At 46.5% G+C, this 230,686-nt stretch carries 185 protein-coding genes, 3 pseudogenes and 1 other annotated feature (2 of these 189 only partly in view); of the genes and pseudogenes, 135 read left to right on the forward strand and 53 right to left on the reverse strand.

Annotation, left to right across the window (positions count from 1 at the left end; genetic code table 11):
* Positions 1–829: the 5' portion of a suppressor of fused domain protein gene (locus QF041_RS28755; RefSeq protein ID WP_307416561.1), read on the reverse strand. The gene continues 236 nt to the left of window position 1, outside the view; 829 of the gene's 1,065 nt are visible here — the first part of the coding sequence; its start codon is at positions 827–829; its stop codon lies beyond the left edge, outside the window.
* A gap of 147 nt (positions 830–976) precedes the next feature.
* Between QF041_RS28755 and QF041_RS28760 the strand changes: the two genes are divergently transcribed.
* From QF041_RS28760 to QF041_RS28780, 5 genes are all read left to right on the forward strand, one after another.
* Positions 977–1,270: an antitoxin Xre/MbcA/ParS toxin-binding domain-containing protein gene (locus tag QF041_RS28760; protein WP_307416562.1), complete on the forward strand. Its 294-nt coding sequence runs from the start codon at positions 977–979 to the stop codon at positions 1,268–1,270.
* A 290-nt stretch (positions 1,271–1,560) separates the two neighbouring features.
* Positions 1,561–3,018 (forward strand): glycoside hydrolase family 1 protein, encoded by a 1,458-nt coding sequence (locus QF041_RS28765; RefSeq protein WP_307416563.1) that lies wholly within the window; start codon positions 1,561–1,563, stop codon positions 3,016–3,018.
* A 192-nt stretch (positions 3,019–3,210) separates the two neighbouring features.
* Positions 3,211–4,635 (forward strand): glycoside hydrolase family 1 protein, encoded by a 1,425-nt coding sequence (locus tag QF041_RS28770; RefSeq protein ID WP_373461369.1) that lies wholly within the window; start codon positions 3,211–3,213, stop codon positions 4,633–4,635.
* Positions 4,636–4,868: 233 nt separating this feature from the next.
* Positions 4,869–5,720, forward strand: coding sequence for a BglG family transcription antiterminator LicT (licT, locus tag QF041_RS28775; RefSeq protein ID WP_307416564.1), 852 nt, complete (start codon positions 4,869–4,871; stop codon positions 5,718–5,720).
* A gap of 128 nt (positions 5,721–5,848) precedes the next feature.
* On the forward strand, positions 5,849–7,756 hold the full coding sequence (locus QF041_RS28780) for a beta-glucoside-specific PTS transporter subunit IIABC (protein WP_307416565.1): 1,908 nt from the start codon (positions 5,849–5,851) through the stop codon (positions 7,754–7,756).
* A 69-nt stretch (positions 7,757–7,825) separates the two neighbouring features.
* On the opposite strand, the gene QF041_RS28785 is transcribed toward QF041_RS28780, so the two are convergent.
* A complete protein-coding gene (locus QF041_RS28785) occupies positions 7,826–8,731 on the reverse strand; it encodes a LysR family transcriptional regulator (protein ID WP_307416566.1) in 906 nt (301 codons plus the stop codon).
* Between the two features lie 184 nt (positions 8,732–8,915).
* On the opposite strand from QF041_RS28785, the gene QF041_RS28790 reads away from it, so the two are divergent.
* Both QF041_RS28790 and QF041_RS28795 read left to right on the forward strand, forming a co-directional pair.
* Positions 8,916–9,503: an ankyrin repeat domain-containing protein gene (locus QF041_RS28790; protein WP_307416567.1), complete on the forward strand. Its 588-nt coding sequence runs from the start codon at positions 8,916–8,918 to the stop codon at positions 9,501–9,503.
* A 49-nt stretch (positions 9,504–9,552) separates the two neighbouring features.
* Entirely contained in the window at positions 9,553–10,896 is a 1,344-nt protein-coding gene (locus tag QF041_RS28795) for a uracil/xanthine transporter (protein ID WP_307416568.1), read from the forward strand.
* 77 nt (positions 10,897–10,973) lie between these two features.
* Here QF041_RS28795 and QF041_RS28800 read toward each other — a convergent pair whose 3' ends face one another.
* Complete coding sequence (locus QF041_RS28800; RefSeq protein WP_036617371.1) at positions 10,974–11,351, reverse strand: PilZ domain-containing protein; 378 nt, start codon at positions 11,349–11,351, stop codon at positions 10,974–10,976.
* A 188-nt stretch (positions 11,352–11,539) separates the two neighbouring features.
* Here QF041_RS28800 and QF041_RS28805 point away from each other — a divergent pair, with 188 nt between their 5' ends.
* The 7 genes from QF041_RS28805 (at position 11,540) to QF041_RS28835 (ending at position 15,908) form a co-directional block, all read left to right on the forward strand.
* On the forward strand, positions 11,540–12,007 hold the full coding sequence (locus QF041_RS28805; RefSeq protein ID WP_307416569.1) for a DUF6386 family protein: 468 nt from the start codon (positions 11,540–11,542) through the stop codon (positions 12,005–12,007).
* 28 nt (positions 12,008–12,035) lie between these two features.
* Positions 12,036–12,716, forward strand: a complete 681-nt coding sequence (locus QF041_RS28810) for a hypothetical protein (RefSeq protein ID WP_307416570.1) — start codon at positions 12,036–12,038, stop codon at positions 12,714–12,716.
* A 28-nt stretch (positions 12,717–12,744) separates the two neighbouring features.
* The gene (locus QF041_RS28815; protein ID WP_307416571.1) at positions 12,745–13,392 is read left to right on the forward strand and encodes an SMI1/KNR4 family protein; all 648 of its coding nucleotides are present in this window, start codon (positions 12,745–12,747) and stop codon (positions 13,390–13,392) included.
* A gap of 14 nt (positions 13,393–13,406) precedes the next feature.
* Entirely contained in the window at positions 13,407–13,733 is a 327-nt protein-coding gene (locus tag QF041_RS28820) for a hypothetical protein (protein WP_307416572.1), read from the forward strand.
* Between the two features lie 36 nt (positions 13,734–13,769).
* Positions 13,770–14,159 carry a hypothetical protein gene (locus QF041_RS28825; protein ID WP_307416573.1) on the forward strand — a complete coding sequence of 130 codons (390 nt, stop codon included), beginning with the start codon at positions 13,770–13,772 and terminating at the stop codon, positions 14,157–14,159.
* A gap of 68 nt (positions 14,160–14,227) precedes the next feature.
* Positions 14,228–14,776, forward strand: coding sequence for a sigma-70 family RNA polymerase sigma factor (locus QF041_RS28830; RefSeq protein ID WP_307416574.1), 549 nt, complete (start codon positions 14,228–14,230; stop codon positions 14,774–14,776).
* Complete coding sequence (locus tag QF041_RS28835; protein WP_307416575.1) at positions 14,766–15,908, forward strand: DUF4179 domain-containing protein; 1,143 nt, start codon at positions 14,766–14,768, stop codon at positions 15,906–15,908. Before QF041_RS28830 ends, QF041_RS28835 begins: the two co-directional genes overlap by 11 nt.
* A 123-nt stretch (positions 15,909–16,031) precedes the next feature.
* Here QF041_RS28835 and QF041_RS28840 read toward each other — a convergent pair whose 3' ends face one another.
* Positions 16,032–18,017, reverse strand: coding sequence for a beta-galactosidase (locus QF041_RS28840; protein WP_307416576.1), 1,986 nt, complete (start codon positions 18,015–18,017; stop codon positions 16,032–16,034).
* A gap of 114 nt (positions 18,018–18,131) precedes the next feature.
* Between QF041_RS28840 and QF041_RS28845 the strand changes: the two genes are divergently transcribed.
* The 4 genes from QF041_RS28845 to QF041_RS28860 all read left to right on the forward strand — a co-directional run bounded on the left by QF041_RS28845 (position 18,132) and on the right by QF041_RS28860 (position 23,496).
* Positions 18,132–18,974 (forward strand): AraC family transcriptional regulator, encoded by an 843-nt coding sequence (locus QF041_RS28845; RefSeq protein WP_307416577.1) that lies wholly within the window; start codon positions 18,132–18,134, stop codon positions 18,972–18,974.
* 290 nt (positions 18,975–19,264) lie between these two features.
* Entirely contained in the window at positions 19,265–20,308 is a 1,044-nt protein-coding gene (locus QF041_RS28850) for a pectate lyase family protein (protein WP_373461370.1), read from the forward strand.
* Positions 20,309–20,609: 301 nt separating this feature from the next.
* Complete coding sequence (locus QF041_RS28855; RefSeq protein ID WP_307416578.1) at positions 20,610–22,088, forward strand: methyl-accepting chemotaxis protein; 1,479 nt, start codon at positions 20,610–20,612, stop codon at positions 22,086–22,088.
* Positions 22,089–22,272: 184 nt separating this feature from the next.
* Positions 22,273–23,496 (forward strand): GNAT family N-acetyltransferase, encoded by a 1,224-nt coding sequence (locus QF041_RS28860; protein WP_249912042.1) that lies wholly within the window; start codon positions 22,273–22,275, stop codon positions 23,494–23,496.
* Positions 23,497–23,617: 121 nt separating this feature from the next.
* On the opposite strand, the gene QF041_RS28865 is transcribed toward QF041_RS28860, so the two are convergent.
* Positions 23,618–23,983 (reverse strand): VOC family protein, encoded by a 366-nt coding sequence (locus tag QF041_RS28865; RefSeq protein WP_249912043.1) that lies wholly within the window; start codon positions 23,981–23,983, stop codon positions 23,618–23,620.
* 164 nt (positions 23,984–24,147) lie between these two features.
* Entirely contained in the window at positions 24,148–25,800 is a 1,653-nt protein-coding gene (locus tag QF041_RS28870) for an alkaline phosphatase (RefSeq protein WP_307416580.1), read from the reverse strand.
* A gap of 254 nt (positions 25,801–26,054) precedes the next feature.
* Here QF041_RS28870 and QF041_RS28875 point away from each other — a divergent pair, with 254 nt between their 5' ends.
* The 4 genes from QF041_RS28875 to QF041_RS28890 all read left to right on the forward strand — a co-directional run bounded on the left by QF041_RS28875 (position 26,055) and on the right by QF041_RS28890 (position 33,362).
* The gene (locus QF041_RS28875; RefSeq protein WP_307416581.1) at positions 26,055–27,359 is read left to right on the forward strand and encodes a hypothetical protein; all 1,305 of its coding nucleotides are present in this window, start codon (positions 26,055–26,057) and stop codon (positions 27,357–27,359) included.
* Between the two features lie 286 nt (positions 27,360–27,645).
* Entirely contained in the window at positions 27,646–29,160 is a 1,515-nt protein-coding gene (locus QF041_RS28880) for an AbgT family transporter (protein WP_307416583.1), read from the forward strand.
* A gap of 101 nt (positions 29,161–29,261) precedes the next feature.
* The gene (locus QF041_RS28885; protein ID WP_307416584.1) at positions 29,262–30,518 is read left to right on the forward strand and encodes an amidohydrolase; all 1,257 of its coding nucleotides are present in this window, start codon (positions 29,262–29,264) and stop codon (positions 30,516–30,518) included.
* A gap of 600 nt (positions 30,519–31,118) precedes the next feature.
* On the forward strand, positions 31,119–33,362 hold the full coding sequence (locus QF041_RS28890) for a carboxylesterase/lipase family protein (protein ID WP_307416585.1): 2,244 nt from the start codon (positions 31,119–31,121) through the stop codon (positions 33,360–33,362).
* 149 nt (positions 33,363–33,511) lie between these two features.
* Here the strand turns inward: QF041_RS28890 and QF041_RS28895 are convergent, their stop codons facing one another.
* Both QF041_RS28895 and QF041_RS28900 read right to left on the reverse strand, forming a co-directional pair.
* A complete protein-coding gene (locus QF041_RS28895) occupies positions 33,512–34,054 on the reverse strand; it encodes a hypothetical protein (RefSeq protein ID WP_307416586.1) in 543 nt (180 codons plus the stop codon).
* A gap of 194 nt (positions 34,055–34,248) precedes the next feature.
* Entirely contained in the window at positions 34,249–35,835 is a 1,587-nt protein-coding gene (locus QF041_RS28900; RefSeq protein WP_307416587.1) for a choice-of-anchor I domain-containing protein, read from the reverse strand.
* A 321-nt stretch (positions 35,836–36,156) separates the two neighbouring features.
* Here QF041_RS28900 and QF041_RS28905 point away from each other — a divergent pair, with 321 nt between their 5' ends.
* The 3 genes from QF041_RS28905 (at position 36,157) to QF041_RS28915 (ending at position 39,064) form a co-directional block, all read left to right on the forward strand.
* Entirely contained in the window at positions 36,157–37,116 is a 960-nt protein-coding gene (locus QF041_RS28905; RefSeq protein ID WP_307416589.1) for a helix-turn-helix transcriptional regulator, read from the forward strand.
* 111 nt (positions 37,117–37,227) lie between these two features.
* Positions 37,228–38,430, forward strand: coding sequence for an MFS transporter (locus QF041_RS28910; protein ID WP_307416590.1), 1,203 nt, complete (start codon positions 37,228–37,230; stop codon positions 38,428–38,430).
* 190 nt (positions 38,431–38,620) lie between these two features.
* Entirely contained in the window at positions 38,621–39,064 is a 444-nt protein-coding gene (locus QF041_RS28915) for an Hsp20/alpha crystallin family protein (RefSeq protein WP_307416591.1), read from the forward strand.
* Positions 39,065–39,198: 134 nt separating this feature from the next.
* Here QF041_RS28915 and QF041_RS28920 read toward each other — a convergent pair whose 3' ends face one another.
* The gene (locus QF041_RS28920; RefSeq protein WP_307416592.1) at positions 39,199–39,756 is read right to left on the reverse strand and encodes a DUF1697 domain-containing protein; all 558 of its coding nucleotides are present in this window, start codon (positions 39,754–39,756) and stop codon (positions 39,199–39,201) included.
* A 34-nt stretch (positions 39,757–39,790) separates the two neighbouring features.
* Entirely contained in the window at positions 39,791–40,441 is a 651-nt protein-coding gene (locus tag QF041_RS28925; RefSeq protein WP_307416593.1) for a hypothetical protein, read from the reverse strand.
* 332 nt (positions 40,442–40,773) lie between these two features.
* Here QF041_RS28925 and QF041_RS28930 point away from each other — a divergent pair, with 332 nt between their 5' ends.
* A complete protein-coding gene (locus QF041_RS28930) occupies positions 40,774–42,408 on the forward strand; it encodes a DUF1593 domain-containing protein (RefSeq protein ID WP_307416595.1) in 1,635 nt (544 codons plus the stop codon).
* 85 nt (positions 42,409–42,493) lie between these two features.
* Here QF041_RS28930 and QF041_RS28935 read toward each other — a convergent pair whose 3' ends face one another.
* Together QF041_RS28935 and QF041_RS28940 are read right to left on the reverse strand one after the other, a co-directional pair.
* Positions 42,494–43,057 (reverse strand): TetR/AcrR family transcriptional regulator, encoded by a 564-nt coding sequence (locus QF041_RS28935; RefSeq protein ID WP_307416596.1) that lies wholly within the window; start codon positions 43,055–43,057, stop codon positions 42,494–42,496.
* Positions 43,050–44,264 (reverse strand): MFS transporter, encoded by a 1,215-nt coding sequence (locus QF041_RS28940; protein WP_307416597.1) that lies wholly within the window; start codon positions 44,262–44,264, stop codon positions 43,050–43,052. The genes QF041_RS28935 and QF041_RS28940 overlap by 8 nt, the downstream gene beginning before the upstream one ends.
* Positions 44,265–44,483: 219 nt before the next feature.
* Between QF041_RS28940 and QF041_RS28945 the strand changes: the two genes are divergently transcribed.
* Both QF041_RS28945 and QF041_RS28950 read left to right on the forward strand, forming a co-directional pair.
* Complete coding sequence (locus QF041_RS28945) at positions 44,484–45,290, forward strand: alpha/beta fold hydrolase (RefSeq protein WP_150365994.1); 807 nt, start codon at positions 44,484–44,486, stop codon at positions 45,288–45,290.
* Between the two features lie 25 nt (positions 45,291–45,315).
* Positions 45,316–46,299 carry a sensor domain-containing diguanylate cyclase gene (locus QF041_RS28950; protein ID WP_307416598.1) on the forward strand — a complete coding sequence of 328 codons (984 nt, stop codon included), beginning with the start codon at positions 45,316–45,318 and terminating at the stop codon, positions 46,297–46,299.
* A gap of 130 nt (positions 46,300–46,429) precedes the next feature.
* Here the strand turns inward: QF041_RS28950 and QF041_RS28955 are convergent, their stop codons facing one another.
* Positions 46,430–47,917, reverse strand: coding sequence for a right-handed parallel beta-helix repeat-containing protein (locus QF041_RS28955; RefSeq protein ID WP_307416600.1), 1,488 nt, complete (start codon positions 47,915–47,917; stop codon positions 46,430–46,432).
* Positions 47,918–48,019: 102 nt separating this feature from the next.
* On the opposite strand from QF041_RS28955, the gene QF041_RS28960 reads away from it, so the two are divergent.
* Positions 48,020–48,676, forward strand: coding sequence for a DUF2625 domain-containing protein (locus tag QF041_RS28960; protein WP_307416601.1), 657 nt, complete (start codon positions 48,020–48,022; stop codon positions 48,674–48,676).
* 155 nt (positions 48,677–48,831) lie between these two features.
* Here the strand turns inward: QF041_RS28960 and QF041_RS28965 are convergent, their stop codons facing one another.
* Positions 48,832–50,172: an MFS transporter gene (locus QF041_RS28965; protein ID WP_307416602.1), complete on the reverse strand. Its 1,341-nt coding sequence runs from the start codon at positions 50,170–50,172 to the stop codon at positions 48,832–48,834.
* A gap of 255 nt (positions 50,173–50,427) precedes the next feature.
* Positions 50,428–53,079, reverse strand: coding sequence for a cation-translocating P-type ATPase (locus tag QF041_RS28970; RefSeq protein WP_307416603.1), 2,652 nt, complete (start codon positions 53,077–53,079; stop codon positions 50,428–50,430).
* Positions 53,080–53,387: 308 nt separating this feature from the next.
* On the opposite strand from QF041_RS28970, the gene hcp reads away from it, so the two are divergent.
* The 7 genes from hcp to QF041_RS29005 all read left to right on the forward strand — a co-directional run bounded on the left by hcp (position 53,388) and on the right by QF041_RS29005 (position 62,732).
* Positions 53,388–54,680, forward strand: coding sequence for a hydroxylamine reductase (gene hcp / locus QF041_RS28975; protein WP_307416604.1), 1,293 nt, complete (start codon positions 53,388–53,390; stop codon positions 54,678–54,680).
* 297 nt (positions 54,681–54,977) lie between these two features.
* Positions 54,978–56,387, forward strand: a complete 1,410-nt coding sequence (locus QF041_RS28980) for a PTS transporter subunit EIIC (RefSeq protein WP_307416605.1) — start codon at positions 54,978–54,980, stop codon at positions 56,385–56,387.
* A 216-nt stretch (positions 56,388–56,603) separates the two neighbouring features.
* Positions 56,604–58,229 (forward strand): helix-turn-helix domain-containing protein, encoded by a 1,626-nt coding sequence (locus tag QF041_RS28985; protein WP_307416606.1) that lies wholly within the window; start codon positions 56,604–56,606, stop codon positions 58,227–58,229.
* A gap of 103 nt (positions 58,230–58,332) precedes the next feature.
* Positions 58,333–59,349 (forward strand): ABC transporter substrate-binding protein, encoded by a 1,017-nt coding sequence (locus QF041_RS28990; RefSeq protein ID WP_307416607.1) that lies wholly within the window; start codon positions 58,333–58,335, stop codon positions 59,347–59,349.
* Entirely contained in the window at positions 59,350–60,375 is a 1,026-nt protein-coding gene (locus tag QF041_RS28995) for an NAD(P)/FAD-dependent oxidoreductase (protein ID WP_307416608.1), read from the forward strand.
* 327 nt (positions 60,376–60,702) lie between these two features.
* Complete coding sequence (locus QF041_RS29000; RefSeq protein WP_307416609.1) at positions 60,703–61,425, forward strand: collagen-like protein; 723 nt, start codon at positions 60,703–60,705, stop codon at positions 61,423–61,425.
* A gap of 536 nt (positions 61,426–61,961) precedes the next feature.
* Positions 61,962–62,732 (forward strand): SDR family NAD(P)-dependent oxidoreductase, encoded by a 771-nt coding sequence (locus tag QF041_RS29005; protein WP_307416610.1) that lies wholly within the window; start codon positions 61,962–61,964, stop codon positions 62,730–62,732.
* A gap of 106 nt (positions 62,733–62,838) precedes the next feature.
* On the opposite strand, the gene QF041_RS29010 is transcribed toward QF041_RS29005, so the two are convergent.
* Positions 62,839–63,471, reverse strand: a complete 633-nt coding sequence (locus tag QF041_RS29010; RefSeq protein ID WP_307416611.1) for a TetR/AcrR family transcriptional regulator — start codon at positions 63,469–63,471, stop codon at positions 62,839–62,841.
* A 166-nt stretch (positions 63,472–63,637) separates the two neighbouring features.
* Here QF041_RS29010 and QF041_RS29015 point away from each other — a divergent pair, with 166 nt between their 5' ends.
* The 3 genes from QF041_RS29015 (at position 63,638) to QF041_RS29025 (ending at position 67,404) form a co-directional block, all read left to right on the forward strand.
* The gene (locus QF041_RS29015) at positions 63,638–64,180 is read left to right on the forward strand and encodes a CueP family metal-binding protein (protein WP_307416612.1); all 543 of its coding nucleotides are present in this window, start codon (positions 63,638–63,640) and stop codon (positions 64,178–64,180) included.
* Positions 64,181–64,357: 177 nt separating this feature from the next.
* The gene (locus QF041_RS29020) at positions 64,358–65,359 is read left to right on the forward strand and encodes an ABC transporter substrate-binding protein (protein ID WP_307416613.1); all 1,002 of its coding nucleotides are present in this window, start codon (positions 64,358–64,360) and stop codon (positions 65,357–65,359) included.
* Positions 65,356–67,404, forward strand: a complete 2,049-nt coding sequence (locus QF041_RS29025; protein ID WP_307416614.1) for an iron ABC transporter permease — start codon at positions 65,356–65,358, stop codon at positions 67,402–67,404. Before QF041_RS29020 ends, QF041_RS29025 begins: the two co-directional genes overlap by 4 nt.
* A 222-nt stretch (positions 67,405–67,626) precedes the next feature.
* Here QF041_RS29025 and QF041_RS29030 read toward each other — a convergent pair whose 3' ends face one another.
* Positions 67,627–68,799 carry an aminotransferase class I/II-fold pyridoxal phosphate-dependent enzyme gene (locus QF041_RS29030; RefSeq protein WP_307416615.1) on the reverse strand — a complete coding sequence of 391 codons (1,173 nt, stop codon included), beginning with the start codon at positions 68,797–68,799 and terminating at the stop codon, positions 67,627–67,629.
* A gap of 94 nt (positions 68,800–68,893) precedes the next feature.
* On the reverse strand, positions 68,894–70,972 hold the full coding sequence (locus tag QF041_RS29035) for a methyl-accepting chemotaxis protein (protein ID WP_307416616.1): 2,079 nt from the start codon (positions 70,970–70,972) through the stop codon (positions 68,894–68,896).
* Positions 70,973–71,227: 255 nt separating this feature from the next.
* Here QF041_RS29035 and QF041_RS29040 point away from each other — a divergent pair, with 255 nt between their 5' ends.
* A complete protein-coding gene (locus QF041_RS29040; RefSeq protein WP_307416617.1) occupies positions 71,228–72,256 on the forward strand; it encodes a leucine-rich repeat domain-containing protein in 1,029 nt (342 codons plus the stop codon).
* A gap of 12 nt (positions 72,257–72,268) precedes the next feature.
* Here QF041_RS29040 and QF041_RS29045 read toward each other — a convergent pair whose 3' ends face one another.
* Complete coding sequence (locus QF041_RS29045) at positions 72,269–72,988, reverse strand: SDR family oxidoreductase (protein ID WP_307416618.1); 720 nt, start codon at positions 72,986–72,988, stop codon at positions 72,269–72,271.
* Positions 72,989–73,098: 110 nt separating this feature from the next.
* A complete protein-coding gene (locus tag QF041_RS29050; protein ID WP_307416619.1) occupies positions 73,099–73,461 on the reverse strand; it encodes a winged helix-turn-helix transcriptional regulator in 363 nt (120 codons plus the stop codon).
* A 204-nt stretch (positions 73,462–73,665) separates the two neighbouring features.
* Between QF041_RS29050 and QF041_RS29055 the strand changes: the two genes are divergently transcribed.
* On the forward strand, positions 73,666–74,202 hold the full coding sequence (locus QF041_RS29055; RefSeq protein ID WP_307417079.1) for an NAD(P)H-dependent oxidoreductase: 537 nt from the start codon (positions 73,666–73,668) through the stop codon (positions 74,200–74,202).
* 109 nt (positions 74,203–74,311) lie between these two features.
* On the opposite strand, the pseudogene QF041_RS29065 reads toward QF041_RS29055, so the two are convergent.
* Both QF041_RS29065 and QF041_RS29070 read right to left on the reverse strand, forming a co-directional pair.
* Positions 74,312–76,355 (reverse strand): annotated as a pseudogene (locus tag QF041_RS29065) (beta-xylosidase family glycoside hydrolase).
* Positions 76,356–76,388: 33 nt separating this feature from the next.
* Positions 76,389–78,320 carry a carbohydrate-binding protein gene (locus QF041_RS29070; protein WP_307416622.1) on the reverse strand — a complete coding sequence of 644 codons (1,932 nt, stop codon included), beginning with the start codon at positions 78,318–78,320 and terminating at the stop codon, positions 76,389–76,391.
* 903 nt (positions 78,321–79,223) lie between these two features.
* On the opposite strand from QF041_RS29070, the gene QF041_RS29075 reads away from it, so the two are divergent.
* The gene (locus tag QF041_RS29075; RefSeq protein ID WP_307416623.1) at positions 79,224–79,583 is read left to right on the forward strand and encodes a hypothetical protein; all 360 of its coding nucleotides are present in this window, start codon (positions 79,224–79,226) and stop codon (positions 79,581–79,583) included.
* 34 nt (positions 79,584–79,617) lie between these two features.
* A complete protein-coding gene (locus tag QF041_RS29080; RefSeq protein ID WP_307416624.1) occupies positions 79,618–81,069 on the forward strand; it encodes an exosporium glycoprotein BclB-related protein in 1,452 nt (483 codons plus the stop codon).
* A gap of 180 nt (positions 81,070–81,249) precedes the next feature.
* Here QF041_RS29080 and QF041_RS29085 read toward each other — a convergent pair whose 3' ends face one another.
* A complete protein-coding gene (locus QF041_RS29085; RefSeq protein WP_307416625.1) occupies positions 81,250–83,211 on the reverse strand; it encodes an AraC family transcriptional regulator in 1,962 nt (653 codons plus the stop codon).
* Between the two features lie 113 nt (positions 83,212–83,324).
* Positions 83,325–83,678 carry a DoxX family protein gene (locus QF041_RS29090; protein WP_307416627.1) on the reverse strand — a complete coding sequence of 118 codons (354 nt, stop codon included), beginning with the start codon at positions 83,676–83,678 and terminating at the stop codon, positions 83,325–83,327.
* Between the two features lie 140 nt (positions 83,679–83,818).
* Here QF041_RS29090 and QF041_RS29095 point away from each other — a divergent pair, with 140 nt between their 5' ends.
* Positions 83,819–84,202, forward strand: coding sequence for a winged helix-turn-helix transcriptional regulator (locus tag QF041_RS29095; RefSeq protein WP_076254337.1), 384 nt, complete (start codon positions 83,819–83,821; stop codon positions 84,200–84,202).
* A 24-nt stretch (positions 84,203–84,226) separates the two neighbouring features.
* Positions 84,227–85,264, forward strand: a complete 1,038-nt coding sequence (locus QF041_RS29100) for an NAD(P)/FAD-dependent oxidoreductase (protein ID WP_307416628.1) — start codon at positions 84,227–84,229, stop codon at positions 85,262–85,264.
* A 157-nt stretch (positions 85,265–85,421) separates the two neighbouring features.
* Here the strand turns inward: QF041_RS29100 and QF041_RS29105 are convergent, their stop codons facing one another.
* Entirely contained in the window at positions 85,422–86,216 is a 795-nt protein-coding gene (locus tag QF041_RS29105) for an ankyrin repeat domain-containing protein (RefSeq protein ID WP_307416629.1), read from the reverse strand.
* Between the two features lie 73 nt (positions 86,217–86,289).
* Positions 86,290–86,673, reverse strand: a pseudogene (locus tag QF041_RS29110) (protein kinase family protein); the annotation flags it as partial.
* A gap of 673 nt (positions 86,674–87,346) precedes the next feature.
* Between QF041_RS29110 and QF041_RS29115 the strand changes: the two are divergent.
* From QF041_RS29115 to QF041_RS29125, 3 genes are read left to right on the forward strand one after another with little or no spacing between them, the layout of a single operon-like run.
* On the forward strand, positions 87,347–87,664 hold the full coding sequence (locus QF041_RS29115) for a transposase (RefSeq protein ID WP_036673079.1): 318 nt from the start codon (positions 87,347–87,349) through the stop codon (positions 87,662–87,664).
* A gap of 11 nt (positions 87,665–87,675) precedes the next feature.
* Positions 87,676–88,539, forward strand: coding sequence for an IS3 family transposase (locus QF041_RS29120; protein ID WP_307412643.1), 864 nt, complete (start codon positions 87,676–87,678; stop codon positions 88,537–88,539).
* A gap of 35 nt (positions 88,540–88,574) precedes the next feature.
* Positions 88,575–89,357: a stalk domain-containing protein gene (locus QF041_RS29125; RefSeq protein WP_307416630.1), complete on the forward strand. Its 783-nt coding sequence runs from the start codon at positions 88,575–88,577 to the stop codon at positions 89,355–89,357.
* 213 nt (positions 89,358–89,570) lie between these two features.
* Here QF041_RS29125 and QF041_RS29130 read toward each other — a convergent pair whose 3' ends face one another.
* Positions 89,571–90,425: a sulfurtransferase gene (locus QF041_RS29130; protein WP_307416631.1), complete on the reverse strand. Its 855-nt coding sequence runs from the start codon at positions 90,423–90,425 to the stop codon at positions 89,571–89,573.
* Between the two features lie 63 nt (positions 90,426–90,488).
* A complete protein-coding gene (locus QF041_RS29135) occupies positions 90,489–91,433 on the reverse strand; it encodes a DMT family transporter (protein ID WP_307416632.1) in 945 nt (314 codons plus the stop codon).
* Between the two features lie 228 nt (positions 91,434–91,661).
* Between QF041_RS29135 and QF041_RS29140 the strand changes: the two genes are divergently transcribed.
* From QF041_RS29140 to QF041_RS29150, 3 genes are all read left to right on the forward strand, one after another.
* Positions 91,662–92,564: a polysaccharide deacetylase family protein gene (locus QF041_RS29140; protein WP_307416633.1), complete on the forward strand. Its 903-nt coding sequence runs from the start codon at positions 91,662–91,664 to the stop codon at positions 92,562–92,564.
* A 37-nt stretch (positions 92,565–92,601) separates the two neighbouring features.
* Positions 92,602–93,255 carry a YkyA family protein gene (locus QF041_RS29145; protein ID WP_307416634.1) on the forward strand — a complete coding sequence of 218 codons (654 nt, stop codon included), beginning with the start codon at positions 92,602–92,604 and terminating at the stop codon, positions 93,253–93,255.
* 142 nt (positions 93,256–93,397) lie between these two features.
* A complete protein-coding gene (locus tag QF041_RS29150) occupies positions 93,398–94,288 on the forward strand; it encodes a hypothetical protein (RefSeq protein WP_307416635.1) in 891 nt (296 codons plus the stop codon).
* Positions 94,289–94,543: 255 nt separating this feature from the next.
* Here the strand turns inward: QF041_RS29150 and QF041_RS29155 are convergent, their stop codons facing one another.
* Together QF041_RS29155 and QF041_RS29160 are read right to left on the reverse strand one after the other, a co-directional pair.
* Positions 94,544–95,716 (reverse strand): mannitol-1-phosphate 5-dehydrogenase, encoded by a 1,173-nt coding sequence (locus tag QF041_RS29155; protein ID WP_307416637.1) that lies wholly within the window; start codon positions 95,714–95,716, stop codon positions 94,544–94,546.
* Positions 95,717–95,763: 47 nt separating this feature from the next.
* A complete protein-coding gene (locus QF041_RS29160; protein ID WP_307416638.1) occupies positions 95,764–96,432 on the reverse strand; it encodes an HAD family hydrolase in 669 nt (222 codons plus the stop codon).
* A gap of 501 nt (positions 96,433–96,933) precedes the next feature.
* Here QF041_RS29160 and QF041_RS29165 point away from each other — a divergent pair.
* The 6 genes from QF041_RS29165 (at position 96,934) to QF041_RS29190 (ending at position 103,720) form a co-directional block, all read left to right on the forward strand.
* Positions 96,934–97,860 (forward strand): ADP-ribosylglycohydrolase family protein, encoded by a 927-nt coding sequence (locus QF041_RS29165; protein WP_307416639.1) that lies wholly within the window; start codon positions 96,934–96,936, stop codon positions 97,858–97,860.
* 26 nt (positions 97,861–97,886) lie between these two features.
* Positions 97,887–99,134, forward strand: a complete 1,248-nt coding sequence (locus tag QF041_RS29170; protein WP_307416640.1) for an MFS transporter — start codon at positions 97,887–97,889, stop codon at positions 99,132–99,134.
* A 400-nt stretch (positions 99,135–99,534) separates the two neighbouring features.
* Positions 99,535–100,482 carry an alpha/beta hydrolase gene (locus QF041_RS29175; RefSeq protein WP_307416641.1) on the forward strand — a complete coding sequence of 316 codons (948 nt, stop codon included), beginning with the start codon at positions 99,535–99,537 and terminating at the stop codon, positions 100,480–100,482.
* Positions 100,483–100,577: 95 nt separating this feature from the next.
* The gene (locus QF041_RS29180) at positions 100,578–100,850 is read left to right on the forward strand and encodes a hypothetical protein (protein WP_307416642.1); all 273 of its coding nucleotides are present in this window, start codon (positions 100,578–100,580) and stop codon (positions 100,848–100,850) included.
* Between the two features lie 130 nt (positions 100,851–100,980).
* Positions 100,981–101,679: an RNA polymerase sporulation sigma factor SigK gene (sigK, locus tag QF041_RS29185; protein ID WP_047843844.1), complete on the forward strand. Its 699-nt coding sequence runs from the start codon at positions 100,981–100,983 to the stop codon at positions 101,677–101,679.
* Positions 101,680–102,358: 679 nt separating this feature from the next.
* Positions 102,359–103,720 carry an amino acid permease gene (locus tag QF041_RS29190; RefSeq protein ID WP_307416643.1) on the forward strand — a complete coding sequence of 454 codons (1,362 nt, stop codon included), beginning with the start codon at positions 102,359–102,361 and terminating at the stop codon, positions 103,718–103,720.
* Positions 103,721–103,776: 56 nt separating this feature from the next.
* Here QF041_RS29190 and QF041_RS29195 read toward each other — a convergent pair whose 3' ends face one another.
* Positions 103,777–104,961 carry a serine hydrolase domain-containing protein gene (locus tag QF041_RS29195; RefSeq protein WP_307416645.1) on the reverse strand — a complete coding sequence of 395 codons (1,185 nt, stop codon included), beginning with the start codon at positions 104,959–104,961 and terminating at the stop codon, positions 103,777–103,779.
* A 170-nt stretch (positions 104,962–105,131) separates the two neighbouring features.
* Between QF041_RS29195 and QF041_RS29200 the strand changes: the two genes are divergently transcribed.
* A complete protein-coding gene (locus QF041_RS29200; RefSeq protein ID WP_145323415.1) occupies positions 105,132–105,584 on the forward strand; it encodes an Lrp/AsnC family transcriptional regulator in 453 nt (150 codons plus the stop codon).
* 93 nt (positions 105,585–105,677) lie between these two features.
* On the opposite strand, the gene QF041_RS29205 is transcribed toward QF041_RS29200, so the two are convergent.
* The 4 genes from QF041_RS29205 to QF041_RS29220 all read right to left on the reverse strand — a co-directional run bounded on the left by QF041_RS29205 (position 105,678) and on the right by QF041_RS29220 (position 109,538).
* Positions 105,678–106,883, reverse strand: a complete 1,206-nt coding sequence (locus QF041_RS29205) for an MFS transporter (RefSeq protein WP_307416646.1) — start codon at positions 106,881–106,883, stop codon at positions 105,678–105,680.
* Positions 106,884–107,007: 124 nt separating this feature from the next.
* Positions 107,008–107,871: an alpha/beta hydrolase gene (locus tag QF041_RS29210; protein ID WP_307416647.1), complete on the reverse strand. Its 864-nt coding sequence runs from the start codon at positions 107,869–107,871 to the stop codon at positions 107,008–107,010.
* A gap of 56 nt (positions 107,872–107,927) precedes the next feature.
* Positions 107,928–108,374 carry a MarR family winged helix-turn-helix transcriptional regulator gene (locus QF041_RS29215; protein WP_307416648.1) on the reverse strand — a complete coding sequence of 149 codons (447 nt, stop codon included), beginning with the start codon at positions 108,372–108,374 and terminating at the stop codon, positions 107,928–107,930.
* Positions 108,375–108,470: 96 nt separating this feature from the next.
* Positions 108,471–109,538 (reverse strand): ABC transporter substrate-binding protein, encoded by a 1,068-nt coding sequence (locus tag QF041_RS29220; protein WP_307416649.1) that lies wholly within the window; start codon positions 109,536–109,538, stop codon positions 108,471–108,473.
* 166 nt (positions 109,539–109,704) lie between these two features.
* Between QF041_RS29220 and QF041_RS29225 the strand changes: the two genes are divergently transcribed.
* Positions 109,705–110,781, forward strand: coding sequence for a FecCD family ABC transporter permease (locus QF041_RS29225; protein WP_211081028.1), 1,077 nt, complete (start codon positions 109,705–109,707; stop codon positions 110,779–110,781).
* A 2-nt stretch (positions 110,782–110,783) separates the two neighbouring features.
* On the forward strand, positions 110,784–111,551 hold the full coding sequence (locus QF041_RS29230) for an ABC transporter ATP-binding protein (RefSeq protein WP_307416651.1): 768 nt from the start codon (positions 110,784–110,786) through the stop codon (positions 111,549–111,551).
* 120 nt (positions 111,552–111,671) lie between these two features.
* Here the strand turns inward: QF041_RS29230 and QF041_RS29235 are convergent, their stop codons facing one another.
* Entirely contained in the window at positions 111,672–112,301 is a 630-nt protein-coding gene (locus QF041_RS29235) for a TetR/AcrR family transcriptional regulator (RefSeq protein WP_307416652.1), read from the reverse strand.
* 284 nt (positions 112,302–112,585) lie between these two features.
* Between QF041_RS29235 and QF041_RS29240 the strand changes: the two genes are divergently transcribed.
* The 4 genes from QF041_RS29240 to QF041_RS29255 all read left to right on the forward strand — a co-directional run bounded on the left by QF041_RS29240 (position 112,586) and on the right by QF041_RS29255 (position 117,772).
* Entirely contained in the window at positions 112,586–114,040 is a 1,455-nt protein-coding gene (locus QF041_RS29240) for a 4-hydroxyphenylacetate 3-hydroxylase family protein (protein WP_307416653.1), read from the forward strand.
* 18 nt (positions 114,041–114,058) lie between these two features.
* Positions 114,059–115,216, forward strand: coding sequence for an FMNH2-dependent alkanesulfonate monooxygenase (gene ssuD / locus QF041_RS29245; protein ID WP_307416654.1), 1,158 nt, complete (start codon positions 114,059–114,061; stop codon positions 115,214–115,216).
* Between the two features lie 175 nt (positions 115,217–115,391).
* Positions 115,392–116,468, forward strand: a complete 1,077-nt coding sequence (gene sfnG / locus QF041_RS29250; RefSeq protein WP_307416655.1) for a dimethylsulfone monooxygenase SfnG — start codon at positions 115,392–115,394, stop codon at positions 116,466–116,468.
* A 98-nt stretch (positions 116,469–116,566) separates the two neighbouring features.
* On the forward strand, positions 116,567–117,772 hold the full coding sequence (locus QF041_RS29255) for an acyl-CoA dehydrogenase family protein (protein WP_307416656.1): 1,206 nt from the start codon (positions 116,567–116,569) through the stop codon (positions 117,770–117,772).
* Between the two features lie 91 nt (positions 117,773–117,863).
* Here the strand turns inward: QF041_RS29255 and QF041_RS29260 are convergent, their stop codons facing one another.
* Complete coding sequence (locus QF041_RS29260; protein ID WP_307416657.1) at positions 117,864–118,205, reverse strand: YetF domain-containing protein; 342 nt, start codon at positions 118,203–118,205, stop codon at positions 117,864–117,866.
* 160 nt (positions 118,206–118,365) lie between these two features.
* Here QF041_RS29260 and rnhA point away from each other — a divergent pair, with 160 nt between their 5' ends.
* The 5 genes from rnhA to QF041_RS29285 all read left to right on the forward strand — a co-directional run bounded on the left by rnhA (position 118,366) and on the right by QF041_RS29285 (position 122,675).
* Positions 118,366–119,019 carry a ribonuclease H gene (gene rnhA / locus QF041_RS29265; protein ID WP_307416658.1) on the forward strand — a complete coding sequence of 218 codons (654 nt, stop codon included), beginning with the start codon at positions 118,366–118,368 and terminating at the stop codon, positions 119,017–119,019.
* 210 nt (positions 119,020–119,229) lie between these two features.
* Entirely contained in the window at positions 119,230–120,099 is an 870-nt protein-coding gene (locus tag QF041_RS29270) for an alpha/beta fold hydrolase (RefSeq protein WP_307416659.1), read from the forward strand.
* Positions 120,100–120,398: 299 nt separating this feature from the next.
* The gene (locus QF041_RS29275; protein WP_307416660.1) at positions 120,399–121,388 is read left to right on the forward strand and encodes a serine/threonine protein kinase; all 990 of its coding nucleotides are present in this window, start codon (positions 120,399–120,401) and stop codon (positions 121,386–121,388) included.
* 275 nt (positions 121,389–121,663) lie between these two features.
* The gene (gene imm48, locus QF041_RS29280) at positions 121,664–122,104 is read left to right on the forward strand and encodes an Imm48 family immunity protein (RefSeq protein WP_307416661.1); all 441 of its coding nucleotides are present in this window, start codon (positions 121,664–121,666) and stop codon (positions 122,102–122,104) included.
* Positions 122,105–122,135: 31 nt separating this feature from the next.
* Complete coding sequence (locus tag QF041_RS29285) at positions 122,136–122,675, forward strand: RNA 2'-phosphotransferase (RefSeq protein ID WP_307416662.1); 540 nt, start codon at positions 122,136–122,138, stop codon at positions 122,673–122,675.
* A gap of 195 nt (positions 122,676–122,870) precedes the next feature.
* On the opposite strand, the gene QF041_RS29290 is transcribed toward QF041_RS29285, so the two are convergent.
* Both QF041_RS29290 and QF041_RS29295 read right to left on the reverse strand, forming a co-directional pair.
* The gene (locus tag QF041_RS29290; protein WP_307416663.1) at positions 122,871–123,728 is read right to left on the reverse strand and encodes an SDR family oxidoreductase; all 858 of its coding nucleotides are present in this window, start codon (positions 123,726–123,728) and stop codon (positions 122,871–122,873) included.
* A 110-nt stretch (positions 123,729–123,838) separates the two neighbouring features.
* On the reverse strand, positions 123,839–124,264 hold the full coding sequence (locus QF041_RS29295) for an Rrf2 family transcriptional regulator (RefSeq protein ID WP_307416664.1): 426 nt from the start codon (positions 124,262–124,264) through the stop codon (positions 123,839–123,841).
* A gap of 423 nt (positions 124,265–124,687) precedes the next feature.
* On the opposite strand from QF041_RS29295, the gene QF041_RS29300 reads away from it, so the two are divergent.
* The 17 genes from QF041_RS29300 (at position 124,688) to QF041_RS29380 (ending at position 158,963) form a co-directional block, all read left to right on the forward strand.
* Complete coding sequence (locus tag QF041_RS29300) at positions 124,688–125,164, forward strand: DUF6790 family protein (RefSeq protein ID WP_026080959.1); 477 nt, start codon at positions 124,688–124,690, stop codon at positions 125,162–125,164.
* Positions 125,165–125,227: 63 nt separating this feature from the next.
* Positions 125,228–134,884: a non-ribosomal peptide synthetase/type I polyketide synthase gene (locus QF041_RS29305; RefSeq protein WP_307417080.1), complete on the forward strand. Its 9,657-nt coding sequence runs from the start codon at positions 125,228–125,230 to the stop codon at positions 134,882–134,884.
* Positions 134,877–142,007, forward strand: a complete 7,131-nt coding sequence (locus QF041_RS29310) for a non-ribosomal peptide synthetase (RefSeq protein ID WP_307417081.1) — start codon at positions 134,877–134,879, stop codon at positions 142,005–142,007. The genes QF041_RS29305 and QF041_RS29310 overlap by 8 nt, the downstream gene beginning before the upstream one ends.
* On the forward strand, positions 141,997–146,199 hold the full coding sequence (locus tag QF041_RS29315) for a beta-ketoacyl synthase N-terminal-like domain-containing protein (RefSeq protein ID WP_307416665.1): 4,203 nt from the start codon (positions 141,997–141,999) through the stop codon (positions 146,197–146,199). The genes QF041_RS29310 and QF041_RS29315 overlap by 11 nt, the downstream gene beginning before the upstream one ends.
* Complete coding sequence (locus QF041_RS29320) at positions 146,196–146,453, forward strand: acyl carrier protein (RefSeq protein ID WP_036668520.1); 258 nt, start codon at positions 146,196–146,198, stop codon at positions 146,451–146,453. Before QF041_RS29315 ends, QF041_RS29320 begins: the two co-directional genes overlap by 4 nt.
* Positions 146,450–147,601 carry an acyl-CoA dehydrogenase family protein gene (locus QF041_RS29325; protein ID WP_100526996.1) on the forward strand — a complete coding sequence of 384 codons (1,152 nt, stop codon included), beginning with the start codon at positions 146,450–146,452 and terminating at the stop codon, positions 147,599–147,601. Before QF041_RS29320 ends, QF041_RS29325 begins: the two co-directional genes overlap by 4 nt.
* The gene (locus tag QF041_RS29330; protein ID WP_307416666.1) at positions 147,598–148,578 is read left to right on the forward strand and encodes an ACP S-malonyltransferase; all 981 of its coding nucleotides are present in this window, start codon (positions 147,598–147,600) and stop codon (positions 148,576–148,578) included. The genes QF041_RS29325 and QF041_RS29330 overlap by 4 nt, the downstream gene beginning before the upstream one ends.
* The gene (locus tag QF041_RS29335) at positions 148,575–149,894 is read left to right on the forward strand and encodes an aspartate aminotransferase family protein (RefSeq protein WP_307416667.1); all 1,320 of its coding nucleotides are present in this window, start codon (positions 148,575–148,577) and stop codon (positions 149,892–149,894) included. Before QF041_RS29330 ends, QF041_RS29335 begins: the two co-directional genes overlap by 4 nt.
* Before the next feature lie 28 nt (positions 149,895–149,922).
* A complete protein-coding gene (locus QF041_RS29340; protein WP_307416668.1) occupies positions 149,923–150,774 on the forward strand; it encodes a 3-hydroxyacyl-CoA dehydrogenase family protein in 852 nt (283 codons plus the stop codon).
* 19 nt (positions 150,775–150,793) lie between these two features.
* A complete protein-coding gene (locus tag QF041_RS29345) occupies positions 150,794–151,843 on the forward strand; it encodes an HAD-IIIC family phosphatase (protein ID WP_307416669.1) in 1,050 nt (349 codons plus the stop codon).
* A gap of 15 nt (positions 151,844–151,858) precedes the next feature.
* Entirely contained in the window at positions 151,859–152,122 is a 264-nt protein-coding gene (locus QF041_RS29350) for an acyl carrier protein (protein WP_017687156.1), read from the forward strand.
* Complete coding sequence (locus QF041_RS29355; protein ID WP_179086485.1) at positions 152,119–153,003, forward strand: hypothetical protein; 885 nt, start codon at positions 152,119–152,121, stop codon at positions 153,001–153,003. Before QF041_RS29350 ends, QF041_RS29355 begins: the two co-directional genes overlap by 4 nt.
* 25 nt (positions 153,004–153,028) lie before the next feature.
* A complete protein-coding gene (locus tag QF041_RS29360) occupies positions 153,029–153,769 on the forward strand; it encodes a thioesterase II family protein (RefSeq protein ID WP_036615200.1) in 741 nt (246 codons plus the stop codon).
* A gap of 35 nt (positions 153,770–153,804) precedes the next feature.
* Positions 153,805–156,138, forward strand: a complete 2,334-nt coding sequence (locus QF041_RS29365; protein WP_307416670.1) for an ABC transporter permease — start codon at positions 153,805–153,807, stop codon at positions 156,136–156,138.
* A 12-nt stretch (positions 156,139–156,150) separates the two neighbouring features.
* A complete protein-coding gene (locus tag QF041_RS29370; RefSeq protein ID WP_047843824.1) occupies positions 156,151–156,918 on the forward strand; it encodes an ABC transporter ATP-binding protein in 768 nt (255 codons plus the stop codon).
* A gap of 60 nt (positions 156,919–156,978) precedes the next feature.
* Positions 156,979–157,614: a TetR/AcrR family transcriptional regulator gene (locus QF041_RS29375; RefSeq protein ID WP_036615194.1), complete on the forward strand. Its 636-nt coding sequence runs from the start codon at positions 156,979–156,981 to the stop codon at positions 157,612–157,614.
* A gap of 20 nt (positions 157,615–157,634) precedes the next feature.
* Positions 157,635–158,963: an MFS transporter gene (locus tag QF041_RS29380; protein ID WP_036615192.1), complete on the forward strand. Its 1,329-nt coding sequence runs from the start codon at positions 157,635–157,637 to the stop codon at positions 158,961–158,963.
* Between the two features lie 160 nt (positions 158,964–159,123).
* On the opposite strand, the gene QF041_RS29385 is transcribed toward QF041_RS29380, so the two are convergent.
* The 3 genes from QF041_RS29385 to QF041_RS29395 form a co-directional block, all read right to left on the reverse strand.
* Entirely contained in the window at positions 159,124–159,948 is an 825-nt protein-coding gene (locus QF041_RS29385; protein WP_133385583.1) for a carbohydrate ABC transporter permease, read from the reverse strand.
* Between the two features lies 1 nt (position 159,949).
* Positions 159,950–160,822 (reverse strand): carbohydrate ABC transporter permease, encoded by an 873-nt coding sequence (locus QF041_RS29390; protein WP_091028318.1) that lies wholly within the window; start codon positions 160,820–160,822, stop codon positions 159,950–159,952.
* A 100-nt stretch (positions 160,823–160,922) separates the two neighbouring features.
* Positions 160,923–162,227, reverse strand: coding sequence for an ABC transporter substrate-binding protein (locus tag QF041_RS29395; RefSeq protein WP_307416672.1), 1,305 nt, complete (start codon positions 162,225–162,227; stop codon positions 160,923–160,925).
* Positions 162,228–162,395: 168 nt separating this feature from the next.
* Here QF041_RS29395 and QF041_RS29400 point away from each other — a divergent pair, with 168 nt between their 5' ends.
* Both QF041_RS29400 and QF041_RS29405 read left to right on the forward strand, forming a co-directional pair.
* Positions 162,396–164,282: a cache domain-containing sensor histidine kinase gene (locus tag QF041_RS29400; RefSeq protein WP_307417082.1), complete on the forward strand. Its 1,887-nt coding sequence runs from the start codon at positions 162,396–162,398 to the stop codon at positions 164,280–164,282.
* A gap of 4 nt (positions 164,283–164,286) precedes the next feature.
* On the forward strand, positions 164,287–165,096 hold the full coding sequence (locus tag QF041_RS29405) for a response regulator transcription factor (protein ID WP_307416674.1): 810 nt from the start codon (positions 164,287–164,289) through the stop codon (positions 165,094–165,096).
* On the opposite strand, the gene QF041_RS29410 is transcribed toward QF041_RS29405, so the two are convergent.
* The 4 genes from QF041_RS29410 to nirB all read right to left on the reverse strand — a co-directional run bounded on the left by QF041_RS29410 (position 165,097) and on the right by nirB (position 169,581).
* Positions 165,097–165,726 (reverse strand): YfbR-like 5'-deoxynucleotidase, encoded by a 630-nt coding sequence (locus QF041_RS29410; RefSeq protein WP_221821926.1) that lies wholly within the window; start codon positions 165,724–165,726, stop codon positions 165,097–165,099.
* Between the two features lie 208 nt (positions 165,727–165,934).
* A complete protein-coding gene (locus tag QF041_RS29415) occupies positions 165,935–166,717 on the reverse strand; it encodes a formate/nitrite transporter family protein (protein ID WP_307416675.1) in 783 nt (260 codons plus the stop codon).
* A gap of 49 nt (positions 166,718–166,766) precedes the next feature.
* Complete coding sequence (gene nirD / locus QF041_RS29420) at positions 166,767–167,093, reverse strand: nitrite reductase small subunit NirD (protein ID WP_237174328.1); 327 nt, start codon at positions 167,091–167,093, stop codon at positions 166,767–166,769.
* 58 nt (positions 167,094–167,151) lie between these two features.
* Entirely contained in the window at positions 167,152–169,581 is a 2,430-nt protein-coding gene (gene nirB, locus QF041_RS29425) for a nitrite reductase large subunit NirB (RefSeq protein WP_307416677.1), read from the reverse strand.
* A 275-nt stretch (positions 169,582–169,856) separates the two neighbouring features.
* Here nirB and QF041_RS29430 point away from each other — a divergent pair, with 275 nt between their 5' ends.
* Positions 169,857–170,564, forward strand: coding sequence for a metal-dependent hydrolase (locus tag QF041_RS29430; RefSeq protein WP_036615169.1), 708 nt, complete (start codon positions 169,857–169,859; stop codon positions 170,562–170,564).
* A 231-nt stretch (positions 170,565–170,795) separates the two neighbouring features.
* On the opposite strand, the gene QF041_RS29435 is transcribed toward QF041_RS29430, so the two are convergent.
* Both QF041_RS29435 and QF041_RS29440 read right to left on the reverse strand, forming a co-directional pair.
* Positions 170,796–171,116: a hypothetical protein gene (locus QF041_RS29435; protein WP_307416679.1), complete on the reverse strand. Its 321-nt coding sequence runs from the start codon at positions 171,114–171,116 to the stop codon at positions 170,796–170,798.
* A 161-nt stretch (positions 171,117–171,277) separates the two neighbouring features.
* Positions 171,278–172,351 (reverse strand): M42 family metallopeptidase, encoded by a 1,074-nt coding sequence (locus QF041_RS29440; RefSeq protein WP_074095923.1) that lies wholly within the window; start codon positions 172,349–172,351, stop codon positions 171,278–171,280.
* 785 nt (positions 172,352–173,136) lie between these two features.
* Here QF041_RS29440 and spoVAC point away from each other — a divergent pair.
* The 17 genes from spoVAC to leuS all read left to right on the forward strand — a co-directional run bounded on the left by spoVAC (position 173,137) and on the right by leuS (position 190,378).
* On the forward strand, positions 173,137–173,640 hold the full coding sequence (spoVAC, locus tag QF041_RS29445; RefSeq protein ID WP_036615164.1) for a stage V sporulation protein AC: 504 nt from the start codon (positions 173,137–173,139) through the stop codon (positions 173,638–173,640).
* A complete protein-coding gene (gene spoVAD / locus QF041_RS29450) occupies positions 173,637–174,653 on the forward strand; it encodes a stage V sporulation protein AD (protein ID WP_307416680.1) in 1,017 nt (338 codons plus the stop codon). The genes spoVAC and spoVAD overlap by 4 nt, the downstream gene beginning before the upstream one ends.
* A gap of 5 nt (positions 174,654–174,658) precedes the next feature.
* Positions 174,659–175,009: a stage V sporulation protein AE gene (gene spoVAE, locus QF041_RS29455; RefSeq protein WP_307416681.1), complete on the forward strand. Its 351-nt coding sequence runs from the start codon at positions 174,659–174,661 to the stop codon at positions 175,007–175,009.
* A gap of 207 nt (positions 175,010–175,216) precedes the next feature.
* Complete coding sequence (locus QF041_RS29460; protein ID WP_036615157.1) at positions 175,217–176,173, forward strand: AAA family ATPase; 957 nt, start codon at positions 175,217–175,219, stop codon at positions 176,171–176,173.
* Between the two features lie 66 nt (positions 176,174–176,239).
* Positions 176,240–177,424, forward strand: coding sequence for a DUF58 domain-containing protein (locus QF041_RS29465; protein ID WP_307417083.1), 1,185 nt, complete (start codon positions 176,240–176,242; stop codon positions 177,422–177,424).
* The gene (locus QF041_RS29470) at positions 177,421–179,634 is read left to right on the forward strand and encodes a DUF4129 domain-containing transglutaminase family protein (protein ID WP_307416682.1); all 2,214 of its coding nucleotides are present in this window, start codon (positions 177,421–177,423) and stop codon (positions 179,632–179,634) included. Before QF041_RS29465 ends, QF041_RS29470 begins: the two co-directional genes overlap by 4 nt.
* A 110-nt stretch (positions 179,635–179,744) precedes the next feature.
* Positions 179,745–180,272 carry a YqeG family HAD IIIA-type phosphatase gene (locus QF041_RS29475; protein ID WP_221822062.1) on the forward strand — a complete coding sequence of 176 codons (528 nt, stop codon included), beginning with the start codon at positions 179,745–179,747 and terminating at the stop codon, positions 180,270–180,272.
* Complete coding sequence (yqeH, locus tag QF041_RS29480) at positions 180,269–181,396, forward strand: ribosome biogenesis GTPase YqeH (RefSeq protein ID WP_017687184.1); 1,128 nt, start codon at positions 180,269–180,271, stop codon at positions 181,394–181,396. The genes QF041_RS29475 and yqeH overlap by 4 nt, the downstream gene beginning before the upstream one ends.
* Before the next feature lie 45 nt (positions 181,397–181,441).
* Complete coding sequence (gene aroE, locus QF041_RS29485) at positions 181,442–182,311, forward strand: shikimate dehydrogenase (RefSeq protein ID WP_307416683.1); 870 nt, start codon at positions 181,442–181,444, stop codon at positions 182,309–182,311.
* Between the two features lie 307 nt (positions 182,312–182,618).
* Positions 182,619–182,912: a ribosome assembly RNA-binding protein YhbY gene (gene yhbY, locus QF041_RS29490; RefSeq protein ID WP_017687186.1), complete on the forward strand. Its 294-nt coding sequence runs from the start codon at positions 182,619–182,621 to the stop codon at positions 182,910–182,912.
* Positions 182,913–182,927: 15 nt separating this feature from the next.
* A complete protein-coding gene (locus QF041_RS29495) occupies positions 182,928–183,518 on the forward strand; it encodes a nicotinate-nucleotide adenylyltransferase (RefSeq protein ID WP_074095918.1) in 591 nt (196 codons plus the stop codon).
* Positions 183,502–184,068 (forward strand): bis(5'-nucleosyl)-tetraphosphatase (symmetrical) YqeK, encoded by a 567-nt coding sequence (gene yqeK, locus QF041_RS29500; RefSeq protein ID WP_307416684.1) that lies wholly within the window; start codon positions 183,502–183,504, stop codon positions 184,066–184,068. Before QF041_RS29495 ends, yqeK begins: the two co-directional genes overlap by 17 nt.
* 76 nt (positions 184,069–184,144) lie before the next feature.
* Positions 184,145–184,492 (forward strand): ribosome silencing factor, encoded by a 348-nt coding sequence (rsfS, locus tag QF041_RS29505; protein ID WP_036615136.1) that lies wholly within the window; start codon positions 184,145–184,147, stop codon positions 184,490–184,492.
* Positions 184,489–185,394, forward strand: a complete 906-nt coding sequence (locus QF041_RS29510) for a CvfB family protein (protein WP_237174336.1) — start codon at positions 184,489–184,491, stop codon at positions 185,392–185,394. Before rsfS ends, QF041_RS29510 begins: the two co-directional genes overlap by 4 nt.
* Before the next feature lie 129 nt (positions 185,395–185,523).
* Positions 185,524–186,294, forward strand: coding sequence for a class I SAM-dependent DNA methyltransferase (locus QF041_RS29515; protein WP_307417084.1), 771 nt, complete (start codon positions 185,524–185,526; stop codon positions 186,292–186,294).
* Positions 186,295–186,516: 222 nt separating this feature from the next.
* On the forward strand, positions 186,517–187,473 hold the full coding sequence (locus QF041_RS29520; RefSeq protein WP_307416685.1) for a phosphotransferase family protein: 957 nt from the start codon (positions 186,517–186,519) through the stop codon (positions 187,471–187,473).
* Between the two features lie 112 nt (positions 187,474–187,585).
* Positions 187,586–187,855 (forward strand) — a binding site (T-box leader).
* 78 nt (positions 187,856–187,933) lie between these two features.
* The gene (leuS, locus tag QF041_RS29525; protein ID WP_307416686.1) at positions 187,934–190,378 is read left to right on the forward strand and encodes a leucine--tRNA ligase; all 2,445 of its coding nucleotides are present in this window, start codon (positions 187,934–187,936) and stop codon (positions 190,376–190,378) included.
* On the opposite strand, the gene comER is transcribed toward leuS, so the two are convergent.
* Positions 190,359–191,204 (reverse strand): late competence protein ComER, encoded by an 846-nt coding sequence (gene comER, locus QF041_RS29530; protein WP_036615122.1) that lies wholly within the window; start codon positions 191,202–191,204, stop codon positions 190,359–190,361. The two genes, leuS and comER, sit on opposite strands and share 20 nt — an antisense overlap.
* Positions 191,205–191,389: 185 nt before the next feature.
* Here comER and QF041_RS29535 point away from each other — a divergent pair, with 185 nt between their 5' ends.
* From QF041_RS29535 to QF041_RS29545, 3 genes are all read left to right on the forward strand, one after another.
* Positions 191,390–192,025 carry a ComEA family DNA-binding protein gene (locus QF041_RS29535; RefSeq protein ID WP_307416687.1) on the forward strand — a complete coding sequence of 212 codons (636 nt, stop codon included), beginning with the start codon at positions 191,390–191,392 and terminating at the stop codon, positions 192,023–192,025.
* 40 nt (positions 192,026–192,065) lie between these two features.
* Positions 192,066–192,584 carry a deoxycytidylate deaminase gene (locus tag QF041_RS29540; RefSeq protein WP_307416688.1) on the forward strand — a complete coding sequence of 173 codons (519 nt, stop codon included), beginning with the start codon at positions 192,066–192,068 and terminating at the stop codon, positions 192,582–192,584.
* Between the two features lie 102 nt (positions 192,585–192,686).
* Positions 192,687–195,554, forward strand: a complete 2,868-nt coding sequence (locus QF041_RS29545; protein ID WP_307416689.1) for a ComEC/Rec2 family competence protein — start codon at positions 192,687–192,689, stop codon at positions 195,552–195,554.
* Between the two features lie 15 nt (positions 195,555–195,569).
* Here the strand turns inward: QF041_RS29545 and QF041_RS29550 are convergent, their stop codons facing one another.
* Positions 195,570–196,022, reverse strand: coding sequence for a hypothetical protein (locus QF041_RS29550; protein ID WP_307416691.1), 453 nt, complete (start codon positions 196,020–196,022; stop codon positions 195,570–195,572).
* Between the two features lie 719 nt (positions 196,023–196,741).
* Between QF041_RS29550 and QF041_RS29555 the strand changes: the two genes are divergently transcribed.
* Positions 196,742–198,592, forward strand: a complete 1,851-nt coding sequence (locus tag QF041_RS29555; RefSeq protein ID WP_307416692.1) for a copper amine oxidase N-terminal domain-containing protein — start codon at positions 196,742–196,744, stop codon at positions 198,590–198,592.
* Between the two features lie 8 nt (positions 198,593–198,600).
* Entirely contained in the window at positions 198,601–198,756 is a 156-nt protein-coding gene (locus QF041_RS29560; protein ID WP_307416693.1) for a hypothetical protein, read from the forward strand.
* Between the two features lie 135 nt (positions 198,757–198,891).
* Here the strand turns inward: QF041_RS29560 and QF041_RS29565 are convergent, their stop codons facing one another.
* Entirely contained in the window at positions 198,892–199,194 is a 303-nt protein-coding gene (locus QF041_RS29565) for a hypothetical protein (protein ID WP_145323317.1), read from the reverse strand.
* A 351-nt stretch (positions 199,195–199,545) separates the two neighbouring features.
* Between QF041_RS29565 and QF041_RS29570 the strand changes: the two genes are divergently transcribed.
* The 3 genes from QF041_RS29570 to holA all read left to right on the forward strand — a co-directional run bounded on the left by QF041_RS29570 (position 199,546) and on the right by holA (position 202,647).
* The gene (locus tag QF041_RS29570) at positions 199,546–200,094 is read left to right on the forward strand and encodes an RNA polymerase sigma factor (RefSeq protein WP_017687205.1); all 549 of its coding nucleotides are present in this window, start codon (positions 199,546–199,548) and stop codon (positions 200,092–200,094) included.
* Positions 200,091–201,374: a zf-HC2 domain-containing protein gene (locus QF041_RS29575; protein ID WP_307416694.1), complete on the forward strand. Its 1,284-nt coding sequence runs from the start codon at positions 200,091–200,093 to the stop codon at positions 201,372–201,374. The genes QF041_RS29570 and QF041_RS29575 overlap by 4 nt, the downstream gene beginning before the upstream one ends.
* Positions 201,375–201,630: 256 nt before the next feature.
* Positions 201,631–202,647: a DNA polymerase III subunit delta gene (holA, locus tag QF041_RS29580; protein ID WP_036668560.1), complete on the forward strand. Its 1,017-nt coding sequence runs from the start codon at positions 201,631–201,633 to the stop codon at positions 202,645–202,647.
* Positions 202,648–202,836: 189 nt separating this feature from the next.
* On the opposite strand, the gene rpsT is transcribed toward holA, so the two are convergent.
* Positions 202,837–203,109, reverse strand: coding sequence for a 30S ribosomal protein S20 (gene rpsT / locus QF041_RS29585; protein WP_024628504.1), 273 nt, complete (start codon positions 203,107–203,109; stop codon positions 202,837–202,839).
* Between the two features lie 175 nt (positions 203,110–203,284).
* Between rpsT and gpr the strand changes: the two are divergent.
* The 18 genes and pseudogenes from gpr (at position 203,285) to QF041_RS29675 (ending at position 221,213) form a co-directional block, all read left to right on the forward strand.
* Positions 203,285–204,287 (forward strand): annotated as a pseudogene (gene gpr / locus QF041_RS29590) (GPR endopeptidase).
* Positions 204,288–204,433: 146 nt separating this feature from the next.
* The gene (locus tag QF041_RS29595) at positions 204,434–205,729 is read left to right on the forward strand and encodes a stage II sporulation protein P (RefSeq protein WP_307416695.1); all 1,296 of its coding nucleotides are present in this window, start codon (positions 204,434–204,436) and stop codon (positions 205,727–205,729) included.
* 53 nt (positions 205,730–205,782) lie between these two features.
* Positions 205,783–206,142, forward strand: a complete 360-nt coding sequence (locus tag QF041_RS29600) for a hypothetical protein (protein WP_307416696.1) — start codon at positions 205,783–205,785, stop codon at positions 206,140–206,142.
* 145 nt (positions 206,143–206,287) lie between these two features.
* Positions 206,288–208,102, forward strand: coding sequence for a translation elongation factor 4 (gene lepA, locus QF041_RS29605; protein WP_036615097.1), 1,815 nt, complete (start codon positions 206,288–206,290; stop codon positions 208,100–208,102).
* Positions 208,103–208,249: 147 nt separating this feature from the next.
* Entirely contained in the window at positions 208,250–209,434 is a 1,185-nt protein-coding gene (gene hemW / locus QF041_RS29610; protein WP_036668565.1) for a radical SAM family heme chaperone HemW, read from the forward strand.
* A 118-nt stretch (positions 209,435–209,552) separates the two neighbouring features.
* Positions 209,553–210,023: an N-acetyltransferase gene (locus QF041_RS29615; RefSeq protein WP_017687214.1), complete on the forward strand. Its 471-nt coding sequence runs from the start codon at positions 209,553–209,555 to the stop codon at positions 210,021–210,023.
* A gap of 254 nt (positions 210,024–210,277) precedes the next feature.
* Positions 210,278–211,309, forward strand: a complete 1,032-nt coding sequence (hrcA, locus tag QF041_RS29620) for a heat-inducible transcriptional repressor HrcA (RefSeq protein ID WP_076211670.1) — start codon at positions 210,278–210,280, stop codon at positions 211,307–211,309.
* Positions 211,310–211,353: 44 nt separating this feature from the next.
* Positions 211,354–211,917, forward strand: coding sequence for a nucleotide exchange factor GrpE (gene grpE, locus QF041_RS29625; protein ID WP_076211668.1), 564 nt, complete (start codon positions 211,354–211,356; stop codon positions 211,915–211,917).
* Positions 211,918–212,078: 161 nt separating this feature from the next.
* Positions 212,079–213,923 carry a molecular chaperone DnaK gene (dnaK, locus tag QF041_RS29630; RefSeq protein WP_091028373.1) on the forward strand — a complete coding sequence of 615 codons (1,845 nt, stop codon included), beginning with the start codon at positions 212,079–212,081 and terminating at the stop codon, positions 213,921–213,923.
* Between the two features lie 129 nt (positions 213,924–214,052).
* Positions 214,053–215,177 carry a molecular chaperone DnaJ gene (gene dnaJ / locus QF041_RS29635; RefSeq protein ID WP_062835521.1) on the forward strand — a complete coding sequence of 375 codons (1,125 nt, stop codon included), beginning with the start codon at positions 214,053–214,055 and terminating at the stop codon, positions 215,175–215,177.
* A 240-nt stretch (positions 215,178–215,417) separates the two neighbouring features.
* A complete protein-coding gene (locus QF041_RS29640) occupies positions 215,418–215,786 on the forward strand; it encodes a hypothetical protein (RefSeq protein ID WP_017687219.1) in 369 nt (122 codons plus the stop codon).
* Between the two features lie 221 nt (positions 215,787–216,007).
* Positions 216,008–216,187, forward strand: a complete 180-nt coding sequence (locus QF041_RS29645; RefSeq protein ID WP_017687220.1) for a YfhD family protein — start codon at positions 216,008–216,010, stop codon at positions 216,185–216,187.
* Positions 216,180–216,572: a hypothetical protein gene (locus QF041_RS29650; protein ID WP_076211655.1), complete on the forward strand. Its 393-nt coding sequence runs from the start codon at positions 216,180–216,182 to the stop codon at positions 216,570–216,572. Before QF041_RS29645 ends, QF041_RS29650 begins: the two co-directional genes overlap by 8 nt.
* A 190-nt stretch (positions 216,573–216,762) precedes the next feature.
* Positions 216,763–217,728 carry a 50S ribosomal protein L11 methyltransferase gene (gene prmA, locus QF041_RS29655; protein ID WP_307416697.1) on the forward strand — a complete coding sequence of 322 codons (966 nt, stop codon included), beginning with the start codon at positions 216,763–216,765 and terminating at the stop codon, positions 217,726–217,728.
* A gap of 3 nt (positions 217,729–217,731) precedes the next feature.
* Positions 217,732–218,412, forward strand: a complete 681-nt coding sequence (locus QF041_RS29660) for a site-2 protease family protein (protein WP_074095894.1) — start codon at positions 217,732–217,734, stop codon at positions 218,410–218,412.
* A gap of 138 nt (positions 218,413–218,550) precedes the next feature.
* Positions 218,551–219,315: an RsmE family RNA methyltransferase gene (locus QF041_RS29665; protein ID WP_307416698.1), complete on the forward strand. Its 765-nt coding sequence runs from the start codon at positions 218,551–218,553 to the stop codon at positions 219,313–219,315.
* Between the two features lie 2 nt (positions 219,316–219,317).
* A complete protein-coding gene (mtaB, locus tag QF041_RS29670; RefSeq protein ID WP_047843791.1) occupies positions 219,318–220,664 on the forward strand; it encodes a tRNA (N(6)-L-threonylcarbamoyladenosine(37)-C(2))-methylthiotransferase MtaB in 1,347 nt (448 codons plus the stop codon).
* A gap of 114 nt (positions 220,665–220,778) precedes the next feature.
* Complete coding sequence (locus QF041_RS29675) at positions 220,779–221,213, forward strand: NUDIX hydrolase (RefSeq protein ID WP_307416699.1); 435 nt, start codon at positions 220,779–220,781, stop codon at positions 221,211–221,213.
* A 57-nt stretch (positions 221,214–221,270) separates the two neighbouring features.
* Here the strand turns inward: QF041_RS29675 and QF041_RS29680 are convergent, their stop codons facing one another.
* Entirely contained in the window at positions 221,271–222,272 is a 1,002-nt protein-coding gene (locus tag QF041_RS29680; RefSeq protein ID WP_017687227.1) for a Na/Pi cotransporter family protein, read from the reverse strand.
* Between the two features lie 620 nt (positions 222,273–222,892).
* Between QF041_RS29680 and QF041_RS29685 the strand changes: the two genes are divergently transcribed.
* From QF041_RS29685 to addA, 3 genes are all read left to right on the forward strand, one after another.
* Positions 222,893–224,269, forward strand: a complete 1,377-nt coding sequence (locus QF041_RS29685; protein WP_307416701.1) for a class I SAM-dependent rRNA methyltransferase — start codon at positions 222,893–222,895, stop codon at positions 224,267–224,269.
* 200 nt (positions 224,270–224,469) lie between these two features.
* Positions 224,470–227,973: a helicase-exonuclease AddAB subunit AddB gene (gene addB / locus QF041_RS29690; RefSeq protein WP_307416702.1), complete on the forward strand. Its 3,504-nt coding sequence runs from the start codon at positions 224,470–224,472 to the stop codon at positions 227,971–227,973.
* On the forward strand, positions 227,970–230,686 hold the 5' portion of the coding sequence (gene addA, locus QF041_RS29695) for a helicase-exonuclease AddAB subunit AddA (RefSeq protein ID WP_307416703.1). 1,711 nt of this gene lie beyond the right edge of the window; the window shows 2,717 of its 4,428 coding nt (coding positions 1–2,717); the start codon lies at positions 227,970–227,972; its stop codon lies beyond the right edge, outside the window. The genes addB and addA overlap by 4 nt, the downstream gene beginning before the upstream one ends.

The following is a 230,686-nucleotide window of genomic DNA, read 5'->3' on the forward strand; positions in this document are numbered from 1 at the left end:
ATAGAGAGGCACCTTTCGAAATTCGGCTACGAAGGATGGTGCCAACTAATGCGGCTTGTTTGGCTCCAAGCTGGAGTTTGGCCGGAACCGATTTTTGCAGCAATTTTTTGCGAGGAGACTCCCAAGTCAGTTGTTGTATGAATAAAAACGCTGTGCTGGACCCGTCCTGCTCCATTCCATCCTCAACCGCTTGTATAACCGAAGGAATATCTGCGTACGAATTTCTCATCAGATCCGTCACATATTTGGGCATGAACATGGAGGAGGCAGACAGGAATCCACGAGCATTCCAGCTTTGAATCATTTCCAGTTCCCGACCTGTAATGCCAACCATCTGAATAAATTGCACTGAACCATTAGGCGTAGAGATCGCGGGTAGATCCGGATCTTCAATAAACGAGAGAGCAGTCAGCAAAGTATCAGACTCCAAACAGATGGGGCCATTGGCATCCATGTAATCTCCTGGCTGAAAGATGTTTCCGCTGTTGAACACGTAACGTCCTACATTCTGTAGCAGATTCAGCGCCCAGGCTGGCGGATCAGTCTCTGCTTCACTGCGTGTAAGACGAAAGGTGAGTTCGAATCCATACCCGTTCTTGGATGCATCCTGCATCTCTTTTTCATATAATTCAGAGAAACCGTAGGTAACAAAATGCCAGTGAGGCATGGGTGTGTTCACCTCATAAACGCTAATACCATCGAGTGGATCGGGACCTCCGAGCATGTACGGAAGGGCAGTGCCGTAGTGTTTTGGCTCTTGTTCCCCATACAATTCACGCATGGATTGATCAATCGCATCCCAACCGGATGTGTTTTCTTCCTGAGTCATTATTGAATCCTCCTTGACTGTTCTTTCCCCCGAAAAACATTTAAAATTAAGTCTACCTGTTACAGAAACGGATTCAAGCGGCTTAAGGATGAATTGTGTCAGATAGGACTTCGGTGTTATTAATTGCAATCCAGGGAGTGAAATTACATGAGTATGAAAGGTATCTATTTAAAGGAGTTTAATCAGGCAAGCTGGGACTCATTTTCCGAAGGGTTTGAAGAACTTGAACAAAAGTTGGACCACGCGTGGGTAGAACGTGCGAGATTACAAGGGATTCCGGCAGATATAAGTCGGGTGCTTTTGTGTGAAATGGGGGAGTACGCTTTTGATTGGATAGCGAAAGATATCCCGGCTTTAGGGGACCAAAGTCCCGCTGTTTACCTGGAAACGGAGGAAGGAGCGCAGGCATTAAGGGCAGCGATTATGCGTATGCCGCGTTAATTTTTTCGATGGTGAGAGTGTGCGAACGATCATATGATCCAGTGAAGTTGATTTTGCAAAATAGATATGTTACGCTTACATTACAAGAGCAAACACAACAGAATATGCAATAACATCTTTTGATGGATTGTAACTGTGAAGACAGGCAAAACCTAAACTGATGGTGAAATGAAAGCTCCTTTTTTGGTGCTATTTTACCTTGAGTTTAGGTTTTTCTTGTTTTCTGCTCTAAATTACACCATTTTTCACCTGGAAAAACCAAAATAAATTTCGAAAAGAGGTTGTTATTCATGACCACGGCAAAAAAAGGATTCCCCGAAAACTTCCTATGGGGCGGCGCTACAGCTGCCAATCAATTGGAGGGTGCATTCGATAAGGACGGCAAAGGCCTCTCCACAGCGGACATGATCGCTCATGTTCCGAAAGAGAAGCGTACAGGCGGACATGCCATGGAAATTTCCTCTTCCCGAATTGAAGAGATCCTCTCCGGCAAAATTGAAGAACGTTTCCCGAAACGTTTTGGTATCGATTTCTACCATCACTTTAGAGAAGATATTGCATTGTTTGCCGAAATGGGCTTCAAAGTATTCCGTTTGTCCATTCACTGGGCACGTATTTTCCCGAACGGTTATGATCAAGAGCCAAATGAAGCAGGCTTGAAATTCTACGATGAAGTATTTGACGAATTGTTGAAATATGGCATCGAGCCGCTCGTTACATTGTCTCACTATGAGACTCCGCTTGGCTTGACGCAAAAATATAACGGCTGGGCTGGCCGTGAAGTAATCCAGCACTATGTTAGATATGCAGAAACGGTGTTCAACCGTTATAAAAATAAAGTGAAATACTGGCTGACGTTTAATGAAATTAATGTCATGCTGTTCAGCCCGTACACTGGCGGCGGCATTCTGATCGATAAAGTGGACAACAAGCTGCAAACCACTTATCAAGCGCTGCATCATCAATTTGTAGCAAGTGCATTGGTAACGAAGCTTGCACACGAAATTATCCCTGGTTCCCAAGTGGGTTGTATGCTTGCTCGTATGGAAACCTATGCAGCAACATGTAATCCGGTAGATGTTCGTCTGGCTCAACACGAGAATCAGATCAACCTCTTCTTCACGGACATGCACGCTCGTGGTAAATACCCGAACTACATGGCTCGTTATTTTGAAGAAAACGACATCGTGATTCAAAAAGAAGCAGGCGATGATGAGATCTTGCTGAACAATACCGTTGATTTCATCTCCTTCAGTTACTACATGTCCGTAACCAAATCTGCATCTGCAGACAAGGAAGAAACAACGGGTAACCTGACTGGCGGCGTGAAAAACCCTTATCTGGAAGCGTCCGACTGGGGATGGGAGATCGATCCGATCGGTTTGCGCGTAACCCTGAACAACTTCTGGGATCGCTATCAGAAACCATTGTTCATCGTAGAAAATGGTCTGGGTGCATATGACCGTGTTGAAGAAGACGGTTCGATCCATGACTCCTATCGTGTGGATTACCTGAAAAAACACATCGAACAAATGAAAGAAGCCATCAAAGACGGCGTCGATCTGATTGGATTTACAGCATGGGGCCCGATTGACCTTGTGAGTATGTCCACTTCCGAAATGTCCAAACGTTATGGTTTCATCTACGTGGATCTGGATGACGAAGGTAACGGAACTCTCAAACGTTCCAAAAAGGATTCATTCGACTGGTACAAAAACGTAATCTCCAGCAATGGTGAACAGCTGTAGTTCTCTCGTTTCCAGGATTGTTACCGCATAAAAAGCGGGCAAAACCTAACACGAAAGTTGGCATGGAAGGAATCTGATGTTCCTGACAGCCCTTTTAGTTGGAGATTGTCCGCTTTTTCCTGTTGGCAAAGGATAGAGTAATGTATTTAGACAAAGAATGAAAATACCGTTAATTAGAGAGGAATGATTGACATGACAACACCATTTCCGAAGGACTTCCTATGGGGCGGCGCTGTAGCAGCCAACCAACTTGAAGGAGCTTATAATACAGATGGCAAAGGTCTGTCTGTTCAAGATGTAATGCCACACGGGATTACAACACCTAGAACGGAAGCACCTACAGAAGATAACCTGAAACTGATCGGTATCGATTTCTACAACCGCTACAAAGAGGATGTTAAACTTTTTGCTGAAATGGGCTTCAAAGTGTTCCGTACATCCATCGCGTGGTCCCGTATCTTCCCTAAAGGTGATGAATTGGAGCCAAATGAGAAAGGTCTGCAATTCTACGATGACCTGTTCGATGAGTGCCACAAATATGGTATTGAACCACTCGTAACGATCTCTCACTATGAGACACCACTACATTTGTCCAAAACGTATGATGGCTGGGTTAACCGTAAAATGATTGATTTCTACGAGCGTTATGTAACAGTGCTGTTTAACCGTTACAAAGGCAAAGTGAAATACTGGCTGACGTTTAATGAAATCAACTCCATTCTGGAGGAACCATTCATGAGCGGCGGGATCTACACGCCAAAAGCAGAACTGTCCAAACAGGATCTGTACCAAGCGATCCATCATGAATTGGTAGCTAGTGCCCTGGCTGTTAAACTGGGTCATGAAATTATGCCTGAAGCCAAAATCGGCTGTATGGTACTGAGCATGCCTACGTATCCGCTGACTCCGAATCCGGATGATGTGGTTGCAGCAATGCATGCGGAACAGCGCAATGATATCTTTGCTGATATCCATGCACGTGGTTACTATCCAAAATACATTAATCGTTATTTCAAAGCGAATAATATCAATATCAAGTTTGAAGATGGCGATGCTGAAATTCTGAAGCATACCGTAGACTTTATCTCGTTCAGTTATTATGTAAGTATCTGTGAGACAGGTGATCCGGAGAAACGGGTTGAAGGAAAAGGAAACCTGTTCGCAGGTGTGCAGAACCCTTATCTCAAAGCGAGTGAGTGGGGCTGGCAGATCGATCCGCAAGGACTACGCGTAACGCTGAACAAATACTGGGACCGTTATCAAAAACCATTGTTTATTGTCGAAAATGGTCTGGGTGCAGTGGATGAGTTAATCACGGACGAAAATGGCAATAAAACGGTGAACGATGATTACCGTATTCAATACTTGAATGACCATCTGGTACAGGTGGGCGAAGCTCTTGAGGATGGCGTAGAAGTGATGGGTTATACGTCATGGGGCTGTATTGACCTGGTAAGTGCTTCAACAGCAGAGATGAAGAAACGTTATGGTTTCATCTATGTAGACCGCAACAATGATGGTTCAGGAACATTGGATCGTTACAAGAAAAAATCATTCCATTGGTACAAGGAAGTTATTAGTACAAATGGCGCAAGTCTTAAGAATAACAACGAGTAAATACTAGTTCTGCAAGCATAGTTGTACAAGCACCTTCTGATGTCACATTAACGCACATTAACCGCTTTCACAAAAACATTGTCATATGGATAATTATATGGTAAGATGGGCCTAAGGCTAATGAATACTGGATTGTTACTGTTCAATCAGGCAAAACCAGAAGCGGGGCATATTTCGTGACCTGCTTTGGTTTTGCCTTTTACTACTTTGACGGTGCAAGGTGATGTGAAGAAATGAAAATTGAGAAGGTGCTGAACAACAACGTAGTTACCGTAATTGATCCGGGAGGAAACGAACTGGTCGTTATGGGACGTGGAATTGCCTTCAAAAAGCATACTGGTGAATCGATTGACGAAAGTCTCGTCGAAAAAATATTCTCGCTTGAAAGTAAGGAAGTATCACAGAAACTTAAAACACTTCTGTCTGATATCCCGGTTGAATATGTCGAGTGCTCGGATGAGATTATCCGTTATGCCGAGACGGTGTTAGGTGAGAAGCTGCATGAAAGCATCTACATTTCACTGACGGATCATATTCATTTTGCCATTGATCGACATCGTCAAGGATTGCAGATCCGTAACGCATTGTTCTGGGAGATCAAGCGCATGTACCGGAAGGAATATGCCATTGGACTCAAGGCGCTACAGATTATTGAGGAAACTTTAGGTGTCCTGTTACCCGAAGACGAATGCGCATTCATTGCAATGCATCTGGTTAATGCCCAGATGAACGGTGAGATGAGGGAAACGATCAGTATTACAAACATTGTTAAGGACATACTTAACATCGTAAGACGTAGCTTTGTGATTGAACTTGATGAAGATTCATTGAGTTATTATCGATTTTTAACTCATCTGAAGTTCTTTGCCCAACGTGTGCTGCAAGGAACGGCGATTGAAGATAAAGAAGAAGATAACCCGCTTCATGACTTGGTGAGCAAGCAGTATCCGGAAGCACATGCATGTGCAGTAAGGATCAGCGACTATACGCGTAAGATCTATAATCGGTTGTTGTCCAAGGAAGAAATACTGTATCTAACCATTCATATTGAACGAGTTGTCAGAAATGAACAAACAATTGAATAAAGTTGGGATTGTTACTGCTAAAAAGGCAAAACCTAAACGTTGAATAATGATAAGCTTTTCTGCTTTGTCATTATTCAGTGTTTAGGTTTTTTTTTAACCTTCATTACACATAAAAGGAGCAAAACACAATGGATAAACAACAATTGTCCAAGGATATTTTGAAGCTTGTTGGTGGCGAAGAGAATATCGATCAAGTCACACACTGTATGACAAGACTCAGATTTAACCTGAATGACAACCAAAAAGCGGACAAAGCGACGCTAAAAAATACACCAGGTGTGATGGGCGTGATGGAGAACGGTGGACAGTTCCAGGTTATCATCGGTAACGATGTACCTGTCGTGTATAACGCACTTGTTGGCAACATGTCCAAATCTCCAAACGCAGATAATGCAACATCAAGTGCTTCAACTGGGGAGAAGAAAAAGAGAAATCCGGTAAGTGCGTTGTTCGACTTCATTTCCGGTATATTTACACCGATTCTGCCAGCGATTACAGGTGCAGGTATGATCAAAGGGATCGTGGCCATCCTTGTTGCACTTGAATGGTTGTCCGACACCAGCTCGACCTACATCATTTTGTCTGCAATCGGTGACGGTGCATTCTACTTCCTGCCAATCATTCTGGCGATCAGTGCTGCACGCAAACTGGGTAGCAATATGTATATTGGTGCAGCGCTCGCGGCGGGCATTATGCATCCAACGATTACGGCATTACTAGTCGAAGGGGATTCAACTTTTGCAGGGATTAAGGTTATTGCCGCAACTTACGCTTCTAGTGTAATCCCAATTATTCTTGCTATCTGGATTGCTTCTTATGTAGAGAAAGCAGTTAATCATGTTACTCATGCTTCTCTGAAGCTCTTGGTTGTTCCAACAGTAACTCTGTTGATTATGGTTCCGCTGACCTTGATTACCGTTGGTCCATTAGGGACGGTACTCGGTAATGGTTTGTCTGGTGGTATTGCTTGGTTGTTCGACAATATGTCTATCTTTGCAAGTATCCTGATTGGTGGAACGATGTCACTGCTGATCATCACGGGTATGCACTATGCCTTGCTGCCAATCGTTGTTGGTTCGATAGCAACGTTGGGCTATGACTATATTATTCCTTTAATGTTTGCAGCGAACTGGGCGCAGTCAGGTAGTGCCGTTGGTGTTGCGTTGAAATCAAAAAATGCTCAAACCAGATCTCTTGGCTACTCCACGGGTCTCACTGCTTTTATGGGAATTACTGAACCGGCCATGTATGGTATCAACATGAAATTTAAAAAACCGTTTATTGCAGCCCTGATCGGTGGAGCGGCAGGTGGTGCATTTATGGGTATTTTCCAAGCAAAAGCATTTGTACCAGTAGGTCTTGCAGGTTTGCCAAGTGTTGCTGCCTATATCAGTTCAGATATAAGTACACTCATTTATGCTGTTGGAGGTGCTTTAGTTGCATTGTTAGTAGCGGCAGTACTGACGTACATTCTTGGGTTCCAAGAAGAAAATGCATCGGAGCCAGTAGCTGCACCAGCAGCTGAGCCGGCAACACCAGCAGCAACAACTTCTGCTGCTGTAACTGAAGAAGCAAAAGCACAAGATGAGCAAGTATTCAGCCCAATCACAGGTGAAGTTAAACCGCTGAGCGAAGTGCCGGACCCTGCATTCTCTGAAGAGATTATGGGTAAAGGATTCGCGATTCAACCATCTGAGGGCCGCGTTGTATCTCCGATCAACGGAACCGTGTTCTCGTTATCGAAGAGTGGACATGCCATTGGTCTGGTAAGTGATACAGGCGCAGAAATGTTGATTCATATCGGGATTGATACCGTGAAGTTGAAAGGTCAGTTCTTCTCTCCTAAAGTTCAAGCAGGTGCGAAGGTAACCGTAGGTGATGTACTGATGGAGTTCGACCGGGAACAGATCGAAAAAGCCGGTTATACAACGATTACACCAGTCATTATTACAAACATGCATCAGTATGAGTCCATTGAGTCTGCTGGTCGCACTACGATCAAAGAAAAAGACTTGTTGTTCACAGCTAAAGCTTAACCATAAAATGAAACAGCAGCTTCACCGGAATGTAATCCGGTAAAGCTGCTGTTTTTTGCTTATAGCCTTTTACACCACGGGAAGCATTCCCTGAACCAATTGCACAAAGTGTTGTGCAGGCTTGGACAGATAACGGTTCTGCAGCCAGACCAGCGCCGAGCCAACCGTGGAATGCTGATCCTGGATGCGATATACGTGGAATGGGTGCTCGTGATATAGCTGTAGTACCGTGTGAGGCACGATGGAACTGGCGAAGCCGAGTCGGACCAGTTCCAGCAACATATTAATGTCTGAGCACTCACCCATGATGGAGGGGGTAACCTGATGCTCCCGGAACTTGTCCAAAATTAGCTCGAACATACCGAGTCCTTCTGTGCTTGGAAGCAGTAGAGGGATACCTGTAAGCTGCTCAAAATAAGTCCCCATCTCCGCTCCTGGTCCCATCTCTGTCGGACTATCAAGCGGTGTTGAAGAAATATAGAAGAGTCGTTCCTGTGGCAGGTGCAGCACCTCATAGCGTTCTGTCTGGACGGGCATGCGTACACAGGCGAGTTCAACTTTGCCATCTTCCAGCAGGCGGCATAATTGTGCAGACTCATTTTGCTGAATTTTATAGGTAACCTGTGGGTGGGTGGTGCGAAACTGTTGCAGTGCTTGCGGGATCAGGCGATCCGATATGGTATTGATGCCGATGGCGAGTTTGCCCCGTATGCCGTGACGGAAACTTTGCATCTCCATTACAGCTTCCTCCATATATTTGGTCAAGGTAACCGCATAATCATAGAAGCTGCGACCCGCCTGCGTTAGCTCCATCATGCGCCCTTTGCGTTCAAATAGAATCACACCAAGCTCTTCTTCCATTAACTTAAGCTGCTGGCTTAAGGGTGGCTGAGCCATGTGAAGTCTTCGGGCTGCTGCTGTAATCTGTTTCTCCTCAGCAATGGCAATAAAATAGCGACATTGTTTGATATCCAAGTGGTTGTTCTCCTTCGCCTGCAATGTATATGTAATTCGTATGGAAAGCCAACAAAACATGTATTTTTAATATACTACGATCTTATGTTACCATACATTAGATTTGCATACCTGACTAACAGGGTTTGGTTTCTATATGAATATTACTGCATGAGAAAGACCTTGAATTGGGGGATAAAACAACGTGGTTAGAACAATACATGATGCTGCTCAAGCGGGCCATACCGATGAGGTCATTCGATTTATCACACAACAGGGTAGCCGGTTGAATGAACGGGATGCATTGGGGCGAACACCTCTGCTGGCTGCGGTGCACGGTAACAAGATAGACACGGCAAGGATGTTAGTGGATGCCGGAGCCGACATTAATCTTCGGGATGCACGATTGGACAACCTGCTGTTATACACGAGTGCTGAGGGTATGTATGACATGGTCGAATTGGCGATTACAGCAGGTGCAGATACGAGGTTAACGAATCGTTTTGGCGGCACAGCTCTTATCCCAGCAGCGGATCGGGGCCATGTGGACATTGTGGAGCTTCTGCTGACACGCAGTGATGTGGATGTGAACCATATCAACAACCTGGGGTGGACAGCCTTGCTGGAAGCGGTCATTTTAGGAGATGGTGGGCCGCGTCACCAGCAGATTGTTGCCTTGCTTTTGCAATATGGTGCAGATCCAAAGATCGCGGATCGGGATGGGATTACACCGCTTGCACATGCGAGCCGACATCGGTATGCCGAGATGGAACGACTATTAACCCAAGTCTGAAGAGACTTATACATTTATGATACAGAACAGTGAAAGGATATTCCAACGAATGAACAGACATCAAGAGCATTTTTCACAAAAGAATATGAAGGACGTATCTTCACTGATTTTGGCAGGTATACAGTGGTTTTTCTTCCTGTTTACCAATACCGTTGTTGTTCCGCTATCCATTGGACATAATTTTCATCTGTCTCCGGATGCCATCGCTGCCTCCATGCAGCACGCATTTATCCTTACCGGAGCAGTGTGTATTCTTCAAGCCGTATTTGGTCATCGATATGCGATTATGGATGGTCCGTCAGGGTTATGGTGGGGATTGACGCTAAGTTTGACGGTATCTGCTTCATCGGCTGGTATGAGTCTGGAACGTATTGGCGGTGGACTGGCTGCAGGTTTTCTATTAGCGGGACTAACGATGGTGATTCTGGGTTGGCTGGGAGCAGCGCAAGTGCTGCAAAAGCTGTTCACACCTATGGTGAAGAGTGCCATGTTGTTCTTAATGACGATTCAATTAACGATGAATTTTTTCAAAGGTATGATTGGATATACGGAGTTTGGTCGTTTCGATCTGCCTGTTGCCGCATTGTCCGTTGTCATTGCATTTTTGGTGGCATGGATTCAATTAAAGGGTAGGGGGAAACTGGGGAACTACGCGATCCTGATTGGGATTGTGGCAGGCTGGATCGCTTATAGTCTATTGTTTCCTGGACAACATGGCGGACAGCCTAATCAGGCCCCGGCAGGTCTTGAACTGTTTCCGTGGGGAGCACCCAGATGGGAACCGGGTATTGTCATTACTGCATTTTTCGTGGGGTTGGTGAACATGACGAATTCGATCACCACATTAAGCACAGTTGAGAAACTATACCGGACAGAAACAACAAGCCGTCAGTATAGGCATTCCTATGCGCTAACGGGTCTGTTCACGATGTTGTCAGCCTGTGTAGGTGTGCTGCCCTTTGGTTTATTTGCATCATCGATCGGATTCTTGGAGAGTACTCGCATTCTGCGTCGTGCTGCCTTGATAATTGGAGCGGGGATGTTATGTGTGATAGGTCTTACACCTTCAGTGACAGCATTTTTTGCACAAATACCACCAAGCGTCGGCAGTGCGGTTTTGTTTGTGGCTTATCTTCAGATGTTCGGCACGGCACTAAGAACGCTTGAAGGTACAACGTTTAATTCTAAAACGATCTATCGTGTAGCGCTGCCGGTCCTCACGGGAGTTGCGGTCATGAATATTCCTGCTGAGGCCTTTCAAACTTTGCCCATGTACCTCATTCCGATCATAAGCAATGGTCTCGTCATTGGGGTATTGGTCTCAGTGGTTCTTGAAAAAACCGTGAACTGGTCCAAAATGGAACAACCAGCGACAGTTAGTAAAGCGGCATAAAGAGTTTCATCTTGCGACAGTCCAATTTGATTGGGCTGTTTTTTTGTTTTTTTGTTATCAGGCTATATGGCATCTAACTATTTCACAATAATTTTGCCTTGACCTGCAAGCATTCGCATCTCTCTAGAGAGACGGTCCTGGTTCCCATCCTGCATTTCGAGTTGAACACCATAATGCCATGAGGTATTTTTTTCTTGACCCCAGCGGAGAGTGCCTTCCATATATAGAGGGTCTTCAAAGAGCAGCATATTCATTCCAATCCGAATATCGTTATTCTCTACAGGAAGGGACAGCGGAAATGACAGCTGACAGCCGGATCGACTGATATCGCAGAGTTCGGCCTGAATGGGTTTGGCTGGTGCGTTAACCCCGTTGATGCTGAGAATATAGATCTCAAAGTGGATTGGTTCCTTCAATGTGTAGCGAAAGGGTTCTTTTCTATTGTTAATTGACATGGCTTGGCTTCCTCCATCAGGTTCAAAAAAAGTCAGTTATGCTTATATCGACCATTTGGAGCGAGAAATGAAGAGTTGCGCAAGCAGAGATGGTCCATGGGTTCCTTTTACACGTGTATCAGGCTTGATATAATGATGGAATATATTTCTGAGGTCAGACCTGGATCAGACAGAAGGGACGGGTGAATATGAGAGGAACATTTCAAATGGTTACAGATACGGCAACATTGTGCCTGTATGATCTGGCAGCGTTAAAACATCGGCTTGAGGATACTTCGGACTGGTGGTCCATTCCAGTGGATGAGCTGGCTGAGGTGAATGCAGGTCATTGTCTGTTCCTGAATCTGGGTGCGGATGGAGTGTATGAGGTGGAATGGAGCCTGGAGGATGTAGAGAAGGATTCAAATCCAGATCACGCAGCGGAACGGGAAAAGGTGTATTATCTGCAAGTTCCGTCTGGGCAAGTCTATCTGGGAGCGGCGGATGATGTCACTGGGGGTGAATTGGAGCCGGATGAGACGTGTGAAGGGGTTCTGTTTCAGCTAAAGCCCGGAAATTATGCGTGTATCGTCTCCAGAGAAGCCAGTCGGATCACCATTGTCATGACACCAAGTATTCAGGGAAATAACACGCTGGATGAATTAATCCGGATATAGTGCACATATACAAACAGGAGGGATTCATATGCAGGATTGGAATGAGATAACGATGATGAATGCAGATGCCCTGCGTAAACGGATGAGAATACTCGCTGCTTTGGATATCATCTTTTCGGAGGAAGAATGGCTACGCGTTCATCATTATGAAGCTAAACTTCAGCCAGGTGTGGCATGGGGAAGCATCAATAACGGCGCAGGTGATCATCTGCATGTATTGTTTACGGATTCAGGCACGTTGATCAAGGGATTTGATCATGAGTCACCTTTAAGTCCGCATGCTCGTGAGGATGGTGAGATTTATCCGGGCATGTACGATGAAGTGCCGGAGGCGTTGATGGCTGTTCTGAGAGATCAGGAGGAAACATTGGATCTGGAGGATGTGACCTTTTGCCTATGGCAGGAAGGGAACGACTTGTCATGGATGGTTGGTAACTGGATTCAGATGGCCATAGCCGAGGAAGATGAAGCGGACGCCAGAGGTGGCGCAGAATTTTTACTGGGATATTTGAATAAGAACTCGGAAGATTACGCTGATTGGGCAAAAGGGTACTATGACTTGCCGGATCTGCCGTTGGAAGCCGTAGCTGAAGTATATGAAGGAAAACCGGTGACCGCCAGACTGATTAAGCAGTTGTGTCCTGAGAGAGATGTGGCAGCAGCACTGGATGAGTTACAGCAACGCGGGTACGCCGTGGAACAAACGTAATGGAGTAGCAAAGGAGGAGAGGTAGATTATGTACACTGTACAACTGGAACGTATGCGTGAAAAGTTGATCACTCTCCGAAGTCTGGACCCGGATCTGGAGCTGTTTGGCGCAGAAAACCATGAATATGAAATGGCACCTGTATGGACACAGAAGGATATTGCGCAATTTGAACAGAAATGGCGAATTGAGTTGCTGGAGGACTATAAGCTATGGCTTCTTCATATGGGAACGGCTGGTGCAGGACCTTATTATGGTCTGGAAAACCCGGATGATGGCGTATACGCTGTGCTTGGTTATGATGATGAGCTGAATGCGATCTCGGACCCTTTCCAATTCACGGAAGCATGGAACTGGAACTATGACTGGTTCGATGACAGCAAGGAAGAAGAGGAATGGGAAGCGCTGGAACGCGAATATTTTGATCCAAAGTGGTCGGCAGGCATGCTGCGCATCAGTGATTTTGGCTGTGGCGTATCCATGAATCTGATCGTTAAGGGAGCCTCCTACGGAGAAATCTGGGTTGATGACCGGGCTAACCGCAACGGAATTTATCCTGATCAGTATTGGGGCAATACGAATCGATTGCATTTTCTGGACTGGTATGAGTTGTGGTTGGATCGTTCAATCGATCAAATGCATGAACAAAAGCAACAATCTGGAGCGAACGAAGTCTGAAGGAGGTTGTACATATGGGCTGGGAATATGGGATTAGAGCAACGGAGCCTGCGATTTTACCTGAAGTTGTAAAGCGTTTGGCAAGTGCATTAACGTTTACCAACATGTACAGCTTAGAACACCAAGCCAACAGCTTTGTATTGAAACGTGAAGATCCTTCCTGGCCTAAAGCACTTGAAGTGTGGATAGAAGAGGCTTCCGGGTTTGAAGAGATTGTGGATGGGGATTCGTATATCTACTGTTTGTTTCATATCTGGGGTGAAGAGGCGCGGAGCTGGATGCATCAGATGGAGCAAGAAACTAGGCAGGTTGATGGTGGTTTAATCTGGTTTGAACTCTGAGCGGTAAGAGATTTGCCTGAAACAGGAGGAGCATATATGGCTAAAAAATCAAAGAGAACAATTCCTGCGCTCATGTATCAGTATCAAGGTCCACAGCGGAATGTGGGTTTTGTTTTATCCCCTTTATACATAGAAGAATCGGTTGAAGTAGAGATGGAAGACATGCTGTTCATATATAATGAAGACTTTGACTATATTTGTCCTGCATTGGATCGTGTATTTCCCTTAACTGACCCACGAACTGGAGAAGAGATGAAGGCTCTTGATCCCTGCTGGGAGAATCCAATTACGACGGGATCGAAGTCACCGGCAATTTGTAAGTTAGTTGATCTTGGATTGTTCATGCTTGTGCGTTATTCAGTATACAGGCGGCCGAAGTGCTATGTAATCAAGCTTCCTCATGATGATGGCGGAGCTTTTTTTTGATGAATAAAAACCGTTTGCTTCACTCACCCGTCTTATACCACAGAAAGAGAGAGAAGGAGGGATGCGGGGTGGAAACAAAAGCAGAGATGAACCAGAGGATCTATGTACAGACCGAAGACGAGACGGAATTTGTGCAATCCATTATGGAACATCAAGATACGCTCATTTCTATTGCCTACAGTTATCTGCGTAACCGGCAAGATGCGCTGGAAGCTGTGCAGGAGATGACGTGCCGGGCTTGGATCAAACGTCGTACGCTGAATAATGAGAAGGCGTTCAAGTCGTGGATCATTCGGATTCTGATCTATGTCTGCATCGATGAACAGAGGCGCCGCAAGCGGGCAACACCTCTGGCGAAGGAGGATCTGGAGGACAGCATTCCGGCGTCTTGGATGATTAGCGTTGATGATAATCGAATTGCTATGGAATCTCTTTTGCAAAAGGTGAAACCAAAATATCGCCATGTATTATTGCTGAAATATTATAACGACATGACACTGACGGATATTGCCTCGATCCTCGGCAAACCGGAAGGGACGATCAAGACCTGGCAGCACAAGGGGCTCCAGCAGTTGCGCAAGTTGATGAGGAATAGGAGGGATTGGCATGACCACTAACCCGGAGGAGAAAGCACTTCTTGCAGACGCATATCAGGTGAAAAGAGAGAAGCAGCACTGGAATCCGGCGGACACGACTGTTGCAATTCAACGCGGTCTCGCAAAGGGCAGAATAAAACGATCAGGTAGGACCTTTCGTATCAAATGGATCACGGCAGTGCTAGTCACGGTTCTGGCTGCGGGTTGGTTTCTTATAGGCCCGCTTGGAAACTATGGGCAGCAACCGGCAACATATACTGAGCCTGTGACCCATTGGGGAGTACTAGAGCCCTTTCGTGACCTGTTAACTTCGGATATGGACCGTGCAACGATTACTTCAACGCTCAATTATGGTTATGTGCAACTCGTGGATCGGACGGTTACATCAGGAATATATCAGTTTACCGTGAACGCGGTTATGGCGGATGAGAACAGGATAACCGTATTGTATACCGCTAGAACGGATGCTTCGCAAGAGATGTATTCGACGGTTAATATGAAGATGACGGATGCTTCCACAGGGGACTTACTTGGCAATGGCAGTGCAGGAGGTATACATTTTTCGAAGGATAAGCATACCATTTATGGCCGGAATACAATTGAGCGTAATCGAAATAAACCGCTGCCTGAGCAAGTGAATCTTCAGTTCCAGCTGTCTTCAGTTGTACCAGATGTGGTGGATTATACAGGCAACGGGGAGAAGGAACGAAAATATCAATTCTCCAAAAAAATGAATGTTTCTTTCCCTCTGGATCCCAAGTTTTCTATCCCCAAAACGGAAGTCATTAACGTTAATCGGACTTTTACTCTTGGAGGGTATGAGGTCTTTTTGTCGGAGGTGGAGGTGTCTCCGTTGGTAACTCGGGTCAAATTTGTCCATGCACCTGATCAAGAAATTGATTACAAAACGAAGTTGTCGCTCAACGAGATTGTTCGGCCTATCGAGATCATTTCGACCTCCCGTAATGGGAAGCAGACCAAGTTATCCATGGTAGGTGGAAGCGGATCGGAAGATGGAATGATGTATTCTTTCAGTAGCAATCTGTTGGACCATCCGGAGTCCATGGTGTTAAAACTTAGTGGTAAACCAGATAAGGTCTATGATGATTTGCAGGAAGCCAAGAATGATGAACTGGAAATCAAAATCAAATAAGATGAACTAACTGGCAATACTCTTATTCAGATTAGGTGGATGTTAGTGAAAGCAGAGAAGGGATGTCCCTCAAGGTCGTAAGCCTTGTGAGACATCCCTTTTTAAATATGAAAACGGCTGATCTTATACAGTTAAAATATCTACTCCCAGAGCTGGAAGAGTCAACTTCTGATCCAACCTCTCGCTGGTCAACAAGCTGCGATAAGGAACGTCCAGCGTAATCTCTCGTTGCTCATTCGTCAAATTGATCAGGAATAGAAAGTCTTGCTCCCCCTTCGTTCGAATCGACAGCTCAACACCTTCCGGCAGCCGGATCTTGGGCGCTAATTCCTTTTCCTTCAATATGTCTTCAAACAGCTGATAGAAATACGATGGTTCCGGCCAAGTGCCGACATAATACACTTCACCTTCACCAAACTTATTGACAGTAACCGCCGGTACACCTTCGTAAAAGTCGTTGTCATACCAGGCGATCGGCTCTGCGCCTCGCAGTTCCAGTAAATCGCACCATTGCTTCGCAGCGAATGTCTTACCCTCCGCGTTCGTTATCCGATGCTCACTGCTGCCGATGGCATCATATTCACTTACGACAACCCCCGCCGCTTCCGCCAGTAGCCCCGGCAGAGGCAGCATTTCACATACATTCCTCATGTTCTTCACGCCAGTCCGATTGGTGAGGACAACCGTCCCTCCTTTAGCTGCGAATCGCTCCAGTCGCTGTGCTACTTCTTCACTTAACAGGAAGAGAGAAGGGACAATGACCAGCTTGTACCCGTCGAGCTCCTCGGTCCAATTGATAACGTCTGTACCAACACCCATTTTCAGAAATGCATTATGCATAGAGGACAAGTTGTCTATATAGTGCATTCCTCCTTCCGCCTGCGGCTGAAGGGAAAGTGCCGTATGCTGATCATGCGAATGTAGAATCGCAACCTGGGTGACAATGGTCGAGTCGGCCAGCAGTTCTCCTAACTGGTTCACCTCGCGAGTAAGCTCTGCAAACTCCCTGAACCTGCGTCCAGGAACGTTACTGTGGTCGATCAGCCCATGCCAGAACTGTTCCGCTCCCACGGTAGCACTCCGCCAGCGGAAATGGACGACCATATCCGCACCGCGGGCGATTGTCTGCCAAGAGCGAGCTCGGATCAGTCCAGGATACGGGGTGCGCTGAATCGGCATCCAGGCACCCTGTGCTCCGCTGAGCTGTTCCATTACCCAGAAATTCCGGCGTTTGATACCGCGAACCAAGTCCAGCGTAAGCGCTCCGTTCCTCGGAAACCTATCGCCATAATCGCGATACAGCTCATTCGGATAATAATCAACAGAGACGAAGTCCAATTCGTTGTGCATATCATAATAGTCCAGGCTATTCGGATACTGCCACATGTTATGCGTCACAAATTGGCCTGGACAGTTACGGCGTAAAATCTCAAGCTGCCATCCCAGCAGATAGCCTACGCTGTCAGAACAAAACCGCTTGTACTCCAGAAGATAGGAAGGATTCATCGGTTTGCTGGGACCGAGTGGTGTTGTTACCTCAGCCCAGCTGCTGTACTCACCACTCCAGACGACCGTACCCCATTCCCGGTTCAACTCCTCCAGATTGGAATAACGCTTTTGTAGCCAAGCGACAAATGCACGATTACATGTATCACAATGGCACTCCTGGTAGTGCATCTCGTTATCGATTTGCCAGCCAATAACGGCGGGATGCTTACCATAGCGCTGTGATATCGCTTCCACAAATTTGGAGCCCAGCATTCTCAAGGAAGGGCTGTTGTTGCAGCGATGTCCACGCACACCTGGCCGAATGATGTGGCGTTGTTCATCCATAGGCAGTACATCCGGATAACGGGTCGTCATCCAGTTTGGCGGGGTATTGGTTGGGGTGCATAACACAATTTCCATGCCGCGCGAAGCGAAGACTTCTATAGCCGCATCCAGCCATTCAAACTGATAATTACCCTCAGTCGGTTCCATTCGGCTCCAGGCGAACTCTGCCATTCGCACAACAGCAACCCCCGTCTGTTGCATAAGTATGGCATCTTTCTCCCATAACTCCGGGGTCCATTGCTCTGGATAATAATCAATTCCGATCTTAATTGTCATCCTGTGATCTCCTTTATTTATCAATATATTGCGATTATATGTTATATTAATTCGAGTGAATATCTTAAATAATTAATGCGATATAACAATATTAAGATCAGGAGAGTTAATCGTATGCCTCATCCCAATCGTAATTTTCCGGTATTATCTGCCCGAGACAAATTGCTCCCTTTTTATTTGCTTGGCATCGGTCTGCATCATGAACAGGAGCATATCCGCCGAGACCAAGGCATTGAGGATTATCAGTGGATACAATGCCGCAGCGGTGTGGGTAAGCTCAAGCTAAGTGAAACGGAACATATCGTCAAGCCAGGTATGGGCATGCTGTTATTCCCTGGACAGAAGCACGAATACTATGCGCTATCCGACAGTTGGGAAGTCGACTGGATCATTTTCGATGGCAACGGGTTAGCAAGCTTGTTTGAAACCGTTGGCATTGTCGACACATGCGTATACACGCTTGCACAGCCTGAATACCTTCTATCCCGAATGCGGGAGCTGCTGCAAGCTGCCTTAACACCACAAGAGCAGACATTAAGCAATTACGCCTGCTCCGCTGTCCTCTATACCTTATTGACAGAGATTATTCAACGCGTATCTGTCGAGGGCAGCGATACCGTCGGGCAGCAGTATGAGCGAATAAAGCCGGTTCTGGACTATATTGAACAGCATTATGCTGAAGAGATTACTTTGCCAACGCTGGCTGGATTGATCTGTGTCACACCAGAATATTTCTGTCATTTGTTTAAGAAGACGACAGGTATTCGTCCCATCAGCTATGTTAATCAGGTAAGAGTCAACAAGAGCAAGGAACTGCTGCTCGATAATGTGCAGCACGGGATGGAGGATATTGCTCGTCAAGTCGGCTTCGAATCTACCAGCTATTATGGAGCCATCTTCAAGAAGCTGGAACGAATCACACCTGGCGCCTTCCGCCGTAGTTATCAGAAGTCATAACATATTGTTATCCGCAAGCGAATGGTTTTTCTTCAGAGGCCTTAGGAACTGATCCGAGGGCGGATCAGTTCCAAGTTGGATCACATAGTACTCGTTAATCGAGCCGCTAATTAGCAGCTCGATTTTGTGTGAACGAATGGCCTGGTTTTACGATTTTTCACTATATCTGATCTGCTGTTGCATAAAAATGATAATTGTTGTCTTTTTGCAATTTTTGTATTGTCACAGCCAAAGTTACACGATATAATCGAGTTGCCTTAGAGGATAATATTATAAAGGATGGTGAAATTTTGAAGAAATTTTCGATGCTTTTACTCGCTGTAACTCTATTGTTGTTAACTGTCTCCACAGCCCCGTCTACATATGGTGCGGCCAGTTATCCAAACACAGGTACGAATGGGTTGACTGGTTTTGCAGGCAGTGCCAAGAATGAAAATGGTGTCTCCAAGTCAGCTACGACAGGTGGCAAGAACGGTCAGGTGGTTTACGTTAGTAATCTCAATGACTTGAGAACACATATGGCGGGCTCTACAGCCAAGATTGTCGTCGTTGAACAGAATATTTCTTCCTCCACGCTGCAAAAGGTTGAATTCGGAGCGAACAAGACACTTGTAGGTTCCTTTGGCAAACATACATTAACGAATATTCATTTCAGATCCACAAGCAGTTCAAGCAATGTGATTTTTCAGAATCTGACTTTTGAACACGCTTCCAATATTAATGCCAATGATGATATCCAGATGTATATCACTTCAGGCTCCAATTACTGGATTGATCATGTGACTTTTGCTGGTCACAGCTACAGCTCTGGCGGTAGTGATCTGGACAAACTTCTGTATATTGGTGATCGCGCCGACTATATTACGATTAGCAATTCCAAATTTGCGAACCATAAGTATGGCGTCATCCTCGGTCATCCGAATGATGGTAACAGCAGTTACAATGGAGTACCTCATGTGACGATGTCCAATAATTACTTCGAAAATTTATATGTACGTGGTCCTGGACTTTTAAGATATGGTTACTTCCATCTCAAAAACAACTATGCAAACAACTTTAATCAGGCCATCACAATTGGTGAAAAAGCACGGATTTATTCTGAAAACAACTACTTTGGTGCTGGCGCCGAAAAGGGTGGCATCTTGGATGACAAAGGAAAAGGTGAGTTTACAGATACGGGAAGTACACCAGCGCTTAATAGTCCGACTTCTCCTAAAACGAACTGGAGACCAAGCTTCAATTACAGTTATCAGGTAGAGAGTGCCAGCTACGCGCGTGAATTCGTCACCAAGTATGCAGGTTCCTCCAATACGACACTTGTATTCGGAAAGTAAGAGCTGCTGCACATCCTTTCACGACCCAAAAGGCCTGTCTTGTACGCCATAACGTATAAGACAGACCTTTTTTGTTTATAAAATGATATGCTTACATATCATTTTACATTTCATATTCATTTTAAATGTTGAATACCGATATACATAAAGTAGCGCTGGTTTCATACTTATGAAGTTAATATGTACTATGCTAAGGCGCTGCGTATTTGCGATTTGCACATAAGCAGGACCAAAGACTAATAGATGTAGTACAGAAAGGCCTACAACTCACATTTAACCTACTTAAAAGGACGGGGTATGCATGGATCGTATGGACGAAATTATTTGGAAAAGGAACAAATTAATCGGTATCATTTTGTGGATTATTATTGCCATTGGTATGGGTCTGGCCTTTACGATGCCGAAGTTACTTGTGTCCAATGGAGTAGCTCTGATCTTTGTAGTTTGGATTACATACGCTAATGCGAAAAAGAAACATATTCATCTCATTCCATGGCTGATTACCGTATTACTAACAATATGTGGAGTCTATGTCGGTTGGGGAACGGTCAATTTTGCGTTAAGTTTGGTCATAACCGCAGTTCTTCTGTTATTTCCTAACAAGAAATTTTTTGTGGTTGGATTTTCGGTATTATTAGTCAACAGTGTTCTTCAATTATTTGTTATGAATACCGTTGACTCCGTTGAGCTAATAGGTAATATCGTTAATGTGGGACTATTCGCTCTCACGGGAGCCATTCTGATGCTAGTCTCTCAGCTGAATCAAAGGCTCTTCCATGAAAGTGAAGTACGCCAGAATGAGGTGGAGCATTCTAAGCAAAGAGTGGAAACCATGCTGGAGCGTGTGAAGGAATCGGTCGAAGGTTTATCACGTTATACGGATCAATTGAAGCAAAAAGTGAATGCGACTGGCTCCATTACCAATGAGGTGACGCTTGGGTTCAGTGAGGTTGCAAAAGGTGTTGAGTTCCAGGCGACCAGTGTAGCCGAGATTTCGGAATCCTTGTCTGTATCGGATCAGCATATCAAGGACGTTGCTTCGTATTCCCAGCAGATGAAAGAGTTGTCCGCAAGTATGGCAACGAGCACGCGAACTGGAAGCACACAGATGGACCAGCTAAACATCCAGATGCAAGATCTATATGGAACGATCAATACAACTGCAAATGATATGCGAAAGTTCAATGAGGAAAGTGAATCCATGACGCTTATGCTGAACAGCATAGCGGATATTGCGAGTCAGACCAACCTGCTCGCACTTAATGCAGCCATTGAAGCCGCTCGTGCGGGTGAGCATGGACGCGGGTTTGCTGTTGTATCAGAGGAAGTTCGCAAGTTGGCAGAGAACTCGGGTCAGTCCGCAAGTGATATTGCAACCATCCTGTCTCGATTAAAAGGACAGACGCAGGCACTGACGGATCGATTCGAACGCATTCGTCTTTCGTTACAACAAGGAAGAGATAGCGTGCATACGGCAGAGGAAGTATTCCGTACGATCAACAGCAACTCTCAGCATGTGTTAAATCAAGCGACAGATATAGAGACTAGTTCGGCGACCATGAAGGAATCTTCCACCAGAGTTGTGAATGAGGTTTCCGAGATTTCGAGTGTGACTGAGCAATCCAGTGCAGCGACAGAAGAGATTCTGGCGAGCATGGAAGAACAACGTAACCTGACACAGAAGATGGTAGAAAGCTTTGGAGAATTGGAGCAACTGATTGTGAACCTGAATGAATTGGTCTCGGATCATCAGGCTTCTTCCGTTGTGAACAAACTTTAATATTAATAGTTGAGAGCCTGTCGGTGCGTATTTAGCGTACTGGACGGGCTTTTTTTCATGTGCCAAACAGCTTGATGCCGACATTTTTTTCCTATACAGTGTGATGTGTAGAGTATGAAGAGAGTAGAACTAACAATGTAAATGGTAGTTAAAGGAAGATGTTACCTCATGGGGGAGTAAAAGGTTGAAGAATAAAGGGATGAAAGACAGCTCGGCCTACGATGACCGTACATATGAGCATAGGAATGATATTCGAGCTGCACGCGTACGTTTTTATGATCAGCAATCGTTCAAAGACATGGACTGGCCCGATACGGAGGATGGAAGATATGCCAGAGCCTATCTGAAACCTATGATGCTGGACGAGACCCAAAGCTTTATGTCCAACGTGGAAACGACATTGTTGCTCGCCCGAATTGATGATCTCGTTATTCCGCTGACGGTGAATGATACAGAGTATGATAATGCTTACGTTTGTTCGCCATATACGCATTATGTGAGTTACGCCAAGCAGGAATTGACCATGTTGCAGAAGCCTGTGTTGGAAAAAGGTCTTTCTGTGCTGCTCAGTCTAATAGGTTGGGGAATGAAGCAATCACAGATCAACAAAGTTGTGCATGTGAACAACTGGCTGTTCTCCACCAATCTGTACCCAGCCATGTCCGGTGAACAGGCGGAATGTTTGCTTGCAACGGTACAAGAGCGATACCCTGAACATGTCATTGTGTTTCGCTCCTTGTGTCCGGGACTTCATCCCGATCTGACGGCGAGGCTAACGGAAGTGGGGTGTCGACTAATTCCGAGCCGACAAATCTACCTGTACAGAGCGCATGATCCGAATTTTGGCAACTCGAAATCACGCTGGCTGTTGAAGCGGGATTACGAATTATTGGGCAAGCATGGATACGAATTCGTCTCCGAAGCAGATATGACGGATGCAGATATTCCGCGAATTGTGGAATTGTACAAGCTGTTATACCTTGAAAAGTACTCCTATCACAATCCGCAATTTACCGAGCGGTTCATTGCTGCTGCGATGGCATCAGGAACACTCAGACTCTATGGACTGCGAAAGGAAGGGCGCCTGGACGCGGTGATGGGTTATTTCTGCCGAAATGGAATCATGACAACCCCGCTGTTTGGTTACGATACGGCGGTGTCTCAGTCCGTCGGACTATACCGCATGTTATCGGCATGCCTGATCGGACAGGCTCGCGAGAACGGCCATCTGTTACATGAGAGCGCCGGGGCTGCGCAGTTCAAGCGCAATCGCGGTGCGGTGGCGGATTTTGAGTATTCCGCCGTGTATGAGCGCCACCTTCCATGGGGCAGACGCTGGTGTTGGATGCTGCTTGATCGGTTGTTGAATCGCGTAGGTGTGCCGCTGATGCGCCGCATGAAGCTGTAAAACAGACACGATAATGTGCTCACGCTGCTCGATGCAGGTGTGAGCTTGCATCTGGTTTGACTGCACACATGCACACACAACTGGTTATCGTGATAAGCACACTCATTTTACACTCGCCTAATTAGACATGCTCTGCGAGTTGCACCTCGAAGCCATCTGGATCTGTAATGTAAATAAACCGCAGATGCGGATTGGGCTGGATGGGGCCGCGTACAATCGGAATATTCAGTTCTGCCAGTCGTTCCATGGCTTCATCCAGCGAGTTCACCTCATAGCCGATCGACACGCCGGCCTCTGGTTTAAGAATGGATTCACTGCCCTCAATCAGTTCCAGTTTGGTTTCATTCTCCATGCCCAGCATGGCAATCTGCCGTCCACGGCTTTCGAATCTGCGCTGAATGGGAAGTCCAAGCATGTCGTGGTAGAACCCGAGTGAAGCTTCCAAATTACTGACCCTCAGCGTGATCCAATTTAATTTGATCAACATGGGTGAATCTCTCCTTTTTCTTGCATGATATGTATTTTTGTTATGTTCATTATACGATAGGCGCTAGCAGGAACCTACTCCTTAACAATAAACAGTAAAATAGCTGCCGAAATATTCGGCAGCCAGATGGTGTAATTTCCTGTATTTCCAGCAGTTCTAACGAATTATTGAATCAGATCAACGGCCGTTTGTGGTACAAATGCATCTACACCGTTATAAACAATGACACCCTCCAAAGTTGTCTTTTTGCCGTTTACCAGTGCAATATTTTTGTAGATTTGCAGTTCCAGTTTGGTGTTACCTTTTGAAACGAGGATCTTCGGATTTTTGGCGTCCGTCAGATCCAGCTTGTACGTCGCGCCTTTGGCTGTAAATGCCTGTTTGGCAGGTACAAATAATTGTTTGCTCACGCTGTCGAGATCCAGATCCAATACACGTGCCATATATTTGGCGACATCCGTGTTGTCGATTACACCGAATGGACGGTCATTGTTCGGAGCATACGTGTACAGCACAACATCTCCACCTGTATGACCACCAGTTGTCCAGCCGATCCCTGCACGTTTGCTGATCATTGGACCGATTGCATAGTTAAGACTGCCTGGCTCGGCCGCTTTAATGGTGGCAATCTCTTCGGAAGTCAGATCGGTAATACCATAGTACTGTTTCATTACTGCTTTGATGTTTGTGCGCTTGGCATTCAGCTTCGCTTCAACGCCCTCACCAGTCAGCTTGGCCTTTTTCAAAGGTCCGATAAATGTGGACAATGGCTCTTTGTCATAAGTGCCGGACGTCGCGTTGTTACCAATGGTGAGTCCACCATTACCGTGGTCCGTAACAGCCACAACGGCCGTCTCTCCATCTGCTTTGGCAAAATCCATGGCTACCTTTACGGCATCGTCAAAAGCCAGCACGTCGCTGATAATACCAATGGGATCATTGGCGTGAGCTGCCCAGTCTACTTTACTGCCTTCAACCATCAGGAAGAAGCCGTCTTCATCTTTGGACAGAACTTCGATGGCTTTGGATGTCATCTCGGCAATGCTTGGCTGCTTCGCAGGATCACGGTCCATATTATAAGCCATGCCTGAGGGTGCAAACATACCCCACAGTTTGTTCGAATCGGATGCTTTCATTGCAGCTGGTGTAGTGACGTAATCGTAACCCAGTGCCTTGATGGAGGAAATCAGATTCTCTCCGTCTTTGCGTCCGGCTGGCTCAAGATATTTGCTACCTCCACCCAACACAACATCCATGCCATTGTAGACTTGTTGTTTGCTGAGTGCATCATAGTTTTTACGGTCCGGATAGTGAGAGGAGAAGTCCGCTGGTGTGGCGTGCATAATCTCGGATGTAGCGATAATGCCAGTTGCTTTACCCGCCAGTTTGGATGCTTCCAGCACGGAAGCAACAGGTTTTCTTTCGTCTCCAGACGCAATCGCCTTTTGCCCTGGCATCGTAGCTTTGTCCGGCAGTACACCAACAAATCCGGTATGAGATTTATGACCTGTAGCAAAAGCGGTTCCGGCAGGGGCCGAGTCCGCAATCGGCGCATCGGCGGAGTGTGTCCGAACCATGCCGCTTGCCATGGAGTCCAGAGTCAGGGACGAGCCCTTATACCAACGAGCCAGAGCGGTAGCATCGTTAGCCATACCGTCAGGAATCAGAATAATCACATTTTTAATCGGTGATGCAGATGTTGTGGAGGTGGTGTCTTCCACAGCCCACGCTGCACTGCTACCTCCGAGTGTAGCCGTAACAATCGTCGTCACCGCGAGCATCATTTTGGCTGCACGGACATTAAACCGGTTTAACATGAATGTATCCTCCTAGAATATATGTATAGTTTGGTATCTCAAACCAAGTGTATACAACAATTGCTAAACTAACGTACGAAATGGGTTAACTATATGTAAAATTTACGATTAGTGAAGGATGCTGGTATTCAGGCAAACTGGACAACATGAGGATTTCTCTTGTATGTTAAGGAGAAAATCGGACTAGGGGATGACCGCGCCAGAAGTCACTATTTATTTTGGCATTGTGGAGTGGAAGAAGGAGAGGTCTGTGAATGTATCGTATCGGAATTGTAGGACCGAAGCCGTCCATTGAGCGAACCATGCGTGCGCTGCTGGGTCACAATCTGGGGGCGAGCTATGAGCTATACGCCTATGAACATGCAAGAGAAACAGGAGACATTATTAGACGAAATCGGGAGAATGTACACGGGTGGGTATTTACGGGGCCGATTCCTTATCTGAGTGCCCAAGCTGTACTTCTTGAAAAAGAACATGCGATATACTGCCCTCCTACAGGGGCAAGCTTGTATAAGGCGATGCTTCAAGCCGTCTACACCTTGGACAGTCCGGTGAAAGATATCTCCATTGATATGACAGATAACGAGAGCTGGGGGCTGATGGACAGCCTGGAAGAGCTGGATTTCTCGCAGGAACAATTACGTAAATACGTGTTTTCTATCGATTATGATGTGGGAGCCATGATTGAGTTTCACGTCCAGCATTGGCAGGAGGGGCTTACCAAAGCAGCGATTACATGTCTGTATGCGGTGTATGAAGGCCTGTTGGAACGTGGGGTACCTGTCTTCAAAATTGATTCAACCAAGCAGGAAACGGTGCAAGCCGTACGCATGCTGATTGAACAGATTCGCAGTTCCGCGTTCAAGGACAGTCAGATTGGTGTACTCATGATTGAGATCGATCGATTGCATGAAGCTGGCGAACAATCGACCGAGCGTTACCAGTTGCAGCATATGGAGCTGAAGATCAAGGGCGTACTGCTACGACACTGTGAACAAATCGATGGATCTCTTCATCAAGACGGCACCGGGAGATATCTGATGTATGGTTCAAGAGGTGTAATGGCTCGTAATATGGAATCACTGCATTCGACCATGCATCAGTTGGAGCTGGATACAGACTTGCCCTCCTTTGCCGGAATTGGATTCGGGGAGACGGCGTTCGATGCCGAACGTCATGCACGCAAAGCCATCCAGTATGCCAAGGATGATGAAGCCGGACGAATCATTATCTATGAGACGGATGGAACCATTGTGGAGGCGGCAGGAGAGGACCAAGAATTATCCTACGAAACGTATTCAAGCGACATCGAACTATTGGAACAATTGAACAAGGCAGGCGTCAGTATCCGTACATTCCAGAAAATAAAGGCATACATACGTCGAATGGGCAAAGAAGAATTTACAGCCGGTGAGTTGGCTTCCGGACTGTCCATGACCATCAGGCACGTACAACGAATTATGGGTAGCCTTACCGCATTTGCACTGGCTGAAATTGCTGGCAATGAGCTGAATACAAGGCGGGGAAGGCCTAGTAACCGTTATCGTCTTCTGCGTTAGGTTAACGAACATAGAACGAAACAATAAAACCGATGATGCAACCTTATGTCTCATGTCCGTGTGGAAAGGACAAGAACACAAGCGTGGATCAGCGGTTTTTTTATTTACAAGTGTTAAAATACATAACACAGGTATTGAACTTTATGTGGAGTTAATTATATAATGTCCTAAAATTACGACATTTTCGTTAAATGTACGTTAATGATCTGCTAACGGGGACAAGACCTCATCAGACTTGTTCAGTCAATCCAGAGGCAGTTCCATCACAGTCAGGGGGGGAGTTTGCATGGTGAATGCGGACAGACAGGGGAACACAGGACTTTTTGGTTGGGTAGAGAAAGTAGGGAATAAGCTTCCCAATCCGTTTTTATTGTTTATCTATCTCATTATCGCCCTGATGGTTGCCACATTGGTGTTATCACTCTTTAATGCGACGGCACATAACCCGATTGATGGGGAGCAAGTACACGTCAAGAACTTGCTGAGCAGAGAGGGGATTCAGTGGCTGTTGCCGAATGTGGTCAAGAACTTTGCCGATTTCAAACCACTGGCTTCCATCCTGGCTCTGGTGCTGGGCATTGGTCTGGCGGAGAAGGTGGGGCTTCTCGAAGCGGTTATGCGTAAAATGGCTGTTCGGGTACCTGCGCGTTACGCCAGTTATCTCGTTATTTTCATCGCGTTCTTCAGCCATGTATCCTCAGACGCAGCGCTTGTGATCATGCCTCCGCTTGGAGCGCTGATCTTTCTTGCGGTAGGCAGACATCCGGTTGCCGGATTGATTGCCGCGATTGCTGGTGTGGGTGCAGGTTTTACAGCCAATATGCTCATTGTGACCACGGATGTATTGTTGTCAGGCATCAGTACCGAGATTGCGGCCTCTGTAGATCCCAATGTGGGTGTTACGGTTCTGGATAACTGGTACTTTATGTCCGCTTCGGTTATTGTGCTGACCCTCGTTGCCGGGTTCATGACTGACAAATTCCTGGAACCACGCCTGGGCCGTTACGAAGGGGAGCGGGTGTACAAGCTCGAAGCGCCGACACCTGAAGAGAACCGGGCACTACGTGCAGCGGGAATCGCAGCATTGCTTTTTATCGCCGTGATTGCATTCATGGTCGTGCCTTCCAATGGGGTGCTTCGTAACCCTGAAACGGGAAGTGTCATGGGTTCGCCTTTCCTGGCCGGGATTGTTCCTGTCATTTTACTGTTCTTCTTTACCGTAGCACTGACTTACGGCATTAAAGTGAAAGTGATCCAAAACCAGAACGATCTGCCGAAACTGCTCATTGAACCGATCAAAACGATGGCTGGATTTATCGTGATGGTGTTCCCGCTGTCTCAATTCGTGGCGATGTTCAACTGGAGCAACATGGGCAAGTTTCTGGCACTTACGATCACGGATTTACTGGAAAAGACGGGCATTAACGGCATTCCCGTGGTGATCGGGCTGATCTTCCTGTCGGCATTGCTGACAATGTTTATTGCAAGCGGATCAGCGATCTGGTCGATTCTTGCCCCGGTGTTTATTCCAATGATGATGCTGCTTGGATTCCATCCGGCATTCACTCAGGTTATTTTCCGGGTATCGGACTCGGTCGTTATTCCCTTGGCTCCAGTATCACCGTTTGTACCGCTGTTCGTAGGATTTCTGCAGGGGTATCGTAAAGACGCGAAGCTGGGAACGTATTATTCACTGATTTTGCCGTATTCGATTGCTTTCTTCTCGGTGTGGGTGGTTATGGTCATTCTATGGTATGTCTTCAACCTGCCACTTGGTCCGGGAGTAAACGCAAGACTGTAGGAGATCCACAGGAGCAGGCTTAGTGACTCCTAACGTTGAATGAGTATGTAGAACTGTATGCACGATGAAATAGATAGAGGTTAGAGAGAGGGGAATGACACATGATGGATATTATCGCGCTTCGTCGGGATCTGCATGAACATCCTGAACTGGGATTCACGGAATTTCGTACTGCGACCAAAGTGGTGCAGATGCTGACGGAACTTGGGTATAGCGTCACTTATGGAAAAGATGCGATCGACGACACATCACGGCGAGGTCTGCCCAAGCCGGAAGTGTTGGAAGATGCATATCAGCGTGCCCTCCGGGAAGGTGCAGATCCGGTGATTGTGGAGCAGATGCGAGGTGGATTCACTGCCGTTGTTGCTGAACTTCAAGGGGAGCAGGATGGACCAACGACGGCATTCCGCTTCGATATGGATGCACTGCCAATCCGTGAGAGCAAGTTGGAGCAACACGCACCGCAAGCGGGACAATTTCGTTCCAGTCATGAAGGCATTATGCACGCTTGTGCACACGATGGACATACAACGATTGGATTGGCGCTTGCAGAACGGTTGAGTAACCGGAAGTTCGCTGGCAAGATCCGGCTGTTGTTCCAACCTGCTGAAGAAGGTGTGCGCGGGGCATATGCCATGGTCGAAAAAGGAATGCTGGAACAGGTGGATCGCCTATTCTGTATGCACTTGGGTACCGGTGTGCCATCCGGTCATATCAGAGGTGCGTCTGCCGGATTCCTGGCAACGACCAAGCTGGAAGCACACTTCACCGGTGTATCTTCCCATGCAGGGGCTTCCCCGGAGGAAGGGCGGAATGCGCTGCTTGGCGCAGCGACCGCCATGCTTAACATTCATGCACTTCCCCGGTTCAGTTCGGCAGATACCCGGATTAATGTAGGCATTCTGGAAGGTGGAACAGGAGCCAATATTATTGCTGAGCATGCCCGTATGGTTATTGAGACGCGTTCGACGAGTGAAGAAACGAATCGGGAGCTGGAGCGTCGCGTGCGACACATCATTGAGCATAGTGCGGCCATGCACGAACTAACCGCTACCGTTGAGGTGGTTGGAAGTGCCATTCCGATTCAATGTGATATGGAACTTGCAGAGCTTGCGGTTCAGCAAGCGGAAGGCATCGCTGGTTTCACCCATGCAGAGGCCATATCGGACAGTGCTGCTCTCGGCAGCGAGGATGCCAGTTATATGATTCGGCGAGTACAGGAGCAAGGTGGCAGAGCTACGTATATGATTGTTGGCAGCGAGTTGCCTGCTCCGCATCATCATCCTGAATTTGATATTGATGAAGCGGTGTTGGCCCCTGCGGTGGAACTGCTGGAGAAGTTGGCACGCACGCTGTAGACAACCAGAGAAGTAGGCTAGCAGATATTGAGGGATTAAGAGATAGCGGTGCAAATCATCATGATGTAAGTTAAGTTCAAACCCGCATGAGAATGCGGGTTTTTATTGTTGCCCCTATCGGAGATCGTATGATGACGATTAAAAAAAGGTATTGCGAACGCTTACATTATGTGCTAACATCACCATAACAACAGGATTGTAACCGTGTTTAGGGCAATACCTGTGTCAGTTCATTCGTTGTTTCTTTGTTCATCAAACGATTAATTGCGTTTACATTTTCATATGGAATGAACCTCATTCCTCAGGGTTGTTACTGATTGCAGGCAAAACCTGAATTGAGGGCAGTAGACCACGCTAAAGCGATGTCTGTTTGCCTTCGGTTCAGGTTTTTTTTATATAAAAAAATGCCTGATGGCATGACCGTAAGCGCCGTAGCAGATATTTCAAGCAGAAAGGAGCGCAGCAGATTTAATTTTTCCTAAATAGAGATATAGACTCATCCAGACATTGGAATACTGATTCTTAGATACGCATTTCAACTGAACATTTCCAATGAAATTATCCCATCACACACTATTGGACAGCGAGGAGATTTATGACATGAAAACTATTAAACGTTCGATTGCTGTAGCAACAATTCTGGGGTTATGTGTATCCGCTCTACCAGCTTATGCAGCAGGCAATACAGGACCTACTTCTTCTGCAGCGATGGACAAGCTGATCCAATCCGAGCTTATTCGCGGCAGCGGTCAAGGTGTTAATGCAGCTTATTTGAACAAAAAGGCAACACGCATTCAGGCCGCAGTACTTTACTTGCGTTTGTCCGGATTGGAGAAAGAAGCACTCGCTTATCAGGGATCGGAAACGTACGACGATGCGGCTCAGGCAGGCAAAGTATTGCAACCGGTCGTTGGTTACTTGAAGCAGCATCCGTATGTGTCTGAGATCGTAACAGGAACAGATACGTTTGAACCTAATGCACCACTTACAGCGGAAGGGTATGCCGAAATGCTGCTGAAGGTGCTTGGATATGAAGCAGGTACGGATTATGAGCAGGGAGCGGCTTCCACCTATGCGGCTGGGAAAGGAATCATGGCGCTTCAAGGGAAGGGAGCGAGTCAACTTACCAACCGCCTGATGGCAGAGGCAACCGCACAGGCTTTGCAGATACAGCTCAAGAATGGCAGTGGAACTTTGGAGCAGAGTTGGTTGAAACATAAAGAAGCTGGGTCGTTCAAACCTCAAACGGTGCAACAGACCAAGTATGGCGCGATTGATGGCAAAACCTATGAGCAATATGGCACGCTCGGCTGGCTTGGTGTTCCTTACGCGGCACCTCCGGTAGGGGAACTGCGCTGGAAAGCCCCGCAAGAACCAGAAGCATGGACAGGAACCAGATCGGCTAAGGAATTTGCAGCGAACAGCTTGCAGATCTCCGGCAAGACTACAGCAGGAAGCGAGGATTCGCTGTATCTCAATATCTGGCGTCCCGACACAACCAGTTCGAAACTTCCGGTTATGGTGTTCCTGCACGGCGGCGGGAATATGACCGGATCAGGCAAAGATTTTCAGGGTGAACAGCTTGCACGGAGCACCAACAGCATCATCATTTCCGTGAATTACCGTTTGGGAGCCCTTGGATTCTTCGAGAATGCAGCACTGAAAACAGGCAATGCCCTGGATGACTCAGGTAACTATGGTCTGCTTGACGCATTCCGTGCATTGGAGTGGGTGCAGGATAATATCGAAGGTTTTGGCGGAGATACAGGCAATGTTACATTAGCCGGACAATCTGCTGGTGCACGTGATGTGCTGGCAACTCTGATCTCTCCACTTAGCAAAGGATTGTATCAAAAAGCAGTTGCTTTCAGCGGAGGATTGACGACAGCATCACCGGAAGAAGGCGAGCAAAAATCCGAGGATGTGCTTGTGAAGCTACTCGTGCAAGAGGGGAAAGCGGCTAATGCAGAAGAAGCAAAAGCATGGATTGGCAAGCAATCTCAGGCACAGCTGGAGAGCTATCTGCGTGCACTTCCTGCGGACAAGTTGGTCACTGCTTTTGGCGCAACGGCAATCCGTATGGACCCATTTCCGCATCTGTTCAGAGATGGTACAGTGATTCCAAAAGAAGGATTTGACGCCATCAATAATGGCAATTACACGAAAGTCCCTGTATTGCTCGGCAGCCTGGAAACGGAGTTCTCCGGTTTTGCCTTCGGTGATCCGAACTTCGCTCCATCCATCGCAGATGAGACTCTGTTTACTGATAAAACCAAGGCGGAACAATATGCTGCTGCGTTGAAATACGGAAGCGAAGCTTATGCAGGCTTTAATGCAGAGCGTGTAGCGGAGCATTTGACAAATGAAGCAGGTCAGCCACCGGTATATGCGTATCGTTTTGCATGGGGCACACAACCTGGGGTCATCTCTGAGCGTTTGCTAACGTTACTGGGTGCACCACATGGTGCGGATATGGACTTCTATACAGGACACGCAGACGGAATTGCTGCCTATTTCCCTGATGGGTACTTTAGCGATACAAACAAACCAGGACGTGATCAGTTGTCCGCCGCGATGGCAGCGTATCTGAAGCAGTTCCTGTACACAGGCAATCCAGGTACGGGTGGATCACCTGATCTAGCGGCATGGACACCTTGGACGAAAGATGCTCAAGCCCCAATCATGCGTCTGGATGCAAGCAATACAACGGCAGAGATTGGCATGTCGACACAATATAACCAAGGCAAAGACGCCGTTAGGGCAAAGATGAAAAAAGAATTGCCTGAAGAAACGTATAAACTGTTGACGGAAAAAGTGTTCGCAGGTCGTTTCTTCTGGGAATAAAATTAGTCAACAAATCAACTTAACGTGAATTTAAATTAAAATGGACAGTAGAATAACTCTACTGTCCATTCAAGATATAATAAATATGATAGATTAAACAAGTACTGGTGTGGTTACATAAGTGAATGTTTTTTCTTTCTGATATAGTATTAAAGGTCTCTACTGATATTTCCATTCCCTGAAACACTGTAGCTGCTATGATTGTAAACATATATCCGGTATGTTCCTTGTGGTACCGTTACTTGTGTACTAGTGTTAGTATGAGTATGATTACCAAAAATGTAACCTTCCGCAATAGTAGAACCGTTATTAGGATTGGCAAAAATGTATGAAACTGTAGGGCTGCGAACCAGTTGTAAACTGTCTGCCCATTGTACCGCTGTGATTTTGTATTGTCCTCGTTCAGACACGGTAATAGTTTGACCTGTATTGTAAAGTCCGTTTTTTGCTAAAGATTCAAACTGCCATACTGCACTTGAAGCAGCCAGTGTTGAATATACATCAGATGAAGAATTATCTTTAATAATAGTCTGGTTTGCATCAAGCTCAGTTAGATTACTTAATAATTCCGCTGCTTCTGTATCTGTTAAGACTACCTTACTTGGTGTTTCAGCAGATTCTGCGGCGAAAACATTCGTACTGAAGCTGAAAACTAATACGATAATAAGTAGAGTTTTAAATATTTTTTTCAAAAAAATACCTCCTAAAATATAATTATGTAAAACTATTCCATAATTATATCTCAAATGGTTTAAATAGTCAAATTAATTGAGTATTATCCATTTCATTATAATTAATATTTTTTTATTGAGTAGTAATAATCTAACTCAAGTTTAGAGAAATGCCCCTCAAAGCCTTTGAAAAGGTAGAGGGGCATTTTCGAGATCTATTTCTTGGCAAAAAAACTAAGTGTTCCGGTGCTTTCATCTGCACTCACAAACAGGCTACGTCCGTTAACACGATGAATTCCCTCTGGTGATTCTCCGGCTGTAGGAATCAGACCCAGGTAGTCCGGATTGACCGGATCAGCAAGATCAAAGAACAAAATGGCATCTGCCCTTTCGGAAGCTACGGCTGCATACGTAGTGCCGTCTACAGTAGCAACGGTCAGGTTCTCAACTTCGCTGCCCTTGTTGGGACTGCGATCATCGGGATACAAGCCAACCATGGCAGTTGCCTCGTCAATGAGGTTCTGGCTATCATACATCCGCTTGCCTTGCAGATCCCAGACAGCAATATTACGTCCGCCTGCTTTTACACTATCCTCAAATTCATTCTTGCCCAAGTCCCCTTCATTGGCTGTCAGCAGGTATTTACCATCTGCCGAGAAAGCAATCCCATCCGGCTCATAACGAGCGGTCAACGTCTCTTTAAACTGAACGATACCATCATCTTTCAGATCTGCTTGATGTGAAGTGGTACCCAGAGCGAAGAATGAGCTGATTTTTTTTGTCTCCAGATCTACAATGGCAACGACATTGTTTTCCTGTAGCGTGATGGCTGCTGTTTTACTATCTGGACTAATGGCAACATACTCTGGTTGTGGATCATGCGGATAGATGGCGCCATCTACATTGTCCAGAGAGACCGGTAAGTTGGTGATCTCGCCCTCCAATACGTTCCCGCCAGCAAAAGATACTACCATAATGCTACCCGGACGTTTGGTGTTGGCATAGTCAATTTCATCGGTAGCTTTATTCAGCTCCTCATCCTCTATCGCGATCACCGCATGCAGACCGTCAGTTGACAGTGCAATCGAGTCAGGACCAATGCCCAGTTCATACGTTTTGACGGTTTTGTAGGTTGTCAGATCCACAATGGCAAGCAATCCTTTGTTTGCTTCACTGTCTGTATCCCCTGTACGAATAACAGCAAGACCGTATTTACCATCTTTGGACACGGTTACGCTTGTGACTTCAGCTTTGGCGGAAAGGTCATGGAAGCTGACTGTCTTTAATACGTTAATGTTTTTCAAGTCAGCAATATCCAGTATGGCAATGCTACCATTGTCCGCTTCGGTTACGAGCAGGCGCTGTCCATCTGGCGTGGAGGCTGATATTTCTGCTTTGCCACCGGGCATCTGAAACGATGCGGTCTGTTCAAAACCGGTTTTATTTTGTTTCAGGATCAGTTGATCCGTAATTAATTTTAGCGTTTGGGAAGATACATACGTTGTACCTTTGGTGATGTAACTTTTACTGTCCAAAGGAGTTTTCACACCGTTGATGGTGGCTGAAGACGTTCCTATTGGAAGTTGTACTTTAGTATCTGCGATCTGGATATCAACACTGCGACTGCTTCCGTTCCATGTGACCGTACCCTGCATATTTTGGATGGCTGTACGCAGTACGACATGATCATTGGTAGTTTTAGTTGCGTCAGCGGCATGAATCATGGATGTGTAGCTGGTTGCTCCTGCGGTAAGAATGGCAGTCATCGACAGAACGGCAAGCCATTGATTTCTCTTTTTCAATGTTCCAGATCCCCTTTATCGTTTCGTGTGTAATGAGTTATACAATTGTTTTAGTATAGGGAGCTAATGTTAAGGTGAGGTAAGAGAAGTCTGCGATTTGTGTAAAAGGTTAGATAAGAGATATTTTTCCAAATTGGATATGTAAGTTAGCGTATAAAATGATGTTGCCACATGAAGAAAAAAGCAGACGTGAACCTTCATATATATAGGACTGGTCGAACAGAAGAAAATACGCTAGAATTATAATTGAGAATCATTATCAATTAATTCAGGCTTTCTTTACTGACAAGTCTGATCAAGATATAGGCGAGGTGAATACCCGTGCGCACGGATGATGCATTAGGCGTAGTATATCAGCATTACCTGACCCAGGAACCTTACAGTCAGCAAGATGAACACACGTATCTGCTCTCTCCCAAGGCGGGAAGTGGCAATATTAAAAGAGTAACGACATACAGTGGCATTGAGATTTTATATTCCCAGGTTGAATATCATCAGCCGTATCCAACGTATTTTGCATCCGAAACGCCCATTGTGGAATTGCAATTTGCCTTGTCAGGAGAGCGAAATGTGGATATATCCGGTCAGGATTATTCATTATCGATAGGGCAAGGGGCCCTTATTTTTATGCATGATTTCGAAGCGTGGTTTCATCCTCCAGCAAGGGAGCTGTATACGTCCTTTTCGCTGGGGATTCCGGTTTCTCTGTTCAATTATGCTGCGGCGCAACTAGGCAGTTTCAAGCCGATTGCGTTTAATCAGGTGTTAGGGCGAAAAGTGTTCAAGCCAATTGTATTTCAATTGGATAACCGGATACGAACGATGATCGACAGTTTGATTGTAGAATTAAACAACAGTTATCGATCATCCTTAATGATGGAAGCGACAGCGTTGGAAATCTTTAATCGATTTATGATCCAATTGTTTGATCTGGCGCCAATCCCCGCGGGATTCTCCAGAGAGGACATCCGGAAGTTACATACGGCACGGGAGATTATGGAGGCTTGTATGGTAGATCCTCCATCTTTGCTAGCATTGTCCAGACAGGTGGGTCTTAACGATTTTAAATTAAAAAAAGGATTCAAGGCACTTTTCGGAAGCACGGTGTTCGAATATTTGCGTCAGGTTCGTCTCGACAACGCCATGAAGTTGCTGCGCAATCAGAATAACAACGTCACCGAGGCCGCGATTGCGGTCGGTTACAGCAATGTCAGTGCCTTTTCGCAGCAATTTTATCGCAAATTCGGCGTGAAGCCTTCCGAGATGAAAAAGATTTATTAATAAATCCGGCTTGCCGTGAATTGTTCCGTATAGAGGCAGTGGGGATTCTCTCAGCCTTGTATACTCCAGGTACAGTGGGTACTGTACTGAAATATAGAGGAGTGTATGAGCATGAACCGAATCAGAGGAAGTATTTTTTTTAGCGTATTTGCAGCCATGTTGGGTCTGATGCTGATTGCACCCATAATGCCGCCGCTTATTCGCGAGTTGGGCATGAAAGAAAGCCATTCCGGTCTTATTATCTCGCTAGGGTCCATTATGATGGCTGTCATGGCTCCGGTATGGGGCAGATGGAGTGATATAAGAGGAAGAAAATCAATCATATTGATTGGATTTATAGGTATGTCTGTGAGCTGTGCATTATTTGCACTGGCATTGTACGGGGGATTGAATGCATGGATCGGAGGGGGCGTGTTATTAACTCTTCTGATTGTGACGCGCAGTCTGATCGGTATGTTTATTCCGGCTGTACTTTCTTCTGCCCAGGCCTATATGGGTGATGTGACAGAAGGGAAGGAGCGGGGAAGCGGGATGGCGATTATCAGTGCTGCGAATGGACTTGGCCTTGTATTTGGACCTGCGATTGCAGGAGCTTTTACCCTTATCGGTCTGCTCTGGCCGCTTTATTTTGGCATTTTTATAGCGATAGCTGCGTTTATTATTGCCTTGTTGTTAATCCCGTCAGCCAAACCGGTCATTCAGGCAAAACCGCCTAAAGTCAACCCGTTCCAACGTGGTTTACGAATGTACCTTGCTGCCGGCTTGGTCACGATGATGGGTATCATGACACTACAGGTTGTCGGGGGATTTTATTTTCAGGATCAACTGGCTCTATCCTCAGCGGCGACGGCCCGAATGGTTTCGTTTGGACTCATGTTCTCTGGAGCAGCGATGTTGATCATGCAGGTCATTCAGATGAAATGGTTGAAATGGCAGCCACGTCCGATGATTTTGCTCGGTTCCCTTTTCCTCATCGCAAGCATGATCCTGTTTTTGGTTTTCAATGTGTTATCCATGTATTATTTCTCGTTTTTCCTGTTTGGCATGGGTGCAGGTCTGATGATGCCCGGGTTCATGGCAGGTGCTTCGCTGGCAGTTAGCAAAGAACAGCAGGGAGGTGCAGCGGGATTGGTAGCAGCGATTCAGGGGATATCCGCCGTCATTACGCCTTTACTTACAACGACACTTTATCAGGTGGACAAACATGTTCCATTTATGCTCGTAGCTGTTCTGGTTGTCTTGCTGGCAATCATGATGCTGGGAATGCGAAAGAATCAATCCCATAACGTAGTGGACCCCACTCATTCGTTATAGTCAGACAAAGTCAGAAGATCAAATAAGGTCAAAATAAAAGAAAAAAGGATCTATTTTAAAATAGTGAACCATGATGAAAGAAAATCGTTTTTTTCGTCTTTTACGGACTTTGAGCCTTATTTGTACGGGTATTATAATAATCAATGTAAGCAACACCAATAAACCAACCACACAAAAGGAGCTGATTTTCATGTTTGATCTGATTCCGTTTCGTAAACGAAATGAAGACCCGTTCGGACACATGTTGAAATCCTTCAATGACATGGTTGAGAACTCATTCCTCTCCCCTTTTGGAACTGGCTCCCAGCCATTCCGGACCGACATTCGTGAGGAAGAAGACAAATATTCGGTAGAAGCCGAGCTTCCGGGCATTGCCAAAGAGGATATAGACATTCAGGTTCAAGGTAATGAATTGATTATTCGTGCCAAACGCAATGATATAGTGGAGCAGAAGGATGACTCCAATCGAATCATACGGCAAGAACGCCGTTCCGGCGAATTTATCCGGCGATTCTATGTTGATCATATTGATGAGGAGCACATTAAGGCCAGATTGGAAGAAGGTGTGCTCAAGCTCGAGATTCCGAAACGTCCTGGTGATGAACAATCTCGCAGACGCATTCAAATTGACTAATACACAGTGGAAAAAATAGTTTCCTTACATGGTGAAAAGCATGCAGGAGACATCCATAAGGATGTTTCTGCATGCTTTATTTGTCATATGAATTGGACGATATATAACTGACTATCCATTGTGCTGGTTCCGAGTTATTTCTCTGCTGCTGCTTGCATCAGGGCATAGATCTTATGTGTGGTATTCACGTTTCTAACCGTCATATAGGCATATACTTTGGATCCGACAAGCTTGTTCATGCCACTTCTACCTGCGTCCTCTCTGCTGACTGAATACAAAATGGCTCCGGGAACATAAATCAGTGTGCCGATTTCCGGTTTGATGGGCAGCTTGTCCAGTACGGTGGGCTCATTGATCTCATCCCAAAGGAACATCACATCACTTTTGGCCGTGTCATCATTAACCCATTCTTCTGGCAGCGCCTGAATAACGCTTTGGATTTCATCCATATTCCGCACCATTACCCTGATCTGTAAACCAAAATCGGTGGTGATGGCCTGTTCTAACACATGGGATATCTCCACATTCGGATTGGCACGTTCCTGATGATCGGCAAAAATAATATTGCCAGAATTGATGTAGGTAACGACATCCAGCATGCCTGCTTGTTCAAACGTTTCTTTCAGCTGCTTCATATTAATTTTATTGTTCCCACCTACATTAATGCCTCTTAGCAAAGCCACATAGATCATATGGGCGCCCCTCCAATTCCTTTAATTCACCGTTTTAACAAAAGGACAGATATTCGAAAAGATGAGCAGTATACTCATCTCCCAACAGATCTTGCAATAAAGGTTCCACATGCTCCAGATACTCGGGCTTGGTTTCATAAGTTTCTTCATCTTTTACTTCTCCGGCATAGGTGCGCGCCGCTTCAATCAGGATGGCTAGTGCACTGAAAAAGTCTGACAGCGAGTCAGCGACGCGATTAGGTTCTCCCCCTGTAAAAGCCGCATATACAGGAGAGTTCGGCGATTCAGTATCTACGATTAACGGATCATCGTTAAAGTTTGCGATGACGACGTGATTTTTTGGCCAAGTGGAGGACTCCTCATAAGGTTCATTCATGCCAATCCAGCGGAACCCCAGTTGCTGACGAAGCAGATGTTCAGGTGCAACAAAGGAAATCAGTGCGGCATCACCGATTTCGACGGCGGCATTTTTCATTTTGAGTGTACCTTCCGCATCCGCATCCATCATTTCATAATGACTGTACAGATACTGAAGTTCTGGAGAAAGAGGTATTCGTGTATCCACTTCCGGCTGGTGATGTTGTTCGCGGGGACGCAGATCATGATTTTTGAAAAGTCCATAAGCTTCATTATATAAATCCTGCTGTTCCACAAAACGGCTCAAGGCCGCATCCAGTTGTTGCATGATGTCTGAGTCCTCCTAATAACATTGATATAATAACAGGCCGATTCGTTTGATTCTTGGCTATAAGCATTATACTATATCAAAGATAAATTCAAAAAAACATTTGAATACGTTTACATTCATGAGTGGACATGATATACTTTCACTCAAATAAGGATTGTTACTGCTTCGGGCAGGCAAAACCTGAACATCACTATGCGTGGACTTTGTTCCATTCATAATGTTGTTCGGGTTTTTTTGCATTCTACGGTCCATATTAAGGATAGAAAAACAGAAGACGTACTTATTTCAACCCAACTAACATCACGCTGTACAGAAGAAAGGGGAGCATTATGAACAAGAGAAAATGGTTAAACGGTTTTGCCGCAGGTTGTCTCAGTATCATCCTGGTGATTAGTGGGTGTGCATCCAAAGCGCCACAAACCGCAAGTGACACACCGAATCAGCCGACAGAACAGACAGAGAATGAAACCCAGGAACCTGCAAACAACCAAGCTGCCAAAGGCAGAACAGTGATTACAACCGACGGTGAAGTGGATGATATGAACTCCGTGATTCGTTTCCTCTTGTATTCGAATGAGATGGACCTTGCCGGAATTGTACTAACCAGTTCGGTATATCATTATGCTGGAGATGAGGAAGCAGGGATCCAACCATTCCGCTGGACAGGCACACAGTGGGTATACGACATGATTGATGCCTATGGCGAGATCTACCCGAACTTGTCTAAACATGCGGATGGGTACCCGGAGCCGGAACAGCTTCGAGCGATGACCAAGATCGGTAATATTTCCGATAAAGGGGAGATGGAGAAGGAAACGGAAGGTTCCGAATTCCTTGAAACTCTTTTCCTCGACGATGATTCCCGAGATCTGATTGTTCAGACATGGGGTGGCACCAATACCACAGCCAGAGCGCTGAAATCGATTGAGGAACAGTACAAAGACACGGCTGAGTGGGAGACGATCCGCAAAAAAGTCAGCGACAAACTGGTCCTGTATATCATTCTGGATCAGGATGACAGTTACAACGAATACATTGCGAAGAATTGGCCGGATATCCGTATTCTCAACGACCAATCAAACTTCTGGCATTTTGCCTATGCATGGAAGATGCATGCCGAAGAAGTGAACAGTAAGCTTCATGGCGACTGGATGGTCAAGAATATCCTGAACGGACATGGCAAGCTGATGGATATGTATGCATCGATGGGTGACGGCAAAATGATCGAAGGCGAGCTGGCCGAAGAACAACGGGGAAGTGCTGAATATCTCAAGAACAATCCGCAATATGACAAGTACGATTTTATATCTGAAGGTGACTCTCCTTCCTTCTTTTATCTGATCGATAATGGGCTGCGCAGTATGGAAGACCCTTCCTACGGCGGTTGGGGTGGACGCTTTGGCGTTGTGAACGACAAGTTATTTAGAAACAATGTGCTTGATTACGATCCGTACACCAAACGCTATGAAGCCGAATACTCTCTGATGAGATGGTTTGACGATGTGCAGGATGATTTTGCAGCACGTGCAGACTGGGCAGTTTCAGACACTTACGAAGGTGCCAACCATAATCCGTCTTTAACGATTAAGGAAGGGCTGGATCTGAGTGTAAGTCCTGGGGAGGAAGTTACTCTTCACGCGGAGGGTAAAGACCCGGATGGAGATCAACTGACCTATACGTGGTGGAGATATTTCGAAGCGGACACGTATGAGGATTCCAAAGTAACACCGAACAAAGTTCAGCCTGAAATGGCGGGTGACCTGCAGCTTGGATTACATCGTGAACTTGCCAAGGATGAGCAGGTGGATACGATAAAATTGCAGGGCAGTGACACTGAAGCGGTGACATTTACCGTTCCTGACGATGCCAAATCGGGTGATACTCTTCATATCGTTGCCGAAGTACAGGATGATGGAGAGCATCAGTTGAAGCATTATCAACGTGTGATCCTAACCGTGAAATAAAGAAATAGAGGGGCAGTCCCAAAAGTCATCAACATGGCTGGTGGGACGCCCCTCTTATTTGTGTAGTCTAATCGTAATTGATCCGTTAACGCTGGATGCCTGACCAGAAGACATTCCAGGTGTTCGCCAAAGCTTGTTCATAGGATTGCCGTGTCTCATACACGAGCTGTACATCCAATCCATCCATCACGGTGACAAAAGCTACGGTGGCTTCTTCCGGACTCAGGCGTATATCGGAATGTCTGGTAAATACGGCTGCCAGCTCTTCTTTCAGTGTCCCGAGGTACGTTCGATACTGGGCCAGTACAAAATCATGTACCTCCAGCGGTGTGATAAAGGACAGGATATACATAAAAGCAACGTTTGGGTGAGTTAGAAAGCGATTTTTGTGTTCATGCAAAAAGGCATATAGCTGCTGATCCAGAGTTTGGGTAACAGAGTCGCTGAAAAATTGGCGTACAAACTGTTGTTCCTCCTGCACAACTTCCTCATATAACTCCAGCAATAACGCTTTTTTAGATGAATAGTGATAAGCCAGGGATTGCTTGCGAATGCCTGCCTCTTCGGCAATCTGCGCCATCTTGGTCCCCTCGTAACCCAGACGATTAAAATGTTGAATGGCAATTTCCTTGATTCGTTTTTTACTCAATGTCTACCTCCAGTTGGCGAGCTGTATACCTCTGCTGTTTTTGGGAGTATACCAAATATAACAAGATATATACCACAAAAATGCCTATAGAGATAGCATACACCACCGTATAGGAAAATGCAGAAGCAACCACGCCCAGGATCAACGAACCACCACCAATTCCGAGGTCAAAAAAATTAAAGAAGGAAGCCATCGCATTTTCATGCTCATGTTCTTCTACAAGATTCACACACCAGGTCTGAATCGCCGGGAATATGGCACCAAAACCAAAGCCATATAACGCGCCAGCGATCAGGAATTGCACATCACTCTGGGCGATAATCAGAACCAGTAGTCCCGCGATTGCAAACAAGGCAGAAGGCAACAACACGGAACCTGGTCCCCATCGATCAAACATTTTCCCCGAGAACAGTCGAACGGCGAAGCTGGCGATGGCGACGATAAAGAAAAACCAAGCTATATTCTCGAACCCTCTTTCGGCGGCGAATAAAGCCACAAAGGACATGATTGAACCAGCTGCAATGCCAACGAGCATAATGAGAAGGGAAGGGAAGAGTACCTTCTTTTCAATCAGTTTCACCGAAGGGACATGAGTTTGCATGGACTCGCTACTACCCCCTGTTTTCGGCTTTCTGGATACAAACACTGTCATCAGGAGAGCTAACAGCAAAATACACATGCCACCCATAAACAGGCTCTGGTAGTCGTACCTAAACAACAGGCTTGTTCCAATCAGTGGACCGATGGATATGGCGACCGTCTCCCCTACGCCGAAATACCCCATACCTTCTCCCCGGCGATCTCTTGGTATGTTTTCAGTGGCAATGGTTGCAAAATATGTCGTTGCCAAACCAAATCCGAATCCGTGGATCACTCGAAATACAAGAATCATCCAAATACCTGACGATAGGTAGTATGCGCCAGTCATTAATGCACAGATAGTGATACCGATAATTAACAGAACCTTTTTATCTATTCGAGCTGCTAAGACAGATGTGAAGGGTCGAATCAAGATGGCGGAAAACATAAATACGCCGGTAACAAGCCCAATCTGGGAGGCTTCCCCACCAAGACTTGAGACAAACAAAGGCAAGGTGGGAAGCAACATTTCAAATGCCATAAACAATAATGCGTTGGCTAACATGATAAACAGGAATGATCTTCCCCAGAGTTGCTGAGGTGTAGAGCTATGTGTTGAAGTACTCATGGTTTTCCTCCGTAATGTTGATCTCTGTCGCGCGACATGTTGAACTGATTTTACCTGACGGTGGTCAGATTGTAAAGCGCATATTCAGAGCAGGGGTTCATGATTTTTTGGTGGGTGAGAGAAGTTATTAATAATTTTTAATTCATATCCCAACATTTTCCGGTATAATAACCAGATAAAATGATTCAAGTGAATACTACCTCGGAGAGGTGATATGCAATGACGGTTGATATACTTGTAAGAAATAATGTTAAGGTACTTGGCTCGGGTAGCCAAACGATTGTATTTGCTCATGGTTTTGGATGTGATCAGGATATGTGGCGTTACATTATTCCAGGTTTTATGGAGAACTACCGTGTGGTGTTGTTTGATTATGTTGGATCTGGCGAATCTCAAATTAACTATTATGATGCTGTCAAATATAGCAACCTTCAAGGATACGCCCAGGATGTGCTGGAAATTATGGAAGCGCTTGAGCTAAAGGACACCATATTTGTAGGGCATTCCGTCAGCAGTATGATTGGTATGCTGGCATCAATTCAGAACCCCAAATATTTCAATAAAATTATAATGTTAGGGCCCTCCCCACGTTACGTGAATGATCTGCCGAATTATTATGGAGGTTTCGATCGGAATGATATCGATGAATTGCTTGAGATGATGCAGATGAATTTTATTGGGTGGGCGAGTTATCTGGCACCCATTGTGATGAACAATCCGGAACGGAAAGAGCTGACGGAAGAGTTGGAGAAAAGCTTCTGCTCCAGAGATCCGCATATTGCGAGACAATTTGCCGAAGTGACGTTTTTATCGGACTGTCGTATTGATCTGGAGCAGGCAACTGTGCCAACATTGATTCTTCAGTGCTCGGATGACAGCATTGCCCCGGTAGAAGTAGGGGATTATTTACACGCTCATCTGAAGAATAGCCGATTGCAACAGATGACGGCCAAGGGACATTATCCGCATCTAAGTCAACCGGAAGAAACCATCCGAATGATTAAGGATTATTTAACGAGCGCATAAAACGCGGAAGAAAGGCAGTTATTCCATGGATATACAATTAGATCTGGCTCCCTGTGGATACTTCTCTATCTCTGATTCGGGCGTCGTACAGTCGATTAATCAAACTATGCTTACGATGCTTGGATATGAACGCGATGAGCTCATAGGGCAACATATTGAATCCACCATGTCGGTAAGCAACAAGGTGTTTTTCCATACGTATTTCTATCCCTACATCCAGTTATATGGACATGTGGACGAGATGTACTTCACGTTCCGTACCCGTGATCAGCAGGCTGTTCCTGTTCTGCTTAACGGTGTTCGCCAGACCCGTAACGGGGAAAGCGTGGTAGATTGTGTCGTTGTAGTCATGCGTAAGCGAATCGAACATGAGAAGGATATTTTGCATACCAAAACGAAGCTACAGGAGCTGTATCAAGCGACGCAAGAAGCGAACAAGGAGCTTGAACGACTGCATGAGGAATATAAAATTAAAGAGCAGGCGTTAATCAAAGTGAATGATCAGTTGGAGACACTGGCCTCCACCGACTTGTTGACAGGATTGAAGAACCGCAGGTTTTTCCAGGAAAAAATGCTTGAAAGCTTGATGATGTTCCGTGAGAAACAACGTTATTTCTCCCTTCTGGTGGTAGACATTGATCATTTCAAAAGCATTAATGATACGTATGGACATCCGATCGGAGATCTGGTGCTGGGCAATCTGGCAGGGCTGCTGCAATCGGTATCGCGAAGTACGGATGTGGTTGCACGTTACGGTGGGGAGGAATTTGTTATCATTCTTCCAGATTGTGAAGAGGAGCAGGCGATCGGTATTGCAGAACGATATCGTTCACAGGTTGCTTCAGCCGACTGGGGGGAATATAACATTACTGTGAGTATCGGTGCGGCCACTGTAGTAGAGGAAGATACGGAAAAGTCCTTGTTCCAAAGAGCGGACAACGCCCTGTATGCCTCCAAAACCGGAGGACGAAACCGGGTGACACATGCAGCTCAGATGGTAAAAAGTTAAGAATTGGATTGCATCAAAAGAAAGCCAAAAGGAGCCTATGTATGATGAGGGAGATGATCCCACATGCACAGGCTCCTTTTATTTGCGTGAAAAAGATTGACTAAGTTGAGATGGCAGACTCAGGGTTAATTTATCGCGGAGCAAGGTAACCATACGCCTTAGCCGGAGAGTTCGCCTGAGGACGAAAATCTTCGTTGGGTTCATCCATAAATGCTGGGTTCACATATATGGAATGTGCATCATTGCCAGATCCCTTGATGTAGGCGGCGATGCCGGAGTAGGCTTTATTTTTCCAAACCCACAGGGCGTCTTCCTGTTCACCTGGTGAGTAATAGACATTATGGTCAAACACATTGCCGGTATTGCTAGTATATTCGTTGTATATTAGTACTTCCGAGCTGCCTGATACGAGAATGTTACGCATGAATGTATTGTTCTTTGTCCGTGACTGCATGAATAACTGTCCATTGCCTGCATTCAGGGTATCATTTCCCACAAGTGTATTGTACATAATCTTGCTATCCTCGGTAGCTCCTCGTTCCTCGTCATAACCTCCCATGGCAATACCCGTCAATCTGTTGGAATAAATCAGGTTATCACGCACGGTAATGTTGCTGGTTGAACGTCCGGCATGCTCTGATGCAATCTCAATTCCGATGTCGCTCCGATATACCCGGTTCTGGTCGATGATATGATCTTTCCCGCCATCTACATAGATGCCGCCGGCCGAGTTGGTATAATTGGGCAGGTCTGTACCGTAGGAGGGATTATTATTGGACGTAATATCGTATACTTCGTTGCCTCGTACAATGCCGTTCCGAGCCTGATCGTACGTGTCGTCCTCGGACGTACCCTCGTACCCGATCAGATCAATACCAATATTGTCGGAATCATGGATGATATTGTCCTGGATGGCAAACGTATCGACATTACCGTTGACTGCGAGTGACTCGCTTGAACCAAGTGTGAGATCATACAATTCATTATCCTTGATGATGATATCGCGTAAAGCTTGAGGGTGCTCTGTACCATAAATGGCAATACCGTGGGCATCTCTGCCCCGTAAATCGGGGCCTTCAGGAGTTGCGTAACTAGCGATCGCGTGTATGGTGTTGCCTAACAGTTGAATATGCTTACCTGCTCCGTGGACATAGATCCCGGTTGGAACTTGGCCCCCAAGTGTGGTTGTAAAATTACGAATTTCGAGATTCTGAATCGTGATATAACTGGCATTTTCAATTTCAATTAACCCTTCAATGCCCCGGACAGATAAACCTTTACCATCAATGATAACCTGCTCCTGAGGATAACTTGAAAATAGGGTTGGATTAGCGGAAGAATTACCGCTTTTGGTGATTTTGACTTTCTGATGGTAGACCCCTTCACGCAAATAGATCGTGCTTCCCGGCGAAGCATGGTCGGCTGCGTGCTGCAACGTTTTCCAAGGAGATTGAATGGTTCCTTTATTCGAGTCGTTTCCTTGGGGTGATATGTAATGGATGACCTGGGGATCAGACTTTTGAACAGAAACGGGTTCCTTCATGGCAGATGTATGATTCTGACAACCGGATACAAGCACCATCAGAATCGGAATCATAAGTATAACTACGCGAATCAAATCGTTTCCCCCTTGAATTTAGCTTTGAAGATAGATTATAGCAGATTTGAACGGGTTAATAACCCATGATATGCTCTTATAAAATCAGCGAGGAGACTGCTCATGAATACATTAACGATAGCTGAATTAGTAGATCGGGAGAATCACGCATGGGAAGAACTCAAGGAACTCCTGGCTAGTGGGCAAAATACATATGTGTATGTTCCAGCAAAACAAGAGGCTGGAGAGGATACCCTCTATCGTCTGCAAATAAGCACCAAATCCTATTTGGGGGCTGTTGCTTATGAGACAGAAGGTATTGTACTGGACCATGGCTGGATCACGCTGCTTGGTGCAGGTGGTGACAGTACATCTGGGAGTCTCACCAGTTGGAATGGTGTAAGTGAGCAACCTTGGGTAGATGTGCTGGAAGGTATGATGGTCGTTGCATATGATGCGGCAGGTGGTTTCTTCGGACTGGATACAGGCAAGTATGGCCGTACGGGACACATATATTATTTTGCACCGGATACACTCGAATGGGAATCGACAGAACTGGCATATTCAGGTTTCATCAACTGGCTGGCGAATGGCGATCTGGAGCAGTTCTATCAGACCTTTCGCTGGAAAGGCTGGCAAGAGGATATGTCTCAGCTCCAGACAGGACAAGTATTTGCGTATTATCCACCACTTTGGACGCAGGAAGGTGGCGGCGAGAGCAGCAGTAAAGCCCCAATTAGCATAATGGAGGCCTGGAAGTTTGCACTGGACGGTAAATAGTTGGAATGCTGCTGTAGGGTGAAATCAGGAAAGTAACCGTTAAGTTCAAGTTCATTGAGTGATCTACTTTTAAAAAAAAACGGCATTTCTGTTCCAAACTCAAAAAGGCTCGCGCTTGGCGCGGGCCTTTTTGTTCTGAACTTAAACTTCAATTATCAATTGTCCAATGTAACAGGTTTAATGCCTGAGCGTGAAGCTCTGCTATGCCAGACGGTCAACCCGAGTGAAACAACGCAGACGAGCAACAGACAAGCATACACCACATGATAAGCTTCCTCGACCGAGACTCCCGGAATGCTGTGTAGCAGCAGCCCACACACGGCTACAGACACCGAACCACCGAAGAACTGAATCAATTGTAACATGCCCATACCGGAACCTATTTGCGCTTTGGGCAGCACACGTGACGCTTCATTATTCAGTGAAGCCATGGAGGCTGACAGTGCCGGTGAGAAAAAGAGATAACCACTGGTAATGATCAGGGCGGATTGATCCAGTCCGAGCATGAATAAAGCAAGTACCGCTGCGAGCAGGGTGTGTCCAATGATCATAAATCGCATATTGCCGTAACGGTCGATCCAGCGTCCAACGAAACGGGTGCAAAATGCTGCAACAATAGCTCCAGGAGCAATCAGCAAACCAATGGCGAGTGGAGAGCGACCGTATAGATCAGCAAGCACAAGCGGCATCAAAAACAGATTGCCCAGATTCACCACCAGCACGCAGAATCCGATAAGGATTAACCGGGTGTATCCTGGCGTTTGGAACACTTGTGGATTCACAAACGGAAGACTCGCTTTCCGAATATACAGGAGGTGTGCAACAAGCGAGATAACGCCGATGGCAAACCAGAACCAGGATTGCTGGGTGATCGCGACCAGAAGTGTAGTGGCGTTAATGACGGTTAATATGGCACCAATAACATCGAACGGCTGATCTGTTTTGACGGATTCACGGGGGAGAAAATAGAGCAATACAGGCAGAGCGAGCAGGACAAGCACCGTTATGGCAAAAAGTCCGTTCCAGCCCCAGTATTCGCTAATGAGTCCGCCGACAATGGGGCCAAGTCCAAAAGCCATGGCGCTACCTGATGAGATCAGCGCGATGGCAGCTCCGCGTCGTTCCACCGGGATGTAACGACTTGCAATGACGAGGCCCAGCCCGGCCATAACTCCTGCACCCGCAGATTGCAGAATGCGTGTCAGTAACAAGATCGCGAAGTTATGCGCGAACAACCCCAGCAATGAAGATAACCCCAGGATCAGAAGCCCGACCGTTAAAAGTTTGCGTACCGGGATACGGTCTGACAATCGACTGTAGATCACCGTCGACAGGGCGTAACCAATCGAATAACTTGAGATGACCCAAGACCCCAGGTCCGAGGTAATCTGCAGATCATGAATAATGACTGGCAAAGAAACATTGAACATGGTGGTATTCATCACAACGATGAACAGGCAACATGTCCAGAGTGGCATGACAATTTTATCTTTCACGGTACCATTCCTGTCTTGGGTATGAATATGAATTCGGATCGAACCTCAAAGGAAATTTTGTATAAAAGCAATATATCATTTTACACTCCATTTCATCATATGGCAATAATGTCATACCATTTCTCACTTGGATTACATGTTGAATTTATGTGCTGTGAGACGATAATTCATAGATTAATAAACAATAGGCGCCCTGATGAAGGGCGCCTATTTCTGCATGCAACTTTTTAATATGAGAGGTACATCTTTTGACTTTTACGCCGCAGTAACTTGTTTGCCGCGATTGCGAATCCATTTGATGACATCCATCAGAATGACGGCAGCAAGAGCAAGTCCGCCTGCAATCAGGAACTCATTCCAACCAAATGTATCCGGGATGGCGAATACACCACGAACACCTGGAATCAGTGTGATTGCATAGAGACACAGACATACCAGAATGGAGCCAAGCACGAATTTATTGGTCATAAAGCCCACCTGGAAGATGGTTTGTGTATTGGAACGTGCTGCAAATGTTTGCAGACTGCGTGCGAGAATCAAGGTTGTGAAGGCCATAGCCACACTGATTTCCTCCGAAATACCAAGTCCGATATATTGGGACACGATAACAGCCGCACCAATCAGGACACCACGCGTAATCACAGCCTGCAGGGTTCCGCCTGCAAAGATACCTTCGTTGATATCACGCGGTTTACGCCGCATGACATCTGGCTCAGGTTTCTCTGTACCCAAAGCAATGGCAGGCAGGGAGTCGTTCACCAGATTGATGAACAGCAGCTGAAGGGCAGTAAACGGATTAACCCAGCCGACGATCAAGGCAAACAAAATGGCGATAATGGCACCGAGATTACCAGCGAACAGGTATGCGATGGCTTTTTTGATATTATCAAATACCATACGTCCAACACTGACCGCATTCACGATGGAGACAAAGTTATCATCCGTCAGAATCATGGCAGCCGCATCCTTGGCGACATCCGTGCCGCTACCCATCGCTACGCCGATGTCGGCTTGTTTCAGCGCAGGTGCGTCATTGACTCCATCTCCGGTCATGGCTGCCACTTTGCCTTTACGCTGCCATGCACGCACAATCCGGATTTTGTTCTCAGGTGATACTCTGGCGTATACCGAGATGTGTTCAAGTTGTTGATCCAGCTCTTCATCAGACATTTTGTCCAATTCGGCTCCGGTAATGGCGAGGTCATCTGGTTCCGCAAGGCCGATATCCACACCGATGGCCTGAGCCGTCGTTTTGTGATCTCCGGTGATCATGATGGTTCGAATGCCCGCTTTTTTGGACTCTTCAATAGAACCGTATACCGCTTCACGTGGTGGGTCTATCATCGCTGTCAGACCCACAAGCGTCAGATCATGCTCGTCGTCAATGGTGACCTGATTTTTATCATCGAATTTTTTGTACGCGTAGGCCAGCACACGGAAGGCACGTTTGGAGAAGGCTTCATTTTTTTCTTCAAACTGTGTGCGGATCTCTGGTGTGAGGGGCTGAACCTCACCGTTGATAAACACATGACTACAGCGACTGAACAGCACATCCGGTCCACCTTTGGTCAGCAAAGCCGTCTGTCCCTCGAAGGTATGCACCGTACTCATGAGCTTTCGATCAGAGTCAAAAGGAAGCTCAGCTTCACGCGGGAACTGGTCACGGATTTCATTGTAATCTTTGTTCACCCGGTTGCTGAAGGCGATGAGGGCCACTTCGGTTGGATCACCCAGTTCCTTGCCTTCCTGGTTAATATTCGAGTCATTGCAGAGCACTGCAATATGTAACAGACGTCGTTCCTCTTCCGACCACTGATCGGGATCATCGGGGAATTCGTCCTTGGTGCCATGGGGAATGTAATAATCAACGACAGTCATCTTATTCTGAGTTAGCGTTCCTGTTTTATCCGTACAGATGATACTGGCAGAGCCGAGCGCCTCAACGGCAGGCAGTCTGCGAATGATCGCATGTTGTTTGGCCATCTTATTTGTTCCGAGTGACAATACGATAGTCACAATGGAGGATAGCGCCTCAGGAATGGCAGCAACCGCAACAGCTACGGCAAACATCAGTGCATTTACGATGGATGGTCCGATATTCTCCGTACCTTCGGTCAACCATACACGACCGGCTTCAATGCCAAAGATGAGAATCGACAAGCCCAGGATGAAAAAGCCCAGTTTTTTGCTGAATGATTCCAACTTGCGCTGTAATGGCGTGTTTTTGGCCTCGGCATTTTTAATCAGTTCGGCAATTTTGCCGATTTCGGTTTTGAGAGCCGTACCTGTAATGACAAGCATGCCACGTCCATATACGACGAGTGAGCCACTGAAGGCCATATTGCGACGATCTCCGATTGGAGCCTCATCCGGGATGGTATCGGCGTGTTTCTCCGCAGCTTCGGATTCTCCGGTCAACATGCCTTCGTTGATTTTCAGACTTCCTGATTCCAGGATACGCCCGTCTGCCGGGACATAATCACCTGCATCCAGCATAACAATATCACCGGGAACAAGTTCCCTCGCTGGAATGGTCTTTTTCTGCCCGTCACGAATGACCTTGGCTTCAGGTGCAGACATTTGTTTCAGCGCGTCGAGCGAGCTTTCGGCTTTTTTGGTCTGAACTACGCTGATCACCGCGTTGAGCAAAATAACCAGGAATATGATCAACGATTCAATCAGGTGTCCAAGGACAACCTGTACAGCGGCTGCAATCAGCAGCACGATGACCATTGGATCTTTGAAATTTTCGAGGAACAGTTTCCAGACTGGTGTTGCATCTTTACCTTTTAACTCGTTATATCCTTCCGTTTCAAGTCTCTTGGCAGCTTCGGAGGTCGTGAGTCCCTTGGAGGAACTCTGTACATCCTGAAGGGTTTCCTCCGCACTGTGTCTGTAATGTTGCAATTGACCAGCTCCTTGAATATTAGATTTCTCTGTGTATTACCCTTACGGGCAAAATCTAGAATCGTTTCATTTTCGAATTTTTTAAGATTATGGATTTATACGTTTTTAGCTGTACACAGTATTTTTCATAATGATCCGAGATATGCCTTTTTTTGAATGTTATTATTTCCAGTTTGGATGATAGTCTGGAGAACCATATATAGATGTTGGATCAGAAACTGTGTGCACCATCACACTAGCTCATATCAGGGTCTGTTACGCTATTACATAACGAACTGCGTTTAATCTAAGTTTGGAGGGGAAACCATATGTTTTGTTATCAGTGCGAACAGACGCCGAGTGGCGGGTGTACCGTGGTAGGGGTATGCGGCAAAAACGAAACAATCGCAAGTTTGCAGGATACGATGATTTTTGCGTTAAAAGGCATCGCTGCTTATGCCACACATGCACGCCAGTTGGGATATTCTGATCCTGAGGTGGATCGGATTACACATGAGGCATTATATATGACATTAACGAACTCGAATTTTAATGTACAGGAACATCTGGATATGGCGATGAAGGTAGGTAATGCAGCAATCCGCATTATGGATGTGTTGGATCGTGCGCACACGGACCGCTTTGGTGTACCGCAACCGATTACGGTTAGCCAGAACCAGATTGAAGGACAGTGCATCGTGGTGACGGGACATAATCTGTATGCATTGGAGGAGTTGCTTCGTCAAACTGAAGGGAAAGGAATTAACATCTATACGCACTCGGAAATGTTGCCTGCGCACGGTTATCCGGCGCTGAAGAAATACGCCCATCTCAAGGGTAATATCGGTAAAGCCTGGTACGATCAAAGAAGACTTTTCGAACAATTCCCGGGTGCTATTCTTGCAACAACCAACTGTGTCATGCCGATCAAAGGCACATATGCAGACCGCTTTTTCTCCTACGAAGTAGCGGGTCTGGAGGGTGTGGCCAAGATCATGGATGATGACTTCTCACCGCTGATTGAACGTGCATTGTCTCTACCTGCGGCTAATGTACAGTCGGAGCAAGTCTTAACGACAGGATATCATCATGAGACCGTGATTGGGCTTGCGCCAGAGATTATTCAAGCGGTGAAAGACGGCCATATCCGTCGATTCTTCGTTATTGCTGGTTGTGATGCGCCAGGCAAAGGTGGCAACTACTATCGTGAACTCGCGACATCTTTACCGAATGATACCGTAATTCTGACGACATCCTGTGGTAAGTTCCGTTTCAACGATGTGGATTATGGTACGGTTGGAGACACGGGTATACCGCGTTATATCGACCTGGGTCAATGCAATAATTCTGGTTCTACGGTGAAAATTGCAATGGCTTTGGCGGATGCTTTTGGCTGTACCGTGAACGAGTTACCTGTCAGTATTGTCCTGTCCTGGTTTGAGCAAAAAGCAGTTGCGATCCTGCTTGGCTTGTTCAGCCTTGGCATTCAGGACATTCGAATTGGACCAAAACCGCCTGAGTTCATATCGGAAGGAGTCTTGGATGTACTCGTGGATATGTTTGGTCTGAAGTTAATTACAACAGCAGAAGAAGATATGAACGCGATGTTGGCACTGTCATAGGATGAGGATGTATATTTACGTGCATCGCCCTCTGATGACTGCGAATGTCGGTTGTGAGTACGAAGAGAATGACTCATAAGTAAAGATGGATAAAAGCCTACATAAGAGTAGGCTTTTTTGCTTTTTCGACCTTCATAGGTCAATATACCTTGTACAAATGAACATGCAATGTCAGGGAAATTAGTTTTTTTATCCTATTGAAGTTTTTTCATGGAAATGTGTATATAGATAGAGGCATATTAGATCATAACACATCACAAAACACGGGTTTACCGTAACATGAGGAGATTGTACATAATGCATAACACACAGATTGAAGATTGGTTGAAACTCGCAGGTGGCAAGGAGAATATCAAGCTCGTAGAACATGAAAAGGGCACAACGACGCTGGTACTGAAGGACAGTACACAATTGAACATGTCAGTTCTTGCCTCTACATATGTTGTAGCAGATATTCGGGTAACAGGTGAGCAGTGTCATTTAGTAATAAGAGATGAATCTTCACTTATCTACAATACATTACTGGGTATGAACAATTGGGATATAACAGGGACAGTGTTGCAGGAAGCGGGACAAACGAAGAAGAACAGATTCTCGATCTTACATTTTGTATCCGATGTGTTCAGGCCCTTGATGCCTGCGATTCTCGGAGCCGCTGTTATTAAAATTATAGTCGCCATTATTGCGTTAATGGATACGTACAGTTCTGCGGATTCTTCTGTATTGATGGACAGCCAGACCTTTACGATCTTCAGAATCATTGGAGACGGTGTATTTTATGTACTGCCTGTATTGGTAGCAATCAGCACAGCGTATCGGTTGAAGAGCAACATCTATGTTGCTGCATCTATTGGCGGACTCATGTTTTATCCGGAGATGACCATGCTGATGTCAGGGGAAAAAGAGGTGCATTTCCTGGGTTTTCCACTCGTGTCCCAGCCTGCTTTTTACTCTACGCCCATCTGGGTCATTCTAACGATCTGTGCAGCCGCCTTCTTGGAAAGAGTTGTTGAACGATGGAGTCCAAAATTCTCCAAAGGGATGATTGCTCCATTCCTGACGTTACTGATTCTTGTTCCGCTAGTATTGATGATTCTTGGTCCAGTCGGCACCTGGATTGATGAATATCTGCCGGAGGCATTGGATTCACTAGTAGCTAATGCTCCAGTGGTGTCGGTGATGTTACTGGGAGCAGTCTTCTCGCTAATGTTAATTATGGGATTACACTACTGGCTGATTGCCATCATCATTAATGAAATGGTTATGAATGGTGGTTCTATGGTGATTGCTGCCATGTTAGTGGCGATTGTAGGACAATCAGGGGCTGCGCTCGCAAACGCTTTGCGCTCAAAAGAGCCAGCTTCCAGAAGAGTTGCCTTCTGGGCAACGGGAACATCCCTCCTTGGAGTGGTAGAGCCTGCATTGTATGCAGTCAACATGAGAAAAAGATCCTCTTTCTACGCGGCATTGCTGGGTGGAGCTGCGGGTGGACTGTATTTTGGATTATTATCTGTCAAGGCATTTGCTATGGTGGGGAATCCGAGCTTGGTCAGCCTCCCGCTCTTCATCGAAGAGGGTGGCCTGAATCTGTTACACACTTGCATTGGTGTGGTTATTGCGTTTGGTGTCTCAGGTGGACTAACGTATTGGATGGCAGGAAAAGGACAGAAACGGGGACAGGGGTCACCGAAACCCAGCATTGAGTAATACGTAAAACGTAGCATTAAAGTTGTAAGAAAGAGCCTGTACCTGATGGTACGGGCTTTTTTTTTTGTGTTTTTTCTGATTAAATTAATTATGAGATGTATAATAGCTGTCCACCATTTTATTCAAGCCATAGCTTGTTGGTTATGGAGTTGTCATGTATTTTGATATAGTGAAACCTATAATTCTGGATTACTAATCCCTTTGAAAGGATAACCTATGTCTGACAACATGGAATGGATTGCTCAATGGAAGTCAACGAATACACTAAGCAACGCATGGATAACAAAAGGCGAACTGCATCACTTTTTCAGTCACACCTTGATATTTATCATTGATGGAAAAGCGATCTGGAATATAAATGGACATCGAGTTCACGTTTCCTATGGAGAATTAATTGCGCTTGAAGAGAACTCCGTAATGGAGGTCATTGAAGGTGGCAACCTGGATCTGGCAGGCTGGCATGTTCAGTTCGATACATATTCGGTGCTGCATGATAGACGGGAAGCTGAGAAGTTCGAATGGCGGTTACCGTCAGGAGAGGCGTATCAGAAAGTGCAACTGTCCGGTGGAGGTTTGGCAAGTATCATTCAGCATTGGAGTGAAGTGCATACACAGGATCAGAATGCAGAAAGGGTTGGCCATCAGCATTTGTTATATGAGTTGTTAAGTAATCTATATCGGAAACAGCCGGATGACGAGTTGAAGCCAGAACACGGTATACTTCGCTCCATTGACTACATGCAGCAGCATTATGATCAGGTCATTACACGTACACAGTTAGCTCAGATCGCTGGAATCAGTCCATGGCATTATTCCCGCAAATTTAGTGAGCGATATGGTAAGCCACCTCTGGATTATCTGGCCCACTACCGGATCTACCGTGCGCAGGAAGAACTGTTATTAACCGCTGCAACCTCTCAGGATATTGCCAAAAAGACTGGATTTGAAGATGCTCATTATTTTAGCCGACGCTTCAAACAGTTGACTGGCGTATCACCTAAGATATATAGGCAGACGATGACGCAGCGCAAGATCGTATCACTTTCTCCAATCTGTGCAGAAATTATGATTCATCTGGGTGTCATCCCCCATGCCGTAGTGGTCACCCCAATCCTGCTGTCCCCACATCACCATGAACAATTTATAGCGCATGGAGTGCAGATGCTGGAGGTTACACAGTATGAGGTGGAGATAGAATTTGTTCGACAAGTTCAACCGGAAATGTTGATTGGAAACGTATTGACGGAAGAGGTCAAAAGGGAGCTGCGCACAATTGCACCGATTCTAACCGGACTTCATCAAGATGTAGAACCAATGCTCGATCAATTGGCAGCCTGGTTTCTCAAAGAAGAAGAGGCTTATAGACTGCATCAGCAGATGAAACATGAAGTCAGCTTAGCTAAGCGACAGTTGCAACCCATCATCCAATCCGCGTCCACTGTCATGCTGCTGAGGGTGGAAGCGTTTGGTTATCGATATCTGGGTGGGCATTCACACGGGGTATCACACTTGTTATATGAACAGCTTGGATTAACACTGCCGCAAGCACTGGATTCAGGTACAGCATGGTTTAACCCTTGTTCGCTGGACCTGCTCACACAAGCCAATCCCGATTATCTGTTTGTGGAGAAGCGGATCATGCAGCACTTCAGTGCTGAAGAGAATATGAGGAAACTATGGGAGAGTCCACAATGGAACGAGCTGAAGGCTGTAAAAAATAATCGGGTATTTTACGTAGATACTCACCTGTGGGTAGACGGTCACGGAATTACGGGGCACACTCTGATTCTAAATCAGATCATTCGCCATCTTACGGAACCTTTTCATAATAGAGCACAATAATCCAACTGAATACGCACGATATGCTATGGAAGCAATACTTCTTATTTGATACTATATTGATAATAATTATCATTATCAATATAAATAAGGGGCGAAGTATATCATGTCACGAAGATTTAAAGGGTTTGGTATCATGCTGTTGGTGATCAGTATGATGTTGGCGGCATGTTCCGGTGGAACCAAGGAAGAGAATACTACAGCTGGAACAGCAGGGGTTTCAACTGAAGGAGCAGCGAGTACTGCAGAACAAACAGCGACTGAAAGTGGGACTAAGGTGGTGAAGGATCAGTTTGGAGAAGTAACGATTCCAACTCATCCTCAAAATCTGGTTGTTTTTGATTCGATCTATGCCGAGTATCTGATTGAAATGGGTGTTACACCCCAAATCGTTTTGTTAACTCCGGAGGTTGAAGCGGAATACCGTCCTGATTATTTGAAAGAACATGGAGTCCAGATCATTGAAGTCGAGCAATATCAATATAATTATGAGCAGTTGCTTGCGTTGTCACCGGATATGATCCTTACAGCTGGCGAAGGTATGGAGCAAGGCGTATATGACGAGTTGTCCAAAATCGCTCCAACGGTGGCACTGGATGCCAACAGTGAAATGAAACGTGCTATGCCAAAGCTGGCTGCCATATTTGACAAGACCGAAGAATTTGCCAAAGTACTGGCTGAATTCGACCAGAAAGCTTCACAAGCGAAAGAAAAAATTGCGGCAGCCCTGGGAGACAAGACCGTATTGGTTCTCCGGGTGGAGCACAATCGTTACCGTTTCATGGGTCCCAAAGGAGGAAGCAGCAGTGTTTTCTTCTATGATATCCTGGGTCTGAATAGTCCTGAAGCGATCAAAGACTCTACAGATTGGTTTAGCCAGTTCTCACTGGAATTTTTGCCTGAGATGAATCCGGATTATATTTTCCTGGAAGACAGAACCCTTGTAGGTTATGACACGAAGAAATCTATGGAAGATCTGAAAGCAAGCCAAGTGTGGTCAAATCTGGAGGCTGTTAAGAATGATCATGTCTTCCCGTTGAAGACAAGCCAATTCGTATCGGGTGTGGGTCCGATTGGCTCTGTAAAATTGATGGACTATGTTGTTGAAAAGTTGGTGCCATAAATGACAACGGAGACACAATTAGACATCTACGATATTACGATCATTGGTGGTGGGCCTGCTGGCATGTATGCCTCATTTTATAGTGGTATGAGAGCCATGCGTACCAAGATCATCGAAGCCAAGCAGGAACTGGGTGGATTCATGCGTACGTACCCGGAGAAGCTGATCTGGGATGTGGGCGGGATTGATCCGATTCGCTGTGAGAAGCTGATTGAATCGCTGGAGAGACAGGCGAGAACGTTCGATCCAACGATTGTGTTTGGGCAGGAAATTGCCGAGCTTGAACGACGTGAGGATGGTGTATTTGTACTCATTTCCAAAACAGGCGAGCGTCATTACACACGTACTATCCTGTTATGCGCGGGCAGAGGTATGACTCAGGTGCAAAAGCTGGATATCGAAGGCGCCAATCGATATGAACTGACGAATTTACACTATACGATAACCGACCTATCCCGTTTTGCCGGGAAGCGTGTTCTGATCTCGGGTGGTGGTGATTCCGCAGTCGACTGGGCGAATGAAATGGGCAAGATAGCAAGTGAAGTCACGGTAGCACACAGACGTCATGAATTTACCGGACACGAGTCGCCAGTTGCTCAGATGAAAGCTCAAGCCAACGTCATGACGCCATATACTATTTCTCGCTTATACGGTACAGGTGACAAAATCGATCGTGTCGAGCTGGTCCATGTAGAAACCGGTGAGATCACACATGTAGAGGTGGATGAGGTCGTCGTAAGCCACGGGTATGATCGTGATTTTGGTAACCTCGTGCAATGGGGACTGGCGCGGGAAGACTACGGCGTATCCGTTGATCAGCGCATGCGTACCAACATTTCAGGCATCTTCGGAGCGGGTGATTTCATCACTTATGGAAGCAAAGTTCGACTGATTGCAGGTGCTTTTAACGATGCGGTGCTCGCAGTCAACAGTGCCAAGACGTATCTGGAACCTACTGCTTCCGATATGGCGGGTGTTTCTTCTCACAATGCCCGGTTTTATGAGAAAAACAAAGCACTATTGTAAAATAAGAAGAACCTGTGTGAAAGGGATAAGCATAGCAAAAGCCGGTCAAACCTCGAGAGTATCTCGTGTTCGACTGGCTTTTTTATCTGCCTTTTATATTGAAAATGGGTCTATGCATTCATGTTATAGACTGGATTCATAGACCAATTTTCTCATTATAGGCACTATAATTTTCTAATTTATAGTTAATAGTCTATGCCCCTCGTGATGGATACACATAGTATGTGGAGAAATATCACGGAGGTGAGCTCATTGTTAAATCGTCATGGAAAACGCATTTGTAGACGTAAATTTAAACAAAGCATGCATTGTCGAGTTAAGGTTAAGGTGGTAAAGGTTAGACCTAAGGTTGTTGTTAATGCACCGCAAGGTTCTCCAGGGATTCCTGGCCCACTAGGACCGATAGGTCCCAAGGGGGCGACAGGAGCTCAAGGGATACCGGGGCCGATCGGACTGCAAGGAGTTCCTGGTATACCAGGACCAGTCGGCCCTGCCGGAGCAGTAGGTCCTGCTGGCCCTGCCGGAGCAGTAGGTCCTGTTGGCCCTGCCGGAGCAGTAGGTCCTGTTGGCCCTGCCGGAGCAGTAGGTCCTGCTGGCCCTGCTGGAGCAATAGGTCCTGCTGGCCCTGCCGGTCCAGCTGGGGCTGGAATATCTGATTTTCTAAGTGTTTTCCGGGCAGATCCCGGCACAGGTACTGACACAGTTCCAGGAAACGCTCCAATAACTTTAACCGGTGTTTTGGCTAATGTTGGAGGTGCATTTACTTTTGTGCCGCCGTCCTCCACGATAACAATCAATGAAACAGGAAGTTACTTGATCTCTTTTAGCATTCATAATCAGGGCGATGCGGCTTTCAACCTCACGGTAAATGGAACGCCCATAACACCTGTGCCTTTCACAGGTAATGGAGGAGGACCTATATCTGCTGAGGTTATTGTTACGGTTACAACGGTTCCGACGACGATCCAGCTGGTAAATGCGAATGCAACTCCTGCACAGTTGCATAACAATCTAAATACCACTGTGACCATTCTAAAACTGACGCCTTAATTCCAATTTTCAATATAGTTTATGTTCGTAAAATATAAAAGTTTATGTGTTTTATCCAGTAAATAAGTCTATTTATTCAAAAGATAGATCAACGGAGGTGGAGAGTGGCTGGACGATGACATTAAAGGACATCGCCGCTACTCTCTCCGTTTCCGAAGCCAAGCTCCCAAAGTCTGGGTAAGAGAATCACGGTGCTAGTAGCTACCGAAGGTATGGGGTCACTAAAATTACGACCGTCTTTATGTTCTAGCTGGACAAGATACTTAAGCAAGAGGAAGCTCTGGTTAAACTTTTTCGATGATCTTAAAACATTTGCTTATCTGCACTCGTAGTTTGAAAACAAAACCAACATAAGTTGTCCATGTTGTGGATTAACATCTGGGGAATAAACAGATCCATACTTAGCTATCGGTTATCCCACAAAAGCCTGTCCATTTGCTGATTGAAAGAGCTTTCATTTCATCCGTATACTAAAGATGTTAGCAGGTTGGGTGTCATAATGAGGCATTCATCGTAATAGGAAAGGATGATATGAAATGGGCAGATTAACTGGAAAAGTTGCAATTATAACTGGAGCCGCAAGTGGCATGGGACTGGCAGGTATTCAATTATTTGCAAGAGAAGGAGCAAAGGTAGTGGCTACCGATGTGGCAATCGAAACTTTGGAGGAACAGGTTAAACAGATTGTAGCTGATGGCGGGGAAGCCATTGCGTTGAAGCTGGATGTGTCCAGTCCAGAGTCATGGAACGCTATTGTGGAAGAAACCGTATCGAAATACGGCAAAATAGATATTCTGGTCAACAATGCCGGAATTCATATGGCCAAAGGCATTTTGGAAGCTGAGCTAGAGGATTGGGACAAGGTTATGTCCATTAATGGTACAGGTGTATGGCTCGGCATGAAGGCAGTCATTCCTTATATGCAGAAGAATGGGCAAGGTTCCATCGTTAATACCTCTTCCATTGCAGCAATCATTGGTGGAATAGCGGATGCCCAGGGCGCGGCTTATAGTGCTTCCAAGGGATCTGTACGTTCATTGACCAAACACGGGGCACAGTGGTTTGCCAAAGACAATATTCGTGTGAACTCCGTACATCCGGGTGCTGTGTTTACGGGTATGGTGGAGAAAGCAGGCATCAAATCCCAGGTGGAGATGGGGGAGAATTACAAAAATCTTGCTCCACTGCCTCCACATGCTGGTGAATCTATGGATATTGCTTACGCCTACCTGTTTTTGGCATCTGATGAATCCAAATTCATTACAGGTGTTGAGTTGCCTGTAGATGGTGGCTGGATCAGCAACTAATTAAAATAAATGTTTCGACATAATAAAGAGGTACTGTATCTCAAGCTTCAGGGGAGACAGTACCTCTTTTTAAGAGCAGATCCCACTACAGAGTTATGGCGTAACTTTATCTTGATGGACTCGTTGCAGAATGGAGATTAGACCGATAAATCTCTTGGGATCGGTTCATGCGTGTGAATTCCAACAGTTGTTCAGCCATATAGGAGGCGCTGTATTTGAAGTTGCTTTGCACCCAACCCGTAACTAAACCAAGCACGGCATTAGCCTGATAACAGGCGAGAAGTTCCTTATCCAACCGTGGATCAGGCGACAGATCGGTCACATCTTCCAGATACAAGTTCTTAAGTGTTATATAGAATGTATCTCTGAAATCCATTAGCACGTTAGAATTAACCAGCAATGTATAGAAGGAGGCATGAGCCAGTACATGGTCGAAAATTTGAATTGCTGAGGCGTTAAGGTCCTTAATATCGAAATCTCGGAAATGCTGATAGGGTGCTCGATAGGCTAATTTTAGATCGTCAATCACGTCATTTAACAATTCATCAAACAGGTCTTCTTTGTATACATAATGCTTGTAAAATGTGCTGCGGTTCAAATCGGCGGATTTGACAATATCGATGATGGTTATGCTGGCTAATGGTTTACGGGACATCCATTCCAGAAGGGCTGTCTTCAGTGCCAGTTTTGATTTGTGTACTCTTCGATCGGTGTCAGATACGGCTGGAGACTTAAGCATGTATAAACATCCTCCCTTACTTATCAATGATGCAGTGTACAGGCTGCAGATTACTCATACTACAATACAAAAATGTGAATATATGGTGACTTTGGTGTCGTAAACTGTCCGTATCACTGTGTTCTCCCTTATAATAAACCAAAACGGACGAGGAGATGGACTCCAGATGAAAAAACAAATGTGGATCATTGCAAGTGTTGTAGTTGTGATTGTGATCGGAACATACCTGTTTGCAAGCAATACTGGTAAGGAAGAGGCGGGTACAGCCAATGCGCCCAACATCCGAAAATTGGTGGAAGATATCAGCACAGGAAAAGAGACACCCGAATCTGCCTCCATTAATGCCAAACAGTTAATCGTAACCGATCAAGATAAAAAGACCACTACATACGATTTGCCTGAAAATGAATTTTTCCTTTCCATTGCACCCTATGTGGACCAGACCCATCCCTGTGCAATTCATAGTTTGACCGGTTGTCAGGGGGAAATGAGCAATAAGGAATTCAGCGTTACCATTCACGATTCTCAAGGCAACACTTTTATGAAAGATGAAGTGATGAAGTCTGGTGCAAACGGATTTATGGATTTTTGGGTGCCTAGAGACAGAACCTATCTGATTCGTATTGTTCGAGATGGAAAGGTTGCAGAAACGCAATTGTCTACATATGAAAATGATAATACATGCATCACTACGATGCAGTTGAGTTAACAGCAATCAATAGAAGGGAAGGGTGGCTTTTGAGCTATCCCTTTCCTTTTTTATTTTTATAAAAGAATTGGAATAAGGTACTTTCCATTGACAAAAATCCATTCCTACGGCATAATCCAATAGTGATAATGATAATTGTTATCATATAAATACATATTAACAGGGGAGAAAAGAGATATGAAAAAAGGGTTGAATGGACTGTTGATTATGCTGGCCTTTGTGCTGGTTTTGGCGGGCTGTGGTAAAACCACGACTACAACAGATACAAGTCAAGGTAGTGGCTCGGGTAGTGCTCCGGCTGAAGAGACAGCAGGTCCTGTTACCGTGAAGCATAAACGTGGAGAGCTTAAGCTGGACAAGCCAGCAGAACGTGTCGTTACGCTTGAATGGACATATACGGAAGATGTTGTTGCCTTGGGTGTTCAACCAGTAGGTAACGCAGATAACGCTAACTATAAAGTGTGGGTAACATCCGAAGCAGCACTGGATGACAGTGTAACGGATATCGGAACACGCAGTGAACCGAATCTGGAAGCTATTGCTGCATTGAAGCCAGATCTCATCATTGCTAATGCAGATAATAACACGGCGGTTTACGATCAGCTTAACGCGATTGCTCCAACGATTGAATATGATCCGTATGATGGTGACGGCTATGATTATGACAAGATGACAGAGATCTTTAATAACATTGCAACAGCTCTGGGTAAAGAAGACAAAGCAAAACAAGTTCTTAGTGATCTCGATCAACACTATGTAGAAGCCAAAGAAAAACTGGCTGCTGCAGGGAAAGAAAACTTCAACTTTGCACTGACACAAGCGTTCACATATCAAAATGCAGTCAGCCTGCGTATGTTTACCGATAACTCGGTTGTGATTGGTACCTTGGACAAAATCGGACTGGTTAACGATTGGCAGCCGGACAAAGTTGAGAACTATGGCTTCTCTACAGTAGGCATTGAATCCTTAACCGATGTGAAGGACAGTAACTTTATTTATATTACACAACCAGACGATGACGTCTTTGGCACAGCCATGAAAGATAACTCGGTATGGAACGGACTGAACTTTGTGAAGGAAAAACGCACATATCAACTCGATAGCACAACATGGACATTTGGCGGACCGATCTCCTCCAAAGTATTGGTTGATGGGGTAGTCGAGGCGATTACCAAATGAGTTCGGTTCAAGGATCTAAGCCAGCTATGAATTGGCGCGCAATAAGCATATATGGGGGCGGTCTAACCGCTCTCATCGTGCTTTTTTTTGTAAGTCTGTGTTATGGAGAAGCGTCCATTCCTTTGCATGTCGTCTGGGACGCTTTTACAGGCAGACAGGATTCATTAGAGCACAATATGGTCTGGGACTTGCGCATGCCGCGTACAGTGATTGGTATTCTTGCGGGTGGCGCACTGGCTGTTGCGGGCGCTTTGCTGCAAACGATTACTCGTAATCCACTCGCTGCTTCAGATACGCTGGGCATTAATGCAGGAGCATACTTTGTGGTGGTGCTGGGAGCTATCGCTTTTCCAGGTCTGTTAAGTCAGTCGCCTTTTCTTTTCGCAGCACTAGGTGGTTTGTTGGCAGCATTTGCGGCTTATTTCATGGGCGGCGGACGAACATCAAGCCCGGTTCGACTTGCGTTGTCCGGTATGATTGTATCGATGGTGCTTGGTTCATTTACAAGTGCATTACATATTTTTTTCTCCATGGAGACACAAGGGTTATTCCTTTGGGGCTCCGGAACACTTGTCCAGAATGACTGGAGTGGTGTGTTTTATGCTTTGCCTTGGGTGGTTGGTATTACCCTTCTTGCGTTAGTCCTGTCCAGACAGTGGGATATGCTGGAGTTGGATGAATCAACGGCTTCTTCCTTGGGACAAAAGGTTACATTGGCTCGTGCAGGAGGGTTAATTCTCGCTGTATTGCTGGCCGCCGTGATTGTCAGTGTAATCGGACCGATTGGCTTCGTGGGACTGGTTGCACCTCATCTGGTTCGATTGAGTGGTGTACGTTCTAATCGATTACTTTTACCCGGTGTGTTCATATGGGGCGCAGCGCTCTTGGTTGGAGCAGATGTCCTCGCCAAGATGGTGCATAACTCCAGCATGGAACTGCCAACGGGTGCCGTTATGGCGATCATTGGTGCACCGTGGCTCATCTGGCTTGTTCTTACACGCATGAAGGCTGCGAACGGATCAGGCATGTCTACTTCAATGAGCACAGGAGGAGCTGCGCGTCGCTTTGCATTTGGCCCGATGGCTGTATTATTCTCAGTCATAACGGTCGTGCTTATCTTGCTCAGTACAATGTTTGGCGGTATGCGAATTCCGCTGGCCGATTGGTTACCAAGTCTGTTCCAATCGGATGGACTGTTCTCCGCGCTGATTCAGCTTCGGATTCCGCGTACACTTGTTGCCGCAGGTGCAGGAGCTGCACTGGCAATTAGCGGTGTGCTCATTCAGATGGCGGTACGTAACCCGCTGGCAGATGCTTCAATTGTTGGTGTGTCCTCAGGTGCAGGGCTTGGAGCGATGATGGTCATCATCTTATGGCCGGGTCTTCCGATATACTTGCTGCCAATTGCGGCAATCATCGGTGCAGCCATTGCTGCAGTGGTTGTGTTCTCACTCGCCTGGAAGAAAGGACTGAACCCTTCGGCGGTTGTATTGCTGGGGATTGCGATGTCTGCGATTGCTGGAGCAGGTATTCAGATTCTGATTGTCCGTGGTGCGGTATACGGTAGCAGCGGATATATCTGGCTGACAGGAAGCACGTATGCTCGTACTTGGGAACAGGTGAAGGTTATCGGATTATTTTTAGTTATTCTGGTACCGGTGGCTTGGTGGCTGGCACGCAGATTCGAACTGCTGGTATTTGACGACAATAGTGCATCCGGGCTTGGTCTCGGAGTACGTCGTACACGATTATTAGCCATGACAGTTGGTGTATTACTTGCAGCAGGTGCTGTTGCTTGTGTAGGAACCGTTGGTTTTATCGGTTTGATTGCACCACACATGGTACGGCTACTGACGGGGAATAAGTTAAGACGATCCATGTTCCTATCCGCATTAGCGGGTGCAGTCATGCTGGTGCTCGCCGATACAATCGGCAGAACCGTCATGGCACCGACAGAGATTCCATCAGGCATACTCATTGCGATCATCGGAACACCGTACTTCCTGTATCTCATGTATCGTTCCAACTGGCGCAAGTCTGTGTAAAAAGTTCAAACCAGAAGCCTGCTCCCTGAGCAGGCTTTTTGCTGTAACTTGGCACCATTCAGCCGTGATCTTAAATCACCCAATGAATGTCTACTCCCGCACCAAATGACAAAATCCCCTCACGTCTACAAGAAGTAGAGACCACGTTATCAAACGTGAAACTCTTACTCCCTGTGGACCTTGAGGGGATTTTTGCTTGAGCACATTCGAATCGTACTCCCGTTAGCTGGATTTCAGAATCCCGCTGTCATCGACGGATTGTACCGCTTGTTGCAATATTTCATTATCCTGAACGAGGGCGAAGCGCACATACCCTTCACCTGAAGGACCGAAGGCACTGCCTGGGGTTGCGATGACCCCTGCATGTGTAACCAGATCCATGGCAAATTGCTCCGAGCTGTCGTAGTGCGCCGGAATCCGGCTCCAGACGAACATCGTTGCTTCAGGTTTGGCAATCGGCCAACCGAGATTGCTGAAGCCCTCACAGAGGATGTCTCTACGCTGTTCATAATTAGCTCTGACCCGTTCAACCTCGGATTGATCACCGGTAATGGCGGCAATTGCTGCTTTTTGGATCGGTAGGAACATCCCGTAATCCATATTGGATTTTAGCTTTTTCAGCATGGAGACCATGGTTGTATTGCCCACACAGAAGCCGATTCGAGCTCCTGCCAGTCCGTACGTTTTTGACAGGGAATTGAATTCCACACCGACGTCCATGGCACCAGGGAATGCGAGGAAGCTTCCACATGACTTTCCGTCAAATACGAGTTCACTGTACGCATTATCGTGGAGCACGATAATATCATACTTCTTGGCAAAGGCAATCAGGTCAAGATAGAACTGATCCGGTGCCATCGCAGTTGTTGGATTGTTGGGATAGGAGACCAGCATGAATTTTGCTCGATGAGCGATATCTTCCGGTATATCCTGAAGTTGAATAACATACCCGTTTTCTTCTTTTTGCGGCATATAATACAGTTCTGCACCTGCCAGTAACGGCCCATCTGCAAAGACGGGATAGCAGGGGTCAGGGACCAGCACCAGATCACCTTCATCGACAATGGAGAGGGATATATGTGCCAGCCCTTCCTGTGAACCGAGCAAGGAACAGATCTGTGTTGCCGGGTCTAACTCGACCTGATAGCGCTGCTTGTACCAATCGCTTGTAGCTTGCAGCAACTCACTCTGATCATTCACTGCATATATATAATTAGCCGGATCAGCTGCGGCCTCACATAGTGCAGTTATAATATGCTGAGCAGGTGGGATATTCGGCGTACCCACACTGAGATCAATAACCGGCAGTCCGTTCTCCAGTCTGCGGCGCTTAATCTCCAGCAACCGGGTGAAAATTCCTTCGTTGAAATGATCCATTCGTTTAGCAAAGTTCATGATGATGATTCAGCCTCCAATCCTCTTCGTACGCATATTCATTAATAATAAATGGACAGCGACTAAAAGAGAAGAGCAGGGGAAAGCTTGCGGATCATGACTTTACTTTAAACTGGCTTAGTTCGTCTTGCAGTTTGCCAGATAGCTGGTTCAACTGTTTCGACAGATTCGCTACCTGTTCGATACTATCCAGCTGATCCTGCGTGCTGGCGCTTACTTCTTCCGTCGATGCCGAGTTCTCCTCTGTGGTGGAGGAGATAATCTCCAGTGCCTGGAATATCTCATCTTTGTGTTTGTGTACATTGGCGGTATTAGTAGTAATCTGCATCATACGCTGCTGTAGATCTTTTAGGTCTTTGTTAATACTAAAGAATACATGTTTGGTATCTTCTACGGATTTGGCATTCTCCTCCGCAATCTTCATACCGCGCATGGTATGTTCAACCGAAAGGGTTGTTTTCTCTTCAATAACATTCACCTTTTTGTTGATTTCCTCTGTTGCCTGAGCCGTCTGTTCTGCAAGTTTGCGGACCTCTTCGGCAACGACGGCAAATCCTCTTCCATGTTCGCCAGCACGTGCAGCCTCAATGGAGGCATTCAGTGCGAGCAGGTTCGTCTGAGAGGCAATCTGTTTGACCGTATCCACAAAACTGGATATTTCATTCCGACTCAGGTCAATCTCCTGGATAATAGAGGACATTGCTTGGGTGGACTGATGGTTTTCCTCGGACCATTTCGATAATTGTTCCACGACCGCAAGTCCTTGGCTGCTCTGATCAGCAGATGTCTGCACGACCGTTCCCATAGCCTGCGCATCGGTAGCAATTTCATCAATTTGGCTGGATAAAGAGCCTGTTTTGCGTAAAATATTTTCCGTTTCGATGGACTGATAATTCGTTGCATTGGCAATTTCGTTGATGGCTGTTGATGTGTCATTCATGGTCACAGCTGTTCGAGAGGAGATGGCTTGCAGATCATTCGACGACTGGTTCAGGATTTGCGCCGAGCTGCCGACCATTTGCAGCATGACCTGAATTTTCTGCACCATGGAATTCAAGCCTGTAGCGATCTGTCCAATTTCATTATTAGATTTGATATCCAGTTGGACAGTCAGGTCACCTTGTTCAATCTGTTTAATCTTAGCCAGCAGCTGTGGTATGGAGCGTAACAGACGGCGAAGGGTAATGTAACAGATAATCACAAGTAGAAGGGTGGCTGCAGCAAAACCGCCAAGTGTAATCCACGTGAATGTTTTTAATTCCGCGAGAACTTCTTCTTCGGATATGGTCAGACCAACGGACCATCCCGTATCCTTGCTGGTAGCGTAGCCGATATAACGACGTTCCCCATTGTCGTTCATAAGTTGTACGCCGTTTTCCCCAGCAAGCATTTTCTTGCCAATGTCCCCCATGTCCCCTGTACTGTCCAGGATGTTCTCCTTCAATACCTTCTCTTGATCCGGATGGTACAGAATTTCCCCACTCTTGGACAGCAACATGGAATAGCCCGTGCTTCCAAGGGAATAACTCTCCATAATCGCCGGAATATCCTTAAATGCAATATCCGCTGCGGCAAAGCCGATCGTGTTGTTGTTGTTGTTGTCTTTGATCGGATAAAAGATACCCATAAGTACATCGCCTGCTGCAATATCAATGTACGGATCGGAGAAATAAAGTCCGTCTGCAGCGGTAACCGGCTTGTAGTATGGACGTGACTGGATATCAAAATCCGGTGCAGATACGACACCATCATTTTGAATCCAAAAGCCTTTTCCATCCAGACCCGCGACCCAGGCATCGGCAAACGAAGGCTCTGCCTTAACGATAGCGGCGAGTGTCGCCTGTGTTTCCGCAGCGTAGGTAGAACTTGCCGCATCCGCAGCAGATGCTGTTGTTTCTATGTATTGCTGAAATAATGTGTTGGTGGACATTTGCTTGACGAGTGCGCCCTTTTCCTTGAATAGTGCATCAAATTCACTAACAATGGCTTGTGTCTTGGTCTGGAGCATGGATTCCTGCTGCTTCACCAGAATGTTTCTTGTGCTTGCAAACATAAATGTTCCCAGCACGGCAAAGACAACTACGATAATGACCAGCAGCACAATGGACAACGTATTTGCCATACTGGATGTCCGTGCTCCCGTTTTCCCCCACTTGTTCAACATGTTCGACATATTCCATCTCCCCAGATGATTATTAAAAAGCTTAAAACGCCTAAGTTATATGTCGGTATGATCAATAGTTTTATGTAGATTTCTGTCGAATAATCCTGAAAGCAACGGAAAGGAAAGGCATGAGTATGAGAAGGATGAAAGGGGAGGGATGAAAAAGAAGAAGGAATGAAAAATCGGGGATCGGTGGTGGTTCATCCAGGCGATCTTGTTTATAATGGAATGAATTGGAACTATGTTTGAAAAGGGGGATTATCTGTGAGTGAGTTATGGCATGCATCAATACAGGGGGCTCCATGGAATGCCGAAAAGATGCACCAGGCGGTGCATCTGTTGCGCCGCAGAGCAACGGTTCATTTTCGCGTTGGCGCGGATACATACGAGGACCTTGCCGAGCTCGATGCCAAAGTATTCTTTGCCCGGTCCGATCTGATCCTACACATATCACATATGGACCCTAAAGGGGTATATTCATCCGGATTTCTGGGGCGAGTGGCACAGTTGAAACATGTGTCTGCCTTGCAGCTTGATCTTTCGCAAGCACAGGATTTGACGATTCTGGGTGCGATGGAGCAACTGCAGTTTCTAAGATTGAATTCACCTGCAAAGGCGACCGTGCTCGATTTTATTAAACACTACAAACGATTGACCTTTCTTGAACTGCGTGGCAAATTCAACGGATTTGCTTCCATTGCGGCATGCCTCCAACTGCATACGCTCATTCTGAACTGCACGGTCGAAAGTGTTGATGTGTTAGCGGAACTGCCCATGCTTCAGTATCTGTCTCTGGATCACTGTGAGTTAAAAGGGGGACTGGATGCATTGACACAGTCGACCATCTCAATGTTGAAGCTAAGCTCTGTTCGCAAACTGACGAGTATTCAGGGACTCGAACAGATGCGCGGGCTGGAATATCTGCATCTGTCCTTGCCCAAGCTGGAGCATTTATGCGACTTTTCCCATCTGACCTCTCTCAGACAGCTCGAACTGGACTATATGAAATCGTTGCGGGATACCACACATCTATGGACAGCCCGTGCTTTGGAGTCTATTGAACTGAAAGAGATTAATACGGCGCTCAAAGCGGATTCGTTTGCTGGACTAACCGGGCTGGAGCATTTGCGCCAAATCGATTTTCGTTTTATTGATGTTAATAAAGGACGGATTGCAGCTATGCGTGATCAACTGGACAAGGCCGGAAAATCCCATTTGTTATATGAAAATGTCCCTGAGCATGAACGCCTGAATTCTATAGGTATTGCGCACTTGTCGCATGTATTAATGTAAACGGGTTTCTATCTAGGTGTTCGTATCCGTTAAGGCGGGCATGTTGATCTCTTTCACGCAGGCCGCTTTGGACAAGCTGATGATACATCGAACGATGGCGACCATATCCTGCAGGGGAATGCGGGTCCCATCATACTCGGCCAGTGCACGTTCCATCCCGTCTTCATACGGGATTTCTGCGGCCAGTTCTCCCGGATTGATGCATGTCACCGCGATGCGGTCATTTCTCGTATGCTCTCTTAGAGCTTCCGTAATACCCCGTATGGCAAATTTGGAGGCGACAAAAGAAACCTGGCTGCTGCCTGCATTGCTCAAACCGGCTGTTGAACCGATCAGGATGATCTTCCCTGCTTCAGACTGGCGGAGTTGAGGCAGTAAAGCCTGTATACATACAATTGTAGAAGTCACATTCACATGGATCAGCTGACTGATATCTGCGGGTTCATCCTTATCAAACGTGTAGTGCTCTTCAAATCCTTCCTTTTCCCAGATCCCCACGTTATAAATGAGCACATCCAACGTCTCGCCTTGAAGTTGGCTGGCAACTTGCTCTGCGGCCTGAAGCTCGGAAAGATCAGCTTGAATCCATATTCGCTCGACGCCATCCTCCACGGACAGACTTTCCGGCTTGCTGCGGGAGACCACCCAGACCCTATCACCGGATTGTGGCACGCCTCTGACAAATGCATCGCCTAATCCCTTGCTTGCACCAAAGACAATTATATTTTTCAAATATAGCCCTCCTTATCGATTAGAAATTAATATTATTTACATTAATCTATATCTTACTATAAAGGTGATATATGGAACATGAAGTTTACATGAGGTATACTTCATCCGTATCAAGATTCGGGATTTTTGTTCTCCAACAATACGATATCTTCGCCCCGTTGTTGCCTGAGAGTAATATTGTCCCTCCCCCAAGCACACATGACATCCACGATGGTGTTGGCGGTAACGCCATATTCTGTAAGTCCGTATTCCACTTTGGGAGGCATCTGTTGGTAGACATGTCTGGTGACAAGGCCGTCCCGCTCCAGCTCGCGCAATTGTTGAATCAGTACTTTTTGCGAAATGCCCGGGATGCTACGCCCTAATTCGCCCGTTCTCTTGACCCCGGACATCAATAAACAGATGATCAAGGCTTTCCACTTGCCACCTATAATTTCAAGCGTCGCTTCAATGCCCAGATTGTATTGTTTCATCCTGATTCACCTCAAGTTAAATTTTACGTGTTATATAGGGTGTAACTATTTATTTTCTCACGGATCTGACATTGAAGTCCATACACACTTTGAGGTAACCATATTACTTCATTGTGTGTATTTTCTTTTGACTGGATGTGACTGATAATGGTCCATATTCAATTAAAGAAACCAACACCCTGGATGGGAAGAAAGGAACTTATGATGAAAACACTTGTTATTCTGGCACATCCCGATATCGAAAGTTCAAGAGTCAATCGTCGCTGGAAGGAGGAGTTGTTGCAGCATACAGATGATATTGTTCTTCACGAATTATATTCGGCCTACCCCGATTGGAAGATTGATGTTTCCCGAGAACAAGAGTTGTTGGAGACACATGATCATATGATGTTGCAGTTCCCGTTATATTGGTACAGTTACCCACCGCTGCTAAAAAAATGGTTTGATGACGTGTTCACTCATGGATGGGCGTACGGATCGAAAGGAAATCGATTGAAGGGAAAGCGGATGGGACTGGCGATGTCCATAGGGGATAAGCAGGAGAATTATGCGAAAGATGGTTCTATCGGTTATAGCGTAGAGGAACTTGTTGCACCTTTCGTAGCAAGCATGAATCATGTAGGGGTTCAGGCGCTGCCGCATTATGCAGTCTATGGTGCCTCGTTCCAGGCTACGGATGAAGAGATTAACCGAAGTGCTGAAGAATACATGCGCTATATAAAACAGTTCCGAGATTTTTGAGGATAAAAGGTGACTCTCTTCAAATGTACTGAAAAGGACCTGGCTCACACATGGTGAAGTCCAAGTCCTAATTAATAACCGAAAAATTAATAACCGAATAAAACCACATTTATTCTACGCGGAAATAATCAAAATCTGCATATCCTCCAGTAGACTTCGTTGCATAATAGAATAGTGCAAACCGGTATCCCATAAAGTGTGGCAGGGTGTAAGACATTTGAAGTGTATTGCCAATGGTTGTCCAGTTGCTGCCATTCAGGCTATAAGCAAAGTAGGCTTTGTCGGTTTGGTTCGTAAAATCACAGATGACGCGGAGATAGATTCTGTTCTGGTTTAATGGCACAGTTGCTACTTCGGTCATGGTGCCGGAACTGGCATTAGACATAACGATGGATTTGGTGCTGCCCGTCATTTTTACGCCGACAAAACCATATCTGGCCTGAAAAGCAGCGAGTCCAGCATAATCACCATCCTTCATGCCTACTGTATCCAAAGCGGTCATCCCTGTGCTTTTGGGACGTGTTGCGAGCTTCTAACAGGTTTTTGCTGATTTTGCCTGTGGTTAACCGCATGAAACCGGGCCGCTGGAGCAAGGACCAGTTGGCAGCATCAGGGTTATGATTCCACTGCCAGAAAGTAGCGAGACTGGATGTACCAGAAGATGAATTGTTCGTCAGGGAGACGTCATCTACATAAAACGCCATCAAATCATTGGTCGGGTCCGGATTCGAGTTATACGGTGTTTCCACAAAAATAAAGCTTTGGGACAGGTCTGCATTCGACGGAACGGTATACGTACCTTGAATGGTACCCCACTGTCCACGGGTTAACGTCGCACTGCCCATAATGGTAATTCCGGTATAACTTGCACCGTTCTGGATGCTAAGATTGAACGCTTTGGTTGCAGGACCAGTAGTGTATTTGATCTTTGCCGAAAAAGAGTAAGTTCCTCCGGGTACCAGCTTGCCTGTAACCATCTGTTTGGCTCCGCCTGCTGTCTGCTGTCTGCCGCTGACGAGCAGGCTTTTTGTACCGCTGAATGCTTCGGCATTTGTTACGGTGATGTTCGCCGTATTGTTGCTGGTCCACGGCTGAATGCTGCTTTGCTCAAAGCCGCCGTTCACTAACAGTTGCGTTACTGAGGGTGTGCCTGATGTGGTTGCATTGAACTCATCGGACCCGTGGATTTTGGCAGCAGGCTGACCTTCAACGGGCATATTCATGTTAAGGGGAACCTTGCCGTTCACCCCAAACACAGGCCAGTTATCCGACCACGTCACAGGAACGAGATAGGGGATGCGTCCAATGGCCCCGCTATCACGAAACAGCAAGCCGTACCAAGCGCCGGATGAGGTATCCACGATGCCTCCTTGGGCGATTCCCGAGTCTCTGAGTACAACTTTACCTGTGTATGGACCTGTCAATGTGTTTGCACGATAGGCAAGCTGAATGCGACCATCACCCGAAGGCCAGGCAATCAGGAATACATAGTACATGCCATTGATCTTCTGAATGTGTGCTCCTTCTGCCTTTACAATCATGTTGGAGCCGGCTACACTGCTCGCGTTTGGAATCAGGACCTGATTGAGCCCGCCGGATTTAACGGCCTTGGCATCAGGTGTCAGCTCAACGATACTGATGTTATCACTGCCATGAACAAGAAAGGTTCGATTCCCGTCAAACAAAAGGGAGGGGTCATGGTAATAACTGTTCAATGTGTAAGGTGTCCATGGCCCTGTTTCAATATTGCTGGTTTGGTAAATATACGTCTTGCCCGTGGAAAGTGAGCCAAAGGCCACGTAATATATACCGTTGTTGTACCGCAAGCTGCTCGCCCAGGAACCACGCCCATACTCGTTTTGTCCATTGTTCAGGTTCTGTATGTCCCCGTTCCCAAGCGTATCGTATACATAGTTTACGATGCTCCAGTTGACCAGATCATAAGACTTCATGACGGGTACTCCAGGATTCATATGCATCGTTGTGCTTGTCATATAAAATGCATTGCCCACCCGAATGACGTCACTGTCAGGAACATCCGCGTAAATAACCGGATTGCTGAACGTTGCGGCTGAAGCAGCAGGACTTGTCAAAGGGAATGATGTTATAAGCAAAGGAAGAGCGAGTAGAAGAGCACTGATTTTTTTCCACATATTCTATCCTCCCAATTGAACATGTCCTATGAATTAAAGCGAGTACTCCAGATAATCAATGTAAGCATCCCAAGTGCCATTATCCGTTGTTACGACCAGCTTTATTTCCTGATTGCCTGTAGCATGAGTGATGCCGGTGAGGGTTTGAACGGTCGGCTCCGTTCCCGTGAAGTAGAAAGAACCAGCGGTTACACCCCCGATGACCAGATCAACACGAGCTGTATTATTGTTGTTGTTGGAAGCGCCACGGACAGAGAATTGATGAGTTGGGAATGCAAAATATTGATTGTATGCTGCATAATCATTGTTCCCGTAAAGAGCGACTCCATTAAAAGGGGAACTGATCACACCAGCGTATTGGCCGCCAAGCGTCATATTCTCGGCTTCGTAACGGGTAACGTTTGGATTGGGATTAGGATTAGGATTGCCGCCCGAACCGGATGTGAATTGCCAGTAGTCCAGTTTGAACAGATTTCCATTGCCCGAGCCTGTAAACACCAGATACAAACGATGTATCCCTGTAGCGTTGGTAACATTGGTCTCCATCTCGCGCCAAGTTTGCGAACCGCCAGTTGAACTTACGTTAAGTGTTCCAACTAGTGGGCCTGTCGGACTGTCCAGTCGAACCTCGATGTTGCCATTTCCGGTAGAAGCGACATTGGCCTTGAACTTGGAGGCTCCAGCTGAGCCAAAATCAACATTGCCCACCGCGATCCAATCCCCGTTATGAATATTAGTGACATTCTGATTGGCTACAGGTCCACCACTCGCTTGACTCGGTTCAGTGTTAATTCCTGCTTGCCAGCCAATGGTTTCGGCTTCCACCCGGACATACGGGTTGAGGTTAGTGATCTGAGGTACACCTGTCATATTCCCCTGAACTTCCTGGATTGTTCCATCCGCATTATGTGTCAGTTTGTTGATATGTGTGGAACGGTATCCTTTGCCTTCACCGAGGAATGCTCGACTCACCGTTTGCGCATGGTACGCCACATACCATTCGTTGTTGAACTGGAACACGGCATGGTGGTTATTGCCGCCTACGCCGAAGAACGTGCCGGGATTTTTCAGAAAGTGTCCTTTATACGTGAAAGGCCCCATCGGGCTGTCGCTGACCATGTATCCGATCTCACCTTTTGGATAGGCAGTGGGATGTGTTCCCGCGAAGTTGATGCAGTAGGAGTAATAATATTTGCCGTTATACTTGTGGATGCCGGAATCTTCGAACATATAAGGAGAGTCAATAGTCACAGCACTGCCCACCACACTGGTCATGTCGGCACCGAGACGAATGACCCGAGCTGTTTTGGGATTGGCAATAGAAGCAGCGTTGGTATCGTTTGGAATGCCGCCTCCAGCATACAAATAAGCAGAGCCATCATCATCGACAAGTACAGCCGGATCAAAGAGCCAGGTTACGCCGGACATACCCGGTGTACTGTGAGTCAGGAGGGCACGACCAAGTGGATCGGACCAGGGTCCAATGGGGGAATCGGCCGTGAGCACACCAATACCTCCACCCGAGTTGGCAAAATACAGGAAAAACTTTTCTTTACCGGCAATGGTTTTCTTCGCCATGGCAGGAGCCCAGGACTGGGTAGCCCATTTGGCAATCCCTTGTCCATTATTGGCATTATTCGCACCCGCTACCGGGATGGAACCATGGTCTGTCCAGTTCACCATGTCAGCTGAGGAGATGACGTTAATTTTCCCGATCGTGCTGTACTGGTTCTCTCGGACAGAGCCGTCACTGTTGTACAGATATGCATCACCTGTCATGTAGACATAGACCCGATTGTTATGGACGAGCACATAAGGGTCTGCTCCCAGTTTATGATCGATGAGGGGATTAGAGTTTCCAGGAAGTTTGGCAACGGCTGAATTGGCTGCATGGCTCGATTCAACGGGCAGGATGACAAAGATTAGCAGACACGACAACAACAAAACTAGCGGTTTACGAATCATACGTTTCGCCTCCATGAGATTGGATTGGTTGGTTAGCTGAAATTCAGAATAACAGTGATGATGAAATGCCGAAAAACGAAGAGATTTCCCTCATGTCACCCCCTTCTTGAAATAATGGTTAGGTTGGCTGTTAGGTTAAGTCTTCATGTTGTTATATATGGTTTAAGCCAGACGACCTGTGCACCGGGTACGTGGTCACGGCAGCAAGGGGAGTGGCTATAACCCGAAGTAAGCCTGCATCTGTGGGTGCGATTAGAAAAGCTATAATCTGTCAGGTTTCTTTTTGTAATCGCTTTCAATAAAATGGATTAGAACACTGAAATTTGGCGAAGAAAGAGGTTTGGTCACATTTAAATGTAATTATTTTTCATATTTTCTTTTAAATGTTTATTAACTTGACGATATCATATCACAATTTTAAGATAATACAATCTTTTTCTATTTTTAGTAGAGGATGAAGAAGACCATTATTATTCTATGTGTTTAACATTGGGCTTGATGGTAAAATACTATCTCGTATTCTATAAAACTACACTTTCAAGCAAAGCTTTACCCGGCCAACAATTAGATACGAGAAAAAGACGTCTTAAGCTGCGACCGTTTCCCTGGAATCTACCGGGGGAACGGTCATTTCGTTTTTTTCTGGAATCGATTCTGGTCATATAACAAAATCTACTCTTACTTGCTGACCAACTTTGACATTGCATAATTTTTTCTCTTTGTTGTACATATCCCAGTTTTTGTATAGCTAAAGCCCTGAGCGTAAAAGGTTGTTAAGTGATAATGGTGGATTGCCCCCTGTGTTTTGTCCACACCGTTGGTTGAGTGTTTGAATATTACTATCTAGTGAGCTTATGCCAAATACTGCTAGAGTCAGAGGTTCATAAAAGGTGGGATGGGAAAATGGCTATTTTGTCAACTGGGCCGATTGAAAACAATCCGGTTTCCGGGGTTAGACCGACCCAACAGGTAACGATTAGATTGGTAAGTCGGGCTGAGGTGGATTCTGTAACAGTGTCCATTCAGGGTTATGTATTAAGCACAACAAGAACGCTGTATGTGAGTGAAGTAATCAATATTGCCCCTAATGAAGCAGTGACCAGAAATTATTTTGCAGATTTAGATGCTTTTGAGTTTGTTTTTGGAACAGATGTGGAAGGTGTGGAGGAAGTAGGGATTTCAGTGTGGGGCAAACAAGCGTCCGGACAATTGGTTGATGCACATCGTGTTGTAGAGCACGAAAAAACAGTCAAGAACAGCTAAAAGATAAAATCTACTCAAAAAAGGAGATGTAGCGATGAGTTTTTTATCAACAGGGCCGATTGAAAATAATGCTGTTAGCGGTGTAAGACCAACTCAGACAGTTACTGTCAGAATTGATAACCGCAGTAATGTCACAGCCTCAACCGTACAAATACAAGGGTATTACATGGAAAGTGGAATAAGAGTACTGTATGTCAGTGAGTCTTTTGACATCGCACCCAATCAAGTAATAACCAACAACTATTATGCTAATTTTGATGCCTTCGAGTTTACTTTTTCAACACCAGCGGTGGTTAATGATCCTGTTCAAGTATCCGTATGGGGTAAGAGCAGCACAGGCGCTTTGGTAACAGCCCATCGTTTGGTTTCTTCCGAATTGCTGGGTGAAATCCCAAGTATCACGGGAGTCACAGGTGCAACCGGGGCTACGGGAGCAACAGGCGCACAAGGTACAACGGGTGTAACCGGAGCAACAGGCACAGCAGGGACGACCGGAGTAACGGGAGCGACAGGCGCACCAGGTACAACGGGAGTAACCGGAGCAACAGGCACAGCAGGTACAACGGGTGTAACCGGAGCGACAGGCGCACCAGGTACAACAGGAGCAACCGGAGCAACCGGAGCAACAGGCACAGCAGGTACAACGGGGGTAACAGGAGCGACAGGCACAGCAGGTACAACCGGAGTAACGGGAGCAACAGGCGCGGCAGGGACAACGGGTGTAACAGGAGCGACAGGCGCACCAGGTACAACAGGAGCAACAGGAGAAACAGGCGCACCAGGTACAACGGGAGTAACGGGAGCAACAGGCACAGCAGGTACAACGGGTGTAACCGGAGCAACAGGCGCACCAGGTACAACGGGAGTAACGGGAGCAACGGGAGCAACAGGCACACCAGGTACAACGGGTGTAACCGGAGCGACAGGCACAGCTGGTACAACCGGGGCTACGGGTGCGACAGGTTCTGGAACAATTATTCCTTATGCATCAGGACTTCCAGTTGCGTTGACTACAGTTTTGGGTGGACTTTTGAATACTTCCAGTTTAGTTGGTTTTGGCAACAGTGCTACCGGAGTAAGTGTTAACGGAGGAATTATTGATCTCACAGGCGCTGCAGGCACATTGCTTAACTTTGCTTTCTCGGCATCGCGTGCAGGAACGATTACTTCACTGGCCGCTTATTTCAGCACGACAGCAGGACTTAGTCTGGTTGGATCTACAGTAACCATAACTGCACAATTATTCCGTTCCACTACACCTAATAACTCCTTTACGGCTGTACCGGGTGCATTGGTAACCTTAGCTCCTCCACTGACCGGCGTTTTGGCACTGGGCACAATATCCAGCGGAGTGACTACAGGACTGAGTATTCCGGTATCTGCTGGTGACCGCCTGCTTATGGTGTTCTCAGCATCAGTAACAGCCGGAATTGATGTGGCTACATCCATAGCCGGATATGCAAGCGGCGGCCTTACCATCACTTAACGGAAAATGGGCTATATAACAAGTTTAAAGACAGGGACCCTTGCCAACATGGTGAGAGGTCCCTGTTTATGTGTGTGCTTTTGTTTTCAAACTCTCTTCAAATGAAAGATAAGAACTATACAAAAACATAAAAAGGCGAGGATTGCTCCTCGCCTCGTACATACCGTGGTCTACTCAATTTCACTCCGTTTTGGTTAGGCTGTCTACCACAAATTTAAGTTGGGCTTCCAACGAAATTGGGTCACTAAACACGAAGCCACGGCTTTCCTCACGATAAACGTGATTATTCTGGACAGCAGGGAGGTTATCCCAGATAGGACCATCAAAAACGGAATCCCCACTCTCATCACCTGTCCATCCACTAATAAAGATATAATCTCCTGCATATTGTGGTAACAATTCAAGTGATAACTTGGCCCAACCTTTGCCGCTATCGATGGCTTCCTTCTGAATGATCGGCGGTGCCTTCAGGCCGAACTCGCCATAAATAATATCTCCACCTCTACCAAAGCTCCCGTAGGCATAAAATTCTTTGGCACTTCCCGTATCAAAAATCGAAACCGTGTGATTACCTACTGCTTGCTCCACGAGTGGTTTATATTCAGCGATTTTAGCGTCCCACTCTGCGATCCAGGCCTTCGCTTGCTCTTCTCTACCAGTCATCTTGCCAAAATCCATCAATTGCTGCCGCAGAGGTACTCCATATTCAACAGCGACGGTCGGTGCAATTTTGGACAGCTTTTCGATCGTTTCAGGGTCATTCCAAACGACAATTAAATCCGGCTGCAACTCCATGATTTTCTCGTAGGGTACATCGTTACCGATGTTGACAACGTCATCGAGCTTTCCTTCTGTATAACTGTTAAAGGACTCATCACCAGTTCCAACAGGCTTAAGGTCAAGAGCTAGCAAATGACCAGTAAAGGCTCCTGCAACCATTACGACCCTTTGAGGTTTTTTTGGGATTTGTACTTCACCGTTAACCGCAGAATAGGTTACCATCTCCGAGCTTCCGTTTGTGGTGTTACTGATATTACTCTCTGCACCTACAGTTGGACTTTGCGTACTGCCAGTGCTTCCATTCGTGTTTGCTGGCCTGGAACATGCGCTAACCAATAGAGTTAGGCACAACAGTAGGGTAATTCCTACAGGTAGTTTGCTTCTATACATCCGTAAATCTCCTTTTTCGCTATGTTGATAATGATTATCATCTCTGATATCAATATAACGACGGAGTTTACGCGGAGCAATGGATGATCGAAGCCTAAGGATAGGACGATAAGAACCTCTCGTCACTTGTCCGGACTCATCCTTGAATTGCTTTGGTGTCACTCCCGTATGCTTTTTAAACATTCTTATAAAATAGGATACATCAGCATATCCGACGCTTGCAGCGACTTCTTGCAGAGATAACTTGGTCTTTTGCAGCAGTGTTACTGCTTTGTTCATCCTAATACCGATTAAGTAATCGATTAGACTTGCGCCAGTTTCACGTCGGAAGTACTTGGACAGATAAGGGACGCTGTAATGGAATGTACGAGCGAGGGTTTCCCGCGTCAGCGGCTGGGCGTAGTGCTCCTGCATATAGCGAATAAGCTGAGAAGCAAGGTTAGGCCTAACAATGCTTACCTGCTGTTGATCCAGTTGTCTGAGCAATTCATATACAAATTGATAGAATAGTGTTTTGGTATGGAGTCGCTCCAAGCGTCCCGGTCTATTCCACTCGCCTAGCATTCGCTCAGTGATTTCGTAGAGGATGGCAGGATGGTATGGAATAAAACCGTACTGGAGGTGGAATGGCAATGGTTGATCCGGTTGTTGAAGTGTATGCTGATTGCCAGGCAGCGGTAAGGAGGCTTTATAGAGAATCAGGTAATAATGAAAGGATTCGTCCGTTGGGATGATTTCCAGACGGGTGTTTTTGCCCCCATGAAGCATATAAAATGGTTTGGTAGCATGCTCATTTCCGTCTAAGATCACGGTTGCATTGCCATTCGTTACGTACAAAAAGGCGCTGGCAGGGAACAGGTAAGGACGTACGCACTCGTCGGCCTGTATGACAATATGTCGTACATCCATGATTTTGAGCGATGCACAATTCCAGATGAGTATGTGTTCTTGTACATTCAAGGTTGCTTTCAATAGAGAGTTGTCTTCCTTCCATGAGCTGTTGAAGCCAGCCTTTTATGTGGTGAGGTTATTATATAATAATATTAGTGGCTTTTTGTCACTTTCCAAAACGTTCCCCGTTTCCTTTATAGTCTTCCAAAGGCTATGATCAATGCCAGAACTATAAAAAAGATATTCACGCCAAGCTCCCGGTACTCTTTACGCCGAATATGAAACAGCATTCCAAGCATTGTGACAACAGCCAAAGCGATTGCGGCGATCGGCGTAAGCACTGGAGTGATGTTCAGTGCCCAAGGCAAAACAAGGCCCAGCGCTCCGAGTAGCTCCGCGATACCGATCAAAATAACTAGACTTTTTGGCACATCATTGACCCAGGCCCAGGTCTTTTTTGACGACTCGATACGAATGGTTTTCATCCATCCTGAATATATGAAACCTAGCGCCAATATAAGTTGTACGATCCATAACGTTACACTCATCTTTTCTGATCCCCTCACTTGCTCGATTTTAATATCTGCCTCTATACTAAAGTGAGAAGGCCCAATCTGGAAGTAGGCACTTAAACCTAACCAGGTAACCAAAAGTATACCCGCGTATGGTCAGAAAGTGAGGAATAAGAATGACGGTATATTGCAAATTCGGAACGGCCTTGGATATCCTTACGGGTAAATGGAAATCTTTGATTCTTTTACGACTACTGAGCAACGGTACAATGCGGTTCAGCGAATTACAAAAAGCCATTCCAGATATTTCGAAAAAGATGCTGACCCAGCAGTTAAAAGAACTGGAGTATCACGATATTGTGCATCGGGAAGTATATGCCCAAATTCCGCCTAAGGTCGAATACTCGATTACGGAGTACGGACAGCTCATGAAACCTGTGCTCCAGACAATGAGCGACTGGGGAGCCGGCCATATGCAGCATATGGAGAAGCTGTACAGCGAAGAAGACGAAAAAGGAGCACACCCATCCGAACCTCGGAAAATCGATTCCTTGGGGTGATAGGGTGACAAGGGAGAGTTAGTTTTGAATAAACAAAAAATTGTGATCATTGGTGCAGGGATTGTTGGGGCGTGTATGGCCTATCACCTAGCCAAACGAAATCAAGATGTAACTGTTATTGAACGGCACTCATCCGCGGCGCGTGAAGTCACGGAAAAATCATTTGCCTGGATACATACGACGCATAGAGTGGCACCTGAATACTGGCATTTGTACGATGCAGCTGTGGAAGAATATCACATTCTTCAGCAAGAGTTGTCCGAACTGAAAATTCATTGGCATGGCGCGCTAACTTGGGACACTCCGCCTCTAAGGGAGCAACACTTTCAAAAATTAAACCGGGAGCAGCTTGAGGCATTGGAGCCCAATCTGAAGGATTATCCGGATGAAGCCATGTTTGTCAGCGAAGAAGGTGCGGTGGACCCTATAGCGGTAACGGAGCTGTTGTTGAGCAAAGCGCAAGAGTACGGAGCAAAGATTCAGTTCGACACCAACGTTACACAGCTGAAGCAAGAGGGTTCCCGTCTGGTTGGTGTTCATACATCCAAGGGTTTTGTGGAGTCGGATGTTGTGGTATTGGCCGCAGGAACAGGTACACCCGAACTTTGTAACCCGTTAGGTTGTCACGTGCCGGTAACTTCGTCACCTTCGATTCTGATTCGGATGAAAACTGCTAATAAACTGATACACACATTAATCTCCAATGCGCAATTTGAAGCGCGTCAACTGACAGATTATACGTTGCTGGCTGCGGAAGACTATATCGACGAGTCGGAGGCAAATGGACCACAGGCGGTCGGTAAGCGAGCTTACGACACATTGCGTCGCAGTCTCAAGCACGGAAATCAACTGGAACTGGAGAGCATAAAAGTTGGATGGAGACCCATGCCTGAAGACGGTTATCCGATTGTGGGCTTCCATGATCACATGAATGGACTTTATCTGACGCTAATGCATTCTGCAATTACGCTGGCGCCGCTGATTGCGAATCTGGCTGCAAGTGAAATTATTGATGGCAAATCAAGAAATGAATTAGCCCCTTGTCGCCTCTCACGGTTCTAGGGTCACTCCACAACGAAAAGGACATCGCTCAAGTGGCGATGTCCTTTTCGTTGTGTTATTTGTTGGAGTCTTCTACACTTCCCCAGTAGCCACCGGATTCTCCTCATAACTGTATTCGCAGCCACAGGCGATTGGCAATTCCATGCTAGCCATTCATCTACATGTGAATCTCGCTAGCGGATTTGGCACCTTGACTTTCAAGCCACGGGATCAGTTCAGCTGAAAAATTGCGTTTTGCTGTGTCCAGTGGAGTCATTCCATCCCAGCTGGCAATCCAGTTCAGTTCGGCGCCTTGGTCAAGCAGGCATTCGGCTGTTTCTCTTTGACCTCCATGGCAAGCACACCAGAAGGCAACGGTTACTGCATCGGGAGGAGAAGGGGAGGTGCTTGTTCCCCAAGGATAACGTCCCGGGAGTTGGGCCCCTTTAAAATGTTCTTGTATGGCGTGAATATCTCCAAGGGCGGCCGCATGCCAAAGGGCAAAGATCGCGCCGCGCTCAACCAAGCGCCGTGCTGCATCCCATTGTGCAAAAGCAATAGCATCGTCCAGCGGCGTGCCACCGGCGATCACCGCGCCAGGCGCTTCAAGGTCTGCGCCAGCATCAAGAAGGGCATCAAGCACTTGAACATCATTGGAGCTTGCAGCCCAATGCAAAGGTGTTTCAATATTTGGACCGACAAAAGGAGCGTTCACTTCCGCACCGAACTTGGTCAATACTTGCACGGTATCCGCTCCATTAGGGAAGTGCCCCGGCCAATCAGTCACCACGTGTAGCAGCGTTCGTGAGATACTAGAATCTGTATCTACGTTGTCAGGCTTTCTTTCCAATATTCCTATCTTTGCCAATCCCGGATTCTCTGCCAGCAGTTGCTCTAACGTTGGAATATCTCCAGTGTGAATGGCTTGAATAACGTTCACTGCAAGTTTTTCATCTTCGTGAATAAACTCCATGCTCAAATCTCCTTTCAGGGTTGTCTCCATATTCATGTTTATAGTCTTATCACAGTTTGATTGAGCGGGATAATTAAATTTTTTGGGTAAGCATCTGAATTGCACATCTGGCATGATACTCCGCGAGGCCTCTTGCGAATTGCTGATCGGGGAATTGTCTATGAAGCAGTTTCAGTCCTCCTGATATCAAGGACAAATGATGGCAAAATCGATAAAATGTCATCCGCTCCGGGTCGAGATCGTTATTTTTTAAGTAATGATAAAAGTCTCCAAATCGAAACTCCAGAAAGCTATGCTCATGTTCGAGATCGAAGAATCCTGCGCCCTCAATATCAATAAGGCATGGTTGCATAGCATGATCTATCCATATATGATCCGGACCTAACTCTCCATGAATGAAACTATAGAGATCTCTGGGTTGAATGGCTGCTTCCAATTCGTAAAGTTTCTCAAGCAGCCTTTCGTCATTATTCCTTATATCTGTCATGGCACCAAATACTTTGTGCACATAATCTTGTAATTCCTCACGAGTAAGATGGTTGTTGGACATCATCGACTTATGCTCCGTTTCAACTGTATTTTGCCGGCCAGCAACCTAAATATATAGAACATTTTCCCAAAAATATAGACTGTTTCTTTTTGATCTGTTAAAGTGTTGATTAAGGTCTGTATATTCATATGTACATCAAAGCAAGGGGTTGGGTACTCACGTTAGTGGGTGATCTGGCCCCTATTTTGCATGCAAGTTGACTCTCTGTTGACTAATATATGACCAATGATTTTAAGGAGCTGGGAAGCCATCTTACATTTCAATGAACATCGTTTATTATGGAACAAGGCATCTATTAAAATGATGGATATTCGCCATATAACTATGCCAAGGCAGGAGGGACTTCACTCCTATCAATTCCCCCTCGTTTCAAGCGTTAACGAATCTAGCGCATCTTAAATGGTGGATTATGAAAGACTACAAGGTTTAACGAACCTCAGTAACGCTATTCCGTCATAAAACGGTGTCAACACCTTAAAAATGGACCAATTTGACGAAATAACGTCTCTGGTGGAGCTAGAATAAAAAGTGGACACCCGTTAACGGACGGAAGGATAATAAGACTAACGGAGGTGTCCACATGGGAGAACAGCGGCAACGATATAACGAAGAATTCAAGAAACAAACGGTCAAATTCATTCAAGAGCAGACGAAGACACTTGGAGATTTGGCAGAAGAACTCAACATTCCAAAAAGTACGTTGCACCAATGGATGAGTAAGTACCGCGAACTAAAACATGAGCCTGTTGCCAGTGTAGATCGAGTGAAGGAACTGGAAGCAGAGCTTCAAGAGATGCGCCGGTTGCTTCAAGAGAAAGAGCACACGCTTGCGGATACACAAGAAGAACTGGCGATTGTAAAAAAAGCAGTGCACATCTTCAGCAAACCAAAGAGCTAAGATTTCAGTTTGTGGAAGATCATCGCTCCGAGTTTTCTTTGGAGAAGATGTGCAGAACCTTTCAAGTATCACGGAGCGGATATTACAGATGGCGAATGGACCGAACCAGCAAGCGGCAGAACCGCAAAGACGAGGTCATGAAGCGTATTCGGTATCATTTTTACGACCACCAGATGCGGTGTGGAAGCCCTAAAATTACGTATCTGCTCCATTTAGAAGGGTTGCGAATCTCTTCCCGTACCGTCAGTATATACATGCGTCAAATGAATCTACGTTCTGTGGTCATGCCCAAATATCGCGTTCAGACGACGGATTCCAAACACGACCATCCCCTTGCGCCAAATACGCTGAATCAGCAATTTAAAACGTCCAAACCGAATACGGTATGGGTTACCGACATCACCTACATTCCTTGCCGAGGAGGTCGTCTATATCTGGCCAGCGTTCTGGATTTGTGCACACGTGAAATTGTAGGCTGGCGTCTATATAACCATATGGAAACCAGTTTGGTGATGGGTGCACTGGAGGAAGCTTACAAGGCCAAACGCCCCGCTCCGGGATTACTCCATCACTCGGATCGCGGCTCTCAATACACGTCAAAAGAATACGTGGAGCAACTAAAATCATACGGAATGGAATCAAGCATGAGCCGCCGAGGAAACTGTTATGATAACGCCTGTATTGAGTCGTGGCACAGTATTTTAAAGAAGGAACTCATTTACTGCAACCCTCGTTTTAAGACACCGGAAGAGGCTTATACTGCCATCTACCAGTACATTGAGTTCTATTACAACCGCAAGCGAATGCATGGCGCGCTAGGGTATCTTTCCCCTGCTCGTTTTGCGATGAAATTTACGGACAAATCCGCAGCGTAGTGTCTACTTTTTTGACATAGGTCCATATTAATGAGTTGGGTGTTGGTGCAACTATTTATTATCCGATTCAAGTTAAAGGCGGGCTATTCTATACTGGAGATCCACACTTTGCTCAAGGAGATGGAGAAGTAGCGTTAACTGCATTGGAAGCTTCCTTAAGGGGGACAGTTCGGTTAACGGTGTTAAAGAAAGGTGATCCATCACTACCACATCGTGGAGAATTCACGCAACCCTTTGCTGAAACAGAGGATTATTGGATTCCAATTGGACTGGACCCTGATTTGGATGAAGCAATGAAAGAATCAGTACGTGAATCGATTCAATTCTTATCTGATAAGCTTGATATGGATAGAAGTGTAGCTTATGCTTACCTATCGGCCGCAACGGACTATGAAGTATCTCAGGTCGTAGACCGAACTAAAGGGGTTCATGGACTCATTCGAAAAACCGATTTCCTTGAATATGTTGACGTTGCAATGAACGTAGGTGGTACGTTAATCAAACCGGTTGTTCATAACAATGAGTTCTACGTACCGATTCGAACAATTTCCGAGCTATTGGGCGGTACAGTAGTGTGGGATAATAAGACGCGTACAACGCAAATCAAATTAGGTACGAAAAATATAAGTGCTCAAATTGGTTCAGATGTTTATTCAATTAACGATAAACTAGTGTTCAATAGTAACGTACCAAAGCTTTTAAATGGCGAAACCGTAGTTCCGGTTTCTGTTATTAATGAAATACTAGGTGCTTATGTAAACTGGACGACGATCGACAAGATGTTAACAGCAAATGTATCGTTAAGTAAAAAGCAATAATAGATTTCATTATTCAACCGTGGTGGACAGATGTCCATCACGGTTTTTTCTGTTATCATGAATCAAAAAAAAGCTACCACTTGATGTCTACTTCTGTACGCTTGTAAATACTTACAGGGTGGTGTTGTTAACTCGATGTTGACTCCGAACATAGAAAAATACATCGCCGGGGCAGATAAGCCACCTGGCGATGTATTCAACATCGATACACTGCTATACGTCTTTGTGCTCTTCCGCATTACCTGTAGCCACCGGATTCTCATCATAACTAATCCAGTCGCTCCAACTTCCGGAATACAACTTCACATTCGTATACCCCGCTTCTTCCAGCGCAATCACGTTCGGGCAAGCAGAGATGCCGGAGCCGCAATACACGATGATCGCACCATCCTTGTCCAGTTTACTGAAACGCTCTTCTAACACCCCAGTATCTGTCCAACGTCCATCCCAATCCAACACATCTTTCCAAAAATAATTCACCGCACCTGGAATATGTCCAGCCTTGGCATCAATCGGTTCCTCCAGACCCGCATAGCGGCGAGCATCACGGGAGTCAATTAGCACGGCACTGCCACTGGCCGAAGCCTGCTGAACATCCTCAACACTTGCCAGCATGGCTGGCTGCACATTCACCTCAAAAGAAGCCGGGATCTGAACTGGCACATCCGCGGTCACTGGGAATTTGGCGTTTTTCCAAGCGGAGAAACCTTCGTCCATGATATACACCTGTTCATGACCGATATAGCGAAGCAGCCACCATAGCCGAGATGCATTCATCCCGCCTTGATCGTCATAAGCAACAATACGACTATTGGAGCCGATGCCAGCTTTGGACAGACGACTTGCGAGCACAGCCGGATCAGGAAGCGGGTGACGCCCTCCGTGCGCAGACACAGGAGAGGACAGATCTTTTTCCAAATCGAGATAGACAGCTCCTGGAATATGTCCAGCTTCATAGGCTTGTCTTCCAGCCTCCGGTTGACCGAGCAAGAATCGGCAATCTGCAATGACCACATCCGGTTCATACATTCTGGCGAGCAGCCAGCGCATGGATACAATATTTTTCATGAAAATACACCGCCTTATGAGAGTGGTAGATTCGTGTATAACTATGCATTACGAATGAATACGTTATACCGTTGTAGGTTCAACAGGTCCTTTGCCAGCGATAGGAGCATCGGCGGGAATGGGTTGAGGTTTGGTTTTGCCATATCGAATGAAGATCCATACCCCGAATATAATGACCACCCCGGCAGACATCTGTAAAGCACTGAGGGATTCGCCGAGCAGCATCCAGGCCAGTAAGGAAGAGAATACGGGTTCCCCAAGTACGCCCATGGATACCGTTGTGGCATTCATATATTGAAGTAGCCAGTTGAAGAGATAATGTCCAAAGATCGTTGGCACAATGGCGAGCAGCAGGAAGATTCCCCACTCTGACGCAGCGTAACCTCCGAACGGATGGCCCATGATCAGATTATATACCGCCAGCGTGCAAGCAGCCACGAAGAACACCCAGAAGTTATAAGAAAATGCACTAAGCCCCGCTCGCAAAAATTGACCCAGCAACATATGGACAGCGACTGCAATTGTGCCAAGTAAAGACAGGATATCACCTTGCAGAGCAGTACCTGCCAACTGGAAATCTCCTGCGCCAATGACGATTGATCCAAACAGGGCGATGCCCATGCCGATGATCATCATGCGGTTAATTTTGGCTTTGAACAGCCATACCGAACCGGCAAGAATCAGTATAGGCTCCAGCGCGAGAATAACTGTGGAACTGGCAACACTGGTGAGCCGCAGTGAACCCATCCAGAGCAGGAAATGAAGGGCCAGCATCACACCGGATGCAAGCAGCAAGCCCCACTGTCGTAAGCTCAGCCGCATCATCTCATGTCTGTATTTCCAGACAAAAGGCAGCATTAGCAGATTGGTCAGAAATAGACGGTACATGGCAATGACCGCAACATCTGCGGTAGACCAACGTACAAAGATCGAAGAAAAAGAAATGGCGATAATGCCGACAAAGAATAACAGATAGATGGATCTGCCGGCACGGTTCAAACTTGTCATGGGTGTAGCTCCTTCTTGAAGTCTAATAGCGTAAATCACTTCATTATACAGGAGAAGGTAACCGTAGGAAAGATAAAGAGAACGAAGAGATAAGTAGATTGTAACCGGGCTTGTAACTATTCTGTCATTCTCCCGATCCATTTTTCTATTAATCTTCTATATAGAGACATGAAACGAGATAATATACCAATAATCGGGAAAAAATGAAAGTAAGGAAGTGGCATGACAGTGAGAGTTCAACAAGAGAGAGCGGGAGAACGTGGCAGTATTCCGCCTAGCACAAGTCGCACGAAAACACATAAACGAAGAAAAATCCGGTATGGAAGGGTAAGCATAGCTCTAATGCTCCTGGTACTGTTTGTTACCGGTATTACATATGTATTCCTTGGCATGACGCATTGGATCAAAAGCGTTGTGGCGCCGCCTCCGATTACTGTAATAGAACAGCCCGCCAAGCTTGGCATGATACAAGTTACTCCGGATGCGAAGGAGGAGCCGGCACGGTTCCAGGGTCAGGTTCGCAAATTGGCATACATAACGTTCGATGATGGGCCAACTGAATATACGGAACAACTGCTGGATATATTGAAGCAGCATGAGGCAAAGGCTACCTTTTTCATGATCGGACGACAGTTGAATCAGCATCCGGCAGCAGTGAAACGGCTGTTGAAAGAAGGCAGTTACCCTGGACTCCACAGCATGACGCATAACTATAAAAAGCTGTATAAGAGTGGAAACTCCACAAACTTTGTGAAAGAGTTCAAGAAAGAGCAGAAGATGGTGCAGGACCTGATTGGTTTTACGCCTCATCTTATTCGTGCACCTTATGGCAGCAGTCCACAGATCGGTGAAAAGTTCAGAGGTGACATTGCTGCGGCCGGGTTCAAACTGTGGGACTGGACGACAGATTCACTCGATTGGAATCTTCCCGGTCAGCCGGACAAGATTGTGGCCCGCGTGAGCAAAAGTGTACATCGGGATAAGGAAGTGATTCTGATGCATGAGCGGGAGCAGACGGTGCAGGCTTTACCACGCATTCTGAAGTTACTCGAAGATCGGGGTTACGAGTTCGAAGTATACGATCCGGATGCACACTGGGTAGCCAATTTTAGCGGAGATACCCGTTTGTAATAGAACAACAAGATGATGCAAGAGAGGAAGGACTTTGGTGCTAACGAGTAAAAAAGTGGCGCTTGCGGCAGTTAGTGTATTGCTAATTCTGCTGGCGAGTGGTTGTGGAGATCCGCAGGAGCCTGCGGCAAATCAGATAAACCAATTGGTGCTCAGCGGCCAGGAGATCGATCAGAGTTTGAAGACGCTGACCAGTCATGAGCAGGAAGATATGAAGTTATACAAGTCTATTTTAGACAAAGGCAAGAACAAAAACAGTGATCTCGAAGCACTGCTGGATCAAGCAGCAGATCATATTTATGAACGAAGAACGTTGTTGAAACAGGCGGAAGAGGCCATGAAACAGACCAACGAGAAGACGGTGGCCCTGCGCAGTTCCCTTAAGGAACTATCATTTGAAAAAGAAGAAACGTTGGCACAGGCTGAAAAGGTGCTGGATCAATATGAAGCAAGAGCACGTGCATTGGAAAATTTTGTTGCCTCGTATCAGTTGAGTCTGAGTGCCGATGAGCAGTTGTATGATCTGATGAGAGAAAGTGCAGAACCTAATCTGGTTAAGATTAAGCGAGCCATTCGGGTACGGAATAGCGAATATGCGAAGCTTGCTGAATTCCGAAAGCAATTTAACCTCCAGACCAAAGCATTTAACGGAGCCAATGCCAAACTGGTACAGATGGATCAGGCTAGCTAGGTAGAGGACTACAATAATCGTTCAGACATTTTGCATGATTGAGCTGCCTGTCTCCCGTGTAAGTACTAGTATACAGCCAAGCCAATGGATGAGAAGCAACATGGACAAGCATCATTGCGTATAAGCTAACGGAGGTGTTCATATGCGAAAAAGAAATACAATGAAAGTCAGTGCATCACTCCTGGTTTTACTTATGGGATTCTCGCTTGTGGCCTGTGGGAACAGTAATCCTGCTGCACAGCCACCAGTGAATAATACGGAAGAACAGTCACCAGCACCGGAGCAACAACCAAATGAAAGTGCTGCAATAGAAGCAGAAGGTATTCTGACTGGATGGGCTGATCCGCATACCGTTGAGATTCGAGTGAATGAGAAGCCGATGTCATTCCAGGTGAGCGAAGATCTGCAAAAGTCTCTGGATGATATCGATGACGAAGATTCCGTTCGTTTCAAATATGTAGAGAAAACGATTGATGCAACAACGAAACAGTTGGTACTTACAGAGATTGCAAAGATTGAATCGAGTGATGACAACAATGGTTCCAATGCAGGCGGTACGGTAACGTCCGATCGTCCGAAGACATCAGAGCTGGAAGTGACGGTAGAAGGAATGACCGAGAAACGCCCAGTGACACTGGCACAAGCGAAAGGGTATTCACTTTATGTGTTTGAACCGATGGCTTTTGACGCTGAAGACCATGAATTAACAATGAAGATTGATCCGGATTATGAGGTAGAGATTGAGAAGCTGCCTGCGGATTTTAACCTGGATATGTTGAAGATGGATGCCAAGGAAGAGTTATCCGAGACCGGAGAAGTGAAGCAATTGACGGCTGAACAACTCAGCAACGGCCCGATGAAGGATGCAAGATTGTACATGATGTCCCAGAATGATAAGAAGACAGAGTATTTTATTGTGAAAGAACTGGACGGCAATGGTTTCATTTTCCACATCCAAGCACCTATTGGTGAACCTTCGGAAGGTTTCCTGCCCATGGCATACGCATCCCTCAATTCCATTATGAATGAGTAGAAAAGGGATGAGCCACTCAGTTAAACCAAACGATGTAGTAAATTAAAACGATTCCCTACACAGCGTGTTTCCTTGAGAGAGGAGATGCGCTGTTTTATTAACGTTACTACAATATAGATAGAATGTACCGTGCCGTGCCACGCCGTGCATAGACAAATAGCCGGAAGGAGCGATGCAGCTGCATAGGTTCCTCCCGGCTTCTTGGCCGTGCTTCTATTCAGTTTGCAGGATCGAACCCATGTCCTGATCATTTACTCAGGTTAGTATAGTCGATTCCTTGCGCCATCTGAGTTCCTGATAACGGGCGATTACATTCTTATGAACGGGATGTTCGTCGGGAATTCCCATGCGTTCACGGATGAAGGCGGAGACGCCATCTTCGCGAATCATGTGTTGTAGCTTCATGGCTTCCTCGTCGCGCTTGTCATTGAACAACATTGAGGCCGCCATAGCAGAAGTTAAATGAGGAATTTCAATTCCGAATTCACTGGCCTGCAGCGCTGGGCGAACAAGCCGATCGTGAGGCGAAAGCTTGCGAAGGGGGGAACGTCCAACCCGGGTGACCTGATCCGTCAGGTTGGGATTGGCGAAGCGTTCCAGTATGGTGTCGATATATTTGTTATGCTTCTGAGCGTTGAATCCGTGCTTCTGGATGAGCATCTGACCGGTCTCTTCCATAACATGGCGCACTTTGGCCCGCAGGGTGGAATTACTCATCACCTGGCGGATCGTCTTGAATCCTTCGAGATAGCCGAAGTATGCGGCGACACAGTGGCCTGTATTTACCGTAAACATTTTACGTTCAATGTAAGGTTCAAGCGAATCCACATAGTGGACGCCATCTATTTTCTTAAAACCATCCAGAAGTGCTGGACGATGAACGACCCATTCGTAAAAAGGTTCAACAGTGACCTGCAGCGGGTCTTTGTGGTTTTGAGCCGGAACAATCCGGTCCACAGCTGCATTGGGGAAAGAAACATAACGTTCGGCTTTTTTGCGAGTTTGTTCATCCAGAAATGGATAGATGCGTTTCTTCAGCCTGGTGCTACCACCGATGGCATTTTCGCAAGCGATAATATGCAGTGGAGCCTGATTATTTTTTTTCATGCGAAGTTGAATGCCTTTGGCGATCGGTTCGGCGATATCTCCGAGTGCAGATACCCCCACCGCGGTTGTGATCACATCGGCTGAAGCGATCTCTTCAGCAACCAGATTCTGCTCACTCACATTGATAGCCGTCACATTGTTGACAATCGTAGTGTCCTGATCGTTATTGGCAAGTGTAATCGGATATTCCTGTCTCTCTTGAAGCATGGAGATTTTCTTCGGGTTACGTGCGACAAAGCAGACTTTGTAATCGGAAGCGGACAACATATGACCGATAAAACCGCGGCCTATATTGCCCGCACCAAAATGTACAGCTTTCATGTGTGAACTCCCCCTTTAAGGATTTAATCGCGAAATTCGTGCAGACCTTAGACGGTAGTGACGAGTGGCTTCGAAATCAAATCATTAAATGTAAGGTCGGTCAAGCAAGATAGCCGTTGGTGAGTCATATCGAATTCCAGTGTTCCTGTGATGGTATTCGATATGACTACGCAGTGCATACCAGCCGCAGCAGCTGCACGCGCGCCGTTAGGTGAATCCTCAATCGCTACGGCTTCGTCTGCAGTTACTCCAAGGGCTTCAAGCGCTTGAGTGTAGAGTTCCGGGTCAGGCTTCACATTTGCAACATCATCTGCCGTTCGAATGACTTCAAAATAATCTTTCAGTTTCAGTTGTTCCAGATGCTGTTCAACCCACTCCCGTTTGGAGCTGGAGGCTACAGCGAGTTTTAGTCCGGCTTCACGTGCTTGTTCAAGATATTCCTGAATACCAGGACGCACCTTTTCTTTGTTCATCAATACAGCGTGCTGCAACTGAACGGATTCCCTGAACGCTTCCCGATCGATCGGAAGATTCAAATCTGTGATGAGGTACTCATATGGATTAAATGTTTTCAGACTGGTACCGATGCATTGTGAATACATCTCCAGGGTTAAATCTACGCCGTGTTCCTTGTAAGCATCACGAAAAGCAATATACCATGCTGTCTCTGTATCAATAATCGTTCCGTCGAAATCAAACACCAGTGCCTTAATCATAAATTTGTTCCTCCTGTTTCAGAATTAGTTTGGGGATAAAATATAATGAAAATTTTCTGCAAATTTTCCCCCTGTATTCATTGCCTGCGGGATATTAGTTGACGTGATAAACCGAAAATGAATATTGATTTGGGAAAAAATATGCGTTTTAAGCTAATAAAACCGTAACATAGGACAAACGGAGGGGTCAAGCGCGTTATGATTGTTTACATTGAAAATTTTCACATGTATGATTTGTTTTCAGAAAATGATAAACATTGCAAACCGTTAACCCTTTTGCATGTAAGCGGTGTACTGAATAAACTGTTTTTACAGCTCCAAAAAATAAAACTTTTTTTATGAAAATTTGCTATTCTGGCCGTTCTACAGCTTTCGACACTTTTATAATAGAAGAAATGGAGATTAATTTATTGGATTTTATTAGCTTCACGCCAGATCAGGCCCTGTGGGAGAATGGAAGAAAGATTCTGAAAGTATATGGAGTAAGGGAGGAAGACAAGCATGTTGCAAAAGGACCGTTTCAATGGCTGCTTCATCGGGCTTGCAGTGGGTGATGCGTTGGGAACTACCGTGGAATTTAGTAGCCCGGGCACGTTTGAACCCGTAACGGATATCGTGGGTGGCGGCGTATTCGGGCTGGAGGCAGGGCAGTGGACAGATGATACATCCATGGCTCTGTGTCTGGCACAAAGTCTGGTGCGCAATGAAAACTTTGATCCTGCGGATCAGATGCGCAGATACACCAATTGGTACAAGGTCGGGTATATGAGCAGTACAGGCGATTGCTTTGATATCGGCGGGGCCACACGAAGTGCCTTGGAGAGGTTTGAGATAACTGGAGAAGCCTACAGTGGATCAACGGACCCGATGACGGCAGGCAATGGCTCTATTATGAGGCTTGCACCTGTCGCGATGGCTTACGCTAATCAACCAAACGAGGCGGTTCGTTATGCCGGGCTGAGCTCCCGGACAACACATGCTGCAACGGAAAGTGTGGAAGCATGTGAAGTGCTAGCCGCCATAATTGTTGCTGGTCTGCGCGGAGCGGACAAAAACGTCATGCTGATGCCGGAGACATGCAGACAGTGGAGGGAAGAACCTACTTTTTCGCCCGCTATTGAAGAGGTTGTTATGGGTTCCTATCAGAGCAAAGAACCGCCGGAAATTAAGGGCAGTGGTTATGTGGTCCGTTCACTTGAGGCAGCACTATGGGCGTTCCATAAGTCGTCAAGCTTTGAAGAAGGTGCGTTGTTAGCTGTTAATCTGGGTGATGATGCGGACACTACAGGTGCTGTGTATGGGCAGATCGCAGGTGCTTATTATGGACTGAGTGGTATTCCGGCACACTGGCGGGACAAGCTGGCCATGCGTGAAACGTTCAAACAACTAACAGATGCCTTGTGGTTGAAGGCGACAGAAAATCGTTGATTAAGAGACAGGAGAAGAGAACATCTATGAGCACGACTGGACACACAGTACAACCACAGGTTTCACCGTCAGGTAAACGAGGGGCGTTTCCATTATCCCTGTTATGCCTGACGATAGGAGCTTTTGCGATTGGTATGACTGAGTTTATTATTATGGGCTTACTGCCTAATGTAGCGACAGATCTGAATGTAAGTATTCCGCAGGCAGGACAACTCATTACGGGATATGCGCTTGGTGTAGCGGTAGGTGCGCCGATTTTGACCGTATTTACACACAAGATTCCGCAGAAAAAACTGCTGGTGCTGCTGATGTGCATTTTCATTATCGGGAACGCATTGTCCGTTATTGCTCCCACATACGGATTGCTAATCTCAGCACGGATCTTAACGGCATTTGCTCATGGTACGTTCCTTGGTGTAGGTTCAATCATGGCGACGCGGCTTGTTGCGCCCGAGAGAAGGGCAGGAGCGGTATCGGTTGTTCTCGCGGGGCTAACGATTGCCAACATCATTGGCGTTCCGTTTGGTACATTTATCGGGCAACAGCTCGGATGGCGGTCATCCTTCGGGGCGATTACGATCTTGGGCATCATTTCGTTGATTGGTATCATTCGTTTCATTCCCGTGCTCCCGCAAGGAGCACCAGCAAACCTCGGACAGCAATTCCGGAATCTGGTTCGTCCCCAAGTATTATTGGTTCTGCTTGTTGGAGCGATGGGATGTGGGAGTCTGTTCGCTGTATTCACGTACATCACGCCCATGCTTGTGGATATTAGTGGTTTTGCCGAGCAGAATGTGACTTGGATTCTGGTATTGTTTGGCTTCGGTGTTACCTTGGGGAACATGGTTGGCGGCCGTCTGGCGGACTGGAAGCTGATGCCTTCTCTGATCGTCAATTTTGGGATACTGGCGGTGCTTCTGGCTGCACTTACGCTTACCCTAGATAATCCTTATTTCGCGGTAATCACTATATTCTTGTGGGGCGTTGCGGCTTTTGGCATTATGCCAGGATTGCAGATTCGAATCATGAATATGACCCGCGAAGCACCGCTGCTGGCGACAACATCAAGTCACTCCGCATTTAACCTGGGGAATGCAGGTGGTGCCTATCTGGGCGGTTATGCAATTACCCATACGGGACTTATATCTGTACCTTTGTATGCCGCAGTTATTGCCGGATTAGGTTTGCTAGGACTGCTCTTCGGTCTGTTCATGGAGCGTAAACATCATGGGCCAGAGGTTGCCCAGGTTGCAGAGGCAGCGTCAGCAAGTTGAAAATGAAATCGGTTTGCCTCAATTCTTCCGTTGAACACGGAGAGTTGAGGCTTTTTTATATCATGATGAGATCCGGAGTAGGGGAGCGAATAGACGGTCTGGTGGTGTGAAGAAGTATACTTTTTAAACTATAAGATATAGTTATTTAAGTTTTTTGATGATGTACAGGCCTTGTGAGGTGATATAATAAAGATGTAATTGGAATTGATTGTAAATTATGGATCACGGATGTTACTTCCGTATTGGGAAAGGTGAAGGATAGTGGTCCGTATTCATGCGTGGAAAGGAGGAACTTCGTTTTAAAATGTAAGGGCTTTCAATTGGGGTTTGTGTGGTCTGAAAGACCTGTTATGAGGTTCGTACACGGTTTAAAATCATATTCCAAAGGAGATTGATATTAATGAAAAAACGTCTGTCCAAGATTCTGAGTCTCTCCATCACAGCAGCACTCCTTGTACCAACGATGGTGTCTGCAGCGGATATGCAGGAAACTGCAGCTCCAACCCCCATTCAGGCGGTGATAGATCAGGGAGCGACCGGCACCATGGATAATACCGGGCAAAATGCGCTGGCTAACACTCCGGTGGTGCCGGCACCACCGGGTTATGATGGCTATCGAAACAATATTCCGCACGGAAATACCAATCTGATATCCTATTACTCCACAACGGTAGGCAATACACGGAAAGCGACGGTATATACACCGCCAGGATATTCTCCGAATAAAAAGTATAACGTCCTGTATCTCCTGCACGGCATCGGCGGGGATGAGTATGAGTGGGTCAATGCAATGAAGCCAAAGAACATTCTGGACAACCTGTATTCGGAAGGTAAGCTGTCCCAGATGATCGTTGTTATGCCAAATGGCCGTGCCATGAAGGACGACCGTCCAGTCGGTGACATTTTTGCTCCGGACAAAGTGGCTGCATTTGAACGGTTTGAGCAAGACCTGCTCAAGGATCTGATTCCTCATATCGAGGCCAATTATCCGGTGTACAAAGACCGTAATAGTCGTGCGTTGGCCGGTCTGTCCATGGGTGGTGGGCAGTCGCTTAACTTCGGATTGAGAAATCTGAATACCTTCGCCTGGGTGGGGGCCTTCTCGGCCGCACCGAATACGCAATCTGTATCACAGCTGGTTTCCAACCCGGGACAAGTCGCTAGCCAACTCAAATTGTTGTGGATCTCCTGTGGATCAAGTGACGGCCTGTTATGGGTCAGCCAGAACTTTAAAAACGGTCTGAGCAGCATGAACATTCCGCATACATGGTATCAGGATGTAGGTGGACACGAACCATCTGTCTGGAACAGCGGCCTGTATCAGTTCTCACAACGAATCTTCAAGTGATTAACCGGTATTCATATTGGATGAACCGCAGCCTCAGTTCTGTTTCGTACAGAGCTGGGGTTTTTGTTATGAATCGAGTCATCTAAAAGGAGCACATGGGTATTTTTAATTTTGGGGATGGGGTTAATGAGAGTGTAAGTATTGGTTTAATTTATTACATAGGTACTGTTATGAAGGAGAGGGATCTGATGTTTTATTACAAAGGTGCGTTTCGGGAAACGGACAATGTGATCTATTTTAAAAGCGATGTTTCATTAGCCCAGAATGATGTTGTCCTATTTGGTGAAAAGAAGTATTTTATCGAAAGTGTGGAAAAAGAATTTCTCCTGCTTCAGCGGGTGGGCTCCATAGTTTCTGTGAGTCTGTGAAATCTTCGCAAGATCATCCCCTTTTTCAAGTGTACGTGCACTTCTGGGCCTCTGCCTACATACAATAGATCGACCCTGTTCCCACATGTGCTCAGGCCAGATCGTTGTAAAACTGCAGGAGGTGTCATCTGTGCCCGGATTGTTTACCGCAATTGCTCTATTCATTAAAGAGTTAACGTTACTCGTCTCGTATGTCAAAAATAATGCGTTCCCCCAGCCACTGGCTGAGGGTGATGAAGCCAAACATTTGCGCCTTATGGCTGAAGGCAATGCTCACTCTCGCAATCTGCTCATTGAACACAATCTGCGCCTCGTCGCGCATATCGTCAAGAAGTTCGACAATACGGGTGAAGATCAGGAGGATCTGATTTCCATCGGAACCATTGGTTTGATCAAAGCCATCGAAAGTTTTCAACAAGGCAAAGGCACGAAGCTTGCCACATTTGCTGCAAGGTGTATTGAAAATGAGATACTTATGCATCTGCGTTCCCTGAAGAAAACACGCAAAGACGTATCCCTGCATGACCCCATCGGTACGGATAAAGAAGGTAACGAAATTACGCTAATCGATATCCTCGGAACAGAAGCCGACGACGTTGTAGATAAAGTGCAGCTCAAGATTGAAAAAAGCAAAATTTATCGCAATCTCGACATCCTGGATGATCGGGAGAAGGAAGTTGTGATCGGTCGATTCGGCCTGGAAGCAGGCGGGGAGGAACGAACTCAACGCGAAATTGCGAAGGAACTGGGCATCTCACGTTCTTATGTATCACGGATTGAGAAGCGGGCGTTAATGAAGCTGTATCATGAGTTTTATAAGCAAAAGTAGTTGCTGAACAGACCAGAGGGCGCCTTTATCGGGAGCCCTTTTTACTGTGAAGATACTTAAATTGGATCTAAATAGTATTAATTATTTGGGGTTATGACCTAAATAAAGGAATTTTAATTCCTGTTGAAGAATATCTTATACACAGACCAATTTAATATATAAGGAGTAAATCATAATGAAGCAGCTTTTTCGGAAAACTCCACTGTGGTTTTTGTTAATCTGGATCGTAGGATTTATAATGATCGTTATCAACTCTTTTCAATCAAACTCGGGTATCATTAACTTTATTGCGTTATTCATAATTAATGTTGCTAATGCTATTCGAATTTGGAAAAATGAACGTTCGTTAGCGATTACCTTTTTAGTTGTTGCCGCTCTATGCTTGGCTTATATTTTAGTATACTTCTATAGATATGTATAATCAGCATGACATGGCATGAGGATAACAAAGGAATGTACATAGGCTGATGATAGTATGGATCGGATGCAACTCAATATTATAAAAGCAAAGGGCATGAAATACGAGCGTATCAAAAGGTCACCTCTTACAAAGGTGGCCTCTTTGCTGTGCAAAAAAATATATAAGGGAGGGATATGTATTCTGGGCAGATTATTATATGATGAGTAATAATATTTTGCATCGTAGAGAGCATGTGCAGAAAGAGAGTGGTGGTTGATCATGCAGCAAGAAACGTTAACAAGGGGATTAAAGAACAGGCACGTACAGTTGATGGCGATCGGAGGTGCGATCGGTACAGGTCTGTTTCTCGGGGCAGGCAAAACGATTCAGCTGACAGGGCCATCCATCTTGCTGGCCTACATCATTACGGGTGTTGTGTTGTTCCTGATCATGCGTGCATTGGGGGAGCTGCTGTTAAGCAACTTGCAGTATCATTCCTTTGTCGATTTTGTGCGTGATTACCTGGGAAATATGGCGGCATTTATTACAGGCTGGACCTATTGGTTCTGCTGGATTTCCATTGCCATGGCTGATATTACGGCAGTGGGTTTGTATACGCAGTTTTGGTTCCCGAATGTACCTCAGTGGATGCCAGGGTTAATTGCGTTAGTCATTTTACTAATCATGAACTTGGCAACGGTCAAGTTGTTTGGGGAGATGGAATTCTGGTTTGCCCTGATTAAAGTCGTGGCTATTCTGGCACTCATTATTGTTGGTTTATATATGATATTCAAAGGTTTTACCACGGATCAGGGTCCAGCGAGCTTCACCAATCTGTGGAGTCATGGGGGATGGTTCCCGAATGGACTGCATGGGTTCATCATATCGTTCCAGATGGTGGTGTTCGCATTTGTAGGCATGGAACTGGTGGGACTCACAGCGGGGGAAACGGAGAACCCGGAGAAGGTTATTCCGAGAGCAATTAACCAGATTCCGATCCGGGTACTGCTCTTCTATGTTGGCGCATTGCTGATTATTATGAGCATTTACCCGTGGAACGCCATTGTGCCTACGGAAAGTCCGTTTGTACAGGTGTTTGCCGCTGTAGGTATTGCGGCCGCTGCAGGGATTGTGAATTTCGTTGTGTTAACATCAGCGGCTTCGGCGTGTAACAGTGCCATTTTCAGTACAAGCCGTATGGTGTTTTCCATGGCAAAAGATCACAACGCGCCTGAGTCGTTTGCACGACTGAACAAGCGGAAAGTCCCTTCCAATGCGCTGTATTTCTCTACGATTGTTATTCTGATCGCGATTGTGCTGAACTATGTGATGCCGGAGGGCGTATTTACACTGATCACGAGCGTGTCGACTGTATGCTTCATCTTTGTCTGGGGCATCATGGTGATCTGTCATCTTAGATATCGTCGTACTCAGCCGGAACTGGCTAGTCGCAGTCGCTTTAAGTTGCCACTATATCCGTTCTCAAACTATTTAATTTTGGCTTTTCTGGCGTTTGTGCTAGTAGTATTGGCATTGGCTGAGGACACGCGAGTGGCGCTATTTGTTACGCCGGTGTGGTTTATTCTTGTTGCGGGGATCTACCTTTTTAAAAAGAGAAATTTGAGTAATAACAGACAGTAGGTCTTACCATCGTTGCAAAATAAAGCCGCCCAATGATATTGGGCGGTTATTCGTATTTAAATTCTTGCAGCCTCTTTGCCTTCACGAATGCTCGCATAGATGGCATCACAGATATCGGTGGTATACTGGCCCGACATCCCTTCAAGTGCCGTGTTGGTGAATGCTGCAACACTAAGTTCTTCTTTTGGATCAACAAACCAGGAATGGCCGTAAGTTCCACCCATCCGCCACGTACCCGGGGATTCCGGTGTACCGGCTGCGACAGGATCTTTAAGTACTGTAAAACCAAGGCCAAACCCTCTGCCTGGCCAGTATGGCATCACGAGATCACCGATTTGATTGGTAGACATCTCAGCCGCAACGGCTTCTGTAAGGAGAGGCTGTCCTCCTTGTCGCAATGCTTCAAGTAAAGTAAGAAAATCTCCGGTACTTCCAACCATACCCGCTCCGCCCGATAAGTAAGCAGAAGTATGGTTCGCACGATTGGGTGACAGTCGGAAGCCAGCAGTACCCTCAATAAAAGGAATCAGCTCCAACTCATTATGAAGGAGACGCGGTTCTTCAGAACCATTAGCGTATGCGGCTGTCAATCGTTCCGAATCCACCGCAACAAAGTCAGTGTCGGTCATGTGGAGTGGATGAGTAACCAGCGTTTGAACAGCTTCTCGTAGTGACATCCCAGTTACCTTTTCGATAACGGCACCAAGTACATCTGTCGCAATGGAATATCTCCACATGTTTCCTGGCTCATACAGAAGAGGAGCAGAAGCCAGCCTTTGCAGATTCTCCTCCAGACTAATTTCAGACCAATCCATTCCGTCCGATACTCCTGCAAGTTCATAGGTTCCCTGGTCTTCTTGGAAGAAACGGTATGTCAAGCCTGCGGTGTGCGTCATCAACTGATGTACTGATATTGAAGCGTCCTGACCATTAGCAAGTTTGGGCCGGAATGCAGGAAGCCAGCGGGTCACCGGATCATGCAGACTCAGCTTTACTTGTGAGATTAATGCCAGAGCTGCTGTCGATACAATAGGTTTGGTTACGGAAGCAAGTCGAAACAGAGCGTTTTCCGACATGGTTCGCTTTTGCTCCCTGTCTGCGAAACCAGCAGCCCGGCTGTATACCAGTTCCCCTCCTAATGCAACCTGTACAACTGTTCCTACGATTCTTTTTTCGCTTAGAGCGCGATCAATAGCTTCATCCACATAAGTATGCAATGTCGTCATGTCTTCTTTTCCCATGTTTATCTTCCTCTCACCAACTGATGTATTTGATTTCTCGTGGTAACTATGTTTATTATATAAATGATGGATCTTGTATTACATGGTTTATTAAAGGCGTTATAATAAATTAACGAATATACTTAAGGTAATTTCTGAATATATCTTATGTAATTAAAGGAGTGGGTTATATGGATGAAATAGATCAGCATATCCTGTTTCACTTGGAGAATCAGGCGAGATTATCCATGACCGAACTAGGCAAACTGGTGGGGTTATCTCAGCCCGCCGTTACTGAACGAGTCAAACGAATGGAAGAAAAGGGAATAATCGAGGAATATCGAACCGTGATCTCCCCTTCCAAATTGGGCAAGCAGAGCACAGCCTATGTTCTTTTTCGTACCCGGGATTGTTATCCTTTCCTGGATTTCTGTCGTGCGTCACCTGAAGTTGTGGAATGTTATCGGATAAGCGGGGAATACAATTACTTGCTGAAGATCCTCACTGACACCATTCAAGGACTCGAGGAGTTTGAGAATAAGTGTGATCCGTATGGTACGTACATGACTTTAATTACCATGTCTTCTCCAATTGCACATAAGAATCTCGTGGAAGGACCAAATTTGCTGGCACAGGCAGAATAAGATTGTGGTCTTTACAATGAAAAACAGAAGAGGAGTCCACATCAAGTGAACTCCTCTTTCTCCTGCGTGTAACACATGCAACATGTCTTCCTGTTAATTTGCTCTGGTAAATCCATATTTATAAGCACGTATAGCTACAAGTAACGCAGGAATGAGCAAGATAAACAGCGCCCCAGAAAGGTATCCTGCTCCAAATACTTCAAGAAGGATGCCCCCGATGATGCCTCCTCCGCCAATCGCCAGATTCCATGCTGTAACCAGCATCGATTGAGCGACATCTGTGCTTTTGCCTCCGGCTTGAGCGATGGCAGTTTGTAACAGTGTGGCAGCCCCGCCAAACGTAAGTCCCCAGATCATGACGCCAAGAATAATAATGACAGGTTGATGAGTACCGATTCCCATCACGACAGAGGCCAGAGCGAATGATGCCAAGCTAATGATAACCAATCTCCTCAAAAACCGGTCAATAAGCATTCCGGTTAACCAAATTCCAACAATGGAAGTAATACCGAAAATGAGCAAAATCAAGTCTACTCTGTTAGCAAATACGGTCTGGGCAAGGTAGGGAGAAATATAGGTGTATAGAATGTTATGGGCAAGCATCCAGGCCAGAACAACAAACAGAATAGGCCTAACTCCCGGAATTAAAAACACCTTATGCAGCGGAAGACGTTCCCCAGCGGGCTCTCCGGCAAAGTCTGGCATTTTCCAGAGAACCCATACGATTAGAGCTACGGTCAGAAGAGATACTATCCCGAAGATGAGGCGCCAGCCGATATAAGAACTGAGAAAACTACCGATTGGAACACCAAGGGCTAGTGCTACCGGTGTGCCGACCATAGCCACGGCCATGGCTTTACCTTTTAACGAATCCGGGACCATCCGACGAGCATAACCTGCTGTCATTCCCCATAGCACACCCGCAGAGACCCCTGCCATGAAACGAGCAGCAAGTGTAAGGATGTAATCTGACGATAAGGCGGTAACGGTGTTAAAGACAAGAAAGCCGCTAATACATACCAGCAGAAGAGGTCGGCGTCTCCATCCGCGTGTAGCAGCAGTCAAGGGAATGGCAGCAACAAGTGATCCAATGGCATAAAGAGTCACCAACTGTCCGGTAAGAGCCTCTGTGATCCCCAAGTCTTTTGCAATTTGCGGCAGCAGTCCCGCAGGCAGACTTTCAGTGAGGATGCAAATAAATCCCGCCATGGCTAATGCAAGAAGTCCAGCCCACGGAAGGCGTTTTGAAGATATGGAAGGAATCTCCCTTTGGTTTGGGAGGGATGTGTGAGCGGTCATGTACAAAACCTCATTTCTTATATTTTAATCCTATCCAGAACTATGCATATAAGCTTATCTGAAAAATTCAAACTTTTGCATACAGGATTAAAGGTAAGATGGAAGTTTTAACATGATATTTATTTTATTTTGTGAGTTTTTCCGTTAATTCAAAGGGGTATTGTCTGTTCATCCATTCAAGGATGATATCGACAGGTTCCATGTACCGTTGGCCTACAAGTAAACCCGTATGGGTCGTATCCCACAGTCCGGCATATGCAGCATCCAGCTGCTTGGCGGTTAATTTTCCTCTCTGATCTTCGTCTTCACTGGAAACAGCCTTGATCACCAAGCTGGGGCAATGGATCAGCTCGCCATTAATGGATACACCACCATCTGCTCCAAACATCACGGAAAATGTGCTAAATGCCTTCGAAGACTCCATCTGAAGATATTTACGCTGAAAAGCAATGTCTTCTGCCGTCTCATCGATACTGGTCAGTTCATCACGGACAGGCGCAGGAATGATGATCCCAGGTGTGATACGATCGCTTCCCGGGTAGGGCATTACCCCATGAACTTCCTTGCTTATACTGGAGTCAATAATAACTAGGCCTGCCAGAGTAGCGTCTTCTGCAATCTTTTGACTGAGGATCCCACCCATACTAAAGCCAATAAGAACGGGAGGTTCGTTAAGCTCCGCCAATACTTCACGAATATCCTCCAAATAATCGTCAAATGTAATCTTTGTCATGTCCATGACCCGACTCTTGTAGTGACTTCTCAGGTTCATGACATAACAGGTCCAACCGTGCTGGGCAAAGTGGGGGATGTATTTGCTCCACATCCAACTGCCTGTGTATGCACCGTGAACAAACAGGAGAGGTGGTTTCTTGGTCGCTGCTTCGGCGTCATGAAGAGGGGGGCCTTCGAATATTTCCAAGTGTAAATCATGTTCTCCGATCTTCTTTACCTCATGTTCCGGTAACAATTGAGTGTAGTCCGTCATGCCAAAAACCTCCTTTAAAATATTAGTTTGATATCAAACTATTCATCCAAAAAAAATTAGAAGTTGCTATGAATTTTCATTAAAATTCGCAGCAGTTCTTTTTTCTCCGCTTCCGTAACGTCCGCATAGAACACGTCCAGTATGCGCTGCGATATTTCTTCGAACACAGGCTTTAATTCTTCTCCTTTTGTAGTCAAAGCCACATGAACAACTCGTGAATCTGTTGCATCACGCTCCTTAACGACGTATCCTGTCCGCACCAATTTGTCCACAAGTGCAGTCACCGTGGATTTATCCTTACCAATTTTTTTGGCGATTTCAGCCATAGTCATCCTATGATTATTGTACAGGGCATAGATAATATCCCCATGGGACGTAGCGAGATCCTGGATTCCTTGCTCAGCCATCTCGGCCAGGATAAAGCGGTTGACCTTCTCTTTAATTTTGGATATGAGTGAAATAGCGTCTCTTGTTTTCATACGTGTAATATAGTTTGTTATCAAACTAATGTCAAGCTTTGATCCATAATTTATTGCATGCGCAGTATAGCAAAAGAGCAGTGAGAATTTCTTCTCCTGCTCCTTTGCTTTTATTTCATTTTAATTCTTAATTGGATTAGCTTTCATTTCCTGTCCCATTTTCTCAATACCGTCCAGTATTTGATATCCATAACCCCAGAACTGGCTGAAATCTGTCACATAGATTTGTTTGTTCTTGATCGCGTTCATGCTTTGCAGGGCAGGGTTGGCATACAGGTTCTCAATTAGCTTATCGATATCCGGTGAACCCGCATATGCGGACAAGAGCAGGTAGTCCGGGTTTGCTGTGATCAGTTGCTCAACACTAACCTCACCTTGCACACCATCAAACGTATTTTTCAGCTTCAGCAGGCCAAGTGCATCGAGCTGATACGTATCGTTCTGCATGCTGCTTACCGTAATGGTGTCTTCCGTAGCGGGTACGATATAAGCAAAAGTATGCTCAGGCTGATCGGCTACACTTGCCTTAATGGCTTCAACACGAGTCTTCAGACTTTCCGTGAATGTTGCGGCATTTTCTTGAACATCGAAGATCTGCCCAAGTTGTGCAATATCGCTATACAGGCTATCGAGTGAACCTCTGTGATTCGTCGTTTGCAGGAACGTGCGGATATTCATGTCATTCAAACCATCGACGGTACCCACGCCCCAGTCTGCATCAGCGAACAGGTCGCCCCGTCCGAGTACCAGATCCGGGCTTGCACCTACAACCAGCTCTTTACCTACATAATCCTTGGATAGTACCGGGATACTGGCGAAATCATCAGCCACATCGGGTGTAACGGAACCGTATAGAGCAGCAACACCGACCATTTTATCGGTCAGACCTAATTTGATGAGCATCTCAGCCGCAGATTGGGTATTTGCAACAACACGTTCCGGTGCTTTATCGAATACTTGCACTTTGGGTTTCCACTCGCCACCCTCACCCGAGATCGTGAAGTTCTCAATGGTGAGTGGATATGTCGTTTTATTAGTATTCTCAGCAGAAGCTGAAGTTTCTGTCGTGTTAGTTGTTGAAGTTGTTTCTTCGGCAGGGGAAGAAGTTGAAGTATTCGAACAGGCTGCAAGCAACAGTAACAGAAGACTTAGAGCAGCGAAGCCAATGGTTCTGGATGTGAATTTCATTAAATGATGAACCCCTTTTCTATGTGTTTTAAATTGACAAAGATAATCATTCTCAATTATAATCCGAGAAAACACGTTGTAAATAGCTAAATTTAATTTGTTCTACATTTTACGCGAATTGATGGGGGAAGAGATGGCACAGACGGTTCAGGTTCAGACACAGCGTATGGGGAAAAGAGAGTCTCTGATTCATAGTAAATCCGGGTTTGCTTTACTGATTGCAGCTTTAATCATGATTACGCTTATATCCGTAGGTATTGCAGTTTCCATTGGACAGGTACAAATTCCACTGGCGGAGTCGTATCGTATTCTTTTATACAAATTAACGGGATTTCAGTGGGGGACAACACCCATTGAGGCAGGTTCCTTTACCGATATTATCTGGCAGATTCGTTTCCCGCGTGTGCTGATGGCGATGTTTATCGGTGCAGGTTTGGCCTTGTGCGGTGCTGTTATGCAGGCTGCTGTGCAGAATCCGCTCGCTGATCCTTACATACTAGGTATATCCTCAGGCGCTTCACTTGGAGCAACCTTTGCAATTCTTATTGGATTCGGTGCGATTGGGTGGCTAGGCCAGACGGGGGTGGCTTTCTGGGCCTTTGCCGGTGCGATGGGTGCGTCCTTACTGGTCCTGACTTTGGCAGGGATTCGGGGGAAAATGACGTCGGTCAAGCTGGTGCTTGCCGGAATGGTGATTAACGCTTTATGCAGCGCTTTTTCGAACTTTATTATTTATTTTGCCAACAATGCTGAAGGTATCAAAACGGTGACATTCTGGACCATGGGCAGCCTGGCGGCTTCCGGATGGAACAAGCTTCCACTCGTAGGGATCGTCGTGCTGGTAGCGATTCTATTTTTCCTTTTACAGTCCAGAGTTCTTAATACGATGTTATTGGGGGATGAAGCAGCCGTTACGCTGGGCATTAATCTGAGTGTGTACCGCAGGGTGTACATGCTGTTAACCGCTTTGGTGACAGGTGTTATGGTGGCGAGCTGTGGCATGATTGGTTTTGTCGGACTCATTATTCCGCATATTGTCAGAGGTCTCGTGGGTTCCGACCATCGTAAAGTGATGCCTGTATCCGTACTGTTTGGAGCCATTTTCCTCATCTGGACGGATGTTATTGCACGATCCCTCATATCCAGCGTGGAGTTGCCAATCGGTATTATTACGGCCATGATTGGTGCACCAATGTTTATGTATATGCTGGTCAAAAAAGGCTACGGTTTTGGAGGGAATTAAACATGAAGCTGAACGTAGAAAATGTATCCATCTCTGTGCTGAACACGGACATCATCAAGGACATTTCTTTACAGGTGAACGGCAAGCAGTTCGTTGGGCTGATCGGACCCAATGGTTGTGGCAAGTCAACGCTGCTCAAGAGCATTTATAAAGTGATCAAACCGCAGCAAGGTAAGGTTTTTCTGGAAAATACCGATATTCTCAAATCCAGTCCAAAGCTTGTATCCAGACACATGGGCGTTGTTGGCCAGTTTAATGAATTGAGTTTTGATTTTACGGTTCGCGAGATGGTCATGATGGGCCGTACCCCACATAAAAAAATGCTGGAGACGGATAATGAACGGGATCACGAAATCGTCGAGCAGGCTTTGGAAAAAGTACATCTGACTGGACACGCAGACCGCAATTACGTGTCTCTGTCTGGTGGAGAGAAACAGCGTGTGGTCTTGGCGCGTGTCTTGGCACAGCAACCCCAATTCCTGATCCTGGACGAGCCGACGAACCATCTGGACATCAAATACCAACTTCAGATTTTAAATATTGTCCGTGGACTCGGCATTGGCATATTGGCAGCGCTGCATGATCTCGAACTCGCCGCAGAATATTGCGATTATCTCTATGTGGTGAAAAAGGGCCAGATTGTGGTCCATGGCAAACCGGCGGATATTCTGACTCGCGAGATGATTGGTGAGGTATTTGATGTCGATTGTGAAATCTATACAAATCCGGTTACGGGCGGCCTGGGTATTGCTTACCTGAGTACACGTTGATATGTATAGTGTTCCAGTGAACTGTCTTTCGAGCTGATTTTCAGCTTGGAAGGCAGTTTTTGCGTGTAGCTTTCTCAGAAGAGGTTGGTCAAGTTAGCCTCTGGCTCCAGAACAGGCAGGTCAGGAATGGGGGGAGCGTGTATCCTGGGTCTGCGCGCCCATGGCCGTGTAGACACCTAGTCGGGCAAGACGGGTAAGCTGCAAAGCCATATGATGGGGAGAGTATACTTTGTTGTTTTCAAGCCATTTATGAATAATTCCGCTGGTGGAGAAGCTGAGATGATCGAGTAAAATGTCCAGCGGTACCTGAACCTTCTGATCCATCCCGAGTTGGGTAATCCGTTGAAAAAAGTAAGCTTTAATCACCTCGTTCAGCCGGGTACTGAAATTGCCGACAGGATTGATCAGTAGCATGACCCGGTAGAACTCATCATGCTCAAAGATGTGCTCAAACAGGACCGCAAAGATCGGGTCAGGCTCGGTAAAAGAAAGGGCCACATCCATGGTAGCAGAACGTTCACTGAGTACATGTTCCAGCAACTCCAATTTCTCGTTGACCATCTTGTCCAGTAAATCCTCTTTGTCTATAAAGTGGGCGTAGAAGGTTGAACGGTTGATGTTCGCTTGTTCAGCAATGTCCACGATGCTGATTTCCGCGTAATCCTGCTTCTTCATCATTTTCAAAAAAGCTTCAGAGATCATGACACGGGTTCTGTAAATTCTTCGGTCGACACCTCGAGTTTCATTCATTCCATATCACCTCAAAACAACAGATTAGGATTTTTTGTTGGTTAAGCAACATCGTCTAGATCCGTATTTAATGCATCCATGGGAATGCGCTTAAGATGCAGGCACCTTCAAATCAAGCCGGATTGTAGTTTATTTTGACGTTGCCCAACAGATCAAGTATTTGTGTTTGTTAACCATCAAATTTGGACTCATTGATTGTTGCGATCCAATGGATATTAGCTATGATAAACAATAAAACATAGCAAATCAATCGGAAAAATAAAATTTAAGTAAGGGGTGACATTTTGAGAGGAGATACTTTCATATCCAGTCTGGAGGATGGACGACGTGTCTGGCTGGAAGGGCAGCAGGTGAAGAATATTTCCGAACATGCGGCTTTTAAAGGCACACTATCCACCATCAGGCAGCTGTTTAATATGCTGGATGATCCTCTTCAACGGGAGCAAGTGGGCTATGCTCCTGAGGGACAGGAGCGATATGCACACAGCTCATTTCTCATCCCGCACACAGCAGCCGAATTGAACAAACGCAGTCAGTCCTTTGCAGTCTGGTCTTCCAGCACCAATGGCATGATGAGCCGGTTATCCGACTATGCCCGTTCCATGGTCACCGGATGGTATGCTGCCCGGCACGAATTATCCGACCTGGACCCGCAATTTGCGGATAAAATCAGCACCTATTACCATGAGGCCAGAGACCGCGACCTCTTTCTGACGACAGCCATTATTGATCCCCAGATTGATCGTTCCAGCGGGCTGGATGATCAGCGGATTGCAGAGCGATTTCTGCATGTGGTGAAGGAAACTTCGGAAGGGGTTGTGGTTAGGGGAGCCAAAATGATTGCGACAGGTGCACCGTATACGCATGACTTTCTGATCTTTTCGTTCCTGCAATTTCAGACCCGACATCAGAAACATGCGCATGTCTTGATTGTACCCGCCAATTCACCAGGACTGCATATTGTGTGCAGGGAGTCGTTTGCTGATGCCGGAGAACGCAATCATCCGCTCAGTGCACGATACGATGAGATGGATGCAGTCCTTTTTTTCGATGATGTCCTGATTCCTTGGGAAAGGGTGCTTCTCTACGGCGATTCTGACAAGGTCCTGAAGCTTCGCGGGAACCGTACAGCCAATGGACTGGCCTTCCACCAAAATGTCGTGCGCTTTGTAGCCAAGCTGGAATTTGTCACGGGTGTGGCCTTTGCGGTGGCTGAGTCGATTGGCGTAACCGGATTTCTGCATATTCAGGAGAAACTTGGGGAGCTGCTGACACAAATTGACGTAATCAAGGCGCTGATTATTGCAGCGGAGGCCAAAGCCGTGCCTGATGCGGCAGGCGTACTCGTTCCTGATCTGACGTATGTAGAGACGGCGCGAAGTTTGGGAACCAAATATTATCCACGGGCTGTTGAGGTACTTCAACAAGTCGGCGCAGGTGGCTTTGTTCAGACCCCTTCCGGAATTGAGGACTTCTACGGTCCGATTTCCGAATTTATGCATTTGTATTTTGAAGGCGCTGCGGTAAGTGCAGAGAAAAAAGTGGAGCTGTTCAAGCTGGCTTGGGATCTCATCGGCAGTCCGCTTGGCGCAAGACATCTGTTATACGAAAAATTTTATGCAGGTGATCCGATCCGGGGGCTCGCGTCCCATTACATTCGACATGACAAATTGTCGTTAACAGATCCTATCTGGAAGCTGATTCAAGAGAACAGCAAGGGCAGAGTAGCCACCATTTGAGCAGGAGGAGAGAGAAAAATGGAATTGTTTTGGTTTATCCCGACACATGGGGATGGAAGATTTCTGGGCACCCGAGAAGGTGCCAGGGCAGTGACCTATCATTATTGCAAGCAGGTTGCGCAAGCTGCAGATGAGCTTGGGTTTGCCGGTGCGCTGCTACCTACGGGAAAATCATGTGAAGATGCCTGGGTCGTTGCTTCCTCGCTGGTGTCGGTAACGGACAAGCTGAAGTTTCTGGTCGCTGCACGTCCGGGTTTGATGCTTCCGACCACGGCGGCACGAATGGCGAGTACACTGGATCGCTTCTCCAAAGGAAGACTTTTGATCAATGTCGTAGCCGGAGGGGATCCGATCGAGCTTGAGGGAGACGGGTTGTTCCTGGATCATGATGAACGTTATGCATTGACGGATGAATTTCTAACCATATGGCGCAAGGAGCTGGCGGGCGAAGAAGTCGATTTTGAGGGCAAATATTTAAAGGTCAACGGTGGGTCGATTCTGTATCCGACCATTCAGAAGCCTTATCCTCCGCTTTATTTTGGAGGCTCCTCTGAAGCTGCCATGGAGGTGGCTGCCGAGCATGTAGACGTATACCTGACGTGGGGTGAGCCACCTGACCAGGTAGAGGCCAAGATCAACCGAATGCGAGAGCTTGCTGCCAGAAAGGGAAGATGTCTGCGCTTCGGCATCCGACTTCATGTAATCGTTCGTCCAACCGCAGAGGAGGCCTGGCAGGCCGCGAATGACCTGATCGCTCATCTGGATGAAGAGACGATTGCTTCTGCCCAGAAGATCTATGCTCGCATGGATTCCGTCGGTCAACAGCGAATGGCCAGACTGCATAATGGGGATCGTTCCAATCTGGAGATCAGCCCAAATCTGTGGGCAGGCATTGGACTGGTCAGAGGCGGTGCTGGTACAGCGCTTGTAGGTGATCCTGACCAGGTTGCAGCGAGAATGAGGGAGTACGAGGCACTGGGGATTGAGACCTTCATTATGTCGGGGTACCCGCATCTGGAAGAAGCCTACCGTACTGCTGAGCTGTTGTTTCCGAAGCTCAATTATACACAATATGGCGATAATGGCGAGCGCTCGTTTATTAGCCCTTTTGGCGAGATCATCGCCAATAATAACATTCCTGATCATGTGGTAAAAGCGCCTGCGGCTTCCAAATGATATGGTCTGCTTTTTACGATATCTCCATTAAAAACATCATACGTTCTGGCCGATTAGACGAACTAAAGGCACCTCAAACTTATAGGTTGTAGGTGTCTTTTTTGTTGCATTCCGCTCCGGTAGAGAGGGCCTTGGCCCTTGCCTATAAATCATTCCATTGAAGAGGTGATTCAACATGTCCATGCAATTCGCGTATTGGGTTCCTAATGTAAGTGGGGGTCTGGTTATCTCCAGCATCCCGCAAAAAACAGGCTGGTCATTTGAGGATAACGTGAGGTATGCCAAGATCGCAGAAGATGTGGGCTTTGATTATGCATTATTGCAAACCAGATTTATGGCCAGCTACGGGGCTGAAAATCAACTGGAAGCCATTGCTCTTGCCTCCGCACTGGCTGTGGTTACAGATCGCTTGAAACTGATAGCAGCCATATTGCCTGGATTATGGCATCCCGGTCCAGTAGCGAAAGCGATCACGACGATTGATCATATCAGCAAGGGACGAGCTGCCGTAAATATTGTCAGCGGCTGGTTCAAGGGAGAGTTTCATGGATTTGGAGAACCGTGGCTGGACCATAACGAGCGTTATCGTCGCTCGGAAGAGTTCATCCGTGTCATAAAGGAGCTGTGGACGCAAGAAGAAGCCAATCACCAGGGAGACTTTTACCGTATTCATGAAGCGCCACACAAACCCAAACCGGTTGCACTTCCCCCTGTGTTCCAGGGAGGGAATTCGGCGGCTGCACGCGACATGGCTGCACGAGTCTCGGATTGGTATTTCATGAACGGGAATAACATCGAAGGCTTCCGTATCCAGATTGAGGATGTGACTGGGCGGGCTGCATCCTACAACCGCAAGCTGCAATTTGGAGTAAATGCTTTTGTCATCGTAAGAGATACGGAAGAAGAAGCATTGGAAGTACTGCGCCAGATTATTCTGCATGCTGACCCCGAGGCCGTGGAGGGCTTCCGCAGTCAGGTTCAATTTGCAGGCAAAGCTTCACCTGAACAGGAGGGAATGTGGGCGAATTCCAATTTCGACGACCTGGTGCAATATAATGACGGGTTCAAAACCGGTTTGATTGGTACCCCGGAGCAGGTGGCAGACCGCATCATTGCGTTGAAGAAGGTTGGAGTAGATCTCATTCTTACTGGCTTTCTTCATTACGATGAGGATATTCGGGCTTTCGGTGAGAAGGTAATCCCGCTGGTTAGAGAGAAGGAGGCTGCACTAAGCCGGGTAGCAATTTCTTGATCAAACTATCGATCTTCAATAAACGGAATGGATTGGCATATCTGTATCACTGTTATTGAGGGATGTATCCGTATTCTAATCAGAGGAGAGATGATGCAATGAGTATTCAAGCAAACACCATTCACACCCAGCCTGACTATGAACAATTGAGAGTTGAAATTCGGGGGATTGTCGACGAAGTCATTAAACCACATGCTGAGCTGATTGACCGTGAGGGCCGTTTCCCGCGTGAGAATCTGTCCGCCCTTGCTGAGGCTGGATGGAATGGGGTGCTGATTCCCGAGCGCTTCGGTGGACGGGGACTGGATCATGTTGCCTTTGCGATTGCGGCAGAAGAAATTGCCAAGGGATGCCCTTCGACTTCACTGGTGTATGTCATGCATGTTGGAGCCGTTCAGACGATAGCTCTCTACGGAGATGAGGATCAGAAGGAGCGCTGGCTGAAGCCGGTACGTCATGGCGCTATCGGTACGTATTCCACAAGTGAGCGTGCTTCGGGAGGTCACTGGTGGTTTAATTTCAGCGAGGCTTCCCGAGACGGTGAGGATTATATTCTGAATGCCGAAAAGTCGTTCACGACAAGCTCGGGACAGGCTGATTTTTATGTGACCCAGACTCGCACGCCAGGAGCGCAAACCCCGACAGATGTGAGCTTCTTTCTTGTCGATGGACAATTGGAAGGCATTACTTCCGGCGTGTGGGATGCGCTCGGTGTTCGTGGTAACCACAGCGGACCCATTAAATATGAAGGCGTCCGAATTGCAGCTCAGGATAAGCTCGGAACCGAGGGGCAGGGGCGCGAAATTCTGGAGAGTGGTGTATCCCCCGTATATCTGATCGGCCTGGGCTCAACCTGGCTTGGAGTTGCCGAGGCGGCGCTTGAAGCTGCATCCGAATATGTGAAGGGCATGGTTCATCGGGATTTTAACAAGCGCTTAGCCGATTACCAGATCATCCGCCAGCAGTTGGCTGAAGTGAAGGTGCTAATCTCCAGCCTGAAGCCTTGGCAGTTATCACTTGCGCGGCAGCTGGACGAACTTCAGGCACAGGGGAGACCGCAAGTTGAGCTGTTCCTGCCGCTGGTTGAATTCAAAATTCATGCTGCCGAAGTCGCGAATAAAGCGACCAAAGCAGCGCTGGATGTTACCGGAGGTTATGGTTATAAAAAAGGCGTGTTTGAACGTCTCTTCCGTGACGCTCGTGCAGGCATCGCCATGGGTCCCTCCAACAACATCGCCAGAGAGTGGATTGGCAAGTCTCTGGTTGGTCTGCCACTGGAGCTGTGGTACGAGGGAGGGGATTAATTCACGCAGAAACTGAAAAAGGAAGCCTGTATATCTTCATTCGAAGATATACAGGCTTCCTTTTTCTTTTGCGACGAGGGACAGGGAGTAGCTATTCAAGTGTGGAGTCCAGCGGACGAGAGTGTCCATCCTGGATGACCTCCTGGAACAGTCTTTTGGATTCCGTGGGCCACGTACCTTGCTTCAGGAGTGCTTCCAAATCGGTAATACTTGTAATCCCTTTTTCCCGCAACTGCATCTCCAATTGGTCCACAGAAAAGCGCATATGTTTCAAATTCGGTAGATTCAACTTCCCATCTTCCACGACAACCTTGGATTTTCCGCTCATCATTGTTTCAAACCAATAAAACTTCAACTGTAATTGTTCAACGATCAGAAGCATGAGGATAAATACCGCCGCTGACCCGATCGCTTTGCCTAACTCATGATTCATTGATCTGGTTGAAATATACAATTGCTTAGGACAAGAGATTAATGTATACGAACAGGGCGAAGTAAAGTGTTCCGGCTTGGACGAACAACTTAACTTTCATTCTCCCCTCCCAATCGTATACAATAGGGTATTGATGAAGTGAACAAAGGAGCGGGTCACAGTGGCAAAACAGAAATACTATGTTGTCTGGGAAGGCAAGAAGCCGGGTGTGTATAACACATGGGCGGATTGCAAAGCGCAGACGGATCATTATACCGGAGCAAAATATAAGTCCTATGAGTCCAAAGCAACCGCAGAAGAAGCGTATCGTGCTGGATGGAAAGGGAACTGGGGTTCAAGTGCAGGCGGAGCGTCGAAGACAAAGTCGGCTGGTAGCGGAAGAAGCGCAGGCATGGAAACGTCGGAGGAAGTGGATTACGACAGCATCTCTGTTGATGTGGGCACACGCGGTAACCCCGGACCTGTAGAATACAAAGGGGTAGACACCCGCACTGGTGAGATTATTTTCTCCGTCGGACCGATCTCCAAAGGCACGAACAATCTGGGCGAATTTTTGGCCATTGTACATGCCCTCGCACATCTGAAAAAAGAAGGCAGTACCAAAACGGTGTATACCGACTCGGTCAATGCCATGAAATGGCTAAAGCAGAAAAAAGTAGCCACGACCTTACCAAGAGACAACACCACGGAAGAAATCTGGCTGATGATTGATCGTGCGGAGCAGTGGCTTCAGACGAATACGTACAGCAATAAAGTGCTAAAATGGCAGACCAAGCAGTGGGGCGAAATCAAGGCAGATTACGGCCGAAAATAAGTATATTTTTTTTAGATGAGCCCTTTATTTCTGGTCTATTAGAATCGTTATTTACAATTTCCAGTTTCCGCTCTATAATCATCTGAATATGATTAGTTAAACATATGGAGGAGCCTGTCATCTGCAGGCCCTCTTTATCTTTTTGGTCCATTGATTAGCAAGTCCATTCAATAGAATGGGGTATTTGAGTATATATTGCAGGAGGCAGACATGAGTTCCATTTATAGAAGTGAAGAAGGCAAGAGCAGCATACTTGAAGAGTATGAGATTTATTTGAACGAGTTGGGTGAGAAATTTACTCGGGAGTATGTAGAGACGCGTTTTGGAAAGACGCATGTTTTACTGACGGGTCCTCTAGATGGCAAGCCGTTATTTATTCTCCAAGGCGGTAATTGTGTGAATCCGATGACGTTGTCTTGGTTCTCTTCCTTATTTAAGGAATACCGGATTATTGCTCCTGATACGATTGGTCATCCTGGTTATAGTGAGGAAGCGAGTATCTCCACACGGTTTGATAGCTTGGCTTTATGGGTGTCGGATCTGCTGGATCACTATGATATTGAAAAGAGTGCATTTATCGGTCCATCGTTTGGAGGAGGCATTGTCCTCAGACTGGCTACCTATATTCCGGAACGCATCTCGTGTGCCGTATTGGTTGCTCCTGCGGGTCTTGCGGTCAACTCCAAAATTAAAACAGCTCAGGATATCACGCTGCCGCTCGTCAAGTACCGCATGACGTCTTCACCATCTTCTTTGCAAAAAATTACGGACAACATGTCGTGCAACTGCATGAAAGAAATGGATAAAAACATTATCGGCAAACTTTTTAAATACGTCAGTATAGATCAGGATCTGCCCAAGCTCACGGAGCGGGAAGAACTGGTGAATTATACGTCACCAACCTTGTTATTGGTAGGGGAGAAGGATGTCTTTTTCCCTGCGGATAAGTGTATTGAGCGAGCTCAAAAGATTATTACGAATGTAAAAGCCATCAAGTATGATACAGGACATTTTCCTTCGCAGGACGTATTGGTTCAGATGAACGAGGAAATCGGGCGTTTTTTACAGAATAATTATTAATAAAAGCTGCAAATGAAGGATGAGAAATGTTTTTCTCCAGTTTAATAAAGTAATTACATCCATCTGTCGATACTCTATATAAGAGAATGCTTTTCTTCTATAGAATAGTGTGGATAGGGATTAGCAGTAGATCGTCGAAGGCTTGATATCATTAATATTTAAATATTTCGCGTTAAGGTGTTTCAAATTGCATCATTTGGTTTATATGTATAGTTGGCGATGAATGGCTAACTGGTTGAACCAAATGATGCATTTACGCGGAAAGTCTTCCGATCGACAAGGTTGAAAAGAGGTCTGTTATGAGAAAAGACAATTGTAAAATGGCATTGCAGCGCAATGTGATTATAAATGATACATATCAGGTAAGACAGGTATTAGCCAGCAGTGAGTTGGCTATTGTATATGCAGGGCGAGATCGTAACACAGGTGCCAAAGTAGCCATTAAGGAATTTTTCCCACAGAGAATGGCTGAACGGCAGGCAGACAAGCGAGGGGTGTTCTGTTCTTCACGAGGATACAGTGGGCAATATCAGGAGCTACTGGCTGCATTTCTGCTCGAAGGTGAACTGTTATCGAAACTGGATCATCCCCATATTGTATCGTATTTGGATCATTTTGAAGCAAATGATACGGGGTATCTGGTTATGGAATACTGCACGGGAATCACATTGACCGAGTATTTGAATGAACATAATCATGCTCTTGATGCTGCCTTCATAACGGAGACGCTGCTTCCACTGGTGGATACATTGGATTACATACATAAGCAAGGCATTCTTCACCGGGATGTGAAACCTTCCAACATTATGGTTATGGAGGATGGTACACCCAAACTTCTGGACTTTGGCTCAGCTACCCGTTGGCCTATGCAATCCGGAGAGAAACAGGTGATATTTACATCGGCAGGTTATTCTCCGCTGGAGTTCTATTCAGAGAAATCCAGTCAGGGACCGATGTCGGACATCTATAGTTTGGCAGCTCTGCTCCATTATTGGACATGCGGGCAACCCCCTATGGATGTGAAACAGCGGTTGTTCCAGGACGAATTGCCATCTGTTCGCTCACATAATGAGTATGTGAATCCTTGGCTCGCTCGTGTTATTCATTGGGGGTTGACGGTTCGTTCTGAGAAACGCTGTGCCTCCTTAGCCTGGGTCAGAAGCTCGTTGCGAGTTCAAGCCTGGGTGTGGAAAGTGCGTAAACCTGGAACGGTGGAATGGTCTTTGGCCGAGAATGAACATACACAGGTCTATGAAGTGGACTCGAAAAAGCAACATGAGACGGCTTGAGTTATAACACCTCTTTTATAAATTGGTATGCTAGATGAGCATATTCTTACAAAAAATTAAACCAAGTCGACTTTTAAATGAGGAGATTTGGTTTTTTATTATTTATTAGTGTACTTTATGGAGTTCGTCTCGGAGTGAGCCAAACGTTGAATCATGCCGGGATTAATAGCTCCACCTATAGATGAATTTGAAACGAACACCCCAACTCCGATACAATGTTCTCATAGAGTCTGAGAGAATGGATCAAATACGGTGCAGAAATGGAGAAAACCAATATGACTGAATTTATCAACGCTGACGATATTAATGACGTAATTCTGGCTGCGGCAGCAAACGAGCTGGAGCAGATGGTGGACAAAATGTGTGAGCTGGTTGGCACGCCATTGGAACAGACGACAGAACTGGAGCGTCAGGTCATGGCTGCTTTTGGTTTTGGCGCGGTGTATGGCATCACTCATCGGGATCAGCTGGCGGAGCCGCAGGCCCATGCCTTGAGCATTCGGATGCTAATTAAACCATTTAATTACAGTGAACAGCAGGCGGTTGATTTTGCCGATGATCTGATTTGGGTGGCTTCCGATCGTGAGGTTCATCCGGTGATGAATACGATTATCCAACGTGGGATTGATGGACACCGTCAATTCAATCAGGAAGATGATGAAGGATTGGAACGTAACATTCAGGAGATTTTAACCGCGGTTCAATCGCAAAAATAGACGGTTTTATTAGATGTGGGAGATGATTGCATTGGATCTGATGAAATTAAGCAAGGAACTCTCATACGCTCTGCGACATGCACCATGGGAGTATGAGCTGGAACTGGACGAAGAGGGTTGGGTGGAAATCTCGCAATTGCTGGTGGCTTTACATGAAAGTCCGCAGTGGAAGGAAGTCACACAAGCCGATCTGGAGCAGATGATTCAAGCCTCGGAGAAAAAGAGACATGAAATCCGTTCAGGCCGCATCCGGGCATTGTATGGACATTCGACACCCCATAAGATATCAAAGATACCTGCTGAGCCACCGGAAACCCTGTACCATGGGACCCCGGCACGCGTAGTGAATTCTATTATGGAACATGGCTTACAGCCGCGGCAAAGGCAATATGTACATCTGTCCGCAGATATCGATACGGCCAATCAGGTGGGACGAAGACGGGATGATCAGCCTGTCATTTTGAAAATCAATGCTGCTCAAGCGGCCACAGACGGAATCCTTTTTTATCATGGAAACGAAAATATCTGGCTGGCCGATCACATTCCTGCACGTTATATTCTTGAGCAATGAGCAGTGACTGGTGAGCAGTGAGTGATGAACTGTTGTGGAAAGCATAAATACCTACCTCAAATTGCAGCAGTCGCAATCAACGGGTGAGTGTACGGTCATCCGTACAACTGGAATATCATTGTATTGATCGTTAGCTACACCAAAAAAGGGACGCATCCAACATTTGTTGGTGTGTCCCTTTCTCATATTCAAAACTTACTTGCCTACAATTGCTTTAATTCCTTCGCTAAGTGGCTGAGCCGGACGGCCAAGCAATTTCTCTAAAGTATCACTCTCTACAGCCAATGCGCCTTCACGGATGGCACTTTGCATATCAACAAGCATCGATACGACAAAGTCGGGTAGACCTGCGCCTTTCATGATGTCAGCGTAAGCGGCATCGTCCACGTTTTGCACGTTGATTTCCTGCCCAAGCACTTCACCAACAATGGCAGCTAGTTCAGCTTGCGTGCGTAGTTTGCCGGACAATTCATATACGGTATTCTCATGTCCTTCGCCTGCGAGTACGGCTGCAGCAGCATGGGCGTAGTCACTGCGGGTAGCCCAGCCTACTTGGCTGTTGTTGGTGGCATGAACCCAAGGCGCACCTTGCGTAGCTGCTTGCACACTGCCTGCTTCATTTTCCAGGTACCAGTTGTTGCGCAGGAAGGAATACGGAATGCCGGATTCAAGAATAGCTTTTTCTGTGGCGCGGTGAACTTCCGCCAGGGAAAGGGTATTTTTCTCTGCATTCACAACGCTTGTATAAGCGATGAAACCCACGCCTGCGTTCTTGGCAGCGTCAATGGCAGCCTGATGTTGGCGAATACGCGTTTCATTGTCACCATCAGTCGAGATAAGCAACAGACGGTCTACACCGGCAAAAGCTTTCTCTAACGTCTCCGGTTGATCGAAATCACCGTGACGGACGTCAACGCCTTGAGTACGGAGTGCTTCCGCTTTCTCTGGATTACGTACACTTACTGCCACATCCTTGGCAGAATCTGTTTTTAACAATGCCTCTACAACCAGTGAACCCAAATGACCTGTTGCGCCAGTAACCAAAATTTTCATTTTCTTTTCCTCCTATGATATGTGTTTTGCTTGCATATGGATGTAATCAAAATTGTTATAACAGGTGTGATTACAACGAAAGGGTTAAAAAAAGCTCATTATGAGCTTTTTTATTCAGAGACATGAATCTGATCCATCATCTGCTGTATGGTTACACGATTCAAGCGCTGTTCCATGGCTGTCTGAGCCTCAATGAGTTCGGCACGCAAGGTGTGTTCAATCATGTTGCCGACCGGACATTTCGGATTCGGATGTTTGTGAAAGTTAAACAATTCCCCATCCTCCGCGACCTCTAGCGCTCGATATACATCGAGAAGGGTAATGTTCGCCGGATCTTTCAACAAGGAAGCACCGCCCACACCGGGTCTGACGTCAATTAGACCAGCCTGTTTCAGCTTGGACATAATCCGCCGAATAATCACAGGATTTGTATTCACACTCTGCGCGATCATATCTCCGGTGCATTCATTGGGCATAACAGCGATCAGGGACAGGGTATGAACCGCAATGGAAAAGCGACTGCTGATTTGTCTCATGGGATAATCACCACCGTTGTAACTATAATAGTTACAAAGCGATTGGTTGTCAATTCTTTTATATCATATGTTAATTGATAGTTGCTGTTATCCTGTAATCGTAGATGATCAAACAGATGATAATTGAACTATCACCTATGTCAAATAAATGAGTTGTGGTTCTTTTGAAGCGTTAAAAAAGAAGTAGGTTTCAAACCTTTTAATGTAATAATAGGGCTAAATTCCTATTATTTTCAAGTTAAATGGAACTATATGGTTTTCTTGTTTGCGTACAGTAGAAGAAAAATGACAAAAGCTTCGACAAAATAGAAAATTATGTATGAATTGACAAATGTAAAAGCGATTATATAATGTGTGTATCTACAAGATTGTACATTTAGTTACAAATGATTCCAAATAACAAACGGCGGGAGTGGGACAGGCATGTGGTTTTTGGTTCTATGGTTGTTAGGTCTAATTTCAGGGGGAGTACACCTATATGTGTTAGGTTTTCCCGGAGAAATGAGCGAGATTAGCAGAGTATTGCTGCTTCATCAGTTTGTGGTTACGTTTGGATTGGTTGGAGTGATTGGTTATGTTGTCAACATTGCCAGAGCGGATCAGACAGCCAAAATGTTAGGATGGCCTGGTGGACCATTTCAGGTTAAATACGGTTTTTCCCAGGTAGGGCTTGGAGTTATGGGGATTATGGCCATCTGGTTCCAGGGGAACTTTTGGGTTGGTGTATTGGTAACGATGTACATATACGGGTTAAGTGGTCTTTGGTCACATACTTATGTCATGATTAAAAATCGCAAGGCAGATGGAGACAGTATCGGGAATCTCATTATGGATGTGGTGTATCAAACGTTTATCACGGTTCTCTCCGTATTGGCCGGCGGAATCTGGGTAATGCACTAAGCTGTAACTGATTTTTTGCCTTACACAGCTTGAATCTCAATTAAACGATGAGGTGTGGTCGTGATGGTACAAAAAACCGTTGAACTTTCCGAAACACAAAAGGGAATCTATTTTGATTGTCAGGTGAATGATCCCACTTCGTATAACATCTCAGCTTCAATGCAATTTGATCATCTTCAAATGGAGATATTTCGCCGGGCCATCGAATTGCTTATGTATGAGCAAGTGGTGCTGCGTACTCGGATTGAGATTCAAAATGATGTACCCGTGTTATCCGTTCATGAAGATATGGATTATTCACTTGCCTTGTGGGACCTAAGTAGCGAGAACCAGGAGAATCCAAAGGAACAACAGTTAGAAGCACTGGTGGATGAATGCATCGGGACACCTTTTGAGCTGGAGAAAGGTCCTCTGTTCCGTATAATGATTGTTCAGATGGATAAAAGCCGATATATTCTGACCTTATGTATTCATCATTTAATATGTGATGGCATATCGCTTGAACTGATGAGAAACAAACTTATCCAGTCATATACGTGTCTTCTTGAAGATCAGCCTGTGGATGTCAAGCTGGATGAAGGATTCATCTCTTATGTTGAGGCAGAGAACAAGAAACTGCACGAAAACAAGTACTCCAAAGAGCGGGAATACTGGTTAAACAAAATGAAGGGAGCGGAACCTCTTTCTCTAAAGCACGACTTTCCAGCAGGTTCTGTGCAAGAAGGGATTGGTCATGAACTGCGATTTGATATTTCGGAATCGTTAATGGCTGATATTACACAGATGTCCAAAGATAATGAAGTAACCGTTTTTATGTTCTTTATGGGTGCCTTTGGCATTCTTATGAGTAAATATGTCGGTACAGACGATATCACCTTTGCCTCCCCATATTCTCATCGTCCCGGTATGGACTTGGAAGAAACGATTGGATGTTTTGTCCATATGTTGCCTATGCGATTCCATATTGACCTCGAATCAACTCTAAAACCTCTGCTGCAACAAGTAGCCACAACCTGGATGGATACGTACAGGAACATCGGATATCCCAATAACCTCATTGTCAGAGACAGCATGTTACAGGCTCAACCCGGATCACCATCGTTGTTTGATATCTCCTTTGTTTATGATTCCTATGAGGAAGATATCCTCGGAACTCGTATTCTGGATCAGGATAAGGTTACGTTTCCAGGAGATCTAATGGTGGTGTTGAGTCGTTTACCGCAAGGTGCTCAGTTGAAGCTGCAATATAAACCGAGCTTGTTCCGTGAAGATTCAATGGAGCGAATGGGCCAACGATTTCTATACTTGCTGAATCAACTAGTAACCAATTCTGATCAAAAAATCAGTGAATTCAGCCTCCTGATGCAGGATGAGAAAGAAAACCTACTGTACCGATTCAATCAAACTTCTTATTTTCCCTACACTCCACAACATATTATGGATATATTTCACGATAAAGTAGCACGTTTCCCGGAGCGGGTAGCTCTAATGGAAGGGAAACAGCATCAGACCTATGCGCAGGTCAACGCAAAAGCGAATCAATTGGCTAGGCAGATCGTTGCGAGTAAAAAAAGTGATAACGCGGCAGTCGGCGTGCAGATGCCACGTTCCTCGGATATGGTCATTGCCCTATTGGCTGTATTAAAAGCCGGATGTGCTTTTGTGCCTGTAGACCCTTCCTATCCTTTGTCCAGAAAGGCCTATATTATATCGGATGCAGACATATCCATAGTGCTGGCTATGCAGCCCGAAAAAGATGACGAGACTCTGGATATCCAGTACATCTACGTTGAGGGCGATCAGGCCTATACGGGGGATGCCTCAAATCTCGAAGAGGCGCTGAATCCGCATAGCCTTGCCTATATCATGTACACATCCGGATCAACAGGCAAGCCAAAAGGAGTCATGGTTGAAAATCATAGCGTAGTCAATACACTGCTTGATCTGGAGCGTCGTTTTCCAATGCAGGCGCAGGATGTTTACTTGCTGAAAACAGCATATACCTTTGATGTGTCGGCCACGGAACTTTTTGGCTGGTTCATGGGTGAAGGCGCACTAAGCATTCTTGAGCCTGGAGCAGAAAAAGACCCTGCTCGTATTGTATCTACGGTGGCATCACATAAGGTGACCCACATCAACTTTGTTCCAACGTTATTCCGTCTTTTTCTGGAAACGATGGAGCTTCGCTCCGATCTGTCAGCATTGGAAACGCTGAAATGGATGTTTGTTGGCGGAGAGGCAGTCACGCCAGACATCATTGAGAAATTTAACAGGTTAGGCATTAGAGCAAGTCTTGAAAATGTATATGGTCCAACCGAATGCACCATATGGGTTTCTCATTATCCATTAAGCCATTACGAAGGCTTGGGCAATGTACCGATTGGCTACCCGCTCAATGAGTCCAGATGGTATGTCGTCGGAAATCATGATGAGCTTCAGCCGTTAGGTATCCCAGGGGAGCTCTGTCTTAGCGGTGTTGGGCTTGCACGTGGATATCTGAATCTGGAACAGATGACCCGAGAGAAGTTTGTCCCTAATCCTTTCTTTCAAGAAGGACAGGACGCAGAGCATTTCAGGTACATGTACCGCACAGGGGATCTGGTACGTTCACTCCCAAGCGGTACGATCGAATATCTGGGACGTATTGATTTTCAGGTTAAAATTCAGGGAGCCAGACTGGAGACAGGCGAAATTGAGAATACCCTGTCATCCTATCCAGGTGTCATTCAGACCGTGGTAGTCATGAAATCATTTGAAGGTAGGTCCGGTTTGCTGTATGCCTACTATCTGTCAGAGCAGGAGCTGCCTTCTGTCGAATTGAGAGAGCATCTGTCTCGTTCGTTACCGGCATATATGATACCATCCGTTTTTGTACATAAATCCGAATTTCCATTGAATAGCAGTGGGAAGATTGACCGGAAGGCACTCATGGCAGATATCACGCATGCCCACGCATCCAGTACGTTCTATAGCGCCCCGTCTTCTGAACTTGAGAAGGTTATAGCCGAAGTGTGGGCCGAAGTGCTCGGGGTTGAGAGAGTAGGGCGCGATGACCATTTCTTTGAATTGGGCGGAAATTCATTTTCTGTCATTCAGGCTCACAATAAACTAAAGCATTATACCGATGTGGAGTTCCCTGTTCCTCGTTTTTTCGAATGCCCGACATTGCGTCAATTTGCCGCGCTGGGACCAAAAGATGAGGGAGTTCGGATACCGACTGAAAGGGAACAATTGTTTCAACGAAAAGACGGCATTATGCTTGAGGACATTGCAATTGTGGGCATGGCGGTGAATGTGCCGGGCGCTGAGGATATAAGGGAGTTCTGGAGTAACCTTGTTGAACGGCGGGAAAGCATTCACTTTTATAGTGATGATGAATTGAGGGAGCTTGGCGTGGAGGAAGCGCTGCTGCGTTCACCTCGTTATGTCAAGGCAAAAGGACGTGCCAACGGCATCGATGAGTTTGACGCAGGGTTCTTTGACTATACTCCCGGTGAAGCCAAAATGATGTCTCCCCAATTCAGACTTTTGTATCAGGGAATATGGGAAGCACTGGAGGATGCAGGCTGCAGACCGGATGAAGCGGGTAAGGTGGGTGTGTTCCTTGGCGGGTCCGATGACTTCGAATGGTACCGTCAAGTGCTTTTTAACGATGCTAACTATAGCAGTAAATACGAAGCATTTACGCTCAGCACCAATCATTTTCTCGCTACCCGAATGGCTTATAAGCTTAACTTAAAAGGGCCGGCCTATACCGCTCTTACGGGATGTTCTACTTCATTGGTTACACCTCATCTGGCATGTCAATCTTTGATCGTTGGAGAATGTGATGTGGCTGTGGCTGGTGGGATCACCGTGGAGTTGCCCAATGAAGGGGGTTACATATTTGAGGATGGCATGATGTTCTCCACAGATGGACACTGTCGTCCATTTGATGCGGCAGCCAGTGGAACCGTCTTCTCCAATGGTATGGGAATTGTGGTGCTGAAGCGGGTAACCGATGCTCTGCGGGATGGAGATCATATCTACGGGGTCATCAAAGGCTCAGCAATTAACAATGACGGACAAGAGAAACTCAGTTTTCTTGCTCCAAGCGTAAGCGGACAGGCTGAAGTCATTCAGGATGCTTATAAGGTAGCCGGAGTAGACCCGGAAACGGTGAGTTATATCGAAGCACATGGTACGGGAACGTTGCTTGGTGATCCAATTGAAGTAAACTCGTTAACTCGGGCCTTTGCTTCCGACCAAAAGCAATTTTGTTATCTGGGTTCGGTCAAAGGCAATGTGGGACATATGGATACAGCCGCAGGTGTGGTTGGTTTAATCAAGGTAGCGCTCAGTCTTGGACAAGGTTATATCCCTGGAACAGTGAATTATGAGCAGCCTAATCCCAAAATTGATTTTTTGAATACGCCTTTTAAAGTTAATGCACAAGGGGTGGACTGGAAACAGGGCAATGTTGGAGTCATGCGCGCAGGAATCAATTCATTTGGTGTGGGGGGCACGAATGCTCACATGGTATTGGAGGAGGCTCCCGAGATGGAGAAGTGCAGTCCGGATGATGACGTAAATATATTGCTTTTTTCCGCCAAAACAGAGTACTCGCTGAACCGCACCGCTGAACGGATTATGGAACATCTGAGTCAGCAGCCGGATCAATCTGTGTCGAACGCAGCGTGGACCTTGCAATCAGGTAGATCTGTTTTTGCGTATCGTAAGGCACTCATTCTGGATAAGACTTGGAAGGATAATCCCGACAAGCTGATACAGCAGCTGGGGAAAGCACGCGTATACCATTCGGCTCAAGGTACCCGTCCCGTATACTTTATGTTCCCCGGACAGGGCAGTCAGTATCAGGGAATGGGTGCAGAACTATACAGATCTACAGAGCAAGCAGGCCTGGCTCCAATCTTCAGAAGTTATATTCAGGAAATATTGGACCTTCTGCCTGCGGAAGAACGAGAAGATATGCTGTCTGTTGTATACGGGGATCAGCAGCCTGAGCGAATAAACCAGACGGAGTACAGCCAATTTGCACTGTTCATGACAAGTTATGCGCTGGCCAAGTCGCTGCTGGATCTGGGCATCAAGCCAGATGGCATGATCGGGCATAGCATTGGTGAATTGGCAGCCGCAGCGGTAGCGGGTGTATTCGAACTCGGAGATGCTGTCAAGTTAGTTCGACTTCGCGGACGTCTGATGCAGCAACAACAACCCGGGGTCATGCTTGCCATTATGGCGGATGCACAGCAGGTGAAGTCACAACTGGAGGAAGACATGTGGCTTGCCCTGGTGAATACTACAGGTTCCAGTGTGATTGGTGGGACAGCTGAAGCCATTTCACGGATGGAAGCCAAGGCTGAGGGACTGGGCTGGAAGTGCATTCGTGTGAAGACTTCCCATGCATTCCATACGCCAATGATGAATCAGGCCGCCGAGGAATTTAGACGTTATCTAGCAGAGCATTCACTTCATACGCCACAGATCCCATTACTATCCAACACCAGTGGAACATGGGCGCTTAGAGATGAAATCACACAACCTGACTATTGGTCCCGCCATATTTTACAGCCGGTGTTGTTTGAATCAAACCTGGCTGAAGTGTTGAAGGATGAGCGGGCAGTATTAATTGAAGTAGGTGCAGGACGAACGCTAAGTTCCTTTGCCAGACAGCACAGTCAATCAAGAGATTCCCAGACGGTACTGAATATGCTGCGTCACGTAAGGGAAACAGAGCAGGATAGTATCTATGTGAACCGCAGACTTGCGGAGTTATGGTGCGAAGGCATTGAACCGGACTGGAAGGTACTCAAAGGGCAGACGGTACGACGCAAATGCTCTCTGCCTACTTATGTTTTCAACAAACAATCCTATCCTGTCAGTGTTTCTTTTTCTGGCTCATCAGCAGTGGACGGAATGGGTACCGGGGATGATAGGCAGCATGCAGAGCAGGGTAAGGGAAGTGGCTCTACTCTAGTAAAAGGGACAGTTTATACTGGTGGTTCAGACCAACTGAAACAGATTGTCCTGGACGCATATCGAACGATTTTTGGCATCGATGATCTAGATGAAGAGGTTAATTTCTTTGCGGTCGGAGGAGATTCTCTCAAAGCAGTCAGCTTGTCTGCATGGATCCGGTCTCATTTAGGAATTCAGCCTGAGGTAGCAGATGTTTTCAATCATTCAACGCCTATTCAACTGGCGGAGCATCTCTATGTCATGGCGAAACCCAAAGTGGACCAACAGATAATTCAATCTGCACCCACTATGGATGCGTATCCGATCTCTTCTGCACAGATGCGTATGTTCACACAAGCGATGCTTGATCCAGGCAATACGGCATACAACCTACCGTCTGCAACCATTATTGAAGGTGAATTGGACCGTATAAGAGTTGAGGCTGCTTTGCAGAAGTTGATGCAGCATCATGAGGCGCTCAGAACATCGTTTGAGATACGGGGTGGTCAGATCGTTCAGATCATCCAACCTTCGGTTCGCTTAAGTATGGGCTATGCAGAGCAGCATGTGGCAGATGAGCAAGAGTTGCCTGCGATGATCGAGACATTGATTCGTCCTTTTGATCTGGGGAGTGCTCCGCTTATGCGGGTTGAACTGATTAAAATAGGCGAGCGCAAGCATCTGCTATTCTTTGATATTCACCATATTATCGCGGATGGTACATCTGTCGAAATCATTACTCGTGACTTCAATGATTTATATTTTGGCAAAGAGCATGCAGCCCGATTGCAGTACAAAGATTACGCGGTATGGCAGCAGCAGCGTCTCGCTTCAAATGAATACAATTTACATCAAACGTACTGGCTGGACCATCTTGGCTCTTCTTTACCTGTGCTGGAGCTTCCACTTGACCAGAAGCGTCCATCACAGCGATCCATGCAAGGGGGACGTCTCCATTTCACGTTGAATCGTTCGTTAACACAACACTTGCACGAGCTGGCTTCCTCATCGGAAGCATCCATGTATATGGTAATGCTAAGTGTGTGGAATCTTCTTCTTGCACGCCGCTCAGGTCAGCAGGACATTGTGGTAGGAACGCCTGTTGCAGGAAGGATGCAAGAGGAGTGGAAAGAGACGGTAGGCATGTTTGTCAATATGCTTGCGATGCGGAATTTTCCAACGTTTGATCGTACGTACACTGATTTTTTACGCGAACTTAAACAACATACACTGGATGCTTTTGCGTATCAGGAGTATCCGTTTAATGAGCTTGTGGCACAACTGGGCGTGACACGTGAGTTGAACCGAAATCCGGTATTTGATGTTTGTTTCGATTATCAGAACATGGATTTGCATGGACTTGAACTTCATGGGTTGCAATTCAGTTCTTTTCCGGTGGAGACAGGTACGTCTACTTATGATCTGTTAATGACCTGTCAAGAAAACAGGGAGAAGCAGGTGATTGAAGGATATATCGAATACTCGCTGGATCTGTTCCGCCAGGACACAGTTGAAGGTATGATGCAGGAGTTTATCGGACTCTGCCAAGAGGTTGTACAACAGCCTGACCTGTCTCTGAGCGAACTGTTTGAGAGAAACGAACGTTCTCATGAGCACCCAGTCCATCGTCTTGCTGGTCCACGTCTGGATTACAATCCTGCGGTGGGTCTGCATCGGCTGTTCGAGCAGCAGGCAGAACACACGCCAGACAAGAAAGCTCTCCTTGTATCATCCGGAGCCTCTTTTACCTACAGGCAGCTTAATGAAAAAGCTAATACGCTGGCTTGGAAGCTGATTGATCAAGGTGTGCGCCGGGATGAACCTGTAGGCATATTATCCAGACGAGATGAATCGTTGATCATTATGCTATTGGCGGTGCTGAAAGCTGGGGCGGCTTATGTGCCCCTGGACCCTACTTTTCCGCCGCAGCGCATCGTGAATATGATCGAAGATAGCCGAATGAACGTATTGCTGTGTACGCCTGATGAAGAAGGTACAGTGACTTTTAGCGGAGAGCGATTCGTGTATGATCCAACTGCCGAGGATGTGCGCTCATCCGTTAACCCGGACGTAAGCTTCCTGTCTTCGGACCTGTCCTGTGTGATTTTTACCTCAGGATCGACGGGTCGTCCCAAAGGGGTCATGATTACTCATGAGGCGATGGTCAATTTTGTTGAGGACATCAAGCACCGACATATTTTTGCACATGAGACAGATCGCATCATCAGTGTAACGACCATATCTTTTGATATTTTCGGATTTGAAGTGTGGACACCGTTATGTACCGGATATTCGCTGTATCTGGCCAATGAGCAGGAGCAGCTTGACCCGGCTCTTGCTTCACGTCGAATACGTGAACATGGTGTTACGCACATTCTTAGCACTGTCTCACGCATTAAGGCATTTGTCGAAAATTCGGAATTCGCTCAGGCGCTGGGCAATCTGCGGTGTGTTCTTACTGGAGGGGAAAATGTCCCTGTGGGACTCCTCACCGATCTGAAGCGGCTTACGCCCGCTCGAGTCTTTAACATGTATGGACCAACGGAAACTACAATCTGGTCAACGACAAAAGAATTGAATGACACAGCCGCGATTACCATTGGCAAGCCCATTACCAATACAGAGATTTATATTCTGAATGATGAAGGTGAAATACTGCCACCTGGAAGTTATGGAGAGCTGTGCATTGCAGGAAAAGGATTATCCCGCGGTTATTTGCACAATGCTGCTGAGACTGATGCCCGATTCATTGCAAACTCCAATGTTTTGGGAGGCCGTTTGTACCGAACTGGTGATCTGGCCCGTATACTGCCGGATGGGGATGTTGAGTTGATGGGACGTTTGGATCAGCAGGTGAAGATTCGGGGCTACCGGATTGAACTGAACGAGATTGAGCAAGCAGCGATGAATTATGAACGTGTAAGAGAGGCTGTCGTTAAGGTAGAAGGGGCCGAGCCACATTCATTGCAATTAATCCTTTTCTACAGTCTGAAGCCTGGGATTGGGCCTTCCATTATGGGGGATGAAGACGTACAGCTTCGGACCTGGTTAAAGCAGCGGCTTCCACAGTACATGATGCCTTCTCGCTTGATTCGTCTGGAAAATCTGCCTGTGCTGCCTAATGGCAAACTGAATCGCAATGCCCTTCGTCTGGTTGATTTTGAAACGGCAGAGAGGGTTAACCCGGCTCTGGTTTATGGCTCATCGATTCAAGGAATCGAGCGGGCAAAAGTTGATCTGGAGCAGATGCTCATTGCAGCGTGGAAGGAAATATTGAATCTGGATACGGTTAATATCCATGATCACTTTTTTGACATCGGAGGTAACTCGCTGGGGCTTATTCTGATCAATAATCGCCTGAATACCTATCTGGATAAAAGCGTTCCGCTGGTGCAATTGTTTGAGCATTCCTCCATTGCATCACTGGTCAATCATCTGGTGGCTGAGCAGATGCTGCCGACAGTTACACAACAGGTACAAGAGGAGAGCGGACATATCGCTTCGGCTGGATATCCTGTTACGAACCCGGAGCCAACAACAGCTCCAAAAGAGTATGTGATGAGCACAGTTGGACACAGCAAAGTGGAGCAGAGCAGACTGGAACAGAGTATCCCGTTTGCTTCAGAACACAGTAGCAGAACTTCTTCTTCGTCGGATATCGCAGTCATTGGTATGGCAGGGCATTTTCCCGGCTCAAGAAATATTGAGGAGTTCTGGGATAACCTAATGGCAGGTAAAGGACGGTATCACCCGTCTGAATGAGGAGGATCTAACCGCTGCGGGTGTACGACCGGAAGACTTCAAACATCCTGATTATGTACGTGCCAAAGGTGTACTGCAAGATACTGAGTATTTTGACTCCGGATTTTTCGAATATCCGCATCAGGAATCCAACATGATGGATCCGCAAATCCGGTTGCTGCATCAGTGCTCATGGGAGGCGCTTGAGCATGCCGGGTGTGACCCTTACAGTTATGAGGGAGCTATAGGATTGTTTGCCGGAAGTGGACTGAGCTTACCATGGATGGTGCAATTTCTCGGTCGTTCCGGTAATTTGCTACAGGCTTTTGAAGCCATGACTTTAAATGAAAAGGACTATATTACAACCCGAGTATCTCACAAATTAAATCTGAGAGGGCCGAGTATGGCCGTACAGACCGCATGTTCAACTTCTTTGGTCGCTATCCATCAAGCTGCTGAATCGCTGATTCGGGGGGAGTGTGATGTGGCACTTGCGGGAGGTGTCTCTATCTCCTATCCGCTCAAAGAAGGTTACCACTGGCATGAAGGCATGATTTATTCAAAAGATGGTCATTGCAGACCGTTTGATGAGCAGGCATCTGGTACTGTGTCTGGTAATGGATGCGGAATGGTTGTGCTCAAGTCACTCCGCGACGCGCAGAGAGATGGAGATCATATCTATGCAGTCATTAAAGGTTCAGCGATTAATAATGATGGCATGGACAAAATTGGATATATGGCACCGAGTGTGGCCGGGCAGGTCAAGGTTATTCAATCTGCCCTTCATCGTTCGGGAGTGTCTCCAAAAGAGATCTCCTATCTGGAGGCGCATGGAACAGGAACCAAACTGGGGGACCCGATTGAAATTGAAGCGCTCAGGCAGTCATGGGGAACAGATCGTAGAAATTATTGTGCTCTAGGTTCTGTGAAAGCCAACATTGGGCATCTTGATGCGGCAGCAGGTGTCGCCGGTTTTATTAAAACCGTACTGACGCTTTACCACCGGGTGGTTCCGCCACAGATTCACATGAATCGGACGAATCCGATGTTGGAGCTGGAGCATAGTCCCTTCTATATCAACAAGGAGCCACAGCCATTAGAAGACGCGAAGCGTATCCTGCGAGCAGGTGTCAGTTCGTTTGGGATCGGGGGGACCAATGCTCACGTCATTCTGGAGCAACCGCCCGTCCAAGAGAGCCAAGCCAAGTATGAATCTTTGCTTCTGCTGCCCTTCTCGGCCAAGAGTGAATCTGCGCTGGAACGCACGTACGATTCGGTTCTACAGGCGATCCATGCATTGCCAGAGCAGTTGTCCAATGCTGCGTGGACGCTACAGAAGGGAAGAAGCAGATTCATTCATCGTAAAGCGCTGATCGTTGTAGATGGTTATATTCCGCCAAGCGAGCAGTCTGTAGAGTTCGAGACACAGGCAAGTGTGATGAATGGGAAGCCTAAGGTCATGTTTTACCTTAGCGGGAATGTAAGTTGGGAAGCGCGCAAGATTCGGGAACTATACGCTTCTGTGTATCGCAGTCAGGTCTCAGAGATATTCAAACAGCACTTTGAAGAGATACTGAACCTCTTTGAGTCCAAGGAACAGTATGCCATTCGCCAAGGCATAGGGCGATCGTTAACCGATTCAAGGCTTGAGCGCATGCAGTGCTTTGTTGTGCAATATGCTCTTTATAAAACCGTGATGCAGCTTGGTATCAAGCCGGATGCTGTCTGTGGACAAGGCGTTGGCGAACTGGTGGGGTTGGTTATTAGTGATGCACTTGATCCAGTACATGCCGTGGGGCTTCTATACAATCTGGAGCATTGGTCACTAGAAGAAGGAGCATTGTCAGATGCTTTGACTGGAAGGATGACAGATGCAACTGTAACAGACCTTGCGTCGAGTATTGCACCACTGTTATCTCCAAATTTCCTGTTTACGCTGCTAAATCGCAGGACGCTTTCTGAATCTGCTGGGCATACGTTGTGGATCGTTTCGAATCAGCAGCAGGATACAGAACAAATAGCCCCGGATTCATTATCAGAGTCAAACATCATTGCTCTTACTGGAGATCGTCAGAGCTTGCTTGAGGCAGACGTGTATTTAATGAAAGTACTTGCTTTTTGCTGGTGCTCTGGCATGGAGTTGGATTGGGAACAGTTAGACGGTACGGGGCATAGGCAAAAATTCTCCCTGCCGACGTATTCCTTTGACCCCATTGTTCATCAACATGATGTTGCATTGTATCAGCTTGCAGGTATGTCACAGGTTGCAGCGGGTTCTATCGCAGCATTAGACCAATCTCCAGCTGGGAAAGTCAGGGTTCAACGGACTGATGATGAGATAAGGCATGTATTGTCGCAATTGTGGCAGGAGTTGCTTGGTGATGGAGCAGTCAGCCTTGAGGATGATTTCTTTGAGCTTGGAGGTCATTCTTTAAAAGCGATTTCCTTGGCGTCGAGGATTAAAGAAATGTTTGGATTAAATTTGGGGCTGGAAGAGGTTTTTGATCATTCTGTGTTTGAACACATGGTTCAATGGATTGCTGAACATCAGGCTACAAGTGACTCTGATTCAGTGAACCCAATCTTGCCTGTACCTAAGAAAGAGAAATACAAGACCACTTCTGCACAGCGAAGAATGTATGTGGTGCATGAGTGGATGAAAGGTGAGAGTACGGCGTACAATCTCGCCAGCTCTTATATGGTAAGGGGAAAACTTGACCCTACCCAATTCAGATTAATAATGGATGCACTGGTAGAGAGACATGAAGCATTCCGTACCAGATTTGAAATGATTGACGGTGAGCTTTTCCAGGTTATCGAGGATCGGGTTCCAAGCGTTGTGGAGTTGCTGGAATTGGAAACAGCAGGGTTAGAACAGGTCATGGAATGGATCAAGCCTTTTGATCTGACCAACGCACCATTGGTTCGTGTTAAGCTCATTCGCCTTTCTCAAGAGGAACACATCTTATTCATCGACATGCATCATATCATTTCGGATCAGAGTTCCATTGCTATCCTGATGCAGGATTTTGCTCGCATGTATAGAGGAGAAACATTGCAATCTCTTGACATTCAGTATAAGGATTACGCGGAATGGCGTGCTGAAGCTGAGTCACATGGACAATCTGTTGAAGACGCCGAGTTTTGGATACGGGAATTCAAGGACATGCCTGCAACGGTTGAATTGCTTACAGACTTCCCAAGACATGGCGCGTCATCCTACAGCGGAGACAGACGTTCCATTGAACTTGGTGAGTCGTTAAGTACACAGGTCAATGATTTCTGTACTCAACAAGGGCTTACACCCTACATGTTGTTCATGGCAACTTTGAATCTATTAATCTGGAAGTATACAGGTCAAGACGACTTGGTCGTAGGTACAGCGGTTGCGGGGCGTGAGAAGCCAGAACTCAATAACGTTATGGGTATGTTCGTGAACATGCTCGCCATTCGCACCAGCATGGACAGAGAATGGTCCATAGAGGCGTATTTGGAGGAGATGCGTGGCAAGCTGTTATCCTGTTATGAGCATCAACACTATCCTTATGAATCACTGGTGGAACAACTTGGACTATTCGGTGATTTAAGCCGCAACCCCCTATTTGATGTGGTGCTAAATTACATTAATATGGGAACCGATGATCCTGAAGCCGGGGAACTGATGCTTGAACCATGGGTCGAAGGTAAGGTGGATGCCAAATTTGATCTGACTTGGACACTGGTCGAACATAAACAATGTTACACGGTTGAACTTGACTATCGCTCGGATTTGTTTAAAGCGGAGTCCATGGAACGGATGCTGGATAAATTCCGGTATATCCTGTCTCAGATCACAACAGGGGATAATGAACGAATTGGACAGATTAAGCTCACTACACCGGAGGAAGAGGACTGGCTGCTGTACGGAGTCAACGATAATGCCGTTGAGTACCCGCGAGATGCGACTATTTCCCAATTATTCGAGGAACAAGTTCATGTGCATGCACAGAAGACAGCATTGGTCTGGGAAGACGGTGAATGGAGCTATGCGGATCTGTATGAACGTGTTCAGTGGCTGGCGTCCAGGTTGCTTGGACAAGGGGTAAAATCAGGCTCTAGTATTGCTCTCATTCTGGACCGTGGACCGATCCAGATGATCAGTATCCTTGCTACACTCAAAGTGGGGTGCAGTTATGTTCCGATTGACCCGGCTTCGCCGCCATCGAGAATTGAATTTATTTTGCAAGATTGCGATACGGCTGTGTTATTGACTGAAACGGCGTATGCCTCCACATGGCAATCTGTAGTTCCTTGTATCGTGCCGGCAGATGAACTGGCAGCATTTGATTCAGGAGATATGCAGGAGCTCGTTGAAGATATGAACATGACCGCTCTTGACCCGGCTTATATCATTTATACATCAGGGTCAACAGGAACCCCGAAAGGGACTGTGATGAGTCATCGCAATGTGACCAAAGTCATGAAAAATAGCAATTTTGTCACCGTCGTGCCAGAGGATCGTATCCTGCAAATTTCTAACTATGCGTTTGACGGTTCCATTTTCGATATTTTTGCTTCATTAATAAACGGCGCTACTCTTGTATTAATCTCAAAAGAGACCATTTTGGATATGGCTCGTTTGGCGGATGTCATCCGGCAGCAACGGATTTCAGTATTTTATATTCCGACATCCTTGTTTAATATGCTGGTGGATTGGGATGCTGATTGCTTGAAGAATGTGCGTAGAGTGATGTTTGGTGGTGAAGCTGCATCGGTGAGTCATGCCAACAAAGCGCTTGCATGTGTGGGGCCGGGCAGGCTGTTAAATGGATATGGGCCAACGGAAGCGACCTTTTTTGCCTCCTACCACTTATTACAGGAAACAGAGCCTTATACTGGCTCGCTGCCTATAGGTTATCCCCTGTCTAACACAGCCTTGTATGTTCTGGATGATGAGCTGAAGCCTGTGCCACCCAACGTTCCGGGTGAACTGTATATCAGTGGGGATGCGGTAGGTATTGGATATCTTAACCGTGAGGATCTTACCCGAAAACACTTTCTTGATGATCCCTTCCGCAAGGGAGAACGAATGTATCGGACAGGTGACATCGTCAAACGTTTGATTGACGGCAGTCTGATTTTTATTGAACGTTCGGATTTCCAGGTCAAGATTAGAGGTTTCCGCATTGAGTTATCAGAGATAGGCAATTGCATGGAGCGTCTTTCTGGAGTTCGTGATGCCTTTGTCATGACAGTTACAGAACCATCAGGAAGTTTATACATTGCCGCTTTTTATACAAGCAATACTGGGGCAGATGTTGAGTATATTCGAAGAGAACTTCACCAGCAACTGCCAGAGTACATGGTGCCTGCACGAATTATTCGAATGGATCATCTTCCGATTAATGCCAATGGCAAAGTGGACCGAAGAGCATTGACCGAGCATTTGGTTGAAGAGCAGCAGAGATCTCTGGAAGTGAGTTCACCTCGGACAAAAACGGAGCGTGTCATTCTTGCCGCCATGCGACAGATCCTGGGTAATCCGGGCATTGGTGTGGAAGATCACTTCTTTCAAAATGGGGGGCATTCGCTCAAAGCGATTGCATTCACTCAAATTTTGTCAAAAGAAGGAATTGCCATCAATGTGAACGAATTATTCCAATATCCGACAGTTAGAGGACTTGCCAAATTAGTAGACATTAATCCTCCGGCGTCAGTTTGGTCCGAAGATAGCCTGCAGATTCAGTCCCCGATAGTCATACCACAGGACATAACACTTCATGAGAAACAACTGAACAGCCTGGTCCTGCATGTCTTAAACAGCTGCAATCAGGTTTCATCTTTTATGGCGGGCATGACCCCTATGGGTCAATTCCCACTATCTCCAATTCAACAAGCACATGCTTCTACGACTTCACGAGCAAGCGGATTTACAACAACGCTGGAAGGCGAATTGAATGAACAAGCTGTAAAACACCTGATTCTTGGGGTTATATCCCGGCATCAGTTGCTGCACAGCATAATATATGAGGAAGAACAATTGTATTGGCATCCATGTAATATGACGTTAGCGGCCGACATGCTGCAACAGCTTATCCCGTATCTTGATATTCGTCATTATGCTTTGGCTACAATGGAGCAGCTGGAGTACAAACTGGTTCAGTCTCTGTTACACAAAACGTATACGTTGAAGGAACTACCATGGCGTCTGTGTATTTTGCGTACAGGAGCCACAGAGCATAAGCTGATTTGGAGTTTTGATCACCTTGCGTTTGATGGTATGAGTGCCCAAATCATCAAGCAGCAACTTGAGACGAAGGCATTATATAGACCGCAAGGTGTAGAGATCGAGAGTGATCTTCTGTACCAAGTACGAAATTATGAGGATTATGTAAGTTTTCTGTCTCAAGGCCCCATAGGGGTATCAGAAGATGAAATGAAGAAACAATTTTCACTTCAGGCATGGAATAGATGTAACGCTATCGTCATGAACAAGTTGAAGGAAACAGAAACATTGTCGCTTTCAGCGATGACTGTCGAGTTGTCCCTTGCAGGGAAAGAGCCTGCAGATGTTTGGTGGACATGCTTTGAAACTTTTGCCAACATCATTGCGGCTTATCTGAACATAAGCCAATTGCCAATAACCCTGGTGCATTACGGAAGGGAGTATGGCGAAGAATCCTACTACGATTATGTGGGAGAATTCCTTGATCTGATTCCAGTGCTAGTAGACAGTGAATTCACACAAGAAGATCTGTTAGAACGTCTGGAATTTACGAAGCGACACAGCATTAACTTTATGGCACTTACACATGATTCTTCCCTCTTGGCACAATATGGTGGCATACATGAACAATTGGGAACTGCCTACAGGCAAGCAGAACAGGAGCCGCGTCAGATGATTCTGTTTAATTATCAAGGCTTCATCTCCAGCAGCGAAGCGATCCCAATGTCGTCTCAGTCGTCGGATGACCAAGATTCGAATTCGGCACTCGCCCAATTCGAATGGGTTATTCGCTACGACGAAGAGTGTCTGTACGTACATCTGGCCTGTCAGACTGGTCTGGACATCAAACGTATGAAACAGCTGATTGATGACAAGCTTGGTAGCGATGTGAAAGTGGTAGTTCACAATGAGGCAATGGAGGTGCAACATGTCCAGTAAATCCATACAGCGAGGACCCGAGCTGATTGTGCCAGAGCATTATTCAACAGTGGCTGAGATGCTAATCTACATTGCAGATACTCATCCAGAAAAGGGAATGACCTATATCAGCTCTTCAGGTGACGAACAGTTTGAATCATATCCTGAATTACTGATGCAGGCGCGCAAGTACCTGCAGTCTCTTCAGGAGCAAGGCATTCAACAAGGACAGGTCGTTATTTTGGAAATTGACCAGTCACAGGAATTTTACCGTACCTTTTGGGCTTGTATGCTGGGGGGCATTATTGTCGCCCCAGTTAGTCCTCCGGCTGCCTGGGAACCAGGCTCAGCCGGTCTGGAGAAATTCACGAAAGTGTGGGAGGTACTCGGGCGTCCGGTCGTTATCGTCGAGGAAGCCTACATGCCTAAGTATAAGCAGCTTGCGGAAAGTCCGGTATTCAAAGGTCTTATGTTGATTAGTGTGAACCAGCTTCAAGCAGGCCAGAAGATGGCTGATCTATGCCCAACCTCTCCTGATGACATTGTGTTTCTGCAATTCTCATCAGGAAGCACGGGAATTCCCAAAGGTGTGCAGTTAACAAATCACAATATTATCGCCAACAGTATTGCATGCAAAACTTTTCTTGGAGCTGAAGAAGGAGATAATGTGTTTACCTGGTTGCCGCATACGCATGATATGGGGATATTTGGACAGCATCTGACACCCGTCCTGAGTGGAGCCAACATTATGGTGATGTCACCTTATACCTTCGTCCGGTCGCCTTATCTGTTCTTGCGCAAGATTACGGAGCATCAGGGAAAATGGTTTTGCTGTACCAATTTCGGTTTCGAATGGATGGTGCAGAAGATCCCGGATTCCAAGCTCTCAACGCTGGATCTGTCTTCACTGCGTATGACCTTGAATGGTGCAGAGCCTATATCAACGTCTGTTATCGAGCGATTTGTCAAAAAATTCAGCTCTTGTGGCTATCGTCCCAATATGATGTTTCCTGCGTATGGCATGGCCGAAGCGACAGTAGGTGTATGTACCTCCAGACTGGGGGAAGAGCCGCGAATTGAACGTATTTCACGTTCGCGGCTGGTGCAGGAAGGACTGGCTGTGCCAGTCCAGCTGCCTAGCAGTGATAGCCATACTTCGGATGTGATCGAATTTGTTCATGAAGGATATCCCATGACAGGGATTCAAATCCGGATTGCGGATGAACAGGGTGAAGTGCTGGATGAGCGGGTCGTTGGCGAAATCCAGATTCGTGGGGAATCGGTAACCTCCGGATATTACAGTCTCCCGGAGATCAATCGTGAAATGTATGTGGATGGGTGGCTTCGCACTGGAGACTTGGGTTATATGGCTGATGGCTCCCTGGTTGTAAGCGGACGGATCAAGGACATTGTGTTTATTCGGGGACAGAACCATTATGCACATGATCTTGAAGAAATTTTGTACCAGAATAGCAGCATTCCGAGAGGCAATCTGACGGTAGTCGGGCACTTTAACAGCCTCAAACAAGTAGAAGAGCTGCTTGTATTTGTTAAATACAAATCAGGAACTCCACAGTTCCTGGATGTACGACAGGATCTGATCCAACGTATGAGGGCTGGATTGGGTATTGAGATCACCCATGTTCTCCCAATCAAGGTTATTCCCAAAACGACGAGTGGCAAGGTCCAGCGCTTCATGCTGAGAAACGAATATGAGCGTGGAGTATTTACCAAGGACATCGAGGCCATTGAAGAGCTGATTCGCGAAAACACACAACAGCAAGGACACGAGACGGTTTCCGCATCGTCTTTGGAGTATACCGTACGTAAAGCCTGGGCCGAAATTCTTCAATTGCCCGTAGAAAAGATTGAGAAGGATACTTCTTTTCTCGCACTTGGAGGCAATTCCATTCTCTCTTATCAATTACTTGACAAGCTGTCTGCACATATGGGACGTGAATTAGGACAAGAACTACTTGTTTTTTGCAGTACAGTACGTGAGATGGTGGAATATCTGCAGGAACTTCCAGCAGAAACGAAGGACTTTGAACAAGCTGAAACCACAGATAATCACCTGAATGTACATCGTGCTATTGCTATTACCGGACTGTCTCTGCGTCTGCCTGATGCCGACACCCAAGAGCAGTTCTGGAGCAATCTGGTTAACGGGTTAGATAGTGTTGACCGGGTTAGTTTAGAGCGTGCAACACGTTCCAAGCAACCCGGTTGGGATGACTGGATTGGGGAACTGAAGCAACCGGATACGTTTGATCATGAGTTCTTTGAAATCCCGTCTGAACAAGCTGCATTTATGGATCCGCAGCATCGGAAGCTGCTGGAAGTTGCTCATGAGGCGCTGGAGGATGCAGGTATGCTCGTGGATCATGAGGATAAGCGTGATGTGGGTGTGTATGTAGGGATTAACCCAAGCACATACTTCGATCTGGTTATTGATTATATGAACCGGAGTCTTGGAAAGGCTGTTCATTCTCACGCTATGGTAGGCAATATGTCCAATATAGCAGCGGCCTCCATTTCACACATGTACAATTTTACAGGCCCGGCACTGTCCATAGATACAGCATGTTCTTCTTTTCTGGTAGCACTGACACAAGCTGTGGCGGCCATTCAGGACAAGCGTATCTCTGGGGCAGTTGTAGGTGGAGCGAACATTTTGGCTACACCGCATGTTCATCAACTATCACGCAATGCTGGAATCTGTTCTTCCACTCAACATACGAAGGTATTTGACCGGGAAGCAGATGGTTCAGTCTTGGGAGAAGGTGCTGTTGTTGTATATCTGGAGCCGCTAACAGAGGCAATTCGCAACAATAAGCATGTTTATGGTGTGATTCGCGGGACAGCGGTGAATAACGACGGATATTCCCTGGGCATTATGGCACCCAACCCTCAGGGGCAATATGAGGTACTCCGTGCCGCTTATCGCGATGCCAACCTAAACCCGAGCGAGGTCTCTTATATTGAAGCACATGGATCGGGGACAAGAATTGGAGATCCAATTGAGGTGAATGCCTTGCTCCGACTGTTCCGGGAAAAGGGATATACAAGCGATAATTCGATTGGATTAGGTTCAGTCAAAACCAATATTGGTCATTTATTTGCAGCCTCCAGTGGAGCCAGTCTTGCCAAGGTTCTGCTCAGTATGCAGCATGGGGAACTGGCACCAAGTCTGCATATGGATAATCCGAATCCGGCCCTCCGACTGGAGCAATCGCCGTTCCATATCGTTAGCGAGCATAAAACGTGGGATGTACCTGAAGGAAAAACACGGAAGGCAGGCATCAGTTCATTTGGCCTGGGAGGTACGAATGCCCACATTGTGCTGGAGGAATGGAAAGCCCCTGTCCGTGCAGATGCCCCGGCGCGCGGCCAGTTGTTAACGTTCTCTGCAAAATCAGAGCAGGCTTTAAAAAAGCTGATTGATAACACGGAGCAATATGTGAAGAAACATGCGGACTTGGCACTAGAGGATCTTTGTTTTACCCGGAACAGATATAGAAAACATTATCGGTATCGTGCAGCAGTAACTGTCAGCTCAACCGGAGAGTGGAACATCGAAGAGATGGAATTTGGCTTCAAGCCTAGAAACCGAGCTGCTCGTGTCAATATTGTGGTTGGGGGGCATGAGATTCGCGGAGAAGATGAAGCTCAAGCTCGTAAGGTAATCCGGTCAGACGATTCTAATGAAGATACGGTATCAACCTTGAACTACTGGGTGACCTTGCTTGAGACACTTGTACGTTTGGTCCCTTCCATTCAGGAGATTCGAGGAATAGCTGCAGGAGAGGAACTTGTATCCAGTTTACGTCTGGATGGCGAGGAACATCACAGCGCTCATGCAAGCCAATCCATTCCAGTGAACAACAGAGTGACGTTAGACAGTCTGCAAGACACACCTGGCAAGATGGCAAACGCCGACATTGTAATTATGATTGCTGCCGATCAGACGACAGTGCAGCAGCTTGAATACAGTGGCAAGGAGAGCTTCATCCGCCTGTCTACCGAGCCGACACTTACCATGGAGGATCAGCTTGCTTTATTGCTGGGACAGCTTTATGTACGTGGTGCTGCGCTGGATTGGGAACAGTTACATCCGAATGGCTCTGGCCAGATTGTACATCTGCCAGCACATCCATTCGAGCCGTATGTACATTGGATAGATGTGAATCAGGGAACGGAGGTCATGATATGACAAAAGAAGAAATTGAGCTTTTTCTCAAAAGCGAGATTGCTGCAGCGTTGAATCAGGAGCCAGAGGATATCGATGAAGAGATGAATTTTTTGAAAATTGGTGTCTCCTCTGTGCAGGCGCTCAAGATCATTAACCGTGCGCGTAAGCATCTTCAAGTTGACATCAGTCCGGTTGCGTTGTTTGAATACAAAACAATTGCCGAGTTCGCCGCTTATCTCAATGAATCTCTTCTTCAAGAGGGGGTTGCCGAATGATTGAAGTGGATGTAGAGCAAGAGATCATTCATGAAGCTGAATTGTTTGCTGCCCGTGAAATTCGTCCTTATGCTCAACAGATTCAAGAGCAGCAAGCCATTCCCAGAACATTGATCCGTGCCATGGCTGAAAAAGGTTACTTGGCTGCCTCGATCCCGGCTGAATATGGCGGCATGGGTCTCGGCCCTAAGGCGTACGGGCTGTTGACTGAAGTATTTGGCAAGGCTCTTCCAGCCGTTCGCAGCTTGTTAACGGTACATACTTCACTTGTAAGTGAAACTTTGGTACGTTTCGGAACGCCTGAGCAAAAATCGTCCTGGCTGCCCAAGTTGGTGAAGGGAGAATGGATTGCTGCCTTTGGCCTGACTGAACCGGAAGTTGGTTCAGATGCCAAAAGTGTAAAGACCGAGTGGAGAGAAGAATCGGACTGTTATGTTTTGAATGGAAAAAAGAAGTGGATCACATTTGGACATCTGGCAGATGTATTTATCATTATTGCCTCGAATCAGGGACGAAGCACTGCTTTTTGGGTCGAACGCCAGTTTGAGGGTGTACAGACCCAACCTATTGAAGGTGTCATGGTTGCGGGAGAGACAGGTATAGCTGAGATTGATCTCCATGAGGTGCGTGTACCAAAGAATCACATTATTGGACGTCTGAATGAAGGTTTTGAGTACATCGTAACCGGGGCGCTGGACCAAGGCAGATATAGCATTGCCTGGGCAGGGCTGGCGATTGCGCAGGAAGCGCTGGATGCCATGGTGACTTACTCAAGGAAGCGGAAGCAATTTGACCAGAAGCTGAGTCATTTTCAGCTGATTCGCGGCATGATTGGAGATGCGGTGACAAAAGTCCATGCAGCACGAGCATTATGTTTACGGGCAGCCGAGCTGAGAGAAGCCAAGGACCCGCAGGCCGCCATGGAGACAACGATCGCCAAATATTTTACGTCCAAAGTTGCTGTTGAAGTTGCAAGTGATGCGCTACAGGTTCATGGTGCGAACGGAATTAGTAACCAATATCCTGTTGCCAGGTTGTATAAGGAAGCCAAAATTCTGGAGATTATTGAAGGTTCTTCTCAGATGCAGCAGGAGATGATCTCGCATTACGGATTAAAAGCCTATTACAAGCGTGGCGGCAGCGTATGACGTTCTGTGCGCTATTTCCCGGCCAGGGAAGCCAGTATATCGGAATGTGCAGCGAGTTGTTGGACAGTGAGCCGGAGGCGAATCAGATCTTTGCGGAAGCGAGCGAGGTGATCGGATTTGATTTGAAGGCACTGGTTATGGAAGGGACCCTGGATCAATTGACGGTCTCTGAATATGCTCAGCCTGCTGTACTGACAGCAAGCTACGTTTTATTTGACTCATTTGTTCGCCGGACTGGGATGACTCCAGATTATGCAGTAGGTCACAGTTTGGGGGAGATTTCGGCTTTAGTAGCGGCGGGAGCACTGCGATTTGTTGATGGGATCCGTTTTACAGCTCAGCGTGGTGCATTGATGCATCGCTCCATTCAGGAGCAAAAAGGAAGAGCGGGTATTGTTGTTGATGTAACCCAAGAAGCGCTTGAAGAATTAGTCGAAAATATTCGTCAGAACGAGTATGTGACGATCTCCGGTTATAATTCACCGGGACAGTTTGTCGTCGCAGGTACTGCGAAGGGTCTTCAATTGCTGGATGATCAGGTGGATGGCTACGGTGGGGAATTCATTCCTTTTCGCATGATGCCAATGAAGGCAGATGCACCTTATCATAGCGAGTTGATGCAGTTCATTCAGCCTGAGCTTGAAGAGATGCTTGCAGGAATTTCCTTCTCTGCACCGATGTTTCCCATATGCTCTACAGTCCATGGTGAGTTCATTCGCGGAGCCGAGGACATTCCTAAGCTGCTGAGCAGCCAGCTTTTGCAACCCATTCGCTGGAATCAGGCATTGACACGCGTTCAAAATCTGGGAGCGACGGTATGGATCGATATCGGTCCAGGCCAGAGCGTAAGAAATATGCTGGCTGAGAATAAGACCTTGCCTGCAGCCTATTCGCTGGATGATCCGCAAGATCGGTCCAGGTTACTGGATCGATATGAAGCAGTAAACCAGACAAGTGGGGGAGGCGATAAGGGATGATCACGGAGATGATGCAGTACAATCAGCGGGTGAAACAATGGCTGCCTGGAGGTGTGCACTATAATTTTCACCTTCCTTGGGAAGAGACGCCGCTCCATTTCAAGCATGCTTCCCGCAGCAGAGTGACGGACATGAACGGCAACGAGTATTTGGATCTATATGCCCGCTTTGGTGCCCTCATTGTTGGCCACGGCAACGAGGAGTATAACGAGTGTCTGAAGGATACCATTGACCGTGTTCTTTCCGTAAGTCATTGCGATCTGGATGCAGAGGCTCTGGAACTGATCCATCAATATGTACCTTCAGCAGAGATGATTCGTTTTGGGTTATCAGGCACGGAGATTGTCCAGAATGCACTTCGTCTTGCCCGGGCGTGGACAGGTAAAAATCGCTTTGTACGTTTTGAAGGCCATTATCATGGCAATGCGGACAATATTATGGGTGGCAAGACTGCACGTACAGGTCTGCCTGTACCTTCAGACTATCCCGGTGACATGAAAGGAACAAAGGGGAGGGCAAGGGATGCCATGGAATCTCAATCCTACCTCTTGCCATGGAATGACGCAGCCCGTCTGGAGGAACTATTTCGCCAGCATGGAGACGACATTGCAGCAGTAATCATGGAGCCGGTTTGTGTAAATGGAGGCGGAGTCATGCCTGCTCCGGGTTATCTGCAAAAAGTCAGACAGTTATGTGATCAGTACCAGGTCGTGCTCATTTTTGATGAGATTATAACAGGATTCCGTATGGGACTCGGTGGTGCCCAACAGTTATTCGGTGTAACGCCCGATCTGACTACACTTGGGAAGGCAATCGCCGGTGGCGGAGTTCCGGTGTCGGCCTTGGTTGGCCGAGCGGACATCATGAAGTTGCTTGTAGACAAAAAAGTAATTCATGCGGGTACGTTTAATGGCTATCCATTAGGTACAGCTGCTGTAAAAGCTACGCTGGAAATGTTGGGCCGCAATGGAGGACAGGCGATGCACAGCATGAACCGCCACGCTGAGATGATGCATGACATACTCTGCCAGGAAGCAGTGAAGGTAGGTCTGCCTTTAATTGTTCAGGGTCCGTCTGGCTGTGCTTCTTATCACTGCTGCACGGAGCCGCTTACGGATACGGCTGATTATACGTTTGAATTGATGTCTTTTGATATTTTGTTAAATAGCAAGCTTGCTGAGCACGGTATTCTGGTATCTACGCTCTCGCGGATGTATCCGAATATCCTGCTTGATATGCAGGATGTTGCCTGGTTCAGTGAGCGTGTCCCTGCAGCACTTGCAGAAATGAAAGAGCTCTACGACGAGCTGATCTAATGGTAGCTCAATAAGGAGGTGATTAGGTATGCATAATCGACTCATTGCAATCATTGGCGCAGGGGTGATGGGATGCGCCACGGCATTGGATGTCGCGAGGGCTGGCTATCATGTAATTTTGCAGGATATTTCGGCGTCGGTCATCGAACACGCTCCTGATGTTATACGTCGTGAATATCGTTCAGCTTGCTTTCTGAAGCAAGGGTATGGTCAGGTGCCCCTGGATCAGATCATGGAACGAATCTCGTTCCAGACACAAGATGAAGGTGTGGAAGAGGCAAGTATCATTATTGAAAATGTAACCGAGAACCTGGAGTTGAAAAAGGAAGCTTACGCACGACTATACCACAAGGCTCGTCCGGATGCTTTATTTGCGCTAAATACAAGCTGTATTTCCGTGACAAAGCTCGCTTCATTTTTGCCTGACCCAGGTCGAGTCATTGGGGTGCATCTGATGAATCCGGTTCCCGTTAAATCCATGGTGGAGGTGATCAAAGGACATCATACAACACAGGGTACGGAACATGAGATGGTAGCATTTTTGGAGACTCTTGATAAAAGTCCAGTTGTCATAGAGGATCTGCCCGGGTTTGTCTCTAATCGCCTCTCGCACTTGTTAATGAACGAAGCGGCGTACATTGTACAGGATGGAATCGCTACACCCGAGCAGGTGGATGCCATTATGAAGAAGGGCTTCAATTATCAGATGGGGCCGCTGGAGACGGCGGATCTGATTGGTCTGGATACGGTCGTGCATTCATTGAAAGTATTGTACGACAGCTATCAGGACCCCAAATTCCGATGCTGTCCGATGTTGCAGAAAATGGTTGATGCAGGACAGTGGGGGCGGAAGACGGGTCAAGGATTCTATGCCTACTAAGATGAAGGGTGGCATGACCATGGAAAAGCTCAAGGATATCAAGTGTATCGTTTGGGATCTGGACCACACCATATGGGATGGGGTTTTGCTTGAATCTGCAGATGTGCAACTGAAGCCGGGCTTAAAGGAGGTGATTGAAAAACTGGACCAGCGAGGTATTTTGCATTCTGTTGCCAGTAAAAATGATGCAGAGCTGGCTTGGGCGAAACTAAACGAACTGGGCATCGCCGAATATTTTCTATATCCCGAAATCCATTGGGATGCGAAGTCCGTCTCTGTTCAGCGGATTCAGCAGAACATTAATATCGGTATGGATGCCATTCTGTTTGTGGATGATCAACCTTTTGAACTGGAAGAGGTGCAAAGTGTACATGCTGACATCCAGGTACTTCATGCGGATCAATATGAAGCCATGCTTGATGACCCAAGGCTGATGCCCCGATTCATTACAGCCGACTCTGCGGGCAGAAGGCAGATGTATCAGGCGGATACGCTCCGTAAACAGGCTGAGGAACAGTATGAAGGACCTTCAGAACAATTTCTGGCTACGCTCGGCATGAAATTTTCCATCTACGAGGCTACTGAGGATGATCTTCAACGTGCAGAGGAACTTACCGTTCGTACCAATCAGCTAAATGCAACGGGAATTACCTACAGTTACGAGGAGCTGCATCAACTGATGACCTCGCAGGACCATATGTTATTGGTGTGTGAACTCGAAGACAAATACGGGACGTATGGCAAAATTGGGCTTGCACTTATTCACATGCAGCAGAAAGTATGGCGGCTAAACATGCTTCTGATGTCTTGCAGAGTGATGTCCAGGGGAGCAGGGAGTGTGCTGCTAACGTATATCATGCGTGAAGCTCAGAAGCAGGGCAAACAGATGCTTGCGGACTTCAGGGATACCGGAAGGAACCGGATGATGAATATCTGCTATCGCTTTGCCGGTTTCAAGCAGCAATCTGCAGATCAGGAAGGAAGAGTAGTGTTTTATCATGATTTGCAGCAGGCTGTAGAGTTTCCAGATTACATTGAGGTTTTAGTGCCCGAGGGGCAACATCAATAACAAGGGGGAAGGGCAGTGGATTATCGTCAGGAAATTCGGGAGTTTATCGGGAACAACCTCACCATGGATCATGAGGACACTCAAATTAATGATAATGACAATTATTTTGAGCAGCGGTTCGTCAATTCGCTCTTTGCGATGCGTTTGGTGGACTTTGTAGAGCGTAGATTCCAGATTGAGATAGCAAATGAAGATCTGGATTTGGCTAATTTCTGCACGATTAACCGTTTGCATGATCTTATTGAGAGAAAGTTGACTGAGAAGGAGGCGGCACTATGATTACAGCTAATCAGGCATCCATTCGTCCAGTCACAAGTCCGGCAACCAGCCCGTCCAACAAATATATGTATTTGTTTTTGGGAATTTCCTTTGGCACATGTTATGGAATCGCAAGTTTATTCATGTTCTTTGCGGATTTTATTGTACCCATAACAGGTGAGTTAACCTTGATGCATCCACTTGCGATCGTTGCTCTGTATTCACCTTCCATTGCTGGATTAATTACATGTTATGTGATGGGCGGAACGGAAGCATTAAAAGGAATGTTTATGAAGCTGGTTCCGCGCAGACAGGACCTGTTCTGGATACCGCTCATTATTGGAATTTCCATCATCTTTGCCTCAACAATGCACTTTGGTTCCTTGTTATTCGGCATACCGGTCCCTGAACTGACATATAGTGTACCTGAAATGATCTGGTTGGGGATTGTGAATCTGATCAAGGAGACGGGGCTGATTGGTGGGCTGTTTGGCTGGATTGGATTTTTGCTTCCATTCTTGCAAGGGAAGTTAAAAAATAATATAACAAGTGGTCTGATTACCGGCCTGTTGTTCGGATTATGGGTGCTTCCGGGATACTTGATTTCCTCTTTTGGCACCTCAACCACTTACATATACTACGTTGTTCAGCTTATGGCATTTATCGTGTTCCAAAGTTATATCTTCAATGCAACCAAAGGTACACTTCTGTTTTATCTGCTTGCATTCTGGCTTGTAGCTACAGGAAGTCAAATTGATTTGTACTACTTTAATCCGCAAGTTCAAATTATGCAATTCTTCTTTTTTGCAATATCGGCTATTGTCATACATGTCATCTTCAAGCGTAAAAATGTGGATACTTCACTTCAGACATTCCCTGCATATGTTCTGGAAAGAAAGTAAGCCTGGTTATGGTGGTGGATAAGTGATGGAACCGATCTATTTGGAGCAGTTACAAAAGGGGGAGGGAAACAGACAAATGGTCTGTTTTCCTTATCTCGGTGGCAACTCCAACAGTTTTCAGCCCCTAGTGCCGTACCTTCCTGACACGGAAATTTGGGCGTTTACGCCCCCGGGTCATGGTCTGAACACCGAAACTCCCCTGGAGCATATGCAGCAACTCGTAGAACTGTATACCAGCAAGCTGCTGGATGTTATACAGCCCGGCAGTCTGTTATTTGGACATAGTCTGGGAGGGATTACAGCCTACTTCGTTGCGCAACGCTTATGTCAGGAACGTCCAGATGTAGCTAAAACGCTACGGCTTGTGTTATCTGCCTGCAACACGCCTGACGAATGCGGGATGCAGAATTATGATCGGATGTCAGACGAAAATCTGATTGATCATCTGTTTTCCTATGAAGCTCTCCCGCAAGAACTGATACATGAAAAAGAATTATTGAATTATTTTCTGCCCGTCATCCGGGCGGATTTCAGGATGCTGGAATCTGCAGCAACGCTTGAATATGAGCCGCTCTCATTGCCGGTATTGTATCTGTGGGGAGAACGGGATCGTACTGTTACCCTTCAATCCGCGTTGAGATGGGGCCGATATTTTGGCACATCCATGAAGCTTCAAACCATCAAAGAGGGTGCTCATATGTTCATGATGCATCAACCTTCAACGGTGGCGCATTGTCTGACAAGCTTTATGACTCCAGATAAATAGGAACAACTTGTAGATGAGAGGAGCCATGTTCGTTTATGCTGCTACGAATGCTGAGAAACGATATAACGAGAAAAAAAGGGATTACGGCTGCGTTGTTTATTTTTGTACTGTTGGCCGCCTTGCTGGTATCTTCGGGGTCACGAATGATTATGGAACTGACGAGTTCCATTCAATATCTATTTTCTGAATCCAAAACACCACACTTTGTGCAAATGCATGCCGGAGAGATCGATCAAGCCAAAGTGAACACATGGGCTGAAGAAAATGCCATGGTCCAGCAGCATCAGATTGTGGAAATGGTCAACATTGACGGCTCTAATCTGTTTCTCGGAGCAGAGTCCGAAAAGAACAGCGTTATGGACATTGACTTTGTTACACAGAATCAGGGTTTCGACTATTTGTTGAATCTGGACAGTGAGATTATTCAGGTGAACGATGGCGAGATCGCGGTTCCGGTATATTACATGCAGCAAAAAAAATTGAGCGTGGGCGACCAGGTTCGGATCGATAATGGTCAATTTGAGCGTTCTTACACCATCGTTGATTTTGTCCGTGATGCTCAGATGAATCCATCGGTTGTACACTCCAAACGTTTTATTGTGAGTGCAGGGAATTTGCAGGAACTGAAGCAGAGCATCGGAGAGATGGAGTATCTCATCGAATTCCGGTTGACGGATCCCGGACTGACGAGTGAATTTACCCAGGCTTACCAAAATGCCGGACTTCCCAACGCGGGTCCAGTCGTAACCTATGGGCTGTTCCAGGTACTGAATGCCATGACCGACGGAGTTATTGCAGCCGTTATTATTCTGGTCAGTCTTGTGCTGATTCTGATTGCGATGCTTTGCATCCGATTCACGATGCTTGCGACCATCGAAGAGGATTACCGTGAGATTAGTGTCATGAAAGCGATTGGAATCGCAGAGAAGGATATTAAGAGACTGTATCTGATGAAGTATGTATTTATGGCGGGATTTGCATCCGTGCTTGGTTACATTGCATCACTTGGCGTTAACAGATTATTTGTTTCCAACATCATGTTGTACATGGGAAAAGCACCTGCAACCCTGTTGCATTTCGCGATTCCGTTATTAGCCGCTGGAATAATATTTGCCATGGTTGTTCTGTTCTGTCGAACGGTACTGCGGCGTTTTCGTTCCATCTCCGCGGTGGATGCTCTCCGTACCGGAAGCCTGGGCGATACACAGATCATTCGAAACCGGCTTAGTTTGTCCCGCAATCGCTGGTCTTCCGTACCTGTCTTTCTTGGTCTGAAGGAAGTCATACAGCGAATCAAGATGTTCCGATTATTGTTATTTGTCTTTGTAGTCAGTTCATTTATCATGATTGTGCCGGTCAACTTCCTGAACACTTTGCAGGCGCCAAGTTTTATTTCTTATATGGGTGTTGGACAAAGTGATATTCGCATTGACTTGAGGCACACAGATGATGTGGAGCAGCGTTATGACAATCTGGTTGCTCAGATCCAAAATGATAAAGACATCAAAACGTATTCCCCATTGGTAACAAGCCAGTTCAAGATTAAAAATGCGGAAGGAAGTTACGACAATCTGAGTGTGGAAACTGGGGATTTCAGTATTTTCCCATTGTCTTATGTTAGCGGTAATGCGCCAACAACTGAGAATGAAATTGCGTTATCTGATGCAAACAGTAGCGAGCTGCGCCTGAAGACTGGTGAGCAGCTTACCTTGTTGGTTAATGGCAAGGACCAGATGATGACGGTCAGCGGAATATACCAGGACGTTACAAATGGTGGGAAAACGGCGAAGGCCTTATTGCCCTACAACAAGGATAGTGTGTTGTGGTACGTGGTCAGTTTGGATCTGAATAATCGCGGGGACATGGCTACCAAAATTGCTGAATATGAGGCGGCTTTCTCGCCAGCCAAAGTAACCGATCTTCAAGGTTATCTGGATCAGACGTTAGGCGGAACCATTCAACAATTGAAATTGGTGACGATGCTGGCCTTGGTCATCGGTGTCTTCATATCTATTTTAATTACAGCACTGTTCCTTCAGATGTTAGTAGCCAAGGACAACAACGACATTGCTGTACTGAGAAGCCTTGGGTTTGCCTTGTCTAAAATCAAGTTCAAGTATGTCGTGATGTCACTTGTCATATTAATCTTAGGGGTTGTTACTGGAACGATATTGTCCAATACGCTGGGTCCGTTGCTGGTTAGTGCCATTATGTCGACGTTTGGTGCTTCCAATATTGTTTTTGTTGTTAACCCGTTACAGGCATATATTTTGTGTCCATTGTTACTTGCAGGCACGATTGTACTAACAGCATGGATTAGCATCCAATCGATCAAGGAAACGAGCATATCCAAAATGATTGTCGAATAGGGAGGATCAACGATGACAACTATACTTGAGGCTAAAGACGTGAATAAATCCGTAGCGATCGGCGAGAATGAAGAACATAACATCTTAAAAGATATCAACCTTCAATTAAAAAAGGGAGAATTTGTATCCATCATGGGGCCATCTGGCTCAGGCAAGTCTACCTTGCTGTACAACATAAGTGGTATGGATCAGATTAGTGCTGGAAGTGTCTATTTTAATGGCAAAAAAATATCGGCATTTGAGGAGAGGGATCTGGCAAGTCTACGTTTGACCAAAATGGGGTTCATCTTTCAAAATATTCATCTGCTCAAAAATCTGAATCTGTTAGACAATATCGTACTTTCCGCGTATCTGGCCAAGAATAGCAGCAGAGAAACGATTAATACACGGGCGATGTCATTAATGAAAAAAATGGGGATTGATGAGCTGGCTGGGCATAACATCACCCAAGCCTCAGGCGGACAGCTTCAACGGATTGCCATCTGCCGTGCGCTGATTAATAATCCAGATATTTTATTCGGCGATGAACCAACGGGGGCGCTGAATTCCAAATCAACGTATGAAATAATGGATATTCTGGGCGATATTAATGCAACGGGTACAACCATTCTGCTGGTGACCCATGATGTGAAAGTCGCTGCCAGATCGGAACGTGTACTGTTTATGATGGACGGTAAGCTGGTTGCAGACAGAAATATTGGAAAATATGCAAGAGAGCGTCAGGATCTGAAAACAAGGGAAAGCCATTTGGCGCAATGGTTGACTGAAATGGGGTTCTAAAAAAAGAACTCCATGATTACAATAGACCGACAGTCGGTCGAACGTATCGGAGGCCAGGATATGAGACTGATAAAAAACCCGGAAGAACGCAGGAACGAGATTTTGGATGCCGCCGAGATTCTGTTCATAACAAAGGGGTACACCAAAGCTACGGTCATGGATATCCTTCAGGCGTGCAACATTGCCAAGGGTACATTTTATTATTATTTTCAGTCCAAGGAAGAGGTTATGAACGCCATCGTTATGCGTTTTATTCTGAGCGGGGAGGCATCGGCCAGGCACGTGGTGTCCGACCCCAAACTGAACGCCCATGACAAAATTTTTCGCATCATGATGGCGCAGAATCAGCCTGATGGCAGAAAACATGATCTCATCGAGCAATTGCACAGTGTTCATAATGTGGAGATGCACCAAAAGAGTCTTGTAGAGACGGTAATTCGATTAAGTCCCATCTTGGCCGAGGTGGTAGAGCAGGGCATTCAGGAGGGGGTATTTCATACACCTAACCCAAAGGAATCCATCGAGTTCCTGCTCGTATCGTCACAATTTTTGCTGGATCGAGGCATCTTTCAATGGGAGGAGGAAGAACTCCAAAAAAAGGTTGAAGCATTCACACATATTATGGAACGTGTGCTGGGAGCAGAACAAGGAAGCTTCGCCTACGTCACTCGCCTTTATTTTCCGAATCAAGGTTAACCGAGAAAGGAGTGTCATCTATGGAACATACCGTTCAAAAATCATTTAAAAAGTTTCTGGTAGTGTGGTTCGGTCAGCTCATCTCCATGATTGGGATTGGACTTACAGCCTTCTCCTTGGGGGTGTATGCCTTCGAAAAAACGAATACGGCAACAAGTGTTGCATTGATTACCTTATTCACGTTTCTGCCGAATATCCTGCTTCGACCTATTGGAGGGGTACTGGCAGACCGATTCGACCGTCGAACGATGATGATTATCGGCGACCTGGGGTCGGCAGCCGGTTTGATTTTCATTCTGTCCATTATGCTCACAGGAGATATCCAATTATGGCATATCTATGTGGGAGTGGCCTTTAGTTCGGTGTTTTCCGCGTTGCAGAGCCCGGCATATAAGGCCTCTGCTACGGACCTGCTGGATAAGGATCAATTCTCAAAAGGAAGCGGTCTTGTACAACTGGCTGAATCCTCGAAGTTCCTGTTTTCACCCATCATTGCGGGCATTCTGCTTAGTATAACAACCATTGAAGTCATTCTGGTCATTAATATTCTGACATTCCTGGTTGCCATTCTGGCTGTGCTGGTTATTCGGAAGAGCATGAAGGTGGAGCGTGAGGATCGAGAAGGAAAAAACTGGATCACCGATATTCAAGAGGGCTGGAGAGAAGTTGTAACCAACAAGGGAGTACTGTTGCTGGTGGTGATTATTTCACTTGTCACCTTTTATCTGGGATTCCTGGAGACACTCATTGGTCCGATGCTTCTGTCATTCACGGATGCAAAGACACTTGGAACGTTTCAGTCTGTTAGCGCCATCGGCATGCTGATTAGCAGCTTGTGCATCGGCATATTTACAATAACAAAGAGATATGCAAGTGTACTTGTGATGGGTCTGATTTTGTGCGGTTTGTCCTTTTCGCTTCTGGGGATATCCACCAACATTTATTTTATTATCTTCGCAGGTTTTCTGTTCCTGTCATCGCTGCCGTTTGTCAATATGAGCGCAGATGTGCTGGTGCGAAACAATATCGCCAACGATAAGCAGGGCAGGGTATGGGGAATCATTGGTATTCTGTCACAACTCGGGTTTATTATTGCGTACAGTTTGGCTGGATTTCTGGCCGACCATGTATTTAATCCGTTGCTGATGGAGGGGGGAGCACTGGCTTCGTCTGTTGGTCAAATTATTGGAACTGGGCCAGGCAGAGGTATTGCCTTTCTGTTTATCATCGCGGGTCTGTTTGTTATTCTGATCGCAATAATCACATCCCGCTTGAAAATGATCAAATCTCTGGAGCAGAGCCCAGATATAGCGGCCCCATCCGATGTTGGCGGGTTGGCGCACGATTAATTCGAATCCAACAGCGTAAGCCCTTGTCCGCAGCAGCGTGTGATACTTCTTCTGTACGAAGAAGTATTCACACGATGAGCAGACAAGGGCTTTTTTGTGCTGAGGAGTCAGAAGATGTACTTAGACAAGAGTGTTTGGGTATTTGGATTGTCAGTGGAGCTTACCCTTTAACTGCTCCTGAAGTTAGTCCTCCCACAATATACTTTTGCCCTATGAGGAACACAATCAACACAGGCAATGATGTGAGCACGATATCGGCACTAACCAGATTCCACTGGGCACTGAATTGTCCGAAGAAGTTATATACAGCCAGCGTCATCGGCCACATCTCCACTGTATTTAGCATATAGAGTGGGGCAGTAAACTCATTCCAGACACTCAGGAAATTAAGAACAAATACCGTTACCAGCACTGAGGTTAACAAAGGTACAATGATTCTCAGGAACAGCTTGATCCCATTACATCCGTCCATGATCGCGGCTTCATCCAGCTCCTTCGGGATGTTAGACACAAACGCATACGTAATGAACAGCGAGATCGGAATCCCCATGGCCGTGTAGAGCAGAATCATGCCGACATGTGAATTAATCATACCCATCGACTTCATGACTTCCATCAGTGGAATGTAGTTGAGCGGCAGTGTGATACCGAGAATCAGGAAAAAGTACAGAAACTTGCTGAGCTTCGAATGGTTGCGGGATAACGTGAAGGCCGAGAAGGCCACAACAAACACCAGTAGCAGAGAAGAAGCCCCGGAATGCAGCAGACTGTTGAAAAAAGAACCGCCCAAATGTCCCTGTTCATAGACAATTTTGTAATTTTCGAAGATAAACTTCTCGGGCAGCGTCAATTTTAGCACTTTGGCCTCGGCGTCGGACTTGAATGAATTCAGTACAATGACGACAAAAGGAATCAAGACCACCAGGCTAAGCAGCCAGGCGAGTGCATTTAACCCGATCGAAGCCAATCTTTTTCTCAATCGCATGTCAGTATTCCACCTTTCGGTTCATCAAACGAATGATGAAAAAGGAGATGATCGCCATGATGACAAACAGAATGGTAGATAGCGCACTCCCCAGTCCCCAATATCCTTTGGCAAAAGAGGAATAGACCGCCGTGTTAATCACATCCGTCGCGTTACCAGGTCCACCATTGGTCAGCACGTATACGGCATCGAATACCCGTAATCCATACGTAATATTGAGCACCGTGGCAATGGTAATCGTAGGCATCAGCATCGGAATCGTGATCCGGAACAGCTTCTGCCCAAACCCGGCGCCGTCAATGGACGCTGCCTCGTAATAATCCCGGGGGATGGCGAGCAGTCCGGCGATGAACAGCACCATGATGTACCCCATGCCTTTCCACGTGTCCACTGCCATGATGGATGGCATGGCCCAGGTTAGGGAGCCCAGCCAGTTCTGGGCGAGAACATCCAGCCCTAATGAACGCAGGGTTACGTTAACGAACCCGTTGTTTGGGTCGAGCAGACTTTTGAACACAAGCCCAACAATCAGGAACGACAGCACCTGTGGGGAGAAGATGATCATCCGGTGCAGATTCGCGGCCTTTACACCGCTGACCAACAGCAGAGCGAGGAACAAGCCCAGAACGGTCTTGGCGATGGAGGTAACGAGGGTGAACAGGACTGTGTTTTTGATAAAAAGCAGATAGGTCGGATCACCCGCCAGAATGGTACGGAAATGCTCCAGACCGATAAAGTTCTTCTCCGAACTATAGCTGTTCCAGTCGGTGAAGGAATAATAGATGCCCAGCAGGGCGGGAGCAACGATGAACAGCAGATATAATACAATCGCTCCAGATGAGAAATACCAGGGATAGATTTTGTTTGCATTCATAACCGGTAACACCTTTCCTTCCTGCCAAAATACATGAGCGGGCAAACGCCCGCTGCATGTAACGTTGTTCAGCGTTTATATTTATCTGAAATATGCGCTGTTACTGCCACTTCTCATCTTTCAGCACTTTGGCTTGTTCAGCACGACGTTTATCAATATTTTGCAGAATCTGATCCGGTGTCATTGCACCGGCGAACATGCCTGACAAGTCTTTGCCAATATCCATCCATTGTGGATCAATATATTTCACAGCGGCCTGCATGACCGTACCTTTTTCATGATTTTTCTCATAATCAATATAGTCCTGTGTCAGCTTTGGTTCGATTTCCGGCCAGCAGATCGTCAGATTGCCTTCACCTTCATCGAACACACGTTGCAGATGATCATGCTCGGTAATCCAGCGGAAGAATTTCAGCACTTCTTCAGGATGTTTACTGTTTTTGTTACCAAACATCGCAGCTGAACCGCCAGGATTCACACCAATCGTCTGATTATCTCCCCACGGCATGACGAAGAATCCCATATTGTCTTGCATTTCCGGATACGCTTCGGAAACTTCCTTTTCCGTACCTGGCACCCGTAGCAGCATAGCCGCTTTCTCCTGACCAAACGCTTCAATTCCCGCTTCAACGGTATTGGACAAGAAGTCTTTGCCGAAATAACCGAGATCCGCAAATTCCTTCAATTGTTCAATGACCGTCTTGAGTTGCGTCATATCAGCTACTTTCATCTCATTGTTGTTTAATTTCTCGTAGGTTCCTGCTGTTGTTTGCTCATAGTTAGGTCCCGTTTCGAACAAAGGCAGAACCTGATACCACCCGCTGGCAGGTGCTTGATAGAACGGAATAATGTCTTTATCCTTAATTTTCTGGCTGATTGCCTTGAATTCGGCATAGGATGTAGGAGGCTCTATGCCGAGCTCTTGGAAGATACGTTTGTTATAGTACACATACCAGATTTTCGTTGGCGCAAAAGAAACCCCGTACACCTTGTCATTGTGACTGACGGTTGGCAAAATCTCTTCAGACATCCGACCTGTGAATTCCTCATTGGTCAGGTCAATGGCATTTTCCTCCGGTCTTACGTTAGCCGGCATGCTCAGTGGGTCCACATCGACATTGAAAATGTCAGGTGCTTCGCCAGAGGCCAGCTTCACCTTGATCAGGTCACGCCACTGTGCGTCAGGGACGACCTGGAAGTCAATTTTGACACCCGTCTCCTGCTCATATTCCTTGGCCATTGTCTGCATGATGCCTGTACGCGGAATACCCGATTGGCTTGTTCCAAACGTGAGTGTAACCTTACCCGAACCTTCCATACTTTTACCTGAGTTGCACCCGGCAAGCAGCAGAGTGGAGAGCAGGAGCACACTTGCAAGTGAAAATAGAAATCGTTTTCTCATCATTGAACCTCCCGGAATATAAAGAAAATTGTCACTTGCCGAAATGCTTAATGTAAGCGTATTCTTATGTGGATAACTTTACTGTGAACAAGGGATGTGCTCAATAGACAAAAGCGTTCTGTTGGGTGGACATTTTCGAATGGTGTGACAGATATCATCATAGGACGAGGTGTGTGGGGATTGCGGTATCGATTTGGAACGCTTCAGCAAAGTCTGTTTGCCTATTACTCTGCGGTATTCATTATTTTTTCGCTCATCGTGGCAGGACTCCTGTATGTTTTTCTTGCCAGTGACATCCGTCATCGAAGTGAAGAGCAGCAGAGACAACTGGGGGTATCGATCGTCAGTAACTTGGATCAGGAAGTGGTGAAAATGAACAACTTCTCCATGAATATTGTGTATTCCAATCTGGTCAAAGAACACTTCAGTCACTACTTGGCACCAGCGGAGGATAGCGAGCAGACAATGACGAGTGACCCGGCATTGTATAAGGATACAACCACACTAATTGATGTCATTCTCGCGATCATCAGCAGCTCCAATACAGCCAAGCAGGCCAATATCTATGACGTGAATGGCAAGATGTTGGGAGCGGGTGCATTCAACGGTCAACTGTCGGTAGACCTGACTCAGCGACCGTGGTACAAGGAAACCTGGGAGCGGAGTGGCTGGCGAGTGATCCAATTGTTAGAGGGCGGAGCCTTGCCCATGCCGACCGGCGAGGGAAAATCAGATCAACCTTACATTTCGCTTACCCGTGTATACAAAGATGGCAATTATGTCAGCCAGGGTGTCGTTGAGATTTTGCAGGATGCCGGAACCCTGTTTCAGCATTTGAATGAATTGCAGACAAATAACGACGATCTTCGGATCTATGTAGTGGATGAACAAAATACCCGGTTGTATCCACTTTCTTCGGATGCCGATGTTTCTCAAGCAGGCCATTTCGATGATGTGGACTTGATTCAAAGTCTTTCATTTCCGCCTGATACGATGCAGGAGATTACCGATCCTTTGAGTCAGTCCAAACAAATGATGACGTACATGACGTCACAGGAGACGGGATGGACCGTTATTGTCATGCAGTCCAAACAGTCCCTTTTCGCGAGTCTCAACCGGATGGCTGTGATGTTTATCGGTGCCACGTTAGCTACTCTCGTGCTGATTCTGGTTCTCTCGTATCTGATCTCCAAACGGGTTACTTTGCCGCTACATCGTTTGCAGCGCATTATTCAGAAAACGGGTGAGAATGATCTGGTATCGGGACAGGAATCCGGTCAGTTGTTCAAGCTGGAGCATCCCGGTTCTATCCGGGAGATGGATGAGCTGAATGATACGTTTATCCGGTTGAATCAACAGCTTGTGCAATCGTTTCAGGATAGGCTGGCGATGAAATCTCAGGAGACAGAAGCGAGATTACTGGCGCTGCAATCCCAGATGAATCCGCATTTTCTCTATAACAACATCACAAATATTAGCATTATGGCGGAAGAAGGTATGAATGAGCAGATTGTCGCGTTCTGCGCCAATATTGCGTCTATGCTGCGTTATATTTCTACTCCGGGAAAGAATGGGGTTCCCCTGTCTCAAGAATTGGATTATTGTGAGCGATATCTGGAGTGTATGAAGATTAGGTTTGAGGATGATCTGCACTACGAGTTTCATATTCCGGAAGAGATGAAGTATATCCAGGTTCCGATGCTGATGATACAACCACTACTCGAAAATGCCATGAAATATGGACTGGATGATACCCCTCCATGGAGACTGAACATTACTGGAGAGATGGATGCGGTACAGGAGACTTGGATGATCCACGTGGAAGACAACGGGCCTGGCATGGAACCCGAGGCACTTGCCAAGATCATGCATTACATCGAACAGTCACAGGAGTGGGAGCGAATGCCTGACCTCGAAATTAACGGCATGGGACTCAAGAATATATGGGTCCGATTGAAATTATGGTATGGCACAGCAGCCCACATGCAGATTACGAACAAGCCTTCCGGCGGTGTCCAGATTACTATAGGAGGTTCCATTCGAAAGGAGCATGACTGAACCCATGACAATCAAATATAGAACGATTATTGTGGAAGATGAAGCCTTGATTCGCCGGAATGTCTCGCGCAAATTCAGAGAGCTGGATACCCGGTTCGAGGTGATTGGTGAAGCGAGGAACGGTCAGGAAGCGTTACAGCTCATTGAACATTCCGTACCTGATCTGGTTGTAACTGATATACAGATGCCGGTAATGAATGGATTGGAACTCGCCAAACATCTGTATTTTGCCTATCCGCATGTGAAAATTGTCATTCTGAGTGGTTATCATGAATTCGAATATGCACGGCAGGCGATCAGTTATAAGGTGGAGGACTATCTGCTCAAACCATTATCGGAAGATCAGCTTCGGACACTGCTGGATGCGATGGAATTGAAGCTTGGGAGCGCTGTGGATTCGCTTGCCCATGTCAGTGCCGTGCTGGATGAGCAGGTGAAGCCGGAGGATATCGCAGAGGCTGTTAAGTTGTATTTGAAGCAGAATTACATGCATGAGATTACACTCCAAGACATGGCGGGACAGATGCATTTTAGTGTGGACTATCTGGGAAAGTGCTTCAAGAAGGTGACGGGGGAGACTCCACTGAAATATATGACAGGTCTGCGGATTAATGAAGCGAAGCGTATGCTCATCACTCACGAGAATATGGATATCAAGACCATTGGTGGAGCGGTAGGGTATAGTGATTCCCACTATTTCAGCCGGATCTTCAAAAACAAAACGGGCATATACCCTAGCGAGTACCGACTGCAATTGCAGGAACGAAAAAAAGCCCTGTCCATGGATGATGAGAACCATGTTGACTTGAGCTAATCACTGGGCCAGAGCTTCTTCGGTTATTTTGCGAATATCAAACGGGGAGCGGATACCTTCTTCGATCATGTCGGGGAGAATCTGTTCCAGGAAATACTGTACACAGTGGAGGTCGATATTTTTGATTTTGACCAAGGCATAACGGTACATAACGATAAATTCTTTCTCCGTATTGCCACGTTGGAGCTCAGCAAAGGCTTCATATACTTGATCCATCTTGTCTGCGACTTCGAGAATCAGTCCTTCAACCGATTGGTCTTTGCCCTCACGCAGCTGTCTGCGGAAAATAGGCTGGAACTCTTCAGGAATATTTTCATTAATAAAATGTTCAACCATGCCTTCTTCCACCTTTTGCAGCATCGAACGCAGCTCCAGTGAATAATGTTTGACCGGGGTCTTGATATCACCGATGAAGATTTCGCCATAGTCATGACTGCTGGTAATCTCGTATAACTTTTTCCAATCAATGCTTACGCCTTGCTGTTCTTCAATATCGGCCAACGTTTTGGCGTACTGAACCACTTTCCAGGAATGGGCGGATACACAATGTTCTTCGAACTTGAATTTGCCAGGGGTCCGAATAATGCGTTCAAGATCATTCAGTGATCTGAAGTACGTATGAATTCCCATAAGAAGAGATCATCCTTTACAAGTTAGGTGGGCGTATACACTGACTATACTTCAGTTATATTAACCACGGATTAACGATGTATACATTGAATGTAAAATGAAGCCAGAAAGCCACGATGGGTGACTGAACGTGAGTTCGTCATCCATCGTGGCTTCATCTGTGCAAATGTTATGCTACCTAACGTAGATAAGTGCAATAGGTCAACTATTATGCCTTTTTTCGTACCGGAGAAGTATACCAGTACGCCATTCCAACAAAGAGGGCACCGCCGATAATATTACCAAGCGTTACCGGAATCATGTTATGGAACCAGCCTGCCATTGTGATTGTATCCGGGTGGTTTGGCAGCAGCCAGGATAAAGACAGCAAAGTCATATTGGCAACACTGTGCTCATAACCACTTGCGATAAATGCGTACAGACACCACCAGATAAGGACAAGTTTGGCGATATCTTCTTTGGAGCGAGCTGCCATCCAGATCGCCAGACAGACGAGCCAGTTACAGAGAATGCCTCGGAAGAACAACTCAGACACGGGCGCCGCCATCTTTTTGGCAGAGACAACGAATAACAGATGTTCCGGCGTAGCCATTTTGAACAGGCCGCTACCGACAATGAGTAGACTTAATAGAATTGCGCCGAGCAGGTTACCAACAAAGACGAGCCCCCAGTTCTTCAGCGTATCGTTCACTGTGGTTCGGCCTGCCAGTGTACTCATGGTAAAGAACATATTGTTACCTGTAAAAAGTTCCGATCCGGCAAAGATGACCAGCGTGAGCGCGAGTCCGAAGGACATGCCCATCAACATGGTTTGCAGTGGTGACTGAGCTGCAAGGAGCGGAGCACCAATACTGAAGATCAGAACGATGCCAAGCCCTACATAGGCACCAGCCATCAAGGCAGCAACCATATAACGTGGCAGGCTTGCGTTCATTTGGTCCCGTTTTTTAACCGCAGCTTCAATAATTCCCTCAACACTTGGTGTATACATCACGGTTTCCCCCATTATTTTGCATCAATCTTTGAACGTTTCAATGGAGCTATATTGCAATCCAGACTTGACCATTCTCTACTTTCACCGGATACATCTGTACTTGACCGTTGTCCGGTGCTTGCACAATACCGGTAGTCAGGTCGATTTTCCAATCATACAGTGGATCGTACAGATAATGTCCGGACACGATACCTTCAGCCAGCGGCCCACCCTTAGGGTGGGGGTTGTGATTATCCGCAGCGAAGATGGTACCATCCGATGCACGAAAGACAGCCAGCTGATGGTCCTTAATCTCAACTACTCTTCCGATTCGTGGCAGAAATTCTTCAACTACTCCTGCAGGGAAGTAGGTGCCTGATTGTTTTGTCGTCATCTTAAACCACTCCTTATCTATATTTAACATTCCGGCAGTATTAATCTTGCAAGCTTACTTATGGACGAGCCGATACTTCGATACCATGGAACATTTTGCTTTGGCCTTCTTCATTGCGAATCGCTTTTTGCCAAGGTTCTTCAACATGCTCAAGTGCAAATTCAATCCGCTGCATCAACGCTTTACGTTCCTCAAGGTTATCCACGACAACCGAACGAATATGCTCCAGACCCATGCGTTCCACCCACTCGGACGTCCGTTCCAGATAGTTACCTGTCTCGCGATAATATTGCATGATGGCTCCGCACAGTTCAATTAACTCTTCATCCGTTTTCACTTTACATAGGGAATCAGCCAGTCTTGCTTTAATACCACCGTTACCACCAATGAAGATTTCCCAACCTCCGTCGTTACCAACGATACCGATATCTTTGGTACATGCCTCTGCACAGTTCCGCGGACAACCGTTGACAGCATATTTAAACTTGGCTGGCAGATCCAGACGTTCGAATTTACGTTCGATGCGAGCGCCCATGGCCATGGAATCCTGTGTACCGAATCGGCAGAATTGGGAGCCGACACATGTTTTGACCGTACGCAGCGATTTGGCGTAAGCATAACCTGAAGGCATATCCAGTTCAGCCCAGACTTTGGTCAAATCTTCTTTTTTGACACCAATCAAGTCGAGACGCTGACCACCGGTAACTTTGACTGCTTTCACATCATATTTGACTGATACGTCAGCGATTCGTTTGAGGTCCGCTGGTGTAGTCACCCCGCCATACATCCGAGGTACAACCGTATACGTTCCATCCTTTTGAATATTCGCGTTCATACGTTCATTAACAAAACGGGATTCTTTCTCATCTTCGTGTGTATCTGGTGCAATCATGCCAAGGTAGTAGTTGATCGCCGGACGACATTTGGAACAACCTTCAGGTTGACTCCAACCCAGTACATTCATGACCTCTTTGGTCGTTTGTAATCCCTTTGCACGAATCTCGGCTACAATCTCATCCCGTCCCATGGAAGTACATCCGCATATTCCCTGTTTGGCTCCACTGCTGAAACTGTCTCCAAGTACATATTGCAGAATCTGTTCCACAACCGGTTTACACCCACCGCAAGAGCGGGTTGCACCGGTACAGGCTTTGATTTCATCTACAGTGGTAAGGCCCTGGTTTGTAATGACATCAACAATGGTTCCTTTGGTTACCCCGTTACATCCACAGACGATCTCGTCCTCGGGCATCGTTCCAACAGAGGTTGCTTTCTTATGACCACCGCAGCCTGTACCCATGAGTGAACCGTACAATTCTTCGGTCATTTCAGTCTGTTGTTTGATCAGCTTCTGCAATTCGGCAGAATCCGTAATGTCACCGAAGAGCACGGCACCGACCATTTTATTGTCACGAAGCAGAATTTTTTTGTAAGTCCGTTTCCAGTCATCTTTGTGCGAAATGACGGTGTGCTCTGGACTGTCGATAAATTCACCGGTTGAAAAGACGTCTACACCCGAAATTTTCAATTTCGTAGATACTACAGAACCTTCATAAGGAGCCGTTTCAACCCCGCAGATATGTTTCGCGAGAATCATACCTTGCTCGAACAATGGGGCAACGAGGCCGTAACATACCCCGCGGTGCTCTGTACATTCCCCGACCGAGTACACATTCTCAAGTGAAGTCTGCATATAGTCATCCACGACAATACCCCGGTTGACTTCCATACCGCTTTCGCGGGCTACAGCCGTATTGGGTTTAATGCCTACAGCCATGACCACAAAATCAACATTTAGAACCGTATCATCTGCAAAACGTATCCCTTCAACCCGTTCGCCGCCCAGCAGTTCGGAAGTCTGCGCACCCAATTTGAACCGGATACCCTGACGTTCGAGTTCCGCCTTCAACATGGCTGAAGCTTGCGGATCAAGCTGACGCTCCATCAGATCCTGCATCAAGTGCACTACGGTAACTTCCATGCCAAGTTGTACCAACCCTTTGGCAGCTTCAAGGCCTAGCAGTCCGCCTCCGATAACGGCCGCTCGTTTATACTGCTTAGCAGCTTCCAGCATGACATTACAATCGGCGATATCACGGAAACCGACAACACCTTCTTTGTCATGTCCAGGTACTGGGAGAATAAAGGAGTTAGAGCCTGTCGCAATGATGATTTTGTCATAAGGGAAGCGAGTTCCATCCTCTGTCACAACCTCATGGGTATCCGAATCAATTCGGGTTACGGTTGTTCCTGTATGGAGGGTAATACCATAATCCTGATACCAGTGGAGATCATTCAGTACGATGTCATCCAGTGTTTTGCTTCCTTCCAGTACATAAGACAACATAATGCGATTGTAGTTAGGATAGGGCTCTGTGCCAAAAACAGTAATATCAAATCGCGATGTTAATTTCAAAATTTGCTCAACGGTACTGATTCCTGCCATACCGTTACCAATGATAATGAGGTTCTCTTTTTTTCCGTTCATGTGTATGTGCCTCCTTGGATAGACGCTGTACATTACTCAAAATTTTAGTGGTTTATATTTGAAATTATACAAGTAGTTGACGACAGTTTATGTGATTTAATTCACTAATAAAGATAAAAGAGTCATAAATATAATAATGTGAGCCCCATCACAGAAAGTTATATTTATTTTCATACAAATAAGAAATGCGAACTATTGTTCTTATTTTGTTTTCGTTGTAAAATCGGAACTGGGCCGTATTGTTCCCGATTTCTTCGAAAGGACGTTTTTGCATCATGATGGGAAGATCCCACCTTATTATCGGGACAGGCGTGTCGCTTTCTGTTCTGCAGTTGGCCGGTATGCCGGTGACTGCGCCGGCAGTTACGGTTGCTCTGATTGGTTCGTTATTGCCTGACATTGATGAGCCAAATTCGCTGCTGGTATCCAGAGCCTTGCCTAACAGTCTGATCAGATTGTTACAGACGATTCTGTTGCCCACAGCTGTATTTGTGTACTTCTATGTTCATGCCAAACCATGGAACCTGTTGCTTGCTATCCTCATTGCGCTTGTGTCATTCCTGCCTTCGCGTTCGCTTCGCAAAGTGTTGATGTTTGCGATTGGACTCGGGCTGGTCTTCTATGGTCACGCGTTTGCACCGTGGAACTTGATTGCAGGCAGTTTGTTAATGCTCTGCACCACACTGACTCATAGGGGACTGACACATACCCTGTACGGAACCGCAATATGGGCGGGCTTGTTGTACAGCACGACCCAGCAGCAGGGACCGGAGATCTGGGTAGCCGGAGGAACTGCATATGCGATGCATCTGTTGGCCGATTCACTAACCAATCGGGGTATTCGTCCGTTACCACCGCTCAAGTGGCGCATACGGGTGAATCTGATGAGTACAGGGACCAAGCGTGGGGCCGTTGTAGAGAATGTCTGCATTGTGCTTACTCTTATTTTGGCCTGGATTGCATTCTCACCGCTATTTCTATAGCCATCCAAAAACGCCAGCCCGCATATTGTGGGCTGGCGTTTACAGGTATGGATTTCATAATGAATGGATCGTAATAACCTAGCCAATTCAGGATTGAGAAGGAGAATCAGTCAGGTCGTCAATATCGGAAGAACCGAATACAAATAAAACAACAAGAATGACAATGATCAGTAGCTCAGCGAACCCATTTCCGTCAAAGTCAGACATCACTTCAACCTCATTTCTTGGCGTTTAGGAATTGATTCTCTGTTGGAAAGCCCGTATAACGTCATTCAACGTCATATCGCCACCGATCTCATCGAGGAATTGCACCAGTTTGTCTTGATTCGATGGTGTAATAGTTTGTAACGTTTTATATTGTCCGACCAGTTCAACGACCAGTGTAGCTTCTCGAAACAACGTGACCGCATCCACTCTTAACTTCCCACTTACCAGTAATGCTGCAACGATAAGTTCCAGATTTCTTCCTTTAAGGTTGCCATTGAGAAGGGTGTTTGCGGCATTTGTTTTTTTGGAACTTTTATTCGATTTTCCATTCCTTCTCACTGCCATAACAGGTCCCCCGCTGCTTGGTGTTTAATTCATCTTCCGTTATTGTATCTTATGTGTAATTCCCTATAATGTTCGGCCTATTAATCTACGTGTCTAACTGATATCGTTGTGGATATAAAAAAGAGACCTCCCGACATAGTTAGGAGGTCTCTTGTCAACTGTTACGCGTTATTAATTATGGTATTCATCGTTGTCCGATCAAGACCTTTGACCAGCTTCACAATCAGCTCTTTGGCCGCATCGTAGTCATCCGTATGAATGATGGAAGAAGAGGTGTGGATATAACGAGCGCAGATACCAATAACTGTTGATGGTACACCAATTCCACTCAGGTGAACTTGACCTGCATCGGTACCACCTGGTGAGATGAAATACTGCATTTTAATCTGATTGGATGAAGCCGTATCTTGAACATATTCCACCATTCCGCGATGGGTGAACATACCCGGGTCAAAAATACGAAGCAATGCGCCTTCTCCGATATGTCCAAACGACTGTTTGTCACCTGTCATATCATTCGCCGCGCTACAGTCAAGTGCAAAGAAGATATCAGGCTGAATCAGATTGGCCGCCGTACGTGCACCGCGAAGCCCCAGTTCTTCCTGAACCGTTGCACCAGCGTAAAGCGTGTTAGGCAGTTTTTCCTTGTGCAGCGCTTCAACCAGTTCAAGTGCAAGTCCAACGCCGTAACGATTATCCCACGCTTTGGCCATGATTTTTTTCGGGTTTGCCATAGGTGTGAATTCACAGATCGGCACAATCTGCATCCCTGGATGAATGCCCCAGGATTCTGCTTCGGCACGATTGTCTGCCCCAATATCAAGATACATGGAATTCAGATCAACAGGTTTGTTCCGCTGGGATTCGTCCAGCAAGTGTGTAGGTGTAGAACCTACCACTCCGGTAATCCGACGATCAGGTGTGATGATTTCCAGTCTCTGAGACAGTACAGCCTGACTCCACCATCCACCCAGTGGACGGAATTTGACCATACCCGTTTCGGTAATGCCTGTAGTCATGAAACCAACTTCATCAAAGTGTCCGGCTACCATAACTTTAGGACCGGATTCCTCCCCGCGTAATACACCAAATAGACTCCCCAGGCGATCCTGGACGAACTCATCGGTATAAGCGGAAAGCTTATCTTTCATCCAGCCGCGAAGCTCACGTTCAAAACCGGATGCGGAAGGGAATTCCGTCAACGTACGAAACATATCCATCGTTTTTTCATTCATGTGTCAACAACTCCTCTGTTGGTATGTATTTCAGGTCACAGTAGAACGGCTACCCGCCTGTTGTCCTTTAAATGTAGTTCATAAAGTCCACTTTTGATTACGAATCATGCCTAACGGCATGATCAGCATCGAATATGAAATTCAGCCGAAATGTCCGTTGCTCACGTAGTTTTCCTACGCTCCGCTACTCCATTTCTATCTTCATCCCATCTTCTTGGTACTGAAAACTAGACTTTTTGAACATGCACTTTAATATGCTGAGGACTTGTTATTTAACCACTGGTCACATTACAGTATGAACCTTGCGCAAGTGATTGTCCATGTTTATGTCACGTATTTAAGGCATGTTTTGGGCGCTTACCTTTCCAATTTTCATGACTCTATCCGCTGTAGTCGTAACCCTGATGCCACTTCAATGAATATGAATATATGGAGGAGATGTCATCATTTTGTGATGTTCTTTTTGTTCAATATTTGTTGGTCTGTTTATTAGGAAGGAGCTATATATCCAATGAAGCCTCCAGAAGAGGGCACGGAAAAAGTACTGTTTATCGTTCTTTTTATCTTGCTCGTGATTGTTCTTCTTTATTTATAGAACGTATCTAAACGTCCTCAGCACCGGCGTATTCCCATCCTGCTTCCACAACATGATCTTGTTGGAAACATATGCTGTCTGTCGCCGGATACATAACCTTCTGATTATTAACAAACAATGAATATAGGATTACACACATTGGCATTCAGCCGTAGCTTTGAACCATTTCACATAGAGGAGGTCTTGTATCTTGCCAGCTCAATCTGCATCCGGAAGCGAAAAAAAATCGTCGTCCCTGTCCATGGATGAAAAGGAGTACAAAAAAGTCGCAAAAAAACATGAGCCGCCTCGTCCAATCCTGAAAAATTGCCTCAAAGCATTTCTGGTTGGGGGTACCGTCTGTTTGATTGGACAGGCCATTCAAGAGGCTTTTATGGCCGGTTTCGACATGACATCGAAGGAAGCTTCCAGTCCTACGGTGGCGGTCATGATTCTCATATCGGTTATTCTAACCTGTCTCGGCGTTTACGATAAAATGGCTCAATGGGCAGGAGCAGGAACTGCTGTGCCGGTTACCGGCTTTGCCAATTCCATGTGTTCTGCTGCACTGGAACATCGTGCTGAAGGACTGGTGCTCGGTGTAGGGGCCAACATGTTTAAACTTGCTGGTTCCGTTATCGTGTTTGGTGTCGTGGCAGCATTTGTCGTAGGGATCGTTTACGCCTTTTTGGGATTTGGAGGTGGACATCTATGAAACGATTGGGTCGCCAGACATGGCAGTTTGAGAATCGTCCGCGGATCATCGGTAAAGCCGCAGTTGTAGGACCAGAAGAAGGCGAGGGTCCACTGTCATCTGATTTCGATTATGTCTATGACAACCTCGAGATCGGCGAGAAAACGTGGGAAAAGGGAGAACGCAAATTGCTCGAACAGGCCTCCCAACTGGCTTTGGTAAATGCAAATATCACCAAGGAAGAGCTTCACTTTTTTGTTGGTGGAGATCTGATGAACCAGATTATCAGCAGTTCCTTTTCAGCGCGAAAACTGGGTGTGCCTTACCTGGGTGTCTTTGGAGCCTGTTCAACTTCCATGGAAACGTTAGCGTTAGCGTCCATGATTGTTGACTCCGGAGCTGGAGATTATGTCCTTGCAGGAACGGTGAGCCACAACTGTACGGTGGAAAAACAATTTCGGTATCCGACGGAGTATGGCTCCCAGAAGCCGCCTTATGCGCAATATACCGTCACAGGATCAGGGTGTGGTGTGGTCTCCCGTACTGGTGATGGTCCCGTTGTTACCAAAGCCACTATTGGACGCATTATGGATTTGGGCATCAAAGATCCCTTTAACATGGGTTCAGCCATGGCGCCAGCAGCAGCCGACACTATAATCTCTCATTTCAGGGATACCGGATTGGAACCCGGCTATTATGATCTCATTGTGACCGGGGATCTGGCTTCCGTCGGTCTGCCAATTACGAAAGAGCTTTTGCAAAAAGAAGGCATACCCATGGAACAGACGGTTTTTAATGACTGCGGCCTGATGATCTATGATCGGGAGAAACAGCCTTATGTGGTTGCCGGGGGAAGTGGCTGCGGATGTTCTGCCACCGTCACCTATGGTCACATTTTGAACCGGATGCAGAAGGGTGATCTTAAACGGGTGCTTGTCGTTGCTACTGGAGCGCTCTTGTCTCCGCTCTCGTACCAGCAGGGGGAAAGTATTCCCTGTATTGCACATGCGGTAGCTATAGAAAAGGAGGGATAAAAGTCATGCAGTTCTTGTGGGCATTTATCGTTGGCGGTTTGATCTGTGTTGTGGGGCAGCTTCTAATGGATGGTGTCAAACTAACACCGGCACATACCATGAGTACACTTGTTGTGGCAGGGGCGGTTGCTGATGCATTTGGCTTGTACGACCCCTTGGTTAAATTTGCAGGTGCGGGAGCTTCAATCCCCATTACAAGTTTCGGCAATTCCTTGGTGCACGGAGCATTGACGGAGCTGGAGAAAGAGGGATGGCTTGGTGTCATTACGGGGATTTTCGATCTGACCGCGGCTGGGATTTCGTCAGCGATTATCTTTTCTTTTCTCGCGGCATTGGTGGTTAGACCAAAAGGCTAACATAGAATAAGAAATCTACTTGAACATATTGCGATCCAGCAGAGGCTTCGGATAACTTCTATCCGGGGCTTTTTGTCGTATTCATGCGAGAACTGCGGTGAATCTGACGGGCTGGAAACAAATTGTGAGTTCCTTCGAGTGTACTCGTGACTCTGGATCATGTACAATAAAAGGAAATCTGTATGCTTTTTTAGGAGGTTAGACCACATGCCTGTGCGCAAAGAGTCGATCCAAATCATATCCGCAGTTCGTTCGAATCTGGAATCCTGTATTATGGGGAAATCCTTTGAAATTCAACTTTTACTTACAGCTTTGCTTGCAGGCGGGCACGTTCTGATTGAAGACGTACCGGGAACTGGCAAAACGCAGTTGATCAAGGCATTATCGAAATCCATGCGCGGTGAGTACCGGCGTATTCAATGTAATCCTGATATTTTACCTAGTGATATTACGGGCGTATCTGTGTTCCATCCGAAGGATGAGCGTTTTTATTTCCGACCAGGTCCTGTGATGACCAACATTTTGCTGGCTGATGAGATTAACCGTGCCACAACAAAAACCCAATCGGCTCTGCTCGAAGTTATGGAGGAGCGCAGCGTAACCGTTGATGGCGATACGTATGATCTGCCACATCCATTCATGCTCTGTGCAACTCAGAATCCGATTGATTTTGAAGGTACGTATACATTGCCGGAAGCCCAACTCGACCGGTTTATGTTGAAAATAAGTCTAGGTTATCCCGATAAGGAAATTGAGAAAATCCTATTGAAACAGCATCAGCTCGGTCAGCCTGTAGATCGTCTTGAATCCGTGACTCATATGGACCAGATCTCGGCAATCCAGCAGGAGATTAAAGAGGTCTTTATCGGTGATCCGGTTATGGACTATTTGCTGGATGTTGTTCGTCAAACCCGCTCCCACCCATCTGTATTGCTGGGTGCCAGCCCACGGGCAGCCATATCGTTCATGATGGCCGTAAAAGCCTTTGCTTTCTTGCAGGAACGTGATTATGTGCTTCCGGATGATGTGAAAACGATGGCCCCTTATGTGATCTCTCATCGTATTGTGCTTCGTCCCGAATCGAGACTGGACAGTATGAGTTCCGAGGCCGTTTTGAATGCCGTACTCCAGCAAGTACGCGTGCCCGTCTCCATGGGGCAATAGTTCATGAAGCCGCTTTTGAGAACAGTCAATAGAGGGTTACGCCACCCACGCGTATGGAGCATCGCAATGGTGTGGATGTGCTGTCTGGCTTATGTTTTGTTTCAGGGCGGGAAGACATCCCTTATGTTGCTGTCGATGGTGACCCTGCTCTGTGTGTATCTTGCCATTGCTGGTTTTAGCGGAGTAAGACGTGCTCAGGGAGTTCGTAGGTTATCTTCTGGTCCAGACCACGAAGAATTGCTGCATGCGGGTGACCAGGTTCAAGTACAGCTGAGTCTGACGATTCCGGGATTCCTCCCGCTTCCCTATGTTGTTGTGCGTGAAATGCTGCATCGGCATAACGGAGAATCGTGGTCGTTCAAGGAAAGTTTGATTCCCAATATGCGAGGTAATGGCGAGTTGTCTTTTCAGACACCGCCACTTGAGCGGGGAAAGTATGTTTTTTCAGAAACGGAATGTGCCAGCGAGGACATATTTGGACTGATTGAACATCGGGGAAAGTTTAAGGCCAAAGGTGAGTTTCGCGTACTGCCAAGAACGGTATTTATTCCATATTGGCAGCTCTACGACCGCAAATCACGGTTATCCGGTCCTCAGACGGCGTTAACCCGTTCACGGAGAGAGACCACTCAGATCAATGGTGTACGTGACTACGTATACGGAGATCGACTTTCCCGCATTCACTGGAATGCAACGGCAAAGACAGGGAACTGGAAGTCCAAGGAGTTTGAACATGAGTCTGTGCCCAAAACCATTCTGGTTCTGGATGCGCTGGCATCAAGTTATGAACATGGGGATGCATTCGAAATTGCTGTTTCCACGGCTGCCTCTCTGCTGGAGTATGGTGTCAGGGAACGAATGGGGATGGGATTGTTGACATTGTCCGACGAGACATCCTTCATGGCCCCCAGTGAAAGTCTGATGGAACGACAGAAGATGATGCATCATCTGGTGGATATTCAATATAACGGTCAGGATACCCATCTGTTGCCCGGCGTGGAAAGAATTGCACGTCAACTGCCTCAGGGGGCCTACTTTGTCGTGATTTCTCCCCAGAAGGATGAAAAAATAATGGAACTGTTGCGCTGGGCCGATACGCGGGGCATGACTCCATGTCATATTCTGATCGATACCAGTGAATCCCGCCGGAGTGCCGAGTGGAATGCCATGTTGCGTGGAAGAGGCACGAGGTCATTCACTGTTTCTCACTTGCAGGAGCTTCCAACGGTGATGGGGGGAGGTTCTGTATGAGTACAAAAGGAAATGAAAGTGTTGCAGGCAAACGATCCTGGTATCATGCAGCGTCATTGCTCTGGATTTTCCTGATTGGAATGCAGTGGATTTCATTTACGCAGGAATCGTGGTACACGGAGACAACTTCTCTGGTGTTATGGACACTTGCAGCGGTCAGTGTGCTGGAGGTCGTTCTGCCCTTCAAAACGATGTATCGGGCGATCATCAAGGCGGTCGTTGTTGGTTACATTTTGCATAAAACGCTAATTGATTATACGGTGTACATCCCTTATGGCTCTTTAACGGACCGAGCGGAACAATTCATATTACACATGACGCCGTACATCTGGTTCTCCCTGTGTGCATGGGTGATGCTTGAAGCTGCGCTTCGACTCGTGACCACAACACGTCGCATTCTTGTTTTTCTGGGTGTCAACATCATTTCGATGGGGATTCTCGATTCTTTCACCCAGATTCCACTCTGGATTGAAATCGCGTGGGTGATGTTTGCGGGGATGGGATGGCTCGTATGTCAGCATTTCCGTAACTATCAGCTACAGTATCCACAAGGTTGGAAAAGAATCATCCGGTATCCTTATAAAGTCCTGGCCAATATTGCCATTATCTTTTCTTTAATTATTGTAGCCAGCGTTAATATGCCGGAGATTCCACCCACCTTGACGGACCCATATACGGCGTGGCGTAACTATACCGGAACTTCCACAAGTCAGGCAGGTAACGGAAACCTTGATATTCCGGCGGCTACCGAATCGGGATACAGCAGGGAAGACAATCAGCTTGGTGGAGGATTTAACTTCGACTATACCCCTGTCATGTCTGTCACGACCAATGAGCGTAGCTACTGGCGCGGTGAGACACGTGCAGAGTATACAGGCACAGGCTGGGATGACCGTGGACGGGGTGCGACAGAGAATGTTGAAGCCGGACAGCCTCTGGAGAACCAAGAATCGGGTAATGTGAATACCAAACAAGTAACTCAGAACGTAACGATGCTGAATGATAATGTCTATCCGATTCTCTTTGGTGCTTATTCGATCGCTGAAGTGAGCTCGATTAATGGTGAAGACAGAACGGAACGGATGTTGTGGAATGCGGAACAGGCTGAACTGCATGTGGTGACAGACCGTCAGCAACCCCAGTATCCCAAGACATACACCATCGTATCGGAAGCCCCTGTGATTGTGGAAGATGAGCTTCGTACGAAGTCATTTGAAGATCTGTATAACAGTAATCCGGCAGATGATATGTACTTGCAGTTACCATCCCGTTTCCCTGACCGGGTGTCGAATCTGGCAGCCGAGATAACGGCATCTGCGAATACTCCGTATGAAAAAGTGGCATTACTGCAAAACTATTTACAAACAAATTTTGAATACACGAACAATCCGGATTTATCTCGAAAAGTAAGCAGCGACTTTGTGGAAGGTTTCCTGTTCGACATTATGGAAGGCTACTGTGATTACTTCTCCACTGCGCTGGTGATGATGGCGCGCTCGGAGGGCATTCCTGCAAGGTGGGTTAAAGGTTATGCGCCTGGACAACTGTCCCTGAATTCGGACATGCAGGCCCCACGTCAACCTGGTGCGGAGATTGAGACGACCTACACCGTTACCAATGCAGATGCACACTCCTGGGCAGAGGTTTACTTTGGTGAGTATGGATGGATTCCTGTTGAAGCAACACCGGGCTTTGATATGCCTCTGCTGACGGAACAGCCTGATGTACAGCCTGTAGATGAGCCAGAAGAAGAGCCAGAAGAGGAGCCGGTACAAGAGGAAGAGCAGACCCCTGCACCTGAGCAGACATCGTCTGCCATCCCAACTTTTGTTATCTGGGCTGCAGGAGCCATTATTGTATTGTGGGTAGCATATATGTTCTGGCGTAATCGTTTCTCCATGCGATTCTTTCTGCTTCGTCTACGGACAGGTGGACCGCTCACCCCTGAACAGAAGGTAGTGGCAGAGACCGAGCGTTGGATTCAGTATGTGAAACGCAAAGGGTTGACCCGGAGCGGAGACGAGACACTTCGTGAATCGGTAGCCCGCTGGAGCCAGGCAAGACCTGCTGCAGAAGCAACATTGTATGAGCTTCTCACGAAGTTTGAACAGACTCGTTACAGTCCGGCGTCCGTAACTGCCGACGACTGGAAGGGCGTCTATCAGACCGCCTTGAAGCTGCGGAAGGAACTGAAAGCGGAACGGGCATAGTTGTTGCCCGTCCCGTTTTTCCTTTTTTCCTATGCCATCAGGCGCTGTATGCATTTTCAGGAAAGACGGATTTGTGATATAGTGTGTCGTATGAAACTGAGGTGACTTCTTTGTTTAAAATGTTAATGCCCAAGCTGCGTGTAGACACGGTTTTTGACATTAATCTGGAAGAGCTGTACGCTCAAGGCTACCGTGGAATTATAACTGATCTGGATAACACACTCGTTGGAGCCAAAGCCGCTGACGCTACGCCCGAACTGATTGAATGGTTTGCACGTGTGAAAGAGGCAGGTTTCAAGCTGATGATTGTGTCCAATAACAATTTGAATCGTGTATCCCTGTTTGCGACCCCGCTGGATATCCAGTTTGTGCATAGTGCACGCAAACCATCGAATGTACCGTTTCGTAGAGCAATGAAAATGATGGAGTTATCTCCTGAAAACACGATTGTAGTAGGCGATCAGATGCTTACGGACGTTTATGGAGGGAACCGAATGGGGTTATATACCGTTCTGGTACTGCCAATCTCCATTGGGGACGAAGGTTTTATGACCCGCTTCAATCGACGCGTGGAACGGATTGCTCTAACGAGTTTACGCAGGAAAGGCTTATGGCTTGAGGAGGAAAAGAAGAAATGACAGAACCGCATAACGGCAATCTTGCCGTAAGGTGCAGCGGATGCGGCGTGCATCTGCAAACAGAAAATTCGGAATTACCAGGGTTTATCCCCGAGAAGGCATTGGATCGTGAACCAGTTATATGCCAGCGCTGTTTCCGCATCAAAAACTACAATGAGTCATCATCCGTTACGGTGGATCAGGACGAATTCCTGGCGCTGCTTAGCAAAATCGGGGATAAGGATGCACTTGTCATCCATATCGTTGATTTGTTTGACTTTGATGGCAGCATTATCTCCGGTCTGCAACGTTTTGTAGGCAACAATCCGGTATTGCTTGCTGTGAACAAAACGGACTTGCTTCCGAAAGTAACCAACTGGAACAAGGTTCGCAACTGGGTACAGAAGCAAGCCAAAGAACAGGGTTTGCGTACCGTGGATGTAGTCTTGTGCAGTGCAAAGCAAAATCAGGGCTTCGACCGACTGCTTGAGCTTGTAGGAACGTATCGCGAAGATCGCGACGTGTACGTGGTTGGTGGTACCAATGTGGGTAAATCCACACTGATTAACCGTCTGATTCGTGATTACAGCGATCTGGAGCAGGAACTGACCACATCCCGTTATCCGGGAACAACGCTGGATATGGTGAACATTCCGCTGGATGATGGAAAATATATTATTGATACGCCTGGAATCGTGTATCCATGGCGTTTCAGCGAGATTGTTTCACGTAAGGATCTCGCTGCCATCATGCCGGAAAAACCGCTTAAACCGGCTGTGTATCAGTTGAATTCCGGTCAGACGCTGTTCTTCGGCGGCATGGCTCGATTTGACTTTGTGGAAGGTGATCGCCAGTCGTTCACTTGTTTTATCAGCACTGCGCTAGATATTCACCGGACGAAGCTGGAGCGTGCAGATGATCTGTACCGCGACCACCTGGGAGAACTGTTGTCTCCGCCAACCCGTGAGGATGCAGCAGAGATGGCTGAATGGACCAGACATGAATTCCGCATCAAACGCGGCAGTCAATCGGATGTATTCATCTCGGGTCTGGGCTGGATTAAGGTGAATGGCGATATTGGAGCGCTTGTTGCTGTTCATGCTCCAAAAGGCATTCGTGTACAGATCCGTCCATCCTTAATCTAATGTAATCTCAGAACCTGTACATCAGAGCGGATTGGAGGCGGACCTATGTCTGAGGATAAGAAGGGCAACCCTTCACTTCCTGTGTTGCTTGGCGTTATGGGTGATCCCATTGCTCATTCCAAATCACCGGCAATGCACAATGCGGCCCTGCAGGCTGCAGGAGTGAATGGGATGTATATGCCACTGCATGTTCATCCGGATCAATTGGAAGCGGCAGTTCGGGGAATTGTGGCATTGGGCTATCGTGGTGTCAATGTCACGATCCCGCACAAAGAGCAGGTGATGCAGTACCTGGATGTGATCGATGAAAGTGCTCGCCTGATTGGTGCGGTGAATACCATCGTCAATGAAAGTGGAACACTGACAGGGTACAATACGGATGGTATTGGCTATGTCCGATCGCTGAAGGAAGAGGCTGTGCCTGAGCTTGCGGGTAAACGTATTGCTGTACTGGGAGCAGGTGGAGCGGCAAGAGGTGTTATATACGCACTTGCATTGGAGAAGCCTGAGCAGATCCACATTCTGAATCGTACAGCGGACAGGGCTGTTGCACTTGCTTCGGATTTACGGGGCCATGGCTTGGGAGAAATCTCGGGCAGTGGCATGGAAGACGCTGCGACGGTCTTGGCTACGGCTGATATTGTGATCAACACAACGGCTGCTGGAATGCATCCTCATGTTGATGACGTACCAGTTGATCCTGCACTGATCCGTGAAGGAGCAGCGGTGAGTGATCTGATCTACAATCCGCTGGAGACCCGTCTGCTTCGAGAGTCTCGGTTACGTGGATGCACAGTGCACGGTGGTCTGGGGATGTTTGTATACCAGGGCGCAGTGGCCTTTGAACATTGGCTTGGCATCCCGGCTCCAGTGGAGACGATGAGACGAGCAGTGCTAAACAGTTTTGAAGTGTGAAAATGATATTAAGAGTACAGGCAGACAACGAGTGCAGAACCAATCTGAAGAAACGAAGTGGTCGCTTAAAAGCTTTCTGCAAGAAAGCTGCTTCGGAAGCATAAGCTATCACCGGATTTTCCCTTTGTGAAAAGGGATCAGAAAAATCTGGGGATAACAGCGATCGGAAGATGGTACTGCAATCGGAGTCACATTGTGTACTCAGTGATCATTTTCACCATTGAAAAATAATAATTGAATGGTCAGGTCCGGACAGTTTTTGCGCTGTCGATCAGGGCCTGCTCAACATAAGGAGTATGGAGTATTCATGTTAAACGGTAAACAAAAGCGCTTTTTGCGGTCACAGGCACATCACCTGACCCCTGTATTTCAGATTGGTAAAGGTGGAACCAACGAGCACCTGTTCCGTCACATCGAAGATGCGATTGAGAAGCGCGAATTGATGAAAGTGCAAGTGTTGAACAACAATGACGAGGACAGAAAAGAGATGGCAGAAGAAGTTGCCCGTGAAACGGGAAGTGAGCTTGTACAACTCATCGGTAACACAATCATCCTGTACAAAGAATCTCGCGATAACAAACAAATCGAACTACCTAGATAAGGGAGCGTGACGCAGGTGAAGATCGGCATCATGGGTGGTACGTTTGATCCGATCCACATGGGACACCTCCTGGCAGCTGAAGCGGCAAGGGATTCACATGCATTGGATGAGATCTGGTTCATGCCTTCCCATGTTCCACCTCACAAACGCGGAGCCGGAGCTTCGGGACAGCAACGTCTCGATATGACGGAAGCGGCTGTGAAGGGTGTGCAGCAATATGAGGTGCTGGGTATCGAGATGGAATTGGGCGGAGTGTCTTATACCATTGATACGATGAAGGAACTGTGGCGTCGCCATCCTGAACATGAATTTTATTTCATTATCGGGGCGGATATGGTGAACTATCTTCCCAAATGGGAGCAGATTGAAGAGCTTGCAGAACGCTTAACCTTTATCGGAGTTGGTCGGCCGGGCTTCCAGTTACATCTGGATGATTTACCAGATGAGTTACAGGATCGGGTCCTGCTGGCCGAGATGCCCTTGGTCGATATTTCATCGACAGCCGTACGCAGACGTCTGGCCAAAGGACATTCGGTACGCTTCATGATTCCTGATGAAGTGCACCAATACATTGTAAGGAGCGGTTTATATGGCACTAAGCCGTGATGAACTGATTCAAGCCGTATCCGGACAAATGCCGGAAAAACGCTGGAAGCATACACTGGGTGTAATGGAATCGTCAGTGATGTTGGCTGAAAAATACGGTGCTGATCCTGTGAAAGCAGATCTGGCAGCGATATTGCATGATGTGGCGAAGTACTGGCCCATAGCGGAGATGGAAGCGGTCATCCGTGATAACGGATTAAACCAGGAACTTCTGCAGCATGACAAGCAGCTCTGGCATTCCGAAGTCGGTGCTTTTGTAGCCAAGCGTGATTACGGTGTGGAAGATTCCGAAGTTATTAATGCCATCCGGTGGCATACCTCGGGTCGGGTAGGCATGAGCTTGCTGGACAAAGTGGTATGTCTTGCCGATTACATTGAACCGGGACGAGATTTCCCGGGAGTAGATCACATTCGCGAACAGGCTGAACGTAGTCTGGAGGAAGGTTTAATTGCCGGATTCGATTCGACGATCAGCTTGCTGATCTCACAGCGCCGTGTCATTTATCCTTTGACCATGCTGTCGCGGAATGACTTAATTGCACAATTATAGAGGTTGTTCAAAAAGTCCACTTTTGATTACGAAGGATCTTTTTGAACACACAATTATAAATTATGGAGGTTGGTTCATGACAGTATCATCGAAAGAACTTATGAATATGGCGGTTGCTGCCGCTGACGACAAAAAGGCATCCAATATTGTAGCGTTGGATCTGATTAATGTTTCTCTGGTGGCAGATTATTTTGTTATTTGTCACGGAAATTCCGATACACAGGTACAAGCCATTGCCACTGAAATTCGCAAACAGGCTCATGCAGCCGGAGCGACGATCAAAGGTATCGAAGGTATGGATTCCGCACGTTGGGTATTGATGGACATGGGCGATGTTGTTGTTCATATCTTCCACCGCGACGAGCGTGAATACTACAACATTGAACGACTATGGTCTGATGCCAAAGTGGTGGAAACTGTATGAGTTTGATTGCTGGAACAGTCGTCTCTTTGCCGGTTTCACGTGAAGTGTCTCCGTTTGGCTTCTTTTTGACGACAGGATCGGAAGATGTACTGCTTCACTACACCGAGTTAACACGGGATATTAAAATTGGTGAGACGCTTGAGGTATTTGTATTCTTTGATACAGAAGATCGTCTGGCCGTAACGATGAAAAAGCCTTATCTCATGCTTGGCGAAATGGCACGACTGGTTGTGGCAGATGTTCACCCACGACTGGGCTGTTTCTTGGAAATGGGTCTTGGACGGCAATTGCTGCTTCCTATTCGTGAATTGCCTGAACTGGAAGAACTGCGTCCTCAAGTGGGGGATGAAGTCTTTGTAATCATGGAACATGACAAGCAGGGACGTCTGCGTGCCAAATTGGCCGGGGAACGAGAGCTTTCACCATTGTCTTTCCATGCGCCAACTTCATGGTTAAACGAGTGGGTTGAAGCGACGGTATACAAGCCACTGCAGATGGGTACTTTTGTACTTGTAGAGGGCGGTGTACTGGGCTTTGGCGCAATTGGTATGATTCATTCATCCGAACGTAGTCATATGCTGCGTCTTGGTGAAAAAGTGAAATGTCGGGTGACACTGGTACGTGAAGACGGACGTGTGAATCTGGCCATGACTCAACTCAAACAAGTTGGACGTAACGAAGATGCAGACAAGCTGCTCGCCTTTATGAAAGAGCGTCCTATGGGCGGCATGCCTTACTCGGATGCAACTCCGCCGGATATCATCAAGCAGCGCTTTGGCATCAGTAAGTCTGCGTTCAAGCGTGCCTTGGGCAAATTGATGAAGGATGGACTGGTGGTTCAAAAGGAAAGCTGGACGTATTTGTCCGAATCTGCTCCTGCAGATCAAAGTGAAGACAAGTAATCTTCTTGATTAAATAGTTGTAATATGGAACTCGGATAAGGCAGGGATAGGCTGGGTAAACACCGGATGCCCCTGCTTTTTCTTTTGTTAACAGGATTGGAAAATGAAATTGAAAGTGCGGTGCCTGACATGTCTTACCGGAAATTTGCCTATGTGTATGATGAATTAATGGAAGATATGCCTTATCCGGACTGGATAAGGTTTGCAAGAACAGCATGGGAAAAGCATGGAATGCCCAAAAGTGTCGCTGAACTTGGCTGTGGAACGGGCTCCATTACGATCCCGCTCGTGAACTCCGGTTTCGAAGTTACAGGCATTGATCTCTCATCAGACATGTTGTCGGTTGCGCGCAGCAAGATGGAGGCTACGCCTCAGGGTCATCGCTTGTATCGCGAGGGCAGTGTCCGTTGGGTGCAGCAGGATATGCGGGAATGGCGAGTTCCCGAACCTGTGGATTCGGTGATATCTTTCTGTGATTGCGTCAATTATTTGCTTGAACAAGAAGATGTCGTTCGAACATTCCAGCGGACATACGAAATGCTGAAGCCTGGTGGAACGTTCCTGTTTGATGTGCATCATCCCAATACCCTTATTCGTTATGATGAGGAGCAGCCTTTTGTACTGGATGAGCGCTCGATATCTTATATTTGGACTTGTGATCTGGACCAGGATCGCTGTGAGATCGAACATCATCTCAGTATTTTTTCGCGTGTGGATAATGGTAACAAGGATATGTATCAGCGGTTTGAAGAAGTTCATGTCCAGCGTGCATATAATCCGGACTGGATGAAGCTGGAGTTATCCAAGGCAGGTTTTAGAGACGTGAAGGTATATGCGGATTTTGAATGGAAAGAAGCTGGAGACAGCGCACAGCGCTTGTTCTACGTGGCTGTGAAGTAAGAAGGAAAGATGACAACTGTCCTTATGTATCGTGCATAAGGACAGTTTTTTTGTTTGATTTTCCATGGAGAATGAATAGCAATAGTCTTAAATAGGATAAAGGAATGCTAGGAAAGACTTACGAGCGTGACAAAAAGTATTGCCAGTTAAAGTAAAGGAGGCCATAATAGTCGGATAGAAAGCGTTTTCTAAGGAAATCAATAGTCGAGGTGAGGTGTAGAAATGGAAAGTACATATAAAACAAGACTTACGTCAGAACAGTTGAATGCCATAATAGAGCAGCATTTCTCTGCAAGTATACAGGACTACAAGGAAATGGTGGATGGCTGGGCCAATCATGCATATCTCATTACACTGAGTGACGCACAGCGAGTGGTACTCAAAATTGCACCGTCGGCTTCGACAAATCTGATGCGCTGTGAGCAGGATCTCATGATTGCTGAGGTTGAGGCACTGCGCCTCATTACGGAGCTACAGGATGTTCCCGTACCCCAAGTGTTGGCTTATGATGATTCGTTAACTATGGCTTCAGCACGTTATTTTATCATGGAGTACATGTCTGGAACACCCTATAATCAGGTCAAGGATCAATATTCTGCGGAAGAACAGGAGGCCATTGAACACCTGCTCGGTCGGTACAATCGTCGAATTAATGAAATCAAGGGCGAGAAGTTTGGGTATTTCTCTGAGGAAAAACAGCGATATTCCACATGGAAAGAAGCATTTATGAATCTGATGGATGACATTCTTACCGATGGTGAAGAAGCCGGGGTTACATTTACGATCGATTACCCTGAATTGAGACGTTTGATTGGAGAAAAATCGAATGTACTGGACGATGTCAAAGAACCTGTGCTTGTGAGTTGGGATCTGTGGGATGGCAATGTTTTAGTAGACAAAGGTCGCATTACAGCCATTATTGATTTTGAACGTTCTCTGTGGGCAGATCCTCTGATGGAGCATTATTTCAGTCATTTTAACTATACGCCTGGTTTTGTGAAAGGGTATGGGCATGCGATTACAACTGAAAGTGAATTGAAAAGAAGAAGTCTCTATGACTTGTACTTTGATCTGGTGCTGCGTATTGAGTGCGCTTATCGTCAATATGATAATCAGGAACATGTGAATTGGACCATTCATAATCTGGAGGAAGGCATCGAGCGTTTTCGTTTATCCTGAACAGCAACGAGTATTATTGAACGGTACGAACCGTGTGACTTAAAAGGGTGATTATAACGTGTAATATTGACTTTGGGCTTGCTTTTTTATATAATGGTCCCGATATTGTATACATATTTCGATGATAAGGATCAGTAGTAATTCCTGTACATAACAGAGAGCCGGCGGTTGGTGCAAGCCGGTTGACAGTGATTTGCGAACTCGCCTTGGAGAAATGCGGTGATTACACCATTCTGTTTAACCTGCTTGTATAAAGCTTGGGTTCAGGAATGGAAATCCGCATCGGTTAACCGCCGTTACAGGTCCAAAGGGAGTGGATGACGAAGCACGTTCGTCCGCTAACTAGGGTGGTACCACGGGAATTCAACCTCTCGTCCCTAGCGCTGCAAACGCTACGGGATGCTGAGGTTTTTTTGTTGCAATTAAAGCTAAAGCGAATAACCTGAAGGAGGAACAATAGATGAGTGAGAATAACCAGCCGAAACACGGCTATCAGCCACAAGTCATGGAAAAAAGTTGGCAGCAATACTGGGATGCAAATAAAACGTTTAAAACGGGTGAGGACCCTGCTAAACCGAAATTTTATGCACTGGATATGTTCCCTTATCCATCCGGTTCAGGTCTGCACGTAGGACATCCGGAAGGATATACGGCAACAGATATCGTTTCCCGATACAAACGTATGCGCGGTTACAATGTATTGCACCCAATGGGTTGGGACGCTTTCGGTCTGCCTGCTGAGCAGCATGCACTGGATACAGGTGAACATCCACGAGATATTACATTCCGTAATATTGACAATTTCCGTCGCCAGATCAAATCACTTGGTTTCTCCTATGACTGGGAGCGTGAGATCAGCACAACGGACCCTGAGTACTATAAATGGACACAATGGATCTTTATCCAGTTGTACAATAAGGGCCTCGCTTATGTGGATGAAGTTGCAGTTAACTGGTGCGAAGCACTTGGAACGGTACTGGCTAATGAAGAGGTTATTGATGGTAAGAGTGAACGTGGAGGACATCCGGTTGTACGCAAACCGATGCGTCAGTGGGTCCTGAGAATTACCGAGTATGCAGAGCGTCTGTTGGAAGACCTGGAAGAGCTGGATTGGTCTGAAAGCATCAAGGATATGCAGCGCAACTGGATCGGTAAATCGACCGGTGCGGAAGTTGTATTTGCCATTGAGGGTCGCGAGGAAGTCATCAAGGTGTTCACCACCCGTGCGGACACATTGTTCGGTGCGAGCTTTGCAGTACTTGCTCCAGAACATGAATTGGTAGAAGCAATTACAACCGATGACCAACGTGAAGCGATTCAGGCTTATCAGGAGCAGGCTTCTCGTAAAAGTGATCTGGAACGTACAGATTTGGCCAAAGACAAAACAGGTGTATTCACTGGCGCTTATGCAATCAACCCTGTTAATGGTGCAAAACTGCCGATCTGGATTGCTGATTACGTTCTTGCAGGTTACGGTACAGGTGCGGTTATGGCAGTTCCGGGTCATGATGCACGTGACTGGGAATTTGCGAAGCAGTTCGGTCTGGATATCATCGAGGTTATTCAAGGTGGAGACGTTACACAAGAGGCTTATTCCGGTGATGGCGCGCATGTGAATTCCGATTTCTTGAACGGACTGAACAATGAAGAAGCGGTTGCCAAGATGATTGCATGGCTGGAAGAGAACGGTAAAGGACAAGGGAAAGTAACCTATCGTCTGCGCGATTGGCTGTTCAGCCGTCAGCGTTACTGGGGTGAGCCAATCCCGATTCTGCATCTGGAAGACGGAACAATGAAGACCGTACCGGAGGATCAACTTCCACTGCTGCTGCCTGATATCGACCAGATCAAACCTTCGGGTACAGGAGAATCACCACTGGCGAATGTTACGGAGTGGGTGAATACGGTAGATCCGGAAACGGGAATGAAGGCACGTCGTGAGACCAACACCATGCCACAATGGGCGGGCAGCTGCTGGTATTACCTGCGCTTTATCGATCCGCGCAATGACAAGGAACTGATCTCCAAGGAGAAACAGCAGCAGTGGCTGCCAGTTGATCTGTACATTGGCGGAGCAGAGCACGCGGTGCTTCACTTGCTGTACGCTCGTTTCTGGCACAAAGTGCTGTATGATCTGGGTGTTGTGGAGACCAAAGAACCTTTCCACAAACTGGTGAACCAAGGTATGATCCTGGGTACCAATAATGAGAAAATGAGTAAATCCCGTGGTAATGTCATTAACCCGGATGAAATCGTGAATGAATTCGGTGCAGATACATTGCGTCTGTACGAGATGTTCATGGGACCATTGGAAGCGACAAAACCGTGGAATGCAAACGGGGTTGAAGGCATGCACCGCTTCCTGTCACGTGTATGGCGTCTCTTCATTAACGAAGACACAGGAGCCATCAATGACAAGATTACGGTGGACGGTGGAACGGATGAGTTCAAACGGACTGCTCACAAAACGATCAAAAAAGTTACGGAAGATCTGGAACATCTGCGCTTCAACACATCCATCAGCCAGCTGATGATTTTCATCAACGATGCATACAAAGCCGATACACTGCCTCGTGAAGCGATGGAGAACTTTGTACAGCTGTTGTCACCACTGGCACCGCATATGGCAGAGGAACTGTGGAGCCGTTTGGGTCATGAAGGTGGAATCTCTTACGTGGCTTGGCCTGAATATGATGAGTCCATGACAGTGGATGCGGAAGTAGAAATCGTTGTTCAGGTAAACGGTAAAATCGTAACTCGTGCTACAATCGCGAAGGATCTGGATGCACAGGGTATGCAGGACTTTACGATGGAGCTGGCACCTGTTAAGCAGGCGCTGGAAGGCAAGACCATTCGCAAGGTCATTGCCGTTCCAGGCAAGCTCGTTAATATTGTTGCCGGTTAATCTCACCGGCTCGGAATAGTTCATCCAGCTTTAACAAATCTTCATCATATTTGTCATGTGTCGTGTGGATCAGGCTGTCGAAAACACCGTCGAGACTTACCTTCAGCAGTGCAAGTGCCTGAGCGGTAATACCGCCAGGTACAGCGACACGAGCCTGAAGCTCTTGCGGGGTGTATCCTCCTTCGGTGAGCAGCTTGCCTGTTCCCAGGAGCATTTCGCCAGCCAGAGCGCAGGCATCTGCCCTTTTGATGCCAGTCAGTTTCACGGCACTTTCGATCCACTGTTCCAAAAAGAACGATATGAATGCAGGTCCGCAGCTGGAGAAGTCGGATGTAATTCGTGTACAGGCTTCATCCACTTGGTATGGCCTGCCTATATGACTGAGCAGACTTTCCAACACAGCGCGGTCTTCACTGGTCATTCGTTCACCGTGTATGCACAGGGATGCTCCACTGCCGACTTGGTGTGTGACGCTGGGAATTACCTTGGAGACTTTGCAAGGAAGTGAAGATTCCAGATGTCGCAGCTGCACGGGACTGGTGATCGAGACAATTATATGATTGGGATTCACGACAGGCAGGATGTCGTCAATAACATGTTTGAATTCAAGCGGCTTCACGCACAGGAAGATGATATTACTTCGGATCACCGTTTCCCGATTGCTCTGGGATTCATGCAGACCGGGGTAACGGAGGGATAACTGACGTACTTTGGACGGGGTTCGATTGCTGGCCGCGATCTGCCGGGGCTCAAGTGCACCCGATTGGATCAGGGCATAGATTAGCAGGCTGCCCATGCTGCCGGTTCCGATAAATCCAACCTTCATTGTTTCAGGCCTCCTTTCATGCTTTACGGTACTGGCGCAGTTCATTCCCTCTATTCTATGCGTGAGGACCTGTTTCACATGACATGAAAAATGAACAACTTGTTTCATCAGGAAAGTACAACGGTTCGGAAGCACCGCCCGTGTTCGAAATGAATGATTTTGAATTCAGGGAGAGGTGTGGAAGAATGAGATGGAATAAAGGAATGACCATTGCTGCTGCGGTGGTTGGAAGTATACTTATATTATGGTCGGGCAAAAGTGAACAACCACCTAGTGGCTGGGAACCCTTGCAGCTCGGCACCGAGAAGCCGACGATAGAGCAGGAACTCCCTGTTGTACAGTCGGCTACTTCGGTTCAGGGCAATACAGGAGTATCTTCGGGAGCGGATGCAAGAGGGATGCAGACTGGGAATGAGGCAAAGGCAGAAGAGTCTAAAGAGCTTGCGAGCGTTGGGGTTGAAGGTGATTCGGGAGTTCGAACTCCAAATCAGACGAACGATAATCCTTCAGATGCTGCTACTTCGATTGAACCAGTGACGCAAAGTACGAATTCGAATCCATCGGTTACCTCCGAGACGGGCTCGAAGAGTAATCCACCTGTAGTTCGTGAGGAAGCTGGCGACAATGGCAAGATTGATGTGAATACCGCTCCTGTCTCCAAGCTTATAGAGCTTCCCGGAATTGGGGAGAAGAAAGCTCAAGCTATTGTCGATTATCGGAATACACATGGTCCTTTTGCAAAAGTTAGTGATCTGACAAAGGTCAAAGGAATTGGCATGAAGATGCTGGAGAAGATGGCACCGTATGTGCAGATCCGGTAATATTAGAATAAAAAAATGTGTTGAGCGGGAGGAAAGCAGCATGAGTACAGAGGTACGCAAGGACTGGGATACGTATTTTATGGACATCGCGTATATGGTTTCCACCCGTTCCCGCTGTTCGCGTCGTCATGTGGGTGCCGTTCTTGTTCAGGGAAAGAAACTGCTGGGAACAGCCTATAATGGTGCACCCACCGGCGTCCCGGATTGTTCTGAAGCAGGTTGCATGATATCGGAAGAGTATGAGTTGGTCGTGACCGATGGGCAAGAAGAAATGGTGAAAAAGCAACGATGCATTCGCACAATCCATGCGGAGCAAAATTTGCTTTTATTCACAGATCGAATCGACCGCGAAGGCTCGTCCGTGTATGTGACTGACGAACCGTGCTGGACATGTGCCAATATGCTGGCGAATAGCGGGATAACAGAAATCGTGTTTCATCGTTCTTATCCTAAAGATACCGGCAAGGTTACAAATATGATAGAACAGAAGGGAATAACATTCCGCAGGCTGGAGAATTACCAGCCCCCGCGGGAAACGATGATGACTGTGAGCAATTAATGTAAATATGGTCGAATACGTGAGGGAGAACCTCCGGCAAGCCTGAATTGGCTTTCCGGGGGTTTTTCTGCGTTCAACGGGTGAAATGAAGGAGGGGGAGAAATGAAAGGCAGACCGTTATTAAGTTTTACGATTTGTTGGTTGTGTGGGAGCGGGATAGCATGTGCGTTAACAGGCTGGATGTTAATCTGGGGGTTAATTGGAGCTCTGGCATGTCTGCCACTTTTACTTCGTTTTATGGATGTGCGTGGATGGTCTGTTTTATTTTTACTCGCTGCCTTTATTGGAGGCGCTGTACATTGGGAGTGGAATGACGCACGCAATCATAGCAGTCTGCCGGAGACCATGCATATCGCTGCTCATGAGTTGGACGGATGGCCAGCTGAAATTCAGGGTGAGCTGGTGTCAGATATACGCATTGATGGAGATCGGGCTGACTTTAAGATTCAGATGTCTTCGATATTGGCAACATCGGATTCGTCAGCAGATGCAGATCTGACAGCATCATCTGCATTCAACATAGATGAACAATTGATGGTACAAGTCAGACTGTTGGAGGAAGAAGAACAACAGGTAGCAGCGGGCTGGAAGAGGGGCGATTTGATTACGCTTAATGGTTCTTTTGTCCTTCCTGGTGAAGCCAGGAACTTTGGCGGGTTTGATTATCGCAGTTACTTGCGCACCCTGCATATCCACTGGTTGTTCAAAGTGAAAGGAGCCAGTTCGGTAACAGCAGTTGCTCCTGAGGGACTTGGACAATATAACATACTAAGGTGGACGGATTGGACTAGGCATAAGTTGGGCTCGGCGGTTGAGCAATTATTTCCAGAGCCTCATGCAGGATATATGAAGGGGCTTATTATCGGGATGGCTACTGATATCGATCCAGGTACCTATGGTCAGTTTTCACAACTGGGTCTAACGCATATCCTGGCAATATCCGGGACCCATGTCGCTGTATATGTAGCTTCTCTGCTTCTTATTCTATCCTGGCTAAGGCTTACCAGAGAGACGGCACTTACGATTGTTCTGATCCTGGTGCCAGCTTATGTACTGTTATCCGGAGGTTCACCTTCAGTGATTCGGGCAGGAATGATGTCCATGATTGGATTGTATATGGCACGTCGTGGTCTCGCCAGAGACGGCCTTCAGATGATTAGTGCAGCAGCGTTGTTGATGATGTGGTGGGATCCTTACTTTTTGCTAAGCGTGAGCTTCCAGTTATCCTTTCTCGTGACCGCAGGTTTGATGATCTACATGCCATTAATTAACCGGCTGTTCAGCGGCTGGCCGAAATCTCTGGCTGCAACGGCATCCGTTACCGTGACCGCTCAGCTGATTTCGTTCCCAGTAACCATTTTGTATTTCAACCAGTTCTCACTACTCTCATTTGTAGCTAACTTTCTGCTGGTTTCTTTGATCAGTGCTATTGTATTACCTCTGGGGACGGTCGCCATGTTATTGTCATTCATATGGGTTCCCTTGGCGAAACCTCTCGCATGGATTGCGATGCAACTGAATCAACTGACATTTATAAGCGTGGAGTGGATGAACAGCCTGCCAGGTTTTGTGTTGATCTGGGCAACACCGCCCTTGTTATGGATTGCCGCATATTATGCTGTGTTGTATGCCTTACTCTACCTGTTGCATCGTGGCAATGGTGAGCAGCAAGAAACAGCGTTTGTTGAGGAAGAGACGGCTCCTCTTGTGAGGGGACAACCTTCAGTTTCAATGGCGAATATGGGCATTCGCTCTTCGGTGTCTACGGTGGCACAAGATCAAGGTAAGAACCGTGTAGATGGAAAAGAAACTTCATTAACGACATTAGGAGCCAGTATTGCCTGGCCGGAATATACAAGTGCATTTACCGCACGAGGTGCAGGTTATTATTCAAGTGAACGAATGAGTAAAGCTCAGCAATGGTTTTGCGGGTTGCTCGCTATCAGCTTTATTGCTGGATTGTGGTGGGCATATCAGACTCCCAAGCCTGCTGGAACCGGCATCGTGCAGTTTTTGGATATTGGTCAGGGAGACAGCACATTGATTACAACCCCGGAAGGCAAACACATTCTGGTGGATGGCGGGGGAACAGTTAGTTTTGGGAACACCGAACAATCTTGGAAAACAAGACGTGATCCGTATGAGGTAGGTGCCAAGGTGGTTGTTCCTTTATTGAAAAAGAGAGGTATCCATCAACTGGACGCTGTCATTGTAACGCATGCTGACCAGGATCATGCCGGAGGACTACAGGCTGTGCTGGAACAGATTCCGGTTAAACGTTTCATGTTTAATGGAACGACCAGCGGTAAGGATAACTTTGAAAAGTTACTGGACACAGCCATGGAACAGAAAATTCCTCTGTACGCCATTCAGCAGGGCATGTCCTATAAGGCTGATAAGCAGACAAGTTTACATTTTATAGCTCCGGATCTGGCACATATGGATGCGAATGTATCGGGCAGTTTGCCTGTATCTGAACATCAGAATCATGATTCCGTTGTCTTTTTGCTGGAAATGGCCGGGACTTCCATGTTGTTCACCGGGGATATGGATGCTGCGGCCGAGCAGGACCTGCTCTATATGATTCAGGATGGCTCGTTGGCTGCCCAGTTTGAACAGAAAGGTGCAGATATTGGAGTTACAGAGGGAGTTGTACAAAGGGTACTTACCCGCCCGCTGCAGGTTAATTTAAATGATGCTTCAGCATTTGTCTCCATTGACGTTCTAAAGGTCGCTCATCATGGTAGTAAAACGTCGTCCACTGAAGCCTGGCTCCAATACTGGAACGCCAAAACCGCTGTGATATCTGCAGGAGTTAACAATACATATGGGCATCCCAATCCGGGAGTGATGGAACGTCTGGAAGCTACCGGGTCAGAGATTTATCGGACAGATCAGATGGGCGAGGTTCAGATGAGAGTGAAAGATGGGAAGATTGATATCCGGTACAAGTTGGTTGGAATTGAGTGACGGCACGCGATCTATTTATCGGTGTGAAGATGAGTGAAGAAAACTCCGATTTAATACCAACTGGAAGGTTAAAAAGACAAGAGAACATACAACAATGTGGATAGTCTGAGCGGAAAAAGTAGTGAAGTTACGTGTAAATATCGAGTAGATAATCCCACCTATGAAGCCTAATAGACCATATGCAACGATTGCAACGAGCAATCTTTTATACGTATTATCTTTTTTTCTGTATAAAAGTAATCCATCCACCAATATAGAAAGTGGCGTAAGTAAGAAAAGTAAAATAGCGAGGTTAATCAATAATCCAACCGCAAATTTATACCCGAATGAATAATAGTAAGTATTCTCTAATCTTTCATCTATAGGGACATAGTGATATATCCCCATTGCAAGTGAAATGAGAACTGCAGTTAATACAGCTGCAACTATTTTTCCGCGCGGCCTATTGATTCTATGGGTGTTTGTCATTTAAATATTGACCTCCCTAAATAACTATATTCAACAAGAGATAGGCTAAAGGAGTTACTATATTTTAACATACACAGGCTTAGAAAGAATGAGTGAGGGACATTGAGAAAGTAGTACTTGGTTGACCAATAACAGAAAAAAGTCGTTCCGCTGCGAACGACTTCTTCTTGAATTGCATGATAATAACACATTTCAATCGTTATGCGTTATGAGGATAGTTTGGCTGTCAGTTAGTAAAGTTGACTAGGGAGGAACTACTCTCACTCTCTTGCTTTTGAGATACTAATCGGCAAGCTAATTATAGTTGCGCTGAATAAGTTTAGTATGTGATCAATTTGATCCCAACTTTTATGCCCTATTATCATATTAAATGCAATGAATAAAGTACTACTGAGTAGAAAGAATCCAAGGAAGTATTTGAAAAATATTTTTAGATTCATTTAGTCTCCCGCATATCCATTTAGAAGTTTGTTACGGTTGCACGCCCTATTTCGTTTGTAATATGTTTTCTATTTTAGATTATTAAATGCAATCATTTGTTTTTGGTTTGTTGGATATATGTAAAAAAATGTTTTCTGTTGCGGTTTTATTAGTGTTAAGTAATTTTCGTTGCAGGATTATGGTTATTTTTACCGAATAATAGTTAGGCCCACCTTAGAGGAGGGATAGAGATACTTAGGGATCGTAGCACTATACATAATAATGAGGGGATCAAGAAAATGGAACTTGTAGAATTGACACAAAGTAAAAAGAACAGAAATGCAACTCAGAAGTTTAGAGTGAAATGGATTAGAAAAGTGATAGCCCTATGCATTGGACTTTTAGTTATCGGTTTGATCGCAGTTCAGTCCTCCGCTTTTGCATCATCTGGATCGGGAAACTCCATCACTTCAGTTCTTGACCGAAATGATTATTTGCTGGACGATGGTACACTTTGGTCTAAAGGGATCACAAGTGGAGTATGGACACAAAATCGAAAACTGATTGGTATTTCAAAATCAGAAGACCATTCCATCTTTGGGTGGACTGCCGATGGCCAAGTGATTCGGTGGAATAAGGACAATGCGCATAAACCAGTAACGAAACAATTCAATGGCGTTGTGAAAGTTTATGGCCATGGATGGGTCCAGCTTCAGGATGGAAACCTTTATAATTTTGATGATCAGGCTAAGGTTTTGGAATCGATTATCGATGCGGATTCTTATTGGAGTAATACTGGAAGCGATTCTTCTTATAGCGCACTATCTTCATCAGGAGATATATATTATGACAAATACAACAAAATACGTAAAGCTGGAAATGTACCTGATGGTAAAGCAATTGCAACGAATGGTGTTTACGCAGCAGTGTTAAAAGATGATGGCTCGGTAGTGATCGTAAGTATGCTGTATGAGGATGACTACATCACGGTTGCGAATAATGTGCAATCTTTGATTTGGTGGGGGAGTACGCATAAGCTGCTCACGGTGAAACAGGATGGAAGCGTCTGGAGCTACGATCGAACTGCCAAATATAAGGGCGAGCAACTGCCTGGTTTAAGTAACGTATCGCGGATGGTGTATGCGCCTAATCTGGATGAGCTATATGCACAGTTACAAGATGGATCATGGGCTACATATGATAATGGAAAGTTAACTCCTCTATCAGCTCCTGCGTTAAATCAAGTGACACTTACGGCATCTTCCAAGGACGCTAATATTGGGGATACGATCACGCTTGCTGTTCAGGAGAATTATAGTAATGGTTTCAAAAACAAGCGTGCGCCATTGCCTGAAGAAATTATAGTGGAGCAGCCCCAAGTTGCACAGATTCAGGCAGGAGGCAAACTGAAGGTTACGGGCATGGGAACAACCAAAGTAACTTTGAAGATAGGTGATTTGGCCTCAAATCTTCAACTGAACGTTGATTCACAGCAAAAGTTAACAGGCGCCACATTGTTGGATGGAAATGTATACTTGCCAGTACAGTCGGTGTTCAAAACTTTGGGAGCCAAAATTGATGTGAAAGGCTCATCTTTTGAAATTCAATTTGGAGATGACAGTATTACTTTGCAAAAGGGAAGCGCTGTTGCGCGATTAAACAACAAAGAGCTGAAGTTAAAAGGGAAAGTACAAACCATTGGAGGACAGACGGTATTTCCTGCGGACTTGTTAAGACAGGCTGCGGGTATTCAAGTTAAATGGGATGCAGAATTGAAGCAGGCCAAAGTTCTGGTTGGAAATTCTTCTATTCTGGTGGAATCGAAGGATACACTTGCACTGATCAAGAAAAAAGAGTTGGGGAATCTTGCTCGCTTCATTGGCAAGTCCTACTGGATCAACAGTGATACGAGTTTAGGGCAACGTTTCAGTAAAGTGACCATATCAGATATCAAAATTGAGAAGATTAAATACGGTGATCGAAGTTACTCTATTATCTTCCGTAATGCAAAAGGAAAAACCGTTTCTGCCTACGCAGGAGGTGCACCTTCCAGTGTGACGGAGATGCTTGCCAATTCTTCTCTTCTGATCCGTATAAGAAATACAATTGGTCCAAGTCCACTTGGAATAAAATCATTGCTGGAGAAGTAGCTACGGGAATGAACATAACTCAGGTGCGCCTTGCATGGGGAGATCCATCGAGCATTACGTATGAAACGAGTTCAAAAGGCAAAATCGAGGTTTGGGTGTATGCCAGCTCCGCAGGCATAAGAGCTTTAGGGTTTCTCAATGGCAAACTGATGGCGATTTACTGATGAGTATACCAATTAATCACTTCATTTGATTGCAGGTTACAGCACAGCACAAAAAAGCCCGCTTTCCGTTACACTCCACGAGGGAGAATATCGGAAAACGGGCCATTTTTTCAAAATGTAGAAGAAATATAAGAACTATTCTACGCCATCCTTAAAGTGTTTGTTCCAGTGTTTATCTCCCTTGTGCAACAGATCTTCTACCGTTTTCTCAAGAGTCATCAACAGTTGTGCTCTCACATCAAGTACGGTTTCTCTGTACAAGCGTTCTTCCGTTCCAACGATTTTATCGCCGTATAATGCCTGTGCAGCTACGTACTTCCGATGTTCCTCAACCAGAGTATCAATGGACTCCAATGCATGTTCCACAAAGTGGGAAATACTTTGATATTCTTTGGGCATTTGTTCTTTTAAAGCTTGAATTTTCGCAAGAGCTGGCATGCTCATCACCTCGTGTTTATGAATGTAAATTTACAATACACTATTTTCATGAAAATTGCATTAAAAACAGCTTAAATTTGGACAAATTTCGACTTTTTTTATTTTAGGACCCAAAAAAGTGCTTATCTATAATGTATGCCATTGCATTTGAATTGAGTCGTGTAAGTAATGGAATCCCTTTTGGATACGTTTGGTGACTCGTTATGCAATTTCTGTTATTCTAAGAGAAGATTTCAGCGGCCCTAATACATACGCCGTTATTTTGTTATGGCAAATTAAAAAAATACTTAACTTTGCAACAATTTTATTGATGATCACGTCTGTAAGGTTGCAGGGAGAGGGGGATCCTTTGTGGTAGAGCCGGAACTCATCAGAGCCGCTCAATCGGGCGATCGCGACGCTCTAATTACCCTATTGCGGGAGATTGAACAACATGTCTATCGGACCGCATATTACATTCTAAATAATGAACAGGACGCTTTGGATGCTGCGCAGGAAGCGTTGATCCGAATTTACACCAAAATCAATTCATACGAAGAAAAGGCCCAATTCAAAACATGGGTACAACGCATCGTCACGAACATCTGTATTGATAAATTCAGAAGAACCAAGCCGTCTGTCTCCATTGACGAACATGACATGGTTTTTCAGGATAATCAGGATGTGGAGTACGAGGTCATGTCTACATATGTGGCCCAAGACATTCAGGATGCGATCAACAAGCTTCCCGAGCATCATCGTACCGTTATTGTTCTAAGATATTTGCAGGACTTATCCTACAATGAAATTGCGGATTGTCTCGATCTTCCGTTGAATACGGTGAAATCTTATTTATTTAGAGCCAGACAGCAATTACAGAATCTACTACAGGAATATCAGAAAGGTGGTGTGACAGGATGAAATGCGAAGAGGTGGTGGAATGGATGCACCGCTATCTGGATCATGATCTGGGCGAGGCGGAAACCGCGCAGATGCTACAGCATGTGGCGAAGTGTCCGGAGTGCGCCGAGAATTTTAGTTTACTCAGAGCTCTTTCCAGAGAACTGGAAGAATTACCGCAAGTAAGCCCGAAATTTAGTCTGGTTGATGCAATTATGCCACAGCTTGATGCCATTGACGAAGCGCGGAAGGAACAAAGTAGCACCATACAGGAAATGAATCCTGTCCCCGCTGCATTTGAGAATCTACAACGTTCAAGTGAGCGGAAAACGAAGCAAAAATGGCTTAACTCGATGGCAGGACGTATGTCCGTGGGTGCAGCGGCTGCGGCAGTTGTATTGGGATTCGCCATCTGGGGATATCAGCCTGAACAGATTGAGAATGCCGATTCCATGCTGATGAGCTCTGGAGCTTCTCAAGAGAGCGGCAATGTGGATGAAAATCCATTAAGCAAGAATATTGAAAATTATGATCCTGCCACTTCGTCCCAACCAAGCAGCAACGATGTGTTTGTGGATCAATCGAATGTTTCACCAACTAAACCAGATAACCAAGGCGTAGAAACAATTCCTGAAGAGAACGGTGGAGATGAGGTACAGGAGCCTGAAGTTCAGTCAGATCCGACACCTAAACGACCAGCTACCGAATCAACGCCTGCTCCGAATAAAGGAACTCAGGATAATTCGTCTAAAACTCCTCCGACCGATAATCAGAATAATCAGGTTCAGAACCAAGATTCTGAGCAGAGAATTCAGGGATCAGGAGATTCTCCTAAATCTTCTGCAGATGGGGAAGAGAATGGACTAACAGAAACGGAAAATGGAGATGCGAAATCCTTCACTTCTCAGGATACAACACCTAATATGACTGAAGATGCTCCGGTTGAAGGTAACACTGTACCTGATTCCAGTGCAGGTGCAGACGCTTCTGGAGGAAACAAAGGATTCGCAGCAGGACCGGATCAGGGAATGGCTACAACAGCAGCACCGAAAGAATGGAAATCACCTGACGGCTCTTATGTAGTTATGCTTATTGGTGATCAAATCAGCATATACTCCAAACCTGCCGACGAACCGGATGTACTAAATTTGGTTGAACAACGCAGCATAGAGGGGACACTGAAGTCAGCGAGTTGGTCGAAGGATGGTACCCTATTTAATTACGAAACGGACAAGGACGGAACAACAGCGAAGAACTCGTTTAATGTACCTGCTGTTTCAGGTGGAGCTCCTGCGAAATAATTAAAAATGGGGAGTGCGCTCCTCTAAACGAAAGAACATTTTCAGTATGACAAGCATATAGTGGAAGTAACAAAACGTCCTATCTCAGTTCAAACAACTGACGTCGTATGACCGCGCACCGGCTTTTTCTAGAACTGCTGGTGTCAGCGTTTATATAGATGTAGGACAGGGGACCTTCATCCATAACTGGATGTAAGGTCCCTTTGTTGTCTTGCGTTTTTTCTGGTAGGATAAGAGGGATAAGGAGGCGCCGTGAATGGATGTAAAAAGTGCAACAAAGGCAATACGTAATGGAGAAACGGCACCGATATATGTGCTGTACGGAACGGAGAAGTACCAGATACAGCAATTTACGGATATGTTAAAAGAACAGGTTATTGAAGAAGAACATCGTGATTTTGCGATTATTCCATATGATTTGTCTGAAACGGCTGTGGAGGTCGTTATTGAAGAAGCAGAGACTGTACCTTTTCTGGTTCCACGCAAATTAATAATTGTAAGAGACGCGAGCTTGTTCACCGCAGGTAAAGAATCCAAGATTGAACATCAGGTTGATCGTCTGCTTACATATATGGAAAATCCGGCAGATTACAGTACGATTGTTTTCCTGGCCCAAGGGGATAAGCTGGATGAGCGTAAGAAACTGGTGAAAGCTGTCAAGAAACAGGCAGTAGTTCTTGCTTTTGCTCCACTCAGTGGAGAAGAGTTATTGAATTGGATAGTGAAACTTGCGAAGCAGCGGGATGTTTCCTTGGAGACGGGAGCGGCGGAAACGTTGATCAGCTATGCAGGAACAGGTCTTCAGACCCTGTCCGCTGAAGTAGACAAGTTATGTTTGTTTGCGGGTAATGGGGGGACAATCAAACGTGCTGATATCGAGTCACTGGTTGCCCGTAGTACAGAGCAGAATGTATTTTCGCTGGTGGAAGAACTCGCTAATTTGCGACTGGAGAAAGCGTTGGCTCTTTTCTATGAGTTGCTGAAGCAGCGGGAAGAACCGATTAAAATTGCGGCTTTAATCGCACGTCAGTTTCGGATCATGATCCAGGTGAAAGAGTTGGGCCAACAAAGTTACTCCCAGCAGCAGATTGCCAGTCAGCTTGGTTTGCATCCGTATGCTGTTAAGATTGCGGGTGAGCAAGCTCGGAAATTTCAGCCGGAACGTCTGAGAATGATTCTGAGTCACCTCAGCGAACTGGATTACCAGATGAAAACAGGAGCGGTGGATAAAGTACTTGGTCTGGAGCTGTTCTTATTGAGACTTGGTGCATGAATGGACACGTAAACGTAATAGATTACTAGTGTGAGAAACAAACAAAGCGACCTTTGCTCCATGATAGTTAAATCATCAGAATAAAGGTCGCTTTTGTTTGTGTCTTATACTTATCGAATCAGATACTAAAAAATCCTGAAAGCCTATGCTGTTCAGGATTTTTCCATTGGATCGTATAAGTAACGCTTCTTACGCTTGTGCGGAAAGAGCGTTCAGTTTTTTCGCCAAGCGAGACTTTTTGCGTGCTGCAGCATTTTTATGAACCAGACCTTTAGTTACAGCCTTGTCCAGCTTTTTGGAAGCAGCTTGAATCGCAGCTTTTGCAGTATCAACTTCGTTACTTACCAGAGCAGCATCAGCAGCTTTAACAGCTGTACGGAGTGCAGACTTCTGGGAAGCGTTGAGTGCGCGGCGCTTGTCGCTCGTTTTTACGCGTTTAACAGCGGATTTGATGTTTGGCATTACATTCACCTCCTGTAAGGCATTTGCATGAATACAAACGTTTCACAACTTAAAATATTCTATCACGCTAGCATGTAAAATGCAACAGATATTCCTACGATGTTCGACATGCTGTATAAAGAAACTCTTTTTCCCACACAATATGCTCAAATGCGGTAAGGGAGGCAGGGACAGAATGACACTGGATTTGCAAAACTATACAGTTCGTACCGATTTGGCGATCGACTCCAAGGAAATGGCGCAAGGTGGACAGAAACAGACGATTCCCGGACTGCGGGAAGATGTGGAGAAAAAAGAGGGTATTACGATTACACGTATTGATGTCCTGACTGAAGAAGCAGCCACGGCTATTGGTCGGGTGAAAGGTCACTATGTCACCTTGGAAGTACCTTCACTACGGAATGGTGATACCGAGTTACAGGAGCGAGTTGCCGCCGAGTTCACCCGTGAAATGGAAGATTTTATGGTTAAGGCCGGAATTAACAAAACCTCCAAGGTCTTGATTGTTGGCTTGGGCAACTTAAATGTCACCCCGGATTCACTCGGTCCACTTGTTGTGGAAAATCTGATGGTAACGCGTCAGTATTTCGAATTGGTGCCAGATCAGGTTGCGCCAGGGTATCGGGAAGTCAGCGCGATTGCTCCCGGCGTGCTCGGTACAACGGGCATTGAATCCAGTGACATCGTACAGGGGATTGTAGACCGTACCAAGCCGGATGCCATTATTGCGATTGATGCGCTGGCCCTCCCGTTCCTTGGAACGTGTCAATACAACCATTCAGGTAGCCGACATTGGTATTCATCCTGGTTCCGGTATTGGAAACAAACGGCGTGGTCTGACCCGTGAGATATTAGGTGTGCCTTGCATCGCCATCGGAGTACCAACCGTATGTTATGCGTCCACCATCGTGAATAATGTGATTGAGATGATGCGCTCACACTTTCGCCAGGAAACGGATCAGACCAAACAGATCATGGGTATGCTGGACGACATTGGTGAGCAAGATCGTTTGAGTTTGGTGAAAGAGGTACTGGAGCCACTAGGTCATGACCTCATTGTTACCCCAAAGGAAATCGATGAGTTTATTGAGGGAATTGCCAATGTTATCGCTACAGGACTTAACGCCGCACTCCATGATGCAGTGAATCCGGATAACGTAGCCGCTTATACACATTAAAACTTAAAACTGCTGAGAAGAAGGTCCGAATCTATCGGACTTTCTTTTTTTTGTTTCTGGAATCTTTCATTTTCCTGTTCTATCAAATTGGGCGGGCTCATAGAGTTGAAGTATATGAGTTGTCCAGCAGGGAAGGAGACAGCAGAATGAACAAGATATTGGCCTGGAATATTGGGAAGTGGAAAAAAAGATGTCTGCACGTGCTGGCCATGGGCCGTACGTTGTTGTTGCTTATGATCATATCTGCCCTGTTTTTTGTTGTACTGGGTCTGGGGGGCATGGCAGAGAAACGCTTGAATAATTCACCCGTTTCTTCCATGAAAGGATTTGCGAGTGCCGTATCAAGCCGCTTTTTTGTCGATATGCTCGGTATGGAGATGCCTCATCTCACCCAGAAGGAACAGACCTCTGCCATATCTGGTGAGAATCTCACCTCATTTGTTTTCCAATTACTAACGAATGTAAATCCTCAAGATCCGAAGAGCCTGATTGCGAGAGAAATGCCGGGCATGGGTTCCAACCAACCTGTTCTGCTCCGCCCTGGATCTGGTAACGAAAAAGCCGAGGCTCCCGAAGATTATCAGCCAGGTCCCGGTCTTACAGATACGGCTTCCGCAGGTGGAGGAAAACCCGGTAGTGAGCTGCATGTTCCACCAGGCCAGGACAATACGGATCCATCTGAGTCGACTGAGCCTGGAGATGGAGAAGGTAAAGAAGATCCCCCAGCGAAGAATGGCGAGAAAGACAATTCAGGCTCACCGACAACAGGCAAAAAGTCAATTCTTATCTATCATTCCCATCCACGGGAAGGTTACAATCCACTGCTAGGTACGAAAAGTGATAATCCATCATCAGGCAAATCAACAGGCAATGTATTTCAAGTGGGAACCTACCTCTCAGACAGTCTGGAGAAGCTGGGAATCGGCGTAGAACACGCTAAGGATGATTACCCCACTAAAGTAAAGGACTACAACTGGAACTATTCTTATAAATACTCCCGTCAAACGGTAAAAGCGGCACTCGCTCAAAATGATGATCTGACGTATCTCATAGACATTCATCGCGATTCACAGCGTCATGGCAAAACAACAACCACTATTAATGACTTGGGCTACGCCAAAGTGTATTTCATTATTGGACATGAAAATCCAAATTGGCAGCAGAATGAAGCCTTTGCAGCGAAAATTCATAAGAAACTGGAAGCCAAGTATCCTGGGGTATCCCGGGGTGTGTGGGGCAAAGATGGTGGAGGAGCCAACAATGGAGAGTATAACCAAACCCTTTCACCTAACAGCATTTTGATCGAGATTGGTGGCATCGACAACACAGGAGCTGAGCTCCAACGGACATCGAAGATTCTAGCAGACATGATTTCCCAAGTGTATTGGGAAGATCAGAAGGTGGACAAAGCTAGTGCGGAAACCTCGTCGCAGGGTGGATAGGAACCATATATGTAATAAGGAAAAATAGTAGAGAGTGACAGGAGGCAATGCACATGTCCAGATTCGGTAAAAGACTGTTATCCATCGCTGTATTAATGTTGCTGGGTGTTCTGTTTGGAATGCAGCTGGCTGGCAGCAACTTTCACATGGGCAATCCATCAGGAGGCACGTCAACCGTTGTGACAACTGAGCCAACTTCATCGGTGACCGAATCTGTTCCGACTACACCTGTCCAAAAGGAAATTAAAGAACCACCATTTGTACCTGTTCAGTCACCAAGCCAAGTGCTTGGGGCAGATCAAAATAAGGCTCCGGTTGATGTGTTGGCAGACAAAACGGCTGGACTATTGCAAAATCTCTCACATAGTGGAATCAAGTGGGTGGTCTCTCTTTTTAGCGGCGTTGCTGAATAAAATACCATAATTTTAAGGTACAATATAACCTCCGGGAGTGCATGATGACACTTTATTATAAAGTTGAGACATCACGGGATTGATGCACTGTGCTTCAACTGTTATAATGAAGTGATTGACACTAGGCTGTTTCTGGGGGTAAGGAATGACTGACATTCGGGCAAGACAACGTAAAATTCGTAACTTTTCTATTATTGCACATATAGATCACGGCAAATCAACACTTGCGGACCGGATCTTGGAGCACACAGGTGCGCTCACTTCACGTGAAATGCAGGAACAAGTTCTGGATAAGATGGACCTTGAACGTGAACGTGGAATAACAATCAAGCTACAAGCAGTAGCCTTGACTTACAAAGCGGATGACGGTGAAGAGTATTTATTGAATCTGATTGATACACCGGGACACGTAGACTTCACGTATGAAGTATCACGCAGTCTTGCTGCATGTGAAGGTGCACTGCTGGTTGTGGATGCGGCTCAGGGAATTGAAGCCCAAACACTTGCCAACGTGTATCTGGCATTGGATAACAATCTTGAAATTTTACCGGTTATCAACAAAATTGACCTTCCGAGCGCTGATCCTGAACGGGTGAAGCAGGAAGTGGAAGATGTTATTGGTTTGGACACAAGTAACGCCGTTTTGGCTTCGGCCAAATCAGGAATCGGAATCAAAGAAATTTTGGAGCAAGTGGTGAAAAGTGTTCCGGCACCAACTGGTGATCCTGACCAGCCTTTGAAAGCGCTGATTTTTGACTCGCACTACGACCCATACAAAGGTGTAATCGTATATGTGCGTGTTGTTGACGGCAAAATCAAATCCGGTTCCAAAATCAAAATGATGGCAACAGGGAAATCATTTGAAGTCATTGAAGTTGGAGCGTTCAAACCTCGTATGACCATCGTGGACGAGCTGAACGTCGGGGATGTTGGATTTATCGTTGCAGGTATCCGGCATGTTGGCGATACACAAGTCGGGGATACGGTAACGGATGCCAAAAATCCAACACCGGAACCTTTGCCGGGTTATCGTAAAATTAACCCAATGGTGTATTGTGGTCTCTATCCGATCGAAACATCGGACTATGTTGATCTGCGTGAAGCGTTGGAGAAATTGCAGTTGAACGATGCGTCTCTGAGCTTTGAACCGGAAACATCCAGTGCACTCGGTTTTGGATTCCGTTGCGGATTCCTTGGACTGCTTCACATGGACGTTATCCAGGAGCGGATTGAGCGGGAGTTTAACATTCCTTTGATCACAACGGCACCAAGTGTAATCTATCACGTCACCTTAACGAATGGTGAAGTGATGAAAATCGACAACCCATCCAACTATCCTGAGGTGGGACGGATTGATTACGTCGAGGAACCATACGTCAAGGCAGATATTATCGTACCGAATGATTATGTAGGTACCATTATGGAGCTGTGTCAGACTAAACGCGGTGAATATGTAAATATGGAATATCTGGACACAACCCGGGTTACCATTACCTATGAGATTCCGTTGTCCGAGATTGTATATGACTTCTTCGACCAGTTGAAATCCGGTACCAAAGGATATGCATCCCTGGATTATGAGCTGTCCGGTTACCGTCAGTCTAATCTGGCGAAAATGGATATTGTACTCAATGGCGAACAGGTGGATGCTCTGTCCTTCATCGTTCACCGTGACCGTGCCTATAACCGCGGACGCATTGTCTGTGAGAAACTGCGCGAGCTGATTCCACGGCAAATGTTCGAGGTGCCAATTCAGGCATCTGTAGGTACCAAGGTTGTTGCTCGTGAGACGGTAAAAGCAATGCGTAAAAACGTACTTGCCAAGTGTTATGGTGGTGACATCTCGCGGAAACGGAAACTGCTTGAGAAGCAGAAGGAAGGTAAGAAGCGGATGAAGCAGGTTGGTAACGTTGAGGTGCCACAAGAGGCATTCATGGCGGTACTGAAAATTGATGATTAAACAATCTATTTTGAGGTACAACACAGAATGTGTGTATTCAAATTAGATTAAAGAAAATTCAATTTCGTTACAACACAGAATATTAAATAACTAAGCTGAAAGGGAAGCCGGATGGCTTTCCTTTTTTCAAATAGAGGGGGACTTGCCATGACATTGGCAGCACACAGCCGGAAGACAGGTGCGCCCCAAGCGGTGTATCTTCACATTCCCTTTTGCACGAATAAATGTTTTTATTGCGACTTTAATTCCTACGTTCTGAAAGATCAGCCCGTGATGCAATATCTCGAAGCGCTGGAACGGGAGATGGAACATACAGTTAAGGCCAATCCACCGGGTGAGATCAAGACCATATTTGTAGGTGGGGGTACGCCAACAGCTCTGAAACCGGATGAGATGGCAGTATTTCTTCGTTCCGTGAAGACATATTTCCCAAATTGGGCGGACGATATTGAATTTTCGATGGAAGCCAACCCGGGAACAACGGATGCGGAGAAACTCGCTGCGATGAAAGAAGGCGGCGTCAACCGTGTCAGCTTTGGCGTGCAGGCGTTTCAGAATGATCTGCTGACAGGCATTGGCCGTATTCATAATACGGATGATGTATATCGCAGTTTGGAGAATGCTCGTAAAGCAGGCTTGAATAACCTGTCCATTGACCTGATGTTTGGTTTGCCGAACCAGACCGTAGAGATGTTGAATGAGAGTATCGACAAAGCGTTGGAATTGGATCTGCCGCATTACTCCATCTACAGCCTGAAAGTCGAAGAGAATACACTTTTCCATACACTGTATCAGAAGAACCAGCTACCACTTCCTCATGAAGATGACGAGCTGGAGATGTATCTTCTATTAATGAGACGTATGAAAGAAGCAGGCTATGGACAATACGAGATCAGTAACTTTGCCAAGCCGGGCTTTGAGAGTCGTCACAATATTACCTACTGGCGTAATGAGGACTACTATGGTCTGGGTGCAGGTGCACATGGATATGTGGGCCGCGAACGGCATATGAATATTAAAGGTATAAATCCTTATGTTGAAGCTTCACGTGCAGGGCTGCCTCGTCTGGATCATTTTGAGATTGCTCGCCCGGAAGCCATGGAAGATTATCTGATGGTTGGACTGCGAATGTTGGAGGGAGCCTCGGCCTCACGCTTTAGCGAACAGTTCGGAGAGTCCATGGAAGAAGTGTTTGCGAAGCCTTTGGGCAAAATGTTGAACGCAGGGTTGCTTGAGCGGACGGCAGACGGCTTCCGACTGAGCGAGCAGGGTATCCTGTTCGGAAATGACGTTTTTGCGGAGTTTATCGGGTCCATATCGCTGAATTCATAGCTTGAAATTCTATACGCTCTGTTGTATATTTATTCATATTGATTTTACAGAGCGTGTTAATTTAACAACTACGAAGTCAGCTTTCCTCTGGAAAGCTTGGTAATAGGAGGAGAGCAGGATGTCGGTAATATGCAGAAAAGCCGTGCCGGAAGATGTTGAACCACTGTATGAAATGATTAAGGGCTATGCAGAGCGTGGGATCATGCTTCCGCGTTCACGGGAAATACTGCACCGACAACTGGAGCACTTTGTTGTAGCCGAAGTCGATGGTGAAGTCGTGGGTTGCGGATCGCTTTGTCGTCTGGGGAATGATTTGGTGGAAGTCAGATCACTCGGTATCTCGGAAGGACACAAAGGGCTCGGAATTGGCTCCCGATTGCTGGACCGACTGGTAGAAGAAGCGGAGAAACAACAGATTCCTAAGGTTATGGCGTTGACATATGAAGTATCCTTCTTCCTCAAAAACGGCTTTGCCGTGGTGGAAAAAGAGATTTTCCCCGAGAAAGTATGGACCGACTGTGTTCATTGCAGCAAGCAGGATTGTTGTGATGAGATCGCCGTATTAAAAGAGCTTAACGTTTCAGCCTAACAACTAAATGGACTGCATGGATTGAGCCGAGTCAGCCTCTGCCCTACATGCAGTCCTTTTTACTTCAAAGTATGTTCAATAAAGTTGTTAGGACTCGTCGACATTGGTCTATACTATAAATAGATGAGCCCACTCATCAAACTCACTTGACAATGTTCACGTCAGTTTGGTATTTTTGTATTACCGCTTAGCACTCATCTAACCGGAGTGCTAACGACATGGGACAGTACAGTCAGAAGGAGGGAATACTCACCATGTTAACAGAGCGTCAACGAATGATTCTGAACGCTATAGTGGATGACTATATCCGTTCAGCTGAGCCCGTAGGGTCCCGGAGCATTTCCAAAAGGGGAGATGTTGGATACAGTCCGGCGACGATCCGTAATGAAATGGCGGACCTTGAAGATATGGGTTTCCTGGAACAGCCGCATACATCGGCAGGTCGCATTCCTTCTCATAAAGGTTATCGATATTACGTCGATCATTTGGTTCCCTGGAATCAGGTGGAACCCCAGGAATTGGACGATCTGAAGTCGTTCTTCGCCGAAAAGCTGAATGTCATGGAACAAGTTATTCAACATGCATCCAATATTTTGTCACATATGACGAATTATACTTCGATCCTGCTTGGACCGGAAGTATTCCATACGTCCCTTCGCCACTTCCAATTGCTTCCGCTGAACGAAAGTGAAGCTGTGGCAATCATTGTGACCAATACCGGTCAGGTGGAGAACAAGACGGTCCAGATTCCTCCAGAAATCTCGGTAGCCGAGATGGAGAAAGTGGTTCGACTGTTGAACACCAAGCTGGTTGGTGTGCCAATTTACAAATTGAAATCCCGTCTCTATACTGAACTTGGGCAAGAGATGGAACGGCATATTACACGTTACGAGGAAGTTATGCAGGTGCTGAACAGTGCCTTTGACAACGAACATGATAATCGTCTGTTCCTCAGTGGTGCCACCAATATGTTGACTCAACCGGAGTTTAAAGATATCGAAAAGGTAAAAGATATTCTTGACCTGCTGGAAGAGACACCAACACTCATGAAATTGATGATGCCCGTGCCGGGTGGATCTGGTATTCAAGTGCGAATCGGCACTGAGAATGATCATGAAGCCTTTGCCAACTGCAGCCTGATTACAGCCTCCTATTCATTGGACGGTGAGGCTTTGGGTTCGATCGGTATTCTAGGACCCACGCGGATGGATTATGCACGTGTCATTCATATTCTAAATACACTATCCCGTGACTTGACGGCGATGCTGACACATCGTTTCAAATAAGATTCGGGAATGAACCATTTCATTCGTATAAGGAGGTGAACATCTTGAAAGAGGAGCAATCATTTACAGAAGAACAAGAGGTAACAGCAGCAGAGCAGGAGCCTATTAATGAAGCTGGCGCTGCAGAAGCACAAGCTGAAGAGATGGCTGATCAGGAGCAGGATGAGCTTGCACGTCTGAAGGCAGAAGCTGAGGAGCAACAGCAGCGTTATGTCCGTGCACAGGCTGATTTTGATAACTTCCGTCGTCGTACTCAGAAGGAAAAAGAAGAATTGGCTAAATACGCTTCGATGAAGCTGGTCACCGAACTGGTACCGGTTATTGATAACTTCGAGCGCGCCATGGCTACTGTACCGGAAGGAGCAGAGGTCGAATCTTTCTCCAAGGGCATCCAAATGATTTTCCGTCAATTGGAAACCGTGATGAATAACGAAGGTCTGACGGCAATGGAATCGGTAGGACAACCGTTCAATCCTGAATTCCACCAAGCAATTATGCAAGTGGAGAGCGACGAGTACGAAGAAGGTATCGTTGTTGAGGAAGTCCAAAAGGGCTACATGCTGAAAGATAAAGTGCTTCGTCCAGCTATGGTTAAAGTCAGCTCATAATTTCCTTTTAGGAAGGAATGAGTCGGCTCCATAGTTGAACAATGTGGGCGAAGTTTAATATAAAGGTTTGTACACATAGAGCACGATTAGCAACATGAACATCTAAATAAGGGTCAGATCAGACCCATTCATTTTAAATTGTTGAGGGAGGAAATTTTCGGATGAGCAAAGTAATTGGTATTGACTTAGGAACAACAAACTCATGCGTAGCAGTAATGGAAGGCGGCGAGGCTGTCGTAATTCCAAATCCGGAGGGCGCACGTACAACTCCATCCGTAGTTGGTTTCAAAAAAGATGGAGAGCGCGTTGTTGGTGAAACTGCAAAACGTCAAGCGATCACCAATCCGGATCGTACCATCATGTCGATCAAACGTCACATGGGTACTTCCCACAAGGAAACAATTGATGGCAAAGACTACTCTGCACAAGAGATCTCTGCAATCATCCTGCAAAAATTGAAAACTGATGCTGAAGCTTATCTGGGTCAAACGGTAACTCAAGCAGTTATCACTGTACCAGCTTACTTCAATGACAGTCAGCGTCAAGCGACTAAAGATGCGGGTAAAATTGCAGGTTTGGAAGTTCTGCGTATCGTCAACGAGCCTACAGCAGCAGCTTTGGCATACGGTATGGAGAAATCCGAAGACCAAACGATTCTCGTATATGACCTGGGTGGCGGTACGTTCGACGTATCCATTCTTGAACTGGGTGACGGCTTCTTCGAAGTTAAAGCAACGAGCGGGGACAACCAACTGGGCGGGGATGACTTTGACCAAGTAATCATTGATTATCTCGTAAGTGAATTCAAAAAAGATCAAGGCATTGACTTGAGTAAAGATAAAGCAGCGGTTCAACGTTTGAAAGATGCAGCGGAAAAAGCGAAAAAGGAACTTTCCGGCGTATTGACTACAACAATCTCCTTGCCGTTCATCACGGTTGCTGATGGCGTTCCACAGCATTTGGAGTTGAACCTGAGCCGTGCGAAATTTGAAGAAATCTCTGCAGGTCTGGTTGAGCGTACGCTTGAACCAACTCGTCGTGCATTGAGTGATGCGGGTATGACAGCTAACGATATCGACAAGATCGTATTGGTTGGTGGTTCCACGCGTATTCCTGCAGTACAAGAAGCGATCAAAAAACTGACGGGTAAGGAGCCACACAAAGGCGTTAACCCGGATGAAGTTGTAGCTTTGGGTGCTGCTGTACAAGCGGGCGTACTGACAGGTGATGTGAAAGACGTTGTATTGCTTGACGTAACTCCATTGTCCCTGGGTATTGAAACAGCGGGTGGCGTATTCACAAAAATGATCGAGCGTAACACAACGATCCCTACAAGCAAATCTCAAGTATTCTCCACATATGCAGACAATCAACCAAGCGTTGAGATTCATGTTCTGCAAGGTGAGCGTGAGATGGCAGCGGGTAACAAATCGCTTGGACGTTTCATGTTGGGTGATATCCCACCAGCTCCACGTGGCGTTCCACAGATCGAAGTTAGCTTCGATATTGATGCCAACGGTATCGTTAACGTATCTGCAACAGATAAAGGTACTAACAAAACTCAAAAAATCACAATCACTTCTTCCAGCGGTTTGAGCGATGCTGAAGTTGAGCAAATGATGAAAGATGCTGAGTTGCACGCTGAAGAAGATAAAAAACGCAGAGAACTCGTTGAAGCGAAAAACAGTGCAGATCAATTGATCTACTCTGTTGACAAAACGATCAAAGATCTTGGCGAAAAAGCAGATGCTGGCGAAGTTGAAAAAGCAAATGCTGCCAAAGAAAAACTGCAAGGCGTTCTGGCTTCCGACAACCTGGAAGATATCAAAGCTGCTACAGAAGAACTGACAGAGATCGTTCAACAACTGTCCGTGAAGCTGTATGAGCAAGCTCAGGCGCAAGAGCAAGAAGCACAAGGTGCTGAAGAGCAACAAGGTTCTGCTAAACGTGACAACGTCGTAGACGCTGATTACGAAGTTGTGGATGAAGATAAAAAACAAAACTAATTCGTAGTTCTACGCGAATTAAACATCGGTGACGTTCGAATTAGAGGGAAAGTCATAGCCGGGGCTCCCGCGCTTTGGCTTTCCTTTTGTCACGATGTGCGATATGGTGAATGATATGGGGGTGGAAGAGTGGCTGAAAAGCGTGATTATTATGAGGTGCTTGGCGTTAGTAAAACGGCTAACGACGATGAGATTAAAAAGGCTTACCGTAAGCTTGCCCGTCAGTATCACCCTGACGTAAACAAGGCTGCTGATGCGGAAGCTAAATTTAAAGAAGTTAAAGAAGCTTACGACGTAGTGAGTGACGGTCAGAAGCGTGCACAATATGATCAATATGGTCATGTCGATCCGAATCAAGGTGGATTCGGTGGTGGCGGTGATTTTGGCGGCGGCGGATTTGGCGACATCTTCGACATGTTCTTTGGCGGCGGTGGCGGTGGACGACGTGATCCAAATGCTCCGCAACGGGGAAATGATCTGCAGTACACGATGACGATTGAGTTCAAGGAAGCTGTATTCGGTAAAGAAACCGATATTACGATTCCGCGTACCGAAGGCTGTGATACCTGTCATGGCTCAGGTGCCAAACCTGGAACGAAACCGGAAACCTGCTCGGTCTGCCAAGGTAGCGGTCAGCAGGAAGTCGTGCAAAATACACCGTTTGGTCGTATGGTTAATCGTCGTGCATGTTCGAACTGTAGTGGTTCGGGCCAAATTATCAAAGAAAAATGTACAACGTGCAGTGGTAGCGGTAAAGTCCGCAAGCAACGCAAAATCCATGTCCGCATTCCAGCGGGTGTAGATGATGGCGCGCAACTGCGTATGACAGGTGAGGGCGAGGGAGGCCTGCGTGGCGGACCAGCGGGAGACCTGTATATTGTCATTCGCGTGAAATCACATGATTTCTTCGAGCGTGAAGGTGACGATATTTATTGCGAAATCCCACTTACCTTTGCTCAGGCAGCTCTGGGAGATGAGGTTGAGATCCCGACGTTGACTGAAAAAGTGAAGTTGAAAGTACCAGCTGGTACACAAACGGGAACGTATTTCCGACTCAAAGGCAAAGGTGTACCACGCCTGCGCGGTATGGGGCAAGGGGATCAACATGTGAAAGTGGTTGTGGTTACACCTAGTAAGCTGAATGACGAGCAGAAAGATCTGCTTCGCCAAATTGCTGCGCTGGATGGAGAGCAAACACATGAGCATGAACAATCTTTCTTTGATAGAGTGAAACGCGCCTTCCGCGGCGACTGAGAATAAAATATAGCAAGTCCAAAAGGGCACCATAGCGGTTTTTACCGTAGGGTGTCCTTTTTTGTACGCCTTTTTTATAGTTTCAGTGGTTTTGGCAAAATCCTTGGATTTATGCTACAAAGAACGACAGCAATTTGTGGGAGCATTTCGGTATATTCTGAGCGAACTTGCGGAAAGATAGCATGGCGAGAATGATATGCATAGCTGATATGCGAGAAATTAGGAAAGCAGGTGAAGCGGATGACCGAGAAAAATATTTTGGCGTACTTTCACAGCCCGGAGCAGGCTCAAGGGGCAGCCAAAAAACTGGAGGCATTGCGAGTGGAGGACCTGTCAATTAATCGATTCAGCCGATATGCGGGTGTAGGACCAAGCGGGGCTTCCTACAAGCCGGGTGTTTCCGGCAGTTTTTCATCATGGGTGCCCGATTCGATGCAAACAAATGCCAGTGCTGGAATCATGGCTGCGGCGGACCCTTCTGCAAGCGGCATGAGTGATGGTGGACAGGGTGGACCAACGGGAAGAGATGTATTGCTAACTGTCATCGTAGATGAATCGGTACATCACCGCGCTATGTCTATAATCGAACAAGCCGGTGGAATGATCTAGTTTTAAGAAATATATATAAGATGGACAGATAATTACACTTTAACGGAGAGTGTAGAACCAATCTGAAGAAGCGAAGCGTGCGCCTTTATCCCCGGATTTCTCCCTTTAAGGAGGGAGTTGAAGAAATCTGGGGATAACAGCGATCGGAGGATGGGACTACAATCGGAGTCTTACAGTGTAACAAATATTAGTTCATTTTAATTTGAAGGAGGAGCATTACAATGGCAGAACATGAACGTCCAGGCAAGATTTTAACGAAAACGGAAAAGATGAAACGTATGCAATCCGCAAAAAATGAGGACGTGGAATTCAGCGCTGAAGCTGCGGATCATGAAGATATCGAAGCACTACGCCGCAGTGAAGCGGCTGATCGACGTCAGGGACGGGAGCTTCATGACTGAAGATCGCTCGGCAGTGACCCTCGAAGCTGTTTTTACAAGCTGGACTGAGGCCGAGTCTGCACGCAGAGCCCTGGAATTGTTGCACCCGAACCAATTAAGTATCGAGAGCCTTGGCAATGAAGCGTCTGCATTGGATTCAAACGATGTTACGGGCTTCGATAATTCTCCTACGGCCGTCGTCGGAGGATTTAGTGGCGAACTGAATGTACTTGCCCTGATTAGTGATGAAACGGAAATGTTGTCTAATGGTCAGGTGTATGATACACCCAAAGAGGATTCGGCAAACAGGCTAAAACAAGAAATTTTGCTGACCGTGTCCGTTTCCAACGATTCACTCCCGCAAGCCGCAGAGATGATCACACAAAATGGTGGGCGTTTTTGCTAAGTGAGATTCAAAGTATGCTAAATGCTTAAGTAAATGAAACAGATATGTATGAATAGATGACAGGATATTCGAGCAGTCAGGCTGCGGATATCCTGTTTTGTTTTTCTTTTACTGGTGCGGCTTTGTGCTTCGGCTAGCTTGTGTAGTACAATAGTTGGGATGTTTGAAAAATGAGGAGGAAAAACCAAGTATGTTATGGCATGAACTAACAATACATACCACAGAAGAAGCTGTGGAGATGATTTCGAATTTTTTACATGAAGCGGGTGCTGGAGGGGTTTCGATTGAAGAGTCCGGTACTTTAAATAAAAAACGGGACACGACATATGGTGAGTTATACGACGTTCCTTTGAATGATATTCCGGAAGGCTTTGCGGTCATCAAAGGGTACTTCTCCGAAGGTACGGATATGGTTGCATTGCAGTCCGAAGTTAATCCGAGAATTGAGGAACTCTCCGAATTCGGAATTGATACAGGTGAGGTTCGTTATGAGACACGTACAGTGGATGAAAATGACTGGGCAACAGCCTGGAAGCAATATTTCAAGCCGATACGTGTATCGGAACGTCTGACGATTAAACCAACGTGGGAAGAGTATACGCCAGAAAGTCCGGATGAGAAAATTATTGAGCTTGATCCAGGCATGGCTTTTGGTACAGGAACACATCCAACGACCTCCCTCTGCTTGCGCACACTGGAAACGGTTATTCAGGGCGGCGAGGAAGTCATTGACGTAGGTACAGGTTCTGGTATTTTGGCTATCGGAGCGATAAAACTTGGGGCAAAACATGTACTGGCGCTCGATCTTGATCCAGTTGCGGTAATCAGTGCCAGGGAAAATGTGGAACTGAATGGGCTGGAGCAACAAATTACGGTTAAAGAGAGTGATCTGTTGTCCGTCCTCGGGAGTCAGGACCCTTCGCTAGGTGTGCAACTGCCAGTTAAGGTTGTTGTGGCGAACATTCTGGCTGAGATCATTTTGTTGTTCGTGGACGATGTCTATCATGCGCTTGAGTCTGGTGGGACCTATATTGTATCCGGCATTTGGAAGAACAAAGAGCAGGTTGTGCATGGTGCACTGGTAGCCTCCGGGTTTGAAGTGAGTGCGATCCATCGTGATGAGGATTGGCTGGCGTTTGTAGCCAGAAAGGGGTAACCCATGGACTTTTGGAATTCGTTCTTTCGTTATCCGATCGATCAGCTTCCGTTTTTCCTGCTGACCATCCTGATCGCATTTACGGTGCATGAATTCTCGCATGCGTATTTTGCCAACAAATTCGGTGATCCGACAGCCAAGCTGTTGGGTAGGGTCACGCTTAATCCGGTTGTACACTTTGACTTGTTTGGTGTGCTGTTGCTCATTATTGCCGGCTTTGGTTGGGCACGTCCAGTTCCGGTTAATCGTGCTAACTTCGACAAACCTAGATTGATGGGCATCATCGTATCCGCAGCAGGGCCTCTGAGCAATCTGTTGCTTGCGATCATCGGTACAATCATCTATGCTTCACTGGTTGGTTCGGGAGCACTCGGCGGCATTGATAATGAGCGGTTGCTGACAGCAATCACAACGTTTTTCGCTATCTTTAACTTAACCAACTTTTTCCTGTTCCTGTTTAACTTGATTCCGTTGCCACCGCTGGATGGTTATCGGATTCTGGAAGATGTAGTGCCACCTTCAATCAGCCGCAAGCTGCAAGGGGTGGAGCAATGGTCTATTTTTATCTTCCTATTGATTCTTGTTATACCTCCGTTGCAAAATGTGACGATTCAACCTTTGTATGAGTTTGCGCAAACGATGTATGTGGATCTGGCAAAGCTGGTTATTGAATTATATCGCTAAAAGCGCATCGTGTTTTGGGCTGATATACTGGTCAGAAACACGTAAAAGTTGTATGATCATCTGTGGCGATTGGATTCACGCCTGTCATCAGGCGGGGTGAATTCCAGTCATAACAGGACAGAATGGGTGGATTGACTAATGCAGCGATATTTTGTATCTGCAGAACAGTTTAATGAACACGCTGTGATCATCACAGGTGATGATGCACGCCATATTGGCAAAGTCATGCGTGGTAAACCTGGAGATAAACTGATTGTCAGTGACGGAAACTCCAGAGAAGCACTCGTGGAAATTGAGACCATTGAAGTTGGCCAAGTTACTGCCAATATTGTGGAACCTCTCGAGATGGACCATGAAGCACGCATTCGTGTAACCGTGGCACAGAGTTTGCCCAAGGGTGACAAGATGGAAACAGTTATCCAGAGATGTACTGAGATTGGGGCGGTATCATTTGTACCCTTCCTATCAGAACGTACGATTGTGCAATATGATGCCAAGAAAGAAGGCAAACGGTTGGAGCGGTGGCGGAAAATTGCCAAGGAAGCTGCCGAACAGAGTCACCGGAATCGTATTCCATCCGTGGAGCAGCCGCTTTCCTGGAAAGGGCTGTTATCTTCTTTTGAGGGCTACAGCCTGGTATGTTATTGTTATGAGAAAGAAAACGGTAAACAGCTGAGAGATGCACTGAAGCCGTTTGTAGAGCAACTTGCACCTGGTGCAAGTGCAGAAGTTTTGATCGTGGTTGGACCGGAAGGTGGATTTTCTGAGAAGGAGACGGCAGAGGCCGATCAGGCAGGTGCTGTATCTGTTGGACTGGGCAAACGCATCTTGCGTGCTGAGACAGCTGGAATGGCAGCACTAACTTGCGTGCTATATGAATCCGGAGAAATGGGAGGAATGTAATTATGCCATCCGTGGCGTTTTACACCTTAGGCTGCAAAGTTAATTTCTATGATACAGAGGCGATTTGGCAATTGTTCAAAAACGAAGGTTACGATCAAGTGGACTTTGATGAACAGACAGCGGATGTATACTTGATTAATACTTGTACAGTAACCAATACCGGCGACAAAAAGAGCCGTCAAATTATTCGTCGTGCCATTCGGCGCAACCCGGAGGCGATTGTGGCCGTTACAGGCTGCTACGCGCAGACTTCTCCGGCAGAGATTCTGGACATCCCAGGGGTGGATCTGGTTATCGGTACACAGGACCGTGACAAGATTTTGCCATATGTTAATGAAATTCAGGAGTCCCGTCAACCGGTTAATGCGGTGCGTAATATTATGAAAACCCGTGTGTTTGAAGAGATGGATGTACCTGATTTTGCTGATCGTACCCGAGCTTTCCTGAAAATTCAGGATGGATGCAATAACTTTTGCACGTTCTGCATCATTCCGTGGTCTCGCGGTCTCTCACGTAGTCGGGAAGCAAACAGCATTATTCAACAGGCGCATCAACTCGTACACGCCGGATACAAGGAGATTGTTCTGACCGGTATTCATACAGGTGGGTATGGCGATGACATGGAGAACTATGATCTGACCGATCTGCTGTGGGATTTGGATAAGGTAGAGGGGCTGGAGCGTATTCGAATCAGCTCGATTGAAGCCAGCCAGATCGACGACCGTATGCTCGACGTGATCAAACGTTCCGACAAACTCGTTCGTCACTTCCATATTCCGCTGCAAGCGGGTGATGATACGGTGTTGAAACGCATGCGCCGTAAATATACGACAGAAGAGTTTTACAACAAGATGCTTCGCATTCGGGAAGCAATGCCTGATGTAGCGATTACAACAGACATCATTGTTGGATTTCCAGGTGAGACGGATGAGATGTACCGTAATGGCTATGAGTTGATGCGGAAGATCGGTTTTTCCGAAATGCACGTATTCCCTTATTCTAAACGTACGGGTACACCAGCAGCACGGATGGAAGATCAGGTGGACGAAGAGGTCAAAAATGCACGTGTGCATGAACTGATTGACTTGTCTGAGCAGATGCAGCTGGAGTACGCTGAGCAGTTTGTCGGACAGGTACTGGATGTTATTCCCGAAGGTGAAGCCAAAGGCCGCGAGGGAAGTGGTAAGCTGCACGGTTATAGCGACAACTACATTCAACTGGTCTTTGACGGAACGATGGATATGGTCGGTAAAGTGTGCCGAGTCAAAGTGGTTGAAGCCGGCGTCAACGAGAGTCAGGCTACGCTGGTACGTGTGTTGGAAGAGAATCTTAAGTCCGCCGCGATGTGATCGAGGCGTCAGAAACAAGGATTTCATTTCCTTGGGGAGCTTACCCGGGGAGATGAGGTCCTTCTTTTGCAAAAAAATAAAATAAAGATATCGAAGTTGATGGGGGAGAGCACGATGAACAAAAAAGAAATTTCAGCAGGCGGAGTTGTTTATAGAACAGGGGAAGACGGACGTCTTCAAATTCAGCTTATCGTAGATCGTTATGGTAAAACAACTCTCGCCAAGGGCAAAATGGAAGATGGAGAAACAATCGAACAGACAGCACTACGCGAGATTTTGGAAGAGACAGGTATGGTGGGTCGCATTGTAGAGCCGGTTGATATCATTGCTTATACGTACCAACATGCAGATTTTGGCCCGGTGGACAAGGAAGTTCATTATTATCTCGTTGAAGCCGAGAGTGGTAATCTACAGCCTCAGATTGAAGAAATCAAGGGTGTGGATTGGTATGCTCCGGAAGAAGCATGGTCCTTACAGCAGCAGAACGGATATGATAATAACGATGATATCTTGCGTGTAGCCCTGAACAAGTTAGGCATTAACGTATAACGCATTATTGTTCGAGTCAGTTAGCCGCGCGCTCTGTGGGTATGGATAGGCAGATCATCAAGCCACGGGTGACTTCGCCGCTGGGGCGTGGACCGGTGGTTTTTTGTGCCAGATTGGCAAGTAACAGAATGGCAAAGCAAGCAGTGAACTGGTGATGTTAAAAAGGGTCTGGGCATGCGCAATCTGTGCCCCGTTGTCCGCTGACAGCCAGGCCGAAGCTGCATGCAGCTGGCCGATCAGCGGCATAAACAGCAGCGCTCCCGCAATGTTTAATACAACATGGGAGGCTGCAACAAATTTGCCTGCGGATGCTCCGCCCGCGGCAGCAATCACAGCGGTGATGCAGGTCCCCACATTGGACCCGATCACAATGGCGATACCGATCTCCACAGGCAATACCCCTGTGGCTGCGAGCGTAATCGCCATGCTAATGACAGCTGCGCTGCTGTGAATGAGCGCTGTCAGACAGGCACCTGCCAGGAAGCCCCACCACAAGCTGTCGGCCGACCGGTCGAGAAACCATTGAAATACGCCCATGCTCCGCAAGGGCAAGGCAATGGATTGCATCACCTGAATGCCTGTCATAACAAGTGCAAATCCCGCAGCTGCGAGGAAGCTGTACTGGATGTTAAACAGAGTCTGACGCGTGCGTTCAGGAGCGGCCAGATTGCGTTCACCAAGAACAACAAACATGGCCCAGCCCGTTAGCGACAGGACGAGTAGCGGCAGGGAAGCGCGTCCGATCTGCAGTCCCACCAGCTCCGTTGTCAGGCATGTCCCGATGTTGGTGCCAAGGATGATGCCAAGTGTGCGTCCATAGGTAATTAATCTGGCATTAGCCAGTCCAATGGTGAGTACGGTGACCGCAGTACTGCTCTGTAACAGGGCCGTTGCGCCCGCACTGAAGGCCATGCCTTTCCATGGAGCAGAGGTGGCACGATTGAGCCAACCTGCCAACATGGGCCCTGCCATGCGCTGCAAGGCGGTTTCCATCAACTTCATGCCACCAAAAAAGATAATAAGCCCATAGAGTAGGGGCAAAATCACATCTCTAAACATAGAAACATCATTCCTTCCGTCCGGGTTCCTTAACTCATCCTATGAGTAAGAAAAGACAACCATGACAAGCCTAAAGGAATTCAGAGGGAAGCGACCTAAATTACCCCACCCCAATTCGAAAGATACGATGATTCGTGCAAACGTAGCGAAGAAGACGAAATTGTTACCGAAGAAGCAAAGCGGTAGCGCCAACATGCTCTTAAACTGCCGCACCCCAATTCGAAAGATACGGTGATTCGTGCAAACGTAGTGGAGGGGACGAAATCGAATCTGAAGAAGCGAAGCGTGCGCCTTTGTCTCCGGATTTTCCCTTTAAAAAAGGGAATCAAAAAAATCTGGAGACAACAGCGATCGGAAGATCGATTCGTAACCGGAACGTCACTTAACTGCCGCACCCCAATTCGAAAGATACGGTGATTCGTGCAAGCGTAGTGGAGGGGACGAAATCGAATCTGAAGAAGCGAAGCGTGCGCCTTTGTCTCTGGATTTTCCCTTTAAGAAAGGGAATCAAAAAAATCTGGAGACAACAGCGATCGGAAGATCGATTCGAACCCGGAACGCCATTTACGCGCCGCACCAAACCTATCTTTTCAACTAACTATGAAAGAAGTGGATCTACCTTGCCATCAGTTACACTCGAACGTAGTCGCAAAAAGCGGCTTGAACATGCACATCCATGGATATTTAACAATGAAATTGCCTCTGTTGACGGAAACCCGGAGCCGGGAGATCTCGTCAATGTATTGAATCATCAAGGTCGCTATCTGGCGACAGGATATTACAATCCCGCATCTCAAATCACAGTAAGAGTTGTAGCGTATCAACCGCTGGAGTCCGAACAGATGGACACCGCGTTCTTTGCAGCGCGTTTCCGCGATTGTTTGCGTCATCGGGAACGCTTTATCCAGGATGGCGAGGCATATCGTCTCGTTTACGGTGAAGCTGATTTTCTGCCAGGATTGATCGTTGATCGGTTCGGCAGCATCCTCGTTGTACAGTTGCTTACACTTGGCATGGATCGTTGCCGTGAAGCCATTGTACAGGCACTCATTGAAGTAATGCAGCCGGAAGGCATATATGAGCGCAGTGATGTCTCGATTCGTGAACTGGAAGGTTTGGAGCAGACCAAAGGTCCACTGTACGGAGAGTGCCCACGACATGTCACGGTTACAGAGAATGGACTACTCATTAAAGTGGATATCGTGGAAGGGCAGAAGACAGGTTACTTCTTCGACCAACGCGAGAATCGTGCAGCGATCGAACCGCTCATGAAGGGTTGGGGCTACAAGAGTGGAATCACACTACAAACGACCGAGCAGGATGGCACACAGCAGATGTTGCCTGTGAATAAAAGCGGTAAGGTAGTTACATTCCCTTATTGGGACGGTGCCACCGTACTGGAGTGCTTCTCACACACGGGAAGCTTTACGTTGAATGCTTGCAAGTATGGAGCCAAAAAAGTGACTTGTCTTGATATTTCGGAGCATGCCATTGAGAGTGCACGAACAAATGTAGAGCTGAACGGTTTCACAGACCGGGTCGAATTCGTAGTTGCTGATGCATTTCAGTACTTGCGTGAACAAGTGAAGGGGCTGGATGAACGTACCGCACGTGCACGTGCAGGCGAACAGAAAGTGGATACATCCAAAGCGCTGGCAGCTGGCGGTAAAACATTTGATGTCGTCATCCTCGATCCTCCTGCATTTGCCAAAACGAAATCAGCAGTCAAAGGTGCATGCCGTGGATATAAGGATATCAATCTGCAAGGAATGAAACTGGTCAATGAGGGTGGATATTTGGTAACAGCCAGCTGTTCGTATCACATGCGTCCAGACCTCTTCCTGGATACGATTGCTGATGCAGCGGAAGATGCAGGCAAAGTGCTTCGTTTGATCGACTGGAAAGCAGCCGGTAAGGATCACCCGCAAATTTTGGGCGTGGATGAAGGACATTACCTGAAATTTGCTATTTTCGAAGTGCGCAGTAAAAAGAATTAATCGTATGATTTCCGTTTCCAATCAAGTATAGATCAAGTCAAAAGTCCACAGTGTGATAGCTGTGGGCTTTTTGCTGTTTTGCTGTGTTAACGGAGATGATCTCCGGTTTTACCGAATAGTGGCAAACGTATGTTCCGAACCAAGTCAGATATGTTATACTGGGAATTAAAATCTTGTACGTGTGGTTTGGAGGATTAGACATGTCCGTTCGTTTTGTTATTGGCCGGGCAGGCAGCGGCAAAAGCTCGCTGATTACCCGGGAAATTACAACCCTGCTTCAACAAGAACCGCAAGGTAAACCTTTGATTTTACTCGTTCCGGAACAGAGTTCTTTTCGAACAGAGCAGGCATTGGTGTCTTCTGGAGCAATTAAAGGTACGATGCGTGCAGAAGTGCTGGGCTTTCGCCGTTTAGCCTATCGCGTAATGCAGGAAGCCGGCGGTTCAGCTCGTATTCCGATCGGAGCCGAAGGCAAAAAGATGCTGCTCTATAAAGTCATCCAGCGCCGTAAGGAAGAATTGAAGCTGTTTGGTGCATCCGGCAGCCAGCTGGGTTTTATAGGCGAATTAAATGACTTATATAGTGAATTTAAACGTTATGAAGTTGATCCAACATTGCTGGAAGACGGGCTGTCTGGAGGGAATACCTCATCCACTTCGCCGATTCTGGAGGACAAGTTGCATGACTTGAATCTGATATATCGTGACTATGAACAGGAACTGACCAATTTATATATTGATGATGAAGACACGTTGACTGAGCTGACAGATCGTTTGTCGGAAAGTGCATTGCTGCAAGATGCCCAGATCTGGATTGATGGTTTTCAGGGATTCACGCCACAGGAGATGAGTGTGATTGGTCGACTGATGTTGCAGTCCTCTTCCGTGACCATTGCACTGACATTGGATCGTCCTTATGATCACGGCGCACTGCCTGGGGAACTGGAACTGTTCTATCCCACGGCAAGTGCCTATGCGCGCCTGAAAGGGATGGCTGACGAACTGGGTATACCGAGCGATATAACCGTGCTAGATTCGGAGATTCCACCGAGATACAAGGATCGTCCGGGACTTGCTCATCTGGAGGCTGGTTTCGACCGGCGAATTCGTTGGAAAAGTGAAGGCCTTGATTCCGGAATCCGACTGGTTGCAGCGGAGAACCGACGTGCTGAGATGGAGGGGGCACTGCGTGAGATGCGGCGCCTGGCACAAAACGAAGGTGCGCGTTACCGGGATATGGCAGTACTTGTCCGGCAGTTGGATACCTACGCTGATATAGCTGAACCTCTATTCAGGGATTATGGCGTACCCGTCTTTCTGGACCGCAGAAGAAATGAACTTCATCATCCATTGTCCGAGTTTATCCGTTCCGCACTGGATATTGTTCGGCGCCACTGGCGTTACGAGGATGTATTTCGCTGTGTCAAAACGGATCTGCTGCTTCCGCGTGATGGTTCCATCACTCGTGAAGATATGGACCAGCTTGAGAATTATGTACTGGCTTGTGGTATTCACGGGTATCGCTGGACTGACGGCAAACCGTGGAAGTATGTACCAAGCCTGTCGCTCGAAGACAACGGTCAGGATGGCCGTAGTCGAGGACGGGACCAGATGCTTTCTTTAATGGAGAGTTGCCGAACGGTCATTACAGATTCCTTGGGTGTTTTTGAGAAACGAATGAAAAAGGCAAAGACAGCCAAAGCCCAGTGCGAGGCACTATACAGACTGCTGGAAGATGCTGAGATTGCATGGAAGCTGGAGAACATGTCTGCTGAAGCTAAGGCACAAGGTGACCCCGAACGGTCGAGAGAACATCGGCAGATGTGGGGAGCTGTGCTGGATTTATTGGATCAGATGGTCGATATGATGGGGAATGAACGGCTGGATATCACGCTGTTTGCCGGGATGATCGAGACCGGATTGACGGAACTGAAGCTGGGTCTGGTACCACCAGCACTTGATCAGGTACTGGTTGGTTCCATGGACCGAACACGTCTTCAGGACATCAAATACGTATTTATCCTTGGCGCCGTTGATGGTGAATTACCCGCCGTACCTCAGGATGATGGCGTATTAACGGAACTGGAAAGAGCGTTACTGACGGAAAGAGGTGTGGCGCTTGGACCAAGTGCAACAAGGCAGATGCTGGATGAACGTTTCCTGATCTATACGGCACTTACAGCCGCAAGCAGCCAGTTGTGGCTGAGTTACCCGGTTGCTGATGATGAGGGGAAAGCACTGCTTCCTTCCGAGATTGTCCGCCATGTACGGAAGATGTTTGGTTTACAAGAACAGCCATTGCTCGCTCAACCACCGATTGCGAACTCGGAAGAGGCGCATTGGTCCTATGTCACCCATCCAGGTCAGAGTCTGTCTGCGCTCATTGGACAATTGCGCAAATGGCGCCGAGGAGAAGAAATCCCTGAAATGTGGTGGGCGGTCTACAATTGGCATGTATCTCGGGAGACAAGCAGACCTCAGCTGGAGCGGTTGATGGGATCGATCTTTTATCGTAATCGAGCATTGCCACTACGTACAGCTACCAGTCGCAGACTGTATGGTACAGAGGTGAGGACGAGTGTCTCGCGAATGGAGCGGTTTGTTGCTTGTCCGTTCTCTCATTTTGCTTCGCATGGGCTACGCCTCAAAGAACGGCAATTGTACCGCCTTCAGGCTCCTGATATCGGACAGCTGTTTCATGCTGCACTAAGCCAGCTAGCTATGCGGTTGCGTGAGGAAAACCGTAGTTGGGGCAGCTTGACTCCAGAACAATGCCGCAAGGAAGCCGAGCAAACGGTGGAGCAGATTGCACCACAGCTGCAAGGGGGGATTTTGCTAAGCACCAAGCGATACGGTTATATTTTCCGCAAATTGAAGGACATTGTTAGCCGGGCATCCGTTATTCTCGGTGAACAGTCCAGACGTGGAAGTTTTGAACCGATTGGGCTGGAACTTGATTTTGGACCGGATAAAACCCTGCCGCCACTGCGTTTTGAACTGGAGAACGGTTGTGTGATGGAGATCGTGGGTCGGATTGACCGTGTGGATGTGGCAGAAGGCGAGAATGGTCTGCTCTTGCGTGTCATTGACTACAAATCAAGCCAGACGGACCTCAAGTTACATGAAGTGTACTATGGTCTGTCATTGCAGATGCTCACCTACCTGGAGGTGCTGCTTAGTGCTGCCGAAGAATGGCTTGGGGAAACGGCGATGCCGGGAGGAACGTTGTATTTCCATGTGCATAACCCGTTGTTGCAATCCGCAAACGGCATGACATCGGAGCAGGCAGGACAAGAACTGCTGAAACGGTTCAAAATGAAAGGTTTGCTGCTGGCAGATCGGGATGCAATCGCTCAAATGGACAACACCCTGGATAAGGGGTATTCAGCGATTATTCCAGTTGCCCTTAAGGCGGACGGAAGCTTTTATAGCAGCGCCGCTGTAGCTACGCCAGAGCAATGGGATACGCTGCTTGCTTCGGTTCGCAGTAATATCCGTGAGATTGGTACCCGGATTACGGATGGGGATGTGGCCATTGAGCCTTATCGTATTCAGCAGGAAGTGGCGTGTACGTTCTGTCCGTATAAGCCTGTTTGTCAGTTTGATGAGAATATAGAAGGAAATGAATACAACCTGTTGTCCAAACCGGGCAAACAGCAAATCTGGGATATGTTATCTCACACTAAGGGAGGGGAAACATCATGACGAATATGCCAAAACCGGAAGGAAGCTTCTGGAGTGATGACCAGTGGAGTGCCATCTCGGAAAGCGGAGAAGACATTCTGGTTGCCGCTGCGGCGGGATCAGGCAAAACAGCTGTATTGGTTGAACGAATTATTCGCAAGATTGCAGATCCCTCCCAAGGATTCAGTGTGGATCGCTTGCTTGTAGCTACATTTACCAAAGCGGCCGCCGCCGAGATGAAACAACGGATTCGGGAAGCGCTGGAACGTGCGCTTGAAGAACAGCCTGGAGAAGAGCATCTGCGTAAGCAGCTGTCGCTGCTTGGACGGGCATCTATTACAACGCTGCATTCATTCTGTATGGAAGTCATTCGCCGTTATTATCAACAAATTCCGTTGAACCCGGCTTTTCGTATCCTGAATGAAAATGAAGCGGAAATCATGCGCCAGGAACTACTCGAAGAACTATTTGAGGAAAAGTATGGCGAAGAAGATGAAGGTAGTACATTCCGCGAATTGGTGGACTGGTTCAGTGGAGAACGAAATGATGATGCGATGCATCGACTGGTGCAACGATTGTATGATTTCTCCCGCAGTCATTCCTGGCCGGATCATTGGCTCTCAGAGATGGCATCTGCTTTTCAGGTGGAAAGTGTGGAGGCACTTGGACATTCAGCATGGGTTCAGAGTATTTTGCGTGATGCGGCTCTTGCTTTGAGTGGTGCAGCAGGACTGCTTCGTCAAGGCATCCATATTTCCATGCAGCCTGAAGGACCGGCACCTTATGCAGATACGTTAAAAGAAGACCTGGTGATGGTAGAAGAGCTGTTGTCTGCGGCCCAGGTTATGCCATGGGAAAGGTTGCCTGAAGTGTTTCAACCCGCTGCATTTGGCAAACTGAAACCCTGCAAAAAGGATCAAACGGACCCTGCTTTACAAGATCAGGTGAAGGAACTCCGTGAGGCTGCGAAAAAGGCAGTTACCGATCTGAAAAGCTCATTGTTTGGAAGAACTGCGTTTTCGTTCTGGCAGGAACTGGAGCAGGCGGCACCACTTATGCAGGAGTTGTCGAGGCTGGTTAGTACATTTGGAGAACGTTATCGACAGGCCAAACAGGAACGTGGACAAGTTGACTTCAGTGATCTGGAGCATTACTGTCTTCACATTTTACGACATGAGGATTCAACGCCTGAAGTGTCGATGCCTTCCGATGCGGCTATGGAGTACCGTTCGCGATTCGATGAAGTTTTGCTTGATGAATATCAGGACACCAATACGGTTCAGGAAGATATCGTGAAACTGATCTCCAGAGAAAACCCGGGTAACCGATTCATGGTCGGTGATGTCAAACAGAGTATCTATCGTTTCCGGTTAGCCGAGCCGGGTCTGTTTATGAACAAGTATCGCCAGTATGGAGCGAGCACACGTGAGGATGGAATGGTGGAAGATCGTCTGCATCGTACAGGTCAACGTATTGATCTTGCGCGGAATTTTCGTAGTCGAGCAGAAGTCGTGCATTCGGTCAATATGATATTCCGTCAACTCATGAACGAAGGTGTGGCAGAGATTGCTTACGATGAACGAGCTCAACTGGCATATGGGGCTACTTTTCCGTCAGAAACACTTGGTGATGAGGCGTATACACCTGAAATCATGCTGATCGATCGTCAGGGTGGTGGTCCTGATCTGACAGAGAGTACGGATGAGAATGGGGATGCATCGGTCTCCGCAGAACTGGAGAGTGCCGAACTTGAAACAGCCCAGTTGGAAGCAAGGGCGATCGCAAGGCGTATTCGTGAGATGGTTGGGGATACGGACAAACCTGCCCTCCATGTATATGACAAAGCCCTGCAAACGATGCGCCCGGCACGTTACGGTGACATGGTTATCTTGCTGCGTTCAACCTTGATGTGGGCTCCGCTCATGATTGAGGAATTCAGACAGCAGGGAATTCCTGCTGGAGGAGAACAGAGCAAGGGTTATTTTCAGGCTACAGAAGTGGAAATCATGATGTCTCTGCTTCAGCTTGTTGATAATCCAAGGCAGGATATTCCGCTTGCTTCCGTGCTTCGTTCCCCGATTGTAGGACTGGATGAAGAAGAACTGGCACAGATTCGGCTCGGTGACAAAAGACAGTCATTCTATGATGCGGTTATATCGGCTGCTGGAGAGTGGAGCGATTCTTCCACTAATGCCGTACAACAATCCCGGCAGGATAATCATCCTGATACCAATATCGTCCAGTTACAGTGGCCGGAAGCCTGGTCAGAGATTGAACAGGGACAGCGGGAGACAGCAGCTTCAGTCGAGGCAGAGATCCTGGATGATGTCTATGAATTCGATGTGCATACATTGCATACAGATGGAATGCAAGATGCTGGTGTTGCGGGACATGCAAGTGAGGATCTGAGCATAACGGAGATCTCAGGCTCGGAGTTACAGCAAAAGTTAATTCGCTTTATGCGTCAATTGGAGCAGTGGAGACTTGAGGCAAGACAAGGCAGTCTAAGTGAACTGATCTGGCGTATGTATCGGGAAACCGGTTATTTGGACTGGGTTGGTGGTCTTTCAGGAGGACTGCAACGTCAAAGTAATCTTAAGGCATTGTACGATCGCGCACGACAATATGAGGAATCAACTGCGAATCGCGGCTTGTTCCGTTTCCTGACCTATGTTTCCAGACTGCGGGAAAACGGGGGAGACCTCGGGACTGTAACAAGTAGTTCTGGTGAGCA

Origin of the sequence: Paenibacillus sp. W2I17, from assembly GCF_030815985.1 — a bacterium.
In the GTDB taxonomy this organism is placed as follows: domain Bacteria; phylum Bacillota; class Bacilli; order Paenibacillales; family Paenibacillaceae; genus Paenibacillus.

Coding starts and splice junctions, on each gene's coding strand:
- QF041_RS29030 (WP_307416615.1), bottom strand. CDS start 68,799: ATGAACTTTGCTAAACGAATGGATCATTTCAACGAAGGAATTTTCACC.
- QF041_RS29515 (WP_307417084.1), top strand. CDS start 185,524: ATGTCTTACCGGAAATTTGCCTATGTGTATGATGAATTAATGGAAGAT.
- QF041_RS29090 (WP_307416627.1), bottom strand. CDS start 83,678: ATGAGTGTAACGTTATGGATCGTACAACTTATATTGGCGCTAGGTTTC.
- rsfS (WP_036615136.1), top strand. CDS start 184,145: ATGACAGTATCATCGAAAGAACTTATGAATATGGCGGTTGCTGCCGCT.
- QF041_RS29375 (WP_036615194.1), top strand. CDS start 156,979: ATGAGACTGATAAAAAACCCGGAAGAACGCAGGAACGAGATTTTGGAT.
- QF041_RS29555 (WP_307416692.1), top strand. CDS start 196,742: ATGGAACTTGTAGAATTGACACAAAGTAAAAAGAACAGAAATGCAACT.
- QF041_RS28870 (WP_307416580.1), bottom strand. CDS start 25,800: ATGTTAAACCGGTTTAATGTCCGTGCAGCCAAAATGATGCTCGCGGTG.
- QF041_RS29165 (WP_307416639.1), top strand. CDS start 96,934: ATGTTGCAAAAGGACCGTTTCAATGGCTGCTTCATCGGGCTTGCAGTG.
- QF041_RS28820 (WP_307416572.1), top strand. CDS start 13,407: ATGGGCTGGGAATATGGGATTAGAGCAACGGAGCCTGCGATTTTACCT.
- QF041_RS29680 (WP_017687227.1), bottom strand. CDS start 222,272: ATGTTTAGAGATGTGATTTTGCCCCTACTCTATGGGCTTATTATCTTT.
- QF041_RS29290 (WP_307416663.1), bottom strand. CDS start 123,728: ATGAAAATTTTGGTTACTGGCGCAACAGGTCATTTGGGTTCACTGGTT.
- QF041_RS29640 (WP_017687219.1), top strand. CDS start 215,418: ATGACCGAGAAAAATATTTTGGCGTACTTTCACAGCCCGGAGCAGGCT.
- ssuD (WP_307416654.1), top strand. CDS start 114,059: ATGGAATTGTTTTGGTTTATCCCGACACATGGGGATGGAAGATTTCTG.
- QF041_RS29600 (WP_307416696.1), top strand. CDS start 205,783: ATGTCCAGATTCGGTAAAAGACTGTTATCCATCGCTGTATTAATGTTG.
- QF041_RS29205 (WP_307416646.1), bottom strand. CDS start 106,883: ATGACCGCTCACACATCCCTCCCAAACCAAAGGGAGATTCCTTCCATA.
- QF041_RS29545 (WP_307416689.1), top strand. CDS start 192,687: ATGAAAGGCAGACCGTTATTAAGTTTTACGATTTGTTGGTTGTGTGGG.
- QF041_RS29560 (WP_307416693.1), top strand. CDS start 198,601: ATGAACATAACTCAGGTGCGCCTTGCATGGGGAGATCCATCGAGCATT.
- QF041_RS28800 (WP_036617371.1), bottom strand. CDS start 11,351: ATGTCAATTAACAATAGAAAAGAACCCTTTCGCTACACATTGAAGGAA.
- QF041_RS29565 (WP_145323317.1), bottom strand. CDS start 199,194: ATGCCAGCTCTTGCGAAAATTCAAGCTTTAAAAGAACAAATGCCCAAA.
- QF041_RS29415 (WP_307416675.1), bottom strand. CDS start 166,717: ATGTATACACCAAGTGTTGAGGGAATTATTGAAGCTGCGGTTAAAAAA.
- leuS (WP_307416686.1), top strand. CDS start 187,934: ATGAGTGAGAATAACCAGCCGAAACACGGCTATCAGCCACAAGTCATG.
- QF041_RS29005 (WP_307416610.1), top strand. CDS start 61,962: ATGGGCAGATTAACTGGAAAAGTTGCAATTATAACTGGAGCCGCAAGT.
- QF041_RS29260 (WP_307416657.1), bottom strand. CDS start 118,205: ATGAATCATGAGTTAGGCAAAGCGATCGGGTCAGCGGCGGTATTTATC.
- QF041_RS29075 (WP_307416623.1), top strand. CDS start 79,224: ATGGCTATTTTGTCAACTGGGCCGATTGAAAACAATCCGGTTTCCGGG.
- QF041_RS28930 (WP_307416595.1), top strand. CDS start 40,774: ATGAACAAGAGAAAATGGTTAAACGGTTTTGCCGCAGGTTGTCTCAGT.
- QF041_RS29230 (WP_307416651.1), top strand. CDS start 110,784: ATGAAGCTGAACGTAGAAAATGTATCCATCTCTGTGCTGAACACGGAC.
- QF041_RS28765 (WP_307416563.1), top strand. CDS start 1,561: ATGACCACGGCAAAAAAAGGATTCCCCGAAAACTTCCTATGGGGCGGC.
- QF041_RS28770 (WP_373461369.1), top strand. CDS start 3,211: ATGACAACACCATTTCCGAAGGACTTCCTATGGGGCGGCGCTGTAGCA.
- aroE (WP_307416683.1), top strand. CDS start 181,442: ATGTCTGAGGATAAGAAGGGCAACCCTTCACTTCCTGTGTTGCTTGGC.
- QF041_RS29390 (WP_091028318.1), bottom strand. CDS start 160,822: ATGAATGCAAACAAAATCTATCCCTGGTATTTCTCATCTGGAGCGATT.
- sfnG (WP_307416655.1), top strand. CDS start 115,392: ATGTCCATGCAATTCGCGTATTGGGTTCCTAATGTAAGTGGGGGTCTG.
- yqeK (WP_307416684.1), top strand. CDS start 183,502: ATGGCACTAAGCCGTGATGAACTGATTCAAGCCGTATCCGGACAAATG.
- yhbY (WP_017687186.1), top strand. CDS start 182,619: ATGTTAAACGGTAAACAAAAGCGCTTTTTGCGGTCACAGGCACATCAC.
- QF041_RS28875 (WP_307416581.1), top strand. CDS start 26,055: ATGTATCGTATCGGAATTGTAGGACCGAAGCCGTCCATTGAGCGAACC.
- QF041_RS29050 (WP_307416619.1), bottom strand. CDS start 73,461: ATGAAACAATACAATCTGGGCATTGAAGCGACGCTTGAAATTATAGGT.
- addB (WP_307416702.1), top strand. CDS start 224,470: ATGTCCGTTCGTTTTGTTATTGGCCGGGCAGGCAGCGGCAAAAGCTCG.
- QF041_RS29025 (WP_307416614.1), top strand. CDS start 65,356: ATGAGTTCGGTTCAAGGATCTAAGCCAGCTATGAATTGGCGCGCAATA.
- comER (WP_036615122.1), bottom strand. CDS start 191,204: ATGAAGGTTGGATTTATCGGAACCGGCAGCATGGGCAGCCTGCTAATC.
- QF041_RS28940 (WP_307416597.1), bottom strand. CDS start 44,264: ATGAGTACTTCAACACATAGCTCTACACCTCAGCAACTCTGGGGAAGA.
- QF041_RS28845 (WP_307416577.1), top strand. CDS start 18,132: ATGCCTCATCCCAATCGTAATTTTCCGGTATTATCTGCCCGAGACAAA.
- QF041_RS28950 (WP_307416598.1), top strand. CDS start 45,316: ATGGATATACAATTAGATCTGGCTCCCTGTGGATACTTCTCTATCTCT.
- QF041_RS29595 (WP_307416695.1), top strand. CDS start 204,434: ATGAACAAGATATTGGCCTGGAATATTGGGAAGTGGAAAAAAAGATGT.
- QF041_RS29095 (WP_076254337.1), top strand. CDS start 83,819: ATGACGGTATATTGCAAATTCGGAACGGCCTTGGATATCCTTACGGGT.
- QF041_RS29335 (WP_307416667.1), top strand. CDS start 148,575: ATGATCACGGAGATGATGCAGTACAATCAGCGGGTGAAACAATGGCTG.
- QF041_RS29295 (WP_307416664.1), bottom strand. CDS start 124,264: ATGAGACAAATCAGCAGTCGCTTTTCCATTGCGGTTCATACCCTGTCC.
- QF041_RS28945 (WP_150365994.1), top strand. CDS start 44,484: ATGACGGTTGATATACTTGTAAGAAATAATGTTAAGGTACTTGGCTCG.
- QF041_RS29410 (WP_221821926.1), bottom strand. CDS start 165,726: ATGGGAATTCATACGTACTTCAGATCACTGAATGATCTTGAACGCATT.
- QF041_RS28880 (WP_307416583.1), top strand. CDS start 27,646: ATGGTGAATGCGGACAGACAGGGGAACACAGGACTTTTTGGTTGGGTA.
- QF041_RS29135 (WP_307416632.1), bottom strand. CDS start 91,433: ATGACAAGTTTGAACCGTGCCGGCAGATCCATCTATCTGTTATTCTTT.
- QF041_RS28890 (WP_307416585.1), top strand. CDS start 31,119: ATGAAAACTATTAAACGTTCGATTGCTGTAGCAACAATTCTGGGGTTA.
- dnaK (WP_091028373.1), top strand. CDS start 212,079: ATGAGCAAAGTAATTGGTATTGACTTAGGAACAACAAACTCATGCGTA.
- QF041_RS29210 (WP_307416647.1), bottom strand. CDS start 107,871: ATGACGGACTACACTCAATTGTTACCGGAACATGAGGTAAAGAAGATC.
- QF041_RS29055 (WP_307417079.1), top strand. CDS start 73,666: ATGAAAACACTTGTTATTCTGGCACATCCCGATATCGAAAGTTCAAGA.
- QF041_RS29550 (WP_307416691.1), bottom strand. CDS start 196,022: ATGACAAACACCCATAGAATCAATAGGCCGCGCGGAAAAATAGTTGCA.
- yqeH (WP_017687184.1), top strand. CDS start 180,269: ATGACAGAACCGCATAACGGCAATCTTGCCGTAAGGTGCAGCGGATGC.
- imm48 (WP_307416661.1), top strand. CDS start 121,664: ATGACTGAATTTATCAACGCTGACGATATTAATGACGTAATTCTGGCT.
- QF041_RS29180 (WP_307416642.1), top strand. CDS start 100,578: ATGGGTATTTTTAATTTTGGGGATGGGGTTAATGAGAGTGTAAGTATT.
- QF041_RS29370 (WP_047843824.1), top strand. CDS start 156,151: ATGACAACTATACTTGAGGCTAAAGACGTGAATAAATCCGTAGCGATC.
- nirB (WP_307416677.1), bottom strand. CDS start 169,581: ATGAACGGAAAAAAAGAGAACCTCATTATCATTGGTAACGGTATGGCA.
- QF041_RS29220 (WP_307416649.1), bottom strand. CDS start 109,538: ATGAAATTCACATCCAGAACCATTGGCTTCGCTGCTCTAAGTCTTCTG.
- QF041_RS28910 (WP_307416590.1), top strand. CDS start 37,228: ATGAACCGAATCAGAGGAAGTATTTTTTTTAGCGTATTTGCAGCCATG.
- QF041_RS29105 (WP_307416629.1), bottom strand. CDS start 86,216: ATGGAGTTTATTCACGAAGATGAAAAACTTGCAGTGAACGTTATTCAA.
- nirD (WP_237174328.1), bottom strand. CDS start 167,093: ATGACGACAAAACAATCAGGCACCTACTTCCCTGCAGGAGTAGTTGAA.
- QF041_RS29275 (WP_307416660.1), top strand. CDS start 120,399: ATGAGAAAAGACAATTGTAAAATGGCATTGCAGCGCAATGTGATTATA.
- hrcA (WP_076211670.1), top strand. CDS start 210,278: ATGTTAACAGAGCGTCAACGAATGATTCTGAACGCTATAGTGGATGAC.
- QF041_RS29440 (WP_074095923.1), bottom strand. CDS start 172,351: ATGAATGAAAAAACGATGGATATGTTTCGTACGTTGACGGAATTCCCT.
- QF041_RS29645 (WP_017687220.1), top strand. CDS start 216,008: ATGGCAGAACATGAACGTCCAGGCAAGATTTTAACGAAAACGGAAAAG.
- QF041_RS29330 (WP_307416666.1), top strand. CDS start 147,598: ATGACGTTCTGTGCGCTATTTCCCGGCCAGGGAAGCCAGTATATCGGA.
- QF041_RS29510 (WP_237174336.1), top strand. CDS start 184,489: ATGAGTTTGATTGCTGGAACAGTCGTCTCTTTGCCGGTTTCACGTGAA.
- QF041_RS29650 (WP_076211655.1), top strand. CDS start 216,180: ATGACTGAAGATCGCTCGGCAGTGACCCTCGAAGCTGTTTTTACAAGC.
- QF041_RS29340 (WP_307416668.1), top strand. CDS start 149,923: ATGCATAATCGACTCATTGCAATCATTGGCGCAGGGGTGATGGGATGC.
- QF041_RS28780 (WP_307416565.1), top strand. CDS start 5,849: ATGGATAAACAACAATTGTCCAAGGATATTTTGAAGCTTGTTGGTGGC.
- QF041_RS29190 (WP_307416643.1), top strand. CDS start 102,359: ATGCAGCAAGAAACGTTAACAAGGGGATTAAAGAACAGGCACGTACAG.
- QF041_RS29160 (WP_307416638.1), bottom strand. CDS start 96,432: ATGATTAAGGCACTGGTGTTTGATTTCGACGGAACGATTATTGATACA.
- QF041_RS28815 (WP_307416571.1), top strand. CDS start 12,745: ATGTACACTGTACAACTGGAACGTATGCGTGAAAAGTTGATCACTCTC.
- QF041_RS29665 (WP_307416698.1), top strand. CDS start 218,551: ATGCAGCGATATTTTGTATCTGCAGAACAGTTTAATGAACACGCTGTG.
- QF041_RS28985 (WP_307416606.1), top strand. CDS start 56,604: ATGTCTGACAACATGGAATGGATTGCTCAATGGAAGTCAACGAATACA.
- QF041_RS29540 (WP_307416688.1), top strand. CDS start 192,066: ATGAGTACAGAGGTACGCAAGGACTGGGATACGTATTTTATGGACATC.
- QF041_RS28835 (WP_307416575.1), top strand. CDS start 14,766: ATGACCACTAACCCGGAGGAGAAAGCACTTCTTGCAGACGCATATCAG.
- QF041_RS28865 (WP_249912043.1), bottom strand. CDS start 23,983: ATGTTGATCAAATTAAATTGGATCACGCTGAGGGTCAGTAATTTGGAA.
- QF041_RS29385 (WP_133385583.1), bottom strand. CDS start 159,948: ATGCGATTGAGAAAAAGATTGGCTTCGATCGGGTTAAATGCACTCGCC.
- QF041_RS29320 (WP_036668520.1), top strand. CDS start 146,196: ATGACAAAAGAAGAAATTGAGCTTTTTCTCAAAAGCGAGATTGCTGCA.
- QF041_RS28855 (WP_307416578.1), top strand. CDS start 20,610: ATGGATCGTATGGACGAAATTATTTGGAAAAGGAACAAATTAATCGGT.
- holA (WP_036668560.1), top strand. CDS start 201,631: ATGGATGTAAAAAGTGCAACAAAGGCAATACGTAATGGAGAAACGGCA.
- hcp (WP_307416604.1), top strand. CDS start 53,388: ATGTTTTGTTATCAGTGCGAACAGACGCCGAGTGGCGGGTGTACCGTG.
- QF041_RS29380 (WP_036615192.1), top strand. CDS start 157,635: ATGGAACATACCGTTCAAAAATCATTTAAAAAGTTTCTGGTAGTGTGG.
- QF041_RS28825 (WP_307416573.1), top strand. CDS start 13,770: ATGGCTAAAAAATCAAAGAGAACAATTCCTGCGCTCATGTATCAGTAT.
- QF041_RS28915 (WP_307416591.1), top strand. CDS start 38,621: ATGTTTGATCTGATTCCGTTTCGTAAACGAAATGAAGACCCGTTCGGA.
- QF041_RS28885 (WP_307416584.1), top strand. CDS start 29,262: ATGATGGATATTATCGCGCTTCGTCGGGATCTGCATGAACATCCTGAA.
- QF041_RS29300 (WP_026080959.1), top strand. CDS start 124,688: ATGTGGTTTTTGGTTCTATGGTTGTTAGGTCTAATTTCAGGGGGAGTA.
- spoVAD (WP_307416680.1), top strand. CDS start 173,637: ATGAAACGATTGGGTCGCCAGACATGGCAGTTTGAGAATCGTCCGCGG.
- QF041_RS29365 (WP_307416670.1), top strand. CDS start 153,805: ATGCTGCTACGAATGCTGAGAAACGATATAACGAGAAAAAAAGGGATT.
- QF041_RS29615 (WP_017687214.1), top strand. CDS start 209,553: ATGTCGGTAATATGCAGAAAAGCCGTGCCGGAAGATGTTGAACCACTG.
- QF041_RS29175 (WP_307416641.1), top strand. CDS start 99,535: ATGAAAAAACGTCTGTCCAAGATTCTGAGTCTCTCCATCACAGCAGCA.
- lepA (WP_036615097.1), top strand. CDS start 206,288: ATGACTGACATTCGGGCAAGACAACGTAAAATTCGTAACTTTTCTATT.
- QF041_RS29020 (WP_307416613.1), top strand. CDS start 64,358: ATGAAAAAAGGGTTGAATGGACTGTTGATTATGCTGGCCTTTGTGCTG.
- QF041_RS29255 (WP_307416656.1), top strand. CDS start 116,567: ATGAGTATTCAAGCAAACACCATTCACACCCAGCCTGACTATGAACAA.
- QF041_RS29035 (WP_307416616.1), bottom strand. CDS start 70,972: ATGTCGAACATGTTGAACAAGTGGGGGAAAACGGGAGCACGGACATCC.
- QF041_RS29345 (WP_307416669.1), top strand. CDS start 150,794: ATGGAAAAGCTCAAGGATATCAAGTGTATCGTTTGGGATCTGGACCAC.
- QF041_RS29535 (WP_307416687.1), top strand. CDS start 191,390: ATGAGATGGAATAAAGGAATGACCATTGCTGCTGCGGTGGTTGGAAGT.
- QF041_RS29015 (WP_307416612.1), top strand. CDS start 63,638: ATGAAAAAACAAATGTGGATCATTGCAAGTGTTGTAGTTGTGATTGTG.
- QF041_RS29080 (WP_307416624.1), top strand. CDS start 79,618: ATGAGTTTTTTATCAACAGGGCCGATTGAAAATAATGCTGTTAGCGGT.
- QF041_RS29315 (WP_307416665.1), top strand. CDS start 141,997: ATGTCCAGTAAATCCATACAGCGAGGACCCGAGCTGATTGTGCCAGAG.
- QF041_RS29010 (WP_307416611.1), bottom strand. CDS start 63,471: ATGCTTAAGTCTCCAGCCGTATCTGACACCGATCGAAGAGTACACAAA.
- QF041_RS29405 (WP_307416674.1), top strand. CDS start 164,287: ATGACAATCAAATATAGAACGATTATTGTGGAAGATGAAGCCTTGATT.
- QF041_RS29470 (WP_307416682.1), top strand. CDS start 177,421: ATGAGTACAAAAGGAAATGAAAGTGTTGCAGGCAAACGATCCTGGTAT.
- QF041_RS29465 (WP_307417083.1), top strand. CDS start 176,240: ATGGTGTGGATGTGCTGTCTGGCTTATGTTTTGTTTCAGGGCGGGAAG.
- QF041_RS29305 (WP_307417080.1), top strand. CDS start 125,228: ATGGTACAAAAAACCGTTGAACTTTCCGAAACACAAAAGGGAATCTAT.
- QF041_RS29675 (WP_307416699.1), top strand. CDS start 220,779: ATGAACAAAAAAGAAATTTCAGCAGGCGGAGTTGTTTATAGAACAGGG.
- QF041_RS28995 (WP_307416608.1), top strand. CDS start 59,350: ATGACAACGGAGACACAATTAGACATCTACGATATTACGATCATTGGT.
- QF041_RS29270 (WP_307416659.1), top strand. CDS start 119,230: ATGAGTTCCATTTATAGAAGTGAAGAAGGCAAGAGCAGCATACTTGAA.
- QF041_RS29430 (WP_036615169.1), top strand. CDS start 169,857: ATGATGGGAAGATCCCACCTTATTATCGGGACAGGCGTGTCGCTTTCT.
- QF041_RS29195 (WP_307416645.1), bottom strand. CDS start 104,961: ATGGGAAAAGAAGACATGACGACATTGCATACTTATGTGGATGAAGCT.
- QF041_RS28920 (WP_307416592.1), bottom strand. CDS start 39,756: ATGATCTATGTGGCTTTGCTAAGAGGCATTAATGTAGGTGGGAACAAT.
- QF041_RS29575 (WP_307416694.1), top strand. CDS start 200,091: ATGAAATGCGAAGAGGTGGTGGAATGGATGCACCGCTATCTGGATCAT.
- QF041_RS29070 (WP_307416622.1), bottom strand. CDS start 78,320: ATGATTCGTAAACCGCTAGTTTTGTTGTTGTCGTGTCTGCTAATCTTT.
- QF041_RS28760 (WP_307416562.1), top strand. CDS start 977: ATGAGTATGAAAGGTATCTATTTAAAGGAGTTTAATCAGGCAAGCTGG.
- QF041_RS28810 (WP_307416570.1), top strand. CDS start 12,036: ATGCAGGATTGGAATGAGATAACGATGATGAATGCAGATGCCCTGCGT.
- QF041_RS29225 (WP_211081028.1), top strand. CDS start 109,705: ATGGGGAAAAGAGAGTCTCTGATTCATAGTAAATCCGGGTTTGCTTTA.
- QF041_RS29235 (WP_307416652.1), bottom strand. CDS start 112,301: ATGAATGAAACTCGAGGTGTCGACCGAAGAATTTACAGAACCCGTGTC.
- QF041_RS29150 (WP_307416635.1), top strand. CDS start 93,398: ATGCGAAAAAGAAATACAATGAAAGTCAGTGCATCACTCCTGGTTTTA.
- QF041_RS29200 (WP_145323415.1), top strand. CDS start 105,132: ATGGATGAAATAGATCAGCATATCCTGTTTCACTTGGAGAATCAGGCG.
- QF041_RS29460 (WP_036615157.1), top strand. CDS start 175,217: ATGCCTGTGCGCAAAGAGTCGATCCAAATCATATCCGCAGTTCGTTCG.
- QF041_RS28840 (WP_307416576.1), bottom strand. CDS start 18,017: ATGACAATTAAGATCGGAATTGATTATTATCCAGAGCAATGGACCCCG.
- QF041_RS29115 (WP_036673079.1), top strand. CDS start 87,347: ATGGGAGAACAGCGGCAACGATATAACGAAGAATTCAAGAAACAAACG.
- QF041_RS28990 (WP_307416607.1), top strand. CDS start 58,333: ATGTCACGAAGATTTAAAGGGTTTGGTATCATGCTGTTGGTGATCAGT.
- QF041_RS28925 (WP_307416593.1), bottom strand. CDS start 40,441: ATGCAACAACTGGATGCGGCCTTGAGCCGTTTTGTGGAACAGCAGGAT.
- QF041_RS29395 (WP_307416672.1), bottom strand. CDS start 162,227: ATGATGAGAAAACGATTTCTATTTTCACTTGCAAGTGTGCTCCTGCTC.
- QF041_RS28795 (WP_307416568.1), top strand. CDS start 9,553: ATGAACAGACATCAAGAGCATTTTTCACAAAAGAATATGAAGGACGTA.
- QF041_RS29130 (WP_307416631.1), bottom strand. CDS start 90,425: ATGAAAAATATTGTATCCATGCGCTGGCTGCTCGCCAGAATGTATGAA.
- licT (WP_307416564.1), top strand. CDS start 4,869: ATGAAAATTGAGAAGGTGCTGAACAACAACGTAGTTACCGTAATTGAT.
- QF041_RS29660 (WP_074095894.1), top strand. CDS start 217,732: ATGGACTTTTGGAATTCGTTCTTTCGTTATCCGATCGATCAGCTTCCG.
- QF041_RS29520 (WP_307416685.1), top strand. CDS start 186,517: ATGGAAAGTACATATAAAACAAGACTTACGTCAGAACAGTTGAATGCC.
- hemW (WP_036668565.1), top strand. CDS start 208,250: ATGACATTGGCAGCACACAGCCGGAAGACAGGTGCGCCCCAAGCGGTG.
- QF041_RS28960 (WP_307416601.1), top strand. CDS start 48,020: ATGAATACATTAACGATAGCTGAATTAGTAGATCGGGAGAATCACGCA.
- rpsT (WP_024628504.1), bottom strand. CDS start 203,109: ATGCCAAACATCAAATCCGCTGTTAAACGCGTAAAAACGAGCGACAAG.
- spoVAE (WP_307416681.1), top strand. CDS start 174,659: ATGCAGTTCTTGTGGGCATTTATCGTTGGCGGTTTGATCTGTGTTGTG.
- QF041_RS29170 (WP_307416640.1), top strand. CDS start 97,887: ATGAGCACGACTGGACACACAGTACAACCACAGGTTTCACCGTCAGGT.
- QF041_RS29355 (WP_179086485.1), top strand. CDS start 152,119: ATGATTACAGCTAATCAGGCATCCATTCGTCCAGTCACAAGTCCGGCA.
- QF041_RS29360 (WP_036615200.1), top strand. CDS start 153,029: ATGGAACCGATCTATTTGGAGCAGTTACAAAAGGGGGAGGGAAACAGA.
- mtaB (WP_047843791.1), top strand. CDS start 219,318: ATGCCATCCGTGGCGTTTTACACCTTAGGCTGCAAAGTTAATTTCTAT.
- QF041_RS28980 (WP_307416605.1), top strand. CDS start 54,978: ATGCATAACACACAGATTGAAGATTGGTTGAAACTCGCAGGTGGCAAG.
- prmA (WP_307416697.1), top strand. CDS start 216,763: ATGTTATGGCATGAACTAACAATACATACCACAGAAGAAGCTGTGGAG.
- QF041_RS29435 (WP_307416679.1), bottom strand. CDS start 171,116: ATGGCAGTGAGAAGGAATGGAAAATCGAATAAAAGTTCCAAAAAAACA.
- QF041_RS28805 (WP_307416569.1), top strand. CDS start 11,540: ATGAGAGGAACATTTCAAATGGTTACAGATACGGCAACATTGTGCCTG.
- QF041_RS29155 (WP_307416637.1), bottom strand. CDS start 95,716: ATGAAAGCTGTACATTTTGGTGCGGGCAATATAGGCCGCGGTTTTATC.
- QF041_RS29325 (WP_100526996.1), top strand. CDS start 146,450: ATGATTGAAGTGGATGTAGAGCAAGAGATCATTCATGAAGCTGAATTG.